At 69.8% G+C, this 227,308-nt stretch carries 213 protein-coding genes, 4 tRNA genes and 1 pseudogene (1 of these 218 running past the window's edge); 122 read left to right on the forward strand and 96 right to left on the reverse strand.

Annotated features, from left to right (window positions below; genetic code table 11):
- Both EDF33_RS03320 and EDF33_RS03325 read right to left on the reverse strand, forming a co-directional pair.
- Positions 1-43: the start of an NUDIX domain-containing protein gene (locus EDF33_RS03320; RefSeq protein WP_279388046.1), read on the reverse strand. It extends 398 nt beyond the left edge of the window; 43 of the gene's 441 nt are visible here — the first part of the coding sequence; it begins with the start codon at positions 41-43; its stop codon lies off the left edge, out of view.
- A complete protein-coding gene (locus tag EDF33_RS03325; RefSeq protein WP_123294506.1) occupies positions 40-1,362 on the reverse strand; it encodes a glutamyl-tRNA reductase in 1,323 nt (440 codons plus the stop codon). The genes EDF33_RS03320 and EDF33_RS03325 overlap by 4 nt, the downstream gene beginning before the upstream one ends.
- A 38-nt stretch (positions 1,363-1,400) precedes the next feature.
- Here EDF33_RS03325 and hemE point away from each other — a divergent pair, with 38 nt between their 5' ends.
- The 12 genes from hemE (at position 1,401) to EDF33_RS03385 (ending at position 11,590) form a co-directional block, all read left to right on the forward strand.
- Positions 1,401-2,516, forward strand: coding sequence for a uroporphyrinogen decarboxylase (gene hemE, locus EDF33_RS03330; RefSeq protein WP_131880872.1), 1,116 nt, complete (start codon positions 1,401-1,403; stop codon positions 2,514-2,516).
- The gene (locus tag EDF33_RS03335) at positions 2,513-3,853 is read left to right on the forward strand and encodes an FAD-dependent oxidoreductase (protein ID WP_132099285.1); all 1,341 of its coding nucleotides are present in this window, start codon (positions 2,513-2,515) and stop codon (positions 3,851-3,853) included. Before hemE ends, EDF33_RS03335 begins: the two co-directional genes overlap by 4 nt.
- Before the next feature lie 100 nt (positions 3,854-3,953).
- Positions 3,954-4,208 (forward strand): hypothetical protein, encoded by a 255-nt coding sequence (locus EDF33_RS03340; RefSeq protein WP_017887727.1) that lies wholly within the window; start codon positions 3,954-3,956, stop codon positions 4,206-4,208.
- Complete coding sequence (locus tag EDF33_RS03345; protein ID WP_111083766.1) at positions 4,205-4,663, forward strand: phage holin family protein; 459 nt, start codon at positions 4,205-4,207, stop codon at positions 4,661-4,663. Before EDF33_RS03340 ends, EDF33_RS03345 begins: the two co-directional genes overlap by 4 nt.
- A 32-nt stretch (positions 4,664-4,695) precedes the next feature.
- On the forward strand, positions 4,696-4,926 hold the full coding sequence (locus EDF33_RS03350) for a DUF3618 domain-containing protein (protein ID WP_111083767.1): 231 nt from the start codon (positions 4,696-4,698) through the stop codon (positions 4,924-4,926).
- A gap of 67 nt (positions 4,927-4,993) precedes the next feature.
- Entirely contained in the window at positions 4,994-5,737 is a 744-nt protein-coding gene (hemQ, locus tag EDF33_RS03355) for a hydrogen peroxide-dependent heme synthase (protein ID WP_207906622.1), read from the forward strand.
- The gene (locus EDF33_RS03360) at positions 5,734-6,969 is read left to right on the forward strand and encodes a ferrochelatase (RefSeq protein WP_123294509.1); all 1,236 of its coding nucleotides are present in this window, start codon (positions 5,734-5,736) and stop codon (positions 6,967-6,969) included. The genes hemQ and EDF33_RS03360 overlap by 4 nt, the downstream gene beginning before the upstream one ends.
- Positions 6,966-7,925, forward strand: coding sequence for a hydroxymethylbilane synthase (gene hemC / locus EDF33_RS03365; protein ID WP_131880877.1), 960 nt, complete (start codon positions 6,966-6,968; stop codon positions 7,923-7,925). Before EDF33_RS03360 ends, hemC begins: the two co-directional genes overlap by 4 nt.
- 35 nt (positions 7,926-7,960) lie before the next feature.
- Complete coding sequence (locus tag EDF33_RS03370; RefSeq protein WP_279388047.1) at positions 7,961-8,677, forward strand: uroporphyrinogen-III synthase; 717 nt, start codon at positions 7,961-7,963, stop codon at positions 8,675-8,677.
- Positions 8,674-9,729, forward strand: coding sequence for a porphobilinogen synthase (gene hemB, locus EDF33_RS03375; protein ID WP_279388036.1), 1,056 nt, complete (start codon positions 8,674-8,676; stop codon positions 9,727-9,729). The genes EDF33_RS03370 and hemB overlap by 4 nt, the downstream gene beginning before the upstream one ends.
- Positions 9,726-11,057 carry a glutamate-1-semialdehyde 2,1-aminomutase gene (hemL, locus tag EDF33_RS03380; RefSeq protein ID WP_131880881.1) on the forward strand — a complete coding sequence of 444 codons (1,332 nt, stop codon included), beginning with the start codon at positions 9,726-9,728 and terminating at the stop codon, positions 11,055-11,057. Before hemB ends, hemL begins: the two co-directional genes overlap by 4 nt.
- A 68-nt stretch (positions 11,058-11,125) precedes the next feature.
- Positions 11,126-11,590, forward strand: coding sequence for a DIP1984 family protein (locus EDF33_RS03385; protein WP_132099286.1), 465 nt, complete (start codon positions 11,126-11,128; stop codon positions 11,588-11,590).
- A 227-nt stretch (positions 11,591-11,817) separates the two neighbouring features.
- Here the strand turns inward: EDF33_RS03385 and EDF33_RS03390 are convergent, their stop codons facing one another.
- The 5 genes from EDF33_RS03390 to EDF33_RS03410 all read right to left on the reverse strand — a co-directional run bounded on the left by EDF33_RS03390 (position 11,818) and on the right by EDF33_RS03410 (position 16,348).
- The gene (locus EDF33_RS03390; RefSeq protein ID WP_111083775.1) at positions 11,818-12,411 is read right to left on the reverse strand and encodes a hypothetical protein; all 594 of its coding nucleotides are present in this window, start codon (positions 12,409-12,411) and stop codon (positions 11,818-11,820) included.
- 142 nt (positions 12,412-12,553) lie between these two features.
- Positions 12,554-13,384: an ATP-binding cassette domain-containing protein gene (locus EDF33_RS03395; protein ID WP_243692340.1), complete on the reverse strand. Its 831-nt coding sequence runs from the start codon at positions 13,382-13,384 to the stop codon at positions 12,554-12,556.
- Positions 13,385-13,403: 19 nt separating this feature from the next.
- Positions 13,404-14,111 (reverse strand): GntR family transcriptional regulator, encoded by a 708-nt coding sequence (locus EDF33_RS03400; protein WP_123294516.1) that lies wholly within the window; start codon positions 14,109-14,111, stop codon positions 13,404-13,406.
- A gap of 88 nt (positions 14,112-14,199) precedes the next feature.
- Positions 14,200-15,177, reverse strand: coding sequence for an MDR family oxidoreductase (locus EDF33_RS03405; RefSeq protein ID WP_131880885.1), 978 nt, complete (start codon positions 15,175-15,177; stop codon positions 14,200-14,202).
- 142 nt (positions 15,178-15,319) lie between these two features.
- Entirely contained in the window at positions 15,320-16,348 is a 1,029-nt protein-coding gene (locus EDF33_RS03410) for a 6-phosphofructokinase (protein WP_111083779.1), read from the reverse strand.
- Positions 16,349-16,436: 88 nt separating this feature from the next.
- On the opposite strand from EDF33_RS03410, the gene EDF33_RS03415 reads away from it, so the two are divergent.
- Positions 16,437-17,399, forward strand: a complete 963-nt coding sequence (locus tag EDF33_RS03415) for a DNA-3-methyladenine glycosylase 2 family protein (protein ID WP_132099287.1) — start codon at positions 16,437-16,439, stop codon at positions 17,397-17,399.
- A 96-nt stretch (positions 17,400-17,495) separates the two neighbouring features.
- Here EDF33_RS03415 and EDF33_RS03420 read toward each other — a convergent pair whose 3' ends face one another.
- The 3 genes from EDF33_RS03420 to EDF33_RS03430 all read right to left on the reverse strand — a co-directional run bounded on the left by EDF33_RS03420 (position 17,496) and on the right by EDF33_RS03430 (position 19,877).
- Complete coding sequence (locus tag EDF33_RS03420) at positions 17,496-18,353, reverse strand: NAD-dependent epimerase/dehydratase family protein (RefSeq protein WP_132099288.1); 858 nt, start codon at positions 18,351-18,353, stop codon at positions 17,496-17,498.
- A gap of 71 nt (positions 18,354-18,424) precedes the next feature.
- Positions 18,425-19,435: a TerC family protein gene (locus EDF33_RS03425; RefSeq protein WP_123294520.1), complete on the reverse strand. Its 1,011-nt coding sequence runs from the start codon at positions 19,433-19,435 to the stop codon at positions 18,425-18,427.
- A gap of 109 nt (positions 19,436-19,544) precedes the next feature.
- Entirely contained in the window at positions 19,545-19,877 is a 333-nt protein-coding gene (locus EDF33_RS03430) for a hypothetical protein (protein ID WP_131921992.1), read from the reverse strand.
- A 74-nt stretch (positions 19,878-19,951) separates the two neighbouring features.
- Between EDF33_RS03430 and EDF33_RS03435 the strand changes: the two genes are divergently transcribed.
- From EDF33_RS03435 to EDF33_RS03445, 3 genes are read left to right on the forward strand one after another with little or no spacing between them, the layout of a single operon-like run.
- Positions 19,952-20,641 carry a YceI family protein gene (locus EDF33_RS03435; RefSeq protein WP_132099289.1) on the forward strand — a complete coding sequence of 230 codons (690 nt, stop codon included), beginning with the start codon at positions 19,952-19,954 and terminating at the stop codon, positions 20,639-20,641.
- Positions 20,638-21,153: a sigma-70 family RNA polymerase sigma factor gene (locus EDF33_RS03440; protein ID WP_123294523.1), complete on the forward strand. Its 516-nt coding sequence runs from the start codon at positions 20,638-20,640 to the stop codon at positions 21,151-21,153. Before EDF33_RS03435 ends, EDF33_RS03440 begins: the two co-directional genes overlap by 4 nt.
- A complete protein-coding gene (locus tag EDF33_RS03445) occupies positions 21,150-21,857 on the forward strand; it encodes a zf-HC2 domain-containing protein (protein ID WP_123937209.1) in 708 nt (235 codons plus the stop codon). Before EDF33_RS03440 ends, EDF33_RS03445 begins: the two co-directional genes overlap by 4 nt.
- A gap of 140 nt (positions 21,858-21,997) precedes the next feature.
- Here EDF33_RS03445 and EDF33_RS03450 read toward each other — a convergent pair whose 3' ends face one another.
- The gene (locus EDF33_RS03450; protein ID WP_111083786.1) at positions 21,998-22,474 is read right to left on the reverse strand and encodes a MarR family winged helix-turn-helix transcriptional regulator; all 477 of its coding nucleotides are present in this window, start codon (positions 22,472-22,474) and stop codon (positions 21,998-22,000) included.
- 153 nt (positions 22,475-22,627) lie between these two features.
- On the opposite strand from EDF33_RS03450, the gene EDF33_RS03455 reads away from it, so the two are divergent.
- The gene (locus tag EDF33_RS03455) at positions 22,628-22,888 is read left to right on the forward strand and encodes a DUF4190 domain-containing protein (RefSeq protein WP_165918699.1); all 261 of its coding nucleotides are present in this window, start codon (positions 22,628-22,630) and stop codon (positions 22,886-22,888) included.
- 79 nt (positions 22,889-22,967) lie between these two features.
- Complete coding sequence (locus EDF33_RS03460; protein ID WP_132099290.1) at positions 22,968-26,540, forward strand: bifunctional proline dehydrogenase/L-glutamate gamma-semialdehyde dehydrogenase; 3,573 nt, start codon at positions 22,968-22,970, stop codon at positions 26,538-26,540.
- Positions 26,541-26,555: 15 nt separating this feature from the next.
- On the opposite strand, the gene EDF33_RS03465 is transcribed toward EDF33_RS03460, so the two are convergent.
- From EDF33_RS03465 to EDF33_RS03480, 4 genes are read right to left on the reverse strand one after another with little or no spacing between them, the layout of a single operon-like run.
- The gene (locus EDF33_RS03465; RefSeq protein WP_123339214.1) at positions 26,556-26,753 is read right to left on the reverse strand and encodes a hypothetical protein; all 198 of its coding nucleotides are present in this window, start codon (positions 26,751-26,753) and stop codon (positions 26,556-26,558) included.
- A gap of 10 nt (positions 26,754-26,763) precedes the next feature.
- Entirely contained in the window at positions 26,764-27,306 is a 543-nt protein-coding gene (locus EDF33_RS03470; RefSeq protein WP_123294528.1) for a dihydrofolate reductase family protein, read from the reverse strand.
- Positions 27,307-27,364: 58 nt separating this feature from the next.
- Positions 27,365-27,706, reverse strand: coding sequence for a hypothetical protein (locus EDF33_RS03475; protein ID WP_131880896.1), 342 nt, complete (start codon positions 27,704-27,706; stop codon positions 27,365-27,367).
- The gene (locus EDF33_RS03480; protein WP_132099291.1) at positions 27,703-28,698 is read right to left on the reverse strand and encodes an SDR family oxidoreductase; all 996 of its coding nucleotides are present in this window, start codon (positions 28,696-28,698) and stop codon (positions 27,703-27,705) included. The genes EDF33_RS03475 and EDF33_RS03480 overlap by 4 nt, the downstream gene beginning before the upstream one ends.
- Positions 28,699-28,797: 99 nt before the next feature.
- Here EDF33_RS03480 and EDF33_RS03485 point away from each other — a divergent pair, with 99 nt between their 5' ends.
- Positions 28,798-29,418 (forward strand): hypothetical protein, encoded by a 621-nt coding sequence (locus EDF33_RS03485; protein WP_132099292.1) that lies wholly within the window; start codon positions 28,798-28,800, stop codon positions 29,416-29,418.
- Positions 29,419-29,430: 12 nt separating this feature from the next.
- Here the strand turns inward: EDF33_RS03485 and EDF33_RS03490 are convergent, their stop codons facing one another.
- From EDF33_RS03490 to EDF33_RS03505, 4 genes are read right to left on the reverse strand one after another with little or no spacing between them, the layout of a single operon-like run.
- Positions 29,431-30,204 (reverse strand): DUF2071 domain-containing protein, encoded by a 774-nt coding sequence (locus EDF33_RS03490; protein WP_207906623.1) that lies wholly within the window; start codon positions 30,202-30,204, stop codon positions 29,431-29,433.
- Positions 30,201-31,034 (reverse strand): nitroreductase family protein, encoded by an 834-nt coding sequence (locus EDF33_RS03495; RefSeq protein ID WP_132099293.1) that lies wholly within the window; start codon positions 31,032-31,034, stop codon positions 30,201-30,203. Before EDF33_RS03495 ends, EDF33_RS03490 begins: the two co-directional genes overlap by 4 nt.
- A 22-nt stretch (positions 31,035-31,056) precedes the next feature.
- Entirely contained in the window at positions 31,057-31,431 is a 375-nt protein-coding gene (locus EDF33_RS03500; RefSeq protein ID WP_132099294.1) for a hypothetical protein, read from the reverse strand.
- 10 nt (positions 31,432-31,441) lie between these two features.
- Positions 31,442-31,879 carry an Lrp/AsnC family transcriptional regulator gene (locus EDF33_RS03505; protein ID WP_111083794.1) on the reverse strand — a complete coding sequence of 146 codons (438 nt, stop codon included), beginning with the start codon at positions 31,877-31,879 and terminating at the stop codon, positions 31,442-31,444.
- Positions 31,880-32,125: 246 nt separating this feature from the next.
- On the opposite strand from EDF33_RS03505, the gene ddaH reads away from it, so the two are divergent.
- Together ddaH and rocD are read left to right on the forward strand one after the other, a co-directional pair.
- Positions 32,126-33,028 carry a dimethylargininase gene (gene ddaH, locus EDF33_RS03510; RefSeq protein ID WP_123339207.1) on the forward strand — a complete coding sequence of 301 codons (903 nt, stop codon included), beginning with the start codon at positions 32,126-32,128 and terminating at the stop codon, positions 33,026-33,028.
- Positions 33,028-34,257 carry an ornithine--oxo-acid transaminase gene (gene rocD, locus EDF33_RS03515; RefSeq protein WP_132099295.1) on the forward strand — a complete coding sequence of 410 codons (1,230 nt, stop codon included), beginning with the start codon at positions 33,028-33,030 and terminating at the stop codon, positions 34,255-34,257. Before ddaH ends, rocD begins: the two co-directional genes overlap by 1 nt.
- A gap of 133 nt (positions 34,258-34,390) precedes the next feature.
- Here rocD and EDF33_RS03520 read toward each other — a convergent pair whose 3' ends face one another.
- The gene (locus EDF33_RS03520) at positions 34,391-35,383 is read right to left on the reverse strand and encodes an NAD-dependent epimerase/dehydratase family protein (protein ID WP_131880907.1); all 993 of its coding nucleotides are present in this window, start codon (positions 35,381-35,383) and stop codon (positions 34,391-34,393) included.
- A 342-nt stretch (positions 35,384-35,725) separates the two neighbouring features.
- On the opposite strand from EDF33_RS03520, the gene EDF33_RS03525 reads away from it, so the two are divergent.
- Positions 35,726-36,736 carry an aldo/keto reductase family protein gene (locus EDF33_RS03525; RefSeq protein WP_132099296.1) on the forward strand — a complete coding sequence of 337 codons (1,011 nt, stop codon included), beginning with the start codon at positions 35,726-35,728 and terminating at the stop codon, positions 36,734-36,736.
- Positions 36,737-36,804: 68 nt separating this feature from the next.
- Here the strand turns inward: EDF33_RS03525 and EDF33_RS03530 are convergent.
- The 3 genes from EDF33_RS03530 to EDF33_RS03540 form a co-directional block, all read right to left on the reverse strand.
- Positions 36,805-36,877 (reverse strand) — tRNA-Phe (locus EDF33_RS03530).
- A 1-nt stretch (position 36,878) separates the two neighbouring features.
- Positions 36,879-36,955: transfer RNA gene (locus EDF33_RS03535), tRNA-Asp, on the reverse strand.
- Between the two features lie 53 nt (positions 36,956-37,008).
- Positions 37,009-37,081, reverse strand: a tRNA-Glu gene (locus EDF33_RS03540).
- A 258-nt stretch (positions 37,082-37,339) separates the two neighbouring features.
- On the opposite strand from EDF33_RS03540, the gene EDF33_RS03545 reads away from it, so the two are divergent.
- Together EDF33_RS03545 and EDF33_RS03550 are read left to right on the forward strand one after the other, a co-directional pair.
- A complete protein-coding gene (locus EDF33_RS03545) occupies positions 37,340-38,617 on the forward strand; it encodes a M23 family metallopeptidase (RefSeq protein WP_132099297.1) in 1,278 nt (425 codons plus the stop codon).
- Positions 38,618-38,650: 33 nt separating this feature from the next.
- Positions 38,651-40,105 (forward strand): NlpC/P60 family protein, encoded by a 1,455-nt coding sequence (locus tag EDF33_RS03550; RefSeq protein WP_132099298.1) that lies wholly within the window; start codon positions 38,651-38,653, stop codon positions 40,103-40,105.
- A gap of 201 nt (positions 40,106-40,306) precedes the next feature.
- Here the strand turns inward: EDF33_RS03550 and EDF33_RS03555 are convergent, their stop codons facing one another.
- The gene (locus EDF33_RS03555) at positions 40,307-40,798 is read right to left on the reverse strand and encodes an inorganic diphosphatase (protein WP_123294540.1); all 492 of its coding nucleotides are present in this window, start codon (positions 40,796-40,798) and stop codon (positions 40,307-40,309) included.
- A 64-nt stretch (positions 40,799-40,862) separates the two neighbouring features.
- Between EDF33_RS03555 and tilS the strand changes: the two genes are divergently transcribed.
- From tilS to EDF33_RS03620, 14 genes are all read left to right on the forward strand, one after another.
- Positions 40,863-41,882, forward strand: a complete 1,020-nt coding sequence (tilS, locus tag EDF33_RS03560; RefSeq protein WP_132099299.1) for a tRNA lysidine(34) synthetase TilS — start codon at positions 40,863-40,865, stop codon at positions 41,880-41,882.
- Between the two features lie 9 nt (positions 41,883-41,891).
- Positions 41,892-42,443 carry a hypoxanthine phosphoribosyltransferase gene (hpt, locus tag EDF33_RS03565; RefSeq protein WP_111086933.1) on the forward strand — a complete coding sequence of 184 codons (552 nt, stop codon included), beginning with the start codon at positions 41,892-41,894 and terminating at the stop codon, positions 42,441-42,443.
- Positions 42,444-42,578: 135 nt separating this feature from the next.
- Positions 42,579-44,567, forward strand: a complete 1,989-nt coding sequence (gene ftsH / locus EDF33_RS03570) for an ATP-dependent zinc metalloprotease FtsH (protein WP_123294542.1) — start codon at positions 42,579-42,581, stop codon at positions 44,565-44,567.
- A 9-nt stretch (positions 44,568-44,576) separates the two neighbouring features.
- The gene (gene folP, locus EDF33_RS03575) at positions 44,577-45,443 is read left to right on the forward strand and encodes a dihydropteroate synthase (protein WP_185021087.1); all 867 of its coding nucleotides are present in this window, start codon (positions 44,577-44,579) and stop codon (positions 45,441-45,443) included.
- Positions 45,440-45,829, forward strand: coding sequence for a dihydroneopterin aldolase (folB, locus tag EDF33_RS03580; protein ID WP_123294543.1), 390 nt, complete (start codon positions 45,440-45,442; stop codon positions 45,827-45,829). The genes folP and folB overlap by 4 nt, the downstream gene beginning before the upstream one ends.
- Positions 45,826-46,383, forward strand: a complete 558-nt coding sequence (folK, locus tag EDF33_RS03585; protein ID WP_132099300.1) for a 2-amino-4-hydroxy-6-hydroxymethyldihydropteridine diphosphokinase — start codon at positions 45,826-45,828, stop codon at positions 46,381-46,383. The genes folB and folK overlap by 4 nt, the downstream gene beginning before the upstream one ends.
- A complete protein-coding gene (locus EDF33_RS03590; RefSeq protein WP_131880917.1) occupies positions 46,380-46,868 on the forward strand; it encodes a DUF3180 domain-containing protein in 489 nt (162 codons plus the stop codon). Before folK ends, EDF33_RS03590 begins: the two co-directional genes overlap by 4 nt.
- A gap of 58 nt (positions 46,869-46,926) precedes the next feature.
- Complete coding sequence (locus EDF33_RS03595; RefSeq protein WP_111086938.1) at positions 46,927-47,448, forward strand: PH domain-containing protein; 522 nt, start codon at positions 46,927-46,929, stop codon at positions 47,446-47,448.
- Positions 47,449-47,457: 9 nt separating this feature from the next.
- Positions 47,458-49,215, forward strand: a complete 1,758-nt coding sequence (locus EDF33_RS03600; protein ID WP_132099301.1) for a PH domain-containing protein — start codon at positions 47,458-47,460, stop codon at positions 49,213-49,215.
- Complete coding sequence (locus EDF33_RS03605) at positions 49,212-49,904, forward strand: Rossmann-like and DUF2520 domain-containing protein (protein WP_165918700.1); 693 nt, start codon at positions 49,212-49,214, stop codon at positions 49,902-49,904. Before EDF33_RS03600 ends, EDF33_RS03605 begins: the two co-directional genes overlap by 4 nt.
- A 217-nt stretch (positions 49,905-50,121) precedes the next feature.
- A complete protein-coding gene (gene lysS, locus EDF33_RS03610) occupies positions 50,122-51,648 on the forward strand; it encodes a lysine--tRNA ligase (RefSeq protein WP_132099303.1) in 1,527 nt (508 codons plus the stop codon).
- A gap of 29 nt (positions 51,649-51,677) precedes the next feature.
- Positions 51,678-51,881, forward strand: a complete 204-nt coding sequence (locus EDF33_RS03615) for a hypothetical protein (protein WP_111086942.1) — start codon at positions 51,678-51,680, stop codon at positions 51,879-51,881.
- A gap of 163 nt (positions 51,882-52,044) precedes the next feature.
- A complete protein-coding gene (locus EDF33_RS20660; protein ID WP_279388037.1) occupies positions 52,045-52,176 on the forward strand; it encodes a hypothetical protein in 132 nt (43 codons plus the stop codon).
- A gap of 378 nt (positions 52,177-52,554) precedes the next feature.
- Positions 52,555-53,613, forward strand: a complete 1,059-nt coding sequence (locus EDF33_RS03620; protein ID WP_132099304.1) for a sigma-70 family RNA polymerase sigma factor — start codon at positions 52,555-52,557, stop codon at positions 53,611-53,613.
- A 150-nt stretch (positions 53,614-53,763) separates the two neighbouring features.
- Here EDF33_RS03620 and EDF33_RS03625 read toward each other — a convergent pair whose 3' ends face one another.
- Positions 53,764-54,696: an NAD(+)/NADH kinase gene (locus EDF33_RS03625; RefSeq protein WP_111086944.1), complete on the reverse strand. Its 933-nt coding sequence runs from the start codon at positions 54,694-54,696 to the stop codon at positions 53,764-53,766.
- 70 nt (positions 54,697-54,766) lie between these two features.
- On the opposite strand from EDF33_RS03625, the gene EDF33_RS03630 reads away from it, so the two are divergent.
- On the forward strand, positions 54,767-55,243 hold the full coding sequence (locus EDF33_RS03630) for a Clp protease N-terminal domain-containing protein (protein WP_165918701.1): 477 nt from the start codon (positions 54,767-54,769) through the stop codon (positions 55,241-55,243).
- A 222-nt stretch (positions 55,244-55,465) separates the two neighbouring features.
- Positions 55,466-57,985 carry an ATP-dependent Clp protease ATP-binding subunit gene (locus tag EDF33_RS03635; RefSeq protein WP_123294552.1) on the forward strand — a complete coding sequence of 840 codons (2,520 nt, stop codon included), beginning with the start codon at positions 55,466-55,468 and terminating at the stop codon, positions 57,983-57,985.
- 85 nt (positions 57,986-58,070) lie between these two features.
- On the opposite strand, the gene EDF33_RS03640 is transcribed toward EDF33_RS03635, so the two are convergent.
- On the reverse strand, positions 58,071-58,523 hold the full coding sequence (locus tag EDF33_RS03640; RefSeq protein ID WP_132099306.1) for an SRPBCC family protein: 453 nt from the start codon (positions 58,521-58,523) through the stop codon (positions 58,071-58,073).
- 98 nt (positions 58,524-58,621) lie between these two features.
- On the opposite strand from EDF33_RS03640, the gene EDF33_RS03645 reads away from it, so the two are divergent.
- Together EDF33_RS03645 and EDF33_RS03650 are read left to right on the forward strand one after the other, a co-directional pair.
- The gene (locus EDF33_RS03645) at positions 58,622-59,164 is read left to right on the forward strand and encodes an amino-acid N-acetyltransferase (RefSeq protein ID WP_173170102.1); all 543 of its coding nucleotides are present in this window, start codon (positions 58,622-58,624) and stop codon (positions 59,162-59,164) included.
- Between the two features lie 64 nt (positions 59,165-59,228).
- Positions 59,229-59,897, forward strand: a complete 669-nt coding sequence (locus EDF33_RS03650; protein WP_132099307.1) for a hypothetical protein — start codon at positions 59,229-59,231, stop codon at positions 59,895-59,897.
- Between the two features lie 92 nt (positions 59,898-59,989).
- Here the strand turns inward: EDF33_RS03650 and EDF33_RS03655 are convergent, their stop codons facing one another.
- A complete protein-coding gene (locus tag EDF33_RS03655) occupies positions 59,990-60,721 on the reverse strand; it encodes a DUF3800 domain-containing protein (protein WP_132099308.1) in 732 nt (243 codons plus the stop codon).
- 74 nt (positions 60,722-60,795) lie between these two features.
- The gene (locus EDF33_RS03660; RefSeq protein ID WP_017887662.1) at positions 60,796-61,005 is read right to left on the reverse strand and encodes a cold-shock protein; all 210 of its coding nucleotides are present in this window, start codon (positions 61,003-61,005) and stop codon (positions 60,796-60,798) included.
- 281 nt (positions 61,006-61,286) lie between these two features.
- Here EDF33_RS03660 and EDF33_RS03665 point away from each other — a divergent pair, with 281 nt between their 5' ends.
- Positions 61,287-61,670, forward strand: coding sequence for an SseB family protein (locus EDF33_RS03665; RefSeq protein WP_132099309.1), 384 nt, complete (start codon positions 61,287-61,289; stop codon positions 61,668-61,670).
- 4 nt (positions 61,671-61,674) lie between these two features.
- Here EDF33_RS03665 and radA read toward each other — a convergent pair whose 3' ends face one another.
- Positions 61,675-63,036 carry a DNA repair protein RadA gene (gene radA / locus EDF33_RS03670; RefSeq protein WP_185021261.1) on the reverse strand — a complete coding sequence of 454 codons (1,362 nt, stop codon included), beginning with the start codon at positions 63,034-63,036 and terminating at the stop codon, positions 61,675-61,677.
- A gap of 10 nt (positions 63,037-63,046) precedes the next feature.
- Positions 63,047-64,012 (reverse strand): SGNH/GDSL hydrolase family protein, encoded by a 966-nt coding sequence (locus tag EDF33_RS03675; RefSeq protein ID WP_133938706.1) that lies wholly within the window; start codon positions 64,010-64,012, stop codon positions 63,047-63,049.
- Between the two features lie 143 nt (positions 64,013-64,155).
- On the opposite strand from EDF33_RS03675, the gene EDF33_RS03680 reads away from it, so the two are divergent.
- Positions 64,156-64,245, forward strand: a tRNA-Ser gene (locus EDF33_RS03680).
- Positions 64,246-64,535: 290 nt separating this feature from the next.
- Here EDF33_RS03680 and EDF33_RS03685 read toward each other — a convergent pair.
- The 3 genes from EDF33_RS03685 to EDF33_RS03695 form a co-directional block, all read right to left on the reverse strand.
- Positions 64,536-66,482, reverse strand: a complete 1,947-nt coding sequence (locus EDF33_RS03685) for a hypothetical protein (protein ID WP_132099311.1) — start codon at positions 66,480-66,482, stop codon at positions 64,536-64,538.
- The gene (locus EDF33_RS03690) at positions 66,479-67,675 is read right to left on the reverse strand and encodes a hypothetical protein (protein WP_131844932.1); all 1,197 of its coding nucleotides are present in this window, start codon (positions 67,673-67,675) and stop codon (positions 66,479-66,481) included. The genes EDF33_RS03685 and EDF33_RS03690 overlap by 4 nt, the downstream gene beginning before the upstream one ends.
- 253 nt (positions 67,676-67,928) lie before the next feature.
- Positions 67,929-68,786: a hypothetical protein gene (locus EDF33_RS03695; protein ID WP_131844931.1), complete on the reverse strand. Its 858-nt coding sequence runs from the start codon at positions 68,784-68,786 to the stop codon at positions 67,929-67,931.
- 985 nt (positions 68,787-69,771) lie between these two features.
- Between EDF33_RS03695 and EDF33_RS03700 the strand changes: the two genes are divergently transcribed.
- The 12 genes and pseudogenes from EDF33_RS03700 to EDF33_RS20470 all read left to right on the forward strand — a co-directional run.
- Positions 69,772-70,350 (forward strand): helix-turn-helix domain-containing protein, encoded by a 579-nt coding sequence (locus EDF33_RS03700; protein WP_131844930.1) that lies wholly within the window; start codon positions 69,772-69,774, stop codon positions 70,348-70,350.
- On the forward strand, positions 70,350-71,591 hold the full coding sequence (locus EDF33_RS03705) for an MFS transporter (protein ID WP_131844929.1): 1,242 nt from the start codon (positions 70,350-70,352) through the stop codon (positions 71,589-71,591). Before EDF33_RS03700 ends, EDF33_RS03705 begins: the two co-directional genes overlap by 1 nt.
- 234 nt (positions 71,592-71,825) lie before the next feature.
- Positions 71,826-75,908, forward strand: coding sequence for an alpha/beta fold hydrolase (locus EDF33_RS03710; protein ID WP_243649822.1), 4,083 nt, complete (start codon positions 71,826-71,828; stop codon positions 75,906-75,908).
- Between the two features lie 258 nt (positions 75,909-76,166).
- Positions 76,167-77,075, forward strand: coding sequence for an ornithine carbamoyltransferase (locus tag EDF33_RS03720; RefSeq protein ID WP_165901295.1), 909 nt, complete (start codon positions 76,167-76,169; stop codon positions 77,073-77,075).
- A complete protein-coding gene (locus tag EDF33_RS03725) occupies positions 77,072-78,481 on the forward strand; it encodes an amino acid adenylation domain-containing protein (protein WP_131844925.1) in 1,410 nt (469 codons plus the stop codon). The genes EDF33_RS03720 and EDF33_RS03725 overlap by 4 nt, the downstream gene beginning before the upstream one ends.
- Positions 78,474-78,716 (forward strand): acyl carrier protein, encoded by a 243-nt coding sequence (locus EDF33_RS03730; protein ID WP_131844924.1) that lies wholly within the window; start codon positions 78,474-78,476, stop codon positions 78,714-78,716. The genes EDF33_RS03725 and EDF33_RS03730 overlap by 8 nt, the downstream gene beginning before the upstream one ends.
- Positions 78,717-78,791: 75 nt before the next feature.
- Positions 78,792-79,994 carry a hypothetical protein gene (locus tag EDF33_RS03735; RefSeq protein WP_165918702.1) on the forward strand — a complete coding sequence of 401 codons (1,203 nt, stop codon included), beginning with the start codon at positions 78,792-78,794 and terminating at the stop codon, positions 79,992-79,994.
- A 42-nt stretch (positions 79,995-80,036) separates the two neighbouring features.
- Positions 80,037-80,954, forward strand: coding sequence for a pyridoxal-phosphate dependent enzyme (locus EDF33_RS03740; protein ID WP_165918703.1), 918 nt, complete (start codon positions 80,037-80,039; stop codon positions 80,952-80,954).
- Positions 80,947-82,032 (forward strand): FAD-dependent oxidoreductase, encoded by a 1,086-nt coding sequence (locus EDF33_RS03745; RefSeq protein ID WP_165901292.1) that lies wholly within the window; start codon positions 80,947-80,949, stop codon positions 82,030-82,032. The genes EDF33_RS03740 and EDF33_RS03745 overlap by 8 nt, the downstream gene beginning before the upstream one ends.
- An 18-nt stretch (positions 82,033-82,050) precedes the next feature.
- Positions 82,051-86,508 (forward strand): condensation domain-containing protein, encoded by a 4,458-nt coding sequence (locus tag EDF33_RS03750; protein ID WP_132099315.1) that lies wholly within the window; start codon positions 82,051-82,053, stop codon positions 86,506-86,508.
- Between the two features lie 14 nt (positions 86,509-86,522).
- Positions 86,523-87,245: a 4'-phosphopantetheinyl transferase superfamily protein gene (locus EDF33_RS20665; protein ID WP_279388048.1), complete on the forward strand. Its 723-nt coding sequence runs from the start codon at positions 86,523-86,525 to the stop codon at positions 87,243-87,245.
- Positions 87,246-87,790: 545 nt separating this feature from the next.
- Positions 87,791-88,253, forward strand: a pseudogene (locus tag EDF33_RS20470) (leucine zipper domain-containing protein); the annotation flags it as partial.
- A gap of 259 nt (positions 88,254-88,512) precedes the next feature.
- Here the strand turns inward: EDF33_RS20470 and EDF33_RS03765 are convergent.
- Positions 88,513-89,304, reverse strand: a complete 792-nt coding sequence (locus tag EDF33_RS03765) for an inositol monophosphatase family protein (protein ID WP_165918705.1) — start codon at positions 89,302-89,304, stop codon at positions 88,513-88,515.
- Positions 89,297-90,367 (reverse strand): hypothetical protein, encoded by a 1,071-nt coding sequence (locus tag EDF33_RS03770; RefSeq protein ID WP_131973734.1) that lies wholly within the window; start codon positions 90,365-90,367, stop codon positions 89,297-89,299. Before EDF33_RS03770 ends, EDF33_RS03765 begins: the two co-directional genes overlap by 8 nt.
- Before the next feature lie 885 nt (positions 90,368-91,252).
- Between EDF33_RS03770 and EDF33_RS03775 the strand changes: the two genes are divergently transcribed.
- Positions 91,253-93,868, forward strand: coding sequence for a TrlF family AAA-like ATPase (locus tag EDF33_RS03775; RefSeq protein ID WP_243692342.1), 2,616 nt, complete (start codon positions 91,253-91,255; stop codon positions 93,866-93,868).
- 191 nt (positions 93,869-94,059) lie between these two features.
- On the opposite strand, the gene EDF33_RS03780 is transcribed toward EDF33_RS03775, so the two are convergent.
- Positions 94,060-95,808 carry an IS30 family transposase gene (locus EDF33_RS03780; RefSeq protein ID WP_132099318.1) on the reverse strand — a complete coding sequence of 583 codons (1,749 nt, stop codon included), beginning with the start codon at positions 95,806-95,808 and terminating at the stop codon, positions 94,060-94,062.
- 322 nt (positions 95,809-96,130) lie between these two features.
- A complete protein-coding gene (locus tag EDF33_RS03785) occupies positions 96,131-96,877 on the reverse strand; it encodes a GntR family transcriptional regulator (RefSeq protein ID WP_131844914.1) in 747 nt (248 codons plus the stop codon).
- A gap of 184 nt (positions 96,878-97,061) precedes the next feature.
- Between EDF33_RS03785 and EDF33_RS03790 the strand changes: the two genes are divergently transcribed.
- The 6 genes from EDF33_RS03790 (at position 97,062) to EDF33_RS03810 (ending at position 102,361) form a co-directional block, all read left to right on the forward strand.
- A complete protein-coding gene (locus EDF33_RS03790; protein ID WP_131844913.1) occupies positions 97,062-97,949 on the forward strand; it encodes a carbon-nitrogen hydrolase family protein in 888 nt (295 codons plus the stop codon).
- Positions 97,946-98,731: an ABC transporter ATP-binding protein gene (locus tag EDF33_RS03795; protein WP_207902144.1), complete on the forward strand. Its 786-nt coding sequence runs from the start codon at positions 97,946-97,948 to the stop codon at positions 98,729-98,731. Before EDF33_RS03790 ends, EDF33_RS03795 begins: the two co-directional genes overlap by 4 nt.
- A complete protein-coding gene (locus EDF33_RS03800) occupies positions 98,728-99,564 on the forward strand; it encodes an ABC transporter permease (RefSeq protein WP_131844911.1) in 837 nt (278 codons plus the stop codon). Before EDF33_RS03795 ends, EDF33_RS03800 begins: the two co-directional genes overlap by 4 nt.
- Before the next feature lie 79 nt (positions 99,565-99,643).
- Complete coding sequence (locus EDF33_RS03805; RefSeq protein WP_131844910.1) at positions 99,644-100,699, forward strand: ABC transporter substrate-binding protein; 1,056 nt, start codon at positions 99,644-99,646, stop codon at positions 100,697-100,699.
- A 64-nt stretch (positions 100,700-100,763) separates the two neighbouring features.
- The gene (locus EDF33_RS20360; RefSeq protein WP_207896098.1) at positions 100,764-100,946 is read left to right on the forward strand and encodes a hypothetical protein; all 183 of its coding nucleotides are present in this window, start codon (positions 100,764-100,766) and stop codon (positions 100,944-100,946) included.
- Positions 100,943-102,361, forward strand: coding sequence for an amidase (locus tag EDF33_RS03810; RefSeq protein WP_207896100.1), 1,419 nt, complete (start codon positions 100,943-100,945; stop codon positions 102,359-102,361). The genes EDF33_RS20360 and EDF33_RS03810 overlap by 4 nt, the downstream gene beginning before the upstream one ends.
- Positions 102,362-102,424: 63 nt before the next feature.
- Here EDF33_RS03810 and EDF33_RS03815 read toward each other — a convergent pair whose 3' ends face one another.
- The 9 genes from EDF33_RS03815 to EDF33_RS03855 form a co-directional block, all read right to left on the reverse strand.
- Complete coding sequence (locus EDF33_RS03815) at positions 102,425-102,844, reverse strand: hypothetical protein (protein WP_131844908.1); 420 nt, start codon at positions 102,842-102,844, stop codon at positions 102,425-102,427.
- 41 nt (positions 102,845-102,885) lie between these two features.
- A complete protein-coding gene (locus tag EDF33_RS03820; protein WP_131844907.1) occupies positions 102,886-103,248 on the reverse strand; it encodes a hypothetical protein in 363 nt (120 codons plus the stop codon).
- 107 nt (positions 103,249-103,355) lie between these two features.
- Positions 103,356-103,964, reverse strand: coding sequence for a biotin transporter BioY (locus EDF33_RS03825; protein ID WP_132099319.1), 609 nt, complete (start codon positions 103,962-103,964; stop codon positions 103,356-103,358).
- A gap of 45 nt (positions 103,965-104,009) precedes the next feature.
- On the reverse strand, positions 104,010-104,702 hold the full coding sequence (locus tag EDF33_RS03830; RefSeq protein ID WP_132099320.1) for a TetR/AcrR family transcriptional regulator: 693 nt from the start codon (positions 104,700-104,702) through the stop codon (positions 104,010-104,012).
- 23 nt (positions 104,703-104,725) lie between these two features.
- The gene (gene atzF, locus EDF33_RS03835; RefSeq protein ID WP_132099321.1) at positions 104,726-106,483 is read right to left on the reverse strand and encodes an allophanate hydrolase; all 1,758 of its coding nucleotides are present in this window, start codon (positions 106,481-106,483) and stop codon (positions 104,726-104,728) included.
- Positions 106,480-110,145: an urea carboxylase gene (uca, locus tag EDF33_RS03840; RefSeq protein WP_132099322.1), complete on the reverse strand. Its 3,666-nt coding sequence runs from the start codon at positions 110,143-110,145 to the stop codon at positions 106,480-106,482. The genes atzF and uca overlap by 4 nt, the downstream gene beginning before the upstream one ends.
- A 26-nt stretch (positions 110,146-110,171) precedes the next feature.
- On the reverse strand, positions 110,172-110,876 hold the full coding sequence (locus EDF33_RS03845; protein ID WP_132099323.1) for an urea amidolyase associated protein UAAP2: 705 nt from the start codon (positions 110,874-110,876) through the stop codon (positions 110,172-110,174).
- Positions 110,876-111,715, reverse strand: a complete 840-nt coding sequence (locus EDF33_RS03850) for an urea amidolyase associated protein UAAP1 (RefSeq protein ID WP_132099324.1) — start codon at positions 111,713-111,715, stop codon at positions 110,876-110,878. The genes EDF33_RS03845 and EDF33_RS03850 overlap by 1 nt, the downstream gene beginning before the upstream one ends.
- Before the next feature lie 13 nt (positions 111,716-111,728).
- Positions 111,729-113,357, reverse strand: a complete 1,629-nt coding sequence (locus tag EDF33_RS03855; RefSeq protein WP_132099325.1) for an amino acid permease — start codon at positions 113,355-113,357, stop codon at positions 111,729-111,731.
- 224 nt (positions 113,358-113,581) lie between these two features.
- Here EDF33_RS03855 and EDF33_RS03860 point away from each other — a divergent pair, with 224 nt between their 5' ends.
- Both EDF33_RS03860 and EDF33_RS03865 read left to right on the forward strand, forming a co-directional pair.
- Positions 113,582-114,601, forward strand: coding sequence for a phosphotriesterase (locus tag EDF33_RS03860; protein WP_132099326.1), 1,020 nt, complete (start codon positions 113,582-113,584; stop codon positions 114,599-114,601).
- Positions 114,602-114,647: 46 nt separating this feature from the next.
- Positions 114,648-116,102: an aldehyde dehydrogenase family protein gene (locus EDF33_RS03865; RefSeq protein ID WP_111086482.1), complete on the forward strand. Its 1,455-nt coding sequence runs from the start codon at positions 114,648-114,650 to the stop codon at positions 116,100-116,102.
- Here EDF33_RS03865 and EDF33_RS03870 read toward each other — a convergent pair.
- Both EDF33_RS03870 and EDF33_RS03875 read right to left on the reverse strand, forming a co-directional pair.
- Positions 116,089-117,291, reverse strand: a complete 1,203-nt coding sequence (locus tag EDF33_RS03870) for an MFS transporter (RefSeq protein WP_159572869.1) — start codon at positions 117,289-117,291, stop codon at positions 116,089-116,091. The two genes, EDF33_RS03865 and EDF33_RS03870, sit on opposite strands and share 14 nt — an antisense overlap.
- Positions 117,288-117,794, reverse strand: a complete 507-nt coding sequence (locus EDF33_RS03875; RefSeq protein ID WP_131844897.1) for a RidA family protein — start codon at positions 117,792-117,794, stop codon at positions 117,288-117,290. The genes EDF33_RS03870 and EDF33_RS03875 overlap by 4 nt, the downstream gene beginning before the upstream one ends.
- Before the next feature lie 100 nt (positions 117,795-117,894).
- Here EDF33_RS03875 and EDF33_RS03880 point away from each other — a divergent pair, with 100 nt between their 5' ends.
- The 5 genes from EDF33_RS03880 to EDF33_RS03900 are packed head-to-tail and all read left to right on the forward strand — an operon-like array spanning position 117,895 to position 125,242.
- Positions 117,895-119,136, forward strand: coding sequence for an aminotransferase class V-fold PLP-dependent enzyme (locus EDF33_RS03880; protein ID WP_131844896.1), 1,242 nt, complete (start codon positions 117,895-117,897; stop codon positions 119,134-119,136).
- Positions 119,133-120,227, forward strand: coding sequence for an FAD-dependent oxidoreductase (locus EDF33_RS03885; protein WP_131922027.1), 1,095 nt, complete (start codon positions 119,133-119,135; stop codon positions 120,225-120,227). The genes EDF33_RS03880 and EDF33_RS03885 overlap by 4 nt, the downstream gene beginning before the upstream one ends.
- On the forward strand, positions 120,224-121,780 hold the full coding sequence (locus tag EDF33_RS03890; RefSeq protein ID WP_132099328.1) for a gamma-glutamyltransferase: 1,557 nt from the start codon (positions 120,224-120,226) through the stop codon (positions 121,778-121,780). The genes EDF33_RS03885 and EDF33_RS03890 overlap by 4 nt, the downstream gene beginning before the upstream one ends.
- Before the next feature lie 28 nt (positions 121,781-121,808).
- Complete coding sequence (locus EDF33_RS03895) at positions 121,809-123,809, forward strand: primary-amine oxidase (RefSeq protein ID WP_132099329.1); 2,001 nt, start codon at positions 121,809-121,811, stop codon at positions 123,807-123,809.
- Complete coding sequence (locus tag EDF33_RS03900; RefSeq protein WP_132099330.1) at positions 123,809-125,242, forward strand: amidase family protein; 1,434 nt, start codon at positions 123,809-123,811, stop codon at positions 125,240-125,242. The genes EDF33_RS03895 and EDF33_RS03900 overlap by 1 nt, the downstream gene beginning before the upstream one ends.
- A gap of 110 nt (positions 125,243-125,352) precedes the next feature.
- Here the strand turns inward: EDF33_RS03900 and EDF33_RS03905 are convergent, their stop codons facing one another.
- Positions 125,353-126,048, reverse strand: a complete 696-nt coding sequence (locus EDF33_RS03905; protein ID WP_200849186.1) for a GntR family transcriptional regulator — start codon at positions 126,046-126,048, stop codon at positions 125,353-125,355.
- Positions 126,049-126,158: 110 nt separating this feature from the next.
- On the opposite strand from EDF33_RS03905, the gene EDF33_RS03910 reads away from it, so the two are divergent.
- The 10 genes from EDF33_RS03910 (at position 126,159) to EDF33_RS03955 (ending at position 136,891) form a co-directional block, all read left to right on the forward strand.
- Positions 126,159-126,659 (forward strand): hypothetical protein, encoded by a 501-nt coding sequence (locus tag EDF33_RS03910; protein ID WP_131880965.1) that lies wholly within the window; start codon positions 126,159-126,161, stop codon positions 126,657-126,659.
- 141 nt (positions 126,660-126,800) lie between these two features.
- A complete protein-coding gene (locus EDF33_RS03915) occupies positions 126,801-127,562 on the forward strand; it encodes an amidohydrolase family protein (RefSeq protein WP_111086473.1) in 762 nt (253 codons plus the stop codon).
- A complete protein-coding gene (locus tag EDF33_RS03920) occupies positions 127,559-128,095 on the forward strand; it encodes a cytidine deaminase (protein ID WP_132099331.1) in 537 nt (178 codons plus the stop codon). Before EDF33_RS03915 ends, EDF33_RS03920 begins: the two co-directional genes overlap by 4 nt.
- A gap of 113 nt (positions 128,096-128,208) precedes the next feature.
- Positions 128,209-128,814 (forward strand): isochorismatase family cysteine hydrolase, encoded by a 606-nt coding sequence (locus EDF33_RS03925; RefSeq protein ID WP_131922033.1) that lies wholly within the window; start codon positions 128,209-128,211, stop codon positions 128,812-128,814.
- Complete coding sequence (locus EDF33_RS03930; RefSeq protein ID WP_132099332.1) at positions 128,807-130,198, forward strand: amidohydrolase family protein; 1,392 nt, start codon at positions 128,807-128,809, stop codon at positions 130,196-130,198. Before EDF33_RS03925 ends, EDF33_RS03930 begins: the two co-directional genes overlap by 8 nt.
- Before the next feature lie 110 nt (positions 130,199-130,308).
- Positions 130,309-131,889, forward strand: a complete 1,581-nt coding sequence (locus tag EDF33_RS03935; protein ID WP_165918706.1) for an ABC transporter substrate-binding protein — start codon at positions 130,309-130,311, stop codon at positions 131,887-131,889.
- A gap of 93 nt (positions 131,890-131,982) precedes the next feature.
- Complete coding sequence (locus tag EDF33_RS03940) at positions 131,983-133,044, forward strand: ABC transporter permease (RefSeq protein ID WP_111086468.1); 1,062 nt, start codon at positions 131,983-131,985, stop codon at positions 133,042-133,044.
- On the forward strand, positions 133,037-134,779 hold the full coding sequence (locus EDF33_RS03945) for a dipeptide/oligopeptide/nickel ABC transporter permease/ATP-binding protein (protein WP_235035917.1): 1,743 nt from the start codon (positions 133,037-133,039) through the stop codon (positions 134,777-134,779). The genes EDF33_RS03940 and EDF33_RS03945 overlap by 8 nt, the downstream gene beginning before the upstream one ends.
- Positions 134,776-135,594: an ATP-binding cassette domain-containing protein gene (locus EDF33_RS03950; protein WP_243692343.1), complete on the forward strand. Its 819-nt coding sequence runs from the start codon at positions 134,776-134,778 to the stop codon at positions 135,592-135,594. The genes EDF33_RS03945 and EDF33_RS03950 overlap by 4 nt, the downstream gene beginning before the upstream one ends.
- Before the next feature lie 19 nt (positions 135,595-135,613).
- The gene (locus EDF33_RS03955) at positions 135,614-136,891 is read left to right on the forward strand and encodes an amidohydrolase family protein (protein ID WP_132099334.1); all 1,278 of its coding nucleotides are present in this window, start codon (positions 135,614-135,616) and stop codon (positions 136,889-136,891) included.
- 30 nt (positions 136,892-136,921) lie between these two features.
- On the opposite strand, the gene EDF33_RS03960 is transcribed toward EDF33_RS03955, so the two are convergent.
- Positions 136,922-137,608, reverse strand: coding sequence for an alpha/beta hydrolase (locus tag EDF33_RS03960; RefSeq protein ID WP_132099335.1), 687 nt, complete (start codon positions 137,606-137,608; stop codon positions 136,922-136,924).
- Complete coding sequence (locus EDF33_RS03965) at positions 137,605-138,255, reverse strand: cyclase family protein (RefSeq protein WP_131844886.1); 651 nt, start codon at positions 138,253-138,255, stop codon at positions 137,605-137,607. The genes EDF33_RS03960 and EDF33_RS03965 overlap by 4 nt, the downstream gene beginning before the upstream one ends.
- Before the next feature lie 77 nt (positions 138,256-138,332).
- On the opposite strand from EDF33_RS03965, the gene EDF33_RS03970 reads away from it, so the two are divergent.
- Positions 138,333-139,142, forward strand: a complete 810-nt coding sequence (locus tag EDF33_RS03970) for an N-acyl homoserine lactonase family protein (protein ID WP_132099336.1) — start codon at positions 138,333-138,335, stop codon at positions 139,140-139,142.
- 42 nt (positions 139,143-139,184) lie between these two features.
- On the opposite strand, the gene EDF33_RS20365 is transcribed toward EDF33_RS03970, so the two are convergent.
- From EDF33_RS20365 to ppk2, 3 genes are all read right to left on the reverse strand, one after another.
- Positions 139,185-139,700 (reverse strand): DUF6611 family protein, encoded by a 516-nt coding sequence (locus tag EDF33_RS20365; protein WP_207906624.1) that lies wholly within the window; start codon positions 139,698-139,700, stop codon positions 139,185-139,187.
- Complete coding sequence (locus EDF33_RS20370; RefSeq protein WP_207906625.1) at positions 139,697-140,233, reverse strand: hypothetical protein; 537 nt, start codon at positions 140,231-140,233, stop codon at positions 139,697-139,699. The genes EDF33_RS20365 and EDF33_RS20370 overlap by 4 nt, the downstream gene beginning before the upstream one ends.
- Before the next feature lie 86 nt (positions 140,234-140,319).
- Entirely contained in the window at positions 140,320-141,228 is a 909-nt protein-coding gene (gene ppk2 / locus EDF33_RS03980; RefSeq protein ID WP_243692344.1) for a polyphosphate kinase 2, read from the reverse strand.
- 159 nt (positions 141,229-141,387) lie between these two features.
- On the opposite strand from ppk2, the gene EDF33_RS03985 reads away from it, so the two are divergent.
- Positions 141,388-142,389: an aldo/keto reductase gene (locus EDF33_RS03985; protein ID WP_131844884.1), complete on the forward strand. Its 1,002-nt coding sequence runs from the start codon at positions 141,388-141,390 to the stop codon at positions 142,387-142,389.
- 91 nt (positions 142,390-142,480) lie between these two features.
- On the opposite strand, the gene msrA is transcribed toward EDF33_RS03985, so the two are convergent.
- The 3 genes from msrA to EDF33_RS04000 form a co-directional block, all read right to left on the reverse strand.
- The gene (gene msrA, locus EDF33_RS03990) at positions 142,481-143,002 is read right to left on the reverse strand and encodes a peptide-methionine (S)-S-oxide reductase MsrA (RefSeq protein ID WP_111086459.1); all 522 of its coding nucleotides are present in this window, start codon (positions 143,000-143,002) and stop codon (positions 142,481-142,483) included.
- 99 nt (positions 143,003-143,101) lie between these two features.
- Positions 143,102-143,923, reverse strand: a complete 822-nt coding sequence (locus EDF33_RS03995; protein ID WP_132099338.1) for an aldo/keto reductase — start codon at positions 143,921-143,923, stop codon at positions 143,102-143,104.
- A gap of 141 nt (positions 143,924-144,064) precedes the next feature.
- A complete protein-coding gene (locus tag EDF33_RS04000) occupies positions 144,065-144,523 on the reverse strand; it encodes a DUF4383 domain-containing protein (RefSeq protein WP_111086495.1) in 459 nt (152 codons plus the stop codon).
- A gap of 177 nt (positions 144,524-144,700) precedes the next feature.
- Here EDF33_RS04000 and EDF33_RS04005 point away from each other — a divergent pair, with 177 nt between their 5' ends.
- On the forward strand, positions 144,701-145,057 hold the full coding sequence (locus EDF33_RS04005; RefSeq protein ID WP_132099339.1) for a VOC family protein: 357 nt from the start codon (positions 144,701-144,703) through the stop codon (positions 145,055-145,057).
- Positions 145,058-145,136: 79 nt separating this feature from the next.
- Here EDF33_RS04005 and EDF33_RS04010 read toward each other — a convergent pair whose 3' ends face one another.
- Genes EDF33_RS04010 through aztB form a run of 4 tightly spaced genes read right to left on the reverse strand, consistent with a single transcriptional unit; the run spans position 145,137 to position 149,378 of the window.
- Complete coding sequence (locus EDF33_RS04010) at positions 145,137-146,315, reverse strand: hypothetical protein (RefSeq protein WP_132099340.1); 1,179 nt, start codon at positions 146,313-146,315, stop codon at positions 145,137-145,139.
- Positions 146,316-146,341: 26 nt separating this feature from the next.
- Positions 146,342-147,271 (reverse strand): metal ABC transporter substrate-binding protein, encoded by a 930-nt coding sequence (locus EDF33_RS04015; protein WP_132099341.1) that lies wholly within the window; start codon positions 147,269-147,271, stop codon positions 146,342-146,344.
- Positions 147,268-148,503 (reverse strand): ABC transporter, encoded by a 1,236-nt coding sequence (locus EDF33_RS04020; RefSeq protein ID WP_132099342.1) that lies wholly within the window; start codon positions 148,501-148,503, stop codon positions 147,268-147,270. Before EDF33_RS04020 ends, EDF33_RS04015 begins: the two co-directional genes overlap by 4 nt.
- Positions 148,500-149,378, reverse strand: coding sequence for a zinc ABC transporter permease AztB (gene aztB / locus EDF33_RS04025; protein ID WP_132099343.1), 879 nt, complete (start codon positions 149,376-149,378; stop codon positions 148,500-148,502). The genes EDF33_RS04020 and aztB overlap by 4 nt, the downstream gene beginning before the upstream one ends.
- Positions 149,379-149,428: 50 nt before the next feature.
- On the opposite strand from aztB, the gene aztA reads away from it, so the two are divergent.
- Positions 149,429-150,061 carry a zinc ABC transporter ATP-binding protein AztA gene (gene aztA, locus EDF33_RS04030; RefSeq protein WP_243692345.1) on the forward strand — a complete coding sequence of 211 codons (633 nt, stop codon included), beginning with the start codon at positions 149,429-149,431 and terminating at the stop codon, positions 150,059-150,061.
- A gap of 15 nt (positions 150,062-150,076) precedes the next feature.
- Here aztA and EDF33_RS04035 read toward each other — a convergent pair whose 3' ends face one another.
- The 4 genes from EDF33_RS04035 to EDF33_RS04050 all read right to left on the reverse strand — a co-directional run bounded on the left by EDF33_RS04035 (position 150,077) and on the right by EDF33_RS04050 (position 154,516).
- Positions 150,077-151,318: an MFS transporter gene (locus tag EDF33_RS04035; protein WP_123339170.1), complete on the reverse strand. Its 1,242-nt coding sequence runs from the start codon at positions 151,316-151,318 to the stop codon at positions 150,077-150,079.
- Positions 151,319-151,367: 49 nt separating this feature from the next.
- Positions 151,368-152,396, reverse strand: a complete 1,029-nt coding sequence (locus EDF33_RS04040; protein WP_243692346.1) for a Gfo/Idh/MocA family oxidoreductase — start codon at positions 152,394-152,396, stop codon at positions 151,368-151,370.
- Complete coding sequence (locus EDF33_RS04045; protein ID WP_131844879.1) at positions 152,393-153,412, reverse strand: Gfo/Idh/MocA family oxidoreductase; 1,020 nt, start codon at positions 153,410-153,412, stop codon at positions 152,393-152,395. The genes EDF33_RS04040 and EDF33_RS04045 overlap by 4 nt, the downstream gene beginning before the upstream one ends.
- 81 nt (positions 153,413-153,493) lie before the next feature.
- Positions 153,494-154,516 (reverse strand): LacI family DNA-binding transcriptional regulator, encoded by a 1,023-nt coding sequence (locus tag EDF33_RS04050; protein ID WP_131844878.1) that lies wholly within the window; start codon positions 154,514-154,516, stop codon positions 153,494-153,496.
- A gap of 216 nt (positions 154,517-154,732) precedes the next feature.
- Here EDF33_RS04050 and EDF33_RS04055 point away from each other — a divergent pair, with 216 nt between their 5' ends.
- From EDF33_RS04055 to EDF33_RS04080, 6 genes are all read left to right on the forward strand, one after another.
- On the forward strand, positions 154,733-156,766 hold the full coding sequence (locus EDF33_RS04055; RefSeq protein ID WP_132099344.1) for a beta-galactosidase: 2,034 nt from the start codon (positions 154,733-154,735) through the stop codon (positions 156,764-156,766).
- Positions 156,763-157,674, forward strand: a complete 912-nt coding sequence (locus EDF33_RS04060; protein ID WP_123294575.1) for a sugar ABC transporter permease — start codon at positions 156,763-156,765, stop codon at positions 157,672-157,674. The genes EDF33_RS04055 and EDF33_RS04060 overlap by 4 nt, the downstream gene beginning before the upstream one ends.
- Positions 157,671-158,621, forward strand: a complete 951-nt coding sequence (locus EDF33_RS04065; RefSeq protein WP_243648935.1) for a carbohydrate ABC transporter permease — start codon at positions 157,671-157,673, stop codon at positions 158,619-158,621. Before EDF33_RS04060 ends, EDF33_RS04065 begins: the two co-directional genes overlap by 4 nt.
- A gap of 64 nt (positions 158,622-158,685) precedes the next feature.
- Positions 158,686-160,026, forward strand: coding sequence for an extracellular solute-binding protein (locus tag EDF33_RS04070; protein ID WP_132099345.1), 1,341 nt, complete (start codon positions 158,686-158,688; stop codon positions 160,024-160,026).
- Positions 160,027-160,162: 136 nt separating this feature from the next.
- Positions 160,163-161,290: an XRE family transcriptional regulator gene (locus EDF33_RS04075; protein ID WP_132099346.1), complete on the forward strand. Its 1,128-nt coding sequence runs from the start codon at positions 160,163-160,165 to the stop codon at positions 161,288-161,290.
- 2 nt (positions 161,291-161,292) lie between these two features.
- Complete coding sequence (locus EDF33_RS04080; RefSeq protein WP_123937252.1) at positions 161,293-161,832, forward strand: hypothetical protein; 540 nt, start codon at positions 161,293-161,295, stop codon at positions 161,830-161,832.
- Positions 161,833-161,965: 133 nt separating this feature from the next.
- On the opposite strand, the gene EDF33_RS04085 is transcribed toward EDF33_RS04080, so the two are convergent.
- Genes EDF33_RS04085 through EDF33_RS04095 form a run of 3 tightly spaced genes read right to left on the reverse strand, consistent with a single transcriptional unit; the run spans position 161,966 to position 165,436 of the window.
- The gene (locus EDF33_RS04085; RefSeq protein ID WP_132099347.1) at positions 161,966-162,706 is read right to left on the reverse strand and encodes a copper homeostasis protein CutC; all 741 of its coding nucleotides are present in this window, start codon (positions 162,704-162,706) and stop codon (positions 161,966-161,968) included.
- Positions 162,703-164,259, reverse strand: a complete 1,557-nt coding sequence (locus EDF33_RS04090) for a M81 family metallopeptidase (protein ID WP_243692347.1) — start codon at positions 164,257-164,259, stop codon at positions 162,703-162,705. Before EDF33_RS04090 ends, EDF33_RS04085 begins: the two co-directional genes overlap by 4 nt.
- Entirely contained in the window at positions 164,252-165,436 is a 1,185-nt protein-coding gene (locus tag EDF33_RS04095; protein ID WP_111085915.1) for an ROK family protein, read from the reverse strand. Before EDF33_RS04095 ends, EDF33_RS04090 begins: the two co-directional genes overlap by 8 nt.
- Before the next feature lie 216 nt (positions 165,437-165,652).
- On the opposite strand from EDF33_RS04095, the gene EDF33_RS04100 reads away from it, so the two are divergent.
- The 5 genes from EDF33_RS04100 to EDF33_RS04120 all read left to right on the forward strand — a co-directional run bounded on the left by EDF33_RS04100 (position 165,653) and on the right by EDF33_RS04120 (position 172,000).
- On the forward strand, positions 165,653-167,449 hold the full coding sequence (locus tag EDF33_RS04100; protein WP_132099349.1) for a peptide ABC transporter substrate-binding protein: 1,797 nt from the start codon (positions 165,653-165,655) through the stop codon (positions 167,447-167,449).
- Between the two features lie 93 nt (positions 167,450-167,542).
- Entirely contained in the window at positions 167,543-168,502 is a 960-nt protein-coding gene (locus EDF33_RS04105) for an ABC transporter permease (RefSeq protein ID WP_123294582.1), read from the forward strand.
- On the forward strand, positions 168,499-169,392 hold the full coding sequence (locus EDF33_RS04110) for an ABC transporter permease (protein WP_111085912.1): 894 nt from the start codon (positions 168,499-168,501) through the stop codon (positions 169,390-169,392). Before EDF33_RS04105 ends, EDF33_RS04110 begins: the two co-directional genes overlap by 4 nt.
- Complete coding sequence (locus EDF33_RS04115; protein WP_132099350.1) at positions 169,392-171,080, forward strand: ABC transporter ATP-binding protein; 1,689 nt, start codon at positions 169,392-169,394, stop codon at positions 171,078-171,080. Before EDF33_RS04110 ends, EDF33_RS04115 begins: the two co-directional genes overlap by 1 nt.
- Positions 171,077-172,000, forward strand: a complete 924-nt coding sequence (locus EDF33_RS04120) for an ROK family protein (protein WP_207906626.1) — start codon at positions 171,077-171,079, stop codon at positions 171,998-172,000. Before EDF33_RS04115 ends, EDF33_RS04120 begins: the two co-directional genes overlap by 4 nt.
- A gap of 23 nt (positions 172,001-172,023) precedes the next feature.
- Here EDF33_RS04120 and EDF33_RS04125 read toward each other — a convergent pair whose 3' ends face one another.
- On the reverse strand, positions 172,024-172,752 hold the full coding sequence (locus EDF33_RS04125; protein ID WP_132099351.1) for a hypothetical protein: 729 nt from the start codon (positions 172,750-172,752) through the stop codon (positions 172,024-172,026).
- A 122-nt stretch (positions 172,753-172,874) separates the two neighbouring features.
- Here EDF33_RS04125 and EDF33_RS04130 point away from each other — a divergent pair, with 122 nt between their 5' ends.
- The 3 genes from EDF33_RS04130 (at position 172,875) to EDF33_RS04140 (ending at position 177,697) form a co-directional block, all read left to right on the forward strand.
- Positions 172,875-174,161, forward strand: a complete 1,287-nt coding sequence (locus tag EDF33_RS04130) for a HupE/UreJ family protein (RefSeq protein ID WP_132099352.1) — start codon at positions 172,875-172,877, stop codon at positions 174,159-174,161.
- Positions 174,162-174,275: 114 nt separating this feature from the next.
- A complete protein-coding gene (locus EDF33_RS04135) occupies positions 174,276-176,411 on the forward strand; it encodes a metallophosphoesterase family protein (RefSeq protein WP_165918707.1) in 2,136 nt (711 codons plus the stop codon).
- A gap of 236 nt (positions 176,412-176,647) precedes the next feature.
- On the forward strand, positions 176,648-177,697 hold the full coding sequence (locus EDF33_RS04140) for a carboxypeptidase-like regulatory domain-containing protein (protein ID WP_131881030.1): 1,050 nt from the start codon (positions 176,648-176,650) through the stop codon (positions 177,695-177,697).
- A gap of 16 nt (positions 177,698-177,713) precedes the next feature.
- On the opposite strand, the gene EDF33_RS04145 is transcribed toward EDF33_RS04140, so the two are convergent.
- On the reverse strand, positions 177,714-178,196 hold the full coding sequence (locus tag EDF33_RS04145) for a hypothetical protein (RefSeq protein ID WP_131881032.1): 483 nt from the start codon (positions 178,194-178,196) through the stop codon (positions 177,714-177,716).
- A 148-nt stretch (positions 178,197-178,344) separates the two neighbouring features.
- On the opposite strand from EDF33_RS04145, the gene EDF33_RS04150 reads away from it, so the two are divergent.
- The 4 genes from EDF33_RS04150 to EDF33_RS04165 all read left to right on the forward strand — a co-directional run bounded on the left by EDF33_RS04150 (position 178,345) and on the right by EDF33_RS04165 (position 181,270).
- Entirely contained in the window at positions 178,345-179,076 is a 732-nt protein-coding gene (locus EDF33_RS04150) for a S1 family peptidase (protein ID WP_123294589.1), read from the forward strand.
- A gap of 121 nt (positions 179,077-179,197) precedes the next feature.
- Positions 179,198-180,085 (forward strand): SDR family oxidoreductase, encoded by an 888-nt coding sequence (locus tag EDF33_RS04155; protein ID WP_123937265.1) that lies wholly within the window; start codon positions 179,198-179,200, stop codon positions 180,083-180,085.
- A 29-nt stretch (positions 180,086-180,114) separates the two neighbouring features.
- Positions 180,115-180,420 carry a Dabb family protein gene (locus tag EDF33_RS04160; protein ID WP_165918708.1) on the forward strand — a complete coding sequence of 102 codons (306 nt, stop codon included), beginning with the start codon at positions 180,115-180,117 and terminating at the stop codon, positions 180,418-180,420.
- 94 nt (positions 180,421-180,514) lie between these two features.
- Complete coding sequence (locus EDF33_RS04165) at positions 180,515-181,270, forward strand: hypothetical protein (protein ID WP_132099354.1); 756 nt, start codon at positions 180,515-180,517, stop codon at positions 181,268-181,270.
- A gap of 10 nt (positions 181,271-181,280) precedes the next feature.
- On the opposite strand, the gene EDF33_RS04170 is transcribed toward EDF33_RS04165, so the two are convergent.
- Positions 181,281-182,129 carry a helix-turn-helix transcriptional regulator gene (locus tag EDF33_RS04170; RefSeq protein ID WP_132099355.1) on the reverse strand — a complete coding sequence of 283 codons (849 nt, stop codon included), beginning with the start codon at positions 182,127-182,129 and terminating at the stop codon, positions 181,281-181,283.
- An 86-nt stretch (positions 182,130-182,215) separates the two neighbouring features.
- Between EDF33_RS04170 and EDF33_RS04175 the strand changes: the two genes are divergently transcribed.
- Entirely contained in the window at positions 182,216-182,998 is a 783-nt protein-coding gene (locus EDF33_RS04175) for an SDR family oxidoreductase (protein WP_123294593.1), read from the forward strand.
- A 91-nt stretch (positions 182,999-183,089) separates the two neighbouring features.
- On the opposite strand, the gene EDF33_RS04180 is transcribed toward EDF33_RS04175, so the two are convergent.
- The 3 genes from EDF33_RS04180 to EDF33_RS04190 all read right to left on the reverse strand — a co-directional run bounded on the left by EDF33_RS04180 (position 183,090) and on the right by EDF33_RS04190 (position 185,567).
- Positions 183,090-183,413 carry a hypothetical protein gene (locus EDF33_RS04180; protein WP_132099356.1) on the reverse strand — a complete coding sequence of 108 codons (324 nt, stop codon included), beginning with the start codon at positions 183,411-183,413 and terminating at the stop codon, positions 183,090-183,092.
- Between the two features lie 162 nt (positions 183,414-183,575).
- Positions 183,576-184,583, reverse strand: coding sequence for a putative Ig domain-containing protein (locus EDF33_RS04185; protein ID WP_165918709.1), 1,008 nt, complete (start codon positions 184,581-184,583; stop codon positions 183,576-183,578).
- 141 nt (positions 184,584-184,724) lie between these two features.
- A complete protein-coding gene (locus tag EDF33_RS04190) occupies positions 184,725-185,567 on the reverse strand; it encodes a helix-turn-helix transcriptional regulator (RefSeq protein ID WP_132099358.1) in 843 nt (280 codons plus the stop codon).
- 101 nt (positions 185,568-185,668) lie between these two features.
- Between EDF33_RS04190 and EDF33_RS04195 the strand changes: the two genes are divergently transcribed.
- Positions 185,669-186,352 carry an SDR family NAD(P)-dependent oxidoreductase gene (locus EDF33_RS04195; protein WP_123339147.1) on the forward strand — a complete coding sequence of 228 codons (684 nt, stop codon included), beginning with the start codon at positions 185,669-185,671 and terminating at the stop codon, positions 186,350-186,352.
- A 66-nt stretch (positions 186,353-186,418) separates the two neighbouring features.
- On the opposite strand, the gene poxB is transcribed toward EDF33_RS04195, so the two are convergent.
- Entirely contained in the window at positions 186,419-188,143 is a 1,725-nt protein-coding gene (gene poxB / locus EDF33_RS04200) for a ubiquinone-dependent pyruvate dehydrogenase (protein WP_131881044.1), read from the reverse strand.
- Between the two features lie 89 nt (positions 188,144-188,232).
- Between poxB and EDF33_RS04205 the strand changes: the two genes are divergently transcribed.
- Complete coding sequence (locus EDF33_RS04205) at positions 188,233-188,931, forward strand: phosphatase PAP2 family protein (RefSeq protein ID WP_131881046.1); 699 nt, start codon at positions 188,233-188,235, stop codon at positions 188,929-188,931.
- 96 nt (positions 188,932-189,027) lie between these two features.
- On the opposite strand, the gene EDF33_RS04210 is transcribed toward EDF33_RS04205, so the two are convergent.
- Complete coding sequence (locus EDF33_RS04210) at positions 189,028-190,269, reverse strand: multidrug effflux MFS transporter (protein WP_123339144.1); 1,242 nt, start codon at positions 190,267-190,269, stop codon at positions 189,028-189,030.
- Positions 190,270-190,315: 46 nt separating this feature from the next.
- Here EDF33_RS04210 and EDF33_RS04215 point away from each other — a divergent pair, with 46 nt between their 5' ends.
- Positions 190,316-190,756 carry a MarR family winged helix-turn-helix transcriptional regulator gene (locus EDF33_RS04215; protein WP_243692348.1) on the forward strand — a complete coding sequence of 147 codons (441 nt, stop codon included), beginning with the start codon at positions 190,316-190,318 and terminating at the stop codon, positions 190,754-190,756.
- On the opposite strand, the gene soxR is transcribed toward EDF33_RS04215, so the two are convergent.
- The 3 genes from soxR to EDF33_RS04230 form a co-directional block, all read right to left on the reverse strand.
- Positions 190,753-191,235: a redox-sensitive transcriptional activator SoxR gene (gene soxR / locus EDF33_RS04220; protein WP_111085894.1), complete on the reverse strand. Its 483-nt coding sequence runs from the start codon at positions 191,233-191,235 to the stop codon at positions 190,753-190,755. The genes EDF33_RS04215 and soxR overlap by 4 nt on opposite strands.
- 97 nt (positions 191,236-191,332) lie before the next feature.
- Positions 191,333-192,379, reverse strand: coding sequence for a YdcF family protein (locus EDF33_RS04225; RefSeq protein ID WP_132099359.1), 1,047 nt, complete (start codon positions 192,377-192,379; stop codon positions 191,333-191,335).
- 50 nt (positions 192,380-192,429) lie between these two features.
- A complete protein-coding gene (locus EDF33_RS04230) occupies positions 192,430-192,885 on the reverse strand; it encodes a DUF1801 domain-containing protein (protein ID WP_132099360.1) in 456 nt (151 codons plus the stop codon).
- 111 nt (positions 192,886-192,996) lie between these two features.
- On the opposite strand from EDF33_RS04230, the gene mgrA reads away from it, so the two are divergent.
- Positions 192,997-194,040 carry an L-glyceraldehyde 3-phosphate reductase gene (gene mgrA / locus EDF33_RS04235; RefSeq protein WP_123294639.1) on the forward strand — a complete coding sequence of 348 codons (1,044 nt, stop codon included), beginning with the start codon at positions 192,997-192,999 and terminating at the stop codon, positions 194,038-194,040.
- Positions 194,041-194,048: 8 nt separating this feature from the next.
- On the opposite strand, the gene EDF33_RS04240 is transcribed toward mgrA, so the two are convergent.
- Positions 194,049-195,095, reverse strand: a complete 1,047-nt coding sequence (locus tag EDF33_RS04240) for an aldo/keto reductase (RefSeq protein ID WP_132099361.1) — start codon at positions 195,093-195,095, stop codon at positions 194,049-194,051.
- Positions 195,096-195,301: 206 nt separating this feature from the next.
- On the opposite strand from EDF33_RS04240, the gene EDF33_RS04245 reads away from it, so the two are divergent.
- Positions 195,302-196,567: an MFS transporter gene (locus EDF33_RS04245; RefSeq protein ID WP_132099362.1), complete on the forward strand. Its 1,266-nt coding sequence runs from the start codon at positions 195,302-195,304 to the stop codon at positions 196,565-196,567.
- 3 nt (positions 196,568-196,570) lie between these two features.
- Here the strand turns inward: EDF33_RS04245 and EDF33_RS04250 are convergent, their stop codons facing one another.
- From EDF33_RS04250 to EDF33_RS04280, 7 genes are all read right to left on the reverse strand, one after another.
- Positions 196,571-196,918: a monovalent cation/H(+) antiporter subunit G gene (locus EDF33_RS04250; protein WP_243648940.1), complete on the reverse strand. Its 348-nt coding sequence runs from the start codon at positions 196,916-196,918 to the stop codon at positions 196,571-196,573.
- 5 nt (positions 196,919-196,923) lie between these two features.
- Entirely contained in the window at positions 196,924-197,268 is a 345-nt protein-coding gene (locus EDF33_RS04255) for a sodium:proton antiporter (protein WP_123294605.1), read from the reverse strand.
- Entirely contained in the window at positions 197,265-197,849 is a 585-nt protein-coding gene (locus tag EDF33_RS04260) for a Na+/H+ antiporter subunit E (protein WP_123294606.1), read from the reverse strand. The genes EDF33_RS04255 and EDF33_RS04260 overlap by 4 nt, the downstream gene beginning before the upstream one ends.
- Positions 197,846-199,537 carry a Na+/H+ antiporter subunit D gene (locus EDF33_RS04265; RefSeq protein ID WP_123339137.1) on the reverse strand — a complete coding sequence of 564 codons (1,692 nt, stop codon included), beginning with the start codon at positions 199,535-199,537 and terminating at the stop codon, positions 197,846-197,848. Before EDF33_RS04265 ends, EDF33_RS04260 begins: the two co-directional genes overlap by 4 nt.
- The gene (locus EDF33_RS04270) at positions 199,534-199,986 is read right to left on the reverse strand and encodes a Na(+)/H(+) antiporter subunit C (protein ID WP_132099363.1); all 453 of its coding nucleotides are present in this window, start codon (positions 199,984-199,986) and stop codon (positions 199,534-199,536) included. Before EDF33_RS04270 ends, EDF33_RS04265 begins: the two co-directional genes overlap by 4 nt.
- Positions 199,983-202,895 carry a Na+/H+ antiporter subunit A gene (locus EDF33_RS04275; RefSeq protein WP_132099364.1) on the reverse strand — a complete coding sequence of 971 codons (2,913 nt, stop codon included), beginning with the start codon at positions 202,893-202,895 and terminating at the stop codon, positions 199,983-199,985. The genes EDF33_RS04270 and EDF33_RS04275 overlap by 4 nt, the downstream gene beginning before the upstream one ends.
- Before the next feature lie 109 nt (positions 202,896-203,004).
- Positions 203,005-203,949, reverse strand: a complete 945-nt coding sequence (locus EDF33_RS04280; RefSeq protein ID WP_132099365.1) for a zinc-binding alcohol dehydrogenase family protein — start codon at positions 203,947-203,949, stop codon at positions 203,005-203,007.
- Between the two features lie 80 nt (positions 203,950-204,029).
- Here EDF33_RS04280 and EDF33_RS04285 point away from each other — a divergent pair, with 80 nt between their 5' ends.
- A complete protein-coding gene (locus tag EDF33_RS04285) occupies positions 204,030-204,437 on the forward strand; it encodes a MarR family transcriptional regulator (protein ID WP_111085883.1) in 408 nt (135 codons plus the stop codon).
- Between the two features lie 4 nt (positions 204,438-204,441).
- On the opposite strand, the gene EDF33_RS04290 is transcribed toward EDF33_RS04285, so the two are convergent.
- On the reverse strand, positions 204,442-205,191 hold the full coding sequence (locus EDF33_RS04290) for an SDR family NAD(P)-dependent oxidoreductase (RefSeq protein WP_131922074.1): 750 nt from the start codon (positions 205,189-205,191) through the stop codon (positions 204,442-204,444).
- A 45-nt stretch (positions 205,192-205,236) separates the two neighbouring features.
- Here EDF33_RS04290 and EDF33_RS04295 point away from each other — a divergent pair, with 45 nt between their 5' ends.
- From EDF33_RS04295 to EDF33_RS20670, 6 genes are all read left to right on the forward strand, one after another.
- Entirely contained in the window at positions 205,237-205,959 is a 723-nt protein-coding gene (locus tag EDF33_RS04295; protein WP_131881067.1) for an SDR family NAD(P)-dependent oxidoreductase, read from the forward strand.
- Positions 205,956-206,615: an FCD domain-containing protein gene (locus EDF33_RS04300; RefSeq protein WP_165918710.1), complete on the forward strand. Its 660-nt coding sequence runs from the start codon at positions 205,956-205,958 to the stop codon at positions 206,613-206,615. The genes EDF33_RS04295 and EDF33_RS04300 overlap by 4 nt, the downstream gene beginning before the upstream one ends.
- Positions 206,616-206,681: 66 nt before the next feature.
- Complete coding sequence (locus EDF33_RS04305; protein WP_165901140.1) at positions 206,682-207,302, forward strand: VTT domain-containing protein; 621 nt, start codon at positions 206,682-206,684, stop codon at positions 207,300-207,302.
- Between the two features lie 37 nt (positions 207,303-207,339).
- Positions 207,340-208,218, forward strand: a complete 879-nt coding sequence (locus tag EDF33_RS04310) for an SMP-30/gluconolactonase/LRE family protein (RefSeq protein ID WP_243692349.1) — start codon at positions 207,340-207,342, stop codon at positions 208,216-208,218.
- Positions 208,219-208,225: 7 nt separating this feature from the next.
- A complete protein-coding gene (gene rlmC / locus EDF33_RS04315) occupies positions 208,226-209,377 on the forward strand; it encodes a 23S rRNA (uracil(747)-C(5))-methyltransferase RlmC (RefSeq protein WP_123937285.1) in 1,152 nt (383 codons plus the stop codon).
- 302 nt (positions 209,378-209,679) lie between these two features.
- Positions 209,680-210,378 (forward strand): transglycosylase family protein, encoded by a 699-nt coding sequence (locus EDF33_RS20670; protein ID WP_123294616.1) that lies wholly within the window; start codon positions 209,680-209,682, stop codon positions 210,376-210,378.
- Positions 210,379-210,465: 87 nt separating this feature from the next.
- Here the strand turns inward: EDF33_RS20670 and EDF33_RS04325 are convergent, their stop codons facing one another.
- Positions 210,466-211,506, reverse strand: coding sequence for an LCP family protein (locus EDF33_RS04325; RefSeq protein ID WP_123937286.1), 1,041 nt, complete (start codon positions 211,504-211,506; stop codon positions 210,466-210,468).
- Between the two features lie 78 nt (positions 211,507-211,584).
- Positions 211,585-211,998: a MarR family transcriptional regulator gene (locus EDF33_RS04330; RefSeq protein ID WP_123294618.1), complete on the reverse strand. Its 414-nt coding sequence runs from the start codon at positions 211,996-211,998 to the stop codon at positions 211,585-211,587.
- A 112-nt stretch (positions 211,999-212,110) separates the two neighbouring features.
- On the opposite strand from EDF33_RS04330, the gene EDF33_RS04335 reads away from it, so the two are divergent.
- Both EDF33_RS04335 and EDF33_RS04340 read left to right on the forward strand, forming a co-directional pair.
- Positions 212,111-214,231 carry an efflux RND transporter permease subunit gene (locus EDF33_RS04335; protein ID WP_132099368.1) on the forward strand — a complete coding sequence of 707 codons (2,121 nt, stop codon included), beginning with the start codon at positions 212,111-212,113 and terminating at the stop codon, positions 214,229-214,231.
- Between the two features lie 12 nt (positions 214,232-214,243).
- Positions 214,244-214,894 (forward strand): GntR family transcriptional regulator, encoded by a 651-nt coding sequence (locus EDF33_RS04340; protein WP_123339124.1) that lies wholly within the window; start codon positions 214,244-214,246, stop codon positions 214,892-214,894.
- 191 nt (positions 214,895-215,085) lie between these two features.
- Here the strand turns inward: EDF33_RS04340 and EDF33_RS04345 are convergent, their stop codons facing one another.
- Together EDF33_RS04345 and EDF33_RS04350 are read right to left on the reverse strand one after the other, a co-directional pair.
- Positions 215,086-215,862 (reverse strand): IclR family transcriptional regulator, encoded by a 777-nt coding sequence (locus EDF33_RS04345; RefSeq protein WP_132099369.1) that lies wholly within the window; start codon positions 215,860-215,862, stop codon positions 215,086-215,088.
- 29 nt (positions 215,863-215,891) lie between these two features.
- The gene (locus EDF33_RS04350; RefSeq protein WP_132099370.1) at positions 215,892-218,138 is read right to left on the reverse strand and encodes an FAD-dependent oxidoreductase; all 2,247 of its coding nucleotides are present in this window, start codon (positions 218,136-218,138) and stop codon (positions 215,892-215,894) included.
- 109 nt (positions 218,139-218,247) lie between these two features.
- Between EDF33_RS04350 and EDF33_RS04355 the strand changes: the two genes are divergently transcribed.
- From EDF33_RS04355 to EDF33_RS04365, 3 genes are all read left to right on the forward strand, one after another.
- Positions 218,248-219,600 carry an MFS transporter gene (locus EDF33_RS04355; RefSeq protein ID WP_123294851.1) on the forward strand — a complete coding sequence of 451 codons (1,353 nt, stop codon included), beginning with the start codon at positions 218,248-218,250 and terminating at the stop codon, positions 219,598-219,600.
- An 88-nt stretch (positions 219,601-219,688) separates the two neighbouring features.
- Entirely contained in the window at positions 219,689-221,182 is a 1,494-nt protein-coding gene (locus EDF33_RS04360) for an LCP family protein (protein ID WP_132099371.1), read from the forward strand.
- A 34-nt stretch (positions 221,183-221,216) separates the two neighbouring features.
- The gene (locus EDF33_RS04365; protein WP_132099372.1) at positions 221,217-221,999 is read left to right on the forward strand and encodes an endonuclease/exonuclease/phosphatase family protein; all 783 of its coding nucleotides are present in this window, start codon (positions 221,217-221,219) and stop codon (positions 221,997-221,999) included.
- Between the two features lies 1 nt (position 222,000).
- Here EDF33_RS04365 and EDF33_RS04370 read toward each other — a convergent pair whose 3' ends face one another.
- Positions 222,001-222,717: a hypothetical protein gene (locus EDF33_RS04370; RefSeq protein WP_132099373.1), complete on the reverse strand. Its 717-nt coding sequence runs from the start codon at positions 222,715-222,717 to the stop codon at positions 222,001-222,003.
- Between the two features lie 198 nt (positions 222,718-222,915).
- Here EDF33_RS04370 and EDF33_RS04375 point away from each other — a divergent pair, with 198 nt between their 5' ends.
- Positions 222,916-223,857: an SDR family oxidoreductase gene (locus EDF33_RS04375; protein WP_132099374.1), complete on the forward strand. Its 942-nt coding sequence runs from the start codon at positions 222,916-222,918 to the stop codon at positions 223,855-223,857.
- A gap of 91 nt (positions 223,858-223,948) precedes the next feature.
- On the opposite strand, the gene EDF33_RS04380 is transcribed toward EDF33_RS04375, so the two are convergent.
- Complete coding sequence (locus EDF33_RS04380) at positions 223,949-224,266, reverse strand: hypothetical protein (protein ID WP_123937293.1); 318 nt, start codon at positions 224,264-224,266, stop codon at positions 223,949-223,951.
- A 179-nt stretch (positions 224,267-224,445) separates the two neighbouring features.
- On the opposite strand from EDF33_RS04380, the gene EDF33_RS04385 reads away from it, so the two are divergent.
- The gene (locus EDF33_RS04385; RefSeq protein WP_132099375.1) at positions 224,446-225,123 is read left to right on the forward strand and encodes a TetR/AcrR family transcriptional regulator; all 678 of its coding nucleotides are present in this window, start codon (positions 224,446-224,448) and stop codon (positions 225,121-225,123) included.
- Between the two features lie 91 nt (positions 225,124-225,214).
- Here EDF33_RS04385 and EDF33_RS04390 read toward each other — a convergent pair whose 3' ends face one another.
- On the reverse strand, positions 225,215-226,744 hold the full coding sequence (locus EDF33_RS04390; protein WP_123937295.1) for a threonine/serine exporter family protein: 1,530 nt from the start codon (positions 226,742-226,744) through the stop codon (positions 225,215-225,217).
- Between the two features lie 113 nt (positions 226,745-226,857).
- Positions 226,858-227,298, reverse strand: coding sequence for an OsmC family protein (locus EDF33_RS04395; protein WP_123339114.1), 441 nt, complete (start codon positions 227,296-227,298; stop codon positions 226,858-226,860).
- Positions 227,299-227,308 lie beyond the last annotated feature (10 nt).

The raw sequence follows: 227,308 nt of genomic DNA on the forward strand, positions 1-227,308 counted from the left end.
CCCGCAGCGTGGGTGGCTGGGTCGTGTCGGCCGGGAGGCTCAGCTCGCGTCCGCCTCGTCGGCGCGCTTCGAGACGGTCGGGTCCAGTGCGGTGCGGTCGGCAAGCGGGACGACGGGCGCCGGCAACTCTGCCTCGGGCTCGGGCCGCACGCCGAACAGGGCGTCGATGGCCCCGACGAACTCCTCGCCACGGCCGGCGCGGCCGAGCTCGCGGGCCCGGACCGAGGGGCGGTGCAGCAGGACGCCCACCAGGTGCCGGAGCGCCCGCTCGGTGTGCTCGGCGGACTCGCCGTCGGCGTCACCGCGGCGCTTGGCGCGGTCGATCTCGTCGTCGAGGATGTCGAACACGTGCTTGCGGAAGGCGACGAGGGCCGGGGTGGTGGACTGCTCGAGCGCCTGCGCCCGGAAGCGGGACACGGCGTCGTCGACCATCGCGCGGGCCTCGGACTCGGCGTTCAGCTCGGAGATCGGGGCGTGCAGGCTGATCGTCTCGAGGTCGAGCAGCTCGACGCCGTCGACACCGGCGGCAGCCGGGTCGACGTTGCGGGGGAGTCCGAGGTCGATGACGATGCGGCGGATGCCGTCGTCGAGGTCGGCCGGTGCGACGACCGGGAGCTCGCTCGACGTGCAGGTGATCACGACGTCGCTGGTGCCGATCGCGTGGCGCAGGTCACGGGCGGCGACGAGGTCGTGCTTCGCGGCGAACCAGGCGGCACGGCCCGAGGGCGAGAACACCTGGATGTGCACGGCGCCGCGGTCGCGCAGGGCCGCGATGGTGGTGGCCGCGTAGCTGCCGGTGCCGATCAGCAGCACGCGGGTGTGGGCCCAGTCGGTGACGCGCGACGACGCGAGCTGCAGGCCGAGGCGCACGAGCGAACGACCGGCGGCACCGATCCGGGTGCGGGTCTTGACGCCGCGCGAGGTGTGGGCGGCTTCCTGGAACAGCCGCTCGAGGTCCGAGGTGGTGGTGCCGTTGCTCCGGGCGTCCTCGAGCGAGCGGCGGACCTGGCCGGAGATCTCGGTCTCGCCGACGACGACGGACTCGAGCCCGCTCGACACGGCGAACAGGTGCTGCACGACGTCCTTGCCGCCGAGCACGTTGACCGAATCACGCAGTTCGGTGGCGTCCAGGTCGCTCGCAGCGGCCACGGCCTGCACGGTGGCGGCGACGGCGGAGTCGCGGTCGTCGCCGGCGATGTCGAGGTAGGCCTCGAAACGGTTGCAGGTGGCGAGGACGACGGCGCCGTCCAGGACGTCGGAATCCGTCACGAGGTGGCCTGCTGCGGCCGGGGCAGCGATGCTCAGTCGCTCCAAGAGGTCGAAGCTGGCGTTGCGATGCGACGCCGTGAGACAGATGAGCACGTAGCCAATGGTAACGCGCTCGATGGGACAATCATCCGGTGACCGACGCGACGACCACATCCCTCCCCGACTCCCACCCCCTGGCATCAGGGCGGACGAGCGGGTCCCGCCTCGTCCGGGCCCTGCGGGGTGACCGTCCGGAGACGCTGCCGGTGTGGTTCATGCGGCAGGCCGGTCGGTCGTTGCCCGAGTACCGCGAGCTCCGGGTGGGCACGGCCATGCTCGACGCGTGCCTCGACCCCGAGATGGCGTCGGAGATCACGCTGCAGCCCGTCCGCCGGCACGGGGTGGACGCCGGCATCTTCTTCAGCGACATCGTCGTGCCGATCAAGCTCGCGGGCGTGGACGTCGAGATCGTCCCCGGTCGCGGCCCCGTGCTCGGCTCGCCGATCCGCACCGCGGCGGACGTCGACGCCCTCGAGCCGCTGGACCCGGCGGCCCTCGAGCCGATCCGGCAGGCGGTCGCCCGCACGGTCGAGCAGCTCGGCGACACCCCGCTGATCGGATTCGCAGGCGCACCCTTCACGCTCGCCGCGTACCTGGTCGAGGGCGGCCCGTCGAAGGACCACATCCGCGCACGGACCCTCATGCACGCGGAGCCGGAGACCTGGTCGCGGCTGCTGGCCTGGGCGGCCGAGGTGTCGGGGGCGTTCCTCCGGGCCCAGGTGCTCGCCGGGGCCTCGGCCGCACAGCTCTTCGACTCGTGGGTCGGGTCCCTGTCGCGCGCCGACTACGTCCGGTACGTCGCACCGCACTCGGCGCAGGCGCTGTCCCACGTGACCGACCTGGGCGTGCCGCGCATCCACTTCGGTGTCGGCAGCGGCGAGGTCCTCGCCGACATGACCACGCTCGGCACCGACACGGTCGGCGTCGACGCGGTCGGGGTCGACTGGCGGCTCCCGCTCGACGAGGCCGTCCGCCGCGTCGGTACCGGCGTCAGCGTGCAGGGCAACATCGACCCGGCGATGCTCGCGGCCCCGTGGGAGGTCCTCGAAGCGCACGTGCGCGAGGTCGTCCGCCGCGGTGGCGCCGCCCGCGCCCACGTCGTGAACCTCGGCCACGGTGTGCCGCCCGAGACCGACCCGACGGTGTTGACGCGCGTCGTCGAGCTGGTCCACTCGCTCGGTGACGGGACTGATGGAGCTGCCGCGTGACCGACGTCGTCGTGGTCGGCGGCGGGATCGCCGGACTCGTCACGGCCCGTGACCTGGCGAAGGGCGGCGCGGACGTCGTGCTCGTCGAGTCGTCCGGCGTGCTGGGCGGCATGATCCGGCGGCACACGGTCGGCGGCCTCGACCTCGACATGGCAGCGGACTCGTTCGCGACCCGCACGGACGCCGTCGGCCGCCTGGCGATCGAACTCGGGCTCGGCAACGACGTCGTCGCCCCGGACCCGCGCGGTGCCTGGTTGATGACCCGTGACGGCCGGACGTCGCCGATCCCCGCGACGGGGCTCCTCGGCATCCCGAGCACCCCGATGGCCGCCGACGTGCTCGCCGTGGTCGGGCAGAAGGGCGGGCTCCGTGCACAGATGGACTCGCTGCTGCCCGGACCGGTCGGCGCCAAGGCGGAGTCCCTGGGTGAACTCGTCCGGCGGCGCATGGGGGAGCGGGTCCTCGACGACCTGGTCGTCCCGATCGCCGGCGGGGTGCACTCCACCCACCCGGACCAGCTCGACCCGGAGCGGGTGGCTCCCGGCCTCCGTGCGGCACTGCTCCGCGAGGGCTCGCTGGCCCGCGCGGTCCTGGCACTCCGGGCCCGCGCGGCCGCCGGTACCCCGGTGCAGGGGATCCGCGGCGGGATCGTCCGGCTCGTGGACGAACTCGTCGCCGACATGGAGACCTACCGCGTCGACGTCCGGCTGCACACCCGGGCGACGCGGATCGAGGCGCACGCGGTCGAGGTCGTCTCCGCCGACGGCACGGTCGAACGCCTGCCCGCGCAGCACACCCTGTCGTCGGTGCCCGATCCCGAGCGCACCGCGGCGCCGGACCGGACCGGGATCGAGCTCGTCACGCTCGTCGTCGACCAGCCCGAGCTCGACGCAGCCCCCCGCGGGACCGGGATGCTCGTGCACCCGGACGCGCAGGCCGTGTCGGCGAAGGCCCTGACGCACGCGACGGTGAAGTGGCCGTGGCTCGCCGAGGCGGCTGCCGGCCGCCACGTGCTGCGTCTGAGCTACGCGACGCCCGCCGACGCGACCAGCGCACCGGGCGCGAGCGGTCCCGACGACGCGGCCACGAGCCTCCCGGTCGACCCGGACGGACCCGTCGGCACCCGAGCGCTGCACGACGCGGCCACGCTGCTCGGCGTCCCCCTGACGGCGACGCAGGTCGCGGGCGCTGCGCGCGTCCGCTGGCACGGTCCGGACCTGACCGCTGCCGGGCTGGCCGAGGGGGTCGTCGGCATCGGCGAGGCCAGCTCCGGACGTGGCCTGGCCGGGATCACCGCGGCCGCCCGCACCGCCGCTGGACAGATCCTGGATTCCTGAGCGGACCCCAGACCGCCCGGGGGCTACTGTTGGTGAGACCGTCGGACGTATTCCGTTCGGCGCATGACCACCGCACACTGAACCAACGGAGGAATCGCACATGCGCGGAAAGCTCCTGTTCGTCGCCGGCGCCGCACTCGGGTACGTCCTGGGATCGCGAGCCGGACGGGCGCGGTACGAGCAGATCAAGACCGTCAGCGGCAAGGTCTGGAACAGCAACGGCGTCCAGAAGGGCGTGCACGTCGCCGAGGACTTCATCGCCGACAAGACCCCGGACGTCGCCGAGTTCATCGGTGAGACGACCAAGAAGGCCGTCCGCAAGGTCGGCCAGAAGAAGGACACCACCACCTCATGACCGACACCCGCGACCGCAAGTCGCGTTCGCTGTTCGGTCTGGTGGGCGACGTCCCGAAGCTCGTCAAGGGCCTGGTCAAGGGTGAGATCGACCTGCTCAAGGCCGAGATGCTCACGAAGGCCAAGATCTTCGGGCTCGCCGCGGGGCTGCTGGTCGGTGCACTCGTCATCGTGCTCTACGCGATCGGCGTGCTCCTGACCGCCGCCGTGATGGGCCTGGCGACCGTGATGCCGGCCTGGCTCGCAGCGATCGTGATCGCCGTGGTGATGCTGATCGTCGCCGCCATCCTCGGGTGGATCGGCTGGAAGCGCCTGAAGAAGGGCCTCCCGATCACGCCGAAGCGCACGATCGACAGCGTCAAGAACGACATCAACGCGGTGAAGGGGATGGGCAAGAAGCCCACTCCGCCGAGCCAGTACGGCAGCCGCAAGCCGGACGTCGGCGGCCGGTTCTGAGCCCCGACAGCCGCACCACCGACGGAGGAACCGTGACCGATCCGCACGACGATCTCGCAGACCGCGTCGCCGCGACCCGCGCCCAGCTGTTCGACACCCTCGACGCGATCGAGGACAAGCTCAACGTGCCGAAGCAGATCGGCATCGCGGCGTCGAAGGTCAAGCGCGGCATCGACGAGAAGCCGGTCCCGTACCTGGCCGGCCTCGCAGCCGGAGTAGCGGTGGTCGGGGGTATCGTCGTGATGGTGCTCCGACGGCGGTAGACCGCCCGAGCGCGGTCCACCGGGTGCGGGGCGGCCACAACCCTGGCAACCGATAGGACAAGGACCCATGAGTTCCGACGCGCCCGCTCCTGCATCCGCGCACACCTCTCCGCACGAGACCGACCCCGCGACGGGGATCGATCCCAACCTCATGACGGCGTACGCCCTCTGGGCCGTGTTCCGCAGGCCACTCGGCCCGGTCCACCGCGTCGGTGGCGACGCCGTGGCCGAGCTCGACGCCGTGGTCGCGTCCGCTGCCGAGCGCGGGGTGACCGTCCGTGGCTTCTACGACGTCTCCGGCTTCCGCGCCGACGCCGACGTCATGATCTGGCTGCACGGCGACGACGCGCAGGTCATCCAGGCCGTGCTGCGCGAGATCCGCCGCACCGGGCTGTTCCAGGACACCGAACCGGTGTGGCACGTGATGGCGATGCACCGCGAAGCCGAGTTCAACAAGCGGCACACGCCCGCGTTCCTGCGTGGCAAGGACCCCGAGGCGTGGATCACGGTGTACCCCTTCGTCCGTTCCTTCGAGTGGTACCTGCTGCCTGAAGACGAGCGCTCGAAGATGCTGCGCGACCACGGGATCGCCGGCGCCAAGTACCGCCGCGTCCTGACGAACACCATCGCCACCTTCGCCCTGAGCGACTACGAGTGGATCCTGCCGCTCGAGAGCCCTGAGCTCGTCGACCTCGTCGACCTCATGCGCGACCTGCGTGCCACCGAGGCCCGTCTGCACGTGCGCGAAGAGGTCCCCTTCTTCACGGGTCGTCGCGTGACGACCGCCGAACTCCCGGAGGTGCTGTCATGACCGACACCAGCCTGATCACGAACGGTCAGCCCGTCCTCGCCGCCACCCCCGCGGCCGCTTCCGGCCCGGAGCACGTCGAGGTCCCGACCGCGTACGACGCGATCCTGCTCGCCGGCTTCGGTGGCCCCGAGGGCCAGGACGACGTCATCCCCTTCCTGCGCAACGTCACCCGCGGCCGCGGCATCCCCGACGAGCGTCTGGAGGAGGTCGCGCACCACTACCGGCACTTCGGCGGCGTGAGCCCGATCAACGCGCAGAACCGCGCGTTGAAGGCGGCGCTCGAGGCCGAGTTGGCCTCGCGCGGCATCGACATGCCGGTGCTCTGGGGCAACCGCAACTGGGAGCCCTACCTGGAAGGCGCCTTCACCGAGGCCGCCGACAAGGGCTACAACAAGCTCATCGCGATCGCCACGAGCGCCTACTCGTCGTTCTCGAGCTGCCGCCAGTACCGCGAGGACTACGCGCGCGTGCTCGACGAGACCGGTCTGCTCGGCACCATCGAGATCGACAAGATCCGGCAGTTCTTCGACCACCCCGGCTTCGTCCGCCCGTTCGTCGACGGCGTCCGTGACGGCATGGCGAAGGCCATCGCCGAGAACGACGGCCTCGACGTCGCGACCGAGCTGCACGTGCTGTTCTCGACCCACTCGATCCCGTCGACCGACGCTGCGAAGTCCGGCCCGGACTACCGCGGCTTCGACGAGCACGGCGCCTACGAGGCCCAGCACCTCGCCGTCGCGCAGGTCGTCCTCGACCAGGCCTGGGCGGAGCTGCTCGAGCAGCCCGAGCACGCGCACCTGCAGGGCACGTCCAAGCCCGCGTGGAAGCTCGTCTACCAGTCGCGCTCCGGCCCCCCGACGCAGCCGTGGCTCGAGCCCGACATCAACGACTACATGAACGAGGAGCTCAAGGGCGGCTCGACCCGCGCCGTGCTCATCGTCCCGCTCGGTTTCGTGAGCGACCACATGGAGGTCATGTGGGACCTCGACGAGGAAGCCACCGAGACCGCGCAGGAGCTCGGCTTCTGGTCGGTCCGCACGCAGACCCCCGGTGTCGACCCGGCCTACGTCTCCGGTCTCGTCGACCTGGTGCTCGAGCGCGTCAACGGCACCCCCACCAGCGAGCGTCCGCACCTGACCGACATCGGCCCCTGGTACGACGTCTGCCGCCCGGGTTGCTGCGAGAACGTCCGCGCCGGCTTCAAGCCCGCCGCCGCTGGCGTCGCTCCGTGACCGACGCACCGACCCCGATCCGGCTGGGCACCCGCGCCAGCCGGCTCGCGGTCGCGCAGTCGCAGGACGTCGCCGACCGCCTGGCAGCGGCGTCCGGTCGCCCGGTCGAGCTCGTCACCGTCACGAGCGAGGGCGACACGAACCGCGCCTCGCTCGCGTCGCTGGGGGGCACGGGTGTGTTCGCCAGCGCCCTGCGTGAAGCCCTGGTCGCCGGCGAGGTCGACGTCCTGGTGCACTCGCTCAAGGACCTGCCGACCGCGCCGTACCCGGGCCTGACGATCGCTGCCGTACCGAAGCGTGCCGACGCCCGCGACGTCCTCGTGGCGCGGAACGGCGCGACCGTCGAGAGCCTGCCCGAGGGTGCGAAGGTCGGCACGGGCTCACCGCGTCGCGTCGCGCAGCTCAAGGCGAAGCGCCCCGACCTGGACGTCATCGACATCCGCGGCAACATCGACACCCGGCTCGGTCGCGTCGACGACGACCTCGACGCCGTCGTGCTCGCCGCCGCCGGGCTCACCCGCATCGACCGCCTGTCGGCCGCCACCGAACTGCTCGACCTCGGCTTCTGGCCGAGTGCTCCGGGGCAGGGCGCGCTGGCGATCGAGACCCGTGCTGCTGAGACCGACACGAACCTGCTCGCCGCGCTGCGCAAGATCGAGCACGCCCCGACCCGCCTGACGGTGTCGGCCGAGCGCGAGGTCCTGGCGAAGCTCGAGGCCGGCTGTTCCGCCCCGATCGGTGCGACCGCGGTCGTGGACGCCGAGCTCCTGCTCGTCTCCGCCACCGTCTACAGCCCCGACGGCGCCGAGTACCGCACGGCGTCGCACGCGGCCGTGCTCGAGGGATCCGCGCAGGACCGTCTCGCCGAAGCACTCGAGGTCGGTGGCCGCGTGGCCGCCGAGCTGCTCGAGAACGGTGCCGGCGACCTGGCGGACCTCACCGACTCGGTGAAGTAGAGCCCGTCACGGACACGCCCGCTCCCGTCGTCGTCATCCCCCGGGGTGGCGCGTGGGGCGAGCGCGTCGCGACGGCGGCTCGGCAGCGCGGGCTCGACCCGCGGGTCGTCCCCCTCATCACGACCGAGCCGCCGCTCGACTGCGGCCCGCTCGACCGTGCCGTCGCCCGCGTGGCCGGGTACGCGTGGGTGGTGGTGACCAGTGCGACGGCCGTGACGGTGCTCGCAGAACGCGTGGCGGGCCTCCCGTCCGGTGTCCGCGTTGCGGCGGTCGGTGAGCCGACCGCCCGTGCCGCGCGTGCTGCGGGCTGGGTCGTCGACCTCGTGCCGGAGCAGGCCTCGGCCGCTGCCCTCGTCGACGCGCTGCCGGACACCGACGGCACCGTGCTCTTCCCGCGCTCCGAGATCGCCGCGCCGACCCTCGTCGACGGACTGCGGGCCCGCGGCATCGACGTGGACGACGTGGTCGCGTACCGTACCGTGGGGACCGGCGACGAGCCGATCACCCTCGACGCGGTGCCCGACGCGGTGCTCGTGACGAGCGGCAGCGTCGCCCGCGAGATCGCCCGCCGGATGGCCCCGCTCGACCCCCGCACCCTCGTGGCCTGCATCGGCCCCGGAACCGCCGCCGACGCGCGCGCGGCCGGACTGCCGGTCCACGTCGTCGGACCCACCCGGTCCGCAGAAGCCCTGCTCGACGCCGTCGTCGAAGCCCTGAACCCCACCGTCCCCGAACAGGAAGGCCACCCGTGACCGGCCGTTTCCCCCAGGTCCGCCCCCGTCGACTCCGCGCCACCCCCGCGATGCGACGGCTCGTCGCCGAGACCCGGCTGCACCCAGCCGAACTCGTGCTGCCGATGTTCATCCGCGAAGGCGCCACCGACGCCGTCGACATCTCGAGCATGCCGGGCGTGCAGCAGCACTCGCTCGACTCGTTCCGTCGCGCCCTGGTGTCGGCTGCGGAGGTCGGGATCGGCGGCGTGAACCTGTTCGGTGTCCCGACCACGAAGGACGCCACCGGTTCCGGCGCGACCGACCCGGACGGCATCCTCAACGTGGCCATCCGCGTGGCGAAGGAAGAGGTCGGTGACGACCTGGTCGTGCAGTCCGACCTGTGCCTCGACGAGTTCACCGACCACGGCCACTGCGGCGTCCTGGCGGCGGACGGCTCCGTCGACAACGACGCGACCCTGCTGCGGTATCGCGACATGGCGGTCGCGCAGGCAGAGGCCGGCGCCGAACTGGTGTGCCTGAGCGGCATGATGGACGGCCAGATCGCCGCCGCGCGTGACGCGCTCGACGTCGCCGGGCACACCGGCACCGCGCTGCTGGCCTACGCGGCCAAGTACGCCTCCGCCTTCTACGGCCCCTTCCGCGAGGCCGTGTCGTCGTCGCTCGTCGGCGACCGGCGGACCTACCAGATCGACGCCGCCAACGGTCGACAGGGGCTGCGCGAGGTCGCGCTCGACGTCGACGAGGGTGCCGACGTCGTCATGGTGAAGCCGGCGATGAGCTACCTCGACGTGCTCGCCGAGACCGCTGCGACGTCGCCCGTGCCGGTCTGGGCCTACCAGATCTCCGGCGAGTACGCGATGATCACGGCAGCCGCGCAGAACGGCTGGATCGACCGTGACGCCGCCGCGATGGAGTCGCTCATCGGCATCAAGCGTGCCGGCGCCGACGCGATCCTGACCTACTTCGCCGTCGACATCGCGCGGAAGCTCAACCAGGAGGCCGGTCTCCGCACCTCCGGCACCACCGCCGCAGTCGCCGGCATCGCCTCGACCGGGAAGGCCCCCGAATGACCACGAACGACCAGCTGTTCGGCCGCGCCAAGAACGCGATCCCCGGCGGCGTGAACTCGCCCGTCCGTGCCTACGGATCGGTGGGCGGCACCCCGCGCTTCCTGGTGTCGGCGAAGGGCGCGTACGTCACCGACGCCGAGGGACGCGAGTACGTCGACCTCGTGGCGTCGTGGGGACCCGCGATCCTCGGACACGCGCACCCCGGCACCGTCGAGGCCGTGCAGCAGGCCGCCGCGCGCGGACTGTCCTTCGGCGCCTCGACCCCGGGCGAGACCGAGCTCGCCGAGCTCGTGAAGCAGCGGGTGTCGGTCGACGGCGACGGCCCCATCGAGAAGCTCCGCATGGTGTCGACCGGCACCGAGGCCACGATGACGGCGATCCGGTTGGCCCGCGGCTACACCGGCCGCGACCTGCTCGTGAAGTTCGCCGGGCACTACCACGGGCACTCCGACTCCCTGCTCGCCGAGGCCGGATCGGGTGTCGCCACCCTGGCCCTGCCGGGCAGCGCGGGCATCACCGAGGAGACCGCGGCGCAGACCCTGGTGCTGCCGTACAACGACCTCGACGCCGTCCGCCGCGCGTTCGACGAGCACTCCGAGCGCATCGCCGGCGTCATCGTCGAGGCCGCCGCGGCGAACATGGGCGTGCTCGCTCCCGAGCGCGGGTTCAACCGCGCGCTCGCGCAGATCGTGCAGGCGCACGGTGCGCTGCTCATCGTCGACGAGGTCCTGACCGGGTTCCGCGTCGGGTCGGCCGGCTGGTGGGGCCTCGAGGCGTCGAAGGTCGTCCCCGACGGCGCCGGGTGGAAGCCCGACCTGATCACGTTCGGCAAGGTCATCGGTGGCGGCATGCCCCTCGCCGCGCTCGGCGGCCGACGCGATGTCATGGACTTCCTCGCCCCGCTCGGCCCCGTGTACCAAGCGGGCACCCTGTCCGGCAACCCGCTCGCGGTCGCCGCCGGCATCGCCACGCTCCGGGCCGCGACGCCGTCGGTGTACGAGTCGCTGAACCGCACGGCCTCGGTCATCTCCGCGGCCACGTCGGACGCGCTGTCGGCCGAAGGCGTCGCCCACACCGTGCAGCGCGCCGGCAACCTGTTCTCGTTCGCCTTCACGGACACCGCACCGCGGAACTACGACGACGTGCGGGCACAGGACGTCTTCCGGTACGCGCCGTTCTTCCACGCGATGCTCGACGCCGGGGTGACCCTGCCGCCGAGCGTGTTCGAGGCGTGGTTCGTCACGGCCGCCCACGACGAGCGGGCCGTCGGACGGATCCTCGACGCGCTGCCCGCAGCAGCGAAGGCAGCGGCCGCCGCGACGGCGTAGGCAGTAGCCGTCGCGGCGGCGGAGGGGTCGGTGCTCCGTGCCGGAGCCTCGGCTGGTTGACTGGCCGCATGCAACTCGCCGAGGCACTCATCGAGCGCGCCGACCTGCAGAAGCGCATCGAACAACTGCGCGGCCGCATCGCCGCGAACGCCCGCTACCAAGAGGGCGAGGAGCCCGACGAGGACGCCCGCGAGCTCCTCGCCGAGGCCGAGCGGTCGATCGACGCGCTCGAGGTCCTGCTGGCCCGCATCAACGCGACGAACGCCAGCACCACCGTGGCGTCCGGCCAGACCGTCACCGCGCTGCTCGCCCGACGCGATGCCCTCCGGCTGCGGCACGCGCTCGTCACCGGAGCGGCGGACGCCACCGCCGGCACGAACGGCGGTTACCGACAGCTCCGCAGCGAGCTCCGCACGTTCGCCGCGCTGCCGACCGCCGAGCTCCGGTCTCAGGCCGACGCCCTGGCGAAGGAGATCCGCGAACTCGACGCGGTCGTCCAGCGCACCAACTGGGAGGTCACCCTGGTCGACTGAACAGCGGGGCGGTGCGTCGGTAGACGGACCGGGGCGGGTACGGACCCGACGACCGGCGGGCAACCCGGTCACCTGTCGGCGCAGTGGGCAGCGCCATGGCGAGAGCCGTGCACATCGCAGCCCAGCACGTCGCACCAGGTACGGTGCACACCGCACCACGCACAACCGCGTACCGACCGGACCGACGAGGGCGGGACAGGGGACAGCACCGCCCCACCCTCGACTGGTCAGGAGCAGTCGGCCTTGGTGAAGGTCGTGTCGAGCGTCTTCGAGGTGCCGTCGAACGCGTAGGTGTACCGCATGTCGACGCCCTCGTCGAGGAGGTCCTTCGTGTCGCTGTTCGAGCAGAGCGTCGGGCCGACCGAGTCGCGGATGGCGCTCTCGGTGATCGACGCCGGGTCGACGCTGGACGACACCGTGTAGTCGTAGTGGATCGCGTTGCCCTCGGCCTCGACGCCCGTCCACGACGTCACCGAGTCGACCTGCTTCGGCAGGTCGCTCTGCTCGCGGATCTGCACGACGGCCTTCGAGACCTTCTCCTCCGTCGAGTCGCTGAACGCGGCGGTGAGCGCCTGGCGGACCAGGAACGCGACGACCACGGCGACGACGACGCCGAGCAGCGAGATCAGGACGCGCTTGCCACGGGACTGCTTGGGCGGCGGGGCGTACGGAGCGCCGGCGGGAGCGGGCTGCGCGTACGGCTGCTGGCCGGGCTGCTGCTGCGCCCAGGGCTGCTGGCCCGGCTGCTGCGGACCGGGCTGCTGCGGGCCGGCGTTCGGCTGCGGCTCGGACCCCGGGTAGGGCGGCGGCGTGTTCGTCATGGTGTTCCCCCTCGTTGCGGTGCGCGGCCTGACACCGTCATCCGGCATCGGGTCCCTCCCCGAAACGGGCCGCGGACACCTGAGCAACCATCCAAGCACAGGCCGGAGCGCCGCAACGCGCCTGTCCGGCCCCAGCGACGGGTCAGGCGGAACGGCGAGCTGCCCAGCGGCCCTCGGAGCGCAGGATCGCGAGCGGGAAGTCGAACGCATGCGACACCGCCGACGACGTGATGACCTCGTCCGCCGTGCCCTGTGCCACCACGGCACCGTCACGGAGCAGCATCGCGTGCGAGGTCGACACCGGCAGGTCCTCGAGGTGGTGCGTGACCATGACGCTGCCGAGCTCAGGGTGTCGGTGCCGCAGCGCGTCGACGGTCTCGAGCAGGTGCTCGCGCGCTGCGACGTCGAGCCCGGTCGCCGGTTCGTCGAGCAGCAGCAACTGCGGCTCCGACATCAGCGCCCGTGCGATGAGGGTCCGTCCGCGTTCGCCCTGGGACAGCACGGGCCAGCGTGCGTCGCGTCGTGCGGCGAGCCCGACGTCGGCGATGTGCTGCTCGGCCAGTGCGACCTGCGCGGCCGTGGGCTCCCACCGCATCATGAGGTCGGTGGTGCCCGTCAGGCCCGTCAGCACCGTCTCGAGCACGGTGAGCGGGGAGAGCATCCGGTGCCGCGGGTCGACGTGGCCGATGTGCTCACGGAGTTCGCGGACGTCGACGCGACCCAGCCGTCGGCCGAGCACCTCGACCGTGCCCGCCGTGGGGTGGCCCGTCGCCCCGAGCACCGCGAGCAGCGTCGACTTGCCGGCGCCGTTCGGTCCGAGGAGCGCCCAGTGCTCACCGCGGCGGACGGTCAGGTCGACGTCGTGCAGCAGGTCGCGGCCGGAGCGCGTCACACGGACGCCCTCGGCACGGAGCAGGACGCCGTCGGCGCGGAACTGGGCGCCCGCGGCGCGGGACTGGTCGGTGTCGGTCACCACTCCATCGTGGCCGACGTCAGCGCCGTTCGGTGCCGTCCGCCAGCGCGCCGCCCTCGGCGACGAACGCGCGGGCCTGCACGGTGTGCTCCTCCACGGTGCTGCTGAGCGAACGGATCACCGCGGCCGCTGCTTCGCCGTCTCGCTTCGAGATCGCCGCACGGAGCGGGTCGACGAAGTGCTTGACGTCCCAGAACATGCCGCTCTGGTGGGTCAGGGCGAGGAAGTTCGCGCGGGGCAGCAGCGAGGTCGACAGCTGGACCAGCAGGTCGTTGTCCGCCGCACCGATCAACTGGGTGACGACCGCGCCGACCTGTGTCGAGACGTCGCCGGCCCGCTCCTGCTCGGCGGCCGTGCGCAGGGCTTCCAGCGTGTCGACGAGGCGTGTGGCCGCAGCGTCGTCGAGCTTCGGGACGGCCCAGCGGGCCGCGAGCTCCGTGACACCGGCGAGCACCTGGATGGTGTCGTCGAACTGCTTGGCGGTGGGCGACGCGACCCGGGTGTACCGGTTCGCCTCCATCTCGACCAAGCCGTAGTCGACGAGCTTGGCGATCGCCTCACGGATGGGCGTGCGACTGACACCGAGCCACTGGACCAGCTCGTCGTCGTTGAGCCGTTCGCCGGCCTGCAGCGTGCCGTCCTGGATCGCGGCCAACATCTTCTCGAGGACCACGTCGCGGAGCAGCTTGCGCGGCGAGTTCTCGACGGTCGACTTGGGTACCGGCATGACGGACTCCTCGTGTCACGGACGTTTGGTATCCAAACCCTAACGTGTCAATATGCAATCGTTTGCGGAATAACAGCATCTCAGAACATCAGCCACGCACGTCGACCACGGTGCGTCCGTGCACCCGACCGGCGACCACCTCGGCGCCGATCTCGATCGCCTGCTCCGGGGTGACGGTCCGGGTGACACCCGCCAGCAGCGCCGGGTCGAGGTCGGTCGCCAACCGCTCCCACGCCCGGTGCCGGAGCTCGGACGGGGCGTCCACCGAGTTGATGCCGAGCAGCGACACCGCACGCAGGATGAACGGCAGCACCGTCGTGGGCAGCGCGGAGTCCTGCGCGAGCCCGCACGCCGTGACGGCTCCACCCCACCGGGTGCCGGCCAGCACGTTCGCCAGGGTGGCCCCGCCGACGCTGTCCACGGCGCCGGCCCACGCGGCACGCTGCATCGGCTTGCCGGGCTCGGACAGGGCACCCCGGTCCACGACCTCGGTCGCGCCGAGGCGTCGGAGGGAGGCCTCGTTGGTGCTCCGTCCGGTCGACGCGGTCACCTCGTACCCGCGTGCGGCGAGCAGGGCGATCGCCACCGTCCCCACCCCGCCGGACGCACCCGTGACGAGCACCGGCCCGGCACCCGGTTCGACGAACCGTTCGAGCGCGAGCACGCTGAGCATCGCCGTGAACCCCGCCGTGCCGATCGCCGCCGCGAACGAGTCCTCGATCGCCTCGGGCAGGACCACGAGGGAACCGGACGGCACCACGGCGTGCTGCGCCCAACCACCGTGCCGGGTCTCGCCGAGCCCGGCACCGTTCAGCACGATGCGGTCGCCGATCGACACGTCGTGCACACCCGGTCCGAGCGCCGACACGGTCCCGACGACGTCGATGCCGGGCACGAGCGGGTCGACCCGCGCGACGCCGGGGTTCCGGGCGAGGGCGAGGCCGTCCTTGTAGTTGACGCTCGAGTACGTGACGTCGACGAGGGCTTCGCCCTCGGTCGGATCGGGCAGGTCGACGTCGGCGACGGTGGGCGGGGCTGAACTGGACACGACTACGGCGCGGGTCATGCGCCGGACGCTACCCCGGGCCTCCCGGCCAGCGGTCCGTTCTTTCCCAGAACGCGTGCGATCCCTGGCGGAACCGGGCGTACCGGGCCGGAAAAAACGACCAGGTACGCCCGAAACGGCCAGGTACGCGTGCAGCGAGCGCTCACCCGAACATGATGGCGGCTTCGTCGAACCGCGCCTGCGGCACGGTCTTCAGCTCGCCGAGCGCCTCGTCGAACGAGACGTGCACGATGTCCGTGCCCTTCAGGGCGACCATCCGGCCCCACCGTTCCTCGACCACCGAGTCGATGGCCGCCAGGCCGAGCCGCGTCGACAGCACCCGGTCGTACGCGGTCGGCGTGCCACCGCGCTGGATGTGCCCGAGGGTCGTGGCACGCGTCTCGATACCCGTCATCTCCTCGATGAGCGGCGCGAGGCGCTCGCCGATGCCACCGAGCCGCGGACGCCCGAAGGCGTCGAGCCCGCGCTCGGTGTGCGCGTTGTCCTCGTGGTCGGGGACGAAGCCCTCGGCCACCACGACGAGCGGTGCACGCCCGCGGTCGTAGGCGGCACGCACCCACTTCGCGATCTGCTCCATGCTCGTCTTCTGCTCCGGGATCAGGATCGCGTGCGCGCCCGCGGCCATGCCGGAGTGGAGGGCGATCCAGCCGACGTGCCGGCCCATGACCTCGGCGACCATGCAGCGGGAGTGCGACTCGCCGGTGGTGCGGAGGCGGTCCATCGCCTCGGTCGCGATCGCGACGGCGGTGTCGAAGCCGAACGTGTAGTCGGTGGCGCCCAGGTCGTTGTCGACCGTCTTCGGGACGCCGACGATCTTCAGCCCGGCGTCGGTCAGGCGCTTCGCCGCGGCGAGCGTGCCCTCGCCGCCGATCGCGACGATGGCGTCGATGCCGTGGCGGTCCAGGGTCTTCGAGATGTTCTCGACGCCGCCGTTCGGGCCCTCGAAGGGGTTCGTGCGGCTGGTGCCCAGGATCGTGCCGCCCTGCTTGGCGATGCCCTGGATGTCCTTGCGGCCGAGCGGGACGATGTCGCCGTCGACGACGCCGCGCCAGCCGTCCCGGAACCCGACGAACTCGTGGCCGTGGATGGCGATGCCCTTGAGGACGATCGCGCGGATGACCGCGTTCAGACCGGGGCAGTCGCCTCCGGAGGTGAGGATGCCGATGCGCATGGGAACTCCGTCGTCGGGTGGTGCGGGTGGGGGTCGTGGGGGACTGCGACCATCATGACTGACGGTGGTTGCGCATTACCATCCCGGTGTGACCCTGCTCGACTCCGCCTCGTCGTCCGCTGGTGCGTCCGGCGGTGCGTCTCGCGTCGACACCGTGTACCGACCGGGAGGCCCGGTGAACGTCACGTCGACCCTGCGGCCCCTGCAGCGCGGCTCCGGTGACCCCGCCTACAAGGTGGTCGGATCGGTCGTGTGGCTCGCCCTGCGGACGCCCACCGGCCCCGCTGCCGTTGCGATCCGGCCGTCCGGCGACACCATCGCGGTCTCGGCGTGGGGCGACGGTGCTGCGTGGGCGGTCGAGCACGCGCCGGAGCTGCTCGGTCGCGGCGACGACTGGGACGGGTTCGACGTCTCCGGGCACGCGTTCCTCGCTGCCGCCCGACACCGGCAGCCCGGACTCCGGCTGCTCCGGACGAACACCGTCGTCGCGATGCTCGTGCCGGCGATCATGGAGCAGAAGGTGACCTCGCGGCAGGCGTGGGGCGCGTGGCGGTACCTGCTCCGTCGGTACGGCACGCCCGCGCCGGGTCCCGCGCCGGAGGGACTGACGGTGCCGCCGACGGCCGACGAGTGGGCGCGGATCCCGAGCTGGGAGTGGCACAGGGCCGGCATCGAGCCCGGACGGTCGGCGACGGTGATGCGCGCGGTGCGTGTGGCTCCGGCGCTCGAACGGACGCTGACGCTCGGTCGCGGCGGTTCGGTCGTGTCGGCGCGGCTCCAGTCGATCCCCGGCATCGGGAAGTGGACGGCTGCCGAGACCGCGCAGCGCTCCCACGGCGACCCCGATTCGCCGAGCGTCGGGGACTTCCACGTCCCCGCGCTGGTCGGGTGGGCGCTGACCGGGGGACCGGTCGACGACGACGGGATGCTCGAGCTGCTCGAGCCGTGGCGGGGGCACCGGGAACGGGTCGTGCGGCTGATCGGCGGATCGGGGTTCCGGAAGCCGTCGTTCGGGCCGCGGCTCACGATCCAGGACCACCGCGGGCACTGAGCGGTCGCGCGCGGCCCGCTGCGGTCCGCACCTGTTTCGCGACACGACACCAGGTGATCACGTGGTGTCGTGTCGGAGAACCGGTGTCGCGCCGGGTCAGGGGTGGCGGACGCCCTCGCCGGCCAGCACGGCGCGGTAGCCCTCGCGGAACGTCGGGTACTGCGGCGCCCAGCCGGTGGACCGGAGCAGCGCGTTCGACAAGCGCTTGTCACCACCGGACTGCCGGGCACCGCCGTCACCGGTGACGGGCTCGGGAACGCCGAGCTCGTCGGCCAGGAACCGCAGCACGTCGTCGAGCCGGCTCGGTTCGTCGTCGGTGCCGAGGTACGTCGGCGCCGGGTCCTCCACGGTCGCCAGGTGCACGAGCGCGGCGGCGGCGTCGTCGCGGTGGATCCGGTTCGTGTGCGGCGAGGCACCCGGAGCCAACCGGGCCGAACCGGAGCGGACCTGGTCGATCAGACGCTCACGACCCGGACCGTACACCCCGGACAGGCGCACGAGCACGGCGTCGGGAGCACGGTCGCGCAGTAGTGCCTCGGCCTCGACCAGGACCTCGGCGGTCGGGGTCGCACCGTGCGCCGGGGTGTCCTCGGTGACCTCGCTGCCGTCGTCGACGTCGTACACCGCGGTCGACGACACCACGAGCAGGCGTGGATCGGCGTCCGAGGCGTCGATGCCGTCGAGCACGTTCCGCAGGCCGTCGACGTAGGTGGCGCGGTACTCGTCGACGTCACGGCTGCCCGCGGCGAAGGCCACGACGACGACGGAGGTGTCGGCGGGGATCTCGGGGACCTCGTGCCGCAGGTCGGCGCTGCGGCCGGTGATCGGGGCCGGGACCAGTTCGGCGCGGCGTCGGAGGCCGATCACGTGGTGTCCCTGGCGCGCGAAGCGGAGACCGGCTTCGGTCCCGAGGTCGCCGCAGCCGGCGATCACGACGGTGTCGTTGTTGTGCACCCGTCGACCTTGGCACGGGCAGCTGGTGGACGTTCCCGCGCCCGGCCTGCTGCCGCTCAGAGCACCTTCCGTCAGTCCGAGGTACGAGCGGGTTCTTCGTCCTTCGCCTCGACGCCGTCGTGGCGCATCCGCACGACGCTGGCCAGGGTCGACAGTGCCATCGCGGCGATGATCACGATCAGGGAGACCCAGGTGTTGATCTCCGGTGCCCACTCGATGTGCTCGCCACCGTTCAGGAAGGGCAGCTCGTTGTCGTGCAGTGCGTGCAGGACGAGCTTCACACCGATGAACGCGAGGATCACCGCGATGCCGTACTTGAGGTAGACGAGCCGCTCGAGCAGGCCACCGAGCAGGAAGTACAGCTGCCGCAGACCCATCAGGGCGAAGACGTTCGCGGTGAACACGATGAACGGGCTCTCGGTGATGCCGAAGATCGCCGGGATCGAGTCGAGTGCGAACAGCAGGTCGGTGGTGCCGATGGCGATCAGCACGATCAGCAGCGGGGTGAAGTGCCGCACGCCGTCGTGGGTGGTCCGGAACTTCATGCCGTCGAACGTGTCGGTGAGGCGCACGCGACGGCGGAGCAGCCGGACGATGAAGCTGTCCTTCTGGTCGTCGGCATCGTCCTCGCCGCGGAGCTGCTGGATCGCCGTCCAGATCAGCCAGGCGCCGAAGATGTAGAAGATCCACGAGAAGTTCTCGATGAGCTGGGCGCCGACGAGGATGAAGATGCCGCGCAGCACGAGCGCGATGATGATGCCGAGCATCAGCACCTCTTGCTGGATCTTCTTCGGCACCGAGAACCGCGCCATGATGATGACGAAGACGAAGAGGTTGTCGATGCTCAGGCTGTACTCGGTGAGCCAACCGGCCAGGAACTCACCCGCCGAGTCGCCGCCCGCGAACACGAGCATCAGGACCGCGAAGACCAGCGCGAGCCCCACGTAGACGCCCACCCACGTCGCCGACTCGCGCAGCGTCGGCACGTGCGGCCGGCGCGCGACGATGAGCAGGTCGGCGAGCAGGATCGCGACGATCGCGATCAGCGAGCCGACTTCGAACACGACGGGGAGTTCGGGCATCTGGTGCGTTCCTTGCTGGTGATGGGCGGGCACTCGAGCACGGCCGGGCTCGGGTGCTGTCCCCTCTAGTGTCGGGGACGTTCGCGCGCTGAGCGACCGCGTCCCGCGTTCAGCGACCGGGGCCGTCGATCGGTGGGCGCGGTGGGAACGGCCGTCGTGCGACCCAGATCTGTACTCCGACGAGCACACCGAGCATCCCGCCGAAGCACAGGAACACCCATCCGGCCGCCGGGTGGCCGCCACTGATGAAGACCGCACCGATGACGAACCCCGCTGCGGCTCCGAGCCCGTGGAACACCAGCGACACCACCGTCCAGCCCGGACTCGCGTTCATCGACAGCTGAGCGTCCCGGACCCATCCCGCATCCCGCGTGCGCCGGAGCACGACGACCGTCGTGGCGATCGAGACGCCGACGGCCACCAGCAGCATGACCAGTTCCACGGCGCATCGACCTCCTCCGGCATCGTCGTCACGTCGACGGTGAACGATCCAGACTGCCACCTCGTTGACCGGGTATGGGACTCCGCACACGCACCAAGGTCATCATCGGCATCTCCACCGGCGTCGTGGTCATCGCGGCCGCCGCCGTCATCGCCGGTCCGTCCATCTACGCGAACACCGTCAACGGACAGGCCGCCGCAGCTCCCTCCCTGGAAGCGACGTCGTCCGCCACCCTCGACGCAGCGGACGCCGACGGCACCTGGACCAGCACGAAGACCTCGTACGCCGGCTACCGGGTGCACGAGGTCCTGCAGGGGAATGATGTGAACGTGGTCGGACGCACGAAGGACGTCGAGGGCACCGCCGAGGTCGACGGCGGCTCCCTCGCGACGGCGACGGTCACGGTCCAGGTCGCGAAGATCTCCACCCCCGAGTCCGCGCGCGACGCCTACTTCCGGGACACCGCGCTGGAGACGGACAAGTTCCCGACGGCGACGTTCACCTTGACGAAGCCCGTCTACGTCTCGAAGGCGCTCGACGGCAGCACGCAGGACGTCACCCTGACCGGCACGATGGACCTGCACGGCGTCACGAAGGCCGTCACCGCCGACGCGCAGGTGGCGGTCGGCACGGGAGGCACCGTCCAGGTCGCCGGCTCGGTGCCGATCACCTTCGCCGACTACGGCGTGAAGGCTCCCTCGCTCGGCTTCGTCACCGTGGACGGGAAGGGCTCCGTCGAGTTCTCCCTCGACCTGCAGAAGTGACCGTGTCGAGCCGTTCCGCCGACGAGCTGCTCGCGACGCTGTACCGCGAGCACGGTGACGCGCTCACCCGGTACGTCCGGCACCTGACGCGGGACGGCTCGGCGGTCGAGGACGTCGTGCAGGAGACCATGGTCCGCGCCTGGCAGCGCCCAGCGGTGCTGGAACGCGCGCCGGACAGCGCCCGCGCCTGGCTGTTCACGGTCGCGCGGAACCTGGTCGTCGACGACGCGCGATCGGCTCGGAACCGCCGGGAGTTCGGCACCGAACACCCCGTCGACCGCGCCGAGTCGGACCGCACCGACGCCGTGCTCGACCGCATCGTCGTGGCCGACGCGCTCGCATCGCTCTCCCCGGACCACCGCCGCGTGGTCGTGGACGCCTACTGGCTCGGCCACACGGTGCCGGAGATCGCACGACGACACGACATCCCCGAGGGCACCGCGAAGTCGCGGCTGCACTACGGGCTGCGAGCCCTGCGGCTCGCACTGCAGGAACGAGGAGTGACCCGATGAGCGACGACCGGTACGCAGAGTGGGACGCGGCGTACGTGCTCGGGTCCCTGAGCCCGGACGAACGGCTCGAGTACGAGCAGCACCTGGAGACCTGCGACCGCTGCACGGCCGCCGTCGCCGAGCTGGTCGGCCTGCCCGGTCTGCTCGCCAAGCTGCCGGCCGACCAGGCGATCGAGATCGCCGAACCGGACGGGAGGCCCGACACCGGTTCCGAGAGCACCCTCGCCTCGGTCGCGCACCGCGTTCGACACCGTCGCCGCCGTCGCCGGGTCTGGGTCGCCGCCACCGCGGGGCTCGCGGTGGTCGCTGCCGTCCTGGGCGGACTCGCGGTCGGCACGGCGGGGGACCGTGGATCGGTGCAGGCCGGACGTGACGTCTCAGCATCGGCGACTGCGGACCGCTACGACATGACCGGCGCCCAGGGACTCGACGTCGACCTGGCCGTCAGCGGCGAACAGTGGGGCACCCGCTTCGACTGGGGCTGCTCCTACGGCGGCAAGGAGTGGGCGGCGGACGGCTCGGTCATGTACGACCTGGTCGTGGTGCGGTCCGACGGCACCGCCCAGATCGTCGGCTCGTGGACGGCCGCGGGCGAGGACGCGAAGGGGCTGTCGGCGTCGACGGACATCCCGCGCGACGACATCGCGAGCGTGCAGGTGCGGCTCCGCGGCGAACAGGGAGCCCTCGCCGTCGTCGACCTCTGACCGCCCGCCCGCCGCGCCGCCCGCCCCGAGCCCCCGAGGTTCCGAAATCTCGGCATCTGGGCGCAGCACAGCGTCGTTCGTGGAACCTCGGCGCTCCCCGTGCGGCGAGTCGTGGAACCTCGGCGGACGTGCGGGGGCAGCTAGCCCGAGACGGCCTCGTCCGACACGTCGGGGCCGATCGCGTCCTGGACGCGCGCGCTGACGGACCGGAGGGTGTCCGCGTCGGTCCCCACGGGCCTCCAGAACAGGTCTTCCAGCGCACCGGTGTGCGCGCGGATGCCGGCGAGCACAGCGCGGCGGCCGTCGGGGGTCATCTCCACCCAGCTGCCGCGGCCGTCGGTCGGGCAGTCGGCGCGTCCGACCAGGCCGCGGGAGACCATCCGTGTGACCTGGTGACTGACCCGCGACTTCTCCCAACCGATGCCGGCGGCGATGTCGCGGACGCGCAGCCGGTGGTCCGGCTCGCGCTGCAGCCCGATCAGGATCTCGAACTCGGGGATGGAGATGCCGGCGCCCGCCTGGACGGCCTGGTCGAGCGCTCGGTCGAGGCGTCGCCAGACGTCGTGGTAGGCGTCCCACGTCGCCCAGTCGTGGCCATCGTTGCCCTGCGTCGACATGCCGACCAGCGTATCCACCGCGGCGGCCGGCCGACCCCGCCGCCGCGTCTTTCATCCGTCCGGATGACCCGAACGGGGCGCTGCGGAGCGATCCGTCCGGCCCGTACGATGACCGGGCCGTGCAGCGCTCGGCGCGACGAGACAGGAACCCGCATGACGAACCCGTACGCACAGCCGCCGATCGCACCGGTCCGCCCGACGAACACCCTGGCGATCATCGCGCTCGTGCTGGGGTTCGTGGTGCCGATCGGCGGGGTCGTCGTGGGGCTCATCGCGCTGCCGCAGCTGCGGCGGACGGGCGAGGCCGGGCGCGGTCTCGCGATCACGGGCATCGTCGTCGGCGCGGTGATCTCCGTCTTCACGGTGCTGCCGGTGCTGCTCTTGCTGCCGGAACTGATCCGGGTCTTCGGCTGACGTCATCCCCCAGGACGGTTCCGAGCCGACGTGCGGCGCGCTCCAAGGTGAGGTCGGAGGTGCGGCATACGATCGGAGCATGCCGAGCGCCCGCCTCCAGGACTGCACCGACGACGCCGTTGCGCTGGTCCGCAAGTGGCTGGCGGCGTCCGCCGGGGCGAAGCCGGACGCCGGTGCCGCCCGTCTCGCCGAGGCCCTGCGCGACGAGCGTGGCCTCGACTTCACGCGCAGCTTCGTCGACAAGGTCATCCGCCCCGAAGACCCCCGGGTCGCGGCCCGCAACCTCGAGCAGGTCAGCCGCGACGTCCCTGACTTCCTCGCCTGGTACCTGCGCGGCGCGGTGACGCTCGGCGGCGGGTTCGCGACGATGGCGCCGTGGGCGGTCATCCCCACCGCACGGCGGATCCTGCGTCGGATGACCGGCCACCTGGTGATCGACGCGAGCACGGCGAAGCTCGGTCCGGCGCTCGCCAAGGTCGGTGGGCCGGGCACCCGGCTCAACGTGAACCTGCTCGGCGAAGCCGTGCTCGGCAGCGCCGAGAGCGACCGCCGGCTGCAGGGGACGATGGACCTGCTCGCCCGCGACGACGTCGACTACGTGTCGATCAAGGTCAGCTCGGTCGTGCCGCAGATGTCGATGTGGGCGTTCGACCAGACGGTCGAGCGGATCGTCGACCGGCTCGTGCCGTTGTACCGGCTGGCGGCGGCTCCGCTGGCGTCCGGCGGCCCGGCGAAGTTCATCAACCTGGACATGGAGGAGTACCGCGACCTCGACGTCACCCTCGCGGTGTTCCGGACCTTGCTCGACCGTGACGAGTTCGCGGGGCTGCAGGCCGGCATCGTGCTGCAGGCCTACCTGCCCGATGCCGCGGGGGCGCTCGAGTCCCTGACGACGTGGGCGCAGGAGCGCCGGGCCCGTGGTGGAGCGCCGATCAAGGTGCGGCTCGTCAAGGGCGCGAACCTGGCGATGGAGCACGTCGACGCGATCGTGCACGACTGGCCGCTCGCGACCTGGGGCAGCAAGCGCGAGACCGACTCCGCCTACCTGCGGATGCTCGACGCCGCGCTGACCCCGGAGCGCACCGACGCCGTGCGCATCGGGGTCGCCGGGCACAACCTGTTCGACCTGGCGACCGCGTGGGTCCTCGCCCAGCGCCGCGGGGTGACCGACGCGGTCGACGTCGAGATGCTGCTCGGCATGGCATCGACGCACGCCGACGCCGTCCGCGCCGACGTCGGACAGATCCTGCTCTACACACCCGTCGTCCAGCCGGACGAGTTCGACTCCGCGATCGCGTACCTCGCCCGCCGCCTGCAGGAGAGCTCGAGCCCCGAGAACTTCATCGCCGCGGCGTCCGACATCGACCACGACGCCAGCGTGTTCGACCGCGAGCACGGCCGGTACCTGGCGTCGGTCGCGGCGCTCGACCAGCCGGTGCACGCGACGCACCGCACCCAGGACCGCCACCGGGCGCTCGGCGAGCCCGTCCTGCGCGACGCGTTCCGGAACGCCCCGGACACCGACCCCGCCGTCCCCGCCAACCGTGCGTGGGCGCTCGACGTCCTGCGCCGGGTACCGCGCTCGCAGCTCGGCGCGCAGACGATCCGCGGGGCCAAGGTGGCCGACCGCTCCAAGCTCGAACGGATCATGGCCCGCACCGCGCAGGCCGGCGTCAACTGGGGGCGGCAGGACCCCTCCGACCGTGCCGAGCTCCTCGACCTGATCGGGCACGAGCTCGAGACCCGCCGCGCCGACCTGATCGAGGTGATGGCGGCGGAGACCGGGAAGACGTTCTCCGAGGCCGACACCGAGGTCACCGAAGCCGTCGACGCCGCCCACTACTACGCCGAGCGCGCCCGCCGCCTCGGCGACATCGAGGGTGCCCGCTACGTCCCGCCACGCCTGACGGTCGTCGTGCCGCCGTGGAACTTCCCCGTCGCGATCCCCGCCGGTGGGGTGCTGGCGGCGCTCGCCGCGGGCAGCGGAGTCGTGCTCAAGCCGGCACCCGAGGCGAAGCGCAGTGGTGCGCTGCTGGCCGACGTACTCTGGGACGCCGGCGTGCCGCACTCGTTGCTGCAGCTCGTCGACCTGGCCGAGGACGAACTCGGCCGTGACCTCGTCGGACACCCCGCAGTCGACCGCATCATCCTGACCGGTTCGGCCGACACCGCGCGATCGTTCCGCTGGTGGCGCGCCGGTCTGCCACTGAGCGCCGAGACGAGCGGCAAGAACGCGATCGTCGTCACGCCGAGCGCCGACATCGACCTCGCGGTGCAGGACATCGTGCAGTCCGCCTTCGGCCACGCCGGCCAGAAGTGCTCGGCGGCGTCCCTGGTCGTCCTGGTCGGCACGGTCGGCGAGAGCGAACGCTTCCGTCGGCAGCTCGTCGACGCCACGCGCACGCTCCGGGTCGCCTGGCCCGACGACCCCACCGCCCAGGTCGGCCCGGTCATCGCCGAGCCCGAGGGCAAGCTGCGGCAAGGGCTCACCGAGCTCGGGCCGGGGGAGTCCTGGCTCGTGCAGCCGACGGCCCTCGACGACTCCGGGCGGCTCTGGTCACCCGGCATCCGTGACGGCGTCCGGCCGGGCAGCGACTTCCACCAGATCGAGTACTTCGGTCCGGTGCTCGGCATCATGCGCGCCGAGACGCTCGAGCAGGCGATCGCGATCCAGAACGGCACGGACTACGGCCTGACGGCGGGGATCCACTCGCTCGACGCCGACGAGGTGGCGGACTGGCTGGCGAGCGTGCGCGCCGGCAACCTGTACGTGAACCGCGGCATCACCGGTGCGGTCGTCGGCCGGCAGCCGTTCGGCGGCTGGAAGCGGTCGTCCGTGGGCACGGGCACGAAGGCGGGCGGACCGATGTACGTCGCGACGCTCGGCCGGTGGGAACCGGTCCCGCGCACGGTGCACAAGAGCATCCAGCTGCACGGTCTCCCGCCGCGCGTGACCTCGGTGATCGAGGCCGCACGCAGCGGCTTGTCGTTCGAGGAGTTCGACCAGGTGCGGGCCGGTGCGCTCAGCGACGTCCGTGCGCGCGAGGAGCTGTACGGCGGCTCGCACGACCTGTCGGGGCTCGTGGTGCAGCGGAACGTGCTGCGCCACCGACCGCAGTCCGTCATCGTGCGGCAGGCCGAGGACGCCTCGGCGGGCGACCTGGTCCGCGCGCTCGTCGCTGCCACGGCTGCACGCGCCCACGTCCTGCTCAGCACCGCCCGCCCGTTGCCCGGCCCGCTCAGTCAGCTGCTGGCCTCGAGTCGGTCGCCGCTGGACGTCGTCGACCACCTGGTCGAGTCGGACCAGGACTTCCACGCCCGCGCGTCGTCCGGCGCCGTGTTCCAGGCGAACTGGACGAGCGGTGAGGACGACGAACCCGTCGACGCACTCGGGGACATGCTCGCGCAGGGGCAGGACCGACCCGTGCACACGGCGTTCGGCGGCCCCGGGGCACGGATCCGGCTCATCGGTGGCGATGCCCTGGCGCTCGAGGAAGCCCTCGGGGCGAGCATCGACGTCGCGATCCACGACGCGCCGGTGGTCGAGGCCGGGTTGATCGAGATGCTCCCGTTCATCCGTGAACAGTCGGTCTCGATCACCGCGCACCGGTTCGGGGACGTCGACGCGGACTTCGCTGACCTGCGCGTCTGACGTCCCCGGCTCGGGTCAGTCCTCGGTGTCGCCTGCTTCTTCGTCCTCGACGCCGGTCTCGTCCATCCGGTCACGCAGGTGGTCGGCCATCGCTCCGGCGCCCTCGCCGTGGTGGTCGTGGTCGACCTGTTCGATCAGGCCGTGCAGCTTCTCGTGGTTCGTGGCCTCGTTGGCGCCGTCCATGACGGGCTCGGTCTGCTCGTTGTCGCTCATGGCTCGGACGCTACGCCGGGGTGGCTGCGGACCGGTAGTGCAGCTCGACGGCACCGCCGGTGAACGGCGTCGTCCCGACCAGCTCGAACACCGGGGTCGGTGCCGCGACCGGTAGCAGCGGCGCACCGGCGCCGAGCGCCACCGGCATCACGGTGACGCGGAGCTCGTCGAGCAGCCCTGCTTGCTGGTACTGCGCCGCGAGCAGTCCGCCGCCGACGACCCAGACGTCGCGCTCGCCGGCGGCCCGTTCGAGGTCGGCCTGGTGGTCCGCGACCTCGCCCGACACGAAGTGCACGTCGGCGCCGTCCGGCACCGGCAGGTCACGCGTGGTGAACACCCACGTCGCCAGGTCCGGGTACGCCCACGTGTCGTCGTGCTCGAGCAGCCACTCGTACGTGGTCGAGCCCATGACGATCGCGCCGATGCCCGCGAAGAACCGGTCGTGGTGCTCCTGGAACGGCTCGAAGCCGAACTGCAGCAGCCAGTCGAGGTCGTCGTCCGGTGCAGCGACGAAGCCGTCCAGCGAGGACGCGACGGAGTAGGTGGTACCCATGCCCCGGACGCTACCGAGCACCCCCGACAGATGTCAGCGCCGCCCGCCGTCAGCGCCGTCAGCGCCGGCTGCCCCGACCGACGACGGCGACCTCGGCGACGGTGAGCACCGTGGCGATCCACACCTGCTGCAGGGCGAACCCGCGGCGTCGTGGGTCGAGGGCGAGCGGCATCATCGTCACGCCGTGCACCGCGTCGACGGCGGCGCTCAGCGTGTGTGCGTTCCCGGTGCCCGTGCGTGCGACGAGGGCGGCCTGCACGAGCTGCCGGACGCCGAGCACGCCGTGCAGCACGGCCTGGTCGCGACCACGAGCCGCTCGGCCCAGGTGCCACAGGCCGAGTCCGGCCCGGCACAGCTCGACGACGGCTGCACCCCGCACCGACGATCCGTGGCGGCTCATCGTCGTCGTCCGGCCACGAGTGCGACGGCCCCGGCCGCGCCGAGTGCCGCCCCGATGATCCCGTTGCCGATCCGTCGGTGTTCCACCCACCAGGTCTGCGGCGACCAGGCGTGCGCGGACTCGTCGAACACACCGTGCGCGCCGTGGTCGCCCGGCACCGGCTCGTACAGGTTGTCCTGCAGCTCCTGCCCGTCCTTGTCGGGCGCCTGCTGCCCGGAGACGAGCGTCTTGGCGGCGTACCAGTCGGCGAAACGCCCGCTGATCCGGTTGCCGAGGATCGTGTAGACGGTCGACTCGCCGACCCAGGTGCGACGGCGCGGCCGCTCGGCCACGGCAGCGATCGCGCGGGCACCGACCTCGGGCTGGAAGATCGGGGCGACCGGCTGCGGGTGGTGCGGCAGCTTCGACTTCACCCAGCCGAACTGGATCGTGTTCAGGGCGGGCATGTCGACCCGCGACACCTTCACCTTGCTGCCCTGTTCGAGCAGCTCGGAGACGACGGACTCGGTGAACCCGACGATCGCGTGCTTCGCGCCGCAGTACGCGGCCTGCAGCGGAATGCCCCGGAAGCCGAGTGCTGAACCGACCTGGACGACGTGCCCCTGGCCGCGGGGCACCATCCGGGAGAGCGCGGCACGGGTCCCGTTGACGAAGCCGAGGTAGGTGACGTGCAGCGCTCGCTCGAAGTCCTCGGGCGCGGTGTCCAGGAACTTTCCGAACACCCCGACCATCACGCCGTTCACCCACAGGTCGATTGGCCCGAGTTCCTGCTCGACGCGGTCGGCCGCGGCCTCGACGGCCTCGCGGTCGGACACGTCGGCGACCAGGGCCAGCCCGCGACGCCCCGCGGCCTCGACCTCGGCGACCGCGGCGTCGACGCCGTCCCGTCCACGGGCGAGGACGGCGACGTCCCACCCCCGCGCGGCGAGCTCCCGGACGGTCGCACGCCCCAGTCCTGCGGATCCACCGGTCACCACTGCCACTCGAGTCATGGCTCACTTGTACCTGCGACCGACCCTGCACCACTCAGCCGCTGTCCCCCGGAGTTGCCGTACCGAACCACGCACCCACCGATCGGACATCATGGCCAGGTGGAGACCCGAGACCCCGATACCGACGACCCCGCAGAGGAGGCGCCGCCCGGTTGGGTGCTCAACACACCGACCCGGCCGCTCGAGGTCTGGCTGTACCCGGTCCTCGTCCTGCTCCTCGCTGCCGCACACGTCGCGCTCGGCGTCGCCTTCGGTGGTGCGTTGGCGCTCGTCGTCGGGGTGTCCGCCGCGGTGGTGACGACCGCCGGTGCCGTTGCCCTGTTCGTGACGGGTCGGCACGCGTACGACGAGCAGAGCCGTGACGCCTCGTGGCGGTGCCACGTCACCCGCGTGGTCGTGGCGGTCGGGAGCGTCGGCATCGTTTCGGTCACCACCCTGACCGTCGGGTTCCCCTTCGGCGCCCTGTTCGGTGCGGTCGCCGGCGTCCCGACGGCGTTCCGCTTCGCTCGCTCCGTGCCGCGGATCGATCACCTCGTCGTCGCGTGGACAGCACTCGCGGTCGCCGTGTGCTGCGTCGTCCTGGCGGTCCTCGGCCTGACGCTCGCTGATCTCCCTGACTACCGGAGCACCTTCTGGACGTTCGGCGCTGCCTTCGCGGTGATCAGCGTCGCGGTGGCCGTGCACCAGTTCGTCGTCGCGCGTCGGTCACCCCACGACTGACACCCGGCGGCCTCACCGCCCCCGACCGAACCGCGTCGTGACCCCCGCCGAGTAGAGCACCGAGTCCGGCTCGAGCTCCGTCAACCCGAACGGCAGCCCCGCAGCGCCGACCAGGTCGTCCCGCAACGACACCACCGAGGCCCGGTGCAACGGCCACGCGTCGTGCTCGTTCGGCCAGAACCGGGTCCGCCCGGCCCGGTGCACGTGCATGCCCCACCGCGCGGTCAGGAACGTCTCGAGCAGCCCTGGCTCGTCCAGTACCTCGCCCACGCGGACGTCGAGCATCGACCGCAGGTGCGTCCCGTGCCGCCGCATCGCGTACCCGACGCGGCCGTCGCCGCTCCGCGACTCGGCGTCCGCCCACCAGTAGGGCAGTCCGGTGGCCACGCGTGCGCCGAGGGTCGGCAGCAGCTTGCCGGCGTCGAGCGACAGGAACACGACACCGTGCTGGCCCTGCTCGTCGACCGTGTAGACGCGGACGTTCACCTCGACGAAGTCGCCGATCGAGCCGGTCCGCCCCAGCGCCCCGAGGGGCGGGAACCGGGTGTCCTCGAACCGGAACCCGATGAGGCCCACCCAGGTGGTCACCCCGTCGTCCGTCCCGTCGAGCGCCATCGTGTCGGGTCGCGTTCCGGCTGGCAGCAGCGGGGCCACCGCCGACACGTCGACGCGCCAGTGCACGAAGACGACGTCGAGCCAGTCCTGCGAGATCCAGGGGCGGCCCGGCAGGCCGGGGGCGGTTCTCGGGAGGCCCGGGGCACTCTGGGTGGGTCGGGTGTCGGTCACGATGTGGTCGCCTCCGGTTCGATGTGGCCCGCGACGGGCGCGTCGTCCCACCCCTGCTGCGGGGTGTCGCAGGTGCCGCGGAACACGTACTGCGATGGCCGCTTCCGCTCGCTCGACGTCCAGTCGATCGCGGGGCGGCGCCGTTCGGGCGGTAGGTACCCGATCCGGTAGACGGCCATGAGCTCGAGCGACTCGGGCACCCGGAGCAGCCCCTCGATCTCCGCCCAGGCGCCTGGCGTCTCCATCGGGAAGGACACGAACTGGATCCCCAGCCCGAGCTCGGTCGTCGCGAGCCAGATGTTCTCCATCGCCGCGCCCATGCTGAACACGGAGTAGAAGCCGGACAGCTCCTGATGCCGGTACTCGTGGCGGTCGAGCATCACGCCGAGCAGCAGCGGCGACCCGGCGACGAGCTTCCGGTTCTCCTCACCCAGGCTCTGCGGCACGCGGAGGGTGTTCATGAGCAGCTGCCCACGCTTCGTGAACACCTGCTTCGTGAACGGCCGGAGCGGCCCGGGCAGCTTGTCGAACAGCATGCCGTCGCGCCGCTCGTCCATCTCGGCCTTCGAGAACCGGAAGTACGGCTTGTACCGCTCGAAGAACGTCCCCTCGGCCATGGTGCGGGTCATCGAGCTGCCGCTGATCGCGGCGACCCGGTCGATCGTGTCGCGCTCCTCGACCAGCACGAACCGCCACGGTTGGCTGTTCAGCTGGGACGGGGCCCGGCCGGCGAGCTCCATGAGCAGCCGTTGGTGCTCCTCGGACACCGGGTCGGGCAGGAACGCCCCGTTCGTGGTCCGTCGGCGTCGGATGGCCTCGAAGAGCTCCACTGCTTCCCCTCGTGTCTCGTCGTCACGGTCGACGCCGCACCAACAGCGCCCCCAGGTAGGACGGCGCAGCGGCCACCGCGATCTTCCAGTGTGCTCCGGAGCGCGGGTTCGTGCGGGGCGCGAGCGCGAGCGGGACGAGTGCGGGCAGCAGGAACAGCGCCGAACGGTCCCGGGTCCACAAGGGCGTCGTCGCGGCGGCCCCGGTGAGCGTCGCCGTCACGACGAACAGGCCGTGGTGCACGACGCGGAGCTTCCTCGTCCGGATCAACCGGACGGCGACGGCCGTGCCCCAGAGGCAGTTCGCGACGTAGGCGAGGCCCGCAGCGGTGACCAGCCGACGGGCGGGACGCGATCCCGTGGGCGGTGATCCGCGCCTCCCGGTCGTGTTCCGTGCCATCTGCCGGACGTTACGCGGTGTCGCGACTGACCAGCTTGGAGAGCACGATCGCGGAGCGGGTGTGGTCGACCTGGGGCGCGAGACGGACCTTGTCGAGCGCCTCCTCCAGCGCGGACAGGTCCTTGGAGCGCATGTGCACGACGGCGTCGGCGCTCCCCGTGACCGTGCCGGCGTCGATGACCTCGGGCACGGTGTCGAGCAGCGCACGGAGCTCGTCGGGGGAGACGGTGCCGCGGCAGTACAGCTCGACCCAGGCCTCGGTGCCGCGGTCCTCGACGGCGGGGTCGACCTTGATCGTGAAGCCCTGGATGACACCATCGCCGACGAGTCGGTCGACGCGGCGCTTGACGGCCGATGCCGAGAGTCCGACCACCGACCCGATGTCGCCGTAGCCGGCGCGGGCGTTGTCCCGGAGTTGATCCAGGATGCGGTGGTCGAGCGAATCCATTGCACCCATCGTACGCGGACTTCTTGCGAGGTCGGCGGTTCGGACGCACGAAACGTGCGTCACCCGAACGGGTGCCACGGCGCTTCGCTCCCGGTACTGCACTTGCCGGACGGTCTGTGTCAGGATCGACGTGGCGTCGACCTGGTCCGCTACGGCGAGTGAGCCTGCATCTCGCCGGAGCACCTCTCCTTCGTTCCGTTTCGGTTCCTGGCAGGCTCGGGCCCCGGTCCCTTCTCAGGAGGACTGATGTCGAACACCGCACCCTCGACCACCGATGCACCGGCCCGTACCGCCACCAAGCGGACGATCCTGATGTGCAAGCCGGACTTCTACACGGTGAGCTACCGGATCAACCCGTGGATGCACCCGGAGGAGCCGACCGACACGTCGAAGGCCGTCGCCCAGTGGCAGACGCTCGTCGACGTGTACGAGCAGCTCGGCTTTGACATCTCGTACATCGACCCCATCGACGGCCTTCCGGACATGGTCTACGCGGCCAACGGCGGGTTCGTGCTCGACGGCATCGCCTACGGCGCGAAGTTCCAGTACCCCGAGCGCCAGCCCGAGGGCCCCGCGTACATGGACTGGTTCCGTCAGGCCGGACTGACCGTCGCCGAGCCCGAGCAGACCAACGAGGGCGAGGGTGACTTCCTGCTCATCGGAAACACCATCTTCGCCGGCACCGGCTTCCGGTCGGACAGCACCTCCCACGACGAGCTCGCGACGATCTACGGCCGTGAGGTCGTCACCCTGAAGCTCATCAACCCGAGCTTCTACCACCTCGACACCGCCATCGCCGTGCTCGACCCGGAGCCCGACGCTTCCGGCCGGTCGAACATCGCGTACCTGGAGAGCGCCTTCGACGAGCCGTCGCTGGCGATCCTGCGCGAGCGTTTCCCCGACGCGATCATCGCGACGGAGGAGGACGCCGCGATCCTCGGCCTGAACTCCTACTCCGACGGGTACAACGTCGTGATCGCCGCCCGGGCTGTTCGGTTCGCGGAACAGCTGCGCGAGAAGGGCTACAACCCGATCGGCGTTGACCTGTCCGAGCTGCTGCTCGGCGGTGGCGGCGTGAAGTGCTGCACGCTCGACCTGCACCCGGTCGGCACCGGCACCTCGGTCGCGCGTTCGCTCGGGGTCAGCTGATGTCGGCGGCAGCGTCGCTCGGGGTCAACACCGCGGCGGCGCTCGCCGTCGAGGACCGCGCCCTCGCGCACAACTACAGCCCGCTGCCCGTCGTCATCGCGTCGGGTGCCGGAGCGACCGTCACCGACGTCGACGGCAAGCAGTACCTGGACGGCCTCGCCGCGTACTCGGCGGTGAACTTCGGCCACGGCAACCCGCGGCTGCTCGACGCCGCCCGGGCGCAGCTCGACCGGGTGACGCTCACGAGTCGTGCGTTCGTGAACGACCAGCTCGGGCCGTTCGCCACGGCACTGGCGGCGTTGACGGAGACCGAGATGGTCCTGCCGATGAACACCGGTGCCGAGGCCGTGGAGTCCGCGATCAAGGTGTCCCGCGCCTGGGGCTACCGCGTCAAGGGGGTCCCCGCGGACCGCGCGACGATCATCGTGGCGTCCGGGAACTTCCACGGCCGCACCACCACGATCATCTCGTTCTCCGACGACCCCGACGCGCGCAACGACTTCGGTCCGTACACCCCGGGGTTCCGCACGGTGCGGTACGGCGACGCCGCTGCCCTGCGCGCAGCGATGGACGAGACCGTCGTCGCCGTGCTGCTCGAACCCATCCAGGGCGAGGGCGGCGTGGTCATCCCGCCGGCGTCGTACCTCCCGGAAGTCCGGGAGGTCTGCGACGAGTTCGGTGCGCTGTTCATCGCCGACGAGATCCAGTCCGGCCTCGGACGCGCCGGCCACACGCTCGCCGTGCAGCGCGTCGGGGTCCGCCCGGACCTCATCACGCTCGGCAAGGCACTCGGCGGCGGCATCGTGCCGGTGTCGGCAGTGGTGGGCTCGCGCAATGTCCTGGGGGTCCTGCGTCCCGGCGAGCACGGTTCGACGTTCGGCGGCAACCCGCTCGCTGCGGCCGTCGGCGCCGAGGTCGTGGCGATGCTCCGCGAGGGCACGTTCCAGCAGCGCGCCCTCGACGGCGAACCGTTGCTGCGCGGGCTGCTCGACGACCTGCTCGGCAAGGGGGTCGTGTCGCACCGCGTCGCCGGACTCTGGGCGGGGATCGACATCGACCCCGCGCTCGGCACCGGCAAGGAGATCTCGAAGGACCTGGCCGACCGCGGGCTGCTCGTGAAGGACACCCACGGTTCGACGATCCGCTTCGCCCCGCCGCTCGTCGTCACCGACGACGAACTGCGCACGGCGATCGGCACGCTCGCGTCGGTCCTGGCCGCGCGCGCCTGAGCCGCGCGCTCGGCGCCGCGCGCTCGGCGCCGCGTGCTCGGCGCCACGCGCTCGGCGCCGCGCGCTCGCTTCGTGAGCAGAAATGGTCGGGTCGCCACACGGCACCCGACCATTTCTGCTCACCAAGTGCGGCTCACACCGCCCAGCGCGCCGCCAACTCGTCCATGAGCGCATCGAGCCGCTCGTCGACGACCTGCGCGTCGGGGTTGGCCTCGAACCAGGCGATGACCTCGCGCACACCCTGCCGGTAGGGCGTCCGCGGCCGGTACCACGGCACGAGCGACCGGACCTTGCTGTTGTCGAACACCGAGCTGTTCGCCTTGTCGCCGAGCAGCGCCGCACCCCACTCCGGGTCCACGGCGTTGATGGCGTCCGCCGGCACGTGCACGACCTGCAGGTCGGACACCCCCGCCGCCGCCGCGATCTCGTGCGCGATGGCGTTCCACGTCGGCGCCTCGTCGCTCGTGATCGTGAAGGCCTCACCGATCGCCGACGCGTTGTCGAGCAGCCCGGTGAACCCGACCGCGAAGTCACGGCTGTGCGTCAAGGTCCACAACGACGTGCCGTCACCGGTGATGATGATCGGCTTGCCGGCGCGCATCCGCGCCACCGCAGTCCAGCCACCGGTGAGCGGCAGCTTCGTCTCGTCGTAGGTGTGCGACGGCCGCACGATCGTCACCGGGAAGTCCTGCTCCCGGTACGCCTCCATCAGCAGTTCCTCGCACGCGATCTTGTCGCGCGAGTACTGCCAGTACGGGTTCTTCAGCGGCGTCGACTCCGTGATCGGCAGGTGCGTCGCCGGCGTCTGGTAGGCCGACGCCGAGCTGATGAAGACGTACTGCCGCGTCCGTCCCGCGAAGAAGTCGATGTCGGCCTGCACCTGGTCTGCCGTGAAGGCGACCCAGTTCACGACCACGTCGAAGTGGCGATCGCCGAGTGCGTCCGCCAGGGTGCTGCGGTCCGACACATCGGCCTGGAGGCGCGTCACACCCTCCGGGATCGGCCTGCCCCCGGTGGTCCCCCGGTTCAGGACCGTGACGTCGTGGCCCTGTTCGGTCGCCTCCCGCACACAGGAGGCGCTGATCACGCCGCTCCCGCCGATGAACAACACGCTCGCTCCGGTCATGGATGCTCCCTCGCTCTCCGCGGCGCAGCCCTGCGCCGAACCCCTCCGATCCTGCACCTCCTTGTCGGAGCGGGCGCGGAGAACGGCGCGGAGCCGAGTGGCCTGTGTCCTACAGCGAGGTACTTGGAAGAGCAACTCGATGAGTCCATGGGCCGTAGCCCTGACTACTTCAGCTGTGACAATTTCCATCATCTTTTCGAGGTCCATACCGATCATGTGCCCGGTTCCTCGAAAACCGCGGACGTGTGGTCGGGGGAGGACCGCTGTGCTTTGGCTCCGACCTGGGGACTACCGTCACGGGTCGAGCCGCACCGACGCGGCCACGACAGGAGTGACACGCACATGGAGTACCGCTACCTCGGCAACTCGGGCCTCAAGGTCTCCGAGATCACCTACGGCAACTGGCTCACCCACGCATCCCAGGTCGAGAACGATGCGGCCATCGCCTGCGTCAGGGCCGCCCTCGACGTGGGCATCTCGACGTTCGACACCGCCGACGTCTACGCCAACACCGGCGCGGAGACCGTCCTCGGCGAAGCCCTCAAGGGGGAGCGTCGCCAGTCGCTCGAGATCGCCACGAAGGTGTTCGGGCCGACCGGGCCGAAGGGGCACAACGACACCGGGCTGTCTCGCAAGCACATCCTCGAGTCGATCGACGGTTCGCTCGGCCGCCTGCAGACCGACTACGTCGACCTGTACCAGGCGCACCGCTTCGACCACGAGACGCCGCTCGAGGAGACGATGCAGGCCTTCGCCGACATCGTGCGCCAGGGCAAGGTCCTGTACGTCGGCGTGAGCGAGTGGACCGCGGAGCAGCTCCGTGCCGGCGCCGCGCTGGCCAAGGACCTCGGGTTCCAGCTCATCTCGAACCAGCCGCAGTACTCGGCGCTGTGGCGGGTCATCGAAGAAGAGGTCGTGCCGACCTCGAAGGAGCTCGGCATCTCGCAGATCGTCTGGTCCCCGATCGCCCAGGGCGTGCTGACCGGCAAGTACAAGCCGGGTCAGCCGCTGCCCGAGGGGTCACGCGCCACCGACGACAAGGGCGGAGCGGACATGATCAAGCGGTTCATGCGCGACGAGGTGCTGTCCTCGGTGCAGGAGCTCGAGCCGATCGCGAAGGAGCTCGACCTGTCGATGGCACAGCTCGCCGTCGCCTGGGTACTGCAGAACGAGAACGTCGCGAGCGCCATCATCGGGGCGTCGCGTCCGGAGCAGGTGCACGACAACGCCGGCGCTGCCGGTGTCACGATCCCGGCGGAGCTGCTCAGCCGGATCGACGATGCCCTCGGTGCCGTGGTCGAGCGTGACCCGGCGAAGACCAACGACAGCAGCCCGAAGACCCGCGAGGCCTAGCGCCGACCCGGGCCAGACGGCTCAGACAACGGAAAAGGCCCCCTGCCGAAGCAGGGGGCCTTCACCGGTGGCTGGACACGGCATCGATCCGTGGACCTTTCGATTTTCAGTCGAACGCTCTACCAACTGAGCTATCCAGCCGTGGCGACCCTGACGGGACTTGAACCCGCGACCTCCGCCGTGACAGGGCGGCACGCTAACCAGCTGCGCTACAGGGCCATGTTGAATTGCTGTGGTGTTGCTCAGTACTACTTGCTCGCTCACTCGGAGAGTGACCCCAACGGGATTCGAACCCGTGCTGCCGCCGTGAAAGGGCGGTGTCCTAGGCCACTAAACGATAGGGCCGCAAGTGGTGCTTCGCGCTACCGATGGACAAGCATACGGATGCCCCCGGGGGTTCGCAAATCGGGCCGCGTTCCCGCGGAATCCCCGGCGTGTCGCGCCCGCCCGGCACCGGGTGTCGAGGTTGCGGTGCGAGCATCGTCGTCGGCTCCACGCCCCTCGTCCGAGGGGCTGTGGGGTTGCGACACCTGTTGTTACTGTTGCGTCTGTTAACAGTGTTACGTGCGTGAGCCTTGCCGCGCTGTTACGAAATCGAGATACATGTCGACCTCACCTTCGCTCTCCCTCCGCAACCGCAGCCGCCTCGTCGCCGCCGCGGTCGCTGTCGTGCTCGCCGGAAGCACCCTCGCGGTCCTCGCCCCGGCGACGTCGGCCAGTGCCGCGAGCTACCCGAGCTGGTCCGAGGTGCAGAAGGCCAAGTCCTCGACGAGTGCCCAGCAGGCGAAGGTCACCGAGATCAAGTCGCTCATCTCGACCCTGAAGTCCGAGGCCGCTGCGAAGCAGAAGGCCGCACAGGCCGCCGGCGAGGCCTACCAGGCGGCACAGAACAAGTACGACGAGGCGACCCTCGAGCAGAAGACGCTCCAGTCCCAGGCGGACGACGCCGAGCAGACCGCCGCACAGTCCGAGGAGCAGGCCGGTCAGCTCGCCGCGCAGCTCGGTCGGGCCAGCGCCAACGACGTGACGACCGACATCCTCACGCACCCCTCGGACTCCGGTGACCTGCTCTACGAGCTCGGCGCCATGTCGAAGCTCAGTGAGCAGGCCGACGGCATCTACTCGCAGGCGTCGCAGGACCGGGGCACCGCGCAGGCGCAGGCCGACAAGGCGGACAAGGCCAAGGCGGCGCTGGGCGACCTCGCCGACGCGGCCCAGTCGAAGATGCAGCAGGCGCAGGGTGCTGCCGACGCGGCGCAGACCGCCGTCGACGCCCAGAACGACAACGAGTCGCGGCTCGAGGCCCAGCTGACGGCCCTCACCACGAAGCAGCGCGGTGTCGAGGCCGACTACCGCAAGGGCGTCGCCGCCGAGAAGGCCCGGCAGGCCCGCATCGCCGCTGCTGCGGCCAAGGCAGCCGCGAAGGCCGCGGCGACGAGCCAGGGTGGTACCGGTGGCGGGACGGCCAACTCTGCTGGGTGGGTCCGTCCGGCCGGCGGCTTCCAGACCAGCGGCTACGGCATCCGCGTCGACCCGTACACGCACTACACGGCACTGCACGCCGGGGTCGACCTCGCTCCCGCCTGCTACGCCCCGATCTACGCGGCCCACGACGGCACCGTGACCTTCGCGGGCAACGGCGGCGGCTACGGCAACGAGGTCATCCTCGACAACGGCGGCGGCATCTCGACGGCCTACGGCCACATCGTCGACGGCGGGATCATGGTCGCCAGCGGCCAGCACGTCACCGCCGGGCAGCAGATCGCCAAGATCGGTTCGACCGGCTGGTCGACCGGGTGCCACCTCCACTTCGAGACCCGGGTCAACGGTGCTGCCGTCGACCCGGTCCCCTTCATGGCAGCGCGGGGGATCTCGGTATGAGCATCAGCGCAGCCGGGATGCGTTGACCCCGCCATGACCCTGTCCACTCGCTCGTTCTCCTGCGGGATCGCCACCGTCGCCGTGCTCGGCATCGGACTGTCGGTCGTCATCGCCGGACCCGCCCAGGCCGCGCCGTCGGCACCGTCCTGGGACGACGTCAAGGCCGCGAAGTCGGATGCCGCCGACGCGCAGCAGACGGTGGACGAGCTGAGCGACCGGCTGACCTCGCTGCAGACCGCCGCGGACCGCGCGGGCATCGTCGAGCAGCAGGCCGGGCAGGCGTACGCCCTCGCCGCCTCGCAGCAGCAGGAGGCGAAGGACACCCTCGCCGACCTGTCCGCGCAGTCGAAGCGGGCCAAGGGCAAGGCGGACGACTCCGCGGGCCAAGTGGCCGCGCTCGTCGTCGAGCTGTCCCGCACGGGCGGCGGCGACCTGTCGACGACGATGCTCACGGACGCCTCGGACTCCGGCGACCTGCTCTACCGCGTCGGCACGATGTCGCACCTGTCCGAGCGATCGGCGACGATCCTGGCCCAGGCCCGCTCCGACCAGAAGACCGTGGACTCGCTCGCCGACCAGCAGTCCGTGGCCACGACGGCACTGAGCAAGGCGACCGAGGCGACGAAGACCGCCTTCGCCACCGCCAACGACGTCTCCGCCGACGCCCAGGCCCGGGTGCAGAAGCAGCAGGACCAGCAGGACGAGGTCCTCCGCCAGCTCGCGTACCTCAAGGGCACGAGCGTCTCAACGGAGAGCGCGTACTGGAGTGCGCAGCAGGCCAAGGCGGCCGAGACCGCCCTGGCGGCCCAGACGAGCAGCAGCGGCACCGGCACGGCCAGCGGCAGCGGCGCGAGCGGCACCAGCACCGACAACGGCACCAGCAACGGCAACGCCTCGACCACCAACCCGAGCGCCGGCGGCGGTAGTGGCAGTGGCACGACCACCCCGTCGCGCCCGAGCACCCCGTCGAAGCCGAGCACGCCGGCGGCTCCCGCTCCCGCTCCCGCCCCGGCTCCCGCCAAGCCGAGCACGCCGACGCCGTCGAAGCCGAGCACCCCGGCGCCCAGCACTCCGGCACCCGCCCCGAGCAGCCCCTCGAAGGCGGACGGTGCGATCTCGTACGCCCGCGGGCAGCTCGGGAAGCCCTACGTCCTCGGTGGTGCCGGCCCGAGCACCTGGGACTGCTCCGGCCTCGTCATGATGGCCTACAGCTCGCAGGGCATCGCGACCGGCGGCCACAACGTCGTCTGGCAGTACAACTACTTCGGCTCGATCGGCCGTCTCGTGCCGCTCTCGCAGCGCCAGCCCGGCGACATCCTCTTCTACTCGTCGAACGGAACCGCTTCCGGCGGTTACCACGACTCGATCTACACCGGCAACGGGATGATGGTCGAAGCGGCCCGACCGGGCGTCGGTGTGGTCGAGCGGGCGGTCTGGACGCCGAGCCAGCTCCTGCCGTACGTCGCCCGCCCGAGCGGTTCCCTGTAGCCCGCAGCCCGGTCTTTCCCAGAGCGGCTGCGGTAGCAAGCGGGATCGGGCATACCTGCCCGGATCAGAGCACCAGGTACGCCCGTTCCCACCAGGTACGCCCCCGACCCCTCCCGACCCCGCCCGGCAAAGCAACCCCGGACACAGAACGGCGCCCGCCCTCCGGATGGAGAGCGGGCGCCGTTCTGTGCCAGAGGAGCGTCAGTGACCAGCGGGCACGTAGGCCTTCTGGCCGGCCTGCACGATCGCCTCGGCCTCGGCGGCGTCGCCCCAGCCCTCGGCCTTGACCCACTTGTTCGGCTCGAGGTCCTTGTAGCGCTCGAAGAAGTGCGCGATCTCGGCCTTCGTCTGCTCGTCGACGTCCGAGATGTCCTGGATGTGCGTCCAGCGCGGGTCCTTCGCGGGGACCACGAGGACCTTCTCGTCCTTGCCGGCCTCGTCGCTCATCTTGAAGACGCCGACCGGACGGACCTTGACGCCCACGCCGGGGAACGTCGGGAACTCGAGGAGCAGCAGCGCGTCCACGGGGTCGCCGTCGTCAGCCAGGGTCTTCTCGAAGAAGCCGTAGTCGGTCGGGTAGACGAACGACGTGAACAGCACGCGGTCGAGGTAGACACGACCGGTCTCGTGGTCCACCTCGTACTTGTTGCGGCTGCCCTTGGGGATCTCGACGACGACGTCGTACGCGGCCATGTCTGTACTCCTGGTGTGTCGGTGGGGCTGTCGGTGGTCCCGAGAGCGCGGCTAACGTTACCGGGTGAACTCTCCGCGTCCCCGGCTGGACCCTGCCGTCGCCGAGACCCGCCTGGCGGTCCGCGACCTGCTCGCCACCGCGCTCGACGACGGCGTCGTCACCGCGGGTGACCTCGTGCTGGTCGCGCTGAGCGGCGGACCGGACTCGCTCGCGCTCGCCGCGGCCACCGCGTTCGAGGCGGGCAAGCAGGGGCTCCGAGCCGGGGCAGTGGTCGTCGACCACGCGCTCCAGGCGGGCTCCGAGGCGGTCGCGAGCCGCGCCTCCCGGCAGGCATCCGAGCTGGGTCTGGACCCGGTCGAGGTCCGCAGGGTCGCGGTCGGCTCCGACGGTGGTCCGGAGGGCGCCGCCCGGGAGGCCCGCCACGCGTCGATCGCCGAGGTCGCGTCCGCCACCGGGTCGCCTCTCGTGCTGTTGGGACACACCCTGGACGACCAGGCCGAGACGGTGCTGCTGGGCCTGCTGCGCGGCAGCGGGCCGGACAGCCTGTCCGGCATGCTGCCGCTCGCACGGCGCGACCAGGGGCCGGCCTACGGCCGCCCGCTGCTCACCGTGCGTCGGCACGCCACGCGGCAGGCGTGCGCCGCCGCCGGGCTGGCGCCGTGGCACGACCCGCAGAACGAGGACGCGGCGTACGCCCGTGTCCGCGTGCGGAACACCCTCATGCCGGTGCTCGAGGGCGAGCTCGGTGCGGGGGTGCCCGAGGCGCTGGCGCGGACGGCCGACCAGCTGCGCGAGGACTCGGCGGCACTCGACCACTTCGCCGAGGAACTGGCGGAGGACATCGCCGAACACTCCGAGGCCGGCATCTCCCTGTCCGTCCGGGCGCTCGGGGCGAACCCGCCGGCGCTCCGGCAGCGACTCGTGCGCCTGGCGGTGGAGAGCGAGTTCGGCGTGACGCTGTCGCGCGTGCAGACGCTCGAGGTCTGTCGGCTCGTCACGGAGTGGAGCGGGCAGGGGCCGATCGACCTGCCGGGCGTCCGGGCGTCGCGATCCGGTGACCGCCTGTCGTTCAGTGCCGGTTAGGCTGGACCGGTGGAACTCTCCGACGTCCAGGCAGACCTGTCCGAAGTCCTCTTCACCCCCGAGCAGATCGACGACAAGCTCGCCGAACTCGCGGCGGTCGTCGACGCCGACTACGCGGGCCGCGACCCCCTGCTCGTCGGTGTCCTGAAGGGTGCCGTCATGGTGATGGCGGACTTCTCGCGGCACCTCAAGATGCAGGCGCGGATGGACTGGATGGCGGTGTCGTCGTACGGCTCCGGCACGAAGTCGTCCGGTGTGGTGCGGATCCTCAAGGACCTCGACACCGACCTGCACGGCCGCGACGTCCTCATCGTCGAGGACATCATCGACTCCGGTCTGACGCTGTCCTGGCTCAAGCAGAACCTGCAGTCCCGCGGTGCCGCGAGCGTCGAGATCGTCGCCCTGCTGCGCAAGCCCGAGGCCGCCAAGGTCGAGGTCGACGTCAAGTACGTGGGCTTCGACATCCCCGACGAGTTCGTGGTCGGCTACGGCCTCGACTACGACGAGCGCTACCGGAACCTGCGCGGTGTCGGCGTCCTGGCGCCGCACGTGTACTCGTAACCCGTCCAGAGGGTACTTGCCTCGGGTTGAGTTCGCCCGCAGAGGACACCCATTCTCGCCACAGAATCGCGGCCGTATGCTGACCTGCACGCAACTTCGGCAGAGAAAGGTGTCGGGCACTCGCGCCCGGATCACATGAACTTCAAGCGCATCTTCCGCGGCCCGTACCTCTACGTGCTGATCGCGCTGGCGGGCATCTTCATCGGCTGGAGCGTCATCAGCCAGGGCAGCACGACCGAGGTCAGCACCCAGAAGGGCCTCGAGCAGCTCGCCGACGGCAAGATCTCGTCCGTCATCGTCAACTCCACCGAGCAGCGGGTCGACATGATCACCCGCGACGGCGACAAGCAGGAGCAGTTCTACTACTCCACGCCCCGTGGCGAAGAGGTCATCCAGGCCGTCAACGACGCCAACCTGCCCAAGGGCTACGACGACCACGTGAACACGGGCAACTGGTTCCTGTCGCTCCTCGGCGTACTGCTCCCCTTCCTGATCATCGGTGCCCTGTTCTGGTTCCTGCTCTCGAGCGCCCAGGGCGGCGGCTCGAAGGTCATGCAGTTCGGCAAGTCGAAGGCCAAGATCAACAACAAGGAGAACCCGCAGGTGTCGTTCGCCGACGTCGCGGGCTCCGACGAGGCGATCGAGGAGCTCCACGAGATCAAGGAGTTCCTGAAGGAGCCGGCGAAGTTCCAGGCCGTCGGCGCCAAGATCCCGAAGGGCGTGCTGCTGTACGGCCCTCCCGGAACCGGCAAGACCCTGCTCGCCCGCGCCGTCGCCGGCGAAGCGGGTGTGCCGTTCTACTCGATCTCCGGTTCGGACTTCGTCGAGATGTTCGTCGGTGTCGGTGCGAGCCGTGTCCGTGACCTCTTCGAGCAGGCTAAGGCGAACTCGCCGGCCATCGTCTTCATCGACGAGATCGACGCCGTCGGTCGTCACCGTGGTGCCGGCATCGGCGGCGGCAACGACGAGCGCGAGCAGACGCTCAACCAGCTGCTCGTCGAGATGGACGGCTTCGACGGCAAGACGAACGTCATCCTCATCGCCGCGACGAACCGTCCCGACGTGCTCGACCCTGCGCTCCTGCGTCCGGGCCGCTTCGACCGCCAGATCGGTGTCGACGCCCCGGGCATGGCCGGCCGCAAGCAGATCCTCGAGGTGCACGCGAAGGGCAAGCCGCTCGCCGCGAGCGTCGACCTGGAGCTGCTCGCCCGCAAGACGCCGGGCTTCACCGGCGCCGACCTGGCGAACGTCCTGAACGAGGCCGCGCTGCTCACCGCCCGGTCGAACGCGCAGCTCATCGACAACCGTGCGCTGGACGAGGCCGTCGACCGCGTCATGGCGGGCCCGCAGCGTCGGACCCGGATCATGTCCGACCAGGAACGCCTGATCACCGCGTATCACGAGGGCGGCCACGCCCTGGCGGCAGCGGCGATGCGGCACACCGACCCGGTCACGAAGATCACGATCCTGCCGCGCGGCCGTGCCCTCGGGTACACGATGGTGCTCCCGCTCGAGGACAAGTACTCGGTGACCCGCAACGAGCTGCTCGACCAGCTCACCTACGCCATGGGTGGACGCGTCGCCGAGGAGATCGTGTTCCACGACCCCACCACCGGCGCCTCGAACGACATCGAGAAGGCCACCGGCACCGCCCGCAAGATGGTCACCGAGTACGGCATGAGCCAGGCCGTCGGGTCCGTCAAGCTCGGTTCCGGGTCGAGCGAGCCGTTCGTCGGCCGTGACATGAGCGGTGGGACCGGGCGCGACTACTCGGAGAACATCGCGCAGACCGTCGACGCCGAGACCCGTGCGCTGCTCGAGGCCGCGCACAACGAGGCCTACCAGGTGCTCAACGACAACCGCGACATCCTCGACCGCCTGGCCGGTGAGCTCCTCGAGAAGGAGACGCTCGACGCCCCGGAGCTCGTGGAGATCTTCAAGGACGTCCGCAAGCTGCCGGAACGCCCGCAGTGGCTCTCCAGCGACAAGCGTCCGGTGAGCAACCTGCCCGCGATCGACGTGCCCGGGCAGGCCGCCGCCACCGCAGCGGACCAGTCGGACAGCGAGTCGACCTCGAAGCCCCGTCGTCGCCCCTTCGGCAACCCGGGTATCGCCCCGGCGTAGGGGGCCGGCATGACCGACCTGCCGACGAGACGTGCTCGTCGGCTCGACACCCGCGGCGGTCCGACACCGGACCGCACGCGGGTGTTGGGCATCCTCAACGTGACGCCCGACTCGTTCAGCGACGGCGGGCTGCACCAGGCCTACGACGCCGCCGTGCAGCACGCGCGTGACCTCGTCGCCGCAGGTGCCGACATCATCGACGTCGGTGGAGAGTCGACGCGGCCGGGCTCGGAGCGCGTTCCGGTGCCGGTCGAGCAGGAGCGCGTGCTGCCGGTCGTCCGGCAGCTCGTCGCCGAGGGCATCCCGGTGAGCGTCGACACGATGAACGCCTCGACCGCCGAACGGGCCGTCGAACTCGGCGCCGCGATCGTCAACGACGTGTCCGGCGGCCTGGCCGACCCGGACATGGCCCGCGTGGTCGCGTCGACCGGGGCCGGGTTCGTGGTCATGCACTGGCGTGGTCACAGCGACCGGATGTACCGCAATGCCGAGTACGTGCACGCCGTCGACGAGGTCCGGCGCGAGGTCGAGATGCGGGTCGCCGAGCTCATCGTCCTCGGGGTGCGCCAGGAACAGGTCGTGATCGACCCGGGCCTCGGCTTCGCCAAGCAGGGCGTGCAGAACTGGGAGATCCTGGCCGGCTACGAACGGTTCGCCTCGATCGGCCTGCCGGTGCTCGTCGCCGCATCACGCAAGCGGTTCCTGGATGGCGTCGGCAGCCCCGAGGGTGCCCCGCCGAAGGACCGCGACCTCGCCACCGCCGCCATCAGCCTGCTCGCCGCCGAACGCGGCGCGTGGGGGGTGCGCGTGCACGACCCGGCACCGACCCGTGCCGTGCTCGACGTCTGGGACGCCTGGAGGGCAGCTCGCTCGTGAACGACACCATCCGCCTCGTCGGGGTCCGCGCCCGCGGCCACCACGGGGTCTTCGACCACGAACGTGCCGACGGTCAGGACTTCGTCGTCGACGTCGCCGTGGAACTCGACGCCCGCGCGGCCTCGGGCAGCGACGACCTCGACGCCACCGTGCACTACGGCGTGCTCGCCGAGCAGGTCGTCGCCGAGATCGAACGCGACCCGGTGGACCTGATCGAGACCCTCGCGGAGCGCATCGCGGCCGCGGTGCTCACCCACCGTGCGGCCCTGGCGACCGAGGTCACCGTGCACAAGCCGCAGGCACCCATCACCGTGCCGTTCACGGACGTCTCGATCACCATCCGCCGTGCCCGCGGGGCGACCGTGCCGGACGAGGAAGAAGAGTGAGCCGCGTCGTCGTCGCGCTCGGCGCCAACCTCGGCGACCGGGGGAGCACCCTCCGCGCCGCCGCCCGAGCGGTCGCCGCGCTGCCCGGGGTCCACCCGGTGGCGTCGAGCCACGAAGTCGAGTCCGTCGCCGTCACCCTGGACGGCCGCGACGACACCAAGCCGCGGTACCGCAACGCCGTCGTGGTCGTCGACACCGACCTCGAGCCGCAGGCGTTCCTCGACGCACTGCACGGCATCGAGGACGAGCACGGCCGCACCCGCGACGTCCGCTGGGGCGACCGGACCCTCGACCTCGACGTCGTCGCCGTGGACGACCTGCGCATCGACACCGTCACGCTCACCGTCCCGCACCCCCGTGCCGCCGAGCGCGCGTTCGTGCTCGCACCGTGGCTCGACGCCGACCCCGCGGCCGTCCTGCCCGGCGCCGGGCCGGTGGCCGACCTGCTCGCCGCCGTGGGGGACGACACCGAGCGCGTCGACGAGCCGCGCCTGTTCGCGGACGTGCCCCGCGCCTCCCGGGCCACCACCGAAGGGAACGTGACCCAGCCGTGAAGCCGACCCGTCTCTCCACCCTGTTCAGCATCGCCGTCGTGACCGCGGTGGCGGGCTTCGCGTTCGACGCGGTGCTCGCGTCGCGACAGTCGCCGACGCTGCTGCTCGCAGTGCCGCTCGGCATCACGCTCGCGTTCATCGGCGTCGCCGTCGTGCTCATGGCGCGACCCGTCCGCCGGCACGCCCGCGAGGGCGCGGGCCGGCAGCGCCCGGTCGACCCGCTCTACGCCACGCGCGTGGTGGTGCTGGCGAAGGCCTCGAGCATCTGCGGCGTCCTGTTCGGCGGCTTCGCGATCGGGCTGGTCGTGTACCTCCTGACCCGCTCGGTGACGCCTTCGCTAGGCTCGACCCTGCCGAACGTGGTCGCCGTCGGGGGCGGGATCGTACTGACGGTCTGCGCACTCGTGGCAGAGCGCATGTGCATCGCTCCTCCGAGCGACGACGACGAGCCGGGCGACCCCCGGAACGGCACGACGGCGAACTGACCCGAGCACACCCCGCACGACGGCGAACTGACCCGAGCACACCCACTGGAGGCCCGCGATGGCGCGTGAACGACTCGACGAGCCGGGCCTCGGCCTGACCGGCATCGACTGGACCAGGGTGTCCGCGAAGCTCGTGTGGACCGAACTCATCACGACCCTGGTGATCGGCCTCGTGGTGACCGCCGGCCTGGTCCTGATCGGGATCGTGAACGACGGCTTCGGCTCGGGCGCCGGCACGGTCTGGCTGCTCATCGGCATCGTGGTGCTCGTCATCACGCTCGTCACCGCGGCGCTGACGCCCCGCCGGGTCCGTGCGATCGGCTACGCCCTGCGCGACGACGACCTGGTGGTCCGCCGCGGCCTGATGTGGCAGCGCTTCACGGCGGTGCCGTACGGACGCATGCAGCTCGTCGACGTGGCGCGCGGTCCGCTCGACCGGGCGCTCGGCATGAGCGAGCTGAAGTTCGTGACCGCCGCGGCCGCCACGAACGTCCGCATCCCCGGCATCCCCGCGACCGACGCCGACGAACTGCGCGACCGGCTCGTCGAGCTCGCCGAGTCCCGCCGCGCCGGGCTGTAGGGGGTCGCGGTGACCTTCCGACCCGGCCCGCCGCCGCCCGCTCCGCCCACGCGCGGGAACGCCGCTGCCGCAGCGCCCCTGACCGACGGCGAGTGGCACCGCCTGCACCCGCTGACCCCGCTGCTCAAGGGCGGGATCTTCCTGATCGTCATCCTCGGCTACGTGCTGAACAGCCTGCGCGACCAGCTCGTCGAGTTCTTCATCCCCGGCGGCGAGCAGCAGGACGGCGACCCCGTCCGCTACGTCTACGAGCACGGCGTCGTCGGCTGGGTGCTGCTCGGCGTCGCGGTGTTCCTGCTCGTGCTGATCGGGCTCTTCTACCTGTCCTGGCGGATGCACGAGTTCCGGGTCACCGGCGAGATCGTCGAGGTCCGCTCGGGCGTGCTGTTCCGGAACCACCGCAAGGCCCGGCTCGACCGGATCCAGGGCATCAACATCTCGCGTCCGCTCATCCCGCGGGTGTTCGGCACGGCGAAGCTCGAGATCGCCCAGGCCGGCAACGACGCCAACGTGCAGCTCGCGTACCTCGGGGTGAAGGCCGCCGACGACTTGCGGCTGCGCATCCTCGTGCTCGCCTCGGGTGCGAAGGACGACGACCGTGGCAGTGGTCCGGCGCGCGCGTCGAACGGTGTGCTGCAGGACCGCGTCGACGAGATGTTCTCGCCCGAGCTCGACGCCGCCGCGGTGCAGGCCACCCGGATCGTCAAGGTGAAGCCCGGTCGGCTGATCGCGTCGATGCTGCTCTCCGGCACCACCGTCTTCATCTTGCTGGCCGTGGCAGCGATGATCGTCAGCGTCGCGCTCACCGGCGAGTACGGGATCCTGTTCGGCCTGTTCCCCGCCGTGATCGGTGCGGGCAGCTACTACGTCCGCAAGTTCTCGCGGTCGCTGCAGTACACGATCGCCGAGACCCGCGACGGCATCCGGATCGGGTTCGGGCTCGTCTCGACCTCGAACGAGACGCTGCCCCCGGGCCGCATCCACGCCGTGAGCGTCGCGCAGCCGCTGCTCTGGCGCCCGTTCGGCTGGTGGGACGTCCGGATCAACCGAGCGACGAACGCCGGCAACGGGGCATCGAGCAACCAGCAGGCCTCCGCCATCGTGCTGCCCGTCGGCACCGCGGCCGACGTCCGCGAGGTCCTCGACATCATCCTGCCCGGCCTGGTCGGCACTGCCGTCGCCGGCCCCGAGGCCTCGCAGGAGGCCCTGCGGGAAGGCTCCGCCGAGGCCGTCAGCGTCGTTGACGACAGCCTCACCACGAGCGGTGACGAGGGCGGCTTCGTGCACTCTCCGCGCCGCGGCGCCTGGCTCCGGCCGTTCGCGTTCCGACGCAACGGGTACCGGTTCGTGCAGGGCGCGGTGCTGCTCCGACTCGGTGCCGTCTGGCGGTCGCTCGTCATCGTGCCGCTGCCCCGGGTGCAGAGCGTCAAGGTCGAGCAGGGTCCGCTCGAGCGTGCCCTGCGGCTCGCCGCCGTCCACGTGCACACCGTCGCCGGGCCCGTCTCGGCCCGCGTCGGTGCGCTCGACGCGCGGGACGCGCAGCGTCTGTGGTCCGAGACCACCCAGCGCGCCGTCGAGGCCGCTGCGGTCGACACGTCCCACCGGTGGCGCGAACGGGAGGCCCGTCCCGAGTCCGCCGGGCACGCTGCGGACGTGCCGTGGCCCGGGTCCGGAGCCCCTGCCGGACCCGACGGCGACCACCGGCCCGGCACCGTGCCTCCCGGCCCGGGGTGGAGCGACGTCCCGCCCACCGGAGCGGCCCGATGAGGGCCGGGCGCCTCGGCGTCGGCGTCGTCGGTGCCGGACGGGTCGGACCCGTGCTCGGCGCCGCACTCGCGAACGCGGAGCACGCGGTCGTCGGGGTGACCGCTGTGTCCGCCGAGAGCCGTGACCGTGCCGAGGCGATGCTGCCCGGCGCTCCCGTGCTCGCGACCCCGGACCTGGTCGAGCGGAGCGAACTCGTCCTGCTCGCGGTGCTGGACGACCAGCTGGCCTCGCTCGTGCAGGGCCTGGCGGACGCCGGCATCTGGCAGCCCGGACAGCTCGTCGTGCACACCAGCCCGGACCACGGCGTCGGCATCCTCGCCCCCGCGATGGCGGCTGGCGCGATCCCGCTCGCCATCCACCCCGCGATGGCGTTCACCGGTACCAGCGTCGACCTGTCGCGGCTTCGTGACGCCTACTGCGCGGTCACCGCCCCGTCGCCCGTGCTGCCCATCGCGCAGGCCCTGGTGGTCGAGATGGGCGCCGAGCCGTTCGTCATCGCCGAGGGGGACCGGCCGGCCTACGCCGACGCCGTCCGCGCCGCCGTGAGCTTCTCGACGGCGATCGTGGACCAGTCGGCGGGCACGCTCTCCGGCATCGGCGTCGACCACCCCGGCCGGGTGCTCGGTGCGCTCGTCCGCTCCGCCGTCGACAACGCACTGACGGCCGCCGACGGGCAGTCCACGCTGTAAGGGCATGGCGGTCGGTCACGACTCCCCGCTCAGTTCCGCCGAGTGGTCGCGAGCCGTCGGCCCGCAGCGCTCCGGCCGACGGAACGTGACCGGTCGACGCCTCGCCGGCGGGGAGTCGTGACCAGTCGAGGGGACCCGTCCGGGCACGGTTCGGGGGCGGGCTCGCGGCGCGGGTAGCATTTCCCCCGACCCCCACGACCATCGGAGCCGCACCCGCATGACCGACGAGACCGCCACCACCGACACCGCGATCGCCGACGCCGCCGCACTGGCCGAGCAGGAGACCAGCGAGCAGCGACAGGTCCGGCTCGACAAGCGCGCGAAGCTGCTCGAATCGGGCATCGAGGCGTACCCCGCCGAGCTCCCGATCACGACGACGATCCCGGCGGTCCGCGACCAGTACGCGCACCTCGAGACCGGCGAGGAGACGCAGGACGTCGTCGGTGTCGCCGGCCGCATCGTGTTCTCGCGCAACACCGGCAAGCTCTGCTTCGCGTCGTTGCAGTCCGGCGACGGGTCCCGCATCCAGGCGATGGTGTCCCTGGCCGAGGTCGGAGACGAGTCCCTCGCGCGCTGGAAGGAGTTCGTCGACCTCGGCGACCACGTGTTCGTGCACGGCCGTGTGATCTCCTCGCGCCGCGGTGAGCTGTCGATCATGGTCGACGAGTGGGCGATCGCGGCGAAGGCGATCCTGCCGCTGCCGAACCTGCACAACGAACTGAACGAGGAGACGCGGGTCCGCCAGCGCTACCTCGACCTCATCGTCCGCGACGAAGCACGCGCCACCGTCCGCGCCCGCGCCGCCGTGATGTCCTCGCTCCGTCAGACCTTCACCGAGCACGAGTACCTCGAGGTCGAGACGCCGATGCTGCAGACCCAGCACGGTGGCGCCTCGGCTCGTCCGTTCGTGACCCACTCGAACGCCTTCGACACCGAGCTCTTCCTGCGCATCGCGCCCGAGCTCTTCCTGAAGCGCGCGGTCGTCGGCGGCATCGACCGGGTGTTCGAGATCAACCGGAACTTCCGCAACGAGGGTGCCGACTCGTCGCACTCGCCCGAGTTCGCGATGGTCGAGGCGTACCAGGCGTACGGCAACTACGAGCAGATGGCCGACCTGACGCAGGAGCTCGTGCAGCGCGCCGCACGCGCCGTGACCGGCGGCTCGCTCGAGGTCACCCTGCCCGACGGCAGCACGTACGACCTCGGCGGCGAGTGGCCGCGCATCGACATGTACGGCTCGCTGTCCGAGGCAGCCGGTCGCGAGATCACCCCGGAGACCCCGCTGTCCGAGCTGCAGGAGCTCGCCGCTGCCGAGGGCGTCGAGGTCGCGCACGCCACGCACGGCAAGTACGTCGAAGAGCTCTGGGAGCACTTCGTGATCGACTCGCTCGACCGCCCGACGTTCGTGATGAACTTCCCGGTCGACACCTCGCCGCTCACCCGCGAGCACCGCACCCGTCCGGGCATCGTCGAGAAGTGGGACCTGTACGTCCGCGGCTTCGAGCTGGCGACGGCGTACTCCGAGCTCGTCGACCCGGTCGTGCAGCGGGAGCGCTTCGTCGCGCAGGCGAAGCTCGCAGCCGGCGGCGACCCCGAGGCGATGCGCGTCGACGAGGAGTTCCTGCGGGCCCTCGAGCACGCCATGCCGCCGTCGGGTGGCATGGGCATGGGCGTCGACCGCCTGCTCATGGCGATCACCGGCCTCGGCATCCGCGAGACGATCCTGTTCCCGTTGGTGAAGTAAGTCCCGGTTCCCCGGGGTACGATGCTCCGGTGCCGCATGGAGTCGTGACCGGGATCATCTTCGCCCTGACGCCGACCATCGTCGTCGGCCTCATCTTCTGGTTCGTGATGCGCGCCATCATGCGGGCCGACCGCACCGAGCGTGCCGCGTACGCCAAGGTCGAGGCCGAGGAGCGTGCCCGGTTCGAGCGGGAGCACGGCGTCCCCGCGCCGGCACCGGCCTCGGCCGAGTAGCGCCGCCCGACCCAGTCCTGTCCGAAGGCCGTCGCCCCATCGTGGGCGGCGGCCTTCGACGTCTGTGCCCCTCCAACGTCCGCGCCCCCTCGACGGCTGTGCGCCCTCGACCGGTCACACGCCGTTCACCTCGCCGTCGCGCGCCGGGGTGAGCATCGTCCGCATGGCAACCACACATCCCTTCACGGGTCGCAGCCTCGTCGGTGACATCGAGAGCGAGTACGACGAGTTCGACCGAGACGCCGACCTCGAAACTTCCAAGCGCCGGGACGGGTGGCTCGAACCCTCCTGGTGACCCCCACCCACTCGGTTTTCGGGGTACGACCGCCGGATCGCATCGATCCGGCCGGACGTACCCCTTTTGCATGTCCGGAAGGCGCGGCGGTGCGGGGTACATGTTCGGAAACGCGTGAGAAACACTCCTGCAACGCCGGAAACATCACGTCATACCCTTGATCCGCGGCAGTTCGGGGGACCACACTGGCAGCATCGCTGTACCCCACGGGGGACGGTTTCGACGACGAAGCACGGAGATGCCTGAGAATCATTCCGATCGGTTTGTGGGGTACACCTCCGGACCGCTTTACTCGTGAACACCCCAAGCAGCACCCAGAAGCACCACCCCCAGCACCACCGCACGAAGCCATCACCGCCGAACGCAGGGAGCAACACCATGACGATCGCACCGGCTGCACCGAGCACCACCCGCCGCGCCACCACGAAGAAGGCAGCGGCATCGAAGACCCAGGCCGCCGAGTCCGCGACGACCTCCCTCGACACCGAGGTCGAGGCCGACGAGCAGCTCGCCGGCGTCCGCGGTGCCTCCGTCGACCAGGTCGGCGACTACCTGCGCCACATCGGGCGCCTGTCGCTCCTCACCGCCGAGGAAGAAGCGCAGATCGCCCGTCGCATCGAGGTCGGCCTGTTCGCGGAAGAGAAGCTCGCGACCGAGAAGGGCCTCGCGAAGACCCTGCAGCGCGAACTCCGCTGGCTCGTCCGTGACGGTGAGCGCGCCAAGGAGCGCATGATCACCTCGAACCTCCGTCTGGTCGTCAGCATCGCGAAGCGCTACTCGCAGCGTGGCCTGCCGTTCATGGACGTCATCCAGGAGGGCAACCTCGGCCTGGTCCGTGCGGTCGAGAAGTTCGACTTCACGCAGGGCTACAAGTTCTCGACCTACGCCACCTGGTGGATCCGCCAGGCGATCTCGCGTGGTCTCGCCGACAAGGCCCGCACGATCCGCATCCCGGTCCACACCGTCGAGCTGATCAACAAGATCTCCCGCACCGAGCGCGACCTGACCGTCGACCTCGGCCGTGCGCCGATGCCCGACGAGGTCGCCGCCGAGCTGAGCATGTCGGTCGAAGAGCTCGTCGACCTCAAGGGCCGCTCGCACGAGCCGGTCTCGATCCACACCGTGGTCGGCGACTCGGACGACAGCGAGCTCGGTGACTTCATCGAGGACGAGGACGCTGCGTCGCCGAACGAGCTCACCGAGACCACGCTCCTGCACCGCGACATCCGTTCGATCGTCGCCGAGCTGCCGAGCGAGGAAGCCAACGTGATCCGCATGCGCTACGGCCTCGACGACGACAAGCCGATGACGCTCGACGAGATCTCGAAGATCGTGCACACGACCCGCCAGGCCGTCAGCCGGGTGGAGTCGCGCGCCAAGCTGCGTCTGTTCGCCAAGGCGGTCTCGCAGGACATGCAGCTGTACCTGACCGACTGAGGTCAGCAGACTTCGGCCGGCGCTCGCGTCGGCAGGGGAACCCGGGTCGGTCTGTGGGAAGACGATCCGGTGGGGTGATGGGAAGGCCCGCTCGAGCACTGCTCGAGCGGGCCATTCACGTTCGTGGGCGCCTGATGCCTGCCCGGATACCTACTGGTCGAGTTCGCGCCCGAGCTTCTGCCGCAGGTCGCTCGGGATCAGCTCGATGAGCTGGTCGGGTCGTACCGGCAGGTCGAGCAGGCTCAGCTTCACCCGACCGGTGCGTCCGTGCCGCTCGGCGTCGAGCCGCACGACGCTGCCGGCGTCCTTGCGGAGTCGGACGTCGATCTGCGCTCCGGTGGCGACCTCGCCGACGACGAGCCCGTCGACCTCGAGTGCGGCGCTCCTGGTGCCCTCGGCGATGTCGAACCGGTAGCGCTCGCGGGCGGCGAGCACCACGGCACGGTCGATCCCCGCCATCGGTGCAACCGGGGTCACGACGGACCCGGACAGCGCGGGGGACAGCACCGGACCGCCCGCGGCGTAGTTGTACGCGGTGGAGCCGGCCGGGGTCGCGGCGACGATGGCGTCGGCGCGGTAGTAGCCGTAGCCGAGTCCGCCGACGCTGAGGTCCGCCGACACCTGGCCGGAGCCGGGCCGCCGCACGATCGTCAGGTCGTTGAACGCCAGGTAGTCGGTGCGAGCGCCGCTCCAGGACAGCCGGGCCTCGAGCGCGTGGTGCGGCTCGAGCTGGTACTCGCCGGCTGACAGTCGGTCGAGCGCGGCTTCGAGCTCCGGCGGTTCGATCTCCACCAGGAACCCGACGTTGCCGTAGTTCACGCCGAGCACCGGTACCGGGCGCTTCGCCACGAGTCGCATCGCGCCGAGCATGGTGCCGTCGCCGCCGAGGGCCACGACGAGGTCGACGCGTGCGGTGAAGTCGTCGTCCTCCACCGCGGTGATGCCCCCGCCGATCCGCTGTGCATCGGCTCGGCGGGCGACGAGCTCGCCCCGGCCGGACGCGTTCCATCGCTGCAGGGTCGTCACGGACTCCTGCACGTTCTTGGTCGGGTGGACGACGAGGCCGACGACGGGCTGATCCATGACCGGATGGTACCGAGCCGCGCTGAACCGAGGGCTGTTCAATTGTCTTTGCATGCGATATTCGGAATACATGCAGATCGCTCAGCTGTCCGTCGCCCTCCCCACCGTCCGGCAGGGCCGCGAGATCGTGCTGCTCGCCGATCTCGAGTCCCACGAGACGGGCTTCGGCTTCGTCGATGCGGAGCACCTCCTGCTCGCAGCAGTCACCCTCTGCGGCGGGATGCCCCGGTTCCGCCCGGTCCTCGAGGCGCACGGGGTCAGCCCGGAAGCCGTCCGGTCCGAGATCAGCGTCTTCGTCGGTGCGCGGGCCGCGTGCCCTGACGAGCACGACCGGCTCGCCTGCACCCCGGCGGCCGCCCGGGTCCTCGCACGAGCAGCCGCCCTCGCCGGTCCGGCCGAGCGCGTCCGCCCGGTGCACGTCGTGCTGGCCGTCCTCGACGGCGTCGACGACCCGTTCATGGGCTCGGCACACGACGTCCTCGACGCCCTGGGCGTCGAGCCGCGCCGCTTCCGGCGTGCCCTGCGCCGGGCAGCGCGCCGCGCCTGAGACGCGACGGAACACCAGACGGGAGGCCCGTGGCGGACGCCGCCACGGGCCTCCCGTCGTCTGTTCCGTTCGCTCACTGCGCACATCGCGCAGTGAGGTCACGCCCACGGCGAACAGGGGCAGCCCGCACGGGGAGCGCTGGTTACTCTCGGAGTACGTGACCGGACTCAGACGAGACCGGACCAGCTGTCGGCTCCGTCAGAAAGGGCCAAGGGAGAGCACATGTTCGAGAGATTCACCGACCGAGCCCGTCGTGTTGTCGTCCTCGCTCAAGAAGAAGCGAAGATGCTCAACCACAACTACATCGGCACCGAGCACATCCTCCTCGGCCTGATCCACGAGGGCGAGGGCGTTGCTGCCAAGGCGCTGGAGTCGCTCGGCATCTCGCTCGACGCCGTCCGCGAGCAGGTCCAGGACATCATCGGCCAGGGTCAGCAGCAGCCGACCGGGCACATCCCGTTCACGCCGCGTGCCAAGAAGGTGCTCGAGCTGTCCCTGCGCGAAGCGCTGCAGCTCGGCCACAACTACATCGGTACCGAGCACATCCTGCTCGGCCTGATCCGCGAGGGCGAGGGCGTCGCAGCCCAGGTTCTCGTGAAGCTCGGCGCCGACCTCAACCGGGTCCGCCAGCAGGTCATCCAGCTCCTGTCCGGCTACCAGGGCAAGGAAGCGGTCGCCGTCGGCGGCGAGCAGCAGCAGAACGCGCAGCAGGGTTCGCAGGTCCTCGACCAGTTCGGTCGGAACCTCACCCAGGCCGCGCGCGACGGCAAGCTCGACCCCGTCATCGGGCGCGAGAAGGAGATGGAGCGGGTCATGCAGATCCTCTCCCGCCGCTCCAAGAACAACCCCGTCCTGATCGGTGAGCCCGGCGTCGGCAAGACCGCCGTCGTCGAGGGCCTCGCCCAGGCGATCGTCAAGGGCGATGTGCCCGAGACGCTGAAGGACAAGCAGCTCTACTCGCTCGACCTCGGATCGCTCATCGCCGGGTCCCGCTACCGCGGTGACTTCGAGGAGCGCCTGAAGAAGGTCACGAAGGAGATCCGCACCCGCGGCGACATCATCGTCTTCATCGACGAGATCCACACGCTCGTCGGTGCCGGTGCTGCCGAAGGTGCGATCGACGCCGCCTCGATCCTCAAGCCCCTCCTCGCCCGCGGTGAGCTCCAGACCATCGGTGCCACCACGCTCGACGAGTACCGCAAGCACTTCGAGAAGGACGCAGCACTCGAGCGTCGCTTCCAGTCGGTGCAGGTCAACGAGCCGTCGCTGCCGCACACGATCAACATCCTCAAGGGCCTGCGCGACAAGTACGAGGCGTTCCACAAGGTGTCCATCACCGACGGTGCGATCGTCTCGGCCGCCAACCTGGCGGACCGCTACGTGCAGGACCGCTTCCTGCCGGACAAGGCCATCGACCTGATCGACGAGGCCGGCGCACGCCTGCGCCTCTCGATCCTGTCGGCGCCCCCGGAGCTCCGCGAGTTCGACGAGAAGATCTCGACGGTCCGCGGGTCGAAGGAAGCCGCCATCGAGGAGCAGGACTTCGAGAAGGCAGCCAGCCTGCGCGACGAGGAGAAGAAGCTCCTGGGTGAGCGTCTCCGCCTCGAGAAGCAGTGGCGTGCCGGTGACGTCGCCGCGTCCGGCACCGTCGACGAGGGCATCATCGCCGAGGTCCTGGCGCAGGCCACGGGCATCCCGGTGTTCAAGCTCACCGAAGAGGAGACCTCGCGTCTCGTCTTCATGGAGAAGGCACTGCACCAGCGGGTCATCGGTCAGGAAGAAGCCATCTCGGCCCTGTCCAAGACCATCCGCCGGACCCGTGCCGGTCTGAAGGACCCGAACCGCCCCTCGGGCTCGTTCATCTTCGCCGGGCCCACGGGTGTCGGCAAGACCGAGCTCGCCAAGGCGCTCGCCGAGTTCCTGTTCGACGACGAGGGCGCACTGATCTCCCTCGACATGTCGGAGTTCGGTGAGAAGCACACCGTCTCGCGTCTGTTCGGTGCCCCTCCCGGGTTCGTCGGCTTCGAAGAGGGCGGCCAGCTCACCGAGAAGGTGCGCCGCAAGCCGTTCTCCGTGGTCCTGTTCGACGAGATCGAGAAGGCCCACCCGGACATCTTCAACTCGCTGCTGCAGGTGCTCGAGGAAGGCCGTCTCACCGACGGTCAGGGCCGCGTGGTCGACTTCAAGAACACCGTCATCATCATGACCACGAACCTCGGTTCGCAGGGCATCGCCGGTGGTCCGGTGGGCTTCCAGGTCGAGGGTGACTCGGCCGTCGGCTACGACCGCATGCGCGGCAAGGTGAACGAGGAGCTCAAGAAGCACTTCAAGCCGGAGTTCCTGAACCGCGTCGACGACACGATCGTGTTCCCGCAGCTGTCGCAGCCCGAGCTGCTGCAGATCGTGGACCTGTTCGTGAAGCGCCTGGCCGACCGTCTGCTCGACCGCGACATGACGGTGGAGCTCACCCTCCCCGCCAAGGAGCAGCTCATCAAGGTCGGGTTCGACCCGTCCCTCGGTGCACGCCCGCTGCGTCGCGCGATGCAGCACGAGGTCGAGGACCAGCTGTCCGAGCACATCCTGCAGGGTGAGCTCACCGCCGGTGACCACGTGAAGGTCGACTTCGTCGACGGTGCGTTCCACTTCGAGACCGGGCGTCAGCCGGGCCGCGAAGAGGTCCTCGCCGGCGCAGCCGCGGTCGAGACCGCGACCGACGCGCCCCAGGGCGAGATCGAGTCCTAGGACCCGACACCAGACAGACGGGAGGCCCGGTGCCAGCTGGCACCGGGCCTCCCGTCTGTCCGTGTGCGGACGTGTCAGCCCGTGATCACGCCTGCACGTCGCCGCGCCAGCCCGTGTCGGTCGGAGCCGACTCGACGCGCTCCTTGTAGTTCTGCAGGTCCTTCTTGATGGCGTGGCCACCGACGCCGACCGCAGCGCCGAGCTTCTCGAGGAAGCCGGACGGCTCCCAGTCGATCTGCGCGGTCACACGCGTCTCGGCGTCGGAGAGCTTGTGGAAGGTGACGACGCCGGCGTGGTCGGTCTCGCCGTCCTTGACGGTCCAGGCGACCCGCTCGTCGGGGTGCTGCTCGGTGATGACGGCGCGGAACTCGCGCTCCTGGCCGGCGACCTTCACGGTCCAGTCGGTGGTCTTGTCGTCGACCTGGACGATCTTCTCGACCTCGTCGAGGAAGTGCGGGAACTCCTCGAAGCGGGTCCACTGACCGTACGCTGCGGAGACGGGGACGTTGACGTCGACGGTTTCGATGATCTGAGGCATGGTGTGGACGGTAGGCGGCCGCGCCTGGGCGCAGTACAGCGGGATGTCCCCCGGAGCGGTCGGCTGCCGCTCGTCCACGCCCGGCTATGGTTGTCGGGATGACAGAGCACGGGAAGCACGCGTTCCACGAACGTGACGAGCACGGGATCCTGGTGCGTCCGGCACTCGCCTCGGACGTCCCGCACATCCAGCGGCTCATCGCCCCCTACGTCGACCGGCGCATCCTGCTCGGCAAGGAGAACGTCGCGCTCTACGGCTCGATCCAGCAGTTCCGGATCGCCGAGGGCCCCGACGGTGTGCCGATCGGCTGTGGTGCCCTCGCCGTCTTCTGGGACGACATCGCCGAGGTGCGCACGCTCGCCCTCGACGCCGACTGGATCCACAAGCGCGTCGGACACCGGATGCTCGAGGCGCTCGAACACGACGGCCGTGAACTCGGCGTCGCGCGGATCTTCTGCCTGACGTTCGAGGTCGACTTCTTCGCGAAGCACGGGTACCTGGAGATCGGCGAGCAGGTCGTCGAACCGGCGGTCTACGCCGAGCTGGTCCGCTCGTCGGACGAAGGGGTCGCGGAGTTCCTCGACCTCGCCCGGGTCAAGCCGAACACCCTCGGCAACACCCGCATGCTGAAGATCCTCTGACGCTTTCGCGCGGCACCCGGCGGGGGTCCCTCACCGGGCATCCGCGGTTGTCTACCCTGTGCGCATGTCGTCGTTGCGTCACCCCGTCGGGCCCGAGAAGCCGGTCGTGTACTGGCGCCGTCGTGCAGCCGTGCTCGGCGCACTCGTGATCATCGTCGTGGTGATCGTGCTCATCGTCGTCGGACGGGGGAGCGCGTCGACCCCGACGGCAGTCCCCACGTCCTCGCCGTCCGCTTCGGCTTCGGCTTCGGCCGGTGGTGCGTCGTCCGCTGCCCCGTCCCGTTCGGCGTCGGCATCTGCGTCGGCGTCTGGGTCGGGCGCTGCCGACGGGTCGACGTGCAGCAAGGACCAGGTCGTCCTGACGCCCGTGCTCGACAAGGAGGCGTACGGCCCCACCGAGGACCCGAAGATCGCCATGTCGATCAAGAACACCGGCACGAACTCGTGCCACCTCGACCTCGGGTCAGCGCAGCAGGTGCTGACGATCAGCTCCGGCGAGGAGCAGTACTGGTCGTCGAAGGACTGCCAGACCGGTGGCACGAACCAGGACGTCACGATCAAGTCCGGGCAGACTCTGACCACGCCCGCGATCGCTTGGGACCGCACCCGGTCGTCCACCACGACGTGCGATGCGTCCCGCCCGGCGGTCTCGGCCGACGGGGCCAGCTACCACCTGCAGGTCACGGTCGGGAACCTGAAGTCGAAGACCTCGGTGCAGTTCATCCTGCAGTAGCCCGGCGTCGCGTGGGCTGGTAGCCTCGATGCAAGTGGATTGGGAATGCCCGATCGGCGTCGAACCCCCGGAAACCCCGGGGGTTCTCGCTTTCACGGGTACACCTTCAGGCCCCAGCCCCTTACCGAACCAGACGGCGACTTCGGCATGCGCTCGAGGATCCGGTCCCACGCGCGGTTGGGCTGCTCGGGCTTGAGGAGATGTGTGCCGATCGGACGAGCGACGAGATCGGCGATCTGGAGCCCGGCGCTGTTCGTCTGCTTGCTCGCGATCTTGAAACGGAAGGTCTCGGCCATCCCGCGCATCTTCGTGGTGGTCATGATGCGGTCGAACTCGGCCTCCAGCTCCCGGTCCTCGGAGCGGCCCCGGCTCTCGAAGACCACGAACGTCTCGCACCGGGATGCTCCCCGATCCTGGAGCTGCAAGAAGACCCGTTCGAGCCCGAACTCGAGCGCGACGTGGTAAGGACTCGTGTCCTCCCCGACCCGGCGGACGAACTCGTGCTTCCGGATGGCGGATGCAACCACCCCGAAGCGCTCATCGAACACGGCGTCGACTCTTGCCATGAAGTCGCTGCGGACGGAGGCGTTCAGGAGGATGTCGAACGGCGGAGCTGACTGACGCATCTCCCGCTCGTGGAGGACGACCATGTCGTGGTTGAAGAAATCGAACTTGAGGCGTTGCACGAGCGGAACGATCCGGTCGACGTAGACGTCGACGGGGAAGATGCAGAACGCGAGCACGAACATCGGGTAGTCCGGATTGATGCGCGTGAGACTGTGATCTCCGCTTTCGTCGACGTAGACGATGTATCCACTGCGCACTGGTCCAACACATCAGTGGACAGTAAACGGCCCCGCCGTCCAGAGGACGACGGGGCCGTTCGAAGCTGATGTGATCAGCCGAGGACGGTGATGTTCTCCGCCTGCGGGCCCTTGCGGCCCTCGGTGATGTCGAACTCCACCTTCTGGTTCTCCTCCAGCGACTTGTAGCCGTTGCCGGCGATCGCGGAGAAGTGCGCGAAGACGTCAGCGCTTCCGTCGTCCGGGGCGATGAAGCCGAAGCCCTTTTCGTTGTTGAACCACTTGACGGTACCGGTAGATGCCATGATGGCGTTTCCTTAGCTTTCTTGCGTTCCGCCATGGTGCGATCGCACCTGCGGAGCCCCGACGTACGTCGACGGGGGTGATGCGCCACGCGGGCAGGTGCCGGCGGGACGGGTTCGGGGTCAGGCCTGATGGCCAGTGACCCTGGTAGTCCGAGTTGAGGGGCAAACCACCTCGCCCGAACGTTGAGCGCCGCCGAAGCGGTTCCACCAGGCTAGCGTGCTCAGGGCCGACTGGCTACCCGTGCGTCACTGAACGACGAAAATCTGGTGGAATTGCTCAGATGGCAGACAAGGAACAGCGCTTCCGGAGCGAACAGCTCGAGGAAGCCCTCGCGAAGCAGGACGTCGCTGCGGTGGCGTTCGCGCTGCGCAACGACATCGTGATCGTCCCCCGGCTCGTGACCGGCAAGAAGGAGATGCAGGTGCGGGTCTTCGGGCGCGAAGGCTCTGAACAGCGCATCCTGCTGCTGTTCTCGTCGGCGGACGCCTACACGGCGATGGTGCCGGACGAGAAGATCCGGCAGGTCATGGTCTACGACGGACCGCGGCTCGAGGAGTTCCTCGCCGCCCACCTGGACATGCTCGAGGGCGTGTTCTTCGACATCGCCGGGCCGAACACCATGCAGGCGACCCCGGGGGACCTGCTGGCCGCATTGCGCGCTTAAGCGATCAGAACGCGCGGTCGAGCTCGCGCTCGCGAGCTGACTGCGTCATCGAGAACGCCACACGCAGTGCTTCGCGCAGATGCCCGGAGTCGGCACCGAGGACTGTCGTGAAGCCGAGTCGGCTCGCCTCGTTCACCCGTTGCTTGGTCCCCGTGGCCGGACGGATCTCGCCCGCCAGGCTGATCTCGCCCACGGCCGCGAGCGTGTGCGGGTACGGACGGTCCCGTGCTGCACTCGCCAGGGCCAGTGCGATCGCCAGGTCGGCGCCGGGTTCGGTGAGCTTCATGCCGCCCACCGTCGAGACGTAGACGTCGGCATCGGAGAGCTTGAGGCCGGCTCGGCGTTCGAGCACCGCGAGCAGCATCGCCACGCGTGAGGCATCGACACCGTTCACGACCCGACGGGGCTGCGGCGCGGAGCTCGGCACGATGAGCGCCTGGACCTCCACCGGGAGCGCCCGACGCCCCTCGAGCGCCACGGTCACGCACGTGCCGGAGACCGGGGTCGCGTTCTTGGACATGAACAGGCCGCTGGGGTCCGGGACTTCGTGGATGCCGTCGCCGCCCATGTCGAAGCACCCGACCTCGTCTGTGGGGCCGAAGCGGTTCTTCAGTGCCCGGACGAAGCGGAGCGCGGTCTGCCGGTCGCCCTCGAAGTGGCAGACGACGTCGACCAGGTGCTCGAGCAGGCGCGGCCCGGCGATCGTGCCGTCCTTCGTGACGTGGCCGACGATCAGGACGGGGAGGGCGCGGTCCTTCGCGATGCGGATCAGGGTCGAGGCGACTTCGCGCACCTGGGAGGTGCCGCCCGCGATGCCGTCGATCGAGCTGGACGAGATGGTCTGGACGGAGTCGGCGATGAGCAGGTCCGGCTTGACCTGGTCGATCTGGCCGATGATGACGCCGAGGTCGACCTCGCTCGCCAGGTAGAGGTCGTCGTGCATCGCCCCGGTGCGCTCGGCCCGGAGCCGGACCTGGTCGACGGACTCTTCCGCACTGACGTAGAGGACGCGCTTGCCGGAAGCGGCCGCCCGTGAAGCGACCTCGAGCAGGAGCGTGGACTTGCCGACGCCGGGTTCGCCGGACAGCAGGACCGCGGCACCGGGGACGACCCCGCCGCCGAGCACGCGGTCGAACTCGCCGATGCCGGTCTGCCAGCGCTGCACCGTCGTGCCGCGGGCCTCGGTGATGGGGCGGGCCGCGCGGGCCCCGGTGACGGCGACGGCCGCCGTGCCCCGGGTGCTCGCCGAGACCGCCGAGGAGTCCTCGACCGTGCCCCAGGTCTGGCACTCGCCGCACCGGCCGACCCACTTGACACTGGTCCAGCCGCACTCGGTGCATCGGTAGAGGGACTGCGGGCGCGCCATGTCGTCGAGGCTAGGCCGTGCCGCCGACATCGCCGGAGCGGTGCACCGGCTCGTCGGGCAGTGCGATCGACCCCGTCATCCGGTTGCGGATCCGTTCGACGGGATTCGGTCGGTTGGCGTGGTCGAGTGCCTCGGCACCGTCGGTGTCCTGCTCGGCACGAGCGTTCGCGACCGCCCCGGCCTCACGCCCGAGGTTCTCGGCCTCACGCGCCGAGAGGTAGTGCCGGATCGCCGCGACCGTGTCGACCCGGGCGTCGACCGCCGGCTCGAACGCGCTCGCCCAGACCTCGTACCCCCGGTCGTTCGGGTGGAACAGGTCGCCGTAGCTGTTGAAGAACGTGCGACGGACCCCGACCCGCTTCGTGATCGTGTGCAGCGGCGCCACGGTCAGCCCGAACTCGGCGGCCACACGGTGCACGATCTCGTTCGCCACCGCCACCTTGCGCTCACGGTCCGGCACGAACATGCACGGCAGCTCGGCCACCACGGCGTGCGACGGCACCGCGCCGTAGATCGCCCGGATGTTCCGCTCGAACTTGTCCGGGTCGAAGTCCGCGATGTCGTTCGCCCCGATCGACACCGTGCAGATGTCGGGTGTGTACTGCCGGAGCTTCGGCAACTGGTCGCGCTTGGCGCCCCAGGTCGTCGAGCCCGAGACGCTCAGGTTCACGACCCGCACCGACTCGTGGGAACGGTGCCGGATCCGTCGCGCCAACAGGCCCACGTACCCGCGGGACGGCACCGTCGCGCCCACGCCCTGCGCCGCCGAGTCGCCGATCGCCACGTACAGGAGCTGCCCCTCGTGCTGCTGTCGCTCGTGCCACCAGTCGGCGTGGATCGGCAGCATGTCGACCACCCGTTGCGCAGCCGCCCGTTGGCCCTTGACGCCGGCCCGGGCCCCGACGGCAGCGGCGCCGAGGACACCGGCCCCACCGAGGACGGACGTCAGGAGTGCGATGAGCGTGCGGGTCTTCATGTCGTGGACGGTACGCCCGCAGGCCGAGTCGACGACGTGGGCGGCCTGTGGGTGTGGGAAGAGCCGTGGGGGCGACCGCCTGTGGAGGGTGAGCCGACGTCGGGTGGCGTGACGGGCCTCCCGGATCGTGTAAACTCTTTCCCGGTACCGTGTCCGAGCGGCCGAAGGATCATGTCTCGAAAACATGTGTGGGGGCAACTCCACCGTGGGTTCAAATCCCACCGGTACCGCCACAGGGTTGATTGCAGGTCTGGTCTCCAGCATTTGCAGGTCTGACCCAACAGAAGAGCCCCCGGCTTCGGCCGGGGGCTCTTCTGGTTCTTGGGGGCTGTTCTATGCCCTGTTTCGGCGTTCGCTGAGGGCTCTGCGGACGTCTGCGCTCTCTTCGAAGCGTCTGCCGCTTGTTTTCCGCCGCGCCGAAGCACCCCGGACGCTCTGCGCCTGTTTTCGGGCGCGTTGGAGCGTCGGGGTGTGAGGGTCTTCGTGTCTGGTTCTGCCGGCGGTGCCGGTACGGGTCAGCCCGCTAAGCGGGCACGGGCGGTAGTTCTAATGGTTCCCAGGGCACCAGTTTCCGGGGTGGAGGGTTCCGCATGTAGCGCGTTTCGCCGTTCCGGTCGCGGGCACGCTTGAGGTACTCATCGGGCTGCTTTCGCGGCTGGGGTGCGCGGCCAGCGGCGGCTCGACGTTCCAATTCGTAGACGTCGTGTTCGAACTGGATGATGCGTCGCATGTTCGATGCGACGGCGAAGAGAGCGAGGGCGAATTGCTGCGCGGCGAGACCGTGCATGGGTCGGGCCATCGTGTTCTCGAGGTTGTGGTCCTTCTGGAGTAGGTCGTTGGAGGACTCGCTGCTGTTCCGGTCCGCGCGGTATGTGTCGAACCATTCCTTACTGCCGTAGCGAAGCTTCTGCCGCTGCTGCACGTGTGTGGTCGGCTTCACGGATACCGACTTCTGGCAGCAGACTTTGTAGTTCTTCTGCCGGTCGGTGATGTTCGCCGGCTGGATGCGAACGCGGTCGGCTTCCTCTTCGGGGACGGCGTTCTTCTGCAGTTCGCGGAGCGGGCAAGACGCTGTCGGGGAAGGGCCGGACGCGGGGCAGCTGAGGCGGAGCGGGCCGTTAGCTTTCTGCTCGTGAAGGATGAGTTCGTACTTCTCGAGCTTCTTCCGCGCCTTCCAGTACTCCTCGTTGGTGAGCTTGCCCTGCTCCCAGCGCTTCGTCGACTCGAGCAGTTCGATGGGGGTGGAGGGGCAGTAGTAGCGGCCTTCGACCATGACGGAGTTGCCGATGGCGCCGTTGGTGATGCCCTTCTGCCGGTCGACGTAATCCTTGACCACGGGGATGCCACGCGCGATGAGCTGCTCGTGGAACTCGTCTTTCAGCTGTGAGTAGCCGCGGTCAAAGCTCAACCGGGTCAGTTCATAGCCGCGAGCTTGCAGCGAGTCGAGCAGGGAGATGGCGTGACCGCCAATGCGCTTGTTCGGAGTGCCGAGGCTGATAGCTCGGATGAGCTGCGGCGCGTGCTGCTTCTTATCTGCTGTGGGGTCTTCGAGCACATCGATGATGATGTTCGCCATGTAGGCCAGCTCCCACTTGATGCGGGAGATGCGGTCTTCTTCGTCGGCGTTGCGCTTCTTCGCGCCCTTCTTCTTCGTTACCCAGTCCGCCTCCATCGCGCGGACGCGACGCGCCTCTGGCCGATCCGACGTCTGGTCGAGAGCGTTTTTTTGCGGGATTTCCTTGCCGGTCTTCGGGTCTCGCTTCCACCTAGCCATGACCGCTCCGGCCTTCACGCCGCTCTGGTCGATGGTCATGGAAGTCTTCTTCCGCCGGTACTTCCGGGCCTGCTGCTGCAGGGACATCTCGACGAGCGCGTTCATGAACCACTCGGCGCGGGCGTTCAGCTCGGCGATGAACTCCTGGTCGACGGCGGCCTCCCAAGCGATGAGGTCCTCGTACGGCATCGCCTTCCACTGGTTTCGTTTCGCGCCGTCGTTGGTGATGTACGGGTCGAAGGTTGCGATGACGCGGTGGATGGCGCGGTGGGCGATGAAGTACCAGTTGGTGAACGGGTTGTCGTAGAGATGACCGATGCCGAGCACTTCCCGGGCTTCGGGCGTGAGCCGATGCTGAAGCGCCCGCGCCATATCCCGCACGCGAACGGACGAGTGTTCGATGACGAGGATGAGCGCGATGGTGAGGATGACGGCGTCGTTGATGGCCGGAGCGGGTCCACCATTGCGCTTCCCGGCGCGTTCGCGGTTCCGTCGACGCCACACTCCAAGCGGCGGCAATACCTGGGACTGGATGACACGGTCGAGCCATGCTTGAGCGAGTTCGGCGTCGATGGGTGTCATCGGACCAGGGCCGGCCGCGACCTCCGCCTCCGTCAGGCCGCCCTCCCCAACCGTCCGCAAAACGTCAAACGTCGCGGCAACTGTGTTGTCCCACGTGTTTGCCAGGGCGGTCATCGCTTCCCGCCTCGAGCGGAACTGCGGGCTTCGGCGAGAAGTGCTGCACGGAGCGCCTCGAAGTTCAACGACGCCGCGTCGGTCGGGCTCTTGGTAACCGCAGCGGTGAGGTCCTCTGACGCTGCCGGGAGGTTGGGGCTGCTGGGCGGGAGGGCCTCGTACCGGGACTTCTTCCGCGGTCGCTTGGGCGTCCAATCAACCTCGAGCGTTTCGATACGTCGCGGCGAGCGCTCCTCCCCGTTGGAGGGCTCGCGAGCACCGTCGACGTGGGGTTCGGACGCAGCAATGCGCTTGAACGGAACCGCGGGGGCGCCTGCGGGAAAGGCGGTGCTATCCGTCGAGACCGCCTGCTCGACACGCTTGAACGGAACCGCGGGGGTGCCCGCGGGGAAGGCGGTGCTGTCTGTCGTGAGCGTCTGCTCGTTGCGCGTGGCCGACATGGGCCGACGCTCGTAGTTGGCGCCCCGGGCTCGGTCACGTGGGCGGGGTCGACCTTCGACGCGCTGTGCGTCGCCGAGCTTCTCGTTTTCGGGGCCGACGTGGTCGCGTAGCTGTGCTGAAGCGGCTTCCCGAGCACGACTGCCGTCCACGCCGGTGGTCTCGGACGTGGCTGCGACGCCGACGGCGGGGTTCCCGAGCGCGTCACGGAGCTTCACTGTGGCCGACGCGACATCGTCGCGCAGCTTCCCGTATGCGGCTCGCCAGGTGTCATCCCCGTAGGCGCTGAAGTTGTCGCCGGTGCTTTCCATGCTCGCTCCGTATGCGGCGGGATTGCGGAGCGCGGACTCCCACATCTCGTACTGCAGCGAGGCGTTGGGAAGGTAGCGACGGAGCGTGGTGACGTCGGGCATACCCGCGGCCTCCATCACGATGCTGGCAGGCAGCGTACGGAGCTGACGGAGCATCCACGTGTCGCGCAGCCACTGCGGGTTCGGCGCCGGGTGCGCTCCGCGGTAGAGAAGCTTGAGCGAGCCGGCGCGGGACTCCGCGCTGGAACCGTCTGGGAACAGCACGAATCGTGCACCGTCGGAGCGAGTGCCCGGTGTGTCGAGGTACCGGGCGAAGTCCGACAGCACCGGTACGACACGGGCGTTGCGCCCGCTGACACGGATGGAGTATCCGCCGGCGTCGGTGAGGACGTCTGCTTCTCGGACGGCGAGAGCTTCCTTGGTCCACAGGCCGGCTCCGCCCATGAGCGCGAGGACGGTGCGGGCCTGCTGTCGACGCTCTGCGGTGCGGTGCGCGCCAGCCCAGCTCTCGAGGTCGGCGAGTTCTGCGGCGGCGTACTCGTGGACCGGAAGTCCGCTACTCGGTTCCAGTCCGCGGGCAGGACGTTGACGGGACGGTGCGATTTTCGCGTTGGAGGGCCAGTGCTGCCTGCAACCGCTCGCCGCCGAGTACCTGGTGCCATGGCTACAGAAGCGGCTGAACGCATGGTTGCGAGCTCTAGCGATCGCGCACGAACGGCAGCACACGGTCGAGTGCTTCCGCCGATTGCAGCCCGGCGATACGAAGCAGCGTTTTCAAGGGCGTGCCAGCTTCGAGGTGACCGACGAGCCAGGTGGCTCGCATTCTTCGCGTCTGGATCTCCGTCGGTGGTGCGGTGCGGGAGACGAAGTCGGTGATGAGGTTGACGTTGCTGCCGCGTTGCTCGGCCCGGAATGCCCAGCCGTGACCGTTCATGTGCTCGGTACTGCGGCGAAGGCCCGCAGCCCATTCGGTCAAAACCGGCACTTCCCGCGCTGCGTCACCGCTGTCGGCGTGCACGACAAGTGACTCCCCGGTCTGCTTCACGTCTTCGACCCGTTGCCGGATGATTTCCGCTGCGGTGAGTCCCGACCCGAAACCGAGCGAGAGCAGCGCAGCTGCAGAGGTCCGTCGCTCATCTGAGGTCTGTGCCCGAGACCACCCTTCGAGAGCTGCTTGCTCGACGACTGTGTATGGCGTGACTGCGTCGGCTTTCCCGAGCGCTTTGAACTTGCCGGCCGCAGCCTCGCCGAGGAGCGCCTCGGAGACGCGTCGGAGGCGGGCGCGGATGGTGTTCCGGCTGGCACGGTTGTAGCCGGCGAGGTGATGGACGACGAAGCGGTTCACCATGTAGGGGTCGAACACGGCGGCGTCGGTGAGGGGTGCGTACTCGCTGCGGGTGAAGTGCGTCAGGCGCGTGACGGCTGGGTAAAGTTCCCGCGCAGAGTATGTGACGAGGGGTTCGGCTCGGGCGACGACGTCGTGCACGTATGGGGCGATGGCGTCCCAGTCCTTGGCCGGCAGCTGCGGACGGTACGGACGGGTTGGTTCAGCCATGGCGTTGCCGGGACTGACGGACCGTGCCCTCTACGCTTTGGGTATGGGTCGTCCGATGCGTGCGTTGCCGGTGGAGCTCGCTGACGCTCCGTGGCCGGAGGTGCCTTCCTCGGATCAGTTCGGGGAGATCGCTCGTCAGTTCGTCTTGAATGTTCGCGATGCGATGGCGGGGCGAAGCCTTCGGGCGGTTGCTGCGGATGCCGGTATTGGACACGTCACCCTCCAGCGGGTGCTTGCTGGTCAGGCGTGGCCGGATCTTGTGACGATCGCACGTCTTGAGGTCGGGTTAGATGCGGCGCTGTGGCCGAGGCATCCTGCGTCGTAAACCTGTCGTTGAACCGGTGCGCCATCTCGTAGAACGCCGCCCACCCCGCTGGGCTTCGCTCCTGCGGCTCCGGCGGGTACCAATCGCCTTCGACTACGGACGCAAGCTCCTGCATTGACGTCCACGTGCCCGGGTCATGCTCGTCGAATGTTGGGGGAGCGGGACGCGTGGGGAGGCCGCCCCGATGGTCATAGTCGTTACGGTCCGCGACGAACTCGAGCGCGAGGCGACGTAGGCGCTGACGGAGCTGCGCGTCGTGGCCAGCGGACGAGATGCTGACTTCTCGTGCGTCGAGGTCCAGTCGGGCGGCCGCATGTGGCCTGCCGAGAGTGACGACAATCGTCACGGCGGAGCTACCGGCGATCGCTTCTACTCGGACCCCTTCGGGCGGTAAGACAGATGTCGGCCAACCGAGTCGCGGGATCTCGCGATTCCGGGTCAGCGCGAGGAACGCCGTGAGACCGTCCGGCGGTGTGTTCATAAGAAGGACTGTGCTACGTAGGCCTGGCGCTGTCTAGACCCACGCAAGACCGGTTCATGCCACACAAGCGAAGGCGGCGATGGCGCTCCCGCGAGGTTCAGCATGCTTGCGACCAAGGTTTCACACCGAATCGCCAACTTTGCTTTGCAAACACTCCTTTGCGGATGTAGCCTCCTTCCATGTCAGCTGCAGAGCGCAACGCGATCAGCCCGGACGTGGCAGCTTTACGCGCCCTCTCTCACCCGACACGGCTGCGCATCTTGGCTCACCTGCGGATAGAGGGACCGGCGACAGCAACCACCCTCGCAACCCGTTTCGGCATCAATACAGGAGCGACTTCCTACCATCTCCGCCATCTCGCGCACCACGGGTTCGTGGCTGAAGACAGCAGTCTCGGTAATGGCCGGGATCGTTGGTGGCGAGCGTCAAGAACCAAAACAAACACCCGAGGGAGGAGGGAGGACCTCGATGCAGAGTTGACAGTCACAGATGGGTACTGGCAGGCGCTCGCTGCATTGCACAACGAGCGAATGCAAGCCAGTATCAACGACCGAGGCCTTCTACCTCCAGCGTGGCGATCGGCCTCCACGATCAGCGACTGGAGTTTCCGCCTTCCGCCTCAGCGGGCTGAACAAGCTATCGAGGCCGTGTTTGCCGTGCTCGCTGCTCTCGAGGATAACGAAGAGGACACAGAAGCGGAAACCGTGATCTTTCAGTTCCAGGCATTCCCGATCAACGCGCACTTGGAGTTTCCCTGATGCCTGTGAGAAACAAGGCGCTTTGGGGCCTAGTCGCCGCGAACGCAGTCTCCGCCAGCGGCACGCGACTGTCGCAAATTGCTATCCCTTGGCTTGTGCTCACCAGTACGGGATCGGCCTCGAAGACTGGGATCGTCGCATTCGCTGAACTCGCACCACTCGTATTGGCGCAGACCTTCGGCGGCCCCTGGGTGGACCGACTAGGGCCAAGGCGCGTTGCTGTCTGGTGTGATGCCGCATCCGCCCTCTTGATCGCCATGTTTCCTGTTCTTTACGCTGCAGATGCCCTCAGTTTCCCGGCAGTGATTTGCATCGTGGCAGCATGCGGCTTTTTGCGAGGCCCGGCAGACGTCGGCCACCACGCCATGGTTCCGGACATCATCAGAGGCACGAAACTGCCTGCTGAGCGCGTTACTGGCCTCATTGGGACTACCGACAATTTGGCGGGCCTGGTCGGTGCGGGTGTCGGCGGCGGAATTGTCGCTGTCCTCGGTGCTGCAGACGCCCTAGCCCTAAATTCAGCCACTTTTCTGATCAGCGCTTTGATACTCCTTTTCGCCACCAACTCACTCAAGTCACCTTCCTCGCGGGCAGGTGACAAGGCGTCAGGCAGCACTGGGTCCTACTGGAGCAAATTGCGTGAGGGCTTCGCCTATCTCCGGTCGGATCGCCTTCTCCTTGGCGTGATCCTCCTCGTCGCGGTGACGAATATGCTCAATCAGGGGTACTCAACCGTGCTGCTCCCAACATGGGCGAAGGAAAGTGGGAACAGTGCTGCAATCATTGGTGTTCTCGGTGCCTGTATGGGCGGATCTGCACTGCTAGGTGCACTTCTAGCAACGTGGTGGGGGCCGAAAATGCCGCGCTTCACTATCTATATGATCGGATTCCTTTTAGCTGGGGCGCCGCGTTGGGTAGCGCTTGCGCTAGGACTCCCAGTTCCTGTCTTGATCGGCATTACTCTGCTGGCTGGTTTCGGCGCAGGGTTCCTTAACCCCGTCCTGAGTGCGCTCCAGTTCGAGCGCATCCCCGCGGATTTGGTCGGTCGAGTGAGCGCGACGACCCTCGCAGTTTCATGGGGACTGATGCCGCTTGGGGGGCTCCTGGCGGGCTTCTCCGTCACGCTGACCGGAGTGGGTTCCGCGCTGCTCCTGTTCGCGGCAATCTACCTTCTGGCGACTATGGCACCCGCATTTCTTCCCCAGTGGCGAGGGATGGGGCAGCGCCGTCCGGTCACCTGAAGCTGAAACAGTGCTCAGGCGTTCGAGGCCAGCGGCATCGCCTAACAGACACACTGATCAGCCCGACCCCTCGGCGGCGGAGAGAAAGCCTTGATGTTTCGCTCCCAGAGGTTGACGTGGGCCCGGAAATGAACTTTACTCGGTCAGTAGCGGCGCAACCGGGGCATCAACGGGGGTTCCCCCCGCGCGCTGAGTAGGGGCAAGAGCATGACTCTGACAACAGTGACGTTTCCTATGCCATCACGCGAGCGTCAAGTACTCCTTGCGGACAGGCGAGCGGAGACGCGCGGAGCATATGTGATTCCACTGGTATACCGCTTTCCAGGATTGCTAGAGCACGATCGAGTCCGGGATGCTTGGTTCGAAACTCAGATGGCGCACCCGGCCCTCCGGACGCGATACGACCTTGAACATTCGGATGGCTTGAAAAGCGTCGAAGATGCTATTCAAGTTGACAACTACCAATTTTTCGTTTCCCTGGATGAGGGGAAAGACCTGAAGCGTGTTGTCGAAGGGTATTCGCTGGCGACACTTCGCCCTGAAATCGGTGACGTTTGCCGTCTTACACACGTGCAGACGGGAACTCAGACAATTCTTGTGTTTGCTTTCCACCATGTAGCTTTCGACGAGGAGTCAATCCGACTTTTCGTTTCGTCCTTCGAGGCTTCGTTTGAGGGCGCACCTGCGGATGCGGCGGCAGATGGTGGTGATCCTGAGAGTGGTCCCGTCTTGTTTGCACCACGGCTCACGCCTCTGGCGGGCATGGGGGACAACTGGCTACCTCTATCACGGGGCCTCGCTCGCGATGGAACGGCTCATGCATCAGCGGGTCGACTAACTTTCGAAGTGTCTGCCGAAGACAACGCGCGCATCGCGCAGCTTCGCAAGCAGTTTCACGTCGGGCCGTTGGCGATCATCGGGGGAGCCGTTTGCGCAGCCCTTCTTTCCTACTCGAATAACACCGAGGCACATTTCGTCTCGCCGGTGAGTCGTAGGAGCAATAAAGAAAACAGCGTAGGCTATTATGTAGATCTTCTTCCCGTAAGGTTGAACCCGGGCAAAAGTAGCACTTTCGCGGGCGTATGTGAGCAGGTGCAAGAGCAACTTCTCGAGAACATAGACGCCGATCTCGAAGCTGCCCTGACGTTTGTGCAGGGCGAACGGCGGACGGCCGACCCTTCGAGCACGTACACACAGGTCACGGTGTCGCTGCACGCGGGAGGAGAGCGTCCTCTTCATCTTGATGGAATGGATGGGGCTCCGGTCGATGTGGCTCCCAAGATCGCCAAAAGCCCTCTAGCGGTACATGCCGAAGGTGTGGCGGTCGAGGGTGCCGGCTTCCGGGTCTCAATTGAATATGACCTTTCTGTCATCTCGGCAGATGCTGCAACGACGGTAGCAAACGATGTCGAGCGGGCGCTCAAATGTATGGTTGAGGATTTTCTTCAACCCCTCAACTCATCGGGGATCGGACGCTCAGTTGGGACGGCGCCGATGCGGAAGAGGTCCCGTCGAGGCCCACGCGCGGGAGGAGTTGATAGCTCCGGATCGAACGCCGCTTCTGCGAAGTCAATCGTCCGAGTCTGGGAGTCGACGCTCGGATTGAAAGGATTGGGGCCGTCCGACGACTTCTTTGACGTCGGCGGTGACTCGCTCAGCGCTGTCTCGATCGTCGGAGCGCTGCGGCACAGCGGGTACGACGTTTCAGTCGTTGATATCTTTCAGCACAGGACGCCACTGGGCATTGCGGCGAAGATCGGCAGCCGCGACCGCGCCGAATCTGCGGTGACGGCAAACGTGGCCTTTAGTCAATTGCTCGCTACCGACGTAGAGCGCCTTCCGCCCGATGCAGTGGATGCTTATCCGCTGACCAGCACGCAACTCGGAATGGTCATCGAGAACCAAGCGGATCCCGTCAGTGCTCTATACCACAACGTAACCGCCTACTCGATGCGGGACAGTGAACCGTTGAACGAACGGGCCTTGACCGCCGCCGTGGCAGCAGCGGTAGAACGACACGAGGTGTTACGCAGCTCAATCCATCTGCGTGACTACTCTGAACCTATCCAGGTCGTGCATGACGTCGCGGAAGTACCGCTGACTTTCGAGTCCGTAGCGGCTTTGTCGTCCGAATCCGGCGAAGACAGGGTGAAGCGATACATTGCCGCTGAGCGGGCCACGCCATTCGCGGAGGGTGAATATCCCTTAATTCGGTTTCACGCGATACAGGAAAGGTTGCAATGGCGCCTCGCGTTCACTGAGTACCACCCAATTCTAGAGGGCTGGAGTCTTCACGCGCTCTTGAACGAGATCCTAGAGGATTATAGAAGGCTGCGCCGCGGAATCGTTCCGACGAGGCCGAGTCCTGCCTTCAAATTCTCACAGTATGTAGCCCTCGAGAGGGAGGCGGCTGAATCCCGCGATCAGCAGGACTTTTGGCTCCGGTCAAGTGAAGGCTCTGCTGTCAGTAGAACACCAGAGGGCTGGTCGTCCGAGGAAGATGGTTATGAACAGAACTATCTTGACCTTTCCGAATACGTCGAGCCATTGCGCGCACTGGCAGTGCGACAATCAGTCTCAATGAAGACGGTATTCCTGACCGCCCACATCGCGGTGCAGGCGGTTCTGGCTGGAGAACCAGACCGCATTTCATCCGGGCTAGTGTGCGACACAAGGCCTGAACTACCGGGCTCTGAATCGGTGCTTGGACTGTTCGTCAACACTGTGCCGTTCGCGGTTGAGGTTGCCGATGCTTCCTGGTCCTCGCTTCTTCAGCGAGTAAGGCAGGCCGAGATCGATGTTTGGCCAAACCGTCGATTTCCCTACGGAAAGATTCTCGCTAAGCAACCAGGGTTGCGACAGGGAGACGTCCTCTTTGCCTACTTGAATTTCCGCAATATGGATCGTTCGATGGCGGATCCGGACGGCGGACTAGACGAGTCCCCAGGAGAATTTAACCTCGAAGTTACGGTTCAGGGCCGTCAAATGTGTCTCGCGGTGAACAAAAAAACAGTTTCGACGGAAGCGGTAGAGATTCTACGCGCGCTTTACCTGGCGGCCTTCGACGGGTTGGTCCAGGACGTGAAGGGGTCTGCGGTGGGGCTAGCGGATCGGGTTGCGCTACGAACCCCGAAGTTCATGTCGGTAGCCACGACGAGTCGACATGGTTATGCAGTGCCACGAGGCGTTTGGGGTGTCAGCGTGCCAGATCTCGATTCCGGCGCGATTGTCCGGCAGCTGGAGACACTGGGCGGCGGAATTCGGTCGCTCGAAGGGGTACCGAAAGGAATGAGCCGACTAACTGACTCTCATTCAGAAGCGGGCGCGGCAGATTCGGTCGAGGAGATCAGCAGGGTTCAGCAGGAGATCCGTGCGATCTGGGAGGCCGAACTCGGCATACGTCAGGTGGCGGTGTCGGACGATTTCTTCGAACTAGGCGGTTCGTCGCTGCTGGCGGTGCGTCTCCGTAGCCGGATTCAGCAGGACTACGGAGTAGCGATCTCCATCCCGAGGTTCTATCAAAATGCGACTCCCTCGGGCCTCGCGTCTCTCGTTGTCGCTAGTCGAGGTCAGCGGAGACAAGAGTCTGATGGAGACGGAGGCCTCTTCAACTTCGAGTCGATCCTCGGTCAGCACACAGATCAGGGTACCGTGGAGAAGAAGACCGCGGTGTTTATACACCCGGTAGGCGGTACCGCCTACTGCTACCGGCGCTTCGCGGAAGCTCTGAGGACGGACTTCAATAGCGTTGGAGTCAACGCCGAAGAATCCTTCGATAGCGACCTCACCGACGTCGAAGTAATTGCAGCGCAGTACGTCGCGCGTCTCACTGAACGCGGCGTATCCCCAGACCTAATCGTTGGATGGTCAGCTGGTGCCCTTATTGCGCTCGAGACAGCACGACAGTATGCGCGGCGCGACGCTTCCTCGATTCCGCCCCGCGTGATCTTGGTAGACCCGCCGTCCCCGCGCGCACAGCCAACAGCGTCGGAGAGACGCGTTGCCGAGGCGTTCCAGCTCATGATAAATGGTGACCGTACGTCGGAAACACCGGCGAGCGGGGCGAATGTGGATGCGAAGGCTCTTCGATCCACACATTCGAGGATTTTCCAAGCAGCTCGACGGTACGAGTGCGATTCGCTTTCCGCGGTCCGCGTGAAGCTTGCACTCGCTTCTGACAACCCGTACGGCACAGAATGGACAGGACTGGGGCTCGAAGAAACGGTGACCCTAAGTGGCGGGCACTTCGATGTTTTTGACGCCGGAAATTTAGACCTGCTTACTTCACTTACAAGAGAGACGACGGAGCACCTATGAGCGAAGAATCGGAACTCCTGCGGCGGCGTGCGCGGGAGGCGCTTGCGGAATGCTTGGGTCCCACGACGGACCTCGACTCATCTGATTCCCTGTTCGAACTCGGTGCGTCGTCGCTAGACATCTTACGCATCGCCCACGCTTTGACTTCTGTCGCTGGAAAACCGATTCGGCCGAAGTTCATTTTCCAAAACCCGTCAGTCCATGCACTGGAACTCGCGGTTGTACGTGCGCGTCGCAGCGCAGACGATGAGGTCAACGATGCATAACTACTTGTCGGGCGCCGCGATCTCCGCGGCTGACCTGCGTTCCCTGATAGCCACTTGCCGTAAACTTGAGGCCAGTGGGTACCCGCGCGACTCGCCGGCGGCCGGTCTCGTTGTAGGTGGGCTTTTCACGCTGACCTCCACCCGCACACGCGCTTCGTTCGCTTCGGCGACGGCACGGCTCGAAGCGAAATGGATCGACATGCCGGCGTCGGGCATGCAACTTGCCACGGGCGAGTCTTGGGAAGACACGTTCTTCGTGCTTTCGAAGTACATGGATGTCTTGGTGATCAGGAGCGGGTTGTCGACGGCAGAGCTCGGGGACCTTTGCTCGCGCTCCTCACTATCAGTGATAAACGCGATGTCCTCAGATGAGCATCCAACGCAGACTGTTGCCGACCTCGCGACGATCGAGTTGATTTGTGGGGGGCTCGATGTAGACCTCCTGTACGTGGGTGAGAGCAACAGCACGACTCACGGTCTTATAGCAGCGGCTGCTCTTCTGCCTGAACTTCGTCTCACCGTCGCTTGCCCAGACGGGTACTCGTTGTCAGCGCCATATCGCGCGATCGCCGACAGTACTCCTAACATTCGAGTCGAGTCTGCGATGGATGCGGTGGAGGGAAGACACTTCGATGTTCTCTACACCACCCAGTGGAACACGACAGGTGCGGAGCCGAAGCCTTTTGGCTGGCAGCAAGCGTTCGTGCCGTTTCAGATCAACGATCAGCTTGTATGGAGCACTAAGGCGAGTTTGGTTCTCCATGACCTTCCCGCGCGTCGCGGTGAGGAAGTGAGCGCTGCGGTCATGGAGCGGTTCAGCTACTCAATTGGAAAGCAGGCGGAAATGAAAATGCACGCAGCGGGGGCAGCTCTTCTCCGCACGATGGGGAGTTCCCTTTGATCGCCGACAGCCTGGCAGCAGTTTTCAGGCACGCGGTTGATCATTTCCCGGACCAGGTTGCGCTCCGAACTAGTACGGAGGCCTTTAGCTATCTTCAGCTGTTTGCCGCGGCGGAGGCTGTTCAGGTGAAGATACAGTTCGCGCCGCCTGGCTCACCGGTCAACATCCTGGTGAGCCGCGACGCGGAGTCTGCTGTCAACATACTCGCCTGTGTGCTGTCTGGCCGGCCTTACGTTCCTGTTGATAAGACCTATCCTGCCGAGCGTCAGAACTACGTTCTCCAGGACTCTGGTGCTTGGTTGACGCTCGACGGACTGACGGTTGCGAGTGCCGCGCCCGTGCTGGACCGGAGACTTCCTGACGGTTCGGCCTATGTTATTTACACCTCAGGATCGACGGGGCGGCCGAAGGGTGTCGTGGTATCCAATCGGGCTGTTTGCAGCCTTCTTGGCGCGACAACGGATATACGTGAGCACGGTCGTCCAAAATCGGTGTGGTCGAGTGTGCATTCTTTTGCGTTCGACTTCAGTATTTGGGAGATGTGGGGTGCGTGGGCCGGGGGACACGAACTGCTTCTTGTAGATTCCCTTTTGACTCGGGACCCGTGGGAGTTGGCTGAATTCCTCACGGCCGCAAAGGTTACTCACCTCTCCGCCACCCCGACGTTGCTGGGGATGCTCGTGGAGGCGGACGCTCGCCTCGCCGATGTGCGGCGGATGTATCTGGGCGGGGAGCCGGTAAATATCGACGATGTGACTTCTTTCCTTTCCTACTCCGGAAGCGCCGACCTCGAGATCCACAATATGTACGGAATCACGGAGAGCACGGTACATGTGACCGACAGCATCGCGCCGGCACCATCTGGTCCTCTCGGTGGTACCTCAATTGGTAAGGCCCTGGATCACCTCGAAGTGAGTATCCGGGATACCGAAGGACGGCTCTTGCCAGATCGGATCGTCGGTGAATTGTGGGTATCGGGAAAAGGCCTCGCGACAGAGTACCTCGGCCTCCCTGACGTGACACGCGCGCGCTTCGTCACCGACGCTGAAGGAAGCCGTCACCTCAAAACGGGTGACCTCTCGTACTCCGATGCCGGGGTTTTCTACCACGTAGGCAGGGGTGACCGCCAGGTTCAGATCCGAGGATTCCGCATCGAACTCGGGGAATTGGAAGCCTGCTTAGCGGGAATGCCGGGTGTACGTAGTTGCAGAGCAATGGCTCGGAACGACGACAGTTTGGAAAATCTTCTGCACGTCGACGTCTCCCTCCGCAAAGGCGAACATGTCGATGCGCGGGCCGTCATTCAGTACGTCCGCGCGCACCTCCCAGCACAATTCGTTCCCAGTTCCGTGAAAATCGTCGAGCAAGGCATCACCACCAACGGGAAGGTTGCTTTCGATGGATGAGACTCCAAGCATCGCGGAGATCGAGGCAGCAGTCACTGAACAGTACCGGTCGCTTCTCAGCGCCGGCGACGTCTCTCCCGATGACGACCTCTTCGCGCTGGGTGGCGACTCGCTCCTGCTCACTCGAGTCCTCGGTTGGGTCCGAAGCGAATACAAGGTTCGCGTCTCGGCGATCAACCTAATCGAGTCTGCGTCACCGCGGCGTGTTGCGCGTCTGATCGTCGACCAGTTATGAGCGTTTACTGAAGCATTCAGGATTGGGGAGAATTGTATGACTATGTCTATTTCGGTCGTGTATGGTTGGGGCAGCATGGCTCCGCGTGACCTTTATCTCGCGGCAAAACGGAATGATGTTCGTGTATCCGTGGTGGTTCCTGAGACGGAGCACGGCACGGTGATGCTTCCGGTACTTGCGGACCTCTTTCCGACGTACGTTGCGAAATCACCCTCGGATGTTCTCGCTGTCGCGCCTCATTTAAGAGGGTCTTCCGCAATGGTCACGTTCTCGGAAGAACTGATTGCTTGGACGGCTCGAGCGGCTGCCGTCCTGGGTATTCGTCATACCGCCGAACAAGACATTCCATCCATCGTGGACAAGACAGCGCAGCGTGAACGACTGGCTCTGGCAGGTGTCCCTTGTCCGGCTTTCGTACGGGTCACCGATGCAGAAGAGCTCGCTCGTGTCCCGGATCGTTTGGGGTTCCCATTCGTCGTAAAGCCAGCTGTCGGAGGTGGCAGCCGGGGAACGTTCCGCGTCGGCAACGTTGCTGAGTTGAAGGCGGTGACCCTTGATCTTCTTCACCCGGACGTCTCAAGCGTAGGGGAAGGTTTCATCGCGGAGTCTGAACTGATTGGCCGGCCGACACCGTCGCCATGGGGCGATTACGTCGCGGTAGACGTTGCCAGCATCGGAGGGACGACGACGACGTTGACCATGCTCGGCAAGCTGCGGTTAGACCCGCCGTTTCGAGAGCGCGGTGCTTTCGCTCCGTGGACACTTGACGAGCACGATGCTGAAGAGGCGGTCACGGTCGCTCACGACGCGGTTCGAGCGCTATCGATTGAAAATGGGATCGGCTGCGTCGAAATGAAGCTTACCGTCGACGGTCCTCGCGTGATTGAGGTCAATGGCCGTTTAGGGGCTTGGGGCGATTGGTGCATGGCCTCCGCGTTCGGGAACTCGGCGTTAGACGCCTTCTTCGCGGCGTTGAAAGGGCAGGAGCAGTCACGCGGAGTCTCGCGGAAGGTCGCGTACGCATACGTGGTCAACCCACCCCTGGGACGTACTCGTTTGAAGTCCGTCGACCGGGAATCCTTGCGAGAGCTGCCCGGCGTTGCCTCCCTGAAAATGACGGCTCGCCCGGGTGAGGAACTAGACTCGCGACTCGGTTCGCGGGCCGCGGTCGCTGCAATCTATGGGGAAGCGATGAACCACAAGACGTTCGCAGAATTGGTCCAAGTCATCGAGGTCGGCGAGTTGATCGCTTACGACGGTTCAATGAAGGTGAAGTAGATGACTTCGCACTGCTCAGAGGTTCTATCGAGCATCGCAGCGGTGGTGCGCGACACGCCGTTGCGACCCCTCGGAGATTCGCTGGTCAAATGTGAGTTCCAGCTGCCTTACTCGGGTTCCACGAAGGACCGGTCGGTCCTGGCCGTACTAGAGGACGGTATTGCCTCCGGCGCTCTGATGGAGGGGGGCACGGTAATCGAAGCGTCCTCAGGGAACTTCGCTGTCGCATGCGCGCTCATGTGCTCGCAGATGGGAATCAAGTTCATTCCTGTCCTGGACGGCCATGTCAACAGCACCACCCTTCGCCTTCTCTCCTTGCTGTGCGAGCAGGTGGAGCTCCTGCCTGCCGAGGACGGACGGGGGAAGAGTGCGCTGGAGAGGCGCCGCGATCGAGTTCGGGAAATCGTGCGGACTCGAAGCGACTGTTGGTGGCCTGACCAATACACGAACATGTCGCCCGTACGGGCACACTCCGAAGGCACCTTCAAAGAGATCGTCGATGCCGTTCCGGATGTGGAAGAGATTGTTGTGGCTGTCGGAACAGGTGGAACACTCGCTGGTATCGCGAAGGGGCTCATCGGTCACGATCGGCACATCAAGCTGGTGGCCGTCGACGTGATCGGATCCGAAATTTTCGGTGGGTCCGCGGGACCGCGCCATATCCCTGGAATGGGATCCTCTCTGCGGAGCGCCCTCGTCGACAGGTTTTCTCACCGAGTTGACGAGGTTGTCATGGTGGCAGAAACAGATATTGTCCGCGAATGTCGTCGTCTCGCGCAGTACGAGGGGCTTTTCGTCGGTGGGTCAGCAGGGGCGGTTTCCTTGGCCGCCACTCTCAGAGAGGATGAAGGGCGCCGGAAGCGGGTCATCATCGCGCCGGATCGTGGGCTTCCTTACCTGGACACGATCTTCTCCGACTCCTGGGTCCGCGCGCGGTACGACACAGACGCTCTTGTTTGACGTCGCCGTCGTGGGTTTAGGGGTGCTTGGATCCCAAGTTCTGTTAGCGCTCGCCCGTGAGGGAGTCCCCTGTGTTGGTTTAGAGCAAACGCGTCTCGATAGCAGGCACAACGCATCGAACGGCGGAGACAGTCGAATCTTCCGCAGCCGTTTCCCGGGGCAAGCACCGTTTGAACTCGATTACTCTCGGGACATCTGGCGCGAGTTGTCGGCGGAAGTACGTGGCCCTGTGTTCACTGAGACTCCGATCTTAACGGTGGGGCACGAGGGTGACGAGCGCATTGATGCCTTCTTGCAGATGGCTCGAACCTCGAGCCGGGTCGATGTTCTCGCCCGAGAAGATGCGGTGGACCGCTGGCCGGATCTGTCTGTCACCGATGGCCTAACCGTGATCAGCGACACCAGTGGTGGTGTGATCCGCACGCCGGCGGCTGTAACTGAGGCGATTCGCTTGGCGGTCGTGCGAGGGGCGGTCCTCGCTGCTGAGACAGCGGTGCTCAGCGTGGCTGCTGACAACGGTCGCTTCCGAGTCGATACGACGACTGGCTCCGTGGTTACAGGAGCGGTCATATTCTGTACCGGAGGGGCTCCTGCGATGACGGGTGCGCGCATTCCTAGTGACGACGCTCTACTGGAAGCCGTTCCACGCCGAGTTGTGCTGGGTTGGAGACACCGACCTCAAAGCGACGCTCCGGTGAAGGAACAACCCACCGGCATGCGATACCTCGATCAGGGAGCGGCGCTCTCCTTCTTTGCGCCGATCGACGATTGGGGCCACAAATTCAACTACATTGCTCGTGCTCGCGCACAGGTCGATCGAAGCCACTCAAGCTTTGAGCTTGACGACATCTTGCCATTACTAGAGTACTCCTCGGAACTACTCGGGTCGTTCGATTCAGGTTTATCGCGGGTGGAGAGTTACCGTGAATTCTACGCAAACTCCCCGATCCTCAGAAGCATCAGGCCCGGTATTGCCGCCGGTTACGGCTTCTCAGGGAACGGTTACAGAAATGCTCCTTGGTATGCGCAACAGCTGATACAGCTAGCACTGCCAACGGTCAGCTTTTCTCACCTTTGACGATAAGGAGAACACCAAATGTGGACACTTGCGACTCCACAAGAAGAAAATATCTGGACTGCTGACAAATTGGCCACCGGGGGCTCCGGCTACAACATCCCGTATGCATGGCGCATTCTGGGGTCGTTCGATGCTGGACGTCTGCGTGAAGCTTACGGTCGAGCCCTTCTTTCCTTCCCGGCGCTGACTTCGGTATACGGGCTCCGGGGCACCGCACTCATGAAAGAGAATCGATCATGGCTCGCGCCTGTGTTTGTATGGGCGGACAGTGAGGATATCGAACACGTTAACCTCGAGATCAGTGCCGAGGTGTCGGCTCCCTTCCTCCTTGAGTCGGCCCCGCCAATACGGGCCAAGGTGTTCGCTCTCAGTCCTGGGGATCACGTGTTCTCGGTCACTATTCACCACATTGCTTGTGACGCTGATTCGGCACGCCAATTCTTTGCCTTTCTGTCTGCGGAGTACAACCGCATAGACGCTGTACCGGTTGACGAACGCGCTGCTGTTGGGTCAGGGGCCGTCGGTCCTCCCGGCAGTGCGCTTCAGACGCAGCCCGTAGCCCTATCGACACCCCTTGGGGATGGTGCGTCCCGCTCAGCTGCATCCGAACCTCCTGACCGACGTAGTTCAGCGGAGGATGAGGAAGGCCTGATCTACTGGACAGAGCACTTGGCGGGCGCCTCCACAGTGTCCTTTGCCGGATTCGGCTCGGAGCTCAGCGACCCTTCTTCATCGTTTCTGGAGTGGTCACCGACAGAAGCACGGTGGCAGGACATGCGCGAGCTGTGCAACTCAGCCGCGGTATCGCCGTTCATGTTTTGGTTTTCCGCGTATGCGATCGCGATTCACAAGATGCTCAGCGTCGATGATTTCACAGTGGCATACCCTGTGTCTCTCCGGGAAGTCAATGACCCGATTGACGGGGTCAACGTCAATACGCTGCTTGCTCGCTTCACTTTCACACCGGACACGTTGCTCAAAGACGTCCTGCGTCATACCCGTGCCGAGCTTTTAACCGGCGCCGAGTACAAGCGCGTCGCGTATGCGCACCTAGTCGCTCAAGAGCGCCGCGGAGCCCTCCCGGGTCAGTGGGGCGAATCTGGCGCGCTCTTTACCGCGATGTTCAGCCATGCTTCGGTACCCCCGCTGTTGAAGCTCAAGGGGTGCGACAGCGCTCCGGTCGCGGTGGTCAACAGCGAGCCGATGTGTCCGATGAGACTTGAGGTGCTACAGACTGCAGGTTCGGATGTTCCGACGCTCCAGCTGTCGTTCCGACAGTCATCTCTTCGGGACGTCGAGGCACAAACGTTCCTTCGGCTGCTCCGCACCGTTGCGGACGCGCTCGTGAATAACCTCGAACTCTCGATCGAAGACAGCGTTGTGATCGAGGAGAGAGCGGCCACTCAATGGGGACGTTTGGAAGACCTCGGCTCAGAAAATCTGATAGCTGCCGTCCGCAGTGCCGCTGACCTCCGGCCCGACAGCATAGCAATCAGTCATCAAGGGCTGTCGGTTCGCTACAAGGACCTAGTCCGACGAATCGATCAGGCCCGGCATCACTTCCGGATGGCCGGCCTCGAACGGGGTGCTGTCGTCTCGCTTAGTAGCGGCAGGAGCGTGGACCTCATAGCAATTGTGTTAGCGGCTATCGAATCTTCGATAACATTCTGTCTGCTTGACCCGGACGGACCAGCAGAGAAAAACTCGAACGCATTAGATCGTTTGGACCCAGACCTGTGTCTGGTGGAGAAGTCCTCCATGCGCTTCCCGCACTCCTACACGGCTTGGACAATCGAGGAGTTCCTGGCCGGCCGAGTTCAGCATCGTTCTAGCGCTTTGCACGAATCAGGACCTCGGCGGGGACCGGGAAGGGATACCGATGTTGCCTATGTTGTGTTCACATCGGGCACGACAGGCACGCCGAAAGCGATTGCAGTGCCTTCCGCGGGGTTGCGGAACCACGTGAACTGGGCCACGCGCTTCCACGGCCTGACAACTCATGATGTCGTCGGATTCAAGACAAACCCGTCATTCGATGCCGCTCTCTGGGAATTCATCGCGCCGCTGCGAGTCGGGGGAGAAGTAGCAGTGCTCCCTGCTCGTCGCGAAAAGGTGCCAGACTACGTCGCGCAGTGGCTGAGCGAGTCGCGAGTGACGGTCCTTCAGGTGGTCCCCTCATTTCTTCGCCGGCTTCTCGACGAGCCAGGTTTCAAGTTGTGCCGGACCCTCCGGCTCGTGACCTCGGCGGGCGAGGCCCTGCCGGAGGACTACTCCGCTGAGACGAAGCGACTCGTGCAGGCTGAAGTGACCAACACTTACGGGCCGAGCGAGACCTCCGTCGATGTCGCCGCATTCGCCACGCGGGCAGATACGGAGCATCCAGCCCGTGTCGTGCCGCTCGGTCTTCCGATCGACAACACGGGGTTGGTAGCAGTCGACCGTCGAGGTCGGCCTGTCGCGCAGGGCGTGCCGGGCGAACTCCGAGTCCTCGGTGCGGGCGTCGCAAATGGGTACCTCGGGATGCCGGCTGAGACTGAGAAACGGTTTCTCTCCGAGTCTGGCGAGCGGCGCCAACGCGCGTACATGACTGGGGACATTGTGCGGTTCATCGAAGGAGAGGGGTTTCATTTCCTCGGGCGGGCGGACTCGGAGGTGAAGGTGAACGGTGTCCGGATCGATCTCGGCAACATTGAACAGATCATCATGCGTCACCCCAGTGTCTCCGCCGCCCGAGTGGTTGCGGTATCGAATGAGGGAAGCCCCTCGGCCCTTCGCGCCTACGTTTCGGGGGACGCTCATCTGACCTCTTTGGACGTTCGCGAACTGCTTGTCCGTCACCTTCCGCAAGCATCGATGCCCCAGACTGTTGTAGTTCTCGACCATTTGCCGGTCAACGCGAACGGGAAACTGGATCTTGAAGCCCTCGCGAGGTGGTCGGAGAAGGAGAACTCCGAAACGACTATCCTGGCGAATGAGCCGAGATTCGCAGCCGAACTGGCTTCAGCGTGGGAAGCGGTGCTAGGGGAAAAACCTGAAACAGGCGCAGACCACTTTTTCGAGTCTGGCGGCGATTCCATTGCGGCTTTCGCGCTCAGTTCGTGCCTTGCCAGCGTGTACGAACTCCAACTCGATGCCCGGGAAGTCTACACGCGGCCCAGATTCCGTGATCTAACCGCCAGCATACGGCCCCCTGCGCAACGACCGTCATCGAAACCAACTCAGGTCGGGCCGTCGCCAGCGTCGACGGCGGAACTCGAGATGTGGCTTGGCGACCAACTTCACGACGAGCCCGGCGCGTATTCTATACCGGCTGTTTTTTGGGTTGCGACTCTCGACTTTGATCGTTTCGGGGAGTGCATGCTGAGATTGATTCAAATGCACGACGCGCTGCGGACAAAGTATACGTTCGACGGCCAAATGCTTCTTCGGAACGTTACGGAAGTATCGAGCTTCGTACCGAGTCGATCGAGTAGCGCCGCGATGCCGACCGACGACGAACTCCGCGCGGAGTTGACGCGGCCGTTCGATCTCGATCGCGAATTGCCCATTCGCTGCCATCTGTATGAAGTGAGCGGCAATGGTGTCCTGATCACGTTCGTTTTTCATCATATAGTGGCCGATGCGCAGTCACTGGACATCTTCCTGACGCAACTCGAGGCATCCTATGACGGACTCGAATCTGAGACGCCACCGGGGCAGTTCTCGGAGTACGTCGTCGATACGATTGATTCTGCTGGCTCCGCGCAGCGTCAAGCCGACTTCGAGTTCTGGAGAGAATACATTCGTGAACATCGAAGCGGCGAGGCGCGGACAGATTCCGTCGATTGGGAACGTGCGGAAAGTAGCACGCCACGACGGTCGATGGAGAAGTCGCAAAATCTAGGAGTTCAGACTGCGGTCAAGCTCAGTGCTGTGGAGACCCTCGCAAAGCGGACTCGCACCTCGGTCTTCGTAGTACTGCTCGCCGCGGTCGCACGAGGAGCGCAACTGCATGGGAGCGCTTCAGCGTTCACGATTGGGGTCATTGATTCCGGACGCAACGGTGATCGATACCGCAATGCTGTCGGCTGTTTCGTCAATACCTTGCCACTTGTCGGTCTGGTGGGCGACCTCTCTCGTCCCGACTCACTGATCCAGAGGGCGAATGACCAACTCGGAAAGATTCTCCTCCACTCCCGCGTGACTCTGTCAGAGATCGCGCAAATGGTGCGAGAGCCTCGTGGTGGTGGTCAACTCCCACTCATCGACCTGTTGGTGGCGCCTGAGATGGAGTCGTCGACGACGCGCGTCCTCTTCGGGAATGAACAAAGGGCGGTCTATGAGTCATGGCCGTCGAAAGCCGTCGCGACGCTGGTCATCGAACAGTCGACTAGGTCTGACCGTATCTCCTTTCGATTCGGGTCCGAAGCTCAGGAACTCGCTTCAGCGGAGTTCATCAGGACCATCGTCGATGTTCTCGATGAATGGTGCGAATGACACCGGTGGAGACGATGAGAGCGCATTACAGATCATTCGTCGTTTGCGGGGACATTCGCTCCTTGGCGCTGCCCGACGATCTCAATGGAGAGGACGCTGGGGGGCTCCCCAATCAGAGCTACGAGGCAATCTCGCCCATTGAGCGCGTCCGCCGCGAATCCTTCTGGTGTCGCAGGATCGCGCGCGTCCTGATCGGCGAGGCTACGGGAGTGGCTCCCCGCTGGGTGACGCTTACGCAACGATGCGCGGAGTGCGGGGGACCGCACGGCCAGCCAAGGGCTCTCGGCAGCAACGTCTCTTGGAGCCACAGCCACGGTCGCGTGGCGGTTGCCGTCAGTCCAAGGCCCATAGGTGTAGATGTAGAGCTTTTGTCGCGTTTTCGGCCCACGAACGAAACTCTTCAGTGGTTGCAGCCGTCGTTAACCGGTCGAGAGACACGTATGCTTCTCCGAGCTGGCGGCTCGCCAATGACTATGGCGCGAACATGGACGCGGAAGGAGGCCGCCGTCAAGATTGCCTTATGCACGCTGGATTCACTGAATTGTATAGATGTTACTGAGAGTCATCCGCTCCGCTTTGAACGCACGTTTCCGGAAGTGAAACGAGAGTTGCCGTGGCGGTTTGAGACACGAGAGTTTGATGAAGTTGTCTGCTCAATCGTGCACGACCCGGACCAGTTAGCGCTTTTCATCGAGTTGAACGAACAGAGCATCAACTTGGGAAGGTTCGTTGCTTAGATCTCGCTTGTCAACCGCGTTGCAAATCGTGTAAGGGAGGACCGGATGCGGTTCTTTGCAACCGCGTACAAATCTTAGGGCAGAAGCTGCCGTGTGGCACCGATCATTCAAGAGGACCTTTAGCCTTCTGAAGGGCACCGGGCCGGCAAACTAAGCCTGTGCAGTTGAACCGGAACGACTCGACGACGACTAAGGATCCGCTTCTGACCACCGATAGTGCGTAAAAGGACGCGGCCCGCGTGTGGCTGCCCCGCGCGCTCTTTTGCCATTGCGCTGTTAGAGCGGCGTTAGAACGGTCCGGGGTTTTCTCGGACCCGCACCACGCCGTTGATCGGGACTGCCGGTCGCGGCATTCAAGCGCCCCCGGAACGCGGGACCCGGCAGGAGTGCGGGCGTATTCTGTAGGCGCGAACCTCGAAGCGGCTAGCAACTGCACTAGATGTACTCGGCCGTGACATTTGTGACGCTGCGGGTCGCGTGAGGAGACGAGGCACCTTCGCCTGAGTGGAGCCGATCAGTTCCCTCGCCGCCGCAAGGAGGCCTCAGTGGCGCACGCTAACGCCTGTCTCAGCGTGCACGGAGGGGGACTGCTCGTTGCCCGTCGTCAATAACGGTTGGCCGGTCGCGCACGTTGCGAAGAGCTCGGCGTTTCACGTCAATGTGTGCACCGATGGTGCTCCGGTTCCGCGCTGAAGGCGTATCCGGGTTGGTAGACAGGTCGAGCCGATCGCACCGGATGCCCTATAGGACAACCTGGGACGAGAGCGCGCGGTCTTGGAAGCCAGGAGCCCGCTTCGCTTCGGCCCCGCCCGGCTGCGTGCCGACTCCGTATTGCCTGCTCGGACGAGGATCCGGAGCCTGAACCGGCGCCGGGTCCCACCGTTGGCGCGATCGCAGCCGGCCACCGGGGCGCTGATCCGGGCAACGAAATCAACCGCGAACCGTGACGAGCACAAGCACCCCGGGGACCTGGTCCATGTCGATGTGAAGAAACTTGGCCGGATGCCGGCAGCTACCACTACCGTTACCACCACTCCGTGGCGGGCAATGTTTGAGCCCGAGGTTCAGCCGTAGCTGGCCCTAGTGAATCAAGACCAACGCCGATGTCGAGCGGCGCAACTGTACCTGAGCAGCGGGAAGTATACCGATCTTGATGACTAACCGGATTGTCCGGATCAGGACATTCATCACCGAGCTCATTGCGCCCTCCCGACCGCGCCTCCTGCCTCAATCGAATACGGTCTGCGAGTTCACGAGTGCACGGCGTCTAAAGCTTCTCCATAGCACTCAAGATGGGTCGAGCGAGGACGTAAGCGTCCGATCGTGTACTGAACATTGTGAGCGCCGCGGCGCCTCTGGTAAATTGCTCGACACGTCCGTCGAGCGCGTCCACCAGGATCCGGCCGGCGGCGGTATCCCAGACCGGGAGGCCGGCAGAGATGTAGACATGTAGGTCGCCGGCCACGAGGCGGAGCAGATCGCAAGCGGCCGAGCCGCTCCGGGCCACCTCGAAGGAATTCGACAGAGTACCAATGAGCTGGTACGCGTGCCGTGATCTGTCTAGTGCGTACGGGACGCCGACCGCGATACGGGGCGGATCGCTGTTTCTTCGTTTGATAGGGGCTCGAAGTTTGGATGAGACCTTCCCTTTTAGCAGGTGCGCGTATTCGCCCGTGCGAGGCTTCAGAATCGATGCCCCGAAAGCCCTGGTTTCTGAAGATACGCCGACGCTAATCGCGTAATCTTCTTTACCGGCGAGGTAGTTGCTCGTGCCGTCGAGGGGGTCGATGCACCATTTGATGGGGCCGCCGTGGAGGTTGAACCCCTGTTCCTCCGCCATGATGGAGTCACCCGGAAAAGCCCGGCGTATTTCATTCACCAAGAACTTCTGAACCCGCACATCGAGATCGCTGACCAACTCAGTCGTATTGTTCTTGTGTCGGACGTTAGCGGGGGACGCGAAGCCATCGACCATCTCGCCTGCTCTTGTCGCAATCAAGGCGCAGAATTCGGCCCTTCCTCCATTGTCGTCTTCCGGCCTGAGTCGCCGGTCAATCACGTTCGACCGCGTACTCGTCATACAAGGTCTTCAGTTCGGCGGCTACCTCAATTACATCGTCCACCGTGAATTGTGGGCAGTCGAAACCGAGCTCTTCGCGCATAACGTCCGAACTCTCTTCCGTGAACGAGATAACCCCTTGGTCCGAAATGCCGTCGATGCCGTCGGACTGGCCACTGAGTTCGTTGATCGCTCGAGCCTGACCGGCGGAAACAGCGGTTGGAAGCGAGAGTTGACCGCACCACTGTGACAACTCGACGGGATATGCCCCTGGGAGCCCTAGGAAGCCAGGAGAATGTACTAGACGCGGTCGTCCGCCGAGAAGGGCACCGAGCACAGACATTGCGGACAAGGCAGTCATGTCCTGTCCCGTCCGGCCCCCCAACCGTCGGTATTCGCGCTGACACAGTGCGAATAGCTCGGCGTCGAAGCTCGGAGTGTTGATCGTCTGACCGGCTTTGTCCGTTACCTCGAGGTGGTAAGGGGAGGTTCCGGTGTTTCCGCTCCGGGAGAGCCTGTGGCTGACGTAGTGATACGCCAGCATGCGGACAGTTATGTCGGCGGGTTGAAGCCCTGTGAGGTCTGCTGCGCCTAATGTGAGAGCAGGGATGGAGTTCGCCACGTTACCGATTCCGTACGTCGGCGAGAGCCCGCGCGTCTTCAAAGCGGGATTGACCGCATCCGGGAATGCAGCGTTAACGACTACGCTGTTGACACCCGAGTCGCGCACTGCCCGCATCAATTGTAAAGCTGGGGCAAGATGCATGGGTAGCCAAGGCCCAAAGTGGGCCGCGGATATGCGTTCATTCTTCCCTGCTTCAAGTTCGCTTAGCTTGTACCAGGGTTGAATGCTCGCGGTATTGAAAATTACATCTGGCTTGAAGTGCGCGATGACCTCGGAAGACTGCGCGACGTCGCCGAGGTCCGACACAAGTGCGCTCACGCGAGTGAACCTGTTGGACTGCACAGAGCCGAGCGTTGCGAGATTTGCCAGGCGCACTGCCGCATCGCTATTTCGGCCCAGTACGGCAAAGCATGCATCCGGCACGAGCTGGGTTGCCATGATCAAAACCCTTTGGGCTAGATCGCCCGTGCCGACTATGAGCAATCGTGGCATACGTAGATCTGCAGCAGGCGCATGTTCTGTGCGGATGATCTCTTCAGTGGACTGCATAGCACCTCGGCCTTATCGTTTCGGTCTGACCCAAAGCCAGGGCGAGTGCAGGGCATCTCGCCGAAGCTGTTCGTGATGCGAACGAGAGGCGAGCCGGGAAGTAAGGCGCAGTGCGCAAGTGATGCTAAAAATCGGCTCCCCCAGCCGCGTGTACCCCCTCATCCGACACCGTAACACCTCCCCGTGTCAGATGTGAGGCTCAATCATGAACTAATGTGCAGAACCGGGAAGGTTCGCTCGGAGCGGTGACGCTCCCGAACACGCAGCTAACTAGGGCCGGCAGGCGTCGACGCTTCTATCGCCCTCCGCGAGCAGCCCGTCGCGCGCTGCCACCACACCCGCACCCGCCACCAGCCGCCGTCATCGGACGATGGACGTGACGCAGCGGCAGAGGCAGCGACCGTCGTTGCGCCGGCCATTCCTCCCGTAACCGTCGACCAACGTTTTCGGTGCCTGTCGTGTGTGGGTCGCCGTCCGCCCCTTCTTGCGGGACGAGCCAGCCCGCCCGTTAGCTCGGCAGGTTGTGTCTGAGGTCGTACCACAAGCATGGATCAGCACTCCTTCATTGAGATTTGTTCGCATACTACGGTCACTTCGCATGCTGTGTTGGAACCGCTCTCGACGGGCTGCTCACCAAGTCCTGACAGCTGGTGCTAGCGAATCGTCAGGCAGACGGGGGCCGGTACCCGATCGTCAACCGGTCGTATTCGCACGGTCCCTCTTTGTCGGTGATGCACGGTATGTTCCTGAGCATTGCCCAAGTCAGGAGCTTCTGTGTCAGAGTCGATCACCACGCCCGTCGGCGCCCACTGGATCCGAGCCGCCCTCCAGGTCAACCCCTTCTCCTACGAGGGGCGTAACGCTCCGTCGAACTTCTTCGACAACGAAGCCGACTACAACGAAGCCCTCCTGGCGGAGTGTGCTTCGCTCGGTATCTCGCTCATCGCGATTACTGACCACTGGAGGGTGGACTCCGCCGCGGGGCTGGTCGCTGCGGCGAAGGAGAAGGGCATCGTTGCACTCCCGGGTTTCGAGGCCAACTCCTCCGAGGGTGTCCATATTTTGGTGATCTTCGACGCAAACACCGATTTCTCCTCGATCAACGCTTCGATCGGTCGGTGCGGAGTGATGCCGAACTGCCCGAACGGGACCACTGGGGACTCGTACGCGAAGATCATGCAGAAGATGAGTGAAGACGACGCGCTCGTCATCCCAGCTCACGTCAACGTGAGGCCCGCCGGACTGCTCACCACTCGCTCGGGCCAACCCCTTGCCGCCATGATTCAAGCGCCCGACCTCCACGCAATCGGCATCACCCCGTCCGTGGAGGATGCTCGTGATCAGATCGCGGTGATCGAGGGAACTGGGATTTTCAAGCGGCCGCACCCCCTCGCCGTCATTCACGCCGACGACGTCATGGGCCCACGCCAGCTGCGTGCCGAAGGGGCGAGCTCGTGGTTCAAGGTCAGCGCTCCTACGCTGCGCAGCCTCAAGCTGGCGGTTCGGACGCCCGCCACCAGGATCTCGGTGACCGATCCATCGATCCAGCCTCGGACGAGAATCAAGAGCGTCTCCTGGACTGGTGGATACCTGGGCGGTGTAACTGTGCCGATCGCTGAGGACCTGACCGCACTCATTGGAGGTCGCGGCGCCGGCAAGTCCACGATCATCGAAAGCATCCGACACGCCCTCGCGATTGAACCAATCACCCCTCAGGTGAAGGCGGACCACAAGAGCATCGTCTCCTCAGTGCTCCACGGAGGGACGATCATCCGAGTTGAGGTCGAAGCGGTCAGTCCGGTCCCGAAGCGGTACACGATTGAGCGCGAGATCCCCCACCCGCCCGTTGTCCTCGATGCTGCTGGAACGCGCACCAACCTGTCGCCCATCGAAGTGCTGGGGCCGGTCGAGATTTTCGGCCAGCACGAGCTCGCTGAATTGTCGGGCAGCACTGAGCGCGTCGCCGAGCTGGTCCGCAGGTTCAACGGAGAACTCGGCGACGACGCCGACATGCGACGCACGCTGCAGTCATTGCGAACAAACCGCGAAGATCTCATCCGCGCCGAAGATGCCCTCGACGCTCTTGATGCTGAGCTGGGGCGCATACCCGGGCTCAGCGAGCAGGTGGCCCACTACGAGACAACTGACGTGCCGACCAAGCTTGCGGGCCAGCAACGAATCGGCCAAGACGCAGCGGTCTTTTCGGAAGGCACCCGGCGAGTCCGCGCAGTAGACGACGCCCGGGGCGTGTTCGTGCAATCGCACGCGCTGCGGGGTCTCGCCGCACCCCTCGCGAACGTCGAAGACGCGCCCCAACGCCAGCACCTGGCGCGTGTTGAGCAAGCAGTCACCCAGCTACAGGGTCAAATGGAGGAGCTGCTCGAGGAAATGACAGCCGCTGTGGCCGCGTCTCGCGACGAGATCGAAGCCGCCCGTCTCGCTTGGGAGACCGACACGGCAGATGAGAAGGCGTCGTACGGCGAAGTAATGCGGGAGCTGCACGAGCGCAACCTCGATCCCGACACCTTCGTGGCGATCAAGGAAGAGCTCGACAAGCTACGGACAATCGAACCGCGCCGGACCGCTCAGAAGAAGGACCTCGAGAACCTGCTGTCAACGCGCGAGACCCTGCTTGTCGAACTCCGCGGCCATGAAACGCAACGAACCGAGCGGCTTCACGCCGCGATCGGCGCCGCGAATACAGCCACTAGTGGGGTTGTCGTCGCGCGCCCCACCGCTACGACCGAACGCAGCCACGTTCTTGACACCATAAAGCCCTACATCAGCACTCAGCGCACACAGATCTCGGCCGCGATCAACGCCGATTCCTTCTCACCGCGAACCCTCGCAGCAGCAATCCGCGGTGGGACCGAGGCGCTGAACGCCCTCGGCATCCGCGGCGCTCAAGCAGCTGCACTCGCGGCCGCAGGCGAACGGCTCGCCCGCGAACTCGACGAGCTGCGCATCGAGCTGGCCGTCGAGGTGTTGCTGCAGGTCAACGACACGGGACTTCGGTCAATGGACCAGCTGTCAAAGGGCCAGCGCGCCACCGCGCTGCTCCTCCTATTGCTTGCCGCATCCAATGCTCCCCTGATCATCGACCAACCAGAAGATGACCTCGACAACAACTTCGTCTACCAAGGTGTGGTCACAAAGCTCCGCGAACTCAAGGGCAAGCGCCAGATCATCGCCAGCACCCACAACGCAAACGTCCCCGTGCTTGGGGACGCCGAACTCATCGTCGCACTCGAGAGCGATGGTACGCATGGCCGTCCTTCCCCGGACGGCATCGGCTCCCTCGATGACGCAGCGATCCGCGGACTTGCCGAGAACATCCTCGAAGGTGGCCCAGCAGCTTTCAACGCGCGGCAGCACCTATACGGCTTCTGACGGGAGAGGTCTAGAACGCCATCCGGCCTCTGTCGGGTGGGCGTTCTGTCGTCGATCCCATGGCGCACCGGCCGTAGCGGTCGTACCGAGCTTCCACCACCAGTCTCACATAGCTGGTCCGAACACATTCGCGGTGGAGGGGCGGCGGATTCTGATGGTCGACGCAACAGATGGTCGATTTAGGGCTGGTTTCAGGGTAGCTGGATGGCAGTGATGCGGCGCTTCTCGGCGTTGAATCGTTCGGTTGGAGTGTCGTAGTCGAGGCGCTTTCGCGGGCGGTTGTTGAGATCGTTCATCACCGCGGTGACGTGGCTGCTGCTGTGGAGGGCAAGGTTCGTGCCCTTAGGGAAGTACTGCCGGAGAAGCCCGTTGAAGTTCTCGTTCGCGCCGCGCTGCCAGGGGCTGGAACGGTCGGCGAAGAACACGGGGACGCCGGTCGTGGCAGTGAGTTGTTCGTGGGCAGCCATCTCGACGCCCTGATCCCAGGTCAGCGACCGTTTCAGGTGCTTGGGGATCGCAGCGAACGCTTCCGTGATCGCGGAGTTGACGCTGCGCGCAGTGTGATCGTTCGGGAGGTTCACGACGATGCCGTAGTGGGTGGTGCGTTCACGGAGAGTGGCCATCGCGGACACGGAGCCGACACCGACGATGAGGTCACCTTCCCAGTGGCCCGCGGTCTGCTTGTCGGCAGCTTCCGCGGGGCGCTCGGTGATGCTAGCCATGTTCCGAATCCGGGATCCTCGACCGATGGGGTTGTTCCACCTGGTGCGTCGGACTCGACGTCCGGTGCGGAGTTTGCCCGTGTAGCGCTTGTGCAGGCCGGCACCTTCTCGGAGGAGCGGGGCTCGGTAGATGGTCTCGTGACAGACGCGCATGGCAGGGTCCGCGGGGTAGGTCTTTCGCAGCCAGCCGCTGATCTCTTCCGGTGACCAGAACCGGTTCAGCTTCCGCTGCACCAGCCGCCGAAGCGCGACATCGGCGACGAGGCGGTGCGGTTTCGGACGAGCGCGTTGGCGCCTGGCGTCATCGTCAGCAAGATGCGGCAAGTAGTCCCCGCTTCCCGTCCGGTGCCGTCGGAGCTCGCGGCTGATCGTCGAGGGGTGCCGGCCCAGACGGACGCTGATCTGGCGAATCGAGAGTCCCAGGCGGTGGAGGTCGGCGATCTCGAGTCGTTCCCGCAGTGCCAGGTAACGTCCCGACGACGCCGGCTCGATAGGGCTCGCTGGCGGGATGCGGTAGCCGGCTCGTTGGCGAATCAGGGTGCCGGAGCGTCGAGACATGCCAAGCAGTCTGCAGGCGTCGGTGTTGCTCATGCCCTGCCGCATCAGCTGCCAGTACTCGTCCTCAACGTCGCGCGCCTTCCGCCCTCGCCGCGTCGTCGTCAGTGACAGCTCAGCAACGCGCGCCGACGCTGCCAACGCCTTCCGCAACGCCGCCGCGGCGGCGATCTGGTCGCGGCGGAGTCTGCTCCGCCGTTCCCGTTCAAGCAAGTCAGCGCGCTTCCCGCTCAGCCGAAGCGTGCCGGCGACAGATGCGGCGGAGCTTCCCTCCCGGAGTTCGTCGAATCGACGTCGTAGAAGCCGGTAGCCGGTCGCGCGGCCCAGCCCGGCTCCGGCCGCGGCAGCTTCGACGGATGCGCCTGCGTTGAACGCCGACCAGAACCGGTCCTCGACGCTCAGCTCGACACGCAGATGATGCCTGCCGTCGAGGTTCAGACGCGCTTCCCACGAGGCCACGCGACTGCTCGTCACACCGACGACGGTCAACGCTGCTGCAGGGTCCGAACCGGAACGGCGCAGCTGCAAGTACCGCTCGCGCAGGAACCGGTACCCGGTCTCCTTGCCGATGCCAGCGATTCGGGCGGAAGGTTTGAGACCTCGCCCCTCCGCAACCAGCGCGAGGAACCGGACAGCTTGCGGAGACGACAGGGACAAGTACAAGGGCAACACCTCGGAGGAAGGTGTTGCGTCGACCAAGTGAATCCGGGGGGCGCTATCCGGACGCCCATCGCGGTCAGACGCTCCGCGTCCGCAATGCTCTCGGTAGCGGGCATACCCAGTCATCGCTGTGGTGCAATTTGGTGCACCACCACCCGTCCGGGAGCGGCTTTGACTGGCCCGAGCGGTCGGCCGCTTCCCCATAAATCCGGCGATCGGCGTCTCGCCCGAGCGGGTTCGCCCACAGAGCGATGGGTTCAAATCCCACCGGTACCGCCACGAGAACCCCCGGCTCCGGCCGGGGGGTGCTTCCCCTTCCGGGCTGTCAGACAGCGTCGCGGTGCCGGCGCAGGGTGTTGCTGATCACGATGAGGTCGCCGCGGTAGTACCCGACAGCGAACTCGATCGGTCGACCGGTTGCGTCCGTCAGGAGCCGGTGCTGCACCAGCAGGGGCGCGGACCGCTCGGTGGACAGCAGTTCCGCGACGGCGGGATCCGCCGGCACGGCGCCGGTGCGCACCGCCGCCTCACCCAGTTCGATGCCTGCCGCCTCCAGGAACCCCCACGTTCCAGCGTCCACTCCGGGGGTCTCCTCACCGGGCTCTTGCAGCCCGAGGTCGCTCCGGAAGTAACTGGTCCACAGGACGAGGGGGTCGCGCGACGCCGTGACCCGCTCCCACCGGATGACGGGTGTCCCGAGCGGGACGAGCAGGTTCACGGCGACCACCTGTGGCGCGGGGACGAGCTCCCAGGAGAGTTTGCGGTAGTGGATCGCGTTGCCCTCGACGGTGCTGTGGCCCGGTTCGCCGATCGCGCGGAGCTGGTTGAGGTGGTGGACGATGACGTGCGCCGTCGGTTCGGTCCCTTGACCGCGGACGCGTCGGATGAGCCGCTCCGACACGAGCAGGTCGAGTGCTTCCCGGACGACGTTCCGGCCCACCTGGTGCCGTCGGATCAGTTCGTCCTCGGAGGGGAGCGTCGCGACCCCGCCGTCTCCGCGCAGGAGCTCGTCGCGGAGCATGTCGCGCAGCAGCCGGGCGCGGTGGTGGCGACGTTCGAGGTACTTCGGCATGGGACCTCAGGGTCGCACACGCCGGTCGCCGTGGCACGAGGACGCGTGGACTTCGTGGCGTTGCGTCCTCGGCGGCGCGCGGAAGTCCCGGTCAGGAGGCATTCGCGGCCAGGTGCGTGGTGGCTTAGCAGGGGCGTAACGAGGGCGTGACGGAGTGGAAACCGCCGTCGATCACGCTCTCCTCATGCCCCTCACCACCATCGCCACCGTGTCGATGCCGGTCGTGTACGACCCGGACACGAACCTCACCGTGATGCTCGGCCGCATCCGGGATGCTGCCGAACTCGGCGCCGACCTGGTGGTGTTCCCGGAGCAGGCCCTGCAGGGCTACCTCACGGACACGCTCAGTCTGGACTTCGAGAACGTCCGCTACCAGCAGCAGAACGCCGAGACGGCGCCGAACGGTCCGCGGGTGAGCGCGTTGATCGAGGCTGCGGTCGAGCAGAGCCTGCACGTCGTGTTCGGGCTGACCGAGCGCGACGACCGGTTCGCTGACGTGCTCTACAACACCGTCGTCCTCGCCGGCCCTGACGGGTACATCGGCCGGTACCGCAAGGTGCACCAGCCCGGGGACGAGAAGCACGTCTACCACCCCGGTACGGGGTTCCCCGTGTTCGAGACGGGCATCGGCCGGATCGGCATGCTCATCTGCTACGACAAGTGCTTCCCTGAGACGACCAGGGCCCTGGCGCTGCAGGGCGCGGAGATCCTCGTCATGCCGACCGCGTGGGCCTACGACGATGCCGCCGGAGCGGCCGAGGACGACGTCCGCGTCGACCAGTACACGCTCTTCGGCCGCGTCCGCGCGCTGGAGAACCAGGCGTGGATGGTCGAGTCGAACGTCGTGACCCCGCAGGGGAACCTGAACTACCACGGACACTCGCGGATCATCGACCCGAACGGCGTCATCCGCGCCGACACCGGGCCGACCGAGGGCATCGCGTGCGTCACCGTCGACGTCGAGGACACCATCCTCCGTGCCCGCGGCATCGACTACATCGGCTACCACTTCCTCAAGGACTACGTCCCCGTGCCCGCGACAGTCGGGCCGTACGGGGCAGGAACGGAATGACCATGTCCCACGCGATCGAGGTCCAGGGCATCGGGAAGCGCTACGGCGACGGCCCGCTCGTCCTGGACGGCATCGACTTCCACGCGAAGGCCGGCGAGTTCGTCTCCTTCGTCGGCCCGTCCGGCTGCGGCAAGTCCACCCTCTTCAACATCATCACCGGGCTGCTCGCGCCCAGCGAGGGCCGCGTCCTCGTCAACGGGACCGACACCACCGGCAACCCCAACCGCTCGATCGGGTACGTCCTGCAGAAGGACCTGCTGATGCCGTGGCGGACGATCATGCAGAACGTGGTCCTCGGCCTGGAGGTGCACGGCGTCCCACGGCGCGAAGCCCGGGAGCGGGCGTCGGCGCTGTTCGACATGTACCACCTGTCCGGTCGCGAGGACAGCCACCCCGGTCAGCTCTCCGGCGGCATGCGCCAGCGCGCGGCGCTGATGCGGACGATGGTGACCGACCCCGACATCATCCTGATGGACGAGGCGTACAAGGCCCTCGACTACCCGCTCAAGATCCAGCTCGAGAGCGAACTCATGGACACCGTGAAGGCTGCGGGCAAGACGGTCGTGTTCGTCACCCACGACATCGAGGAGGCCGTCACCCTCAGTGACCGCGTCTACGTCCTCAAGGCTCACCCCGGTCAGGTCGTGCAGGAGATCGAGATCGATCTCGGCACCGACAGCCACGCCATCAACGAGCGCCGTCTCGCGCCGGCGTTCAACGACTACTACGAGGCGATCTGGCGCTCCATCGGCACCGGGTCCCGGACGGAGCGCGCAGCATGACCGCCATCCAGATCGAAGAAGCAGCCACCGGGGCGGTCCGGACCGCACCCGAACGTCGCACCCGACCGCGGTCGTCGAGGCGACGCAGCGTCCTCGTGTCGATCCAGGTCGCGATCGTCGTCGCGTTCCTCGCGGCCTGGCAGATCGGCGCGTCCGCCGGCTGGATCAGCACGTTCCTGTTCTCGAGCCCCGGGCAGATCGTCACGGTGCTCACGCAGAACATCGGGACCGGCGAACTGTGGACCGACCTCGGGGTCACGGCGCAGGAGGTGCTCATCGGCTTCGTGATCGGAGCCCTCGGCGGGTCCCTCCTCGGCCTCCTTCTCTGGTACTCGCGATTCGTCGCCGACCTGTCCGCGCCGTTCATCACCGCGATCGGTTCGATCCCCGTGCTCGCCGTCGCTCCGATGATGATCATCTGGTTCGGCACCGGTCTGGTGTCGAAGGTCGTCATCGTCGCGTTCTCGTGCGTCATCGTCTCGCTGACGAACGCGTACCGCGGGGCGCAGAAGGTCGACACCGACCTGCTCGACCTCATGCGATCGTTCGGGAGCTCCAAGACCCAGGCGTTCACCAAGGCCATCGTCCCCGGTGCGATGTCATGGGTCATCGCCGGCCTCAAGCTCAACGTCGGTTTCGCGATCATCGGCGCCGTCGTGGGGGAGTTCATCTCGTCCTCTGCAGGAGTCGGACACATGATCGTCACCGGATCGTCGAGCTTCGCCATGAACCAGGTCCTCGCTGGCGTCGTCGTCGTGATGGCGATGGTCCTCGTCTTCGGGCTCCTCATCGACCTGCTGGAGCGCATCCTGCTCCGGTGGGACCACCGCTGACCCACACAGCGGATCACACCACCATCCTCGCCTCACCCGTCCTTCCCTGCACTCCTCCCACCGAAAGGGCTGTGCCCCCATGCGATCTCCCCTGCCCCGACGCGCCCGCGTCGTCACCCTCGCCGCGGCCGGAGCCGCCGCGCTCCTCGTGCTCACCGGATGCGCTTCCGGCTCCGACGCCGCCGACTCCGCCGACGGCGGAACCCAGGACGTCACCATCAACCAGGCCGTCCAGACCCTCCTGTACCTGCCGCTCTACGTCGCCGAGGAGAAGGGGTACTTCGAGGACGAGGGTGTGAACGTCAAGATCGACACCGGCGGATCCGGCAACGCCTCGTTCGCCGCGGTGCTCGGAGGCTCGGCCGGGTTCTCCATCCAGGACCCGGTGTTCTCCGCCAAGTCCCACGAGCAGGGCGGCGAAGGCGTCATCGTCGCCGGCGTGCAGAACGCCCCGGCGGAGTTCCTCGTCGGCAAGGACGGCACGAGCGCGCAGGACGACCCCACGATCCTGAACGGCAAGAAGGTCGTCGTCTCCCCGTCCCCTGACTCGACGTGGGCACTCATGACGAAGATGATCGACACCTACGACCTCACGGGCGTCAAGCTCGTCAACGTCTCGCTCGGCAACGAACTCGCCGCCGTCGCGTCTGGTCAAGCCGACTACGCGGTGGTCCCGGAGCCCTCGGTGAGCCAGGCCGTCGACCAGCAGGACATGCACGTCGTCTACTCGTGGCCCGCCGCCGGAGACGAGTGGAACCCGTTCGCGTTCTCGTCGCTCACCTCGACGCAGAAGTACGTGAAGGCCAACCCGGAGGCGACGCAGGGTGTCGTCAACGCCTTCCAGCGGGCGTACAACTACATCTACTCGGACGAAGCCGGCACGATCGAGGTCGCCGAGAAGTACTTCCCGAAACTCGACAAGTCCACGGTGGCCTCGGCGGTCAAGCGTGAGATCGAAGCAGACGGCTACCCGCACGGTGCGACCGTCACCGAGGAGGCATGGGACCACAACCTCCAGCTCGCGGCGGACATCGACAACGTGAAGAAGTACCCCGCCGATGCCACGTCGTACAAGACGAACGTCGACACCACGTTCTCGGGCAAGGCCGAGAAGAAGTACCCCGCGAAGAACTGACCCATCCCACGCTCGGCGGGGCCGCCACCTGGTGGCCCCGCCAGCTCCCCATCGGAGGATCCCCATGGACGACACCGCCCGCCAGGCGCTGACCGACGAATGGGTTGCGCGAGGCCGCTCCATCGCCGCGTTCGTCGCCGCGAACGTCCCACCGGAAGTCGTCCCCGTCGCCGTCTTCGACCACTCGCACACCGAGCGGTCGGAGCAGACCGGGGACACCAACGTCGACGACGGAGCCCGCTCGTGACCGATCTGTACCGACCGATCGCTGAACTCGCCGGCATGCTCCGCTCCGGCCAGACCTCGGCCGTCACCCTGACCGAGCAGAGCCTCGCCAGCATCGACGAGCAGGCAGACCTCGCCGCGTTCGTCCACGTCGACCTCGAGGGCGCCCGTGCAGCAGCCGCGAGGGCGGACGCCGAACTCACCGCAGGTGTCGACCGCGGACCGCTCCACGGTCTCCCGGTCGCGGTGAAGGACAACATCGACGTGCAAGGCCAGCACACCCGCGCCGGCAGCCTGCTCCTCGGCGACGTGCCCGCTGCGCGCGACGCCACCGTCGTCACCCGCCTCCGCGCCGCCGGCGCGGTGCTCATCGGCCGGACGAACATGCACGAGCTCGCCTGGGGCGGCACGACGGACAACCCGCACACCGGCCGTGCGCGGAACCCGTGGAACCGTGATCGTGTGCCCGCTGGCTCCTCCGGCGGGTCCGGCATCGCGGTCGCTGCCGGCATGGTGGTCGCGGCGCTCGGCACGGACACGGGAGGCTCGGTGCGGCTGCCCGCATCGGTCAACGGTGTCAGTGGGTTGCGTCCCACCATCGGTCGGGTCAGCAACGCCGGCGTCGTCCCGCTCGCGTGGACCATGGACACCGTCGGTCCCCTCGCCCGGACGGCGGCGGACGCCGCCGTCGTGCACGATGCGATCGCCTGGTGGGACCAGCGCGACCGGACCACGCGGCGTGAGCCGGTCCGCCTGGCCGCGCCGGGCCTCCAGGTCGACGACCCGGCCACCCACCTGCGCGGCCTGCGCGTGGGCATGATCGCGGACTACGCGCTCGTTGGGAACCAGCCGGACGTTACCGCCGCCGTGCGGGACGCGCTCGACGCGCTGGCCGCATCAGGCGCCGTGATCTCGGAGATCCACGTGTCCGGCGTGGACGAGCTCGTGGACGCGCAACTCGTCGTCGACGCCGTGGAGCCGAGCGCCATGCACCTCGACCTGCTGCGCAGCCGGCCGGACGACTACGGCGACGACGTCCGGACGCACCTTGAGATCGGACTCCGCTACTCGGGTGTCGAGTACGTGCAGGCGCAACGCTTCCGGGCGTGGTTCCGCGACGGACTGCTCGAGGCGATGCGCGACGTGGACGTCCTCGTGACCCCGACCCTGCCGTTCACGGCGCTGCCGCACGGCGCGGAGTCCGTCGAACTCGACGGACGGCCCGCCTCGTTGACGGCGGGAAACATGCGGTACACGGCGATCGGCAGCATGGCGGGGTTCCCTGGGCTCTCGGTACCGATCGGACTCGACCACGACGGTCTGCCCATCGGGATGCTGATCACGGCCCGCGCGTTCGACGAGTCAGCAGTCCTGCGTGCCGGACACGGGTACCAGGCGATCACGGACCACCATCTCCTGCGACCGGATCGACGCTGACCTGCGCGGGGCATCGAGCAGATCACCGGGCATGACAGCCCCGTCGACGTCCGGCCCCGCTCGTCAGCGCCGCTTGCGGAGTGCGTTCGTCGCCCAGAGCGCGACGGCGATCAGCACGGGCTGGAACAGGAGCCGGACGAACCGCTTGGTGTCGGTGTCCAGGCCGAAGCCGTCACGGTGGTGCATCCACTGGGCGATGTTGCCCGGGAAGATCGCGGTGAAGAACACCGCTGCGACCCACCCGACGGTGGCCTGCCGACGCACCAGCAGCACGAGGGCGGCGCCGAGGGAGATCTCCGCGATGCCCGAGGCCAGGACCGTGACGTCCGGGTCCAGGGGGACGAACTCCGGCACCTGGGCCCGGAACTCCTGGCGTGCGACGGTGAGGTGGCTGATGCCGGCCCAGGTCATGGCGGCACCCAGCAGGATGCGGACGACGGTGCGGGGCTTGGTCGAGCGGGAAGTGCGGCGGCGGGAGGTCATCAGGGGCACGTGCCTTTCACAGGGGATGGTGGAGCGGTGCGTCAACCGACGCTGCGGATGCGACGCCGGCGGGTGAGCTCGAACACGACCAGTGCACCGGTCCCCACGAGGAGGCCGACGCGATGCGCGCGGGCCACTGCCGTCGCGCCGGAGACGGCCAGTACTGCGGCGGCGACGGTTCCGACGGTGACGGTGCGGTCCTCGAGGTCGATGCCGGTGCGCACTGCTCCGAGTGCGGTCGCTGCGGCAGCGGCTGCGACCGCTGTCGCCGACCGTCGTCGGCTTCGTGCGAGGGTTGCGCCGGCTGCGATCTCCAGCAAGGGCACCAGCACTGCGTGCGGGAGGCCGGGGACGAAACCGCGCTCCCGCATCCGGTGCGCCCGGACCGGCAGGGGTCGCGTCATCGACGTGCCTGCTCCGTGCAGGGCGAGGAGCGTACCGGCGGACCGGATCATCGGCTGTGCGCAATCATGTTGTGCACAACCTAACACGATGGCCCGCCGAATGCGCCTCAGCGGCCTGCGCCCCGCGCAGCCACGCGTCGCCGGACCGCCGCCGTCCACCCGAGCGAGATGGCACCGGCACCGAGCAGCGCCTTCACCGCACCGCCGAGGATGAACGGGTACAGCCCGAAATCGAGGGTCTGCTGCAGGTCCAGCCCGAGCGACACCGCGAGCCAGCCCATGCCGATGGCGAACGTCACGACGGTGCCGAGCGCGAAGGACAGCACCGAGTTCCGCAGCGGACGGTCGCCGAAGCGCTCGGCGATCCACCCGACGAGGGCAGCGGCGGCGACGAAGCCGACGATGTACCCGCCGGAGGGACTGACGAGCACGCCGAACCCGGCCGAGCCACCCGCGAAGACCGGCAGCCCGATGACTCCGAGCAGCGCGTAGACGAGCATCGACAGGGCACCGCGGCGCGCACCGAGGGCACTACCGACCAGCAGGACGGCGAGCGTCTGCCCGGTGATCGGGACGGGCCAGAGCGGGACGGACACCTGTGCGGCGCCGGCGGTGAGCAGCGCGCCGCCGAGGACGAGCGCCGTGCTCACGACCGCGGTGCGGGGGAGCAGCGCATCGGCGAGTGGATGGTGTGCGGCGGGGGAGAGCGCGGTCATGGCAGAACCTCCAGGAGGGACGACGGAGACGAACGGAAGAGCTGGTCAGACGGTGACGGCGGCGAGCAGTGACTCGGCCTCGCGGCGGGCATCCGCCACGGCAGTGGTGTCGAGCCCGCACGCCCGCAGGCAGGTCGCGACGATGGCGTCGCGGTCGGCCTCCTCGACACCTCCGACGCGGCGGAGCTGGATGACGGTCTCGGCGAGCTGGATGAGGATCCCACCGAGCCGTGACGGCGAGATCGCGACGGTGACGTCGGAGTCGGCGGCGAGCGACCCGAGTCGCCCGTAGGCGTCCCGCAGCTCGATCCGCTCGGCGCGGAACCCGTCGTAGCGCTCCCCCTGCACCTCGGGCAGCAGGTAGAGCGTGCCGATGTTGTGCGGGGTGCGGGCGAGGGTCTCCACGTCGATCAGGACGAGCGCGGCCAGGGCACCGGCGGCCGATGCCGACGACGACACCCGGGCTTCGAGGCCGCGGACCACCTCGAGACTCGGCCGGACCGAGGTCGTCAGGAGTTCGACGAGCATGTCGTCCTTGCCGGCGAAGTGGTAGTACAGCGAGGCCTGGCGGATGCCGACCCGCTCCGCGATGGCTCGGGTCGAGGTCGCGCTGATGCCGTTCTCGACGAACAGGGCGGCGGCGGCGTCGAGGATCTGGTCGCGGGGACTGAGCGCCGAGTCGGCGTTCGGGACGGCCCTCGGTCGACCGGGCTTGGCCGGTCGGTCGTCGGAGGACATGGGGTCATCCTCCCAGCGCGGCGTCATGCCTGCTCGCGGTAGGCCCGCCAGCCGCCGAACGCCGTGATGTCGAGTGCGCCCTCGACGGCGAAGGGTTCGACCAGGAACCCGGTGACGTCGGTGCCGTCCTCGAGTGCCACGGTGCCGATGGCCATCGGCTCGGGCAGGGACGCCACGAAGGTGCCGAACCCGGCGGCGGGCAGCCGCCAGACCTCACCGGCGAGGCCCGAGCCCGAGCCCGACCCCGAAGCCGACCCCGACTCGGGCGCGTCAGCGCCGGACGCGACCGGCCCCACCCGGACCAGCCCGGGCTTTGGCGGCACCGTGTCGAGGGCGTACAGCCGGTAGTCGGACGCGGTGCGGGCCTCCCGGACGAACGATCCGCCGGACGCGACCAGCTGGCCGTTCAGCGGCTGGTCACGGAGGTGCGCTCCGACGACCAGCAGGTCGACGGTGGGTGCGAGGAACGCGGCGCCGAGCGCCGCGAGCCGTCGGTCGGTGAACGCGGGACCGGTCAGCATGACCCCGAACGGCAGGCCGTCGACGAACCCGGCAGGGACGGCGAGCGAGGCCATGTCGAGCAGGTTGGCGAAGTTCGTGTACCGGCCCATCCGGCTGTTCGCGCCGATCGGGTCAGCCGCGACCTGCTCGAGGGTCGGGTGCCACGTCGTGGTGGGCGTGAGGAGCGCGGTGGTGCCGGCGAGGGCGGCGCGTCCCGCGGTGCCGAGCACGTCGAGGCGTTCCTGGTCGGCGAAGAGGTCCGCTGCCGTGGGTCGGGCGCCACCCAGGACGATCGTGGCGACCGACGGGTCCAGGTCGTCGCCGACCAGGTCGCGGTGCGCCTCGACGTGCGCGCCGACGGCGGCGTACCGCTCGGCGACGAACGCGCCGTCGTAGAGCAGCGACGCTGCGTCGAGCAGGGGCGCGATGTCGACCTCGACCACCTGGTGGCCGAGTGCGCGGAAGCGATCGACGGCGGCGGCGAAGGCCTCCGCCCAGCCCGGCGCGAGGCCCTCGAGCTGCGAGGGCAGCGGGATCGCGATCCGCGGGACGGCGGGCACGTCGGCGAGGGCGACGTCGATGCGGGCGAGCGGGTCGGTGTCGTCCGGCCCGGCCATCAGCTCCGCCGCCGTGCGGGCGAGGTCGAGCGATCGGGCGAAGACCGTGACGCAGTCCTGCGAGCGGCAGGCCGGCACGACACCGGTGTTCGGCACCAGGCCCTTGGTCGGCTTCACACCGACCAGGTTGCCGAGCGCCGCCGGCACGCGGCCGGAGCCCGCGGTGTCCGTGCCGAGTGCGAAGTCGACGATGCCGAGCGCGACAGCGGTGGCGGAACCGCTCGACGACCCACCGGAGATACGGGTCGGGTCCCACGCGTTCCGGACCGCGCCGAAGGGCGACCGGGTGCCGACCAGGCCGGTGGCGAACTGGTCGAGGTTCGTCTTGCCGACGACGACCGCGCCGGCGGTGCGCAGGCGGGCGACGGCGGTCGCGTCGGCGGCGGGTTCGTACGCGTAGGAGCGGGCGGCTGCCGTCGTGGGCAGGCCGGCGACGTCGATGTTGTCCTTGACGGCGAACAGGAGGCCGGCGAGGGGGAGCGTCGGGTCGACGGCCTCGACCTCCTGCAGGACCGCGGCGCGGTCGCGCAGGGTGATCCAGACCTCGGGCCGGTCGACGGAGTCGATGCGGTCGAAGGCGTCGCGGACGCGGTCCGCAGCGGCGGTGGCGGCACCCGCCGCCCCGCCTGCGCGGGCGCTCGCCGTGCGGTTGGTCCCGCTCACGCTCCCGCTCCGATCGCGGCCAGGACCTGCCCCGGTGCGACCTGGTCGCCCGGCTTGATGTAGACCTCCAACACGTGGCCTTCCACCGGTGCGTGCACCATCGACTCCATCTTCATCGCCTCCACTGCCAACAACTTCTGTCCCTCGTCCACCCGGTCGCCCGGTCGCACGTCCACCTGCCACACCGTCGAGGTGAAGGGTGCGGTCACGGCCGTCGCCCCGGCGGGAAGGACGACCTCGTCCGCCACGACGGCGGCCGGTTCGTCGCGCACGTCGAACTCGCCGGACGCGCGCCAGCGCTCCTTCTCCTCGCCGAACGCCCGCGCCTGCTGTGCCCGGAAGTCCGCGATCGAGCCCGCGTTCGCCTCGAGGAAGCGGTTGTACGAGGCGATCGAGAACTCGCCGTCGACGGTCTCGAACGAGCCCCGTCCGGCGTCGGTCTCGGCCCGCAGCTCGAGCAGCTCGTCGGCACCGACCGGGTACCACTCGATGCGATCGAAGAAGCGCAGCGCCCACGGGTCCTCCTGGAACAGCCCGCCGCGGCGGAACCGGTTCCAGATCTGCACGGTGCGCCCGACGAACTGGTAGCCGCCCGGCCCCTCCATGCCGTAGATGCAGAGGTACGCACCGCCGATCCCGACGGAGTTCTCGGCGGTCCAGGTGCGGGCCGGGTTGTACTTCGTCGTCACGAGACGGTGCCGGGGGTCGAGCGGTGTGGCGACCGGGGCGCCGAGGTAGACGTCGCCCAGGCCGAGCACGAGGTAGCTCGCGTCGAAGACGGTGCGGAAGACGTCGTCGACGCTCTCCAGACCGTTGATGCGCCGGATGAACTCGATGTTCCAGGGGGTCCACGGTGCGTCGTTCCGCACGCCGTTCATGTAGCGCTCGATGGCGAGGCGTGTGGCGGGGTCGTCCCACGACAACGGGAGCTTGACGGTGCGCGACGGCACGACGAGCTGGTCGGTGGGCGGGATCTCGTCCTCGAGTTCGCGGAGGAGCCCGGCCACGTCACGGGCCTTCAGGACCGACGCGTCGGTGTGCACCTGCAGCGAGCGGATGCCCGGGGTGATGTCGAGGACGCCCTTCGGCGCCTCCTGCTGCAGCTTCGTCATGAGCGCGTGCACGCGCATGCGCAGCGCGATGTCGAGCGTCATGTCGCCGTACTCGACGAGCACGTTGTCGTCGCCGTCGCGTCGGTAGGCGACGCTCGGACGGACGTCGGTCGCCTCCAGGCGGGTGATCACGCCGTCGTCGCCGTCGCCCCCGGTGCGGGGGACGGTCCGGGAGGCCTGGTTCGCCTCGAGCGCGGCGGCGTCGGCTTCGCGGACGGGGACGAACCGGACCGTGTCACCTGGTCGGAGTTGGCCCAGCTTCCACAGGTCGCCGCTGGCGACCACGGCGGGGCAGACGAAGCCGCCGAGCGAGGGCCCGTCCGGACCCAGGATGATCGGGGTGTCGCCGGTGAAGTCGATCGCACCGACCGCGTACGGGGTGTCGTGGATGTTCGAGGGGTGCAGACCGGCCTCGCCTCCGTCCGTCCGCGCCCACTCGGGTCGGGGCCCGATGAGCCGGATGCCGGTGCGCGCCGAGTTGTGGTGCACGCCGTAGTCGGTGGCGTAGAAGACGTCCAGGTCCGCGCGGGTGAAGAAGTCCGGGGCGGCGTGCGGCCCCTCGGTCACGGCGATCTCCCACGCGTCGGTGAGCGCCGTGCGGTGCTCGGCCGGGGTCGGACCGCCGACCAGGCCCAGGCGGGCGCCCCCGGGGAAGGCGGGGTGCGCCGCGTCGGAGTCCGGGGAGCCCGGCCGCAGGACGTCGCCGGCGAGCAGCGCGCGACCGGCATGGCCGCCGAAGCCGCCGAGCGTGAACGTGGCGGTGGAGCCGAGGTAGGTGGGGACGTCGAAGCCACCGCGGACGGCCAGGTACGTGCGCAGACCGGGCCCGGGCGCCGTCCCGACCGCCAGGGTCTGTCCGGCGCCGACGTCGATCGGCTCCCAGAGCGCGACGGGATCGCCGTCGAGGGTCGCGGGCGCCGGTGCGCCGGTGAGCGCGACGACGGCGGCGGTCGAGAAGCGCAGCGTCGGACCCGTCGCCGTGATCTCGAGCGCGGGAGCGCCGTCGGGGTTGCCCACGGCGCGGTTCGCCTCGGCGAACGACGCGGCGTCGAACGGGCCGCTCGGCGGGACGCCCACCTGCCAGTACCCGACCCGGCCGGGCAGGTCCTGGATCATCGTCATGGTGCCCGGTGCGATGACGTCGATGCGCGGGTCCGGGTCGTCGGTCTCGTCGAGCGTCGAGGTGGAGTGCGTGGCGGTGCGGAGCTCGAGGTCGTCGGTCAGTGCACGGAGCAGCCCGGTGTTCGTCACGATGCCGTCGATCCGCGTGGCGGCGAGGCCGTCGCGCAGCCGGTCGAGGGCGTCGTCGCGGGTCTCGCCGGTGGCGATGACCTTGGCGAGCATCGGATCGTAGAACGCCGAGACCTCGGAGCCGGTCTCGACCCAGCCGTCGACGCGGAGTCCGCTCGGGTCGCCGGACTCGGTGGTCGCGCTCGGGAACACCGCCTGGGTGACGAGGCCGCTGGAGGGCAACGAACCCTTCGCCGGGTCCTCGGCGTAGACACGGGCCTCGACGGCGTGGCCGTTCGGGGTCCAGGTGCGGTCGAAGACGTCGTCGCCGATGCCGTCGGCGCCGTCACGGGCCAGGCGGAGCATGAGGTCGACGAGGTCGACTCCGAAGACCTCTTCCGTCACCGGGTGCTCGACCTGCAGGCGGGTGTTCACCTCGAGGAACGACGCCTCTTCGCGCACCGGGTCGTAGACGAACTCGACGGTGCCGGCGCTGCGGTACCCGACGCTCGCGGCCAGGCGACGGGCGGACTCGTGCAGCTCGCTGCGGACGTGCTCGGGCAGCGCGGGCGCCGGGGCCTCCTCGATGACCTTCTGGTTCCGACGCTGCAACGAGCAGTCCCGGTCGCCGATCACCGCGACACGCCCCTGGCCGTCGCCGAAGAGCTGGACCTCGACGTGCCGGGCCGGTCGCACCAGGCGTTCGAGGAAGATGCCGGCCGACCCGAAGGCCGCGGTGGCCGTGCGGGTGACGCTCGTGTACGCCGCGCGCACCTCGTCGAGGGTCGCGCACGCCTGCATGCCGATGCCGCCGCCGCCACCGGTGGCCTTGAGCATCACCGGCAGGCCGATGCGCTCGGCCTCGGCCACGGCGTCGTCGACGTTCTCGAGCAGGCCGGTGCCGGCGAGCATCGGGACGCCGGCAGCGGCGGCGAGCTCGCGCGCGGTGTGCTTCGCGCCGAAGCGGACGATCTGGTCGGCGGTCGGCCCGACGAACCGGATGCCGGCGTCCTCGCAGGCGCGGGCGAAGTCCGTGTTCTCCGACAGGAACCCGTAGCCGGGGTGGACCAAGCCGGCGCCGGTGTCCTTCGCTGCCTGCACCACGGCGTCGATGCGCAGGTAGGAGTCGCGGGCGGGCGCCGGGCCGAGGCGGACGGCGACGTCGGCTTCGCGGACGTGCGGCGCGGCGCGGTCGGCGTCGGAGTAGACGGCGACGGTGCGCATGCCGAGGGCCTTGGCGGAGCGGATCACCCGGCGGGCGATCTCGCCGCGGTTGGCGACGAGGACGGTGTCGGTGGAGAGCGCGGGTGGCTGGGGCACGGTGTCCTCCGTGTCGGGTGCGGCGATCACGGCTGGACCACGATCATGCGCAGCGGGGTGCAGGAGAAGTCGTTGCACGGGTTGTTCATCTGGGGGCAGTTCGACACGATGACGAGCACGTCGCGTTCGGCCCGGACAGCGACGCGCTTGCCCGGTGCGCTCATGCCGTCGACGATCCCGAGGGCGCCGTCGGCCTCGACCGGGACGTTCATGAACCAGTTGAGGTTCGAGACGATGTCGCGGGCGCCGAGGCCGTGCCGGCCGGCCTCGGCCAGGAAGTTCTCGCGGCAGCCGTGCTGGTACTGGGTGTGGTGGCCGTACCGCAGGGTGTTGGACTCCTTCGAGCACGCGCCGCCGATGGTGTCCTGCCGGTCGATCTCGTTGGCGACGACCGTCATGAGCGGGTGCCCCTCGTTCGACATCAGCACGGTGCCGGTGCGGACGTAGGCGTTCCCCTGTGCCGCGAGGGTGTCCGGGACGCTGTAGCGCTCGTCCGGGTCGTGCGCGTCGTAGACCAGGCAGTCGGCGCTCTGGTTGCCGCCGACGTCGACGATCGTGAGCACCTGGCCGGCGCGGACGACGGCGGACCAGGGCGCGAGCGGCTCGACCCGGTCATCACGGACGACGTCGCCGGGCACGAGGGACTCGCTCCAGTCCAGGGCGACGTCGGGGGCGTGGACGGCGCCGACCGGGACGGTGGAGGTGTGGGTGTGCGTCGTCGTGTCGGGCATCAGAGGCCTCGTGCTTCCGCGTAGTCGATCGCGTTCAGGTAGGCGCGGGTGAGCTCCGGCGTCGCCGTGAACCGCTCGTCCGCGTCGGTCGTCGGTGCCCCACGCCAGGCGTGCACCCGGAGCGGGCCGACGGCGTACTCCGGCCGGGGGTCGATGGGGTGCGCGACGTTCGCGACGAGCACGAGCAGCGGCAGCTCGGCGACGAGGGTGACGTGGTGCCCGGCTCCGGCCGACCCCGTGAAGGTCATCGCCCCCTCGTCGTCGATCCGGACGCCCTGGAAGAACGAGACGCTCGGCGGCAGGTCACGCCTCGTCAGCCCGTGCTTGGCGGCGGCCTTCACGAAGAGCGACCGGCCGCTCGGGCTGGGCCCCTCGGGTGCCGCACCGCCGTACTTCCGCTCGTTCCAGGCGTCGGTCGACGTGCCGCAGAAGGCGTCGTGGTGCCCCGAGGTGTCCTCGACCACCGTCGCCAGGGCACGGCCGTCCCCGCTGAGCAGCGGCGTGCCGACACCGAGGTAGGCCTGCCACGGGATCTTCTGCGTGTCGGCGACGTTCAACCGCTCCCACGGTTCGAGCGCGTTGAACACCAGGAGGTTGGCGCAGGCCTGCCCCGTCGGGTCGTCGAACCGCAGCCGCGAGCCCCTGGCCAGGACCTTGTGCGTGTACCCGCCCGGTGCGACGGTCTCGGCCCACACCAGCTGCGCGGGGTCGACGCCGTCGGGGGCGAACGGGGACGTCGAGGCCGGCAGGTACGGCATGTACTCGGACTGCGTCCCGGCCTGGGCGCGCGCATCGGAACGCGAGGCGAGCACGCTGTCGGTCTGGTGGAGGTCGCGCATGGGGTTCCTTCGGTCAGGCTTCGACGGTCGCGGTCGCGGAGGCGGGTGCCTGGACGGCGGGGACCGAGGCGGTGAACGGGACCTCGGCGAGGGTGATCGGTCCGTGCGCACGGTGCCGCCGGGCCGACCACACCCAACCCACGAGCAGGACGGCGCCGATGAACAGCAGTGCGCTGTACTGCAGCCACCACGAGTTCCCGGTCAGGTCGTAGATCTCCGGGCGCGGCCAGATGAGGTTGACCGCCATGCCGATCTGGAAGGCGACGGCGAGGGCGTTGAGCGGGATGCCCCACCGGCCGAGTGTGAAGAGCGGCTTGCCGTCCTCGTCCACGCCGGCGGGGAAGCCGGACCGTCGGAGCCGGATGCGTTGGACCAGCAGGGGGCCGGTGACGCCGAGGTAGGCCAGGTAGAGCATCGCGATGCACAGGCTGGACAGGGCGGTGAAGATCGCGGACTGACCGATGTTGACGGCGAGTGCGAGGCCGGCACCGACACCGACGACGATCGACGCGGCGATCGGGGTCCCGGTCCGGGGTGAGACCCGAGCGAGCGTCCGGTGGAAGGGCAGGGCCTTCTCGCGGGCCATCGAGTAGACCATGCGCGCACCGGCGGTCTGCACGGCGAGGGTGCAGGCGAACACGGCGACCGCGACGGTGCAGAGGAGCAGTCGGCCGAAGACGTCGCCGAGCGTCGAGGTGATCACCCACGCGAGTCCCTGCGTCGCCAGCTTGCCGTCGGTCAGGCTCGGGGCGGCGACCAGGGCACCGATGATGAGCAGCCCGCCGCCGAGGCCGGAGACGGTGAGCGCGCGGACGATCGTCTTCGGGGTGGTCCGGCGGGGGTTGTGCGTCTCCTCGGCGAGCTCACCGGCGGAGTCGAAGCCGACCATCACGTAGGCAGCCATCAGGGACGATGCCAGGAACGCCCAGACGTAGGGTTCGGTGCTCGTCGAGCCGGCGGTCGTGAACACCACCGCAGGGCTGCGGTGCGGCAGCAGGAAGAGCGCGCCGATGAGCACGACGACGCCGATGATCTCGATCAGCACGCCGAAGCTCGTGACCCGCGCCATCAGCCGGACGCTCGTGATGTTCACCAGGGTCGTCACGACGAGCATCACGATGCCGAGCACCACCGCGTTCGCAGCACCGGTCGACGAGGCGAGGGAGGGGTCGGCTCCGGGGCCGCCGACGACCTGGAACCCGTTCCAGATCGCAGGGAGCACGGCCTGCACCGCGATGGCTGCGACGGCCACGGTGAGGATCTGCCCGATGATCATCGTCCACCCGGTGAACCACCCGAAGCGCGCGCCCGCCAGACGACTGGACCACTGGAAGATCGCGCCCGAGATCGGCCACCGGGCGGCGAGCTGCGCGAAGTTCAGAGCGACGAGCAGCTGGCCGCCGAAGACGAGCGGCCAGGCCCAGAAGAACGCGGCACCGCCGAGTCCGAACCCGAGGCCGAACAGCTGGAAGACGGTGGTCAGGATCGAGACGAACGAGAACCCGGCCGCGAACGACGAGAACGAGCCGACCCCGCGGTGGAGTTCCTGCTCGTAGCCGAGTCGGGCGGAGCCCTGGGGGTCGACGGGGTCGACGCTGGACGTGGCGCGCGGTGCGTGGAGCGGTGACTCTGGAGAGCGCATGGCTGCAGACCTTTCGCGGAGTACCTGTCGGGCGACAGGTAGTGCGACCAGTGTCGTGCGGACCCGTGTCGCCGTCGTTGCCCGGCTGTTTCGGGCACGTGACGGAAGGGGACCGCGTGTAAACGTTCGGAGTCGAGCGAGGAGCTCGGCGACACGTGTGGACAAGAGGGATCCAAACCGATGTAGATTGGATCCGTCAAGTCCGCCACCGCGAAAGGCACGTCGTGATCCAGACCGTCCTCGGCCCCGTCGAGTCGTCCGGGATCGGTGCGGTGTCGATGCACGAGCACCTGCTGACCGACGCGAGCGCCCTGCAGCGGCCCGGTGTCGAAGCGCTGGAACCGAGCCTCGCGGTCACCGCGGACCTGGCTGCCGCCCTGCGGTGGAGCCAGCTCGCACTCGCGGACAACCTGCGCCTCGACGACGTCGACCTGCTCGCCGACGAACTCCGCACCGCGCGGAACAGCGGCCTCGGGCTGGCCGTCGACCTGAGCTCCCTCGGCTTCGGCCCCGACCACGCCCGGCTGCCCGAGCTGTCACGGGCGAGCGGCGTCGGGATCGTCGCCGGATACGGGGCCTACCTGCCACGACTGCTGCCCGAGTGGTACCTCGACCTGGACACCGACGGGCGACAGGGGCTCTTCGAACGGGCACTGACGGACTCGGTACCCGGCACCACGTACCGCGCCGGGCTGCTCGGCCTGATGGGGACGACGACTGCGTTCGCGACCGCCGACGGACTCGAGGAACGCCGCAGTCTCACGGCGGCTGCACGAGCGGCGGCGACCACCGGCGCGGCCGTCGTCGTCCGGCTGGCCGCCGACGCCCGGAACGGCCTCGAGGTGCTCGCGCACGTCGTGGCCGAGGGGGTCGACCCGAGCCGGGTCGTGTTCTCGACCGTCGACGAGTTCCTCGACCTGCCCTACCTGCGCGACCTCGGCCAGGCAGGAGCCGTGCTCGAACTCTGCTTCGGCAACGAGGGCTCGCACGTCGGTCGCATCCGCAACGCCAGCGATCCGCAACGGCTCGACGCCTTCCTGGCCCTGCGCGAGAGCGCCCCCGACACCCGCTGGGTCTTCGGTCACGCCACCTGGACGAAGGGCCAGCTCCGTCGGTACGGCGGACACGGCCTCGACCACCTGACCGCCCGGGTCGTCCCCGGCCTCCGCGCACTCGGCGTACCCGACGAGGTCCTCACCCGGATCACGGTCGACGAGCCCGCTCGACTGCTCGACCGTTCCTGACCGAGCACCCCGACCCACCGCACCCACGTCCCACGGAGGAACCGTCATGAGAGACACGCTCGCACCCCTGGCCCCGCTCGAGCCGTTCCTCGTCGACGGCACCTGGACCGCACCCGACGGCGCCGAACTCCTCGACGTGCTCGACCCCGCCACCGAGGTGCTGCTCACCCGGGTGCCGCAGGCCGGTCCCGCCGACGTCGACGCCGCCGTGGCCGCCGCGCGCCGGGCACACGAGGACCGCCGGTGGAGCGGGATGAGCCCGCACGACCGCAGCCGCATCCTGAACCGCGTCGCGGACCTGATCGAGGAGCGGCTCGAGGAACTCGCCGTGCTCGAGACCCGCGACAACGGCAAGCCGATCGAGCGCTCCCGCGCCGACACCGCGACCTCGGCCCGGGTGTTCCGCTACTACGCCGGCGCTCCCTCGCGCCTGACCGGCACGGTCGTCCCCGTCGACGGCGGAGCGCACCACGTGTACACGACCCTCGAACCGGTCGGCGTCGCGGCGCTCATCCTGCCCTGGAACTTCCCGATCATGACCGGCGCGTTCAAGCTCGCACCGGCGCTCGCCGCGGGCTGCACGGTGGTCGTCAAGCCGGCCGAGCAGACCCCGCTCACGATGCTCCGGGTCGCCGCGATCTGCGAGGAAGCCGGTGTGCCCGCCGGCGTCGTCAACGTCCTGACCGGTGACGGCCGGGTCGGTGCCGCCCTCACCGCGCACCCCGGTGTCGACAAGGTCTCGTTCACCGGCAGCACCGAGGTCGGCCGCAAGGTGATGACCGCCGCGAGTGCGGACTTCAAGCGCCTGACCCTCGAGCTCGGCGGCAAGAGCCCGAACATCGTGTTCGAGGACGCCGACCTCGACGCCGTCGTGCTCACCGCGATGCGTGCGTCGTTCGGGCACTCCGGCCAGATGTGCACCGCGGGCAGCCGCCTGCTCGTGCAGCGGTCGGTCCTCGACGAGGTCACCGAGCGCCTGGTCGCCGCCGTCCGGAAGGTCCCCGTCGGCGACGGACTCGACGGCGGGATCACCGTCGGACCGCTCGTGTCCGAGGAGCAGCGGCAGCAGGTGCTCGGGTACATCGAGCAGGGCAAGGCCGAGGGTGCGACGGTCGCGGTCGGCGGCGGCGTGCCCGAGCGCCCGGGCTACTACGTCGAGCCGACGCTCTTCACCGGCGTCTCGAACACGATGACCATCGCGCGCGAGGAGATCTTCGGGCCCGTCGTCGGCGTCATCCCCTTCGACGACGAGGACGAGGCGATCGCCATCGCGAACGACCAGACGTACGGCCTCGCCGCCGGGGTGTGGACCCGTGACCTGTCCCGCGCCCACCGGATGGGCCAGCGGCTGCACGCCGGCACCGTGTGGGTGAACACCTACAACCTCTTCGACCCGGCACTGTCCTTCGGCGGGGTCGGCGAGTCCGGCCTCGGCCGCGACCTCGGCGAAGAGGCCCTGCGCGCGTTCTGCGAGTCGAAGAGCGTCGTCATCGCGCTCTGAGGTCGCGACCGGTGCCGCCGCCGTCGTGCCTGCCGAGTGCGGGCACCGCGGCGAGCTGCAAGGCGGCGAGGACGACGAGCGCCCACCCGGAACCGACCGCCGACACCAGGACCCCGCCCACGAGTGAGCCGACGGCGTAGCCCGCGCTGGTGACGGCCGAGAAGACGCCGACGCCGGTGGCCCGGGTGCGGTCGTCGAGCGTCCGGGTGCTCAGGATCGTGAGCGTCGGGAACAGCGGCGAGTACCCGGCACCGACCAGGACGGCACCGGCGGCCGCGGTCGGGAAGTCGTGTGCGACCGCGAGGACGACCAGCCCTGCGGCGAGGACGACCAGGGCTCCTCGTGCGGTGCGGACGGGCCCGATCCGGTCCGGCAGTCCGCCGAGGAGCAGTCGCACCCCGACGACGCTCGCTGCGAAGACCGTGAAGACGTTCGCGGCCCCGGTCAGTCCCTGCGCGCCGACGCCCTGCCCGACCAGGTGCTGGATGAGGAACGCGATCATGAAGCCCTCGGCCGCCCAGGCCACGAGTCCCGCCGCGCCCGGTCGTACGACGGCCCGCAGCACCGCCGCGAGACCCGCACCGGCCGGTCGCGCCGGGCTGCGGTGCACCGGAGCCGATCCGCCCCGCGTGAGCAGTGCCACTCCGAGCCCGGCGAGCTGGATGCCGATCGCGACGACCCACACGGTGCGGTGTCCGGCCGACTGGTACAGGTTCTCGCCGACCACGGGCCCCAGGGCGAGACCGATCCAGACGGCGAGCCCGAACAGGCCGAGTGCGCGGCTCCGCTGGGTCACCGGCACCTCGGCGACGACCCAGGCAGTGAGGGCGGTGGCGGTGGCCGCGTTGCCGGCGCCGAAGACGAGCCGGCTGACCGCGAGGCTCGGGACGCTCAGCGCGACGAGCACGATGCCGAGTCCGGCTGCCGCCAGCAACCCGGCACCGAGGAGGACACGTCGTGGACCGAGCCGGTCGCTCAGGATGCCGGCGAGTGGCATCGCGCCGATCGCCACGAACCCCGCGAGCGACACGAGCAGCCCACCGACGGCGGGGTCGGCGCCGAGCTGGTCCGTCGCCACCCGTGGCACCACCGGGGTGCTCGCACCGTTGACGACGTAGCCGGCGGTCGACGCCACGACGAGGAGCCAGAACGCGGTCCCCCGCGTGCCGGTCTCTGCGAGCGGTCTCACTCCCCGGCTCGGCGGGGGCGGCACTCCAGGCTGAGCCAGAGCTCGAAGCAGGCGCTCCGTGACAGGGCGGTCGCACCGATCGACGCGCGGCCCATCCGGCCGACGTCCGGTCCGAAGACGTCGAACAGCAGGTCGCTGGCCGCGTTCGACACCTGGTTGAGCTGCTCGAACCCGGGCGGGCAGAGGACGAAGCACAGCCCGCGGGACAGCGCAGTGACCTCGTCGAGCGAGCCGAGGGCGTAGCGGATCATGCCGAGGGCGTTGACCGCGGTGTAGCGGGCCGCTTCACGAGCCTGCTCGAGGGTGATGTCGACCCCGACCGACCCCGGGTGCAGCATCGTGCCGTCCCGTGACTCCGGGGTCATGCCGCTCAGCTCCAGCAGGTCGCCGGTGCGGTGGAACGCGCGGAGCGAGCTGCCGTACCGGCCACCGTAGGGCGGGTTCGCGTAGTCCGGGATGACGAGTCCGAGTTCCTGCGCGCGGGCTTCAGCGGAGTGCTCCATGGGACAACAGTATCCGGCGGTGGCGGTAATGGATACAACCTGTTTATGATGGGATCCATTAAGCGTCCGGGGGTGACGCGCACGAGGGAGGACCCGCGACATGACGATCGGTCTCGAGGACGGCACGATGGCCGCCCAGGCAGTGACGGCGATCGACGTGGCCGCCGAGCGGTCCCGCACCGCCGGCACCGCAGGGCGCCACTACTTCAACGCGGCCGGCGCGGGCCTGGTCAGCGACGGCGTCCTGGAGGCAGTGGTCACCCACCTGCGCCGGGAACAGCGGGTGGGTGGGTACGAAGCCGCCAACCAGGTCGCCGACGAGGTCGCCGGCGTCTACACCGCGGCCGCCACCCTGCTCGGGTCGGCGCCGGACGAGATCGCCCTGTTCGACAGCGCCACGAGCGGCCTGCGCGGTGTCTTCGACGCGCTGCGGCTCGGTGCCGGGGACACCGTCGTCGCACCCCGCTCCAGCTACGTCAGCCAGGCGCTCCGGTTGTTGGCCATGCAGCGGCACGACGACGTGCGGCTCGAGGTCGTGCCGAGCGACGCCACCGGTGCCATGGACCTCGAGGCCCTGGACCGCGCCGTCGCCGGAGCGAGCGGCCGTGTCGTCGTGAGCGCGGTGCACGTGCCGACCTCGTCCGGCCTCGTCGAACCGATCGCGGAGATCAGCGCCGTCGCCCGTCGCCACGGCGCCCTGACCGTCGTCGACGCCACGCAGTCCGTCGGCCAGATCGACATCGACGTGCGCGCCGTCGACTGCGACGCCCTCGTCACCACCGGCCGGAAGTTCCTGCGTGGGCCGCGCGGCACCGGGATCGCCTACCTGCGCCGCGGGATGCTCGAGGGCGTCGGTGCGTGGGCGCCGGATGTCCGCGGAGCCGTCTGGACCGGCGAGGATGAGTGGACGATGGACGGCACCGCGCGACAGCTCGAGACGTGGGAGTGCTCCGTCGCCGCACGGCTCGGCCTCGGAGTGGCGCTGCGCGAGGCCCTCGACCGCGGGCCGGCGGCGACCGAGGCACACCTGGTCGGCCTCGGCGCCCACCTGCGCACCGCGCTCGACGCCGTGGACGGCGTCACCGTGGCGGACCCGTCCGCGTCAGCGTCCGCGATCGTCACCTTCACGGTCGACGGCGTCGCCGGCAAGGAGGTCTCGGCCCGGCTCCGGCAGCGCCGCATCGACTCCATCTCCGTCCCCGCGAGCCACGCGCAGTGGGACCTGGGCGCCCGTGGCCTGCCGAGCGTCGTCCGCGTCTCGCCGCACGTGTACAACGACGACGAGGACGTCCGGGTCCTGCTCGAGGGCGTCGCGGACGTCGTCGCCGAGGTCCGCGCGTGACGGCCGTGCACGACGTCGTCGTCCTCGGACTCGGCATCCACGGATCCGCCGCCACGTACGAGCTCGCGCGTCGCGGCCTCGACGTCGTCGCGGTGGAGCGCTTCGCACCGGGGCACGAGCGCGGCTCGTCGCACGGCGCCACCCGGATGATCCGCCGCGCCTACCCACACCCGGTGTGGAACGACCTCGTCGACCGTGCGTACCGCGGGTGGGACCGCTGGGGGACCGCAGCCGGCGCGCCCTTCCTGCACCGGACCGGTGGACTGTACGCGCACCGGGGCGAGCCGACGATGCAGGGTGGGGCGAGCCTCCCGGTCGACCGCGCAGCCTGGCCGACGCTCGCGCCCTCGCTGCGTCCGCCCGAGACGTACGGCGCGGTCCACGACCCCGACGCCGGTGTGCTCGAGGCCGCACGGGCACTCGCGTTCGCGCAGTCCGCCGCCGCGGCGGCCGGCGCCGACCTGCGGTACGGCGAGACCGTGCTCGACTGGCAGGTCGACGACGGCGTCGTCACCGTCCGGACCGACGCCGGCAGTGTCCGCGCGCGACGGCTCGTGCTCGCCGGCGGCGCCTGGGCGTCGCACCTGGTACCCGAGGCCGCCGCGTTCTTCGAGGTCTGGCGCATCGTCACGCTCACCGCGCCGACGGGGCAGACCGTGGCGCAGCCACCCGCGCTCGGGTGCTTCTCGGTCGACCTGCCGGAGGGGCTCGTCTTCGGGCTCCCGGAGACCGCCGGATCCGGCGCGAAGATCGGCATCGACGCCGGACCCGTGTGGGACCCGGACGTGCCCGTCGCACCGCCGACCGAGGCCGAGGTCGCGCACCTGGCCGAGCTCCTCGAAGGGTTCGTCCCCGGCATCGTCACCGACGGTGCCCAGGCAGTCGCGTGCCTGTACACGATGACCCCGGACAAGCGGTTCGTCGTCGGCGCCCTGCCCGAGCAGCCCGAGGTGCTCCTCGCCGCAGCCTGCTCCGGCCACGGCTTCAAGTTCGGGCCGGCGATCGGTGCGGCCGTCGCCGACCTGGTGCAGGGCATCGACCGCCCCGACCTCGCGTTCCTCAGCCCCGCACGGATGGTGACCACCGCATGACCGCCCCAGCAGCACCCTCCACCCGACGCGTCGCCGTCGCCGCACCGCACCCGGCCGCCCTCGACGCCGCCGCCGAGGCGGTCGCGGCCGGCGGGGACGCCATCGACGCCGCGCTCGCTGCGGCCACCGCACTGACCGTCGTCTACCCGCACCAGTGCAGCATCGGCGGGGACCTCGTCGCCCTCGTCCGTCGGCCAGGACAGCCCATCGTCGCCGTGGTCTCCGCCGGCGCCGCACCGGCCGGCATCGACGTCGCGGCGCTCGCGCAGCAGGACCGGATGCCCCGGCAGGGTGCCCAGACCGTCACGGTCCCCGGCGTCGTCGCCGGGTGGCAGGCGATCGACGCACTCGGCGGCCGGCTCGGGCTCGGCGACCCGTTGACCCGCGCAGCACGACTCGCGGCCGACGGGGTCCCCGTCTCCGCCGGACTCGGCCGTGCGATCGCGGTCCGGACCGACGAGCTCCACGCCGATCCCGGGATGCGCGAGGTCTTCACCGACGACGCCGGGGCGCTCCTGGCCGAAGGCGACGCGCTCGTGCAGCCGGCACTCGCCGCGACCCTGACCGAACTCGCTGCCGACCCGGGCGCGATGTACCGGGGACGGATCGCCGCCTCGATCACCGCTCGGCTGCGGGAGCTCGGTGGCACCCACACCGAGGCCGACTTCGCCGCGCACGACGCCGAGCTCGTCGAGCCCCGCGGCACGACGATCGGCGGTGCCCGATGGTGGGTCGCGCCGCCACCCACGCAGGGCGTCGTGCTGCTCGGGATCCTGCCGGAAGCACTCGCCGGCGGCAGTGAGCACGGCACCGCGACCTCCGCGGCCGCCGACCTCGTCGACGCCGTGCACCGTGCCGCGCTCGTCCGCCAGGCCGAACTCGGCGACCCCCGCGGCGGCTCCATCGACGTCGCAGCGATGCTCGACCCACGCGACTCCGGTCGGGTCGGCGCACTGCCCCGCGCCGGCCGTGCCCTCGGCGACACGGTCGCGGTGACCGCTGCGGACAGCGACGGCACCGTCGTCACGCTCATCCAGAGCGTCTACCAGCTCTTCGGCTCCGGCATCCTCGACCCGGGGACGGGCGTGGTCCTGCACAACCGCGGCTCCGCCTTCAGCACCGACCCCGCGCACCCCGCCCACGTCGGAGCGGGCCTGCGACCGCCGCACACCCTGTTGCCGGTGATCGCCGAGACGGACGACCTGGTGCTCGGCCTCGGCTGCCAGGGCGGCAGCGCCCAGCCGTGGATCCTCGCCCAGCTCGCCCGTGACCTGGTCGCCGCGGGCAGTGATCCCGACGAGGTCCTCGGCCGACCGCGGTTCGTGATCGGTGCGCGCGACCTCGGGCACGAGGTGATGACGCTCGTCGCCGAACCCGGTTCCGAGGACGCGATCGCCGCGGCCGAAGCCCTCGGCCTGCCGGTCGCCCGCACCGACGGCCCCGTCGACGAGGCCGGGCACGTGCAGACCGTCCGGCTGCACGCGGACGGACACCTCGACGCCGCGAGCGACCCCCGCGCGGACGGCCGCGCCGTCGTCCTCGACGCCCACTGACCGCACGATCCACCCGAGAAGGAAGCCCATGAGCAGCACCCACGTCCTCGATCCGCTGACCTCCGTCGAGATCGCCTCCTTCGTCACCGCCGTCCGTGCCTCCGGGCGCATCGGGGCCCGGCCGCGCTTCTGGGGGATCGCGCTCGACGAGGAGAAGGCCAGGGGCACGACCGCCGGTGGCGCCCGTCCGGTGCGGATCGTCGTGATGGACCCGGACGCCCACGCCGCGTGGGAGGTGCGCGGGTGGACCGCCGGCCCGGACTCGCCCGCGATCGTCGAGCTGTGGACCGACGTGGACCACCGTCGCCCCGGCGTCTCGAGTGACGAAGCACGGCTCATCGCGCAGGCCGCACGGAAGTCGCCGCTCATCATCGAGGCGCTCGCGAAGCGCGGGATCACCGACACGTCGCTCGTCTGGGTCGACCCGGAGTCGATCACGGGCTTCGTGCCCGAGGATCTCGCCGACCGCCGCCTGAGCTGGGGCACGGTCTGGTACCGCGAGTTCCCCGAGGACAACGGTTACGCACGACCCGTCGCCGGGCTCGTCCCGATCCTCGACCTCGACACCCTCGAGGTCATCCGGATCGAGGACCACGGCGTCATCCCGATGGCGAGCGAGACCGGCGTCTACACCTCCGGCACCTGGGGTCCCGACCGCGAGGTCTCCGCGCTCGACATCGTCCAGCCGAACGGTCCCGGCTTCACGATCGACGGGCACGAGGTCCGCTGGCAGAACTGGACGTTCCGTGTCGGCTTCTCACACCGCGAGGGGCTCGTGCTGCACGACCTGTCCTACCGTGACGGCGACGTCGAGCGCCCGGTGCTGCACCGTGCGGCCGTCAACGAGATGTACGTGCCGTACCTGGACAGCGACCCGACCGCGTACCGGAAGAACTTCTTCGACTGGGGCGAGTACGGCGCCGGCCCGCTCACCGCGAGCCTCGAGCTCGGTTGCGACTGCCTGGGGGAGATCCGCTACTTCGACGTCGACTTCCTGGACGGCCACGGCGAACCGCAGACGATCGTCAACGGCATCTGCCTGCACGAGGAGGACGACTCGATCCTCTGGAAGCACGTCAACACCCGCACCGGCAGCGCCGAGGTCCGTCGCAGCCGCCGACTCGTGATCTCGAGCTTCGCGACCGTGGCGAACTACGACTACGGCTTCTACTGGTCGCTGTACCAGGACGGCTCCGTCGAGCTCGAGGTGAAGCTCACCGGCCTGATGTCGGTGTCCGGCATCGCCGACGGCGAGACCCCGCGGTACGGCCGGATGGTCGCACCGAACGTGCACGCCCCGACGCACCAGCACTACTTCGCCGTCCGGCTCGACACCGCCGTCGACGGGCCGTTGAACCGGTTGGTCGAGGTGCACGCCGAGCCCGAGCCCGACGAGGCCCTGAACCCCTACGGCAACGCCTGCATCGCGGTCGAGACGCCGATCGGTTCCGAGGCCGACGGCGCCCGGATGACCGACCCGGCCCGCGCGCTGCACTGGCGCATCGAGAGCGAGTCCGCGCAGAACCGCTACGGCGAGAGCACGGCCTACCGCCTGGCGGTCCAGAACACCGCGCAGCTGCACGTCCGCCCCGGCAGCATCGTCGAGCGCAAGGCGCCCTTCGTCGCCAAGCACCTGTGGGCGAGCGCCTTCGACCCCGAGGAGCGCTTCATCGCCGGCGAGTACCCGAACCAGGGTGAGCTCGGCGACGACGGGGTGCACGTCTGGCAGCAGGCGGACCGGTCGCTCGAGAACGAGCGGCTCGTGCTCTGGCCCGTCCTCGGCGTGCACCACTTCCCGCGGCCCGAGCAGTGGCCGATCATGCCCGTCGACACGATCGGGTTCCGGCTCGAACCGGACGGCTTCTTCGACCGGAACCCCTCCCTCGACGTCCCGCCGTCGGCGACCGACCACTGCGCGCCGGGCGCCGGGCACGACCACGCCGGGCACGACCACGACCGCGACAACCACGCCGCGCACGACGGACACGTCCACGCCGAGCAGCAGCACGACCACGAGGGTGGCCGCTGATGCCCGCACCCGAGCACACCCCGGAGCACCTCGCCGACTGGTCCGCCGTCCGCCTGGCCGACGCCGTCGCGAACCGCGAGGTGTCGGCGGTGGAGGTGATGCGCGCCCACCTGGACCGGATCGAGGAACGCAACCCGCGCCTCCAGGCCGTCGTCTCCCAGCAGCCGGACTCGGTCTCGCTCGCCGCGGCAGAAGCCGCCGACCGCCGCACCGCCGAGGCCCGCGCCGCGGGCGAACCGCTCCCGCTCCTGCACGGCCTGCCCACCGCGGTGAAGGACCTGATGGACGTCGCCAGGCTGCCGACCACGAACGGTTCCGCGGCGTTCGCCGACGCGCGACCCGCCGAGCACGACAGCGTCTTGGCGACCCTGCTCCGTGACGCCGGTGCGCTCATCATCGGCAAGACGAACACGCCGGAGATGGGCCAGGGCGTCCTGACCTTCAACCCGGTGTTCGGCACGACCGTGAACCCGTGGGACACCTCGCGGCACGCGGGAGGGTCCAGCGGTGGTGCCGCAGCGGCGCTCGCAGGGCGGATGCTGCCGATCGCCGACGGCTCCGACAGCGGCGGGAGCCTGCGCTACCCGGCCGCGTTCTGCAACGTCGTCGGGGTGCGGCCGACCCCCGGCCGTGTGCCGAGTGGCCGGACCGGCAACGCCTGGACGCCGCACGGGGTCACCGGCCCGATGGCGCGTGACTCCGCCGACGCCGCGCGCTTCATGGAGGCGCTCGCCGTCGAGAAGACCGTCTGGCCGATGTCCGCCATGACACAGCACCCGGTCCGTCCGGTCGAGCTCGCCGGTCTGCGCATCGCGTGGAGCGACGACGCCGGCGGCCTGCCGATCGACCCGGCCGTGCGGGCCGTGCACCGGGCGTTCGCCGAGCATCTCGCCGACCTCGGAGCGGTCGTCGAGGCGGACGAGCCGACCTTCGCGGGTGCGGACGAGGCGTGGGAGACCATCGAGACGTTCGAGTTCTTCCTGGGCGGCCGGCACGCCGTCGACGCCGGGGCCACCGGGTTCCGTCCCGACTACGTCCGGAACGTCGAGCAGGGGCGCGCCACCACGGCGGCGCAGCTCGCCGACGCGTACGAGCGTCGGACCCGGATGTACCGGGACACGGCTGCCGTGCTCGACCGGCACGACGTGCTCGTGCTGCCGGCGACGCCGGTGGTCGCGCCGCCGGCCGAGGTCGAGTGGGTCGACCAGGTCGACGGCCACCGCTTCGACCGCTACTTCACGTGGCAGATGCTCGCCAACCGGCTCACGTTGACGGCGCACCCGGTCGTGGTGACCTCGGCCGGGTTCACGCCGGAGGGACTGCCGGTCGGCGTGCAGGTCGTCGGGCGGTACGGCCGCGAGTCCCAGCTGCTCGCGGTGACGCGTGCGATCGAGGAGGCCACCGGCTGGATCCGGCGGGCGCCGGTCCTGTAGGCGGTCGGGCTGGCCGGACTGGAGGCGCGGGTCGGCCCCGCCCCGTCGGTGCGGCGCTGAGCGGTCCGGTCTCTCGCGCCGCTTCCGCTGGTCGCGCCGGGTCAGCCGGGTCAGCCGGTGAAGACGGTGGAGGAGCGGCGCTCGTACCAGTGCGCCAGGTGTTCGCCGGCGCGCAGGACGTGGTCGCGCATGAGCTCGGCGGCGCGCTCGCGGTCCCCGGCGACGAACGCCTCGATGAGCTCCTCGTGCTCGCGGAAGTTCTCCTCGCGGTGCCGGGAGTTCTCGCGGAGCACCAGGGCCGAGACGTTGCGCGGGAAGGCGTCGTTGATCTCGACGAGCATCCGGGTCAGCCGGGTGTTGCCGGAGGCCTGGTAGATCAGCCCGTGGAACTGGTCGTTGTCGCTGCCCTCGCGCTGCTTCGGCTGCTCGCCCTCGGCTGCGGCCAGAGAGCGCTCGTACATCGCCTGGTTCACCGAACGGAGCTGCGCGATGGTGGCGTCGTCGAGCCGGTCCACGGCGCGACGGGCTGCGAGCGACTCGAGCTCGGCGCGGACCTCGTAGGCCTCGCGGACCTCCCACGGGACCGGCACCCGGACCACGGCGCCACGGTTCGGGACGACCTCGATGAGGCCGCCGGTCTGCAGCTGGCGGAGCGCTTCGCGGACCGGCGTCCGGCTGATGCCGAACTGCGCGGCGAGGTCGGCCTGGCGGAGCGGTGCGCCGATGGGGATCTCGCCGGACATGATCTTCGCGCGGATCCGGGCGGCGAGGTCGTCGACGAGTGCGTTGCCGTCGCTGGTGGTCACGTCGTGGTCTCCCTCGGTACGTCGTCACAGCGAACCCCCGCTGCGGATCCAATCCTGCCAGGTGTTGGATCCCGTTGCCGTATCCGACTCGCTCGTGATTGGATCCAATCATGTCCGTGTTGCTCGTCGTCATGCTCGTCGCAGCCGTCGGTGCGCTCGGACTCGGCATCGCTGGCGGGCGACGGGTCGGGCCGGTCGCACTCGTCGCCGAGGCGGTGATGCTCGTCGCGATGCTCGACGTCCACGTGTCGGCGCTCCACATGGTGCCGGCGCCGTTCTGGGCGCTCCTGCTCGGTGGATGCGCGATGGGCACGGCTGCGGTGGACCGGTGGCGTCGCCGGAGTCGCCCCGGTGGTGACCACCTGCACGCGCTCGGGATGCTCCTCGGCGCGGTGTTCGTGCTGCTCGCAGGTGGCCATGCCGGTGCTGGTGCCGGCGCGGGGCACTCCCACGGTGCAGTGCTGCTGCCGGTCGGGGTGGCGGTCGCGGTGCACGCCGGTGTGGTGCTGTGGAACGTCGTCGGTGGCCGGGTGCCGCGGGTCGAGTCCGTGCGCCGGGCGGCGTCGCTGGTGAGCGTGCTGGCCATGGGCGCGATGGTCGTCGTGCACTGAGCCGGCGCGGCGGGGGTGCGTCGCGCCTCCAGGCTGGGTGTCTCGCACCCCAGTGCTACCAAATTGGATCCAATTCTGGCAGTATCGGATCACATGTGCGGGAGTTCCGCCCCACGAGCCGCCGACGAGGAGACGCCCACGATGATCATCGACGCCTACAACACCACGCAGGACCGCCGCGGCCGCAGTGACTACCTGAGCGGGGTGCGCCCGGGCGAGGAGCCGCCGGCGTACACGCCGTTCGACGCGAACCGGATCCTCGACCGCATGGACGCCGCGGGGGTCGACCGCGCGATGGTCTGCTCGCTCGCGCAGGGGATCGAGAACGACTTCCTGATGGACCTGGTCGCCGCGCACCCGGACCGGCTGTTCGGCTTCGGCCAGGTCATGCCGCAGTGGGAGAACGCGACCGACGAGATCCGTCGCTTCGCCGAGGGCGGGCTGGTCGGCCTGAAGCTGCACCCCAGCCTGCACGGCTACCACGTCGCGGACCACGGCCTGCTCGACCCGCTGTTCGAGGTCTGCGCCGAGCTCGGCCTGCCCGTGCTGATCAACGCACTCGACGACGCGTTCTGTGCACCGTTCTCCATCGAGGAGATCGCGAAGAACTTCCCGACGGTGCCGACGATCATCGCCCACATGGGTGCGGTGTGGAACGTGCCCGAGGCGATCATCGTCGCCGAGCGGAACCCGCACGTCTACCTCGAGACCTCGGCCACCCTGATGTCCGACGTCAAGCGGGCGTACGCGCGCCTCGGCGCGGAGAAGATCCTGCTCGGGTCGGAGTGGCCGGGCAGCGACTTCGACCTCGAGCGCATGAAGATCGCGAAGGCGATCCCGGACGAGGCCGATCGGGCCCTGGTCGAGGGTGGCAACATGGCGCGGATCCTGGGCTGGTCGTGAGCAGCGGCTCGCCCGCGTCTGACCGACCGGTGCTCGCCGGCCCGCCGTCCGGGATGGGCGCCGCGGACCAGGAGCTGCTCCGGATCGCGACCGACGTGCTCGACCGGCGGTACCGCACGGGGGTGCACGAGGTCGCCGCGGCACTCCGGCTCTCCGACGGCAGTGTGGTCACCGGGCTGCACGTCGAGGCATCGGCCGGTCGCGCGTCGGTCTGCGCCGAGTCCGCTGCGCTGAGTGCGGCCGTCGTCGCCGGGTCGCCGGTGGTGTCGGTCGTGGGGGTGCTCCGCAGGCCGGGCGGGACGATGCACCTGATCGAGCCGTGCGGGGTCTGCGCGGAGCTGCTCGGTGACCACGCGCCCGACGCCCGGGTGTGGGTCGCGGTCGGGAACGGGTTCGGGCCGGTCGGGGTCGCCGAGCTGCTTCCCTTCCGGCGGCGGCGGAGCGCGCGGGCGGCGGCTGGAGCGGTGACGGCGCCCGCGGGGACACCGCCCGGTTCGGCGACACCGCCCGGTTCGGCGACACCTGAGGTTTAACACCGCGGAAACACCCCGGACCCCTGCGGTGCCGGATCCCGTCAGAGGATGACGGCGACGGCGCGCACCGGTCCCCACCCGCTGCACGATCCGTCCCGGAAGGAACCACCAGCATGCTCGCCGTCTCCGGCAACCCCGTCCTGATCGTCGTCGACATCCAGGGCGGAGCTGCCTCGACGATGCCCACGCCCGGCATCCCCGTGATGGGCGGCCGTGCCGAGCGCGCACCGCGCGTCCGTGACCTCATCGAGCACTGCCGCTCCTCGGGTGTGCCCGTCGTCTTCATCCAGGAGGTCCACAAGCCGGACCTCGTTGACATCGGCCGTGAGCTCGACGGCGCCGAGGGCCCGCACTGCATCGAGGGCGAGGAGCAGACCGAGCTGGCCTCGTGGATCGACCCTCGGCCCGAGGAGTTCGTCATCCGGAAGCGGCGCTACTCGGCGTTCTTCGGCACCGAGCTCGAGATCGTGCTCAAGGCGTACAGGGCCGGCACCGTCCTGCTCGTCGGCGGACTCACCGACGTCTGCATCCACTACACGGCGGCCGACGCCCACCAGCACGACTACGCCGTCCGGGTCCTCACCGACTGCGTCGCCGGGTCGAGCGAACGCGCGCACGACGCGGCACTGGAGGCGATCGGGTACCTGCAGCGGGACGCGCTGGTGACCGCTGCGGACGTGCGCACCTGGCTCGACGAGCGGGAGGCCGTCGGTGTGTGAGGCGGCCGGCCGGTCCGCGCGGCTCGTCGTCGGACACGTCCGGACGATGGACCCCGGGGTGCCGACCGCCGAGGCCCTGCTCGTCGTCGGCGACCGGATCGCGGCGGTCGGGACGCTCGACGACGTGCGGGCGGCGGCTCCGGAGGGCACGGCCGAGGACCACGTCGAGGGCACCGTCCTGCCGGGGTTCACCGACGCCCACGCGCACGCGCAGCGCGCCGGACTCAAAGCGCTGCAGCTCGTGGACGGCGACGCCGACGCCGCGACGTTCTCGGCCGCGATGCTCGCCGACGGCGACGCGGACCCGGACGCCCCGGACTGGATCGGGGACGCACCGCCGACGCTCGGGGACCGGCTCGCCGCGATCCGCCGCATCCAGCCGCTGCTGCACGCGATGGGGTTCACCGGTGTCGTCGACCCGGCCGTCACGCTGCCCGAGCTCGAGGGGTACCGGGAGGCGCACCGGCAGGGACTCCTGACCCTGCGCGTGGTCGCGATGCCCTACCCCGAGCTCGGCAGTGCAGCGGTCCCCGACGTCGATGCGGCCCTGGCGGTGCTCGACTCGATCGACGGCGTGACCGGTGACGGCGACGACCGCCTCCGGCTCGGCCCGGTCAAGGTCTACTACGACGGCGAGGGCATGAAGGGGCAGGCGCTGCTCGAACGGCCCTGGACCGGCGACGACCACGGCGTGCAGCGGATCTCGGCGGCTGACTTCGCACGCCTTGCAGCGTCGTGCGTGGCCGCGGGGTGGGGACTCGGCGTCCACGCGGTGGGCAGTCGTGCGGTCGCCGAGGTGCTCGACGGGCTCGAGGCAGCGGAACAGGACACGGGGCGATCGGTCGCCGGACTCCGCTGCCAGCTCATCCACGCGTACCTCGAGCCGAGCGTCGCGAGCGCCGACCGTGCGGCACGCCTCGGTGTCGTGGCGTCGCTGCAGCCCTCGATCGCCTGGAAGAACGCCGCCGGGCTGCAGCGCCGGCTCGGCAGCCGTGTCGACGAGGTCAACCCGATGCGGACCTGGGCCGACGCCGGTGCCACGGTCGCCATGGGCTCGGACGCGCCGTACTTCCCCTTCGACCCGCGTGAGGTGGTCCCCGTCGCCGCGGGCCGTCGGATGCGCGGCCTCGACGAGCCGATCGGCCCGGCACAGGCGCTCTCGGTGCTCGAGGCGGTCGAGGCCTACACGCGCGGTGCGGCACACGCGTCCTTCGCCGAGGACCGTCGCGGCGTGTTGCGCGCCGGCGCCCTGGCGGACTGGGTGCTGCTCGACGTGGACCCGGCCGCGTGCACGGTCGACGAGTTCGCCGCGGCGCGGGTCCTGCGCACCGACGTCGGCGGCGTGACGGTCTTCGACGCCGCGGCTCGTCCCGGGCAGATGTAATCCACTTGAAACATAGTTGGATGCGGATTGTTCTAAATTGGATCCAAGTTGGACCCGACCCTGGGACTGACTCCCTGGCATCACCCCGAATCCCACTGGAGGACAGCACCATGGTGAGGAAGCGCATCCTCGTCGGCGTCGCGTTGGCGACCGCCGTCGGACTCTCCCTGAGCGCGTGCACCGCGTCCGGCTCCGCTGACGGCGGCGACAGCTCGTCGAGCACCGACACGATCAACGCAGAGCTCTGGTACGCCCCGGCCACCTTCGACCCCGCGAAGGCCTCGGCCAGCTCGGACGTCGAGGTCGCACGACTCGGCTTCGACACCCTGCTCCGGCAGGGCGAGGGCGACGACGGCGGCTACATCGGCGGGCTCGCGACGAAGTGGGACGCCGAGTCGGCATCGAAGTACGAGTTCACGATCCGCGACGGCGCCACGTGCTCCGACGGCACCGAGATCACGCCGACGGTCGTCGAGAAGTCCTTCGAGTACCTGGTCGGCCTCGACGACTCGGGTGCGCAGACCTGGAAGAACCAGGCCTTCGGCTCGGGTGACCCGAAGTTCACCGCCGACGACGCCGCCGGCACGCTGACGATCTCGCTCAGCGAGCCGTACTCGCAGCTGCTCGGCGGCCTGACCCGCCCCGGTACCGGGATCATCTGCCCGGCCGGTCTCGCCGACACGAAGGGCCTCGCGGCCGGCACCGTCGACGGCGCCTGGTCCGGCCCGTACACGCTCGCGAAGTCCTCGGCCGGCAAGAGCGTCTCCTACGCGCTGCGGTCCGACTACGACGCCTGGCCGGCGTGGAAGACAGTCACCGGTGAGCCGGCCAAGACGATCAACCTGACCGTGCAGGGCGACTCGAACACGAGCGCCAACCTGCTGCAGTCCGGCGGTGTCGACGTCGCACGCTTCTACGACTCGAACGCCGAGCGCTTCAGCGGCGACGACTACTCCACCGTGCAGTTCGCCAGCTCGGCCTACAACCTCGTGTTCAACGAGGCAGAGGGCTCCGGCTCGGTGTTCGCCGACGACCAGCCGCTCCGTGCCGCGGTCGCCCAGGCGATCGACACGAAGGGGTTCAACAACGCCGGTCTCGACGGACTCGGGGTCGAGCAGAACACGGTGAACGCGGCGAGCTACCGCTGCGCGGTGGACGACTCGTCGCTCGTGCAGTCCTACGACGCGAAGGCCGCGACGAAGGAGCTCACGGGCAAGACGATCCGCCTGCTCATCATGTCGAACTGGGACCCCGCCGCCGACTTCCTGGCGGAGTCGCTGCGGAACGCCGGTGCGACCGTGAAGGTCTCGGCACCGGACCCTGCCGACTGGACCAAGCAGATGCGCACCGAGCCCAAGACCTGGGACGTCGCCGTGGCGGCCGAGGACGCGCAGACCGGGCTGATCAACACCTCGATCGCGCGCTACGTCGGACCGACCTACGCCGAGGGCGGCACGAACGTGTCCTCGAGCGACAACCCCGAGGGACTCGCGGCCTACCAAGCGGCGATGGCCACGTCGGACGCCGACCAGCAGTGCGAGGACTTCGCCACCGCGCAGAAGTCGATCCTCGAGCGTGTCGACATGACCCCGCTCATCACGGACACGCACCGGTACGTCGCCCGCAAGGGCTTCGAGACCCACGTGTTCTCGGGCTACTGGGACGTCTCCGCGATGCGGATCGTCTCCTGATCGCCTGACCGAACGAGCACCACGCACCACGCACCACGCAACGAGCACCACCGCACCACCCCAGCCCGGACCGGAGCACCAGGAGGACCCGCGATGAGCACCACCACCGTCGACCATCTCCCCGTGCCCGGTCCGGGCACCCCCGGGTCTCCGGGAACCCCGACCGCCGCCGCACCCCGGGCCGCGAGCCTCGGTGGCGCATGGCGCCGCTTCCTGCTCCGCCGTGCCGTCGGACTCGTCATCAACCTGGCGCTGCTCGTCCTCGTGACGTTCCTCATCGTGCAGCTCATCCCCGGCGACCCGGCAACGGCCATCGCCGGCGACACCGCGACGCTCGCCCAGGTCGAGCTCGTCCGGCACCAACTCGGTCTCGACCAGCCGATCCCCGTCCAGCTGTGGCACTACGTCGCCGGCGTCGTGCAGGGCGACTTCGGTGACTCGTACAAGTACCGCGCACCGGCGATGGACATCGTCATGACGGCCGTGCCGTACACGCTGACGATCACGATCGCCGCGGTCCTGCTGCTGCTCGTCCTCGGACTCGCACTCGGCATGACCGTCGGTGTCCTCACCCGCGGCGACCGGCACCGCTGGCTCGACGTCTCGTTCTCGGCGGTCACCGGCCTGATCTCGTCGATCCCCACGTACGTGCTCGCCACCGGGTTCGTCGTCGTCTTCGCGGTCCTGCTGCACGTGCTGCCGCCCGCGTACTCGCCGGCCTACGACTTCGGCGCGGCGGCGGTCCTGCCGATCGCCTCGCTCACCGTGGGCGGCACGTGCTCGGTGGCCCGCATCGTCCGCCGTGAGACCGCCGTCATCCTCGAGCAGGACTACATGCGCACCGCCCGCGGGTGGCGGCTGCCGGCGCTGTCGATCTACGCCAAGCACATGCTGCCGAACCTGCTCACCACCGCACTGACGCTGTCCGGGATCATCCTGACGGCCCTGCTCGGCTCGGCACTCATCACCGAGGCGGTCTTCGCGTGGCCGGGCCTGGGCGGCGTCATCGTGCAGGCGATCGCGGTGGACAAGGACTACCCCGTGATCCGCGCCGCGGTCTTCGTGATCGGGCTCATCTCGCTCGTGATCACCCTGGTCATCGACATCATCCTGGGTCTCATCGACCCGCGCACCCTCGGGGAGAAGCGTGGCTGACACCATCACCGCCGTCCAGGCGGCCTCGACCGACCCGGCATCGCGTCCCCGCACCTTCGCGTGGAACGGCGGGCTGATCGTCGGCTTGGCGATGTTCGGGCTGATCCTGATCGTGGCGGTCGTCGCACCGTTCGTGTTCGGCGCCCAGGCCACGGGCATCGGCGGTACCTCTGGGCTGGGGTCCACCGCCGAGCACCCGCTCGGTACCGACACCCTCGGCCGCGACATGCTCGCGCGCACCCTGGTCGCCACCCGGGCCACGGTCCTGATGGCGCTCGCCGCCACGGCCCTGTCCGCGATCGTGGGCATCGCGCTCGGTATCGGCGTCTGGCTCGCCCCCCGCCGGGTGCGCGAGCTCGGGCTGCGCGGGATCGAGTTCGCGGTCAGCTACCCGACGATGCTCGTCGCGATCATCGTCGCCGCGATCCTCGGGCAGGGCATGGTGCAGGTCGTCGTGGCCATCGCCGTCGCGAACATCGCCGGCTTCGCCCGTCTGACCGCCAACCTGGCGGCGAAGATCTCCACCAGCGAGTACGTCACCACCGCACGCCTGATGGGGGTCCCGGCGCACCGGGTCGCCATGCGGCACGTCCTGCCGAACATGGCCGAGCCGACGCTGATCCTGATCGCCGGTGCCTTCTCCGGCTCGCTCGTCGAGATCTCCGGACTGTCCTTCATCGGCCTCGGCGCGCAGACCCCCGCGTTCGACTGGGGAACCCTGCTCAACGACGGGTTGGACCGGATCGTCGTGAACCCCGTCGTCATCGTCGGCCCCGCGGTCGCGCTGACCTTCGCCTCCCTCGCCGCCCTGCTCGTCGGGGACGGACTGGCCGCTGCCGCGAACCCGCGGTCGAACACCACGCGGTCCCGCACCACCCGCGCGACCGGCCCGTCGACGCTCGCGGTCGAGGACGACGCCGTGCTCGTCGCGGACGGCATCTCGGTGCAGCACGCCGCCAGTGGACGCGCCCTGGTCAAGGACGTTTCGTTCACCATCCGGCGGGGCGAGGTGCTCGGAATCGTCGGCGAGTCCGGTTCGGGCAAGTCGTTGACGGCCTCGCTCGTCGCCAAGCTGCTGGGCGAGGGGCTCGAGGGCTCCGCGCGGCGGCTCGAACTCGGCGGCGTCGACCTGCTCGGTCGTGTGCCGGACCGCGTGCTCGCATCCCGCATCGGCCTGGTCTACCAGGACCCGGGCACCGCGCTGAACCCGGCCATGGTGCTCGGCATCCAGTTGTCCGACGTGCTGCGGATGCGGCTGCGACACAGCCGACGGGACGCGATCCGACTCCTGACGCAGGGCTTCCGCGCCGTGATGCTCACCGATCCCGAGGGTCGACTGCGCCAGTACCCGCACCAGCTCTCCGGCGGCATGAAGCAGCGCGCGATGATCGCGTCGGCGATGAGCACGAAGCCCGACCTGCTCATCGCGGACGAACCGACCACCGCCCTCGACGTCACCGTCCAGCGTGAGGTGCTGACGGTGCTGAAGCGGATGAACGAGGACTCCGGCACCGCCGTGCTGTTCATCTCCCACGACCTCGGCGTCGTGCGAGCACTGTGCGACCGGGTCCTGGTGATGCGGAACGGCGAGATCGTCGAGCGCATCGACGACGTCGCCGGGCTCTCCCCGGACACCGTCGACCACCCGTACACGAAGCAGCTCCTGGCGGCCACTCCGGTCGTGACGGTGCCCACGGAGTCCACGCGCACCGAGCAGGCGGAGGCACACGCATGACCGACACCACGACGACGCGCGAACGCCGCGTAACCGACACCGGCACGGCCCCCATGATCGACGTCCGCGCCCTCGACGTCGCGTTCGGCTCGACGACCGTCCTGCACGGCGTCGACCTCCGCCTCGAGCGAGGTCGCACCGTCGGCGTCGTCGGCGAGTCCGGCTCGGGCAAGTCCACCCTCGCCAAGGTCCTGGTCGGCACCGTGAAGCCCGCCTCGGGCAGCGCCGCGGTGGACGGCGTCGACCTGACCGCGGCCGACCGGTCGACCCTGCGCGGGTACCGCCGTCGGATCCAGATGATCCCGCAGGACCCGTACTCGTCGCTCTCGCCGCGACGGACCGTCGAGCAGACCCTGGCCGAGGCGATCGACCCCGTCCGCCCCCGGGTCGCCACCCACGAGGACCGCATCGGCGGCTGGCTCGAGCGGGTCGGGCTGTCACGGGACATGATGCACCGCTACCCGCACGAGTTCTCCGGCGGGCAACGGCAGCGCATCGCCATCGCCCGCGGCCTCGTCATCGACCCGCACCTGGTCATCGCCGACGAGATCACCTCGGCGCTCGACGTCTCGGTGCAGGCGCAGATCCTGGAGCTGCTCGCCGACATCAAGGAGTCCCTCGGCCTGACGATGATGTTCATCTCGCACAACCTGGCGGTCGTGCAGCGTGTGAGCGACGAGGTCGTCGTGCTGTACCAGGGTGAGGTCGTCGAGGCCGGTCCGGTCGAGCAGATCTACGCCGATCCGCAGCACTGGTACACGCGTCGTCTCCTCGACGCGGACCCCGGTTCCGCCCGTTTCAGCCTGGCCGGCTGACCGACCCGGAAGGCCCGCTGTGGCGGCACGACTCCCGACGACCCCGCACGCCGACGGCGTGCTCCGACTGGTCGGCGCGACCCTGGTCGACGGCACGGGTGCGCCGCCCCGCGCCGACGCCGAGGTGGAGCTGCGTGACGGCGACGTCACCTACGTCGGTCCACGGCGCGCCCCGGCTGCGGACGTGCCGACGGTCGACCTGTCCGGCCGGTGGCTGCTGCCCGGCTTCGTCGACGCGCACGTGCACCTCAGCATGGTGCCGACGACGCCCGAGGAGCAGCGGGCACGGTTCCCGGAGGAGCACGTGCTCGAGGTCGCCGAGGTGCTCCGGAGCACCCTGCACGCCGGCGTCACGACCGCGCGGGACCTGGACGGGCTGACCCCCGGCTACCGCGACGCCGTCGCCCGGGGCACGGTCGTCGGTCCGCGCCTGCACCTCGCGATCGCCATGCTCTCGCCGACCGGTGGCCACGCCGACCCGGTCCGGCCGAACGGGTCGCTGCCGGCCTGGGCCGTCCGGCCGGGCATGCCAGCGCCGGGCGTCGTCGACACCGACGAGGACGTCGTGCGGACGGTCCGCTCGCTGCTCCGCACCGGCGCCGACGCGATCAAGGTCTCCACGTCCGGTGGGGTCGGTTCGCCGACCGACGACCCGGACGACGTCGGCATCACCGAGGACCAGGTGCGGCTCGTCGTCCACCTGGTCGGCGAACGCGGCGGCCGCCCGGTCACCGCCCACGCGCTCACCGACGCCGCGGCCCGTGCCGCCGTGCTCGGCGGAGCCGCCAGCATCGAACACGGCTACGACCTGCACGACGACACCATCGCGCTCATGGTCGAACGCGGCACGGTGCTCGTCCCCACCCTCAGCACGCTCCTGCGCGAACTCGACCCGTCCACCGCCTCTGCGGAACGCCTCGCACAGCGCGCGGCACTGCACGCTCGCGGCCTCGACAGCGTGCGACGTGCCGTCGCCGCCGGCGTGCCCGTCGCGCTCGGCACCGACGCGGGTGTGCACCCGCACGGTCGGAACCTCGCCGAGCTCGCCCGCCTCGTGCAGGTCGGGCTCTCGCCGCTCGACGCGATCACGGCCGGCACGCTGCAGGGTGCCCGGCTGCTCGGTCTGGAGGCCCGGCTCGGCTCCGTCGAGCCCGGCAAGTCCGGTGACCTGGTCGTCTCGGGCGTCGACCCGCTCGCCGACGTCGGCGCGCTGGCCGACGCTGCCAGCGTGCGCGCGGTCCTGCAGGCGGGTCGTGTGGTCAAGGACCTGGACGGACTGGTGACCACGGCCTCCTGACCGTGGCACCACCCGCGCAGCCGACGGTGGTCAGCGCAGCGCGGCCACCGCGCGCTCGATGACGGCGACGACCCGGTCCGGAGCGGCGTGCGCGACCGCGTGGCTCGTGTCGACCTCGTCGACCACTGCACCCATCCGGGCGACGAAGTCGCGCTGGATCGCGGGCAGCAGGTGCCGGTCGCTCGTGGCGACCAGGTACCAGCTCGGGCGGGTCCGCCACGCGGGCTCGCCGGTGGGCTGCTGGAACGCGGCGTCGGCGGTGACCCGCCCCTCGGCACGTGCGGCGAGCAGCACGTCCTCCGGGACGTCCCAGGCGAGCGCCAGCCGCGACTCCTCGTCGTCCTGTGCGATCCACTCGCCGGCCGGGCCGCGGTGCATGTACTGCGAGACGAGAGCGGGTTCCCGGGTCTCGACGATCCCGGAGACCGACTCGCCCGCGTCCGGGGCGAAGGCCGCGACGTAGACCAGTCCGACGACGCGGTCGTGCGTGCCCGCGTTCGTGATTACGGCGCCGCCGTAGGAGTGGCCGACGAGCAGGACCGGGCCGTCGATGCCGTTGACCAGGGCGCGGACCGAGGCCTCGTCGTCGCGGAGCGAGGTCATCGCGTTGTCGGCGAGCGTGTACGGGATGCGGCGGTCGCGCAGGAGCTGGGCGACGGACGACCAGGTGGACGGCGAACCGCCGGCACCGTGGACCAGGACCACGTGGACGCTCATGCGTGGGTCGCCACGGCGAGGGGGAGCAGGACGGTCGGAGCGGGAGCGGCCTCGCGCCCCGCGAACGGCACCGGCTGGCAGACCATCAGGTAGTCGCCGGGCTCGACCTCGGACAGGTCCGCGTTCTCGAGGATCACGACGCCGGCGCCGCACAGGGCGACGTGTGTCGGCCACGCCTCGGTGTGCGCCGGGGCCTCCATCGTCATGTAGTCGATGCCGGCGAACCGGACCCCGCGGTCGACCAGCCACTGCGCGCCGCTCGGGCCGAGGCCGACCCACGTCTCCGACCGCTCGTTCCGGGTCAGCGCGTCGGTCGAGTTGCGCGTGCGGAACAGCACGCGCTCGGCGCCGGCCGCACCCGCCTCCTCGAGGTCGTCGGCGGTGATCTCCTCGACGACGTGTCGCAGGTCGAGGACGCGGACCGGGCCGACCACGCTCTCGAGCGCGATCTCGTCGACGGTCGTCGCACCGGGCACGAAGTGCGACGGCGCGTCGACGTGCGTGCCCGTGTGCGCACCGATCAGCCAGCGGGAGACGTCCGACGGGTACCCGTCCGCGATCTCCTCGACCATCTCGAAGGTGGGGCGCCGGCCCCAGTGCAGCATCTCGGGGGAGATGGGGATGTTGATGTCGATCGCGTCGGTCATGGCGTCCTCCCGGAACTCCGGCACAATGGATTCGGATTGGCACAAATTGTATCCAATCAAGCCGGAGGTGCAAGGGCATGGCGAAGACGTTCGACGGGGCGGTGTGGACCGGAGCCGCACTCGGGGGCCGGCCACGCGGGCTCGTGCCGCTCGTGCTCGGGTGGGAACCGATCCCCGAGTCGATCTCCCTGCGAGGCGGCGATCCCGCACGCTTCCTGCTCGAACCCGTCACCGCCGCGGCCGTCGTCTTCGACCACGGCTGGGTGCTCCTCGACGGTGGGTTCAACGTCGACCGCGTGCGCGACCCCGAGGAGCGGGCCGCGCACTACGAGTACGAGAGCTACACGGCGGTCGTACCGCCCGGCGACGCGCTCGCCGAGGGGGTCGCGGCTGCGGGACTGGCCTGGGACGACCTGGCGCTCTGCGCTATCTCGCACGTGCACCTCGACCACACGGGCGGCCTGCGGCTCGTCCCACCGGGCACCCCGGTCGCGCTGCAGCGACGGGAGTGGGACTGGTTGCGGAGCGGCATCGGCCGGCGGGAGACGGTCGTCGTCGACGACGTGCTCGACGCCGACGTCCGGGTGTTCCTGCTCGACGGGGACACGGAACTGGCACCCGGCCTGACTGCACTCGACACCCGCGGACACACGCCGGGGCACCAGTCGTTCCGCGTCGACCTGCCGGATCGGACCGTGGTGCTCGCGTGCGACGCCGCCGACCTCGAGCGGAACCTCACCGAGCGGACTCCGTGTGGGTGGGTGGGGAGGGCCGGGGGCGAGGTCGAGGCGCAGCGTTCGATCAACCGGCTGGCGGACCTGGCCGCCGAGCCCGGCGTCGAGGTCTGGCCCGGGCACGACCCCGAGTGGGCGGCGTGGCGGCGCTGAGCCTGCGGGTCCGAGCCAGCGGGGCACCGTGCTCGCAATGGGTCACCCTGCCCGCGGTGGTTGCTCCGGCAGTGCGGCCCACACATCCGCCCAGATGAGCTCGAAGTCGACGGGCGCGAGCCGATGCGCCCGCACGGCCCGCTCCAGGATCGAGAGCGCGTCGAGCGACCCGGCGAGGAGCCGCTCGTCGCCGTACACCTCCGGCCGACCGTTGCCCAGGAACGTGGTCACGGTGATCGAGCGCACCCGTGGCCGCAGTCGTCTGGTGGCCCGCGCGAGCACCGCGAACCCCGCGGCGTACAGCGCGAGTCCGACGGGCATGCCCGCCGCCGGTACCGAGACCGCGACGACCACGACCACGAGCGCGGTGAACGCCCCGGCGGCGGGCCAGACGTGCCACGCTCGGAGCAGCAGGCGTTCACTCCTGCTGGTCCCGGGCGGGAACACGACGAGCGTCCGCGAGGCCCACAACGTGCGCCCCACCGGCCGGATCGTGTACCGGCCCCACAGGTGCGGCCCGTCGACCAGGCGGTCGCGGACGGCCGTCGCCGTGGTCACCGCTCCACCGGCAGGAGCTGGGCGCGGACGGGGACGACGTCGCGGTGCCGGACGGTCGTCAGGCAGGGGAAGCAGACCAGGTCGCCATCGCGGACGTCGGCCGGCAGCGGAGCCGGGAGGCGGTGGAACGGACCGTCGGCCTGACCGTCACATCGGGACACGACGTACATCGTGGCGAGGGGAGCGATGCTCCGGCGTCCGATCAGGCGCACCTGGTCGAGCACGGCGCAGGTTGGCAGGACCGCGTCCAGTTCCAGGACCACCACCCCGGTGCGCGGCCGTCGGACCCGGGTGACCGACGCGACCGCGACGCTGACGTCACGAGGGGTCCAGCCGCGGGGGCGGTAGCGCGGCGGCGACTGCTCCGCGGTGTGCACGCTCGGGGTGCCGGTCAGGTCGGCGAGCCGGACCATCGAGATCGCGGCGACCACCAGGTCGTCGGTGGTCGCCACGGTGTGGGCCGGCCACAGGACCGGGTCCATCGGATCCGGCAGGGACGCACGGAGCGTCGGCATGATCGCTGTCAGTGTCACACCGGACACGTTCCCGCGCGGACGGGCAAGGGGGAAGGTGCCCTGACGGAACCCCTACGCCCGAGCGCCGACTCCTGACGGTCCGCTCACTCGATGTCGACGTCCCGCTTGCCGCGCCGCACGATGAGCGGGTCCGGCTTGCCGATCACGTCAACCGCCTTGTCCGGGTAGTCGAACTGCGTCAGGAAGTACCGCATCGCGTTGAGTCGGGCGCGCTTCTTGTCGTTCGACCGCACGATGGTCCACGGCGCGTACCGCTTGTCGGTGCGCGTGAACATCGCCATCTTCGCCTCGGTGTAGTCCTCCCAGCGGTCGAGGGACAGCAGGTCGATGTCGGACAGCTTCCACCGGCGCACGGGGTCGAGCTGCCGCATCGCGAACCGGGTGCGCTGCTCGCGGCGGGTGACCGAGAACCAGAACTTCGTCAGGTGGATGCCGGAGTCGACGAGCATCCGCTCGAACTGCGGCACCTGGGTCATGAACGACTCGTACTCGGCGTCGTCGCAGAACCCCATGACCCGCTCGACGCCGGCGCGGTTGTACCAGGAGCGGTCGAACAGGACCATCTCGCCGGCCGACGGCAGGTGCTGCACGTAGCGCTGGAAGTACCACTCACCGCGTTCCCGTTCGCTCGGCTTGCTGAGCGCCACCACGCGCGAGGTGCGGGGGTTCAGGTGCTCCGTGAACCGCTTGATGGTGCCGCCCTTCCCCGCGGCGTCACGCCCCTCGAACAGCACGACGACCTTCTGGCCGGTGTCCTCGAGCCAGTACTGGCACTTCAGGAGCTCGATCTGCAGCTGGTACTTCGCGAACTCGTACTCCTCGCGCGGCAGCCGCTCGTCGTACGGGTAGTCGTCGCGCCACGTCAGGACGGGGTTGCCGTGCGGGTCGATGAGGTCCGGGTCAGCGGTGTGCCCGTCGGCGACGCTGTAGCCCTCGGTCCGGAGCTGCTCGATGTACTCCCGGAGTGGTTGCGAGTACGGCGCTGTGTCCACGGTGTCTCCTCTGCCCGCCGATCGGTCGGCTGGTCCCATCCTGTCCTGTGTGACCCGACAACTGCCCAACCGGACGTGTCCCTCAGGTGACCAAGCGGCTGCGTGACCCGAAGCGGTAGCGTTCTCGATGGCCTGTCCCCGACCCCGGATCGAGCAACGATGCCTGACGTCCACCTGCCTGCCGCCGACCGCTACGAGCAGCTCCCGTACCAGCGCGTGGGGAGGAGCGGCCTCATGCTGCCGCGCATCTCCCTCGGCCTGTGGAACAACTTCGGCGCCGACCGCGCACTCGCCACGCAGCGCGACATCGTGCTGCACGCCTTCGACCGCGGGATCACCCACTTCGACCTGGCGAACAACTACGGTCCGCCTCCCGGGTCGGCCGAGGAGCAGTTCGGCCGCATCCTCGAGTCGGACCTGCGTCCGTACCGTGACGAGATCGTGGTGTCGACGAAGGCCGGCTACGACATGTGGCCAGGCCCGTACGGTGACCGGGGATCGCGCAAGTACATGCTCGCGTCGCTCGACCAGTCGCTCGGGCGCCTCGGGCTCGACTACGTCGACGTGTTCTACTCGCACCGTCCGGACCCCGAGACCCCGATCGAGGAGACGGTCAGCGCGCTCGTGACCGCGGTCCGTTCGGGCAAGGCGCTCTACGCGGGCATCTCGAACTACGACCCGGCGCAGACCGCTGCGGCAGCCGAGGCGCTCGCCGCCGAGAACATGCACCTGCTCATCCACCAGCCGCGCTACAACATGTTCGACCGGGTCCCCGAGGACGGGCTCTTCGACGAGCTCACGCGTCTCGGCACCGGTGCGATCGTGTTCTCGCCGCTGGCCGGTGGGCTGCTGACGGACCGGTACCTGGACGGATCGGTTCCGGTGGGGTCGCGTGCAGCCGAGGGCCGCTGGTTCGGCGCGGACCGCATCGACGACGAGTACCTGACCACGGCGCGAGCGCTCAACGACATCGCTGCGGCCCGCGGGCAGACGCTCGCGCAGCTCGCGATCACGTGGGTGCTCCGGCAGCCGGCAGTCACGTCGGCGCTGGTCGGGGCATCGAGCGTCCGTCAGCTGGACGGCACGCTCGACTCGCTCGCGGGTGCCCCGCTCACCGACGAGGAGCTCGCGGCGATCGACGCACTGGTGCCGCGCGGCTGACGCACGCCGGATGCAGTGGGCGTGACCCAAGAGCAGACGGGAGGCACGGTGCCAGCTGGCACCGTGCCTCCCGTCGCGTGATCTGTCGCTTCTAGACCGCCGCGGTCGCCTCGTCGCGGTGCGGGAGCTTCCACCCCGGGCGCACGAAGTGGCACGTGTACCCGGCCGGGTACTTCTCGAGGTAGTCCTGGTGCTCCTCTTCGGCCTGCCAGAAGTCACCAGCGGGCTCGACCTCGGTGACGACCTTGCCGGGCCAGATGCCCGACGCGTCGACATCCGCGATGGTGTCCCGCGCGACCTGCTCCTGCTCGGGCGACGTGAAGAAGATCGCCGAACGGTAGGCGCGGCCGACGTCGTTGCCCTGGCGGTCCTTCGTCGACGGGTCGTGGATCTGGAAGAAGAACTCGAGCAGGTCGCGGTACGAGATCACCGACGGATCGAAGACGATCTCGACCGCCTCGGCGTGGTCACCGTGGTTGCGGTACGTCGCGTTCGGGGTGTCGCCACCCGAGTAGCCGACGCGGGTGCTGATGATGCCGGGTCGGCGGCGGAGGAGCTGCTGCGCTCCCCAGAAGCAGCCGCCGGCGAGGATGGCGGTTTCGGTGGTGGTCATGGTGGCCTCCTGAGGTCGTCGTGCCGCTGGCTGCGGCACCGTGTGGTGCAACCGGCGACGGGGCTGCGGTGTTCCCGCGTCGGCCGATGTCGGGCCGCGTCAGTTCGTGGTGTCCTCGAGTGCGTCGAGCGCGGCCACGTCCTCGGCGGCGAGCACGAAGTCGACGTCGGCGTTCGCGGCGATGCGCGACGGGGTCGTGGACTTCGGCAGCGGCAGGACGTCCTTCTCGAGCAGGTAGCGGATCGCGACCTGGGCGACGGACTTGTCGTACTTCGCCGCGATCTCGGCGATCTGCGTGTTCTCGAGCAGGCCGCCGGTGGCGAGCGGCGAGTAGCCCTCGGTGAGGATGTCGTGCTCGCGGTCGAACGCGGTGGTCTCGTCCTGGGTGTTGCCGATGAACCAGCGGATCTGGTTGGCGTGCGGGACGACGTCGGTGCGGCCGAGCAGGTCCTCGAGGTCGGCGACGGCGAAGTTCGAGACACCGATCGAGCGGGTCCGGCCGGCGTCGTAGACCTCTTCCAGGACCTTCCACACCTCGACGTTGCCGTCGCGGTGGTCGGAGCCGATGGCGTCCCAGGGCCACGGTGCGTGCACGAGGTACAGGTCGATGACGCCGACGTCGAGGTTGCGGCTCGAGGTCTCGAAGGCCTCGCGGGCGCCGTCGGCGGTCTTGATCTCGGCGGGCAGCTTCGTGGTGACGAAGACCTCGTCGCGGGGGACGCCGCTGTCGCGGATGGCTTGGCCGACGCTGGCCTCGTTGCCGTAGGCCAGGGCGGTGTCGATGTGACGGTAGCCGGCGTCCAGGGCGGTGGTCGTGGCGGCGTAGGCGTCGTCGCCGGACGGGATCTGCCAGGTGCCGAAGCCGATCTTCGGGATGTGCAGGCCGTTGGACAGGGTGAACGTGTCGGTGAGAGCGGACATGCGACGGACAGTACGCCGCGGGTTGGTGGGCGTGTGGAGCGCCGCCGCCGCGCACCGCGCCCCTGTACGGCCATCGCGCCCCGACTCACGTGGGCGCGATGCCCGCCTGGGGGCGCGAACGCGTCAGGCGACGGTCGACTGTCAGCGCGTGCGCGCGCCGATGCGCGGCAGCACGAAGCCGAGGACGATCATCGCCACGGCGAGGAACGCGTGCAGGACGTTGTCCGCGCTGTTCAGGGGGACGAAGTTCGCGGGGTCCGCCATGCCGGCCGTGAACAGGCCGTAGACGAACAGGACCGCGTAGACGATGCCGCCGACGATCAGGTACAGGCGAGCGCCCGACGCCGAACGGGCTGCGATGAGTCCGACGATGCCGAAGAGCAGGTGCACGATGTTGTGCAGGACCGACACCTGGAACAGGCCCAGGAGCAGGGCCATGGAGCCGTGACCGGCCATCGACATCGAGCCCATGTCCATCGTGAGCCCGGGGATGAAGCCGGCGATGCCGACGATCAGGAAGACGACACCGAAGAGGAGCGCACCCTTCTGGGTCCACGTCGAGCCGGTGCGGTTGCGAGCGGTTGCTGCGTTGCTGGTCATGGTGAGACCTCTCTTGTCGAGCGCGCTACGGATGTTGCGCACAGGGTATTCGGGGCCGATGCGCAGTCGGATTGCAGGGGGCATCCGATTTCCGAACGTGCGGGTGTCCGCTGAACCGGCCCGCATGCCCCGCTGCCTACGCTCCGCCGTACGGCAACACCGACGGAAGGCAGCACCATGGCAAGCGGAGTCGCAGCGGTATGGGTCCCGGTCACCGACATGCAGCGGGCGGTCGCGTTCTACCGCGACACCCTCGGACTGACGGTCACGGACGAGTCCGACGACTGGAGCGAGATCGACGCGAACGGTTTGATGATCGGGCTGAACGGCCGTGAGTCGGCGAGTCCGTCGGGCGGAGGGGGAGCGGTCATCACGTTCCAGCCGGACGGGTCGATCGAGGACGAGTTGGCCAGCATCCGCGAGCGTGGTGCGGACGTGCAGGGCGAGATCAGCGAGCACCCGTGGGGCAAGATCGTCCCGTTCAAGGACAGCGAGGGCAACGACCTGCAGTTCTACGCGCCGCCGCAGGGCTGACGCGGTCCCAGGACGGACGGGAGGCCCGTGGCGGTGTCGCCACGGGCCTCCCGTCCGTCATACGGTCCCGTCGAGAGCGCTACGCGACCGCGATCTCGTTGGGCACGCCCGGCAGTGCGTCGCTGGAGGCGACGACCTTCCCGGTGGTCAGGTCCACGGCGTGGACCTTCCGCTCGGCGGGGTCGGTGACGTAGGCGATGTCGCCGGCGACCTTCACGGCGGGGTGGGCGTCCTGCCACTCGGCCGGACCCTCCCACGCGTCGATCACGGGGAACGAGTCGAGCTGCTCCCCGTTGGTCTCGTCGAAGGTGTGCAGGGCGCCGTCGTCACCGAGGACGACGGCCTCGTCACCGGGTCCGCGCGCGAGGTCGCGGAACGTGAAGCCGACCCCGTCGGGCATGTCCGCGACGGTGTACTTCCCCGAGGCCGCGTCGATCAGGGCGATCTGGTCGAGCAGGTAGCCCTCGCTGTCCGGGTCGTCGTTGTAGTCACCGACCGCGACCGACGACGTGTCCGTGGTGAACAGGTTGCCGGTGCGGCCGTACTCGGTCGGGGCGTCGAGCTTCTCGAACGCGCCGTCGGCGTAGACGAGCGCGCCGTCGGTGCAGCCGAAGACCGCGACCTCGTCCTGGACCGCACCTTCGCCGTGCACGTCCGGGCACGATTCGGAGCGGGTGAGTTCCTCGCCGTCGGCGTCCAGGGCTCGGACGCCACTCCGGCTCTCCTCGGTGCCGATGGTGGTCAGGAGCGTGCCGTCCTCGAGCTCGATCGCGACGCCGTGGTGCGCCGCCTCGGACTCGGTGGTCCGGGCGTCGGGCGGGGCGTCGCCGTCGAGGTCGGTGTTGTCGAAGGTCGTCACGTCGCCGGTTCCGTCGGCGAACAGGGCGGTGCGGTCGCCGTGCACGACGGCGTGCCCACCGGTGTCGGCCGGGAAGACCTCGTCGGTGAGGGCCGGGTCCGCTGCGGTGTCGAGCACCCGGAAGCCCTCGGGCACCGTGACGAGCACGTGGCGGCCGTCGCCGGCGGGGTTCACGCGGGTGAAGCCGTCGACGGCGTCGTCGGCCACGACCTGCAGGTCCTGGTCGAGCACGAGCAGGCCGCCGTCGTAGGTCAGCGTGATGCGGGTGCTGTCCGCCTTCGGGGTCGAGGTGCTCTCGGCGTCGGCGGCGTTCGTGGCGCACCCGGTCAGGGCCAGGGCAACGGTGCCGAGCAGCGCGGCCGGCAGTGCTGCGGCGCGGAGGGTCTTGGTTCTGGTCATGGGCATCACTGTACTGATTCTCATTCTCATCTAGAAATCGGAGCCGTCAGGCCGTCGACGATCGAGTCGGTGTTCGAGCGCATCATCCCGAGGTAGGTCGACGCAGCGCCGTCCTCGGTCAGGGACTCGGTCGCCAGCGAGCGGATCGACACCTGCACGTCGACCTCGTCCGCCAGGACCTCGGCCAGGCGTGCGGGTTGGGAGGCGTCGGCGAAGATCGTCGGGACGCCCGCGTGCTCGATCGCGTCCGCCAGGTCACGCAGGTCGGTGGCGCTCGGGGACGCCAGGGTCGTGCCGCTCGGGATCACGGCACCCACCACCCGGAACCCGTAGCGGTCGGCGAGGTAGCCGAACACGTGGTGGTTCGTCACCAGGGCCCTGCGATCGGCGGGGATGGTGTCGAACGCGGCGGTCATGTCGTCGTCGAGGGCATCGAGCCGGTCGGTGTAGGCCTCGGTGCCGGGAGCGTCGATGCCGACGGCGTCCAGCTCGTCGTCGAGGGCCTCGACCACGTCGACCATGCGCGCGGGGTCCGTCCAGAAGTGCGGGTCCGGGCCGCTGTCGTCGTCGGTGGTCCACTCCAGGGCGCCGATCGCGTCTCCGGCGGTGAAGACGGGTACGCCGTCGTCGCCCGCGGCGCGGACGTGGTGGGCCACCCCTTCCTCGAGCCCGAGGCCGTTCTCGACCACCAGGTCGGCGCTCCGGAGTCGCGCCGCCTGCTGCGCGGACACCTCGAACGAGTGCGGGTCGCCGCCAGGGGGCATGAGCACCATGACGTCCACGCCGTCGCCGACGACCTCGGTCACGACGTCGCCCAGGATGTTCGTCGTCACGGCGACGAGTGGACGGTCCGACCCGGCGGCGGTGCAGCCGGCTGTCGTGACGGCAACGGCTGTGACGACGAGGGCCACTGCCACCGCCCGCGCGGTGCGCCCGACCGGCGTGGTTCCGCTCACAGTCCCACCTCGGCGAACGCGACGGGCGCGAACGGGAGCTCGATGGTCCGGGCCACGCGGGCGCCGTCCGCGAAGTCGATCTCGTGCACGACGGCGGCCGTGGGGTCGGCCACGTAGGCGCGCTGCGCGTCGAGCTGGAGCAGCGGCGCGGTGTCGGTGTCGGTGTCGCTGTCGACCAGGGGGTCGGTCGTCGCGACCTTCCCGGTCGAGGCGGTCACCACGACCACCCGACCGGCGTCGTCGACCCCGACCGCGTGCTCGTCCTGGTCGTCGACGGCGACCACCGCACGCAGCGGCCGTTCGGTCGGCACGTGCTGCCAGGAGCCCTGTCGGACGTCGAGCAACCAGAAGCCGGTGTCGCCCGCGAGTCCGGCGACCGTGGGGCGGCCGGCCCGCGCGGCGAAGGCGGTCGGACGCTCGGCGTCGTCCGGCAGCGCGACGAACGAGGTCGCGCCGGCATCGTCGACGACGACCGCCCCGTCGGCGCAGCCCACCACGGCGCCGGCGCGGGTGACGATCCCACCAGCGGGGTCGGTACAGGCCTGTCCGGCGCTGGTCGACCCGGTCGGCTCGGTCGACCCGGTCTGCTCTCCGTCGGTGTCGAGGACGCGGACGGTGTCACCCGCGGCGGCCACCAGGTGCTCGCCGAGCGGCAGCAGCACGGTCGCGTCGAGTCGTGCGGTCTCGTCGAGCTCGCCCTGCCCGAGTGCCGCGCGGTCGAGCACCACCGCCTCGCCGCGCTCCGGCCAGGCGATCGTGGTCATCGTCTCCGACGAGTGCACCTGGACCGGACCGCCGCCCTCGAGCGTCCCGACGACGCGCGGCTCGGCGACGTAGTAGTGCGTGTGGTCGCCGTGGTCGACGGTCCAGGAGCCCCCGTCGACGACCGTGGTGCGGTCGCCGTCGCTCGTCACCAGGAACCGACCGTCGGTCGCGGAGTGCTCGGCTGCGCCGACGCGGTCCAGGTCGGTGGTCTCGCCGGTGAGCAGGTCGCGCAACGCTGTCTCGCCGGTCGCGGAGACGGCCAGGAGGCCCAGCTGGGGTTCCTGGGACTCGGTCGCGCCCGCCACCCAGCCGTGCGGGGCCGCGGTCGCTCTGGCGTCGTCGACCGGCGGTGTCGACGCGGTGGAGCACGCAGTGGCCGTCAGCGCGAGGCCGGTCGTCAGGCCCAGGGCTCCCAGGAGTCGCGGGAGTCGTGTGCGTGGGCGGTCGGTGGTCGGGTCGTGGTTCATGGTGCCTCTCGTGCTGGTGCTCGGACGGGGTGTTCGACGGGCCTGGTGGTCGCGCGCGCGGTGATGCGTGCGACGGCTGCCAGCCCTCGGGACAGGGCGACCCCGGCGACGGCGACGGCCGCGATGCTCGCGCCGGCGGCGGTTCCGGCGTGCCACGAGACGAGCAGGCCGACCAGGACGGCGACGACACCGAGCACCGCGCCGAGGAGCATCGTCGAGGCGACGTGCTTCGTCCAGGCGCGGGCCGCGGCGGCGGGCGCGAGCAGCAGCCCGACGACCAGCAGGGTGCCGACGGCACGGTACGAGGCGACGACGGCGAGCGTGACCAGTCCGATGAGGACCACCTCGGCGAGGCGGGGGTGCAGGCCGAGCGTCGCGGCCTTGCGGACGTCGAAGGCCAGTGCTGTGAACGGTCGGTGGAACACGGCGGCGACGAGCAGGGCGACGGCGACCGCGATCGCCAGGCCGCCGAGGTCGGCGCGGGTGACGGCCAGCACGTCGCCGAACAGGATCGCGGTGACGTCGGTGGCGAAGGACCGCGATGCCGAGACGATGATGACCCCGAGCGCGAGCATCCCGACGAAGAGCAGCCCGATCGAGGTGTCGTAGGACAGGCCACCGCGCCGTCGCAGCGCCCCGACGCCGAACACCATCACCCCGGCACTCACGGCGGCGCCGAGCACTGCGGGCACGCCGGTGAGCGCTGCGATCGCGACGCCGGGCAGCATGCCGTGCGACAGCGCCTCGCCCAGGAACGCCATCCCGCGCACGAGCACCCACGTGCCGACGACGGCGCACAGCACCGCGGCCAGGGCGCCACCGGTCAGGGCACGCACCATGAAGTCGACGGTGAAGGGGTCGGTCAGCCAGGTCACGATCCGAGACGCTACATGAAAACGACTATCGATACTGATAGCGTGTTCAGGTGCCAGCGACCGATCCGATGCCCGCCGTCCGCCTCGAGCAGGTGACCGCCCTGCGCGGGGAGCGGACCGTCCTCGACGGCCTCGACGCGACCTTCCCGGCCGGCCGGGTCACCGCGCTGACCGGACCCAACGGATCCGGCAAGTCGACGCTGCTCGACGTGGTGGCTGGCGTGCTGCGGCCGACCGCCGGGCGCATCACGGGCCTCCCGTCCGACGGCGTCGCCCACGTGAGCCAGTCCGTCCCGCCGACCACGCTCCCGCTCACCGTTCGCGCGACCGTCGCGATGGGGCGGTGGCGTCACCGGGCCTGGTGGCGACCGCTCGGACGCGACGACAGCGCCGTCGTCGACGCGCAGCTCGAGCGGATGGCGATCGCGGACCTGGCCGACCGCCCGCTCGACGCGTTGTCCGGCGGCCAGCGGCAGCGCACGCTCGTGGCACTCGGGCTGGCGCAGCGGGCGCGGGTGCTGCTCGTCGACGAACCGACGGCCGGCGTCGACGCGGCGTCCGCGGCGCTCGTGGTGGCGGCGCTCGCCGCCGAGGCTGCCGACGGCGTGGTGGTCGTGCACGCCGCACACGATCCGGTGGCGATCGCCGCAGCCGACGCCGTGGTCACCCTCCCCGCGCTCTGACGGCGCGGGCGGCGGTCAGGGGCAGGCGACGGCGACGGAACCCGTCGAGGTCGTCACCGGAACGGGTGCCGGAGCCTCGTCGGCGACCGGCGCTGCGCTCGAGCGGCGCAGCCCGAGGGAGACGAGCACGATCGCGCCCACGACGGCGACCCCTCCGGACAACCAGAAGTCCGCGGCGAGTCCGAACGACGACACCGCTGCGCCGCCGAGCACCGACCCCGCGGCGATCGCGAGCTGGATGGTCGTGACGAACAGCGCGAGCCCGGTCTCGGACCCGGCGGGCGAGGCCGTGGACATCCACGTCTGCATGCCGAGCGGCAACGCGCCCCAGACCAGCCCCCACACCACGAGCAGCACGAACACCCCGACGACGGAGTGCGCGAGCAGGGGGAGCAGGACCACGGCGACCGCGAGGGCGACCTTCGACACGCTGATCGTCCCGAGCACGCTCCGTCCCAGGGTGAAGCCGGCGGCGAAGTTCCCGACGATCCCCGCGACGCCGAACACCAGGAGCGCGAGCGTGACGGTGTCCGGGCCGACCCCGACCAGGTCCTGCAGGTACGGCGCGATGTACGTGTACGCGGCGAACTGTGCGGCGAACAGGAACGCGGCGGCGATCAGACCGACACGGGCACGGGGGACGCGGAGCAGCGAGCCGAGCGTCGCGAACCGGACCTGCTGCTGCGCGGGGATGCGCGGCAGCATCGCGAGCTGCAGGACGAGCGCGACCAGACCGAGCACACCGCCGATGACGAACGCGAGCCGCCAGGTGGCGAGCGACGACACGAGGGCGCCGAGCGGCAGGCTCACGACCGTCGCGACCGAGACGCCCGCGGTGATGAGCGAGGTCGCCCGGATCGTGGCGGCCGGCCGGACCAGTCGACCAGCGATGCCGGCGCCGATCGCCCAGAACCCGCCGATGCCGACGCCCAGGAGCATGCGCGCCACGAGCAGCACACCGAACGAGGGCGCGATCGCCGCGAGCCCGTCGGCCACGACGAGCAGCACGGTCAGCGAGACGAGCACGACACGGCGGTCCACGCGCGAGGTCAGGACCGTGACGACCGGCGCCGCGACGGCACCGACCAGCCCGGTGGCGACGACCATGAGCCCGGCCGTGCCGATCCCGACGTCGAGGTCGGCGGCGATGGCGGGCAGGAGTCCGATCGGCAGGAACTCGGAGAGCACGAGGACGAAGGATCCGAGTGCGACGGACGTGACACCGAGCCACCCGCGGCGCTCTGCTGACGAGGTCATGGGTTCGTCAAGCAGTGCCGGTCGCGGGCCATTCCCGCGTGTCGTGTCGCTACTCGGCGGGTACCGGCACGGTGCGGCCCGACACCACCGACTCCTGCGCCGCGAGCACGATCGACAGGGTCCGCAGCCCGACGTGCACGTCCGGCTGCGGCTGCACGCCCGCCCGGACGGCGTCGACGAACGTCCGGAGCATCGCGGCATCGGGGTCGGCGCCGTAACGGGACTCGATCGGCAGCCCGGTCTCCGCGACGATCCCGCGAGCAGCCGCCCCGAAGAAGTCGAGCGACACCGTGCCGCCCGTCCCGGCGACGTCGAGCGTCAGTCCACCCCACACCGCCGAGGTGTCCGGCTTGTTCCACGAGCAGTCGATCGCGGCGACGACGCCGTTCGCGTACGTGATCGTGACGAGTCCGGCGGTCTCCGCCTGCGCCCGGGCCGCGTGCAGTGTGCGGTTCGCCACCGCGGTCACGGTGACGGGTGCCGACCCCATCAGGCCCTCGAGCAGGTCCGCGATGTGCACGACGTGGTCGACGATCGCGCCGCCGCCGGACAGTTCCGGCTCGGTGAACCACGACCGGGTCAGGGGGAGCATGCCGTTGTTCGCGCCGCGGACCGAGAAGAGCTGCCCGAGCGCCCCGGAGTCGTGCGCCGCGCGGAGCTTGTCGAACGCCGAGGTGAACCGCACCGGGAACGCCACCATGAGCATGACCCCCGCCGCCTCGACGGCGTCGCGGATCGCGAGGCCGTCCTCCCACGTGGTCGCGAGCGGCTTCTCGCACAGGACGTGCGCACCGGCGGCGGCCGCGGCCTCGACGAGTTCGCGGTGCCGGGCGTTCTCGCTCGTGACGACGACGGCGTCCGGGCCCCAGGCGAGCAGCTCGTCGTACGTCTCCGCGTAGTCGACCCCGAGCTCGTCGGCCAGGTCGCGGCCGCGGAGCTCGATGACGGTCTCGCCGGTGCTGACGCCGCCCGGATCGGCACCGCGGACCTCGACCCCCGGCATCGCGGTGAGGGCGGTGAGGTAGCCGATCGCATGGGTGTGGGCGAACGACATCACGGCGATCTTCAGAGCGGTCACGCGCGAGCTCCCGTCGTCAGGGACACCGGCTGCCCGGTGTCCATCGACTCGAGTGCCGCGTTCGCGATCCGGACCGCCTCGGCGCCGTCCGCCGCCGTCACCCGCGGAGCGGCACCGCCAGCGAACGCCCCGAGGAACTCGGCCAGCTCGAGCCCGTACGGGTCGTCGGCGGGGTCGACCTCGGGCAGGAAGCCGTCCGCGGCGTCGGGCACCGCGAGGTCGGCGACGTAGTCCTGTTCGTCGAGCGACCGGTGCGCCAGGCTGCCGCGCGTGCCCGTCACCGAGTACTCGGTCGAGAACGCGAGGTGCTGCGGTCCCCAGATCCCGGCGACGTGGCTGATCGCCCCGGACTCGTGCGTGAGCAGGACGTGTGCTGCCTCCACCGGCTCGGCCTCGGTGCCGGCACGGACGCCGACCGCCGACACCGTGGTGACGGGTCCGGCGACCCACCGCGCGATGTCGAGGTCGTGGATCATCTGGTCCATCACGATGCCGCCGGACAGTGCCCGGTCGGCGAACCACGCGGTGCGGATCGGGAAGGCCCCGGAGCGCACGAACCGCAGGACCGCCAGGTCGCCCAGGAGGCCCGTGGTGACGGCGTCGTGAAGGCGCACGTACGCGGGGAAGAAGCGCACCACGTGGGCCGGGAAGAGCTGTCGGCCGGCGTCCTGCGCACGGGCCACCAGGTCCGCGGCATCGGCGTCGGTCCGGGCGAGGGGCTTCTCCGACACGACGTCCTTGCCGGCGGCGAGTGCGGCCCGCACGACCTCGGCGTGGGCGAAGGTCGGCGTCACCACGTCCACGACGTCGACGGCCGCGAACAGGTCGTCGAGCGAGTCGACGACGGTGATCGACGACCCCACGGCGGCTGCAGCAGGGGCGAACGCCGCCGCGAGCTCCGGTGCACCGTCCTGCGCGTACACGACGACCGGGCCGAGGCGGAGCAGGCCGGGCATGTGCGCGTGGGCGATGCCGCCGGCGCCGACGAGGCCGATCCGGGGAGGGGTCGGGGGCATCGGGGCTCCTTCGCGGGGTGGACCGGTCGACGGTGACGGGGACCGGGCCATGCTACCGAGCCGCCGGTCGGAGGGTGGTGCTCAGGCGGACCCGCGCCAGACCACCTCGGTCGGCAGGATGAGTCCGTGCGGGCCCTCGTCGGCACCGGCGATCTGCGCGAGCACCTGCTGCGCCGCGCTCTCGCCGAGGGTGTGCGCGGGTTGTCGGACCGTCGACAGCGGCGGGTCGCAACGCAGTGCCCAGGCGCTGTCGTCGAAGCCGACGACGCCGACGTCACCGGGGACCGACCGGCCGCTGCGCTGCAGGACGTCCATCGCGCCGGCGGCCACGGCGTCCGAGGCGGCGAACACCCCGTCGAGGTCGGGGGCCCGGTCGAGGAGCTCACGCATGCCCTCGGTGCCGGCGGTGTAGCTGAACAGCGGGTTGCGGGCCACCAGCTCGGGGTCGAAGCGGTCGCCGAGCGCCGCGGTGAAGCCGGCCAGTCGGTCCTGCCCCGAGTCGCGGTCGAGCCCGGACGCGAGCATGCCGATCCGCTTTCGGCCGGTGGCGACCAGGCGCCGGGTGATCTGCTCGGCGGCCGCGCGGTTGTCGATGCCGATGTACGAGATGTTCGCGGCGTCGGACGGGTGGCCGACGAAGCACGCCGGCATGCCGATCTCCTCGATCGCCCGGGTGATCGGGTCGCCGTCGCGGGCGGACAGCACGATGGCACCGTCGACGAACCCGCCGCGCAGGTACTCGACGACGCGCTCGTTGTCGCGGGCCGAGTCGACCATGATCGTGACGAGCTGCTGGTCGGCCTGCGACAACACCGTGTTGGTGCCGATCAGGATGTTGCCGATGTTCGGGTCGTCGAGCACCTGGACCGACGGCTCGTGCACGATCAGGGCGATCGCTCCGGAGCGTCGGGTGACCAGGCTCCGGGCCGCCGCGCTGCGCACGTAGCCGACGCGCCGGACGGCTGCCCGCACGGCTTCGCGGGCTTCGGGCGACACGTACGGTTCGTCGTTCAGGACCCGTGAAACGGTGCCCCGGGAGAGTCCTGATTCGTCGGCGACGTCCTGGATCGTGGCGCGCTGGCGTGCGGTTCGGACCTCGGACATGCGGCAACCATATCCGTCCCACGACGGGCTCCAGCACGCGTCTTGTTGACAGCGGTCCGCTTCTGGTGTTCACTCTGGGAGCGCTCCCAGAACGATCCGAACCCGTTCGGTCCGGCTGGACTGGGAGCGCTCCCAGAACCTGGGAGACCTTCGCCGTCGAAGGGGTCGTCAACGACCGGAGCGGCAGCGGTCGCCCCGATCAGCGAGGACCCTGACGTGACCACGACCACCCTGCCGACGCCCGCCACCGGGGCGCTCGGGCTCGGCTCGACCGGGCTCGCCTTCGGGTGCGACTACAACCCCGAGCAGTGGGACCCTGCGGTCTGGGTCGAGGACGTCCGGCTGATGCGCGAGGCCGGGGTGAACCTGGTCGCGATCAACGTCTTCGGCTGGTCGCATGTCGAGCCGCGTCAGGGCGAGTACGACTTCACCGCGCTCGACACCGTCATCGAGCTGCTGCACGGCGCGGGCATCGGCGTCGACCTCGGCACCGGCACCGCCTCGACCCCGCCGTGGCTCACCACGCTGCACCCCGAGGTCCTGCCCGTCGTGGCGGACGGCACCACGCGCTGGCCCGGCGGGCGGCAGGCGTTCTGCCCGAGCTCCCCGGTGTACCGCGAGCTCGCCCTCGCCCTGGTCCGCGCCACGGCGGAGCGCTACGGCGACCACCCCGCGGTGAAGCTCTGGCACGTGTCGAACGAGCTCGGCTGCCACAACGCGCACTGCTTCTGCGACGTCTCGGCCGAGGCGTTCCGTGGCTGGCTCCGTGCCCGCTACGGCACCGTCGACGAACTGAACGCCGCGTGGGGCACCTCGTTCTGGAGCCAGCGGTACTCGGCGTGGGAGCAGGTGCTGCCGCCCCGCGCGACGCTGTCGTCCACGAACCCCGCGCAGACCATCGACTTCGACCGGTTCTCGTCCGACGAACTCCTCGGCCACCACCGTGCCGAGGCCGCCGTGCTCCGTGAACTGAGCGACAAGCCCGTCACCACGAACTTCATGGTCGCCGCGCACATCACCGCGCTCGACTACTGGTCGTGGACGGCCGACATGGACGTCATCGCGAACGACCACTACCTCGACCACCGCCTGCCCCGCCCGCACGCCGAGCTCGCCTTCGCCGCGGACACCACCCGCGGACTCGCCGGCGGAGCCCCGTGGCTGCTGATGGAGCACTCGACCGGCGCCGTGAACTGGCAGCCGCACAACGTCGCGAAGGCACCGGGCCAGATGCTGCAGGACACCGTCGCGCACATCGCCCGGGGCGCGGACGGCGTCTGCTTCTTCCAGTGGCGCGCGTCGGTGCAGGGCTCCGAGAAGTTCCACTCCGCACTGCTGCCGCACGCCGGCACCGATTCGCGCACCTGGCGCGACGTCGTCGCCCTCGGGGCGCTCGTCGAGCGGCTCGGCGAACTGCGCGGATCCCGGGTCGTCGCCGAGGTCGCGCTCGTCTTCAGCTGGGAGAACCAGTGGGCCGCCGACCTGGAGGCCCACCCCACCACTGCGCTCCGGTACCTGCAGCAGGTGCACGCGTTCCACGCCGCGCTCCGAGACCTCGGGGTCACGGTCGACGTCGTCGCGCCGGGCGCCCCGCTCGACGGCTACGCCGCGGTCGTCGTCCCCGAGCTCTACCTGGTGCGCGACGAGCACGCCGCCGTGATCGCCGACCACGTCGCCGCCGGTGGCCACGCGGTCGTCACCTTCTTCAGCGGGATCGTCGACGAACGCGACCGGGTCCGCACCGGCGGCTACCCCGGCGCCTTCCGCGACCTGCTCGGCATCCGGGTCGACGAGTTCCTGCCGCTCGCCGCGGACCAGGCGATCGCGCTGTCCGACGGCACCACCGGCACCGTGTGGTCGGAGCCCGTCGCGCTGCGCGGCGCCACGAGCGTCGTCGAGTACGCCGAGGGCCCGCTCGCCGGCTCCGCCGCGGTCACCCGCAACGACCACGGCGCCGGATCCGCCTGGTACACGTCCACCGTGCTCGAGGCCGACGCGCTGCGCGACCTGCTCCGCCGCGTGCTCGCCGAGGCCGGCGTCTCCCCGGATCCCGCGACCGCACCGGGTGTCGAGGTCGTCCGGCGCCGCGACGACCAGCACGAGTGGGTCTTCCTGCTCAACCACTCCGACCAGCCCGCCTCGCACACCGTCACGGGCCACGAGCTCGTCACCGACCGACCCGTCGACGGCGTCACCGTCCTCGACGCCGGCAGCACCCAGATCATCCGCACCGACAGGAACCGATCATGACCACCACCACCCAGCGGCCCCGCGCCGTCCGTCGTCGGGGCGGGGGCTCCCGCTACCGCCTGGCGATCGCGATCTTCGTGGTCCCGTTCGCCCTGCTGTTCACCGCGTTCTACCTCGTCCCGATCCTGTACGCCGTGTGGCAGTCGCTGCAGAAGATCGAGCGCCAGGGCACGTTCGGCGCCCCGACACAGGTGTTCGGCGGGCTGAGCCAGTACGCGCTCGTGTTCCAGAACAGCGCGTTCTGGGACTCGGTGCTCCGCGTGCTGCTGTTCGGTGTCGTGCAGGTCCCCGTGATGCTCGGGCTCGCGCTCCTGTTCGCGCTGCTGCTCGACTCCCCGCTGCTGCGTGGCAAGCGGTTCTTCCGCCTGGCCTTCTTCGCGCCGTACGCGGTCCCCGGTGTCATCGCCGCGATCATGTGGGGCTACCTCTACGCCCCGGACCTGTCGCCGTTCTCCGCCGTGACCTCGAAGGTCGACTTCCTGGGGTCCGGCACCGTGCTCTGGGCCGTCGCGAACGTCGTGACCTGGGTCTTCGTCGGCTACAACATGCTCATCATCTACTCGTCGTTGTTGGCGATCCCGGCCGAGATCTACGAGGCCGCCAAGCTCGACGGGGCCTCGCAGCTCCGGATCGCGCTGTCGATCAAGATCCCCCTGGTCGTGCCGGCGATCGTGCTGACCGCGGTGTTCTCGGTGATCGGGACGCTGCAGCTGCTGACCGAGCCGACCGTCTTCCGGCAGTTCACCTCGACGATCTCGTCGACGTTCACGCCCAACATGCTCGTCTACTCGACCTCGTCGGTGCCGAACTTCAACCTGGCGGCCGCGTTCTCGGTCGTCCTCGCCCTCGCCACGTTCATCCTGTCGATCGGGTTCCTCCGACTGACCCAGCGGAAGGCCGCCCAGTGACCGTCCACGCACCCACCCCGGGCGACACCGTGCGCGACGCGGGCCGACCGCTCGAGCCGAACCGGGCCTCCCGTCCGCACCAGCACGGTGCACGCGGGCCGCGGGAGAGCGTCATCTCGCGCAGCGCCGCGATGATCGTGATGGGTGTCTTCACCCTGTACTTCCTGCTGCCGATCTTCTGGCTGCTGGTCTCGTCGACCAAGACGGCCGCGAACTTCAACACCACGTTCTCGCTGTGGTTCAGCGCGACCTCGGTGCAGGACTTCTTCGCGAACCTCGCCGAGCTGTTCACCCGGCAGGACGGCATCTACCTGCGCTGGCTGCTCAACAGCATCGCCTACGCCGGTGTCGCCGGGCTGCTCGGCACCGTGCTGTCGGCGATGTGCGGGTACGCCCTGGCCAAGTACCGGTTCCGTGGGCGTGAGGCGCTGTTCAACACGTTCCTCGGCGGCGTCCTCGTGCCGGCCACGGCGCTCGCCCTGCCGCTGTTCCTCATCTTCAGCCAGGTCGACCTGACCGACACGTTCTGGTCGGTGTTCCTGCCGAGCATCGTCAGCCCGTTCGGCGTCTACCTGTCGCGGTTGTTCGCGGCGTCGAGCGTGCCCGACGAGATCATCGAGGCCGCGCGCATCGACGGCTCCGGCGAGGTCCGCACGTTCTTCACCGTCGCCGTCCGGCTCATGTCGCCGGCCCTCGTGACGATCTTCCTGTTCCAGTTCGTCGCCGTCTGGAACAACTTCTTCCTGCCGCTCGTGATGCTCCGCGACTCGTCGCTGTTCCCCGTCACGCTCGGCCTCTACACGTGGAACTCGAGCGTGAACCAGTACCCCGACCTGCGCACCCTCGTGCTCATCGGGTCGTTCGTCTCGATCATCCCGCTGCTCATCGCGTTCCTGAGCCTGCAGCGCTTCTGGCGCTCCGGCCTCGGGTCCGGCGGTCTGAAGTAGCCACCCGACCAGCACTCCCTCCGCACACCAGCCCTCCCCACACCACATCCCGAACGGAAACAGCATGAAGACAACGAAGTTCCTCAGCGTCGCCGCCCTGGCGGTCGCCGCGACCGTCGCCCTCGCCGGTTGCAGCGCCGGCGGCAGCGGCAGCGGCGGCGGTTCCTCCGACACTGCAGCCGCGAGCTGCAAGCCCTCGAGCGGCAAGGTCACGCTCGACTTCACGACCTGGGTGCCGAACATGGACAAGGTCGTCGCCATCTGGAACAAGGCGAACCCGGACATCCAGGTGAAGACCTCGATCGTCGCGAACGGCAACAGCGGGACGTACCAGAACTTCTTCAACCAGCTCAAGGCGAAGCAGGCGCCCGACATCGGCCAGGTCGAGTACGACACCCTGCCGGCCTTCCGGGTGCAGGGCGGCCTCGAGGACATCGGTGCGTGCTCCGGCATCTCGGCGGCGAAGAAGGACTTCTCCGACGGCCTCTGGAACCAGGTCACCTTCGGCGAGTCGAAGTCCGTCTACGCCGTGCCGCAGGACTCCGGTCCGATGGCGCTGTACTACCGCAAGGACCTGTTCGAGAAGGCCGGGCTCGACGCCCCGAAGACGTGGGAGGAGTACGCCGAGGACGCCGTCAAGATCAAGGCGCTCGGCGGCAACATCACGAACTTCGCCAAGGGTGACGTCAACCAGTTCGCCGGGCTCGTGTCACAGGCCGGCGGCCAGTGGTTCGCGAACTCGGGTGACTCGTGGAAGGTCGACCTGACCGACGCGAAGTCGAAGAAGGTCGCCGACTACTGGCAGGACCTGATCGACAAGAAGCTCGTCAACACCCTGCCGAGCTTCACCGACCAGTGGAACGCCGCGTACGACAGCGGCCAGGACTGGACCTGGGTCTCCGCCGTCTGGGGTGCGAACACCATCTCGAGCGGTGCGCCGTCGACCTCCGGCAAGTGGGCCGTCGCGCCGATGCCGCAGTGGAGCGAGGGCGAGTCGAAGTCGGCCGCCTGGGGCGGTTCGTCGAACGTCGTCTTCGCCGGCAGCGAGCACCCCGCCGAGGCGTCGAAGTTCCTGGTCTGGCTGAACACCTCGACCGAGGCGCTGTCCGCACTGAACAAGGAGGCCAACCTCTACCCGGCGTCCTCCACCGGCGCCGAGCTCCCCGCGCTGACCGAGGGACTCCCGGTCTACGGCAACCAGAAGATCTACGAGGAGTTCGCGACCGCAGCGAAGGACATCCAGCCCTTCACCTGGGGTCCGACGATGACGCAGACCTACTCGGACGTCTCCGACGGTTTCGGCTCGGCGGCGTCCGGTGACGGCACGCTGCTCGAGGCACTCGAGTCCGGGCAGTCCAAGACGGTGGCGGCGCTCAAGGCGCAGTCGATCCCGGTCAAGGGCTGACAGCGCTGACGCGCTGACGGCGGACGGGAGGCACGGTGCCAGCTGGCACCGTGCCTCCTGTCCGTTGCTCGGTCACGCTGGCAAGCGCTGCATGTGATGTGTTGCCGTTTGCGATAATCGCAAGTATGCTGGCGACATGGCCGAATCCCTGGAACAACGTGTCGAAGCCGTCATCACATCGGTCGACCTCGGGCGAGCGGACTTCGCAGCCTCCATCGGCATCGACGCGAGCAAACTCTCGAAGTCGCTCTCGGGTCGGCGACGGTTCTCCTCCCTTGAACTGGCCAGGATCGCCGACGTGGGCCGTCGCAGCGTCGATTGGCTGATCACTGGACGTGAGCCGTTCCGACCGGTGTTCGCCCAGCGCGCCCGGCTCGCTGGTGTCGATGACGAAGCGGGGGCGAGGACGGTCGAACTCCTCGCCACTGGCGTTCGTGGCCTCGCAGCGGTCGACCGCCCGTTGGTCCTGCCTGAGCTCCCGCAACTCGCCCAACGGTCGAGCTGGTACACGGTGGAGGCGGCTGAGCTCGCGCGTCGCTTCGTCGCGGCGATCGGTCGACCGCTCGGCGGCCTGTCGACGCACGATCTCATCTCGGCCATCGAACGCGTCTTCGGCGTGATGGTCGTCGTCACCGACCTGCCGGAGGGGATCGACGGTCTCTCGTACGAGGACGCGCGCTGCCGGGTGACCCTCCTCGCGACCACCGACCAGCCCCTGCGTCAGCGGTTCACGCTCGCGCACGAACTCGCGCACATCGCCTTCGGTGATGCTCGTCAGGGCATGCTCGAGGAACGAATGGGGACGGCGCGCTCGAACGTCGAGCGGCGCGCGAACAGCTTCGCCGCGGCCTTCCTCGCCCCCGCGGACGAACTCAGCGCGGCGATCGGCGGGCGCTCGACGGCAGCGGCGTTCCCGGAGCTGGTCGGGCACTTCCAGCTCTCGCCCGAGTCGATGGCATGGCGGCTCTTCAACGAGAAGCACATCGGCGAGACCGACCGAGCAGGTCTGATCGGCCTGCGCGCTCGCTCGATCTACATGCAGCTCGGGAAAGCGGCCGAGTACGTCGACCTGTCGCACGCTGCGGGGGAGCCACGTCCGAGTTGGCTGCTCGTCAACGCTGCCCTCGATGCCTACCGCGACGGCGACACGACGGTGAAGCCCGTCGCGACGCTCCTTGGGTGGGCACCGCAGGATGCTGAGGAGTTCTTCGCGCTGGACGATGGATCGACACCGGTCCCAGAAGCCGGCATGACCGAGAACTGATCGTGGCGCTCCACTGGTTTCCGGACAACTCGCTGATCTGCAACTTCGCTGCCGTCGACGAACTCGACCTCTTGCGTGCCAGCCTCCACGGTGCAGGGAGGGTTGTGGAAGCCGTTGCGTTCGAGATCGAGCGTTCCACAGCCCATGTTCCGAACCTCGCCCGGCTGGACCTCCACGACTGGTTCGGTCCGGCGATCGAGTTCCGCGATGTAGTCGATCAGCTGCAGATCGAAGCGGTGCGCACGGCTCGCTTCGGCGGTGGCGACGAGAAGCCCCTCGAACACCTCGGTGAGAGTCAGACGCTCCACCTGCTCCGGACCCGCGCGGAGTTCGCGGGAAGCGTCTGGATGAGTGAGGACGGCGGGTCGCTCAGAGTGGCCGGGCGCATGGGCATCGTCACTCGAGACACGCGTGCTGTCCTCGAGGAACTCGTCGCGTTCGGTGAGGTGACGGCGCAGCGGGCTTACACGATCGCCGTCGCGATCGAGCAGGCCGATCGGCCGATCCTCAGGATGCCGACGTCCTCCCGCGACCTGTCGTGATCGGACCGGAGGCGCGCTGCGAGCTGGCCCCGCGCCTCCCGTGTGGTCGGTGTGATCTCAGAACCCAGCGGTCAGATTTTCTGAGGTAGCGGCACAAGTCAGAAAATCCGGCGCAGTTGTTCTGAGACCAGTGTCAGGCGTCGAGGGCGCGTCGCGCGGCCGCGACGACCTCGGCATCGGTCACGAAGTGCGCGGAACCGTCGTCGGCGCCGCCCATCGGGACCCCGGCGTGGGCGCTGTCCGGCGCGGCACGCTTGGCCGACAGGTGCACGGCGGCGGCACCGGTCGCGACCAGCGCCCGGATGTCGGCCGGGGTGACACCGGCACCGGCCATGACCTGCACGGGCCCGGCGGCGTCGACCATCCGGGCGATCATGGCAGCGCCGGCTCCCGCGGTGGGGGCGCCGCCGGAGGTCAGCACGCGGGTGAACCCGAGGGCGGCGAGCGTGGCTGCTGCGGCGACGGGGTCCACCGCGTGGTCGATCGCCCGGTGCAGGGTGACCTCGGCGGTCGTGCTGACCGAGCGGGCGGCGCCGACGAAGCGGCGCAGGGCGTCCTCGTCGAGGGTCCCGTCCGGGCGCAGCGCACCGACGACGACACCGGCGGCGCCGGAGCGCAGGACCGTCCGGACCTCGCGCACCATGAGCTCGACCTCGTCGGGGGTGTGCACGAACCCGCCGGGGCGGCACCGGACCAGCGCGTGCGCCGGGATCCCGGTCTCGTGGGTCGTCTCGACCAGGGCCTGCGACGGGGTCAGCCCGCCGAGCTCGAGCCCGACGCAGAGCTCGACCCGGTCAGCCCCGCCGTCCCGTGCGACGACCGCACCCTGCGGCGAGGTGACCGCGATCTCGAGTGCAACGGGCGAAGGGGTCATGCAGAGGCTCCGAGTGGCTGGTCCGAGGCCGGGATGATCCTGGCGGTCAGGTCCGGGGCCTCGGGGAACACTCGATCGTAGGGGAACATCGGCCGCTCGATCCTGTGGTGCCCGAGGCGGAGCAGGTCCTGGTCGACACCACCCGGGGTGAGCGCGAGCATCCAGTCGGCGGCCATGTCGAACAGCTCCGGCTCGAGGTACCCGATCTTCACCACGACGACGTCGGCCTGCCGCGGTGCCAGGTCGAGGTCGGTGAAGTCGTGCTCGTGGTGGTACGGCTTGCGCAGCTTCGTCAGGATCGCGAAGACGCTGCCGACCTGCAGCACGACCTCGGTCTCGGCGTCGCGGTCGCCGTGCTTGACCGCGTGGACCCGCCCGGTCATGGTGATCGGTCCGGCGTGCACGGCATCGACCGACGCACCGGCGGTCACCGTGACGGTCGCACCCACACCGGCCTCGACCGCGGTCGCCACGGCGGCGGCACCGGGGACGCTCGCGTAGATCAGGGTGGGGCCGTCGGCGCTCGCGAAGGCCGGGTTCGCGAGCACCTGCGTCAGTCCCCAGGTCATGTCGCCGGAGCCGCCCGCGGTGGGGTTGTCGCCGGAGTCGGACACGAAGTAGGGGTGTGCGGCACCGGGTGCGAGCGCGGCGGCCAGGCATTCGTCGAACGTGCCGGTGGGTGCGACGAAGACGAAGTCCTCGCGGACGTCCCAGAAGGCACGGGCGAGGCGCTCGGCCCCGGCGGCGACGGCGGCCTCGTCCCACCCGGTGACGACGGTGACGGCCTGGTCGCGGGGCTGGTCCGCCCAGGCGTAGCCGACCCAGATCGCCGCGTCGAGCACGCCGTCGGTCTGCTCGACGAGCGGCACCTGGGCGTACAGCGAGGCGGCGGGTTCGAGGCGGGTCGAGGTCTGCTCGCCGGGCAGCAGAACGGGGATCGGGATCCAGGCCTTCACGGGGCGCTGCGCTCCGGCAGGACGCGTGGTGAGCACGTCGACCAGGTTCCGGACGGCACGTTCCTTGGTCTCCATGGCGTCCTCGTGCGGGGCCATCCGGTAGCAGGTGACGAGGTCGACCTGGTGGGCGAGCTCGCCCGTGACGTTGCCGTGCAGGTCCATCGACGCCGACACGATGACGTCCGGGCCGATCACCGCACGGATCCGGCCGAGCAGGTCCGCCTCGGCGTCGTCGAGGCCCTCGACGACCATCGCGCCGTGGATGTCGTACCAGAGGCCGTCCACGTGCTCGGCGTCGACGATCGCGCGCAGTCGCGTGACGATCTCGGCCGCGAGCTCCTCGTACGACGCCCGGTCCACGATGCCGCCGGGCAGCGCGTGCCCGATGAGCGCCCCGCGGAAGTCCGCCGCGTCCGACATCGCGGACAGGAACGGGTACCGCGCCACGACCTCGTCGCCACGGTCCGGGTGGAACGCCGGTGCGTGGGTGCGGGTGGGGGTGAAGGTCGACGTCTCGATGGCCAGCCCGGCGATGGCGACGACCGGACGACGGGCACCGGCGGGGACGGCGGGGGTGGCGGGCACGGTCTCAGACACGGACGCTCCTGTTCCTGGTGGTGGACTGCGGGATGGGGGTGGACAGCTCCTCGAGCGACGCGGCGAGGCCCCGCTGCAGTGCGAACTGCCCGGCACCGACGAGCCCGGCATCGGCACCGAGCGACACCGGCTCGATGGCCAGGTGCTGCGTCATGAGCGGGTGGCAGCTCTCGTAGAGCTGACTGCGCACGGCCGCGATGAACGGGTCGAGGGTGGAGAGGATGCCGCCCAGGTAGACGGCGTCCGGGTTGAAGAAGTTCACGTTGGCCGCGAGCACCTCGCCGAGGTACCGACCGGCCAGGCGCACGGCACGGGTGGCCTCGGGGTGGGCGTCCGAGGCGAGTCGGACGACGTCGGCGGTCGAGGAGACGTCGACCCCGGCGCCCGACAGGATCCGCACCAGGGCAGCTCCGGACGCGACGGTCTCGAGGCACCCGGTGTTCCCGCACGAGCAGGGGGTGTCACCGGCGGCGTCGATCCGCACGTGGGTGATGTCCCCGGCCGAACCCGTGGACCCGCGGTACAGGCGGCCGTCGATGACGATGCCCGCGCCGATCGCCGATCCGGCCTTGATCGTGATGGTCTGCCGGCGTCCCGGAGGCTGCACGCTCTGCTCGCCGGCGGCCATGCAGTTCGCGTCGTTGTCGACGATCGCCGGCAGGCCGAAGCGGTCGGACAGCCAGGCGGCCACCGGGAACCCGTTCCAGCCCGGCATCCGGCTCGGCAGGTCGACGACACCGGCCTCGACGTCGACGGGACCGGGCAGGCTGAGCCCGACCCCGCGTAGACCGGCGCGGCCACGGTCGTCGGCGAGCCGCTCGAGCAGGCCGGCCAGTCGCTGCAGGCCGGCGGTCGGACCGTCGGAGAGTGCGAACGGGACGTTCGCGACCGACTCGAGCGCGCCTCCCGGCAGCACGATCCCGACCCGCGCGTGCCCGCCGCCGACGTCCGCGGCGACCGCGTACTCGTCGACGCCGCCGATGCGGAGGACCTTGCGGGGACGCCCGCCGGTCGAGACGTCGGTGCCCTCTTCTGCGAGCAGCCCGTGCGACAGCAGCTGGGTGACGACGTGCGACACCGTCGACGGAGCGGCGCCGAGCAGTGTGGCGATCTCGGTGCGACTCGCGGCCTGACCCGACGCGACGAGTTCGAGGACGCGAGCAGAGAGGTCCGTCACGACTTTCTCCAATCCGGGGGAAACGACGGTCGAACCGACCGAACACCCGGAGCCTAACCGGCGGAACGGCCCGTTCACCCTTTCGTCCAAACGGCAGAAACGCAGTTTTTACACGAAGATGTTTGTTTTTCCAACGGCTTTGGCCATTGACTGTGTCCGTGCCGCTCGGCACGCGTGCTCCACCTCCCCAGAACTCCCACGCACCAGGAGACACACATGACCAAGCCCCGCCGCTGGGCGCTCCTCACCGGAGCAGCGATCGCCGTGAGCGCCCTGCTCGCCGGATGTTCCGGGGGCGGTTCCGCCACCTCGAACGCGAATCCGGACGAGATCAACTACGCCCTTCCTGCGAACTTCACGCCCAACTGGATCCTGCCGATCGGCACCGCCGCGCACCTCAACACGAACAACGGCTCCATCGCGCAGTCGCTGTACGAGCCGCTCGTCGCGTACGACGGCTCCACCGGCAAGATCGCGTGGAACAAGGACGGGTCCGTCGCCACGGACGCGGAGTTCGCCGACGACGGCAAGAGCGTCGAGATCACCCTCGGTGACCGGCACTGGTCCGACGGCGAGGCGATCACGAGCCGCGACGTCGAGTTCTGGTTCAACCTGATCAAGGCGAACAAGGACCAGTGGGGCTCGTACTCGAAGGGCAAGGCGCCGGACAACTGGACCTCGTTCAAGACCGTCGACGACACCCACTTCACGATCACGTTCGACAAGGCGTACAACTCGGACTGGATGCTCGCCAACCAGCTGAGCCACATCATCCCGCTGCCGCAGCACGCCTGGGACAAGACGAGCGCGAGCGCCAAGGTCACCGACGCCGACGAGACCACCGCCGGCGCGAAGCAGGTCTGGAAGTACCTGAACACCGCGGCCGGCAAGATCTCCGACTACGCCACCGACGACCTGTGGAAGACCATCTCCGGTCCCTACGGCGTGAAGGCGTTCACCACCGCCGGCAAGGTCACCCTCACCGCGAACACGAAGTACGACGGCGGCGAGAAGCCCTCGATCACGACCGTCAACCTGCTGCCGTTCACGACGGCCGACGCCGAGGTGAACGCGGTCCGCTCCGGCGAGGTCGACTACGGCTACATCAACGCCACGGACATGGACCAGGAGTCCTCGTTCACGGCGAAGGGCTACGAGGTCGAGCCGTGGACCGGCTGGGCCATCACCTACATGCCGTACAACTTCAACAACCCGGACATGGGCGCCGTCTTCAAGCAGCTGTACGCCCGCCAGGCCGTGCAGATGTCGATCGACCAGAAGTCCCTGTCGAAGGTCGTCTTCAACGGCACCGCCACCTCGACCTACGGCCCGATCCCGCAGGCGCAGGAGTCCGACTACGTCTCCGACGTGCAGAAGGACAACCCGTACCCGTTCAGCACGTCGAAGGCCAAGGACCTGCTGACCAGCCACGGCTGGGAGGAGCAGGGCGGCACGATGGTCTGCACCGACCCCGGCACGTCCGACAGCCAGTGCGGTGAGGGCGTGAAGAACGGCACGAAGTTCACCATGGGTGTCCTGTCGCAGTCCGGCTCGACCGTGACCGACAACATGATGAGCGCGATCCAGTCCTCGCTCGCGAAGACCGGCATCGGCTTCACCATCAAGACCGCGCCGGTGTCGAGCGTGCTCTCGCAGACCCCGACCTGCACGAGCGACGAGGCCAGCTGTGACTGGGACCTGTCGTTCTTCGGCACCGCGGGCAGCTGGTACTTCCCGGCCTACCCGACCGGTGAGTCGCTCTTCTCGACCGGTGGTTCGGCGAACTTCGGCAGCTACTCGAACAGCGAGGTCGACGACCTCATCGACGCGACCACCACCTCGACCGACGCCACCGCCGTGCAGGACTACAGCGCCGCGGTCGCGAAGGACCTGCCGGTGATCTGGCTGCCGAGCCCCGACTACCAGATCTCGGTCGTCAAGAAGGGCCTGTCCGGGTTCGACCAGGACTCGCTCGCCAACTTCCACCCGGCCCAGTGGAAGTGGAACAAGTAAGACCGTGACCACGGACGGGAGGCGCGGTGCGCGCCCGACGCGCACCGCGCCTCCCGTCCCTCGCACGTCTCCAATCCGACCATCGGAAGCCGCATGACCACAGCTCTCTACCTCACCAGGCGCGTCCTGCAGGCGCTCGCGGTGATCCTCATCGTCACGATCGTGGTGTTCTGCCTGCTGCACGCGCTGCCCGGCGGACCCGCCCGCGGTGTCCTCGGCGTCTCCGCGACGCCCGCGCAGATCACGGCGTTCAACCAGGCGCAGGGACTCGACCAGGCGCTGCCGGTGCAGTACCTGCGGTTCCTCGGTCGTCTGCTCACCGGTGACCTCGGCACCTCGTACACGCTCAACGAACCGGTGTCGCAGCTCATCGCCGAACGCCTGCCGAAGACCCTCGTCCTCACCGGCATCTCCGCCGTCCTCGGCCTCGTCATCGCGATCCCGGTCGGCATGCTCCAGGCCGCCCGCCGCAACGGCGCGGTCGACTACGCCGCCACCGCGCTGGCCTTCGTCTTCTACTCGACGCCGGCCTTCTTCCTCGGCCTCATCCTGATCATCGTGTTCAGCCAGCAGCTGCCGTGGCTGCCGTCGCAGGCGCCGAGCGGCACCACGCTCGCCGAGGTGTTCCAGGACCCCGCCGGGCTCGTCCTGCCCGTCGTCACCGGAGCGCTCGCGATGATCGCCGTGTTCAGCCGGTACATGCGGGCCTCGACCCTCGAGAACCTGCAGGAGGACTACGTCCGCACCGCCCGCGCCGGTGGTGCCTCGACGATGACGATCCTGCGCCGGCACGTGTTCCGGAACTCGCTGACGCCCGTCGTCGCGATGCTCGGCTACTACCTGCCCGTGCTGTTCGGCGGTGCCCTCGTCACCGAGCAGCTGTTCAACTACCCCGGCATGGGGCTCCTGTTCTGGAACGCGGCGCAGTCGTCGGACTACCCGACGCTGCTCGGCTGCGTCCTCGTCATCTCCATCGCGACCGTCATCGGCACCCTGCTCGCCGACGTCGCGCAGTCCCTCATCGACCCGCGAGTGAAGGCGAGCCGCGCATGAGCGCCGTACAACTGGCACCCGAAGCACCGGGCGCTCCCGTCACCGTCGCGGCCACCGGGTTCCGGCTCGCCGCCCGCCGGTTCCGCGGCAACACGCTCGCCGTGATCGGCCTGGCCGTGATCGTCGTCATCGTCCTGTTCTGCTTCGTCGGGCCCTTCCTGTACCCGACCGACCAGACCCACACCCTGCTCGAGCAGGCGAACCAGGGTCCGAGCGCGGCGCACTGGCTCGGCACCGACGCCGTCGGCCACGACGTGCTCGGCCGGCTGATGTACGGCGGCAAGGTCTCGCTCATGGTCGGCATCGCCGCCGGCGTCCTGGCCACCGTCGTCGGCACCCTGTGGGGTTCGGTCGCCGGCTACGTCGGCGGCTGGGTCGACGCGCTGATGATGCGCGTCGTCGACGCGGGCATCGCGATCCCGGCGCTGTTCATCCTGCTCGTCATCTCGGCCATCACGACCCCCGGTGTCGCCGGGCTCATCCTGATCCTCGGGCTGGTCTCGTGGCTGGTGCCGTCCCGCCTGATCCGCGCCGAGACCCTGACGCTGAAGAACCGCGACTACGTGCTCACCCTGCGCGCGATCGGCGGCTCGCACGCCCGCGCCATCGGCAAGCACCTGCTGCCGAACTCGGTGTCCACCATCGTCGTCGCCGCGACCTTCCAGGTCGCCGACGCGATCCTGCTCGTCGCCTACGTCTCGTACCTCGGGCTCGGCGTGCAGCCGCCCGCGACGGACTGGGGCGGCATGCTCTCGGCGGGACTCACCGCCGCGTACTCCGGACGCTGGTGGCTCATCGTGCCGCCGGGTCTGGCCGTGATCCTGATCGTCTGCGCGTTCAACGCCGTGGGCGACGGACTCCGGGACGCCTTCGACGTGAGGGGCCGCTGATGACCACCGAACCGATCCTGCGGACGACCGACCTCGGCGTCTCGTTCAGCACCGAGTCCGGCACCGTGTCGGCCGTGCGGGGCGTGTCCCTGACGGTCGCGCCCGGCGAGACGCTCGCCCTGGTCGGCGAGTCCGGCTCCGGCAAGTCCACGGTGGCGCTCGCCGCGATGGGGCTGCTCTCCGGCAACGCGACGGCGACGGGCAGCGCGCTCGTCGCCGGTCACGAGGTCGTCGGCGCTCCCGAACCGTCGCTCCGTGCCCTGCGGGGCTCGACGGTGTCGATGGTCTTCCAGGAGCCCGCGACGGCCCTCGACCCGCTCACCCGGGTCGGCGCGCAGATCGCCGAGGTGATCCGGAACCACCGAACGGTCACCGCCGCGCAGGCCGCGGCCGAGGCCGTCGACCTGCTCCGCCGCGTCGGCATCCCCGACCCCGAGTCGCGCACGCGGTCGTTCCCGTTCCAGCTGTCGGGTGGGCAACGCCAGCGCGTGGTGATCGCGATGGCGATCGCGAACTCGCCGAAGCTGCTCATCGCGGACGAGCCGACGACCGCACTCGACGTGACCGTGCAGGCCGAGATCCTCGAACTGCTCCGGAAGCTCGCCGTCGACACCGGCACGGGCGTGCTGCTCGTGACGCACAACATGGGCGTCGTCGCGGACTTCGCAGACCGCGTCGCGGTCATGCTGCAGGGCGAGATCGTCGAGACCGGCAGCGTCGAAGACGTCCTGCTCCGTCCGGAGCACGAGTACACGAAGCGGCTGCTCGCCGCGGTGCCGCGGCTCGACGTGGCGGGCGACCGTCCTGCCGCCTCGGTCGACGCGGGGTCCGCTGACGCGGCGGCCGGGAGGCCCGGTGCGGCCCCGGTGGTCGACCTGCGGGACGTCACGGTGACGTTCGGGCGCGGGGCGCGCGCCGTCCACGCGTTGCAGGGGATCGACATCGCCGTGCACGCGGGCGAGACGGTCGGCCTGGTCGGCGAGTCCGGCTCCGGCAAGTCCACCGCAGCCCGGGTGGCGCTCGGGCTCATCACGCCGACGTCCGGCACGGTGTCGCTGTTCGGGCAGGACCTGCGCAGCGCCCGTGGTCGTGATCGCCGTGCGCTCCGGTCCGGCATCGGCGTCGTGCTGCAGGACCCGGTGGCCTCGCTCGACGCCCGGATGTCCGTGGCGGAGTGCATCGCCGAACCGCTCGCCGTGCACCGCCGTGGGATGTCGTCGGCGGACCGTCGTCGGCGGATCGACGAGGTGCTCGACGCCGTCCGGTTGCCGCGGTCCCTCGCCTCGCGTGCACCCCGCGAGCTCTCCGGCGGGCAGCGCCAGCGGGTCTCGCTCGCCCGTGCCCTGGTGCTCGAGCCGCGGTTGCTCGTCGCCGACGAACCGACCTCGGCGCTCGACGTCAGCGTGCAGGAGACCGTGCTCGAGGTCCTCGGTGAACTGCAGGACGACCTGGGGTTCGCGTGCCTGTTCGTCTCGCACGACCTGGCCGTCGTGCAGCACTTCGCCGAGCGCGTCGTGGTGATGCGCCAGGGCGTCGTCGAGGAGCAGGGCACCACCGGGACGACGCTGCTGCACCCCACGACCGACTACACCAGGCGCCTGCTCGCCGCCGTACCCGTGCCCGACCCCGTCCTGCAACGGCAGCGTCGGACGGCGCGTCTCGCCTCGCTCGCGGCGGTGACCGCGTGACCCGGGTGATCGCCGGCGTCGACGTCGGCGGCACGAACACCAAGGTCGTCCTGACGACCCCCGACCTCAAGGTCGTCGACCGCGTCGACCTGCCGACGCCCGCCCACGCGGGCGGGGCGGCGATCGTGACGGCCGCCGTCGGGGCGGTGACGGGCCTGCTCGTCCGGCACCGGGCCTCCTTGACGGGTGTCGGGGTGGGCGCGGCCGGCGTGGTCGACGCGGCCACGGGCACCGTCCTGGTGACGGGCAACTCGTTCACCGGCTGGGCCGGTTACGGCGTGACCCGCGCGGTCAACGACGCCCTCGGTGTGCCGGCGACGCTCGACAACGACGTGAACGCGTTCCTGCTCGGCGAGATCGCCACGGGTGCCGTCGCGGGGGAGTCCGACGTGCTCGGGATGACCCTCGGCACCGGGGTCGGCGGTGCGTTCGTGCTCGGCGGACGGCTGTTCGCGGGGCCGCGCGGCGCCGCCGGTGAGATCGGCCACGTGCCGGGCTTCGGTGACGCGCTGTGCACCTGCGGACAGATCGGACACCTCGAGACCATCGCGGGCGCGCGTGGCATCGCCGACCGGTACGCCGAACGATCCGGCCGGCGGCTGTCGGCGCGTGACGTCGCCGTCGCCGCACGTGCCGGTGACACGGACGCCGCTGCCGTCTTCCAGGCCGCGGGGTGGGGCCTGGCGCGCGCCGCCCTGCTCACCGCGGGGATCCTCGACGTCACGACGATCGTGATCGGCGGCGGCATCGCGCGGTCGTGGGACCTGCTCGAACCGGCCATCACCGCGGCGATCGCGGCCGAGCCCCCGGTGAGCGGTGCGACGATCCGGCTGGCGCAGTCGACCCTCGGGTCGGACGCCGTGGCGCTCGGTGCCGCGTCGCAGGTGCGCGCGCTCGTGCTCGAGGCCGAGCCGGCGTAGCGACGGACCCGCGCCGGCTCGGGTCAGCGCACCCAGACGACGATGCCGCGCAGGTCGTGCAGCACGGCCGCCAGACCCGCGCGCAGTGCGCGGTCGGCGCGCTCCTCCGTGAAGGTGGACGGGTCGTAGTGGCTCGACGGTCCGAGTCCTTCGCCACGGAAGCCGCCGCCGGTCCAGTCCGCGGCCGTCACGTTCGACGTCGGCTCGGCGATCTCGGCACCCACGACCAGGAACTGCTGGTGGAGCGCCGTCGGCGACACCGCGGCGAGCGGGTCGACCATGTGGTTGCCGACGCTGATCACCAGGTCGGACCGCTCGTCGATCGCCCGGGTGACCGCCGCAATCCGGTCGTCGGCGTCCGTCGCCGACACCCTCGTGACGGTGACGTCCTCGTCCGCCGCCCACGACGCGACGGCGTCGAGCAGGGTCCGGGTCGGGGCGTCGTGGGCGTCACCGGCGTCCGACAGCAGCACGACGTCGTAGTCGTCGGGGGCGTGGACCCCGGACCACGAACCCGGCTCCGGGTGGATGGTGGCCTCGGGTGCCGGCGGCTGCGTCGGGTCGGAGAAGCCCGCGCCGAGGGCACCGGCCGTGGCGTGCGCCGTCGCCGACGTGCCGGTGCCGGCGTCGGTGCCGGCTCCTGCGTCGGTCCCGCCGGGTGTCGCCGAGCACCCGGCCAGCAGGGCGACGCCGGTGCCGACGAGGGCGACGGTGGTCAGCAGGACGGTCGTCCGGGCAGCGAGGCGGGTCACTGCATCATCGAAACACGTCGGTGTGCCGCACCGGGCCGGCTCCGGCGGCTGTCCGGCACCTGTCCCACTGCTGGTCACCACCTGTTCACCTGCCGGTCGTCCGAGGGCCGGATCGTCTGCGCGTGCCTTCCGGAACCCCCGTCGCGCTGCTGCGCGCCCGCCCTGCCCGTCCGTCCCGCCCGTCCGCGCTGATCGCACGGGTCGTCGCCGCGCTCCTGCTGCTCGGGGTGGTCGTCGTCGGCGTGCTGGCCGGGGCGTCGCCGGCATCGGCGCACGGCTTCAGCTCGGTCGTCTACGCGAAGGTGACGTCGACGGAACCGACCGTCGTGCACGCGGAACTCGGGCTCGAGTACGACCTGATGCTCGTGTCGGTCGCCACGAGCGAGCACGACGACGCATTCCACACGCAGGGTGAGGCGGCCTGGGACGACGGCGACTTCCCGGGGATGGTGTCGGCGGCCGAGGCGCACACTGACGCGCTCGGGAAGTACGTGTTCGACCGGTTCTCGGTGTCCGGTGCGGGTGGGCAGGCCTGCACGGGCGTGCTCGGCGACAGCGTCACGGTCGACCTGCAGGACGAGGTGCCGTACGCCCACGTGACGGCGGACTTCACCTGCCCGGAGCCGTCGGAGACGCAGACCGGACACGTCGTGACGTCGACACTGTTCCCGGACAGTGAGACCTTCGTGCGCGACACCAAGACGATCGTCACCTACGACGTCGACGCGAAGCAGGGATCGGCGACGCTCGATGCCTCGCAGCCGTCGTTCTCGACCGAGCAGTCGGCCGGGCAGCGCTTCTGGGAGTTCTTCCGCCTCGGTGCCGAGCACCTGCTGACCGGCATCGACCACATCCTGTTCCTCGTCGCGCTCATCGCCGGGTCACGGCGCCTGCGCGAGGTGGTCTACACCGCGTCGGCGTTCACCATCGCGCACTCGATCACGTTCATCCTCGCCGCGCTCGGGGTGGTCAGCCCGCCCGCGATCGTCGTCGAGCCGCTCATCGCCCTGTCCATCGCCGCCGTGGCCGGCTGGTACCTGTGGCGGCTCTGGCGGCGCCGGTCGCGGGCCGACGAACTCGTGGTCGGTGAACACGGGCACTTCTCGCTCGACCGGGCGGGCTGGACACGCCTGGCCGTCGTGTTCGCGTTCGGGCTCATCCACGGGCTCGGGTTCGCCGGGGCGCTGGGCATCCACGAGGCGTTCTCGTGGCAGCTGCTCGTGTCGCTCCTCGTCTTCAACGTCGGCATCGAGGCGGTGCAGCTCGCGATCATCGTCATCGTCTTCCCACCGCTGTCCCTCCTGCGTCGGAAGGCCCACCGGGTCTCGCTCTGGGTCACCGGTCTCGTGACCGCCGGGGTGTTCGTGATGGGGATGATCTGGTTCGTCGAGCGACTCGCGGCGGGATGACGGTGGTCCGCTCCTGAACAGCGACGACTTGTCACTCAGCGTTTACCAAGACGTTTCGCAGTGCATGCAGAGTCTTCCGTGCTGCACCATCCCACGTCTGAGAAACGGACCACCATGAGTCTCCTGTCCGGCGCCACCACACGGCGCAGAACCACCACCCTCCGCGTGTGCGGAGCCGTCCTCGGGGCCGCGCTCATCGCCGGCGCCTCGATGGTCGGCACGAACGTCGCCTCCGCCGCGACGAACACCCCTACCACCAACATCTCCACCGGCGGCCCGCTCCACATCCTGCTGGGCGTCGGTGCCACCGAGAGCCAGCGCATCGCCTCGTGGTACTTCCCGACGAACGTCGCGCAGTCGCTCGAGATCCAGAAGACCGCGTCGATGACCGACGGGGTCTTCACCGACGCCAAGTCGACGATCGCCGCGTCGAAGGCCGCGAACACCGCAGTCGACACGAGCACGACGGACTCGAACACGAAGAGCATCGACGGCATCGCCGCCGAGTCGGGCTACATCAACGCCCACGCCACGATCTCGGACCTCGAGCCGAACACCTCGTACACGTACCACGTCGGTGCGGCGGACGGGTCGGCCTGGTCGGCGTCGTACACGTTCACCACGAAGAGCTTCTCCGGCGACTTCGACTTCCTGTTCTTCGGTGACCCGCAGATCGGTTCGTCGGGCTACGTCGACGACGACGGCGCCGGCTGGGCGGACACGCTGCGGTACGCCACGACGACCGAGCCGGACGCCGAGCTCCTGGTCTCCGGTGGCGACCAGATCGAGCACGCCAACAACGAGTACGAGTGGGGTGCGTTCGCCGACAGCAGCGACGTCCTCAAGCGCTACCCGTGGGCCTCGACCATCGGCAACCACGACGTCGGCGGCAAGGCGTACGAGCAGCACAACCAGGTGCCGAACTCGCTCAAGGTGCCGGACTTCTACCCGGGCGGCAACACCACCGCGAACTCGGGTGGCGACTACTGGTACATGTACAAGGGCGTCCTGTTCATCGACATCAACTCGAACGCCTACGCGGCCGGATCGGACGCTGCCCACGTGAACTACGTGCGCGACGTCATCAACCGCTACGGCGACGACGCGAAGTGGACCACGCTGGTCTACCACCACTCGATCTACTCGCCGGCCGACCACGCGAACGACAAGGACAACCAGCAGCGCCGGTTCGACTTCACGCGTGCGTTCTCCGACATGGGCGTCGACCTCGTCCTGCAGGGCCACGACCACTCCTACTCGCGCAGCTACGCGATCAAGAACGGCAAGAAGGCCAACGTCAACGAGCAGCCCGCTGCTCCCGAGGTCTTCTCCGGCCCCGGCGGCGTCATCTACATGACGGCGAACTCGGCCTCCGGCTCGAAGTACTACGACCTGACCGCTCCGGACGCCACCCAGAGCGGCTACGGCGCAGACCCGCTCGACCCGACCGGCAAGCGCCACTGGGCCAACTCGGTCGAGAACCAGGAGCACGTCCGCTCCTTCGTCAAGGTCTCGGTCACCGATGAGAAGCTCTCCGTGCAGGACATCCGCGCCGGCGACTGCACCACGCTCAACTCGGCGGTCCAGCACGGCAACGTCGACAGCTGCGGCGTGACGCTCCAGCCGACCGCCACCGCCGACCCGGCCGCGATCGGATCGACCGTCGACCAGTTCGACCTGCACGCCACGCTGCCCGCGACCGCCACGACGCTCGCGGTCTCCGCCGCGTCGCAGACCGTCAACGCGGCGAAGCCGGCCACGGTCACCGCGACCATCGCCGGTGGCATCGGCAAGCAGCAGGGCACGCTGACGGTCTCGGACGGCAAGAAGGTCCTCGGCACCGTCCCCGTCAAGAACAGCACCGCGACCATGACGCTCCCGAGCGCCCTGGCCATCGGCACGCACTCGCTCACCGCCAAGTTCGTCAACGCGGACTCGACCTTCTCGGGCACCGACTCGGCGACCGCGAAGGCCACCACCGTCACCGTCACGAAGGCCCCGTCCCGGACGGCGCTCAAGTACAGCGGCGGCAAGGCGACCGTGCAGGTCAAGGCCACGGGCTTCACCGTGAACGGCACCGCGCGGATCTACCAGGGCACGAAGCGCCTGGCGACCGTCACCGTCAAGAACGGCAAGGTCACCTCGGCGCTCGCGCTGAAGAAGGGCACGCACAAGCTGCACGCCGTCTTCGCCGGCACCGACAGCCTGACGACGAGCACCAGCCCGGTGCAGTCGATCGTCATCAAGTAACACCAGCGCACCAGCGCACCAGCGAGGGCCCCGCGACTCCGGTCGCGGGGCCCTCGTGCCGCGCGGCCGCAGGTCTCCGTGGGATCGATCGGCTCCGAACGCGTTGTGTGAGCGTTCGGTCACAGATGGTGCTTGTGAGCGATCGGTGACAGCGACCGCGCGCTCCGCGCGGGTCGCGGCTACGCTCCACACCACCGGGGCCAGGGGCGGCCCCACCAGGGGACCAGGGGCACACCATGACGGGACGACGACGCGCGACGGTCGGGATCACGACCGCACTCACACTGATCGGCGTGCTCATCGCGCCCGTCATCGCGCCCGTCACCGCGGCGGTGGCCGCTCCGGACGACGGTGCGCTCACCGTCATGCTGACCGACCCGGAGAAGCGGCCGCTCGCGATGGAGGGCGTGGTCGTCGACCTCCGCACCCCGGACGGCAGCACCGCTGACTCGGCGACGAGCGACCGCCGCGGCCGGATGACGTTCGACGCGGTCCCGGCAGGCACCTGGACGCTGCACGGTGAGCGCGAGGGCTCGTACGGCTTCGACGACGTGGTCCCGGCGGAGCGGACCGGCGTCGTGGTCAGCGCCGGTGGGCACGAGACCGTCGTGGTCGTGATGCGGCGGGGTGCCTCGATCGGCGGCACCGCCCACAACCCGTACGGCGCGGACCTGTCCGGCGCAGCGGTCGTCGTCCGTGGCTGGAACACCGGCACCGTGCGGCGGACCGTCACCTCGCCCGACGGTCACTACTGGGTGCACGGCCTGCCGAGCGACGACTACAGCGTGCAGGTCAACGCGCACGACGAGACGCTCGACTCGTGGCCGGCGTTGCGCAACGAGTCGTGGGGCTTCCACCGCGATCCCGGCTCCACTGCGGAGCGCTCGTACGTCCGGGTCGCGCACCAGGCCGGGGGCCGCACCGAGACGGTCGTGGACGGCATCGATGCGAGCTCGACCCGGGGCGTCACCCTGACCGGGATCCTCAACCCGCAGCTCGACACCGACTTCACCGGCGCCACCGTGCACGTGTACGGGGAGTCGATCGGCAGCACCTTCGACACGCACCTGAGCTACTGGTCGCCCGGTCGGGGCGGGACCTTCGGCGCAGTCCTGAGCCCCGGACGCTACAAGGTCGAGGTCGTCGGCTGGTCGCCGACCCAGCGCCGGTACGTGTCGTACTGGTACGGCGGTGAGGGCAACCGGCCCGTCGCGGACCGCGCGGCGTCGCACACGATCGTCATCCGCGACGAGAGCCGGTCGATCTCGTTCTGGAGCACCCACTGACGGGGCCGCTGATCCGTCAGCCGGCGCGTCCGTCGGTGGGTGCCGGCTCGGTGATGCGTTCACCTGTCGTCGGGTCCCAGCCGACCGTGCGGGGTTCGGCGGGTCGAACGCGGCGCTCGGTCTTCGGGAAGAACCCTCGCGTGGTCGGCAGGTAGCTCAGGACCGTCGCAGCGACGAGGGCGATCGGGTAGAGGAAGCCCACGGCCCCTGCGCCGAGCACGAGCCCGACCACGGTGTTCACCACGGCGAAGCCGGTCACGATGGCGAGCCAGAGCCGTGCGGACCCCGATCCGCGGGCCATTCGGATCGCCAGCCAGACGAACAGGGCCGCGAAGGCGAGGCCGATGAACGCGCCGACCAGTGCGACGGCGAGCCCACCGTTGGTGTTCACCACCGCGACGACCAGGAACCCGAGGCGGACGAGCACCACAGCGCACCAGATGCCGGACGCGATGGTGACGACGGTCGGGCGCGTCCTCCGAGCGGTGTTCGTGCTCATGTCGCTCCTTCGGTTTCCCGGTCGACACGATCCTAGGGCGGCCCCGTCCGCCGAAGTGCGGACTGGCGCGGCCCCCGAACGAGGGTCAGGATGCTGACCAGTTGCACAGCGCAACGGGTCAGGTGCTTCCCCCGACAGAGGAGTCGTCATGAAGAAGTCCATCGCAGCCGCGTTCGCCGCCGCGGCCGTCATCACCGCGGGCGTGTTCGCCGCGTCACCCGCCTCGGCACTGCCGGCCAGCACGAAGGTCGTCGGCGGCGAGAAGGCCCCCACCACCTCGTGGGCGGTCCAGCTCGAAGCGTCGGGCGGCTCCATCCCGTCGGGCTACGTCAGCAACTGCACCGGCGAGCAGATCAACGCCTCGTGGATCCTCACCGCCCGTCACTGCATCGACGGCATCGGTGCGATGAACGTCTACCACTCGAACTCCACGACCAACCGGGGCACCGCCGTCGCCGTCGACCGGGTCTCCGCCGCACCGGCCGGCGACATCGCGCTCGTGCACCTGAAGAGCGCCTACTCGCTGTCCACCTACGCCCCGCTCGACCTCACCGCGACCGCCAAGTCGAGCGGCACCGGCACCATCCAGGGCTACGGCCTGCGCGCGAACGCGACCCAGTCCGACGGGCTCTACCAGGCCACCGTCTCGCTCACCGGTGCGAGCACCGACGCGTACAGCGGTCGTGCGCAGCACCTCACCGGCGTGACCGGTGCCTCGAACCACGGCGACTCCGGCGGCCCGCTGCTCGTGAACGGCAAGGTCGTCGCCGTCTGCTCCACCGGTGACAGCGCCGACCCCGGCGCCGACACCAAGGCCGGCTCGAACTACGCCCTGCTGTCGCAGGCCTCGTCCTGGATCCGGACCACGGCCGGCGTCTGAACCACGTGGCGGACGGGAGGCCCGTGGCGACGCCGCCACGGGCCTCCCGTCCGTCATCAGCCGTGTCCCAGGACCGCAGCGGCTGAACGCGCGTCCACGCGCGACGACGACAGTGGAACGCATGAGCCAGTACGACAAGCGCGACCCGAACACCCTCTACCCGGCGCCGCCGTACCCGAAGCAGGAGCAGTCGCTGCCGGGTGCCGCGTGGAAGATGGACCCGAAGCCCGACCACGGCGAGGAGAGCTACGTCGGCCGGGAACGCCTCACCGGCTACCGCGGCATCATCACCGGCGCCGACTCCGGCATCGGTCGCGCCGCCGCCATCGCCCTGTCGCGTGAGGGCGCCGACCTGGTGCTGTCCTACCTGCCGGACGAGCAGCAGGACGCCGAACAGGTCCGCGACCTGCTCGAGTCCGAGGGGCGTCGCGCCGTCCTGTTCCCCGGGGACATCTCCGACGAGCAGTACTGCAAGGACCTGGTGCAGAAGGGCGTCGACGAGTTCGGCGGGCTCGACACCCTGGTCATGGTCGCCGGCCGCATGGACAGCAACGAGGACATCCTGACCCTCGACACGTCGATGTTCGACTCGACGTTCAAGACCAACATCTACTCGCTGTTCTGGCTGACCAAGGCAGCGGTGCCGCACCTCGAGCCGGGCTCCACCATCGTCACGACCGGTTCGATCCAGGCATCGACGCCCTCGGCCGACAAGATCGACTACGCCGTGTCGAAGGGTGCGATCAAGCTCTTCACCGAGGCCGTCGCCCAGCAGCTCGCGCCGAAGGGCATCCGTGTGAACTCCGTCGCCCCCGGACCGGTCTGGACGCCGCTGCAGCCGGGCTCCGACGACGCCGAGACGGTGTCGCACTTCGGCGAGACCTCGCCGTTCGGCCGCCCCGGACAGCCGGCCGAGCTCGGTGCCGCGTACGTGCACCTGGTGAGCCCGGAGTCGAGCTACCAGTCAGGGTCGACGATCACGATCGCCGGCGGAACGCCCGCGTTCTGATCGGCGTCGTGACAGACGAAGGAGACCACGTGTCAGGAGTGACGCACACCGTGCTGGTCGAGTGGGACGGAGCGGACCGGTCGTCCGAGGCCGACGCCCTGTCCCGCGAGCACCTGCCACGGATCGACGGTGTCGAGTCCGTGCAATCCGGCACGAGCGTGAGCACCGAGGGGCTCGAGGGCGGGTTCCAGTGGATGCTCGTGGTCCGGTTCCGCGATCGGGCAGCGCTCGCCGGGTACCTGCCGCATCCGGACCACCGGCCGGTGGCGGAGTTCATCGGTGGTGCGAGTGCCCGGGTCGTGGTGTTCGACGTCGAGGACGCAGCCGCCAAGTAACGCTCTGGTTGCGATGGACGCCGGGGGGCCCGTTGCCCGTCGGGCGTCGACGTACGGTGGATTGCTCGACATCCGCCGTCGGAGGGAACAGACGATGCCCGGCAACCAGAACCCGCGCGTGCAGGACGGTACGAAGCCACTGCTGGACGACGGTGGCGGTCTTGTGAAGGGTGCCGTCCGGACCACCGGGATCATCATTGCGCTCATGGCATCGACTGTGCTGGCAGCATGCTCCGGAGCGCCGGTTTCGACGCCGACCCGGACCGTTATCGCGACCGCGACCGCGACCGCGAGTGCCGTCGCGCCGCCGGAGCCGACGGCAGACACGAGCACGCCGACCCCCACCGCGACGGAGGCGGCGTTCAGCCTGTCGGACCCCGCCACCTGGACGATCTCGGCGGAGGAGGTCGGCCCGATCGCCCTCGGTGGCGAACTCCAGGGGGAGATCGACGACCTGTCTGCGGCCTACACCCGCAGCTCGGATGCGTGCCCGGCCAGCCCGGAGACTTCGTTCTGGGAGAGCGCCGATGCGCCTTGGCTCGCTGTCGTCCCGCGCGGCGGCAACGTGGCCGGTGTCGCCGTCGGCGGTCTGAGCCCGGAACCGGTGACGACGAACTCGCCCGAGACCGCAGCCGGGATCGGTGTCGGCACTGCGCTGGCCGAGGTGCAGTCCGCGTACCCGGACCTGCAGTACACGGGCACCTACGGCGAGGAACAAGGACCGTTCTCGCTGTGGAGTGTCCAGATCGGCGGAAGTTACATCACGTTCCAGCTCGGGGAGGACGGCGCGACGGTCGGCATGATCTGGGTGGGTGCGGTCGCCATGCCGCCGTACGAGTACTGCGCCTGACGGGCCGTCGTTACCGACTGGGGGAATCGACACCCAGCAGGCCGAGGAGCGCGGGCGCGTCGGCATCGGGTGACCCGGGCGGGGCCGTGTAGAGGACGAGGTGCTGGTCCCGATCCGTCAACGCGAGGCTGTCGCAGTCGACCGTCACCGCCCCCACCGCCGGGTGGTCGAACGTCTTGGTGAGCACCGGTGTCGTCTGCACGTCGTGGCGATCCCACAGGCGCGCGAACACCGGGTTGCCGTCACGGAGTTCCTCGACGAGACCGACGACGTCAGGGTCGTCCGGGTAACGCGTTCGGCTCGTCCTAAGTTGCATGACGACGTGCCGCTGAAACTCGGCGCCGTCCGAGATTCCGTAGGGCCGAGCTGCCTGGTGGACGGCTTCGGTCGGGAAGGCGCGGCGGGCGAGGTTCCGGTCGGCCGGTGCGAGCAACGCGAAGTCCTCCATGAGCGCCGCCGCGAGGGGGTTCCAGGCGAGGACCTCGAAGCTGGCGGACAAGACGATCGCAGCGGTCTGCGGCAATCGTTCGACGAGCGCGAGGATGCTCGGGCGCACGTCACGCTGGACTCGGCCGACCTGCAACGGTGCCGTGCCGGACAAGGCGTGCAGGTGCTCCGACTCCGCCGATGTCAGCAGGAGCGATCCTGCGATTCCGGCGAGTACTTCTGCTGACGGGCGGGGCGCACGCCCCTGCTCGAGCCGGACGTAGTACTCCGTGGAGATGTGGGCGAGGACCGCTACTTCCTCACGGCGGAGGCCAGGCGTCCGGCGGCGCGACCCGGTCGGCAGTCCGACGTCCTCGGGGCGCAACCGCTCACGTCGTGAGCGGAGGAAGGCGGCGAGTTCCGGCTTGTCCATGACCCGAGTCTCCACCGGTTCCGGCCGGAGATCCTGGTACCGCTCGTACCTGTATCCGCACGCTCCCTCGGCGTGACGCTGAGCGCATGACGAACGACATCACATCCAACCCGATCGGCCTCTTGCCCGACAAGGTCATCCTCATCACCGGCGCGAGCCGTGGCATCGGCGCCGCGGCTGCTCGGCTCTTCGCGGATGAAGGCGCCCGTGTGGTCCTCGCTGCCCGCAGCGCCCACGCACTCGAGGGGATCGTCGCCGAAGTCCGTGCGGCCGGGGGCACGGCAGACGCTGTCGCACTCGACCTCGCGGACCCGGACAGCATCCGCGCGGCCGTCGAGCAGGTCGACGAGCTGCACGGCCGACTCGACGGGGCGTTCAACAACGGCGCCGCGATCCAGCAGCCCGGACCGCTCGACACCACCAGCGACGAGGACATCGATACCCAGTTCGCCGTGAACTTCCGCGGTCACTGGGTGGCGATGACCGCCGAGGCCGCGCTGATGCGTCGCTCCGGCGGCGGCGCGATCGTCAACACGTCGAGCATCGGCAGCCGCCGCGCGAACCCGGCGCTGCCGGCGTACGGCGCGATGAAGCGCGCACTGAACAGCATCACCGAGACGGCCGCGGTGACCTGGGCGCCCGAGCACATCCGGGTGAACGGGATCACGCCGGGTGGCACCGCGACCGAGATGATCGAAGCGTGGGAGGCGGCGACGCCTGGCGTCACCGCCCAGATCACCGCTTCGGTCCCACTCGGGCGGATGGCTGAGCCAGCGGAGGTCGCCGAGGTCGCCGCGTGGTTGCTCAGCGACCGCGCGGCGATGGTGACGGGGGCGATCGTTCCGGTCGACGGGGGTGCCGGGGCCTGACGCCCACCGCTACGCTGGAAGCACGACGGGCCGGCTACCGGAACGTCGCCAGCCAAAGGCCCCGCTTGCGGGGCCTTTGTTCGTGCACCCGTCAGTGCTGCTTCCGGCGGCGGACGGCCTGCAGTGCGACGACCGCGGCACCGATGACGGCGAGACCGCCGGCCCAGGGGAGCAGGTGCATCGCGTCCGACCCCGTGTAGGCGAGCTCCCCGGTGGTCACGGTCGGAGTGGCGACCGTGCCCGTGGGGGAGACGGCCAGAGCCGCGGTGGGCTGGACCACGACCGTGAAGGCGGTCGCGAACCCGCTCGAGGCGACCTCGAGGGAGTGCGTCGACGCCTCGGGGAACGTGACGTCGGTCGCGACCCACGGATCGCGGCTCGGCGTGATGACGTCGGAAGCGTGATCCGAGGTCACCGTGAACGGCACCGGGTAGCCGTCGGCGTCGTCGACCTCGTTGCCGAAGCGGTCGACCAGGTGGCCGCTGACGAGCAGGGTCCCGCCCTGGTCGATGGTGGGCCGGCCGCCCTCGAACCCGACCCCGAACCCGATGTACCCACCGTCGGGCTGACGGGTGGTCTAGTTCTCGAACGTCCAGACGGTGCCGTTGCGTTCGATGACCCAGCTGGTGGAGTGCGCGGTGAGGAAGGTGTCCTTGTCCTCGGCGGTGACCTCCACGCCGAGCGGTGCGGCGGCGTCGATCGTGATGTTGACGTACTGCGACGCGGTCGTGGTGCCGCTCGTCGCCACGATGCGGAACGCGTAGGTGCCGGAGTAGCGGGGTTTCCCGGAGAGCGCGCCGGTGGCGTGGTCCAGGGACAGGCCGTACGGCAGGTACCCGGACTCGTCACCGTCGTCCTCGCTCGCGTACGGATCGTCGAGCGAGTAGTAGGCGGCCGAGTACGTCGGTGCGGGGAAGCCCTCGGCGGCGAACGTGTGGGTGAAACGCTCACCTGCGACCGCGGAGAACGTGATCGGGTCGTCTTCGGTCGAGGCCTCCGGGAAGGCCGCCGCGTGCGTGACGACGGCCGTCGTGGTCGTCGCGGACTCGTCGGTGTCGCTGGTGATCGTGACGCTGATGGTCTTGCCGGCGTCCGCGGCAGCGACGACGTACGAGTCGGTGGTGGTCGGCAGGATCGCGTCGCCGCTGGCCCACGTGTAGGTCAGCTCGCCGGTGAAGTCGTGCCCGGTCGCCGTCAGGGTGCTGCCGACGGTCGCGTCCCCGGCGATCGTCACGGTCGGCGTCGCGGCCGGTTCTGCTGTGACGGGCGCGGTGGGATCGGGGGTCGCAGTCGCGGCCGGCGTGCTGACCGGCAGGGACGGTTCCGCGGTGGGATCAGCTGTCGCCTCGGCCGTCGGCGTGGACGTCGCCGCGGGAACCGGCGGAGCCGACTCGTCAGCGCCGTCGGCCGTGCTGTCAGTGCCCTGCGCCGGGGACGCGGTCGCGGTGCTCGTCGGCGCGACGGGCTGCTCGTCGGCGAAGGCGGTCGTGGCCGTCAACGCGCCGAAGCCGGTGCTCAGGCCGATGACGGCGATGGTCGCGCCGATCGCGCAGGCGCGTCGAAGTGTTGCAGTGCTGTGCTGCACGGGTGGTCCCCTCGGGTGTGCAGTCCGGCAGGAGACCGGACGTCTGAGATCGCCGGAAGCCGGCGCTCTCGGATCGTAGCCAACCTTGGAACGGGCTGAGGGCCACGTCGCGAGCATCCCCCACGAATTGGGGGCGAGTGCTCACTCCACCAACGACTGCGTCCCCAGCACGATCGCCAGCGCCAACCGCTCGGCGTCCACCGACCCGGGCACCGCCGTGTACGCCAGGATCCGCAGGTCTTCCGGCCCGACGACCAGGGTGTCGCAATCGAGTGTGATGAGCCCGACGTCGGGGTGGTCGATCACCTTGCGGCGGGCCGTCTCGCCCAGGGCCGTCGCACCCGAGTCCCACAGTTCGACGAACCGCGGGCTCGCCGCCCGCAGGTCCCGCACGAGCTGCTGCAACTGCCGGTCGAGCGGGTAGCGGGCCGCGGTCATCCGGAGTCCGGCGACCAGGTTCTCCTCGAACGCCGCCTGTTCCGCGGGCGTGTGCACGGCGCGGCTGCCGGCACCGACCAGGTGCCGCCAGGCGGTGTTCCGTTCGTTCCCGCGCATCCCGCCGATCGGCCCCATCAGGGCTTCGTGCGGAGCGTTGGTCACGAGCAGGTTCCCGGCGGCGTCGAGCACCGCGACCGGGGTGTCCGCCAGCCGGTCGAGCAGCCGCTGCACGCTCGGCGGGATCCGCGACGGCACGACGTCCGCGCCCGGGGCCGCGTGCCCGGCGAGCCGGTACAGCAGCCCGCGTTCGGCGTCCGAGACCCGGAGGGCACGCGTCAGCGCCTCGACCACCTGGGCGGACGGCGACGTCGCGCGACCCTGCTCCAGGCGGGTCAGGTAGTCGGCGGAGATCCCCGCGAGGCCCGCGAGTTCCTCACGCCGCAGTCCCGCCGCCCGACGTCGTGGCCCGACGGTCATGCCGGCCGCAGCCGGGGTGACGTGGTCGCGGAGCCGTCGCAGGGTGTGCCCGAAGTCCGTGTCCGCCATGCCCCCAGTCTGCGCGCACGTCGCGGCCGCGTCCTGGCCCCACCAGTCCTACGACAACCGGGCGACTCCCTGCCGACCGCGTCGAGCGTGACGCTGGACCCATGACAACGACACTCATCACCGGCGCCACCCGTGGCCTCGGCAAGGAAACCGCCCGCCAGCTCGTCGCAGCCGGCCACACCGTCTGGATCGGCGCTCGCGACGCCGACCAGGGAGCGGCCGTCGCCGCCGAGATCGGCGCCCGCTCCGTGCAGCTCGACGTCCGCGACGACGACTCGGTCGCCGCAGCCTTCGCGCACATCGACGCGAACGGCGGCCTGGACGTCCTGGTCAACAACGCCGGCATCGCGATGTGGGGTCTCAACGGACCGGACGCGCTCGCCGTGTTCGACACGAACGCCGTCGGCATCGTCCGCACGACCGAGGCCGCGTTGCCGATCCTGCGCCGATCGGCCAGCCCCCTCGTCGTCAACGTCGGCAGCGCGCTCGGCTCGTTCACGGCGGTCCACGACCCGGACAGTGCGGCGTCGACCGTGCAGGCCGCGGTCTACGGCGCGAGCAAGTCGGCCGTCTCGATGCTCACGGTGCAGTACGCCCGCATCGCACCCGAGGTGCGCTTCGTGGTGCTCGAGCCCGGCTACACGGCGACCGAGCTCGGTGGGGTGCCGAACCCGCACGGTCGCCCCGTCGAGGTGAGCGCGGCGACCGTCGCGGCCGCCGCGAGCGTGGGCCCGGAGGGCCCGACCGGCGTGTTCCTGGAGGACGGCCAGCCGCTCGGGTGGTGACGTCGTGACGGACTGGAGGCACGGTGCCAGCTGGCACCGTGCCTCCAGTCCGCCGTGCGGTCGCGTCTACAGCAGCTGACGCGCGTTGGTCGACGCGAGGTCCAGCAGCTCGTCGCCGCGACCGGACAGCACCGTGCGGATGGCGTAGAGCGTGAAGCCCTTCGCCTGCTCGAGCGTGACCGCCGGGGGCATCGACAGCTCCTGCCGGTTCGCGCGGACGGACACGAGCGCGGGACCGTCGTGCGCGAGCGCGGCGGCCATCGCGTCCTCGAAGTCGTCGGACACGTCGACCTTGAAGCCCTTGATGCCGATCGCCTCGGCGACCGTGGCGAAGTCCGGGTTCTGCAGCTCGGTGCCGTAGTTCACGAACCCGGCGGCCTTCATCTCGAGCTCGACGAAGTTCAGCGACGAGTTGTCGAACACGACGATCTTCACGGGCAGCTTGTTCTGCACGATCGTGATGAGCTCGCCGAGCAGCATCGTCAGGCCGCCGTCACCCGCGAGTGCGATCACCTGGCGGTCCGGGAACGCCGTCTGCGCACCGATCGCCTGCGGGACCGCGTTCGCCATCGTGCCGTGCACGAACGAGCCGATCAGGCGACGCTTGCCGTTCATCGTCAGGTAGCGCGAGGCCCACACGACGGGGGAGCCGACGTCGGGGATGAACACCGCGTCGTCGGCGGCGATCCGGTCGAGCACACGCGCGACGTACTGCGGGTGCAGCGGCTTCTTCCGGCCCGCGGGGACGGCCAGGTCGTCGAGCTTCTCGCGGGTCTTCCGGTAGTGCTTCAGGGCGTTGTCGAGGTGCGTCGTCGGGTGCGACCCGGTCAGCAGGGGGATGAGGGCGAGCGCGGTGTCCTTCACGGTGCCGACCAGGCCGATGTCGACCGGGTGCCGTCGGCCGAGCTGCGACCCGCGGATGTCCACCTGTACGTGCTTCGCCTTGGCCGGGAAGAACTGCTGGTACGGGAAGTCGGTGCCGAGCATGAGCACGACGTCGGCGTCCTCCATGGCGCGGTACCCGGACGCGAAACCGAGCAGGCCCGTCATACCGACGTCGTAGGGGTTGTCCCACTCGATGTGCTCCTTGCCGCGCAGGGCATGCACGATCGGGGCCTGCAGCCGTTCGGCCAGCGCGATGACCTCGTCGTGGGCGCCGGCGACGCCCGCTCCGGCCAGGATCGTGACCTTGTCGGCGCCGTTCAGCAGCTCGGCGGTGCGGAGCAGCTCGGCCTCACTCGGCACGATGCGGGGCGTCGTGCGCTCGATGCGGGTGGTGCGGTCGTCCTTCGCCTCGGCGAGCAGGACGTCGCCGGGGATGACGAGCACCGCGACCCCGCGCTTCTCGACGGCCTCGCGCATCGCGATCTCGAGCAGGCGCGGCATCTGGGTCGGGTCCGCGACGTACTCGACGTAGACCGAGCACTCGCGGAACAGCTCCTGCGGGTGAGTCTCCTGGAAGTAGCCGGAGCCGATCTCGGCGGTGGGGATGTGTGCGGCGATCGCGAGGACCGGGACGCGCGACCGGTTGGCGTCGAACAGGCCGTTGACCAGGTGCAGGTTGCCGGGGCCGCAGCTGCCGGCGCAGACCGCGAGCTCGCCGGTCAGTTCGGCCTCGGCGCTCGCGGCGAAGGCGGCGGCCTCCTCGTGGCGGACGTGCTCCCACCGGATCGTGCCGTCCTTGCGCAGCGCGTCGGTGAAGCCGTTGAGGGAGTCCCCCGGCAGGCCGTAGACGCGGGCGACGTCGTTCTTGCGGAGGGTGGCGACGATGTTCTCGGCAACGGTTGGCATGCCTCCTGTCTACTCGCGGGCGGCTGCGCTGAGTGCTTTCAGAGGCTCGCCGGGCCCGTGGTCGGAGTCCGGGCTGGGACGATGGTCGGATGACCGACGCGCCGCTGCTCCGCCCCCGCCGACCGGAGTCCGACGGCGCCGGGATCCTCGAGCCGTCGCCCTACCCGCTCGTCTCCGTCGCGATCGCGGTCATCGCCGTGGTCGTCATCACGCTCATCGGGTTCGCCCTCGGCACGGTCGACCTCGGACTGTCGAAGGCACTGAACGCGCTGCACACCGGCGCGATCGGGGCGTTCACCACGGCGGTCTACCACGTCATCAGTCCGGGTCCGGCGATCGGGATCACCGTCGTCGTCGTGGCCGTGATCTGGTGGCGCACCCGGAGTCTCCGTCCGGCCCTGGCCTTCGGCGGCACGATCGCCATCACGTGGGTGCCGTCCGCGGTCGTGAAGGAGATCGTCCACCGAGCCAGGCCCGACGTCGCCGTCCTGCCGCACCCGTTCCCGGTGCAGCCCGACCCCGGGTACCCGAGCGGGCACACCGTCTACATCACGGCGTTCGTGATCGCGCTGATCTGGCTGCTGCGCGAGACCCGGTGGCACCGACTGGCGCTGACGCTCGGGATCGTCGCGATCGTCGTCGTGTTCTTCTCGGTGTCGATCGACGCCGTGCACTACCCGACCGACGCGGTGGCCTCGATCCTGTGGGCGCTCGCCGTGGCCCCGGGGGTGCGGGTGGTGTGGGTCGACTGGCTCATGCCGCGGATCCCGTTCCTGCGGGGTCGGTAGTCGACGGGGCTGCCGACCCGGAACGACGTCCTGCTTGTCGTGCGACGTCGATGATGTCGTTCCGAGTCGGCCCCGACCGAGTCGGCGCCGACCGGGTCAGGCCAGGCGGGTGCGGCCCCGGGCGACGAGCAGCGCCACGACGGCCACCACGGCGGACGCGAGCATCACGATCGCCAGCGGTGCCGCCGTCACCGAGCCGCCGATGCTGACGAGCGGGGACACCAGCGCCGCGAGCCCGAACTGCAGCGCCCCGAGCACGGCCGACGCGCTGCCGGCAGCGGCGGGGACAGCACCGAGCGCCAGCGCCGTGGCGTTGCCGAGCACCAGGCCGAGCGAGCCGACCGCGGTGAACAGCGGGACCGCGAGCCAGAACACGGGTGCCGCGAAGACGACGAGCAGCGCGAACGCGACCGTCGACGCGAACACCAGGGCGATGCCGAGCGACAGCACGCCGGTGACCGAACGGGTCTCGGTGAGCTTGGCGGACACGATGCTCACACCCATCAGGGCCAGCGCGTTCAGCCCGAACGCCAGGCCGTAGCCGACGGTGCCGAGCCCGATCATGTCCTGGTACAGGAACGGCGAGGCGGAGATGTACGCCATCATCACGGCGAACGCGAAACCGAACACGGCGATGTAGCCGAGGAAGGTGCGGGAGCGCAGCGCACGGAGCGGCGAACCGGAGCCCTTCCGCTCCTCGCGCAGCACGTCGCGGTGCGCCTTCAGGTGGGTCTCACGGATGACGGCGAGCACCGCGACGAGCATGACCACGGACAGACCGAGGACGATCGACAGCAGGCCGCGCCAGCCGATCGGACCGGTGAGCAGGCCACCGAGCAGCGGAGCGACGACTGGGGCGACCCCGCCGACGATCATCATGAGCGAGAACGCGCGGGCTGCGGGCTTGCCGGTCGCCAGGTCGGAGATGACCGCACGGCTGATCACCATGCCGGCCGCACCGCCCAGGCCCTGCAGGAGTCGAGCCGCGATGAGCACGCCGATGTTCGGTGCGAACACGGCGGCGACGCTCGCGAGGACGCACAGTGCCGCGCCGGCGATGAGCGGCGGCACGCGGCCGAACCGGTCGGACAGCGGGCCGAAGACGAGCTGGCCGGCCGTGACGCCGACCAGGAACGCGGTCAGCGTGAGCTGCACGGTGGTGGCGCTCGCACCGAGCTCGGTGGTCATCTGCGGGAACGCCGGCAGGTACAGGTCGGTGGCGAAGGGGGCGACGGCGCTGAGCAGGCCGAGCACCAGCAGCAGCGGTGTCGTGATGCCCTGCTGCCTGGTCGTGGGTGTCGCGGCGTGCGCGCGGATGGTTCCGGTGTCCGTGGTCATTGTTATGAAAGCATAACTCATTGCCGATCCTCGGTACAGTACGGACATGCACTCCGCCGTGTCCGACCACGTCCTCGCCGACCTCGCCGACGTCGTGCTGCGGATCTCGCGGGAGATCGACCCGCACGGTGCCGGGGCACTCGACATCGTGCCGCTCACCGGGACCGAGGCGCTCGTGATGCGCTGGGTCGACCGCAACCCGGGCACCTCGCCGAGCGCGACGGCCGAGGCGACGGCACTCAAGCGCAGCAACCTCAGCGTCGCGCTGCGGTCCCTGGTGGAGAAGGGGATGGTCGAACGTCGGCAGGACCCGGACGATGCGCGGACCGTGCAGCTGCACTCGACCGACGTGGCGCGGGAGAGCATCGGACGCCTCCGCGCGCACTGGGCCGGCAAGCTCCGCGCCGCGCTCGGCGACGACGACGCCGGGTTGCCCGAGGCCCTCGCGCTGCTCGACCGGATCGACGAGGCACTCCGCGGGGTCTAGTCCTGCGGGGCGTCGTCCTCGATCGGCAGCAGCCGCCGAGCGCCGTGGCCTTCGTCGCCGAGCGTGTCGCCCGGGTTCACGACCGAGCACGCCCCGAGCGAGACGCAGCCGCACCCGATGCACTGCGTCATCTCCTGCTGCAGCCGCTCGAGTTCGAGCTGGCGTGCCCGCAGCCGTGCGCGCCACCGTTCGTTCAGCCGGTTCCAGTCGCGCAGGGACGGCATCCGGTCGGCCGGCAGCGTGCCGAACTGCTCGGCGACCTCGCTGAGCGGGATGCCGAGGCGCTTCGCCACCTGGATGATCGCGATCCGCCGTTCGACGTGTCGCGGGTACATCCGGGTGCCGCCGTCGGTGCGCTCGGGCCGGATCAGGCCCTTGCGCTCGTAGAAGTGCAGGGCCGACGCGGCGACGCCGGTGCGTCGGACGATCTCGCCGATCGGGAGCAGGTCGGTCGGGCGGGGCGGCTGGATCTCGACCATGGTCGAGATCCTACGGTGGATCTCGACGCGACGAACGGGCGGACGGGAGGCCCGTGGCGGGCCCGCCACGGGCCTCCCGTCCGCCCGTCGGTCGCGTCTACCGCTGCTGGAACGACTCCCAGAGCAGGAACGCGGTGAACAGGACGAACGGCGTGCACGCCACCACGTTGAGCCAGCGGTGTTCGACGACCACCGCGACGAACTCGCGCAGGAACGCACTCGGCACGTAGTACGGCGCCGTCGGCGAGCCGACCACCTGCGCGGGCAGGCCGAGCCGGCGGGCCAGGGTGGCGGCGCGGAGCACGTGGTAGTCGTTCGTGACCACGACGACCTGACCGTCGCGCCCGGCCTCGGCCTGCACGGCGCGGGAGAACCGCAGGTTCTCGCGGGTGTTGCGGGACTCGGTCTCGGGCCGGACGTCGTCGGGGTCCGCCCCGTTCGCCAGCAGGTAGTCGGCCATCGCGGTGCCCTCGGCGCGCGGTTCGTCGTCGCCCTGCCCGCCGGAGGGGATCAGCAGCGGCCGACGCCCGGCGGCCCGTTCGGCGCGGTACACGACGAGTGCGCGGTCGAGGCGGCTGCGGAGCAGGGGCGGCACCTCACCGCGGACCAGCCCGGAACCGAGGACGACGATCGTGTCCGGCACGCTGCCGTGACGCATCCGGCCGTAGACGACGGAGTACACGGCGAACGCGACGAGGGACACGGCGAAGTACCCGCACACGAACACCATCAGCACGGCGACCGCGATCCGGGCGCCGTCCCAGAGCGTGAACCCCTCGCCGCTCGCGGACACGAACAGCGCGATCGCCACCGCCGGCAGCACGAACACGAGCACCCCCGCGACCAACGACAGGGTGTTGCCGAGACTGCGCCCCTCGGAGCGGAGCATCCGGAACCCGTTCGCGATGAGGGCCACGCCGAGGACGACCACCGCGAGCGGGACGAGCAGCAGCACGGTGCCGACGACCAGGCTGAACCCGGGGACCACGAGCGTCAGCGCGGTCACGGCCGTCGCGAGCGCGAAGAACGCGGCCGCCGTCAGGAAGACGCCGTTCCGGAGCATCCGCGGGTCGCGCCGCCTGCTCGCGACGTACAGCAGCAGGAAGACCAGCGCGAAGCAGGCCGGCACCCCCACGGAGGTCATCGGTCGGCCGAACGGAGCGCGGTCATGCGCTCCACGCTACCGGTCGTGGATCAGGCGACCGCCCGGCGGATCAGGTCGGCGACGGTCGCCTCGTCCGCCTCGGAGAACTCCGGCGTGATCGCCCACGACGTCGGCCAGAACGTCCCGTCGTCGAGCGCGGCAGAGTCCTGGAACCCGAGCGTCGCGTAGCGGGCCTTGAACTTCGCGGCGTCCTGGAAGAAGAACGCCGCCTTGCCGTCCTGGTAGTAGGCGGGCATTCCGTACCAGAGCTTCGGCGCGAGGTCGGGCGCGACCTCGAGCGCGATGCGGTGGATGCGTTCCGCGAGTCCGCGATCCGGCTGGGGCATCTCGGCGATCTTCGCCTCGACCGCGGCGGCGTCCGCTGCCGCCTTCTCCGCCTTGGTGCCCTTCGTGCCGCGGGTGCGTTTGACCTCGGCGGCGTGCTCCTGCATCGCCGCGCGTTCCTCGTCGGTGAAGGTGCCCTCGGTCCTCGTCGTCCGTGCCATGGTGGTGCCCTTCCGTGTCGGTGCGTCGATCATGCACCCGATCGCGCTCGTGGCGCTCGTCCGATCACGCTCGTTGCGCTCGTCCGATGGCGCTGGTGGCAGGCTCGGACCATGACCTACATCGCCAGCGACGACCGCTACGACTCGATGACGTACCGCCGCACCGGCCGCTCGGGCCTCGACCTGCCGCTGCTCTCCCTGGGGTACTGGCACAACTTCGGAGACGACGTGCCGTTCGAGACGCAGCGCGCGATCAGCCGTCGGGCCTTCGACCTCGGCATCACGCACCACGACCTCGCGAACAACTACGGCCCGCCCTACGGTGCGGCCGAGGTGAACTTCGGGCGCCTGATGCGTGAGGACTTCCGGCCGTACCGCGACGAGATGGTCGTGTCGACCAAGGCCGGGTGGGACATGTGGCCGGGTCCGTACGGCCAGGGCGGCGGTTCGCGGAAGTACGTGCTCGCCTCGCTCGACCAGTCCCTGCAGCGCACGGGCCTGGACTACGTCGACGTCTTCTACTCGCACCGACTCGACGCCTCGACCCCGCTCGAGGAGACGATGGGCGCGCTGCACACGGCGGTCCAGCAGGGCAAGGCGCTGTACGTCGGCATCTCGTCGTACGACGCGGAACGCAGCCGCCAAGCCGCCGCGATCCTGCGCGACCTCGGCACCCCGCTCCTCATCCACCAGCCGTCGTACTCGATGCTCAACCGCTGGATCGAGACCGAGGGGCTGCTCGACGCCGCCGGCGAGCTGGGCTTCGGCGTGATCGGGTTCACCGCGCTCGCCCAGGGCCTGCTCACCGGCAAGTACCTGGACGGGGTGCCGTCGGACTCCCGTGCCGCCGCCGGCAAGTCGCTCGACGCGTCGAGCATCACCCCGGAGGTCGTCGGGCACCTCCGAGCACTGAACGACGTCGCCGCGGCTCGTGGACAGTCCCTGGCGCAGCTCGCCCTGGCCTGGGCGCTCCGTGACGAGCGGGTGACCTCGCTCGTGATCGGGGCGTCGAAGGTGTCGCAGCTCGAGGACAACGTCGCGGCGCTGGCGAACACCTCGTTCACCGACGAGGAGCTCCGCACCATCGACGAGCACTCCGTCGGCATCACCGACGTCGACCTGTGGGCGGGAGCGCGTGCCGGCGAGGTCTCCTGACCGCGGACCTACGAGCGGTTCGGTCCGGCGCCCACCGGGGTGCGACCGCGGAGTCGCTCGCGGCTGAGCGCCGGCAGCGCGAACCCGGTGTCCCGTTCGAGCACGTGGGTGCCCGGCGCGACGATCGCGTCGATCGCGTCGAGCAGCCCGTCGTCGAGGACGATCTCGGAGGCCTGCACGTAGGCGTCGACGTGCGACACGGTGCGCGGCCCGATCACCACCGAGGACACGTCCGGGTGGGTCAGGGCGAAGGCGACCGCGAGCTCCGACACCGTGAAGCCGGAGTCGTCGGCCAGGCGTCCGAGCCGGTCGGCCACCTCGAGCTTCCGACGGTTCCGCGGGGCGCCGATGTCGTACGCGTCCGGGTGCTCGTCGACGTGCGGTGAGCGTGGTTGGACGGTGCCGTTGCGGTAGGTGCCCGCGAGCCAGCCGCCCGCGAGGGGTGCTCCGGCCAGGACCCCGAGACCGAAACGACGGGCGACCGAGAACACCGTGCGCTCCGCCGTGCGGGTGAGGATCGAGTAGGGCACGTGCGTCGCGGTGGCGCTCTTCGACCCGGACCGGAGCCACTGCGCCTCGACGAGCTCCTCGGCCGGGAACCCGGGGAGGCCGAAGGCTCGGATCTTGCCCTGTGCCACCAGGTCGGCGAGGGCGTCGAGCGTCTCGTCGAGCGACGTCGCCGGGTCCGGCAGCGCCGGCTGGTACAGGTCGATGACGTCGGTGCCGAGTCGCTGCAGGCTCCGCTCCACGGCACGGAACATCCACCGCCTCCCGTTGCCGCGGTGCGCCGGGTCCTGGTCGACCGGGGCGCCGAACCGCACCGACAGGAACACGTCCTCGCGCCGTCCGGCGATCGCCGCGCCCACCGCGGTCTCGGCCAGGCCCGCGCCGTCGGCGTCCGAGACGTCGACCGACGTCACGCCGCGGGTGAGCGCCTCGAGCACGAGGGTCACACCGGCCGACGGGTCGTGGGCCGCGACGCCGGCGACGGCACGCGTCCCCAGCGTCAGCGAGCTGACGGGCGCCCCCGTGCGCCCCATGCGTCGCTGTTCCATGCGCGCCACGATATGGGCCGTGCGGGCCGCAGGACGGTCCGGTGACGAAGCATTACCCCTGGCCCTGACCGGAACGGTTGGTACGATGGGCGCAGTTCTGAAACACGCAGTGTGTATCTACCGGCCGCCGGCTCCCCGGCGGACAACGGCGGCACCCGATGGGTCCGCCCCCACCGAACCGGGCCGGGCCGAGAAGGCACACCCCCATGCTCCACGCCAGTCCCACCCCGTCCGCGCCCGCCCCGGAGCGCACGGACAGCGCGACCGCCGGAGACGCCTCGCTCGTCTCCCTCGCCGGACGCTGGTACTTCCCGGTGGCGTTCATCGCCCGCCTGCCGTTCGCCATGATGGTCGTCGGGGTCCTCACCCTCGTCGTGGCCGCGCGTGACTCCGTCGCCCTCGGCGGCGTCAACTCCGCCTCGGTCGGCATCGGTGCCGCGGTGTTCGGACCGATGGTCGGCGCCGCCGCGGACCGGTTCGGCCAGCGTGCCGTGCTCGTCCCCGTCGGCCTCGTCAACGCGGCGCTGCTCGGCGCGTTCCCCTTCGTCGTCAGCGGCAGCGCGCCGGACCTCGCCGTGCTCGCGATGGCGTTCTGCATCGGGGCGTTCGCGCCCCAGGTCGCGCCGATGTCCCGGACCCGGCTCGTCGCCATCATCGCGCAGCGCATGCGACCGGCCCGCCGCGAGAAGACCCTCAGCGGCACGATGGCGTACGAGTCGGCCGCCGACGAGACCGTCTTCATCATCGGCCCGTTCCTGGTCGGCATCCTCGCCAGCGCGATCGCCCCCTGGGTCGCCGTGGCGGGCGCCTCGGCCCTGACCTTCGTGTTCGTGACCGCCTTCGCGCTGCACCCCACCGGCAAGCTCGTGCTCGGGCAGCACGAGGAACTGACCCAGGCCCCGGCCCGCCAGCTCCTGCGTCCGCGGCTCGTCGTCGTGGTCATCGGGATCCTCGGCATCGGCCTGTTCTTCGGCTCGACGCTGACGTCGCTGACGGCGTTCATGGAGACCCACGGCGAGGCGTCCCAGGCCGGCCTGCTCTACGGCCTGATGGGCATCGGTTCGGCCGGACTCGCCCTCGGGTCCGCAGCGTTCCCGCGGTCGTTCGGCCTCGGCTGGCGCTGGCTCGTGTTCGGTGTCGTCCTGCTCGGCGGCGCGATCGCGTTCTCGCAGGCCGACTCCGTCGTGGCGGTCGGCATCGTCCTGGCGATCATGGGCGTCGGCATCGGCCCGACCCTCGTCGCCCAGTACAGCCTCGGGTCGGACCGTTCACCGGTCGGCCGGTCCGCGACCACGATGACGATCCTCGGATCCGCCGTGATCGTCGGGCAGTCGATCGCGTCCGCCATCACCGGCGACCTGGCGGAGCAGCACGGCACGTCCGTCGCGATGGTGCTCCCCGCGGCCTCGGCAGCGGTCGTCGTGCTGGCGGCCGTCGTCAACCTGCTGCTGCGGCGCCGTACCGCCGCCTGACGATCAGGACTCGGTGTCGTCGACCAACAGGTCCTCGTGCCGGTAGTCGTCGGCACGCAGTCCGGCGCGGGCGATCATGTGCGTCGAGACGGGCACCAGGAACAGCTGGAACACCATGATGGGCAGGACGACCCAGAACGCCGTCCAGGTCCCCACCGCGACGACGATCGCGGCCAGCCCGAACGCCAGCCCGAGCACCTGCGGCTTCGCCATGGCGTGCAGGCGGACGAGCGGGTCCGGGAAGCGCACGATGCCGACCCCGGCGCCGAGGGACAGCAGCGAGCCGATGAGCAGCAGGGCGAGCGCGATCCACGCCCGCACGCCGGCGCCGTCGAGGAACGCCTGGATCATCTCGGTCACGACTGCTCCTCTGCTTCGGCGGCGTGCTCGGGGGTGGTGACGCTCAGGCCTTCGTCCGACGGGTCCGACGACGGCGTGACCGCTCGCGCCACCGCGACGGTCGCGAACACGCTCGTCGCCGCGATCACCACGAGGACGGGGATCCCGGTCAGGTCGCGCCGGACCACCATCGACGCCGCGATCACCACGAGCACGGTCGTCAGGACCATGTCCGATCCGATCATCCGGTCGAGGATCGTCGGGCCGCGCACGATCCGGAACACCGCGAGCGCGAGGGTGGCGCCGAGCAGGGCCAGGACCAGGGCGATGCCGATCCCCATGACGACGACGGCGGCGCTCATCGGGTGACCTCCGGCAGCGGTTCGGACAGTTCGGAGACGTCCTGCTTCGAACCGAGGGCACGGATGACCATGGCCTCGATGCCGAGGGCCTCGCGACGGGCGGCCTCGACCTGTTCGACCCGCTCGGTGTCGAGCACGTGCAGCAGCAGGCGCCGACGGCGGAGGTCGACGTCGGCGACGTACGAGCCGGGCACCAGCGAGATCGCGAGGGTCGCCAGCGTGAAGGTCATCTCGGCGGTGGAGTGCAGCTGCACGAGCGTGATGGAGCTGCGGCGGACGCCCCGCGGGCGGAACGCGACCCAGGCGACCCGGAACGATGCCGTGATGACGAGTCCGGACCACACCACGAGGAACCGGACGGCGTGCACGATCGAGAACCGGGCCGACAGCGGGACCGGCGGGAGTGGCAGCGCCTGAGTGACCAGGAGCGCCACCACGATGCCGCAGAGCAGGGTCAGTGGCGTCCACGAGCCCCAGAGCAGGGCCCACAGGACGGTCAGTCCGGCGACGAGCGGGACGTCGTACCGCCACGCCACCGCGATGCGGCGGGCGTTCGCGACGTGTCGGGTGTCGGTGTTCACCGGTCACCTCCGAGGACGGCCTGCACGTACCGGTCCGGCGACTCGAGCGACTCCGCTGCGCGGCTCGCGTACCCGTAGAGCGGGCCCGCGACCACGGTGAGGGCGACGGATCCGAGGACCGCGACCGTCGTCACACCGACGAGCATGCGCGGCAGCCGGACCTTGGTCGGCGCTTCGCCGACCGTCTCGGTCGACCCGGTGGTCGGACGGGAGGCACTGCTCGCGTGGGGTGCGTCGGTGACCGTCACCGAGCCTCCTGGGTGGAAGGCCTCACCCGTCTCCTCGGAGACGGTCAAGGGGGCGGGTTCCGGCGACCGCAGGGCTGCGTGCGGTTCGGCGGTCGTCGCGTGCGGCGCTGCGGCCTCGGCCGCGGGCTTCGGCCGCCAGAAGGCGGCGTCCCACACGCGCATCAGTGCGTACAGCGTGAGGAGCGACGTGACCACGCCGGCGGCGATCGTGACGTACGCCAACGGGGAGCCGTCCTCGGCGGCGGCGCGGAACAGCCCGAGCTTGCCGATGAAGCCGGAGAACGGCGGGATGCCGCCCAGGTTGAACGCCGGGATCAGGTACAGCGCGGCCAGCAGCGGCGCGGCCTTCAACAACCCGCCGAGCGACCGGGTCGACGTGGTCCCCCCGACGCGTTCCATCAGGCCGGACACCAGGAACAACGTGGTCTGCACGACGATGTGGTGCACCGTGTAGAACACCGCGGCCGCCGTCCCCGCGACCGTCCCGAGCCCGACACCCATCACCATGAAGCCGATGTGGCTGATGAGCGTGAAGGACAGCAGGCGCTTGACGTCGGTCTGGGACACCGCGCCGAGCACCCCGACGACCATCGTCAACACCGCCACCACGAGCAGCACGTTGTTCAACTGCGGCCCGGGGAAGATGACCGTCTCGAGGCGGATGATCGCGTAGATGCCGACCTTCGTCAGCAGGCCGGCGAAGACGGCCGTGACCGGGGCCGGGGCGGTCGGGTACGAGTCCGGCAGCCAGAACGCCAGCGGGAAGACCGCCGCCTTGATGCCGAAGCCGATGAGCAGCATCGTGTGCAGGAGCAGCTGCACGTGCTCGGGCAGATCGGCGACGCGCTCGCTGATCTGGGCGATGTTGACCGTGCCGGTCGCGCCGTACACCAGGCCGATCGCGGCGAGGAAGATCGCCGACGCGATCAGGCTCGTGACGATGTACGTGGTGCCGGCCCGGACACGCTGCTCGCTGCCGCCCAGGGTGATGAGCACGTAGCTCGCCACGAGCAGCATCTCGAACGCCACGTACAGGTTGAACAGGTCGCCGGCGATGAACGAGTCGAGCACGCCCGCGGCCAGCACGAGGTAGGTCGGGTAGAAGATCGTGACCGGGGCTTCACCGTCGTCGGCTGCGAGCCCCTGGCCGATCGAGAACAGCAGGACGATGAGCAGCACGCTGGCGCTCACCGTGAGGAGCAGGGCGCTCAGGCGGTCGACCACCAGCGAGATGCCGTACGGGGCGTCCCACCCGCCGACCTGCACGACGATGGTGCCGTGGTGGTCGACGAGCACCATGAGGGTTGCGGCGACGGCGAGTGCGACGACGAGCACCACGACGGTGATCGCTCGCTGGAGCTTCTGGTGCCGCAGGAGGCCGAGTGCGACGGCTGCGCCGAGCAGCGGGACGAGGACGAGGAGCGGGACGAGCCAGGTCATCGGTTCACTCCGTCCGGGTGCGGTTGGTGTTCGTGCGGATCGTCGGCGTCCTCGGGGGACTTCGGGTCGAAGTCGGCTTCCGGGTCGTCGTCGGGGTCGTCGCGCGTGCGGCCGATGGCGACGTCCGCTTCGTCGACCTCGACCTCGTCGGCACGGGACAGCTGCCACGAGCGGTGGATGAGGGCGAGCAGGAACGCGCTGACGGCGAAGGTGATGACGATCGCGGTCAGGGCGAAGGCCTGGGGGAGCGGGTCGGTGATGCCCTCGGAGGACTTGCCGATCGGCGGGTTGCCGGCGGCGCCCGACATCACCAGCAGGAGCAGGTTCAGGGCGTTGCCGAGCAGCAGGAAGCCGAGCAGCATCCGGGTCAGGGACCGTTCGAGCAGCAGGTAGACGCCGCAGGAGAACAGCACGGCCATCGCGATCACGAGGACGAGGGTGACGGTCATGTGGCGCTCCCTTCCGGGGTGGGTGCCTCGAGGGTGTCGCGGACGGACCCCTCGGTGGTGTCGCGGGTGGGCGCCCCGGCATCCTCGAGGCGCTGCCGGTCCACCTCGGCGCCGAGGCTGCGGAGGACGTCGAGCACCAGGCCGACGACGACCAGGTACACGCCGATGTCGAAGAACGTCGCGGTGACGAACTCGATGTGGCCGAGGATCGGGACGGTCGCCTCGAAGAACTCGGAGTACAGCGCTTCGCGCCCGAAGAACAGCGGCACGATCGCGGTGATCGCTGCCGTCGCGACACCGAGTCCGAGCAGTCGACCGGCCCGCACCGGGGCGGCGGCGCCGAGTTCGGCCGGGCCGCCCGCCAGGTACCGGGCCGCCAGCGCGATGCCGGCGACGAGGCCACCGGCGAAGCCGCCGCCGGCCGCGTTGTGCCCGGCGAACAGCAGGTAGACCGACAGGACGATGAGCCCGTGGAACAGCAGTCGGACCACCACGTCGAGGAGTGCCGAGCGGCCGGTCGGGATGGCGGCGCTCGTCGGTAGCCAGGCGCGCGGCTCCCCGTCGGTGCGCTGGCCGTCCGCCGTCAGCTTCTCCGGCAGGTCACGGAGCCGGGGCAGCGTGTCCTCGCGGGAGTTCACGAAGATGAGGCTCGCGACGCCCGTGGCCGCGGCGACGACGACGGTGAGCTCACCGAGGGTGTCCCAGCCGCGCAGGTCGACGAGGGCGACGTTCACGACGTTCAGGCCGTGCCCGAACGAGCTCGTGAGCGCGGGCAGGTCCGGCCAGATCGGTTCGGCGGTGCGCGCCGAGGCGGCGACGATGACGACGATCGCCAGCGTGAGGCCGGCGAGCCCCGCGAAGAGCGCACGGACGATGCGGAACCGGCTCGGGTTCGTCGTCGCGATGCGCGGGGGGAGCCGCCGGAGCACCAGGACGAACGCGATGAGGGTGACGGTCTCGACCACGAGCTGCGTGAGGGCGAGGTCGACCGCGCCGTGCAGGACGAACAGGACGGACATGCCGTAGCCGGTCACGCCCACCAGCACGGCGGCGGCGAACCGGGTCTTCGCGGTGAGGACGGCGATGGCGCCGACGGACATCACGATGACGACCGGGATCTGCCCCCACGAGTCTGAGAACCGGACGTGGAACTCCCACGGCCCGCCGAGCACGAGGTTCGCGAGCGCACCCGCCACGAACACCGACAGGATCACCGTCAGGTAGTAGGGGAGCGAACCCCGCTGCACACCGGCGGTCAGGCCCGTCGCGAACCGGTCGAGGCCGCGCATGAGGTGCCGGTAGGTGCCCGAGGCGCTCGGGAACCCGGCGAGCTGGTGCTGCAGTGCCTCGACCGGACGTCGGAGGGCGAACAGTGCGAGACCGCCGACCAGGGTGACGGCCGAGATGCCGAGCGCCGGTTCGAGGCCGTGCCAGAGCGCGAGGTGGGGGACTTCCTCGCCAGGGAGCGAGGCCACCGTCGCGGCGGGCTCGATGCCGTGCGCGACGACCGGGGTCAGCAGGCCGAGGGCGAGACCGGTCAGCGCCAGGATCGACGGCACCACACCCAGACCGTGCAGGGCGTGCGGTTCCGTCTGGGCGACGTCGGGCTTGCGGGCGAACGCTCCCCAGAAGAAGCGGAGCGAGTACGCCACGGTGAGCACCGAGCCGAGCGTCACGCCGACGAGGGCGAACCAGGCCCAGCCGGCGTCGGGTCCGTGCAGCGATTCGGTGAAGCCGGTCAGCACGGCTTCCTTCGCGACGAAGCCGATCGTCGGCGGGATGCCGGCCATCGACACGAGCGCGAGGGCGGCCACGACGGCCAGCCACGGTGCCTTCCGGCCGAGGCCGCTCAGGCGCCCGAGGTCGCGGGTGCCGGTGGTGTGGTCGATCGCACCGACCACCAGGAAAAGCGTGGACTTGAACGCGGCGTGCGCCACGAGCAGGGCGACCCCGCCGAGCGCCACCGCGGGCGCGCCCCACCCGGCGGCGAGCACGAGGAACCCGAGCTGCGCGACGGTGCCGTAGGCGAGCAGGAGCTTGAGGTCGGTCTGGCGGAGCGCTCGGTAGCCACCGATGAGCATTCCGAGGACACCGAGCACGGTGATCGTCTCGCGCCAGCCGTCGAGCAGTGCGAACGCCGGAGCGAGCCGGGCCACGAGGTAGATGCCGGCCTTCACCATCGCTGCGGCGTGCAGGTACGCGCTGACCGGGGTCGGAGCTGCCATGGCCGCGGGCAACCAGAAGTGGAACGGTACGATCGCCGACTTCGTCAGCGCGCCGAGCAGGACGAGGACCACCGAGACGGTGACGATCGGTCCGGTCGGCGGGGCGGCGATGATGCCGGAGAGCGAGGTCGTGCCCGCCGTGACCGACAGCATGACCAGACCGGCGAGCATCGCCAGACCACCGGCGGTGGTGACGACGAGGGCCTGCATCGCGGCCGCACGGCTCGCACGCTTGTCGGCGTCGTGTCCGATGAGCAGGTAGGAGAAGACCGTGGTGGCTTCCCACAGGACGAAGAGCACGATGACGTCGTCGGCGAGGACGAGCCCGAACATCGACCCGGCGAACGCGGTCAGCACGCCCGCGAACCGGCCGATCCCCGGCTCGTCGCGCCCGAAGTACGAGGCGCAGTACACGAGCACGAGGGCCCCGACGATCGACACCACGAGCGCGAGGACCCACGACAGGGCGTCCATCCGCAGCGTGATCTCGAGGTCGAGCTGCGGGACCCACCGGTGCCGTTCGACGACGCTGCCGTGCAGGGCCGCGTCCGTCTGCAGCACCGTCAGCACGGCGGCGGCTGCGGGCGCGAGGGCGGCCACGGTGAACACGCGGCGGCCGAGGACGGGGGTCAGGGCGGGGACGATCAGGGCGACGATCGCGAACGCGACGAGGACGAGGACCATCGGGCACCTCCTCGGGGTCGGGCTGCAGTCCGGCTCACTGGGCCCTCACAGCCTACGAAGAGTGGGATGTGGAGAACCTGTGCGACCGGACAGCCTGCTCGCGCTCGGTTCACACTGTGAACACCACTCTGCCCGTGCTCCCGGCGGGCTGTCCGGCCCACGTCGCCTCGACGTCCGCCAACCGCACGGCCGTCGCGTCCACCCGGACGGTGCCGTCCGCGATCGCACTGACGATGCCCGGGAGCTCGGCGACGAAACCGGCACGCCCGACCGACCCCTGCCCGCTGCCGACGATCGTCAGGCCCGAGGCGCGCAGTGCCGCGGACGGGATCGTCGCCTCGTGGCCCGCGGTGGAACCGATCGCGATCCAGTCGAGTCGGCGGCCCGGTTCGGTGCGGGCGGTGACGACGGCGCGCATCACGTCGGCCGCGGGCTGGCCCCAGACGTAGTCGATGACCACGTCGACGTCGGCTGCCGCTGCGCCGAGGGCGTCGACGTCGGTCAGCGGCAGCACGACGTCGGCGCCGAGGGCGGTGAGCGCCGCCAGCCGCTCCGGGTTGCGCCCGCTCGCGACGACGTGTGCGGCACCGAGGTGCTTCGCCACCTGCACCGCCGCGGTGCCCGAGGCCCCGGTCGCGCCGAGCACGAGGACGCGGCTGCCCGGGGCGAAGTCGATCCGCCGGCGCAGGGCCACCCACGACGACAGCACCGGGTTCACGCCGGCGGCCACGGTGATCGGGTCGGCACCGTCGGGGAGGACGACGCTCGCCCGCGGGTCGACCGCGACGCGCTCGGCCATGGTGCCGCGGGTGTCGCTCGCGACGGCGACGTAGCGGAGCGTGCCGTCGGGGAACCGGGCGACGCCGTCGACGCCGGGGACCAGGGGGAGCGCGCCCTCGCTGGTGTAGTGCGAACCGTCGGCCTGCGAGCGGACCCGCGGGTGGAGCCCGGCCGCGACGACGTCGACGACGACCTCGCCGGGTCCGGGAGTCGGTTCGTCGAACTCCTGCCAGGTCGGGGCGTGGCCGAACTCGGTGACGACTGCTGCGTGCATGGTGTCCTCCATTGCTTCGTGTTACGAACAAAGTAGTTCGCATCACGAAGTTCGTCAACTAGGCTGGAGTGGTGCAGGAGATGACCGAGGACGAGCAGCTCGTCGATGCCCTGGGCGAGGCCGCGTTCCGGACGATGGGGCCGCTGACCGGGCTCGCGGCCGATGCCGGGCTGTCGCTGACGCAGCTGCGGGTCCTCGCGATCCTGCGTGACCGTCGTCTGCGGATCGGTGACCTGGCGCAGTACCTGGGGCTCGAGAAGTCGACGATGACCGGGTTGGTGGCGCGCGCGGAGAAGAAGGGGTTGCTCGCGCGGCAGCCGAACGCGGACGACGCCCGCGCGGTGGACGTCGTGATCACCGACGCCGGTCTCGAGGTGGCGCGCTCGCTCGAGGGCGCGATCCGCGATGCACTGCTGCCGCTCACCGCCCGGTTGCCGGAGCGGGACCGGCGGCAGCTGCGCGCGCTCCTGGAGCGGATGCTGCGCTGAACCCTCAGCGACCGTGCGCGCGTGCCGGGATCTGCGTCGCGAGCTTGCCGCCGGAGACGTCGAGCAGGGTGCCGGTGACGTAGCCCGAGGCGTCGCTCGCCATGAAGACGAGCAGGTCGGCGACGTCGTCCGCGGTCTCCCACCGGCGCAGCGACAGGGTGTCGAGCAGGCGGTCCTGGGCCTCGGCCGGCATGGTCGCGAACCCGTTCATCGCCGTCGGGACCATGCCCGGCGCGTACGCGTTGACGGTGATGCCCCACGGGCCGAGCTCCGACGCCAGCACCCGGGTGAACGAGACGACCGCGGCCTTGGACGCCGCGTAGGCAGCGCTGCCGACACTCGGGACGATCGCGGCGAACGAGGCGGCGTTGATGATCCGCCCCCGTCCCGCGGCCTGCATCACCGGCGCGACGGCCTGGCTCATCAGGAAGGTGCCGCCGAGGTTGACGTCCATGCACCGGCGCCAGGCATCCCACTGCAGCTCGGCGACGGTGCCCTCGACGTTGATGCCGGCGTTGTTCACGAGCACGTCGATCGTGCCGTGCCGGGTGACGACCTCGTCGACGGCGGCCCGGACCGACTCGGGGTCGGCGACGTTGCACACGACGTGGTCGAGCGGGAAGTCGGGCTCGAAGGCCAGGTCGAGGGCGACGACGCGACACCCCTCGGCGACGAAGCGGTCGGCGAGCGTGCGTCCGATCCCGCGTGCTGCGCCGGTCACGACCACCACACGGTCGGTCAGGTCGAGGTGCATCGTTGCTCCTGTCGTTGGTCACTGCAATAGGCATACTATTGCAGCATGGCGAAGCAACGGGTGCTCTGGGTCACCGGCGGCGGCAGCGGCATGGGCGCCGCGAGTGCCGAGGCCGCTGCGCGCGACGGGTGGACGGTGGTCCTGAGCGGGCGGCGCGTGGACCGGCTCGAGCAGGTCGCGGCGACGATCACGGCCTCCGGCGGCACGGCGGCGGTCCTGCCCCTCGACGCTGCCGATCCCGCTGCCGTCGCGTCTGCGCGGGACACCGTGCTCGAGCGGTTCGGACGACTCGACGCGGTCGTGCTCGCCGCCGGGCTGAACGCGCCGCGGCGCCGGTGGGACGACCAGTCGTTGCCGGACTTCCGCGCGATCGTGGACACGAACCTCACCGCGGTGGTCGCGGTCGTCGACGCCGCACTGCCTGCGCTCCGCGAGTCCGGCGGCGTGGTCGTCGTGGTGTCGTCCTACGCCGGGTGGTCCTTCCAGCCCGGCGCCGGCGTCGCGTACTCCGCCTCGAAGACCGCGCTCGGTTCGGTCGTCCGGAGCCTCAACCAGCAGGAGGCAGACCACGGGGTCCGGGCGACGCACCTGTGCCCCGGTGACGTCGCGACCGACTTCCTCGACCAGCGGCCGTCGGTGCCCGACGCCGCCGCACGATCGGCGATGCTGCAGCCGGAGGACATCGCCCGCGCGGTGTCGTTCGTGCTCGAGGCGCCGTCGTACATGCGCGTCGACGAACTCGTGGTCAGCCCGGTGTCCCAGCGGTGACCAGCACGTTCGACCGCGTCCTCGACCAGATCGGTGCCGACGTCGTCTCCGGCGCCATCGCCGTGGGCAGCCGCCGGAGCATCGACGACCTGGTGGCGTCGACCGGGGCCAGTCGCAGCATCGTCCGCGAGGCCGTCCGCGTCCTCGTCGCCCTCGGCCTGCTCACCGCGCGGCGCCGGGTCGGCGTGACCGTCCTCGGCGTGCTGGAGTGGGACGTCCTGGATCCGCGGGTCGTGCGGTGGCGCCTCCGGGGCCCGGACGGTGACCGCGTGGCGGTCGAGCTCCGCGAACTCCGCGCGGCGGTCGAACCCGCCGCAGCCGCCGCAGCGGCCGGGCGGGCGCCCCTCGACGAGTGCGCGGACCGACGGGAGGCGCTCCGCACCACCGCGGACGAGCTCGCCGCCGCAGCGGCCCGCGACGACCGCCTCGACTTCGTGGCCGCGGACGTGCGGCTCCACGCGCTCGTGCTCGACCTGTCCGACAACACGCTGTACCGACGCCTGCACCGCGTCGTGGGCCAGGTGTTGCGCGAACGTGGGAGCATCCGCCCGGACCGGCACGACGTCGGCCTCCACCTCGCGCTCGCCGGTGCCGTCGTCGACGGCCACCCGGACGACGCGGCCGCGGCGATGCGGGCGATCGTCGAGCGCACGTGAGCGGTGCCCCGCCGACCTGCGAAGATGGAGTCCGGTGCGCTCCTCCGGCGCCCGTGGAGGGTGAGCGTGGACGCAGCACAGGACCTGGTCGTCCAGCTCATCGGCACCCCGTGGACGTTCGTCGTGGTCGGCCTCGTGCTCGCCGTCGGCAGTGTCGCGGTCTTCCTCCCCAGCCAGGCGCTCGTCGTCGCGGTCGGCACGCTCCTGGTGGGCGGTGACGGCGGCCTCCTGCCGGTCCTCGTCCTCGTCGTCGCGGCCTCGATCGGCATGGTCCTCGGCGACCTCGGGCTGTACCACCTGGCGCGCTCGGTCGACCTCGGCTCGAGGTCGTGGTTCGCGCGTCCGAAGGTCCGCAAGGCCCGGGACGCCATCGACGGCCGCTACCGTGCCGCTCCCGGGCGCATCGCGGTCCTCGGACGCTTCATCCCGATGGGCCGGCTGACGACGAACCTGGTCGGCGCGGACAGCGGGCTCGACGTTCGGCGGTTCCTGGTCAGCTGCGTGCTCGCCGACGTCGTGTGGGCCGCGTACTGCGTCGGCATCGCGGCGGCCACCGGGCGCTGGAGCCGCGAGCAGCCCTTCCTCGTCACGACCCTCGCGGTCGTGGCGTCGATCCTGCTCGGCCTCGCGATCTCGGCGATCGAGAAGGCCGTGCGACGACGCAGCGAGGCGGCGGCTGCGGCCTGACGAACGTAGGGTGGGGACACCGTTCGAAGGAGAACCCGTGCTGCTCGACGACCTCGTACCGGACCCTGACGCGCTCGAGCGCATCGCCACCGGCAGCACGTGGGCCGAAGGACCCTGCTGGATCCCGGCGTCCCGTACCCTGCGCTGGTCGGACATCCCCGGCGACCGTGTCCTGCAGTGGCACGCCGACTCCGGCGAGACCTCCACGTACGCCGAGGGCGTCGAGTTCACCAACGGCCGGACGCTCGACCGCGACGGCAGGGTCGTCCAGTGCTCGCACGGACTCCGGCGGGTGGAGCGCGACCGCGACGGCGTCGTCACGCCGATCGTCGACGCCTGGGCCGGCGTGCGGTTCAACTCGCCGAACGACGTCGTCGTCGCGCGGGACGGCAGCGTGTGGTTCACCGACCCGGCCTACGGCATCACCCAGCCGCGCGAAGGCCACCCCGGCGTGCGCGAGTACGGCGACCACTGGACGTTCCGCTGCGGACCGTCCGGTGAGGACCTGCGCCCCGTCGCGACCGACGTCGACGAGCCGAACGGACTCGCCTTCGACCCGTCCGAGCAGGTCCTCTACATCGCGAGCTCGTCGGGGGACGAACCGGTCATCCGCGCCTACGACCGCGTCGGTGACGGCGGCGACCTGCTCAAGAACGGCCGGGTGTTCGCGCGACTCGAGCCGGGCGAGGGCGCACCGGACGGCATCCGGGTCGACGTGCACGGCAACGTGTGGTCGTCGTCGCACCGCGGCGTCGTCGTGTTCGACCCCTCCGGCGAGCGGATCGGCGAGGTGGCCGTCCCCGAGGTGACGTCGAACCTGTGCTTCGGCGGCGACGACGGCACGACGCTGTTCCTGACGGCGACGACGTCGGTCTACCGGATCGCCACGACGACGCGGGACGCTGCCGTATCCTGACTCGGCCATGCAGTGCGACTACTTCGACCGTGGGGTGTGCCGGTCCTGCACGCTCATGGGGCAGCCCTACGCCGACCAGGTCCTCGACAAGGAGCTCCGCACCCGCGAACTCCTGCACGACGCCGTCGAGGCGGCTGGCGGCCCCGGAGCCGTCACGTGGGCACCGGCGATCACCAGCCCCGAGTCCGGGTACCGGAACAAGGCGAAGATGGTGGTCGGCGGATCGACCGAGCACCCGACCGTCGGCATCCTCGACCACCGGCAGCGCGGCGTCGACCTGCGGCACTGCGGGATCTGCACGCCCGGCATCCGACACGCGCTGCCCCTGCTCGCCGACTTCGTCCAGACCGCGGGGTTGATCCCGTACGACGTCGCTGCCCGACGCGGCGAGCTGAAGTACGTCCTGGTCACCGAGTCGCCCGACGGCGAACTGATGGTGCGGTTCGTCCTGCGGTCCGAGGGGCAGGTGGCTCGGATCCGGCAGTACCTCGATGTGCTGCGTGACGCCCTGCCGAACGTGGTGGTCGTCACGGCGAACCTGCTTCCCGAGCACAAGGCCGTGACCGAGGGCGACCGGGAGATCGTGCTCACCGAGCAGGAGACGCTGCCGATGCGCCTCGGCGGGATCACGATGCACCTGCGGCCGCAGAGCTTCTTCCAGACCAACACCGCCGTCGCCACCGAGCTGTACGCGCAGGCCTCGGCGTGGATCGACGAGCTCGACCCGGCGTCGATGTGGGACCTGTACTGCGGCGTGGGCGGGTTCGCCCTGCACGCTGCGCGACCGGGCCGAGCGGTGACGGGCATCGAGACCAGTGCCGAGGCGATCCGTTCGGCGAAGCAGTCCGCGCGCGAGGCCGGGCTCGAGGGGCTCCGGTTCGCCGCCGACGACGCCACCGAGCACGCACTCCGCGCCCGACCCGACACCGTGCCCGAGCTCGTCCTGGTGAACCCGCCACGACGCGGGATCGGCGAGGCGCTGTCGACCTGGCTCGAGGAGTCCGACGTGCAGCACGTCGTCTACTCGAGCTGCAACCCGGTGACCCTGGCGAAGGACCTCGCGCGCATGCCCTCGTTCCGGCTGCGCCGCGCTCGTGTGCTCGACATGTTCCCCCAGACCGGCCATCTCGAGGCCGTCACGCTGCTGTCGCGGGCGTGATCCGGGCCTCCTGGCCGGCATTGCCAGGGAATTGCCAAGGTGACGTACCCGGGTACGGCTCGATGACCATGGCCATGGGCATCGAGGCGTACAGGTTCGAGTGCGGGGTACATAGCACCAACGGGTAGAACCGTTTGTCTCGGTTTGATAACGGTGAAGAGTTTCCTATGGTTGCCGACCGAGGTGCCGCCGGCCCGATGACCACTGCCCCCGGTGGCGCACCCCACAACTGACCGCGATCGGTCGGGGTGGGCAGTGGATTCCGCGTTCGAAGCGGCTCGTGACCCCGGTGGAGCAATCACATGAAGAAGCTTTCCCGTACCCGCACCATCGTCGGCGGCCTCGCGTTCGCCGGCATCGCCGCGACCGGTGTCGGCCTCGCGGCAACCCCCGCGAACGCTGCGTCCGGCTCGACCTGGGACGCCCTCGCGCAGTGCGAGTCCGGCGGCAACTGGGCCATCAACACCGGCAACGGCTACTACGGCGGCCTGCAGTTCAACCTCGGCACCTGGCAGGCCAACGGTGGCGTCGGCAGCCCCGCCGGCGCGAGCCGCGAGGCCCAGATCGCCGTCGCCGAGCGTGTCCTCGCCACGCAGGGCTGGGGCGCCTGGCCTGCCTGCTCGGCCCAGCTCGGACTGAGCGGCACGAGCGGTGCCGCACCGGCCGCCGCTGCTCCGGCTCCGGCAGCCCCCGCTGCTCCGGCCCCGACGCAGCAGGCCGCACCGGCCCCCGCTGCCCCGGAGCAGGCCGCACCGAGCACCCCGGCTCCTGCGCCGGCGCCGGCGCAGGAGGCCGCCCCGGCAGCCACCACGCCGAGCAAGCCCGCCGCCGTGAAGACGAGCGGCAAGACGTACACGATCGCCTCGGGCGACACGCTCGACACCATCGCCACCAAGCTCAAGATCGACGGTGGCTGGAACAAGCTGTGGGCCGCGAACACGTCGACCATCGACGACGCGAACCTCATCTACTCGGGCCAGGAGCTGCAGCTCCCCGCCTGATCGTTCCACCGGACGAACACGTCGACGCCCCGCGACCTCGGTCGCGGGGCGTCGTCGTGCGTGACCGGTGGTGGGAGCCTGCGGGCGCTACTGCCGGTTGTCGGCCAGCCAACCGGCGACGTCGTCGGACCGCAGCGCCTGTGACAGCGAGCCGACCGCCAGGTCGTTGAGCGTGACGTAGGACTGCCCGTCCGGCGAGGTTCCGGACCCCGCAGTCGGCACCGTGAACGTCTTGAGGTCGTCGGTCCGGACGTCGCGCAGCGACCATCCGAGGCCGACGAGGGTCGGGAAGGTCAGTCCGGCATCGACCGCCAGGTGCTCGCTCGTCGCGGTCACGAAGTCCTGGATACGCCCGGGGTTCGTGATCGTGCCGCGGGAGAGCAGCCCGCCGACGACCCCGCGCATGAACGCCTGCTGGTTCAGCACGCGGGTGTGGTCCGCGTCGGCGAACGAGTACCGCTCGCGCACGAACGCGAGTGCGGCGTCGCCGTCGAGCCGGTTCGCGCCGGCGACGAACTCGTGCTTGCCTGCGGCGAACGCCTGCCCGGAGTCGACCGTGACACCGCCGAGGGCGTCGGTCATGTCCTTGAACCCGGTGAAGTCGATCTCGGCGACGTGGTCGATGCGGACGTCGAGCAGCTGCTCGACGGTCTGCACGGTGAGCGGGACGCCGCCCCACGCGTACGCGGCGTTGATCTTGGCGCTCCCGTGACCCGGCACGTCGACCCACGAGTCACGCATGATCGACATCAGGTACACGGCCTGCCGGTCGGCCGGGACGTGCGCGAGCATCAGGGTGTCCGAACGGCCACCGGCCTCGGATGGCTTGCCGTCCGGTCCGCGTGCAGCTCGTGAGTCGGACCCGATGAGCAGGATGTTCTCGCCGCCGGACGCAGCGGGTCGGGTCCCGCTCGGGAACGGGTTCGCGATCGTGTCGTGGCGGGCGTCGAAGCTGCGCGCCAGGCCGCCGACGAAGATGCTCGCGACGACGGCGATCACGGTGGCGATGCCGACCAGCGAGCCGACCGTCGCGAGCAGTGCGACGAGGAACGGGCGTCGGCGCCGCGGGTGGCGTCCGCCTCGGGTGGTGGTGTCGGCGGCCAGGCGGGCCGCCCGTCGTTCGGACATGCGGGACTCCAACGGGTTCGCGTCGGCGTGCCACCGACCGACCCATCGTACCGCATGTGGTATTTCAGGTACAGCGTGTCAGTTGCTGGGTTGCCGTGACTTCCCGAGCAGCTCCGTGAGCGCGGTCCGCAGTGCCGGGTCGTCCGGCAGGACCTCGCGCTCGATGTGCCGAGCGGTCTCCCACGCTCGGCGTCCGTGATCGGTCACGGTCACGAGGCGCCGGCGTCGGTCGTCGGGGTGCGGGGTGCGCTCGACCAGGCCGTCCCGCTCCATGCGCTCGAGGGTCCGTGACATCGTCTGCGGTTGCACCCGTGCCGTGCGCGCGATCGTGTCGGCACCGGTGGGGCCCGTGCGGATCAGGATGTCGACCGCGATGAGGGCCGCGTGCGGCAGCCCGATGGCGCGGAGGCGTTCATCCCAGTCCCGCTCGACCGAGCGTGCCGCGGCCGACAACAGCCGGCCGAGGGGCCACTGCTCGGTCGTGTCGTCCATGGGCGCAGTCTACGGTCGACAGCTGTCGCGGTCGGTGTCGCGACCGGCGTCGCGACCAGCGTCGCGACCGTCTAGTAATCAGCATGCTGACGACCGGTGTACGCTCACCGTCGTGTCCCGCTTCCTCCGCATCGTCCTCCCCGCGCTCGTCATCGTGGCCTGGCTCGCGATCGCCGCCGTCGGCGGTCCGTACTTCGGCAAGATCTCCGAGGTGTCGACGAACGACCAGACCTCGTTCCTGCCGGCGTCGGCCGACGCCACGAAGGTGCAGGAGCGGTCGTCGGAGTTCCGCCAGGAGTCGGGCGCACCCGCGATCATCGTGCTCGAGCGCGAAGGCGGCATGTCGTCCTCCGACCTGACCGCGGCGAAGGACCTCGCGACCCAGCTCGGTGACCGCGACGACGTCGAAGCCGTCAGCCCGGTGATCCCGAGCGAGGACGGCGACGCGGTCGAGATCGTCGCGACCCTCACCACGGCAGCCGACACCGGTGACGCGGTCGAGGCGATCCGCGCCGACGTCGACGACGCCCTGCCCAGCGGCGTCAGCGGGTACGTCACCGGACCGGCCGGGTTCACCGCCGACCTGACCGAGGCGTTCGCCGGCATCGACGGCCTGCTGCTCGGGGTGGCGCTCGCCGCGGTCTTCGTGATCCTGATCATCGTCTACCGGTCACCGCTGCTGCCGATCCTCGTGCTCGGCACCGCGACGTTCGCCCTGTGCGCCTCGATCCTCGTGGTGTGGTGGCTCGCCAAGGCCGACATCGTCACCGTCAACGGCCAGGTGCAGGGGATCCTGTCGATCCTGGTGATCGGCGCCGCGACGGACTACGCCCTGCTCTACACGGCGCGCTTCCGCGAGGCGCTGCGCGACCACCGCACCGGCTGGGGTGCGACGAAGGCGGCCCTGCGGGGGAGTCTCGAGCCGATCCTGGCCTCGGGCGGCACCGTCATCGTGGGCGTGCTCTGCCTGCTGCTCTCCGACCTCAACTCGAACAAGGCGCTCGGTCCCGTCGCCGCGATCGGCATCGCGTTCAGCCTGCTCGCCGCCCTGTCGCTGCTGCCCGCCCTGCTGCTCGCGTTCCGTCGCGCCGCGTTCTGGCCGCTCCGTCCCGCGTACGGCAGCGCCCACCCGGTGCTCACCGGTCCGGACGCGCGCGGCATCTGGGCTCGCGTCGGTCGGCTCGTCGCCAAGCGTTCCCGGGTGGTGTGGATCGTCTGCACGGTCGGGCTGCTCGCGATGGGCACGGGCCTGGTCGGGCTCAAGGCCGACGGGGTACCGCAGAGCGACCTGGTCATCGGGGCCTCGCAGGCACGCGACGGGCAGGACGTCCTGGCCGACCACTTCCCCGGTGGCTCCGGCAGCCCGGCGCAGGTCATCGGGTCGGAACGCGACCTCGACGCACTCGTCGACACCGTCACGGGGGTCGACGGCGTCGACGGGGTCGTCGCCGCCGCGAAGGACGCCCCGTCCGGCACGGTGCCCGTGACGGGCGACTCGCCCTCGAACGGCGCCGCCACTCCGACGGTGTCGCGCGGCGACGTGCTGCTCGAGGCCACGTTGACCGACCCGGCCGACTCGGACGCCGCCGAAGAGACTGTCCGCGACCTCCGCACCGCCGTCGAACAGGTCGATCCCGGCGCGATCGTCGGCGGCGTCACCGCGACGGCCGTCGACACGAACGACACCGGGATCCGCGACCGCACGCTGATCATCCCCGTGGTGCTGGTCGTGATCCTGCTCATCCTGATGCTCCTGCTCCGCAGCGTCGTCGCCCCGCTCGTGCTCATCGGCAGCGTGATCGTGTCGTTCGCCGCAGCACTCGGCGTCGGAGCGCTCGTGTTCGACCACGTGTTCCACTTCCCCGGTGCGGACCCGAGCGTGCCGCTGTACTCGTTCGTGTTCCTCGTCGCGCTCGGGGTGGACTACAACATCTTCCTCATGACACGGGTGCGGGAAGAGGCGCTGCGGCACGGTCCGCACGAGGGGGTCCTGCGCGGACTCGGGGTCACCGGCGGGGTGATCACCTCGGCGGGGGTGGTGCTCGCGGCGACGTTCGCGGCCCTCGGCGTCATCCCGATCCTGTTCCTCGTGCAGATCGCGTTCGTCGTGGCGTTCGGCGTCCTGCTCGACACGATCGTCGTCCGTTCGCTGCTCGTGCCGGCGATCGCGTACGACCTCGGTCGGCGCGCCTGGTGGCCGTCGCGCCTCTCGCGCGCGAACCATCACATGTGACACGCTGGGTGCATGCCAGTTCCTTCGACGCAGCCCGCCGCCGAGCGCAAACTCCTCCGTGACACCGTGCAGGACAAGATCCGCGACGCGATCATGGACGGCACGCTGGAGCCCGGCGAGCGACTCAACGACGACGACCTGATCGCGTGGCTCGGCGTCTCCCGCACCCCGATCCGCGAGGCGCTCGCGGAACTCGCCCGCGCCGGCCTGATCGAGATGGCACCGAACCGCTACACCCGCGTGGCGGCCCCGACGAAGGACGAGCTCCTCGACGCCTACCGCACGCTCGGCGTCATCTACGGGGGCGTCGTGCGCCTCGCGGTGCCCAACTTCACCGAGCCGCAGCGCAAGAAGATCGTGAAGATGCTCGACGACGTCATCGCGCGGGTCGGCGCCGACGAGCAGGACCAGGTCGCCCGCAACGGCGCCGACATCTACTCGCAGTGGGCGGACGCCTGCGGCAACCCGTCGCTCGTGCAGCTCTGCCGGTCGACCACCGACGGACTGTCCTTCAAGCTCCGGGTCCCCGAACTCGCCGAGCTGATCCCGGCCGCGGTGATCCTGCCCGAGCTCGCCAACCTCAAGGCAGCCGTCCTGGCGAAGGACCCGATCGCGGCCGAGCTCGCGATGGAGGCCATCCACCTGCTGCCGTCGCGCGCGTAGCGCCCCGTCGCCCCGCGCGACCAGGAGGCGGACAGGAGGCCCGTGGCGACGCCGCCACGGGCCTCCCGTCCGCCGTCACGCGCGTCTCGGGCGCGAAAGCGACAGATGTCCGCGAACATTCCGCGGCAGACTGTCGCTTTCGCGGGAATCCCGTCCCGGCGGGCAGCGCGTCTCGCGCCGCGACCAGCGCGTCAGTGCGCGACGGCGCTGATCATCCCGAGGCCGACGCTGATGCGGTCGGCGACCTCGATGAGGTCCTCGGCGAGGGAGTCCAGGTCACGGTCGCGCAGCTGCGTCAGGCGCCCCGAGATCGACAGCGCCGCCGCGATCCGCCCCGAGGCGTTGCGGATCGGTGCAGCGATGCAGAACCGGCCGAGCGCGAGCTCCTGGTTCTCCTCGCACCAACCGCGCTTCGCCGAGGCGGCGAGATCGGCCGTCAGGGCGTCGTGCGTCGTGATCGTGTGGTCGGTGTACCGGGCCAGGTCGTCCCCGAGCAGCGAGCGTCGCTCGTCCGGCGACAGGTCGAGCATCAGCGCCTTGCCGAGTGCGGACGCTTGCATCGGCTGCCGCATCCCGATCATCGTGTGCGACTTCGGCGCGAGCGACCCCTCGAAGTGGCAGAGGTAGATGCACGACGCGGCGTCCTGCACGCCGACGTTGGCGGTCAGCCCGACGCGGTGCGCGAGTTCCTGCGCCGCCGAGCGGCTCTCGCGGTGCACCGGGTTGTGGTTGAGCCCCTGGCTGGCGAGCTCGAGCACGGCCCGACCGACCGAGTACGCCTGGGTCTCCGGGTCGCGTCGGACGTACTCGAGCGACTCGAGCGTCGCCAGGAGCCGCCCGGTGGTCGAGGTCCCCAGCCCGATCGCCCGCGCGATGTCGGAGGCGCGCACCGCGCCGTCGGACGCGCCGAGCGCACCGAGGACCGCTGCGGCTCGCTCGATGCTCTGGTTCGGAGGGGTGGTCGCCATCCCCTCATTCTGGCCCGTCCCGGCGCGCGTCAGGAGACCTTCACGGCGCTCGCGGTGACGAACGGGGATCCGTTCGTCGCGGTCACGACGACCCGCAGGGCGGCCGTGCGCACCGGATCGACGTCGTGGATGCGGTGGCGGTGTCGGTTCGCGTCGACCGCGGCGAGCGTTCGCCAGGTCCCGTCGACGCACGCCTCGATCCGGTAGTCGCGGGCGAGTGTGGGCACGGCGTCCCAGGGGGTGCGGTGGTGGTGCAGGTTGATGAGGTCGGCGTCGACGTCGTCGTTCCAGACGATCCGCACCTGGCGGACGTCGACGGGCTCCGCCCAGTCGAGCGAGAGCACGGCTGCGCCGGCACCCGCGTCGGACGACCACATGTGCGGTCCGCCGAACGGGCGCTGGTGGCCGTCGCTGACCCGGGAGGCCCGCCACGCGTCCGTCTCGCCGGCTGCGGTGAACGCGAACGCGTGTCCGCGCAGGGCGCGCGCCTCCCAGTCCGTCACGGGCTGTCCGGACTCCTCGGGGATGTGGTCGTCGAACTGCTCGTCGTCGGCGGCGCGGGCGCGCAGGGCCATCACGCCGTAGGGGTGGCCGTCGGTCAGGACCAGTCGGACGCCGGGCTGCCGACGGACCACGACGACCGCGTTGCACGGTGCGTCCGGGTGGAAGTCCAGGTCGACCACTGCTTCGCCCGGTCCGGCGGCGACGTGTGCGGAGTGCGTGCTGACGTGGTCGATCGGGGCGTAGTTCTGGGGCTTGCCGGTGGTCCAGAGCTCGATGGTGAGGTCGGTGTCGTCGTCCGCCTCGGTGCGGAGCCGGAACTCGCCGAGCGCGGGGTCGGCGGGCAGGAGGACCGCGACGTCGCGGTCCAGGTCGAAGCGGTCGGCGGTCGCGAACGGCGTCGTGTCGATCGTGGTCATCTCGCTGCTCGCGCTGATGCGGGCGGTGCGGGCGAGGTCGGCGGGGTCGTCGGCGCGGACCCCGATGACCGGTGCGTCCTCGCGCAGCAGGGTCTGCTGCAGCAGGGCGATCTGCTCGGTGCCGAGGGACCGTGGCGTCGTGCCGTGCCGGGCGACCAGGTGCGCGGCGGTGCCGGCTGCCTGCCCCTGGGCCGCGCAGGTGGCCATCACCCGGGTGGACCCGAACGCGACGTGCGACGCGGAGATGTCGCGGCCGGCGAACAGCAGGTTCGACACGTTCGCCGAGTACAGCGACCGGAACGGGATGTCGTAGGTGCCGTCGGTGTACCGCTGCTGGGCGCCGGCGGTCTCGGCGTAGACGCCCTCGACGGGGTGCAGGTCGATCGACCAACCGCCGAACGCCACCGTGTCGGGGAACGAACGCTGCTCGAGCAGGTCCTGCTGCGTCAGGGTGTGGTCGCCGACGAACCGGCGGTACTCGCGCTTGCCGGGGATCGCGCCCACCCAGTCGAGCGTCAGGGTGTCCGCGTCGAACGCCCCCGAGTTCTTGATGTGGTCCCAGATGCCGTAGACGACGCCCCAGAGCTCGTCGCGGATGCGTTCGTTCTCGGCGACGGTGTCGAGTTCGCCGCCCCACTCGATCCACCAGTAGTTGCAGCCGTTGTCGCCGGTCCGGATCGCCCGGTTCGCCAGGATCGGCGTCGTGCCGAGGTCCTTCGCGATCGACGGCGGCACGAACTTCTCGGGGCGGCCGGTGTCGTGCGTCGAGAAGAAGATCGAACTGCCGAGCAGTTCGTCGTCGGCCGTTTCCGGCGCCCACTCCTCTCCGTGCTCGTCGCGGCCCTCTCGCCCGATGCGGTACTCGGCGCCGGCGAGGGCCCCGACGAGGCCGTCGCCCGTGCAGTCGAGGAACACCGGTGCCGTGAACGTCGTCTCGATCTCGGACCCCATGGTCCAGCCCGTGACGGCGGTGATGCGCGGTGCGCCGCCGGCGTCGTCCGTCGTCTGCACGGTCCGGACGTCGGTGTTGAGGTGGAGGTGCACGTTCGGCTCGGCCCGGACCAGGTCGAGCACCACCTGGTCCCAGTAGACCGCGTTGCCCTGCGGGTTCCGGTACTGGTTCTCGAGGAAGAGCTCGCCCACGATCCCGGTCTCGCGGGCGAACCGCTGCGTGCCGTGCGCCGTCGCGCCGACCACCCACACCCGGATCTCGCTCGAGGCGTTGCCGCCGAGGACCGGCCGGTTGGTGACGAGGGCGACGCTCGAGCCGAGGCGGGCGGCGGCGACGGCCGCGCTGACACCGGCGAGACCGCCGCCGACGACCACGACGTCGTGGTGCTGTTCACGGGATTGCATGGTCGGAACGGTATCACTCGGTGGCGTGTCTTTCCCACTGTGTGGCAATGTGTGCCCGGCGAGTGCTATCGTCAACGAATTCTCGACAACGAAGTGTGAGGCCCCACCCATGAGCGACGGAACCCGGACGCAACCCAGCGTCGATGCCGCCACCGCCCCCGACGTCCAGGTGGCCCTGGGCGACGACGCACGCCGCCAGGGCATGCGGAAGGTGATCGTCGCCGCGGGCGTCGGACACTTCGTCGAGTGGTTCGACTTCGGCCTCTACGGCACGTTGGCGACCGTCATCTCGCTGTACTTCTTCAAGCAGGGCGACCCGCAGGTCGCACTGCTGTCGGCCTTCGCCGTGTTCGGTGCCGGCTTCGTGATGCGTCCGCTCGGCGGGCTGTTCTGGGGGTCGCTCGGTGACCGGGTCGGCCGGAAGACCACACTGGCCACGGTCATCCTGATCACGAGCGGCGCGACCGCCGTGATGGGGATCCTGCCGACGTACCAGAGCGTCGGGATGCTCGCGCCGATCCTGCTCGTCGTGGTGCGGCTGGTGCAGGGCTTCGCCGCCGGTGGCGAGGGTGCCGGGGCGACGACGCTCCTGGCCGAGTACGCCCCGTCGAACCGGCGCGGCTTCGTGACGAGCTTCATCGACGTCTTCGGCTTCGCGGCGTTCATCGTCGGTGGTGGCCTGGTCTTCCTGTTCACGGCGATCGCCGGGGACGGAGCCCTCGAGTCGTGGGGGTGGCGTGTCCTGTTCCTCGTCGCGGTGCCGCTCGGCCTGGTCGGGTTGTACCTGCGCACGAAGCTCGAGGACACCCCGGAGTTCCGCGCGCTCAAGGCGAAGGGGGAACTCGCGAAGAACCCCCTCCGCCGCTCGCTCCGGACCGGGTGGAAGGCCCTGCTCTTCTGCGTCGGGTTCGTCGTCCTCAAGGCCGTCGGCCACTGGATCCTGCAGACCTTCATGCCCTCGTACCTGCAGGCGGACCTCGGGTACTCGCCGCTCGTCTCGTACGGGGTCGTCGTCATCGGCTTCCTGGTGATCGCCGGCCTCGTCCCGTTCTTCGGCCTGCTGTCGGACAAGATCGGCCGGAAGCCCGTGATGCTCGCCGGGTGCGCGGGGTTCCTGGTGCTGACCTACCCGACGCTCATGCTCATGGACGCCGGCAACTTCTGGGCCGCCGCAGCCGCGATGGTGCTGCTGGGGCTGTTCATGGCCGCGTTCGACGGGGCGGTGAGCGCCGCGATGGCCGAACTGTTCCCGACCGCCATCCGCTACGGGTCGATGGGCATCGCCTACAACATCAGCGTGGCGCTCTTCGGTGGCATCACCCCGTACTTCGCCACGTGGTTGATCAGCGCGACGGGCAACACGTTCGCGCCGGCCTTCTACGTGATGGCCGCCGCCGCGATCACCGGTGTGACGGTGCTCCGTGCGCGCGAGACGAACAAGCAGGGACTCGTCGCCGAGTGAGTCGAGCGCGGGCCGGTCGCAGGGGCTGTGGAGTGACCTTCCAGGCGGATTCCATGTCCCCTGCGCGCGCTCCGGTTATGGTTTCCCGGTGAGCAACGAACCCGAGCAGACGACGGAGCCCGCGCGCCGCGGTGCCGTGACGCCGCGCCACGGGCGCCAGAAGCGACGAGCGGGTGTGGTGTTCCCGGCGATCGCGGGTGTGCTCACCATGGCCGTCCTGCTGAGCGGTGGCTACGCGGCGTACGCGTACAACCAGCTGTCCGGCGGGGTCACGATCGTCAACGCGATCACCGGCAAGAAGGACACGAAGGACGACGTCGACGGCAAGGCGCAGAACATCCTGCTCGTCGGTGACGACCACCGGCCGGAGAACGCCACCCCCGAGCAGATGGCGGAACTCAGCACGACGTCGGACGGTGGTGCGACGAACACCGACACGATGATCGTCCTGCACATCAACGCCGACGGCACGCAGGCGACGATGATCTCGTTCCCCCGTGACTCGTACGTCGACATCCCGGACGTGGGCAAGGGCAAGCTCAACAGTGCCTTCTATTACGGCACGCTCAACGGTGGCGGCGACACCGGTGGTGCGAAGATGCTCATCAAGACCATCGAGAACCTGAGTGGTCTGCAGATCGACCACTACGTCCGCGTCTCGCTGCTCGGCTTCTACCAGGTGGTCAAGGAGCTCGGCCCGGTCGAGGTCTGCCTCAACCAGGCTGCCCAGGACAAGGACTCCGGCGTCGACCTGCCCGCGGGGAAGTCGACGCTCAACGCCAAGGAGGCGCTGTCCTTCGTCCGACAGCGCAAGGGCCTGCCGAACGGCGACCTCGACCGCAACGTCCGCCAGCAGTACTTCCTGTCGCAAGAGGCCCGGAAGGTCACGTCCGCCGGCACGCTGCTGAACCCGGTCAAGATGGGCAACATCCTGAAGGCCGTCGGGGGATCGATCCAGACCGACACCAACCTGATCGACCTCGCCTCGCAGATGCGGAACCTGCGCCCCGCGAACATCCAGTCGGCCACGATCCCGACCCTCGGCACGCCGACCATCTACGTGAACGGTTCGGCGCTGTCCATCGTCGAGGTCGACACCGTCGGCCTGCCCGCCTTCGTGCAGGGCCTGGTCGGCGAACCGGAGGCCTACGCCAAGGCCGGTCGCGCCCAGCCGGCGAACACCTCGGTCACGGTGATGAACGGCAGCGGCGTCGAGGGTGCCGCGACCGCAGCAGGGCAGGTCCTGACGAGCCGCGGGTTCCAGGTCGCACCGGCTGGTTCCTCGGCCACCACGAAGGTCACCCAGGTGCAGTACCCGGCCGGCCAGGAGTCGCAGGCGAAGGCGATCGCGGCGGCCGTGCCCGGTGCCGTCGCCGTCCGCACCAGCGCGGTCACCGGGGTCACGCTCGTGCTCGGCACCGACGGCAAGACCGCGAAGGCCGCCAGCGAGCCGAGCGCGACCGCGTCGAAGCCCGCGAGCACCGGTTCCGGGTCGAAGCCGAGCAAGCAGGCGTCCAAGGAACCCGCGCCGAAGTCCACCGACGTGCACAACTACGGCACCGAGGGCACCTGCATCAACTGAGGCCGTGGCCGGACCGGGTCGCTAGGTTCGAGGGGTGAGCAGCGCAACGCGTCCGATCGTCCTGATGACCTACAACATCAAGAACCCGGATCCGGAGCACGACTGGCCGGCCCGGCTCCCCGTGCTCCTCGACGTCATCCGCCGGCACGACCCCGACCTGGTGTGCGTGCAGGAAGCCTTCGCGCACCAGCTCGACGACCTGCGCGCCGGGCTGCCGGACCACGCCGACGTCGGACAGGGGCGTGAGGGCGGCACCGCGGGGGAACACCCGGCGGTCTTCTACCGACGCGACCGGTTCCGACCGACCGACGAGGGGTCGTTCTGGCTGTCGGACACCCCGGACGAACCGGTCTCGAACACGTGGGGCAGCCTGTTCCCCCGCATCGCGAACCACGCCGTGTTCCTGGACACCGACGGGCCGGCGGTCACGGTGCTCACCACGCACCTGGACCACGAACTCGGCGAGCACGGCGACGAGGTGCGCGGGAAGAGCGCGGCGCTCATCGTCGAACGGCTCGCGCGGGAGACCGGTCCGGTCATCGTCGCCGGGGACTACAACGAGCCGGCCGGCGCCGGAACCGCGTCACGGGTCTTCGCCGACGCCGGGTTCGACGACACCTGGCTGCTCGCGGGCGACCCGGGGGACCGGACGGCGACGTTCAACGACTGGCAGCCGCCGGTGGACACCGGGGAGCGCATCGACTGGGTGCTGACCCGCGGGGTCGCCGGCGTCGAAAGGGTCGTCATCGACCACGACGGGCCGGAGGCGTGGTTCGCGAGCGATCACTTCCCGGTGATCGCGACGATCCGCGTGTGAGTCAGCAGCTCCGCTGGGCGTGCACGGGCATCGGGGAGCCGAGCACCGTGACCGTGGTGTCGTCCGTCAGGGCCGAGACGCCGTTCGTGCCGGAGGAGTCCTGGTCGTCGGAGGAGCCCCAGCCTGCGCGCAGCAGCAACTGCCACGCGCGGAAGTCGTCCGAGCCGAAGGACACCCGTTCGGAGCGCGGGGCGTCCGCGATCTCGTCGGCGATGTCGTCGCCGACCTGGACGCCGCCGGGGCCGGTCAGCTCGATCCGTGCACCGAGCCGGCTGCGGACCTGGTCGCGCAGCACACGGACCTCGACGGCGTTGCCCGCCTGCGCATCGGTGGTCAGGGCCGCGACCCGGATGGCGCCGCCCCACGTGTAGGTGGTGCCGGCCGGGAAGCACGCGCCGCCGTCGCCCTCGGCGGTCTGGGTGCGCGACGGGGTGCCGAGCAGGCGGTCGAGCAGGCCCACGGTCAACCGGGAGTCGCGCATCGACGACTCGACGACGGTCTTCCCGCCGTTGCGGAGCACCAGGGACTCGGCGTCGAGCTCGATGGAGTCGACCCGCCGGAGCTTCGCGTTGGACACGTGCACGGGAGCTGCGTCGTGCGACGTCTCCGCCGCCACGGCGGTGTCCGCACCGAGCCCGGTGGTGCCGTCGAGCGCCAGCGCACCGGCCGAGAAGGCGAGCACGGCAGCGCCGAGCGCCAGCAGGGTCCGAGGGGTCACCGTTCGACGGTACGACCCTGATCCGTCCAGAACGACAGGTGTTACCGAATCGGGTCCTGGCCGTCACCGGACCGTGACAAACGAGGAAGACGCAGTTGCGGCCCTGGACCGGTGCGGCCGGCGGACGCTGGCCGCACCGCGCGACGGGGGACAGCCTCCTGGACGGCCCGTGGTGCGCCCCTGCGTACCGTCGGCGGCATGACGGACCAGCAGAACGACCAGGCAGGGCTCGACCAGGCAGCGCTCGACCAGTACTCCATGCAGGACCCGACGAAGATGTACGCCGACAAGAAGCCCGACGAGCAGTACCTCGAGGGCGCCGGCACCGACGCCGAGACGGCGGAGAACGTCCCCGCCGACCACGGCGAGGACACCTACCGCGGCTCCGGACGGCTGACGGGCCGCAAGGCCCTCGTCACCGGTGGCGACTCGGGCATCGGCGCAGCGGTCGCCATCGCCTACGCACGCGAGGGCGCCGACGTCGCGATCTCGTACCTGCCCGAGGAGCAGGAGGACGCCGACCGCATCGTCGCGCTCATCGAGGCAGCCGGCCGCAAGGCCGTCGCGCTGCCCGGCGACATCACCTCGCTCGCGGTCTGCGAGCAGATCGTCGCCGACACCGTCGCGCAGCTCGGCGGGATCGACATCCTGGTGAACAACGCGGGCAAGCAGCAGAACGTCTCCTCGATCGAGGACATCTCGGACGAGGAGTTCGACGAGACCTTCAAGACGAACGCCTACGCGACCTTCCGGATCACGAAGGCCGCCGTGCCGCACCTGCAGCCGGGCTCCACGATCATCAACACGACGTCGATCCAGGCCTACGCGCCGTCGCCGCACCTGGTGCACTACGCGGCCACGAAGGCCACCGTGAACAACCTGGCGAAGGGCCTGGCTGCGCAGCTCGCGCCGAAGGGCATCCGCGTCAACGCCGTCGCGCCGGGGCCGATCTGGACGCCGCTGCAGCCGGCCGGTGGGCAGCCGCCCGAGGCGCTGCCGTCCGCGGGGGAGCAGACCTACCTGGGTCGCTGGGGCCAGCCGGCCGAGCTCGCGCCGGCGTACGTGTTCCTGGCGAGCGGTGAGTCGTCGTACGTCGTGGGCGAGACGCTGCACGTCGACGGTGGGATGCCGACGCCGTAGGGCGCCGCCGACGGGCTGACGGGAGGCGCGGTGCCGGTGGGTACCGCGCCTCCCGTCGTCCGGGTGGTCCCGTCTGCGGGCCGTGGCGACGTCAGCAGGTGACCGCGCGCGCCATCCGCTCGAGGAGCTCCCGCGCCGACAGTGCTGCCGCGAGCTCGACCTCGACCGGGTTGATGCCGATCGCGTGCTCGAACGCACGGCGCCGGGCCTGGTCGGCGATCGGTACCTCGGGGCGCTGCGGCAACACGGCGATCGCCTGGGCCGCCGCCCCGAACGCGCCCGCGGGCCGCCCGAGCTGTTCCCACATCGCGCGGACGTCGTGCGCGACCTGCTCCGGGTCGCCGCCGAACTCGAAGCCGGCCGAGGCCATCGTCGCGAGTCCCTGTGCGGTGGGGTCGTTCGGGGTCATGCCCGGCATCGTCACACGGATCCGTGCGAACGCGCTGGGCGTGGTGCCGGTGTCCGTGTCCCCCCATGTGCTGACACCCGTACCGGGGATTCTGTTGTCCCCCGTTCTGCGTTTGGATGGACGTGCCCCGGACTCGGGGAGACCTCGGACAGGACGTCCGTGGAACGACGGAGGGCAAGATGCTCGAGAACACCAGCGCCGACACGCAGGCCGCAGCGGCCGCGGCGGCCACCCTGCACCTCCGGATCACGATCGTGGGGGCCACCGTCGACCTGCTCCGTGACGTCCCCTTCCACGAAGCACGCGCCGTGCACGTGGCCGAGCGGATGGGCATCCCCGTCGAGGAGCTCCAGCAGCACTTCCCGTCCTGGGACGGCCTGGTGCTCGCGGCCGTCGACCGCTGGAACGGCGGTCGGATGGACGAGGTCACCCGCGAGGTCGGCGACGGTTCGACCGTCGAGCTCCTGCGCGCGATCGTCGCGTCGAACGCCGAGGACCCCGCGCTCATGCGCCTGCTCGTCGCTCTGCTGTCCGTCGCGGGCAACGCCGAGCACCCGATGGCGACCTACCTGCGGTCGCGCTACCAGCTCTTCTACGCCCAGGTGAAGCGCGGCCTCGAGCACGACATCGCCGTCGGCCGCGCCCCGCACACCATGGAACCCCGCCGCGGAGCCGAACAGCTCATCGCGCTGTACGAAGGCCTGCAGCTCCAGGCCCTGCTCCGCACGGACCTCGACCTGGTGCCGGCGTTCGACCGTGCGGTGGCCCGACTCGAGCGCGGCTGGATGGAGCGTTACGAGCCGCAGGCCGCCCGCCGGCACGCGACGTGGAGCGACGACGGCAGCTGGGACATCTGAGCCCGGACCGGCAGCGCCCGTCCGGAGCGCCGGACCGGCAGCGCCCGTCCGGAGCGCCGCACCGTCAGCGTCCGTCCGGAGCGCCGCACCGTCAGCGTCCGTCCGGCGCCGACCGTGACCCGCGCGGCACCGAGCCGTCGCCGGGGTCGTACCCGGTGTCGCGGATGACCCGGAGCGCCGTGGTGTCGTTGTGGACCGAGTGCACGACGACCCGACGGGTCCGCCGGAGCGCACGGCGCGCACCAGGTGTCGCGAACAGGCCGCCGAGCACGAGCCCGGCGCCGATCCCGAGCGCCACGGAGACCGCGGCCACGAAGTCGAGGGCCGCACTCGACGAGCCCGACATGAAGTTCAGCAGTGCGTTCGACACGGCGACACCGGGCAGCAGCGCTCCGCAGAACGCCGGCACCGCGATCGCCGCGACCGCGGTCCGCATCCGCGCCGCTGCGTAGGTGGACAGCACACCGAGCAGGACCGCGGCCAGGAACGTCGCGCCGAGCAGCGGCAGGCCGAGCTGCCGCAGCCCCCACAGCGAGGCCCCCGCGGCCACCGAGAACACCACGGCGACGGGGATCACCCGCGCACTGGCCTGCTGCACGAAGCAGTTCGCCCCGGCCGACACCACCGTGAGCGAGAGCGACGCCCACAACGGCAACGCCTGGGTGACGATGCCCGACGGGTCGACCTCGAGGTGCAGCCACTTCGTCATCGCGATCCCCGCGGGCACCCCCACGACGATGGCGGCGATGACCAAGCCGATGTAGAACGCCCGGGCGACCGCCATCGCACGGAAGCCGGAGATCGCGTCCTGGGCCCACGTCACGAGTGAGACGTGCGGCAGGAGCAGCACCACCAGGGCCGCCACCATCGTGGCGGCACCCGCCGGGTGCAGGACGCCCACGCCGATGGCCAGGGTGCCGATCACCGACGCGACCGCTCCCTGCGCCCCGGACACGAAGAACTGCGGGTAGCCACGGCCGGTCAGCCAGCGCCCGGACAGGATGATCCCGAACATCAGCACGAAGGCGCCGATGCCCGCTCGCCACCCGCCACCGGCCTGCATCGCGATCGAGGTCCCCAGGATCGAGAGTCCGACGTCGGCGAGCCACGTGGGCCAGCGCGGCGGCATCCGCAGCACCGCCACGAGGGCGCTCACGCCCGAGGTCATGTCCCGTTGGTCGTGGATCAGGTCGTCGACGATCTGGTTCGCGCGCGCGAGCCGGTCGAGGTCGGAGCCGTCGGAACTCACTGTCCGGACCTTCACGAGCGGCGGGATGTCGGCCGGCGCGTACTGGATCGTCACCGAGCTGCCGGAGAAGTCGAGGTCGAGCGGGGCCAGGTTCCACTTCGTCGACACCGCGACGACGGCGGTCTCGACGCTGCGGGTGTCGGCGCCGGAGGCGAGCATCACCTCGGCCAGGTCGAGGCAGAAGTCGACGATCTGGGCGGCGGTGTACTGGTCGCGACCCTTGGCGTCGGGTTCGACGTGCTCGTAGATCGTGCCACGCAGTCGCGCACGAGCGTCGCGCAGGTCGTGCTGCGCCAGGCTGCGGCGTCGGGGGCGGGGTGGCCGGTGTGGGCGCCCCGGCTTGGGCTCGCCGGGGAAGTGCTGCTCGGCCATCCGACCATGGTGCCAGTCGCGATCTGGACGCGACCAGAGCGGACGGGAGGCCCGGTGCCAGCTGGCACCGGGCCTCCCGTCAGGTGGTCGGTCGCGTCTCGGACGCGACCCGACTACTGCTCGAACGTCGCGTCGAGCGTGATCTCGACGCCGGTGAGCGCCTTGCTGACCGGGCAGGTCGCCTTGGCGTCCTCGGCGGCCTTCAGGAAGGTCGCCTCGTCGATGCCGGTGACCTCACCGTGCACGGTCAGGGCGATGCCGGTGAGCTTGAAGCCGCCAGCCGAGTCCGGGCCGAGCGAGACGTCGGCCTTGACGTCGAGCGCCTCGACCGTGCCGCCGGCCTCGCCGAGGACGGCGGAGAACTGCATGGCGTAGCAGGCCGAGTGTGCGGCGGCGATGAGCTCCTCGGGGCTGGTGCTGCCACCGGCCTCGTCAGCGGCGCGCTTCGGGAACGAGACGTCGTAGGTGCCGACCTTCGAGCTGGAGAGTTCGACCTGGCCGGAACCGTCGTTGAGGCCGCCGTTCCAGGCGGTGCGTGCGGTGCGCGTGGGCATGGCCGCTCCT

Source organism: Curtobacterium sp. PhB146, from assembly GCF_004342995.1.
Lineage (GTDB): Bacteria > Actinomycetota > Actinomycetes > Actinomycetales > Microbacteriaceae > Curtobacterium.

What these genes read in the sequence shown, in the direction of transcription:
- EDF33_RS04170 (WP_132099355.1), bottom strand. Translation starts at nt 182,129, where the DNA reads ATGGACAAGCCGGAACTCGCCGCCTTCCTCCGCTCACGACGTGAGCGG.
- EDF33_RS03555 (WP_123294540.1), bottom strand. Translation starts at nt 40,798, where the DNA reads ATGGCCGCGTACGACGTCGTCGTCGAGATCCCCAAGGGCAGCCGCAAC.
- EDF33_RS03985 (WP_131844884.1), top strand. Translation starts at nt 141,388, where the DNA reads ATGCCTGACGTCCACCTGCCTGCCGCCGACCGCTACGAGCAGCTCCCG.
- EDF33_RS04140 (WP_131881030.1), top strand. Translation starts at nt 176,648, where the DNA reads ATGACGGGACGACGACGCGCGACGGTCGGGATCACGACCGCACTCACA.
- EDF33_RS03410 (WP_111083779.1), bottom strand. Translation starts at nt 16,348, where the DNA reads ATGCGCATCGGCATCCTCACCTCCGGAGGCGACTGCCCCGGTCTGAAC.
- EDF33_RS04205 (WP_131881046.1), top strand. Translation starts at nt 188,233, where the DNA reads ATGACCGACGCGCCGCTGCTCCGCCCCCGCCGACCGGAGTCCGACGGC.
- EDF33_RS20360 (WP_207896098.1), top strand. Translation starts at nt 100,764, where the DNA reads ATGGACGACACCGCCCGCCAGGCGCTGACCGACGAATGGGTTGCGCGA.
- EDF33_RS03770 (WP_131973734.1), bottom strand. Translation starts at nt 90,367, where the DNA reads ATGGCAACCCAGCTCGTGCCGGATGCATGCTTTGCCGTACTGGGCCGA.
- EDF33_RS04390 (WP_123937295.1), bottom strand. Translation starts at nt 226,744, where the DNA reads ATGGCCGAGCAGCACTTCCCCGGCGAGCCCAAGCCGGGGCGCCCACAC.
- EDF33_RS04070 (WP_132099345.1), top strand. Translation starts at nt 158,686, where the DNA reads ATGAAGACAACGAAGTTCCTCAGCGTCGCCGCCCTGGCGGTCGCCGCG.
- EDF33_RS03845 (WP_132099323.1), bottom strand. Translation starts at nt 110,876, where the DNA reads ATGCCCGACACGACGACGCACACCCACACCTCCACCGTCCCGGTCGGC.
- EDF33_RS04210 (WP_123339144.1), bottom strand. Translation starts at nt 190,269, where the DNA reads ATGACCACGGACACCGGAACCATCCGCGCGCACGCCGCGACACCCACG.
- EDF33_RS03940 (WP_111086468.1), top strand. Translation starts at nt 131,983, where the DNA reads ATGAGCACCACCACCGTCGACCATCTCCCCGTGCCCGGTCCGGGCACC.
- ftsH (WP_123294542.1), top strand. Translation starts at nt 42,579, where the DNA reads ATGAACTTCAAGCGCATCTTCCGCGGCCCGTACCTCTACGTGCTGATC.
- EDF33_RS04045 (WP_131844879.1), bottom strand. Translation starts at nt 153,412, where the DNA reads ATGCCCCCGACCCCTCCCCGGATCGGCCTCGTCGGCGCCGGCGGCATC.
- EDF33_RS04330 (WP_123294618.1), bottom strand. Translation starts at nt 211,998, where the DNA reads ATGGACGACACGACCGAGCAGTGGCCCCTCGGCCGGCTGTTGTCGGCC.
- EDF33_RS04000 (WP_111086495.1), bottom strand. Translation starts at nt 144,523, where the DNA reads ATGACCAGCAACGCAGCAACCGCTCGCAACCGCACCGGCTCGACGTGG.
- EDF33_RS04340 (WP_123339124.1), top strand. Translation starts at nt 214,244, where the DNA reads ATGCCAGTTCCTTCGACGCAGCCCGCCGCCGAGCGCAAACTCCTCCGT.
- EDF33_RS04005 (WP_132099339.1), top strand. Translation starts at nt 144,701, where the DNA reads ATGGCAAGCGGAGTCGCAGCGGTATGGGTCCCGGTCACCGACATGCAG.
- EDF33_RS03455 (WP_165918699.1), top strand. Translation starts at nt 22,628, where the DNA reads ATGACGAACCCGTACGCACAGCCGCCGATCGCACCGGTCCGCCCGACG.
- EDF33_RS03505 (WP_111083794.1), bottom strand. Translation starts at nt 31,879, where the DNA reads ATGGATTCGCTCGACCACCGCATCCTGGATCAACTCCGGGACAACGCC.
- EDF33_RS03820 (WP_131844907.1), bottom strand. Translation starts at nt 103,248, where the DNA reads ATGACGCGACCCCTGCCGGTCCGGGCGCACCGGATGCGGGAGCGCGGT.
- EDF33_RS03895 (WP_132099329.1), top strand. Translation starts at nt 121,809, where the DNA reads ATGAGCAGCACCCACGTCCTCGATCCGCTGACCTCCGTCGAGATCGCC.
- EDF33_RS03850 (WP_132099324.1), bottom strand. Translation starts at nt 111,715, where the DNA reads ATGCGCGACCTCCACCAGACCGACAGCGTGCTCGCCTCGCGTTCCGAT.
- EDF33_RS04255 (WP_123294605.1), bottom strand. Translation starts at nt 197,268, where the DNA reads ATGAGCGCCGCCGTCGTCGTCATGGGGATCGGCATCGCCCTGGTCCTG.
- EDF33_RS04270 (WP_132099363.1), bottom strand. Translation starts at nt 199,986, where the DNA reads ATGACCGTCACCCTCGTCCTCGTGATCGCGATGGCCGTGCTGTTCTCC.
- radA (WP_185021261.1), bottom strand. Translation starts at nt 63,036, where the DNA reads ATGGCGCGCCCGCAGTCCCTCTACCGATGCACCGAGTGCGGCTGGACC.
- EDF33_RS04245 (WP_132099362.1), top strand. Translation starts at nt 195,302, where the DNA reads ATGCTCCACGCCAGTCCCACCCCGTCCGCGCCCGCCCCGGAGCGCACG.
- EDF33_RS03645 (WP_173170102.1), top strand. Translation starts at nt 58,622, where the DNA reads ATGACAGAGCACGGGAAGCACGCGTTCCACGAACGTGACGAGCACGGG.
- EDF33_RS03595 (WP_111086938.1), top strand. Translation starts at nt 46,927, where the DNA reads ATGGCGCGTGAACGACTCGACGAGCCGGGCCTCGGCCTGACCGGCATC.
- rocD (WP_132099295.1), top strand. Translation starts at nt 33,028, where the DNA reads ATGTCGGCGGCAGCGTCGCTCGGGGTCAACACCGCGGCGGCGCTCGCC.
- EDF33_RS04110 (WP_111085912.1), top strand. Translation starts at nt 168,499, where the DNA reads ATGAGCGCCGTACAACTGGCACCCGAAGCACCGGGCGCTCCCGTCACC.
- EDF33_RS03630 (WP_165918701.1), top strand. Translation starts at nt 54,767, where the DNA reads ATGCAGATCGCTCAGCTGTCCGTCGCCCTCCCCACCGTCCGGCAGGGC.
- EDF33_RS03605 (WP_165918700.1), top strand. Translation starts at nt 49,212, where the DNA reads ATGAGGGCCGGGCGCCTCGGCGTCGGCGTCGTCGGTGCCGGACGGGTC.
- EDF33_RS03720 (WP_165901295.1), top strand. Translation starts at nt 76,167, where the DNA reads ATGCATAACTACTTGTCGGGCGCCGCGATCTCCGCGGCTGACCTGCGT.
- EDF33_RS20660 (WP_279388037.1), top strand. Translation starts at nt 52,045, where the DNA reads ATGGCAACCACACATCCCTTCACGGGTCGCAGCCTCGTCGGTGACATC.
- EDF33_RS04020 (WP_132099342.1), bottom strand. Translation starts at nt 148,503, where the DNA reads ATGAACCACGACCCGACCACCGACCGCCCACGCACACGACTCCCGCGA.
- EDF33_RS03470 (WP_123294528.1), bottom strand. Translation starts at nt 27,306, where the DNA reads ATGGGTACCACCTACTCCGTCGCGTCCTCGCTGGACGGCTTCGTCGCT.
- EDF33_RS03685 (WP_132099311.1), bottom strand. Translation starts at nt 66,482, where the DNA reads ATGACCGCCCTGGCAAACACGTGGGACAACACAGTTGCCGCGACGTTT.
- EDF33_RS03995 (WP_132099338.1), bottom strand. Translation starts at nt 143,923, where the DNA reads ATGTCCGCTCTCACCGACACGTTCACCCTGTCCAACGGCCTGCACATC.
- EDF33_RS03340 (WP_017887727.1), top strand. Translation starts at nt 3,954, where the DNA reads ATGCGCGGAAAGCTCCTGTTCGTCGCCGGCGCCGCACTCGGGTACGTC.
- EDF33_RS03660 (WP_017887662.1), bottom strand. Translation starts at nt 61,005, where the DNA reads ATGGCATCTACCGGTACCGTCAAGTGGTTCAACAACGAAAAGGGCTTC.
- EDF33_RS04195 (WP_123339147.1), top strand. Translation starts at nt 185,669, where the DNA reads ATGACAACGACACTCATCACCGGCGCCACCCGTGGCCTCGGCAAGGAA.
- EDF33_RS03925 (WP_131922033.1), top strand. Translation starts at nt 128,209, where the DNA reads ATGCTCGCCGTCTCCGGCAACCCCGTCCTGATCGTCGTCGACATCCAG.
- EDF33_RS04230 (WP_132099360.1), bottom strand. Translation starts at nt 192,885, where the DNA reads ATGGCACGGACGACGAGGACCGAGGGCACCTTCACCGACGAGGAACGC.
- EDF33_RS04050 (WP_131844878.1), bottom strand. Translation starts at nt 154,516, where the DNA reads ATGTCCGAGGTCCGAACCGCACGCCAGCGCGCCACGATCCAGGACGTC.
- EDF33_RS04240 (WP_132099361.1), bottom strand. Translation starts at nt 195,095, where the DNA reads ATGGAACAGCGACGCATGGGGCGCACGGGGGCGCCCGTCAGCTCGCTG.
- EDF33_RS03650 (WP_132099307.1), top strand. Translation starts at nt 59,229, where the DNA reads ATGTCGTCGTTGCGTCACCCCGTCGGGCCCGAGAAGCCGGTCGTGTAC.
- EDF33_RS03875 (WP_131844897.1), bottom strand. Translation starts at nt 117,794, where the DNA reads ATGGAGCACTCCGCTGAAGCCCGCGCGCAGGAACTCGGACTCGTCATC.
- EDF33_RS03915 (WP_111086473.1), top strand. Translation starts at nt 126,801, where the DNA reads ATGATCATCGACGCCTACAACACCACGCAGGACCGCCGCGGCCGCAGT.
- EDF33_RS03960 (WP_132099335.1), bottom strand. Translation starts at nt 137,608, where the DNA reads ATGAGCGTCCACGTGGTCCTGGTCCACGGTGCCGGCGGTTCGCCGTCC.
- EDF33_RS04325 (WP_123937286.1), bottom strand. Translation starts at nt 211,506, where the DNA reads ATGTCCGAACGACGGGCGGCCCGCCTGGCCGCCGACACCACCACCCGA.
- EDF33_RS03890 (WP_132099328.1), top strand. Translation starts at nt 120,224, where the DNA reads ATGACCGCCCCAGCAGCACCCTCCACCCGACGCGTCGCCGTCGCCGCA.
- EDF33_RS03460 (WP_132099290.1), top strand. Translation starts at nt 22,968, where the DNA reads ATGCCGAGCGCCCGCCTCCAGGACTGCACCGACGACGCCGTTGCGCTG.
- EDF33_RS03545 (WP_132099297.1), top strand. Translation starts at nt 37,340, where the DNA reads ATGTCGACCTCACCTTCGCTCTCCCTCCGCAACCGCAGCCGCCTCGTC.
- EDF33_RS04285 (WP_111085883.1), top strand. Translation starts at nt 204,030, where the DNA reads ATGACCGAGGACGAGCAGCTCGTCGATGCCCTGGGCGAGGCCGCGTTC.
- EDF33_RS03425 (WP_123294520.1), bottom strand. Translation starts at nt 19,435, where the DNA reads ATGCCCGAACTCCCCGTCGTGTTCGAAGTCGGCTCGCTGATCGCGATC.
- EDF33_RS04135 (WP_165918707.1), top strand. Translation starts at nt 174,276, where the DNA reads ATGAGTCTCCTGTCCGGCGCCACCACACGGCGCAGAACCACCACCCTC.
- EDF33_RS03690 (WP_131844932.1), bottom strand. Translation starts at nt 67,675, where the DNA reads ATGGGCGGAGCCGGCCTGTGGACCAAGGAAGCTCTCGCCGTCCGAGAA.
- hemL (WP_131880881.1), top strand. Translation starts at nt 9,726, where the DNA reads ATGACCACGAACGACCAGCTGTTCGGCCGCGCCAAGAACGCGATCCCC.
- EDF33_RS04085 (WP_132099347.1), bottom strand. Translation starts at nt 162,706, where the DNA reads ATGACCCCTTCGCCCGTTGCACTCGAGATCGCGGTCACCTCGCCGCAG.
- EDF33_RS04010 (WP_132099340.1), bottom strand. Translation starts at nt 146,315, where the DNA reads ATGACCAGAACCAAGACCCTCCGCGCCGCAGCACTGCCGGCCGCGCTG.
- EDF33_RS04295 (WP_131881067.1), top strand. Translation starts at nt 205,237, where the DNA reads ATGGCGAAGCAACGGGTGCTCTGGGTCACCGGCGGCGGCAGCGGCATG.
- EDF33_RS03480 (WP_132099291.1), bottom strand. Translation starts at nt 28,698, where the DNA reads ATGACTCGAGTGGCAGTGGTGACCGGTGGATCCGCAGGACTGGGGCGT.
- EDF33_RS03735 (WP_165918702.1), top strand. Translation starts at nt 78,792, where the DNA reads ATGGCTCCGCGTGACCTTTATCTCGCGGCAAAACGGAATGATGTTCGT.
- EDF33_RS04395 (WP_123339114.1), bottom strand. Translation starts at nt 227,298, where the DNA reads ATGCCCACGCGCACCGCACGCACCGCCTGGAACGGCGGCCTCAACGAC.
- EDF33_RS03795 (WP_207902144.1), top strand. Translation starts at nt 97,946, where the DNA reads ATGACCATGTCCCACGCGATCGAGGTCCAGGGCATCGGGAAGCGCTAC.
- EDF33_RS03520 (WP_131880907.1), bottom strand. Translation starts at nt 35,383, where the DNA reads ATGACCGGAGCGAGCGTGTTGTTCATCGGCGGGAGCGGCGTGATCAGC.
- EDF33_RS03640 (WP_132099306.1), bottom strand. Translation starts at nt 58,523, where the DNA reads ATGCCTCAGATCATCGAAACCGTCGACGTCAACGTCCCCGTCTCCGCA.
- EDF33_RS03360 (WP_123294509.1), top strand. Translation starts at nt 5,734, where the DNA reads ATGACCGACACCAGCCTGATCACGAACGGTCAGCCCGTCCTCGCCGCC.
- EDF33_RS04100 (WP_132099349.1), top strand. Translation starts at nt 165,653, where the DNA reads ATGACCAAGCCCCGCCGCTGGGCGCTCCTCACCGGAGCAGCGATCGCC.
- EDF33_RS04380 (WP_123937293.1), bottom strand. Translation starts at nt 224,266, where the DNA reads ATGACCCCGAACGACCCCACCGCACAGGGACTCGCGACGATGGCCTCG.
- EDF33_RS03695 (WP_131844931.1), bottom strand. Translation starts at nt 68,786, where the DNA reads ATGGCTGAACCAACCCGTCCGTACCGTCCGCAGCTGCCGGCCAAGGAC.
- EDF33_RS03785 (WP_131844914.1), bottom strand. Translation starts at nt 96,877, where the DNA reads ATGCCGAAGTACCTCGAACGTCGCCACCACCGCGCCCGGCTGCTGCGC.
- ddaH (WP_123339207.1), top strand. Translation starts at nt 32,126, where the DNA reads ATGTCGAACACCGCACCCTCGACCACCGATGCACCGGCCCGTACCGCC.
- poxB (WP_131881044.1), bottom strand. Translation starts at nt 188,143, where the DNA reads ATGCCAACCGTTGCCGAGAACATCGTCGCCACCCTCCGCAAGAACGAC.
- EDF33_RS03700 (WP_131844930.1), top strand. Translation starts at nt 69,772, where the DNA reads ATGTCAGCTGCAGAGCGCAACGCGATCAGCCCGGACGTGGCAGCTTTA.
- EDF33_RS04280 (WP_132099365.1), bottom strand. Translation starts at nt 203,949, where the DNA reads ATGCACGCAGCAGTCGTCACCGAGTTCGGCCACGCCCCGACCTGGCAG.
- EDF33_RS04250 (WP_243648940.1), bottom strand. Translation starts at nt 196,918, where the DNA reads ATGATCCAGGCGTTCCTCGACGGCGCCGGCGTGCGGGCGTGGATCGCG.
- EDF33_RS03400 (WP_123294516.1), bottom strand. Translation starts at nt 14,111, where the DNA reads ATGCCGGTACCCAAGTCGACCGTCGAGAACTCGCCGCGCAAGCTGCTC.
- EDF33_RS04105 (WP_123294582.1), top strand. Translation starts at nt 167,543, where the DNA reads ATGACCACAGCTCTCTACCTCACCAGGCGCGTCCTGCAGGCGCTCGCG.
- EDF33_RS04150 (WP_123294589.1), top strand. Translation starts at nt 178,345, where the DNA reads ATGAAGAAGTCCATCGCAGCCGCGTTCGCCGCCGCGGCCGTCATCACC.
- hemQ (WP_207906622.1), top strand. Translation starts at nt 4,994, where the DNA reads ATGAGTTCCGACGCGCCCGCTCCTGCATCCGCGCACACCTCTCCGCAC.
- EDF33_RS04145 (WP_131881032.1), bottom strand. Translation starts at nt 178,196, where the DNA reads ATGAGCACGAACACCGCTCGGAGGACGCGCCCGACCGTCGTCACCATC.
- EDF33_RS03750 (WP_132099315.1), top strand. Translation starts at nt 82,051, where the DNA reads ATGTGGACACTTGCGACTCCACAAGAAGAAAATATCTGGACTGCTGAC.
- EDF33_RS03500 (WP_132099294.1), bottom strand. Translation starts at nt 31,431, where the DNA reads ATGGCACGGAACACGACCGGGAGGCGCGGATCACCGCCCACGGGATCG.
- EDF33_RS04385 (WP_132099375.1), top strand. Translation starts at nt 224,446, where the DNA reads ATGCTCGAGAACACCAGCGCCGACACGCAGGCCGCAGCGGCCGCGGCG.
- EDF33_RS03345 (WP_111083766.1), top strand. Translation starts at nt 4,205, where the DNA reads ATGACCGACACCCGCGACCGCAAGTCGCGTTCGCTGTTCGGTCTGGTG.
- EDF33_RS04165 (WP_132099354.1), top strand. Translation starts at nt 180,515, where the DNA reads ATGCCCGGCAACCAGAACCCGCGCGTGCAGGACGGTACGAAGCCACTG.
- EDF33_RS03405 (WP_131880885.1), bottom strand. Translation starts at nt 15,177, where the DNA reads ATGACCCGCGCCGTAGTCGTGTCCAGTTCAGCCCCGCCCACCGTCGCC.
- EDF33_RS04035 (WP_123339170.1), bottom strand. Translation starts at nt 151,318, where the DNA reads ATGACCTCGTCAGCAGAGCGCCGCGGGTGGCTCGGTGTCACGTCCGTC.
- EDF33_RS04355 (WP_123294851.1), top strand. Translation starts at nt 218,248, where the DNA reads ATGAGCGACGGAACCCGGACGCAACCCAGCGTCGATGCCGCCACCGCC.
- EDF33_RS04350 (WP_132099370.1), bottom strand. Translation starts at nt 218,138, where the DNA reads ATGCAATCCCGTGAACAGCACCACGACGTCGTGGTCGTCGGCGGCGGT.
- EDF33_RS03665 (WP_132099309.1), top strand. Translation starts at nt 61,287, where the DNA reads ATGGCAGACAAGGAACAGCGCTTCCGGAGCGAACAGCTCGAGGAAGCC.
- mgrA (WP_123294639.1), top strand. Translation starts at nt 192,997, where the DNA reads ATGACCTACATCGCCAGCGACGACCGCTACGACTCGATGACGTACCGC.
- folP (WP_185021087.1), top strand. Translation starts at nt 44,577, where the DNA reads ATGACCGACCTGCCGACGAGACGTGCTCGTCGGCTCGACACCCGCGGC.
- EDF33_RS03825 (WP_132099319.1), bottom strand. Translation starts at nt 103,964, where the DNA reads ATGACCGCGCTCTCCCCCGCCGCACACCATCCACTCGCCGATGCGCTG.
- EDF33_RS04175 (WP_123294593.1), top strand. Translation starts at nt 182,216, where the DNA reads ATGACGAACGACATCACATCCAACCCGATCGGCCTCTTGCCCGACAAG.
- EDF33_RS03625 (WP_111086944.1), bottom strand. Translation starts at nt 54,696, where the DNA reads ATGGATCAGCCCGTCGTCGGCCTCGTCGTCCACCCGACCAAGAACGTG.
- EDF33_RS03830 (WP_132099320.1), bottom strand. Translation starts at nt 104,702, where the DNA reads ATGTCCTCCGACGACCGACCGGCCAAGCCCGGTCGACCGAGGGCCGTC.
- EDF33_RS03800 (WP_131844911.1), top strand. Translation starts at nt 98,728, where the DNA reads ATGACCGCCATCCAGATCGAAGAAGCAGCCACCGGGGCGGTCCGGACC.
- EDF33_RS04215 (WP_243692348.1), top strand. Translation starts at nt 190,316, where the DNA reads ATGCACTCCGCCGTGTCCGACCACGTCCTCGCCGACCTCGCCGACGTC.
- EDF33_RS03815 (WP_131844908.1), bottom strand. Translation starts at nt 102,844, where the DNA reads ATGACCTCCCGCCGCCGCACTTCCCGCTCGACCAAGCCCCGCACCGTC.
- EDF33_RS03730 (WP_131844924.1), top strand. Translation starts at nt 78,474, where the DNA reads ATGGATGAGACTCCAAGCATCGCGGAGATCGAGGCAGCAGTCACTGAA.
- EDF33_RS20665 (WP_279388048.1), top strand. Translation starts at nt 86,523, where the DNA reads ATGAGAGCGCATTACAGATCATTCGTCGTTTGCGGGGACATTCGCTCC.
- EDF33_RS20670 (WP_123294616.1), top strand. Translation starts at nt 209,680, where the DNA reads ATGAAGAAGCTTTCCCGTACCCGCACCATCGTCGGCGGCCTCGCGTTC.
- EDF33_RS03525 (WP_132099296.1), top strand. Translation starts at nt 35,726, where the DNA reads ATGGAGTACCGCTACCTCGGCAACTCGGGCCTCAAGGTCTCCGAGATC.
- EDF33_RS04060 (WP_123294575.1), top strand. Translation starts at nt 156,763, where the DNA reads ATGACCACCACCACCCAGCGGCCCCGCGCCGTCCGTCGTCGGGGCGGG.
- EDF33_RS03910 (WP_131880965.1), top strand. Translation starts at nt 126,159, where the DNA reads ATGTCCGTGTTGCTCGTCGTCATGCTCGTCGCAGCCGTCGGTGCGCTC.
- EDF33_RS04275 (WP_132099364.1), bottom strand. Translation starts at nt 202,895, where the DNA reads ATGGTCCTCGTCCTCGTCGCGTTCGCGATCGTCGCCCTGATCGTCCCC.
- EDF33_RS04190 (WP_132099358.1), bottom strand. Translation starts at nt 185,567, where the DNA reads ATGGCGGACACGGACTTCGGGCACACCCTGCGACGGCTCCGCGACCAC.
- EDF33_RS04075 (WP_132099346.1), top strand. Translation starts at nt 160,163, where the DNA reads ATGGCCGAATCCCTGGAACAACGTGTCGAAGCCGTCATCACATCGGTC.
- EDF33_RS04225 (WP_132099359.1), bottom strand. Translation starts at nt 192,379, where the DNA reads ATGACCTCCGTGGGGGTGCCGGCCTGCTTCGCGCTGGTCTTCCTGCTG.
- EDF33_RS03445 (WP_123937209.1), top strand. Translation starts at nt 21,150, where the DNA reads ATGAGCGACGACCGGTACGCAGAGTGGGACGCGGCGTACGTGCTCGGG.
- EDF33_RS03475 (WP_131880896.1), bottom strand. Translation starts at nt 27,706, where the DNA reads ATGAGCCGCCACGGATCGTCGGTGCGGGGTGCAGCCGTCGTCGAGCTG.
- EDF33_RS03710 (WP_243649822.1), top strand. Translation starts at nt 71,826, where the DNA reads ATGCCATCACGCGAGCGTCAAGTACTCCTTGCGGACAGGCGAGCGGAG.
- EDF33_RS03790 (WP_131844913.1), top strand. Translation starts at nt 97,062, where the DNA reads ATGCCCCTCACCACCATCGCCACCGTGTCGATGCCGGTCGTGTACGAC.
- EDF33_RS03390 (WP_111083775.1), bottom strand. Translation starts at nt 12,411, where the DNA reads ATGACGAACACGCCGCCGCCCTACCCGGGGTCCGAGCCGCAGCCGAAC.
- EDF33_RS03950 (WP_243692343.1), top strand. Translation starts at nt 134,776, where the DNA reads ATGACCGACACCACGACGACGCGCGAACGCCGCGTAACCGACACCGGC.
- EDF33_RS04155 (WP_123937265.1), top strand. Translation starts at nt 179,198, where the DNA reads ATGAGCCAGTACGACAAGCGCGACCCGAACACCCTCTACCCGGCGCCG.
- EDF33_RS03805 (WP_131844910.1), top strand. Translation starts at nt 99,644, where the DNA reads ATGCGATCTCCCCTGCCCCGACGCGCCCGCGTCGTCACCCTCGCCGCG.
- rlmC (WP_123937285.1), top strand. Translation starts at nt 208,226, where the DNA reads ATGCAGTGCGACTACTTCGACCGTGGGGTGTGCCGGTCCTGCACGCTC.
- EDF33_RS03620 (WP_132099304.1), top strand. Translation starts at nt 52,555, where the DNA reads ATGACGATCGCACCGGCTGCACCGAGCACCACCCGCCGCGCCACCACG.
- EDF33_RS03880 (WP_131844896.1), top strand. Translation starts at nt 117,895, where the DNA reads ATGACGATCGGTCTCGAGGACGGCACGATGGCCGCCCAGGCAGTGACG.
- msrA (WP_111086459.1), bottom strand. Translation starts at nt 143,002, where the DNA reads ATGACCACCACCGAAACCGCCATCCTCGCCGGCGGCTGCTTCTGGGGA.
- EDF33_RS04290 (WP_131922074.1), bottom strand. Translation starts at nt 205,191, where the DNA reads ATGCACCTCGACCTGACCGACCGTGTGGTGGTCGTGACCGGCGCAGCA.
- EDF33_RS03855 (WP_132099325.1), bottom strand. Translation starts at nt 113,357, where the DNA reads ATGCGCTCTCCAGAGTCACCGCTCCACGCACCGCGCGCCACGTCCAGC.
- EDF33_RS03900 (WP_132099330.1), top strand. Translation starts at nt 123,809, where the DNA reads ATGCCCGCACCCGAGCACACCCCGGAGCACCTCGCCGACTGGTCCGCC.
- EDF33_RS03450 (WP_111083786.1), bottom strand. Translation starts at nt 22,474, where the DNA reads ATGTCGACGCAGGGCAACGATGGCCACGACTGGGCGACGTGGGACGCC.
- EDF33_RS04115 (WP_132099350.1), top strand. Translation starts at nt 169,392, where the DNA reads ATGACCACCGAACCGATCCTGCGGACGACCGACCTCGGCGTCTCGTTC.
- EDF33_RS04265 (WP_123339137.1), bottom strand. Translation starts at nt 199,537, where the DNA reads ATGACCTGGCTCGTCCCGCTCCTCGTCCTCGTCCCGCTGCTCGGCGCA.
- EDF33_RS03385 (WP_132099286.1), top strand. Translation starts at nt 11,126, where the DNA reads ATGCAACTCGCCGAGGCACTCATCGAGCGCGCCGACCTGCAGAAGCGC.
- EDF33_RS03550 (WP_132099298.1), top strand. Translation starts at nt 38,651, where the DNA reads ATGACCCTGTCCACTCGCTCGTTCTCCTGCGGGATCGCCACCGTCGCC.
- EDF33_RS03435 (WP_132099289.1), top strand. Translation starts at nt 19,952, where the DNA reads ATGGGACTCCGCACACGCACCAAGGTCATCATCGGCATCTCCACCGGC.
- EDF33_RS03465 (WP_123339214.1), bottom strand. Translation starts at nt 26,753, where the DNA reads ATGAGCGACAACGAGCAGACCGAGCCCGTCATGGACGGCGCCAACGAG.
- EDF33_RS03675 (WP_133938706.1), bottom strand. Translation starts at nt 64,012, where the DNA reads ATGAAGACCCGCACGCTCATCGCACTCCTGACGTCCGTCCTCGGTGGG.
- EDF33_RS03935 (WP_165918706.1), top strand. Translation starts at nt 130,309, where the DNA reads ATGGTGAGGAAGCGCATCCTCGTCGGCGTCGCGTTGGCGACCGCCGTC.
- EDF33_RS04375 (WP_132099374.1), top strand. Translation starts at nt 222,916, where the DNA reads ATGACGGACCAGCAGAACGACCAGGCAGGGCTCGACCAGGCAGCGCTC.
- EDF33_RS03635 (WP_123294552.1), top strand. Translation starts at nt 55,466, where the DNA reads ATGTTCGAGAGATTCACCGACCGAGCCCGTCGTGTTGTCGTCCTCGCT.
- EDF33_RS03965 (WP_131844886.1), bottom strand. Translation starts at nt 138,255, where the DNA reads ATGACCGACGCGATCGACATCAACATCCCCATCTCCCCCGAGATGCTG.
- EDF33_RS03970 (WP_132099336.1), top strand. Translation starts at nt 138,333, where the DNA reads ATGGCGAAGACGTTCGACGGGGCGGTGTGGACCGGAGCCGCACTCGGG.
- soxR (WP_111085894.1), bottom strand. Translation starts at nt 191,235, where the DNA reads ATGGTCGAGATCCAGCCGCCCCGCCCGACCGACCTGCTCCCGATCGGC.
- EDF33_RS04345 (WP_132099369.1), bottom strand. Translation starts at nt 215,862, where the DNA reads ATGGCGACCACCCCTCCGAACCAGAGCATCGAGCGAGCCGCAGCGGTC.
- lysS (WP_132099303.1), top strand. Translation starts at nt 50,122, where the DNA reads ATGACCGACGAGACCGCCACCACCGACACCGCGATCGCCGACGCCGCC.
- EDF33_RS03865 (WP_111086482.1), top strand. Translation starts at nt 114,648, where the DNA reads ATGAGAGACACGCTCGCACCCCTGGCCCCGCTCGAGCCGTTCCTCGTC.
- EDF33_RS03705 (WP_131844929.1), top strand. Translation starts at nt 70,350, where the DNA reads ATGCCTGTGAGAAACAAGGCGCTTTGGGGCCTAGTCGCCGCGAACGCA.